At 63.8% G+C, this 230686-nt stretch carries 203 protein-coding genes, 1 tRNA gene and 7 pseudogenes (2 of these 211 cut by a window edge); 134 read left to right on the top strand and 77 right to left on the bottom strand.

All coding sequences use genetic code 11. From position 1 onward, the window contains the following. Both HDG32_RS01285 and HDG32_RS01280 read right to left on the bottom strand, forming a co-directional pair. A protein-coding gene (locus tag HDG32_RS01285; RefSeq protein ID WP_184062609.1) for an efflux RND transporter permease subunit crosses the window boundary here: on the bottom strand, window positions 1–2815 show its 5' portion. 377 nt of this gene lie to the left of the window's left edge; only the first 2815 of its 3192 coding nucleotides appear in the window; it begins with the start codon at window positions 2813–2815; the stop codon falls past the left edge of the window. 340 nt (window positions 2816–3155) lie between these two features. Beyond that, window positions 3156–3476: a DUF4148 domain-containing protein gene (locus HDG32_RS01280; RefSeq protein WP_184062607.1), complete on the bottom strand. Its 321-nt coding sequence runs from the start codon at window positions 3474–3476 to the stop codon at window positions 3156–3158. A 224-nt stretch (window positions 3477–3700) separates the two neighbouring features. Here HDG32_RS01280 and HDG32_RS01275 point away from each other — a divergent pair, with 224 nt between their 5' ends. The 4 genes from HDG32_RS01275 (at window position 3701) to HDG32_RS01260 (ending at window position 7007) form a co-directional block, all read left to right on the top strand. Then, window positions 3701–4111: a putative quinol monooxygenase gene (locus HDG32_RS01275; RefSeq protein WP_311539118.1), complete on the top strand. Its 411-nt coding sequence runs from the start codon at window positions 3701–3703 to the stop codon at window positions 4109–4111. A 290-nt stretch (window positions 4112–4401) separates the two neighbouring features. Beyond that, window positions 4402–5094, top strand: coding sequence for a TetR/AcrR family transcriptional regulator (locus HDG32_RS01270; RefSeq protein WP_184062605.1), 693 nt, complete (start codon window positions 4402–4404; stop codon window positions 5092–5094). A gap of 5 nt (window positions 5095–5099) precedes the next feature. After that, a complete protein-coding gene (locus HDG32_RS01265) occupies window positions 5100–6050 on the top strand; it encodes a methyl-accepting chemotaxis protein (RefSeq protein WP_260335482.1) in 951 nt (316 codons plus the stop codon). A gap of 210 nt (window positions 6051–6260) precedes the next feature. Continuing rightward, window positions 6261–7007, top strand: a complete 747-nt coding sequence (locus HDG32_RS01260) for a GntR family transcriptional regulator (protein ID WP_184062603.1) — start codon at window positions 6261–6263, stop codon at window positions 7005–7007. A gap of 235 nt (window positions 7008–7242) precedes the next feature. Here the strand turns inward: HDG32_RS01260 and HDG32_RS01255 are convergent, their stop codons facing one another. From HDG32_RS01255 to HDG32_RS01240, 4 genes are all read right to left on the bottom strand, one after another. Continuing rightward, window positions 7243–7629 carry a nuclear transport factor 2 family protein gene (locus tag HDG32_RS01255; RefSeq protein ID WP_184059839.1) on the bottom strand — a complete coding sequence of 129 codons (387 nt, stop codon included), beginning with the start codon at window positions 7627–7629 and terminating at the stop codon, window positions 7243–7245. Between the two features lie 75 nt (window positions 7630–7704). Beyond that, a complete protein-coding gene (locus HDG32_RS01250) occupies window positions 7705–9051 on the bottom strand; it encodes an MFS transporter (RefSeq protein WP_184062601.1) in 1347 nt (448 codons plus the stop codon). A gap of 90 nt (window positions 9052–9141) precedes the next feature. Then, window positions 9142–10674: a bifunctional 3-(3-hydroxy-phenyl)propionate/3-hydroxycinnamic acid hydroxylase gene (locus HDG32_RS01245; RefSeq protein WP_184062599.1), complete on the bottom strand. Its 1533-nt coding sequence runs from the start codon at window positions 10672–10674 to the stop codon at window positions 9142–9144. Between the two features lie 56 nt (window positions 10675–10730). Continuing rightward, a complete protein-coding gene (locus HDG32_RS01240) occupies window positions 10731–11582 on the bottom strand; it encodes a fumarylacetoacetate hydrolase family protein (RefSeq protein ID WP_184062597.1) in 852 nt (283 codons plus the stop codon). Window positions 11583–11729: 147 nt separating this feature from the next. Between HDG32_RS01240 and HDG32_RS01235 the strand changes: the two genes are divergently transcribed. From HDG32_RS01235 to HDG32_RS01225, 3 genes are all read left to right on the top strand, one after another. After that, window positions 11730–12296 (top strand): VOC family protein, encoded by a 567-nt coding sequence (locus HDG32_RS01235; protein WP_184059845.1) that lies wholly within the window; start codon window positions 11730–11732, stop codon window positions 12294–12296. 116 nt (window positions 12297–12412) lie between these two features. After that, complete coding sequence (locus HDG32_RS01230) at window positions 12413–13225, top strand: IclR family transcriptional regulator (RefSeq protein WP_090809648.1); 813 nt, start codon at window positions 12413–12415, stop codon at window positions 13223–13225. Window positions 13226–13526: 301 nt separating this feature from the next. Then, complete coding sequence (locus HDG32_RS01225; protein ID WP_184062595.1) at window positions 13527–14588, top strand: FUSC family protein; 1062 nt, start codon at window positions 13527–13529, stop codon at window positions 14586–14588. A 49-nt stretch (window positions 14589–14637) separates the two neighbouring features. Here HDG32_RS01225 and HDG32_RS01220 read toward each other — a convergent pair whose 3' ends face one another. After that, window positions 14638–15300: a TetR/AcrR family transcriptional regulator gene (locus HDG32_RS01220; RefSeq protein ID WP_184062593.1), complete on the bottom strand. Its 663-nt coding sequence runs from the start codon at window positions 15298–15300 to the stop codon at window positions 14638–14640. Between the two features lie 135 nt (window positions 15301–15435). Between HDG32_RS01220 and HDG32_RS01215 the strand changes: the two genes are divergently transcribed. The 6 genes and pseudogenes from HDG32_RS01215 to HDG32_RS36085 all read left to right on the top strand — a co-directional run. After that, window positions 15436–16728 carry an NAD(P)/FAD-dependent oxidoreductase gene (locus tag HDG32_RS01215; protein ID WP_184062591.1) on the top strand — a complete coding sequence of 431 codons (1293 nt, stop codon included), beginning with the start codon at window positions 15436–15438 and terminating at the stop codon, window positions 16726–16728. 83 nt (window positions 16729–16811) lie between these two features. Then, a complete protein-coding gene (locus HDG32_RS37140; protein ID WP_184062589.1) occupies window positions 16812–16955 on the top strand; it encodes a DUF3331 domain-containing protein in 144 nt (47 codons plus the stop codon). A 427-nt stretch (window positions 16956–17382) separates the two neighbouring features. Further along, a complete protein-coding gene (locus HDG32_RS01205; protein ID WP_184062587.1) occupies window positions 17383–18162 on the top strand; it encodes an acetoacetate decarboxylase in 780 nt (259 codons plus the stop codon). Between the two features lie 28 nt (window positions 18163–18190). Then, on the top strand, window positions 18191–18973 hold the full coding sequence (locus HDG32_RS01200) for a 3-hydroxybutyrate dehydrogenase (RefSeq protein ID WP_184059855.1): 783 nt from the start codon (window positions 18191–18193) through the stop codon (window positions 18971–18973). Window positions 18974–18984: 11 nt separating this feature from the next. Next, window positions 18985–20278, top strand: a pseudogene (locus HDG32_RS01195) (patatin-like phospholipase family protein). 219 nt (window positions 20279–20497) lie between these two features. Then, a pseudogene (locus HDG32_RS36085) lies at window positions 20498–20611 on the top strand (cytochrome ubiquinol oxidase subunit II); the annotation flags it as partial. A gap of 341 nt (window positions 20612–20952) precedes the next feature. Here HDG32_RS36085 and HDG32_RS01190 read toward each other — a convergent pair. The 5 genes from HDG32_RS01190 to HDG32_RS01170 all read right to left on the bottom strand — a co-directional run bounded on the left by HDG32_RS01190 (window position 20953) and on the right by HDG32_RS01170 (window position 23761). Next, on the bottom strand, window positions 20953–21774 hold the full coding sequence (locus HDG32_RS01190; protein ID WP_184062585.1) for a serine protease: 822 nt from the start codon (window positions 21772–21774) through the stop codon (window positions 20953–20955). A gap of 134 nt (window positions 21775–21908) precedes the next feature. Next, window positions 21909–21984 (bottom strand) — tRNA-Lys (locus tag HDG32_RS01185). 48 nt (window positions 21985–22032) lie between these two features. Next, on the bottom strand, window positions 22033–22596 hold the full coding sequence (locus tag HDG32_RS01180; protein WP_184063353.1) for an Hsp20/alpha crystallin family protein: 564 nt from the start codon (window positions 22594–22596) through the stop codon (window positions 22033–22035). A gap of 285 nt (window positions 22597–22881) precedes the next feature. Beyond that, window positions 22882–23289: an Hsp20/alpha crystallin family protein gene (locus HDG32_RS01175; RefSeq protein WP_184062583.1), complete on the bottom strand. Its 408-nt coding sequence runs from the start codon at window positions 23287–23289 to the stop codon at window positions 22882–22884. A gap of 28 nt (window positions 23290–23317) precedes the next feature. Further along, window positions 23318–23761, bottom strand: a complete 444-nt coding sequence (locus HDG32_RS01170; protein ID WP_184063351.1) for an Hsp20/alpha crystallin family protein — start codon at window positions 23759–23761, stop codon at window positions 23318–23320. Window positions 23762–24006: 245 nt separating this feature from the next. Here HDG32_RS01170 and HDG32_RS01165 point away from each other — a divergent pair, with 245 nt between their 5' ends. The 5 genes from HDG32_RS01165 (at window position 24007) to HDG32_RS01150 (ending at window position 26353) form a co-directional block, all read left to right on the top strand. Beyond that, window positions 24007–24390 carry a hypothetical protein gene (locus HDG32_RS01165; protein WP_090809669.1) on the top strand — a complete coding sequence of 128 codons (384 nt, stop codon included), beginning with the start codon at window positions 24007–24009 and terminating at the stop codon, window positions 24388–24390. A gap of 324 nt (window positions 24391–24714) precedes the next feature. Next, window positions 24715–24996: a 3-keto-5-aminohexanoate cleavage protein gene (locus HDG32_RS37135; RefSeq protein ID WP_409339996.1), complete on the top strand. Its 282-nt coding sequence runs from the start codon at window positions 24715–24717 to the stop codon at window positions 24994–24996. 13 nt (window positions 24997–25009) lie between these two features. Beyond that, entirely contained in the window at window positions 25010–25156 is a 147-nt protein-coding gene (locus HDG32_RS37130) for a 3-keto-5-aminohexanoate cleavage protein (protein WP_409339995.1), read from the top strand. Window positions 25157–25159: 3 nt separating this feature from the next. Beyond that, window positions 25160–25510, top strand: a complete 351-nt coding sequence (locus HDG32_RS01155) for a 3-hydroxyacyl-CoA dehydrogenase NAD-binding domain-containing protein (protein ID WP_260335481.1) — start codon at window positions 25160–25162, stop codon at window positions 25508–25510. Window positions 25511–26041: 531 nt separating this feature from the next. Next, window positions 26042–26353, top strand: a complete 312-nt coding sequence (locus HDG32_RS01150) for a DUF4148 domain-containing protein (RefSeq protein WP_184062581.1) — start codon at window positions 26042–26044, stop codon at window positions 26351–26353. A 163-nt stretch (window positions 26354–26516) separates the two neighbouring features. Here the strand turns inward: HDG32_RS01150 and HDG32_RS01145 are convergent, their stop codons facing one another. Further along, the gene (locus tag HDG32_RS01145) at window positions 26517–27095 is read right to left on the bottom strand and encodes a TetR/AcrR family transcriptional regulator (protein WP_184062579.1); all 579 of its coding nucleotides are present in this window, start codon (window positions 27093–27095) and stop codon (window positions 26517–26519) included. 130 nt (window positions 27096–27225) lie between these two features. Between HDG32_RS01145 and HDG32_RS01140 the strand changes: the two genes are divergently transcribed. Then, window positions 27226–27960, top strand: coding sequence for an SDR family NAD(P)-dependent oxidoreductase (locus tag HDG32_RS01140; protein WP_184062577.1), 735 nt, complete (start codon window positions 27226–27228; stop codon window positions 27958–27960). A gap of 309 nt (window positions 27961–28269) precedes the next feature. Further along, window positions 28270–28869, top strand: a complete 600-nt coding sequence (locus HDG32_RS01135; RefSeq protein WP_184062575.1) for an NADPH-dependent F420 reductase — start codon at window positions 28270–28272, stop codon at window positions 28867–28869. Here the strand turns inward: HDG32_RS01135 and HDG32_RS01130 are convergent. Continuing rightward, window positions 28833–29117 (bottom strand): DsbA family protein, encoded by a 285-nt coding sequence (locus HDG32_RS01130; protein ID WP_184062574.1) that lies wholly within the window; start codon window positions 29115–29117, stop codon window positions 28833–28835. The two genes, HDG32_RS01135 and HDG32_RS01130, sit on opposite strands and share 37 nt — an antisense overlap. Window positions 29118–29355: 238 nt before the next feature. On the opposite strand from HDG32_RS01130, the gene HDG32_RS01125 reads away from it, so the two are divergent. Further along, window positions 29356–31062 carry an FAD-dependent oxidoreductase gene (locus tag HDG32_RS01125; RefSeq protein WP_184062572.1) on the top strand — a complete coding sequence of 569 codons (1707 nt, stop codon included), beginning with the start codon at window positions 29356–29358 and terminating at the stop codon, window positions 31060–31062. 54 nt (window positions 31063–31116) lie between these two features. On the opposite strand, the gene HDG32_RS01120 is transcribed toward HDG32_RS01125, so the two are convergent. Next, window positions 31117–32001: a pirin family protein gene (locus HDG32_RS01120; protein ID WP_184062570.1), complete on the bottom strand. Its 885-nt coding sequence runs from the start codon at window positions 31999–32001 to the stop codon at window positions 31117–31119. Window positions 32002–32042: 41 nt separating this feature from the next. Beyond that, window positions 32043–33623: a sodium:proton antiporter gene (locus HDG32_RS01115; protein ID WP_184062568.1), complete on the bottom strand. Its 1581-nt coding sequence runs from the start codon at window positions 33621–33623 to the stop codon at window positions 32043–32045. 493 nt (window positions 33624–34116) lie between these two features. Between HDG32_RS01115 and HDG32_RS01110 the strand changes: the two genes are divergently transcribed. After that, the gene (locus tag HDG32_RS01110) at window positions 34117–35112 is read left to right on the top strand and encodes an alpha/beta fold hydrolase (protein WP_184062566.1); all 996 of its coding nucleotides are present in this window, start codon (window positions 34117–34119) and stop codon (window positions 35110–35112) included. Window positions 35113–35132: 20 nt separating this feature from the next. Further along, complete coding sequence (locus HDG32_RS01105) at window positions 35133–35633, top strand: hypothetical protein (RefSeq protein ID WP_260335480.1); 501 nt, start codon at window positions 35133–35135, stop codon at window positions 35631–35633. 8 nt (window positions 35634–35641) lie between these two features. Here the strand turns inward: HDG32_RS01105 and HDG32_RS01100 are convergent, their stop codons facing one another. Beyond that, window positions 35642–35923 carry a XapX domain-containing protein gene (locus HDG32_RS01100; RefSeq protein ID WP_184062564.1) on the bottom strand — a complete coding sequence of 94 codons (282 nt, stop codon included), beginning with the start codon at window positions 35921–35923 and terminating at the stop codon, window positions 35642–35644. A 285-nt stretch (window positions 35924–36208) separates the two neighbouring features. Between HDG32_RS01100 and HDG32_RS01095 the strand changes: the two genes are divergently transcribed. The 7 genes from HDG32_RS01095 (at window position 36209) to HDG32_RS01065 (ending at window position 42847) form a co-directional block, all read left to right on the top strand. Then, window positions 36209–36895 carry a hydrolase gene (locus HDG32_RS01095; protein WP_184062562.1) on the top strand — a complete coding sequence of 229 codons (687 nt, stop codon included), beginning with the start codon at window positions 36209–36211 and terminating at the stop codon, window positions 36893–36895. A gap of 164 nt (window positions 36896–37059) precedes the next feature. After that, on the top strand, window positions 37060–37227 hold the full coding sequence (locus tag HDG32_RS01090; RefSeq protein WP_184062561.1) for a DUF1427 family protein: 168 nt from the start codon (window positions 37060–37062) through the stop codon (window positions 37225–37227). Between the two features lie 28 nt (window positions 37228–37255). Beyond that, window positions 37256–39145: an amidohydrolase gene (locus HDG32_RS01085; RefSeq protein ID WP_184062559.1), complete on the top strand. Its 1890-nt coding sequence runs from the start codon at window positions 37256–37258 to the stop codon at window positions 39143–39145. A 1-nt stretch (window position 39146) separates the two neighbouring features. Further along, entirely contained in the window at window positions 39147–39593 is a 447-nt protein-coding gene (locus tag HDG32_RS01080; protein WP_184062557.1) for a DoxX family protein, read from the top strand. Window positions 39594–39633: 40 nt separating this feature from the next. Then, window positions 39634–40548 carry a glyoxalase gene (locus HDG32_RS01075; protein WP_184062555.1) on the top strand — a complete coding sequence of 305 codons (915 nt, stop codon included), beginning with the start codon at window positions 39634–39636 and terminating at the stop codon, window positions 40546–40548. Next, on the top strand, window positions 40545–41240 hold the full coding sequence (locus HDG32_RS01070; RefSeq protein ID WP_184062553.1) for a YoaK family protein: 696 nt from the start codon (window positions 40545–40547) through the stop codon (window positions 41238–41240). The genes HDG32_RS01075 and HDG32_RS01070 overlap by 4 nt, the downstream gene beginning before the upstream one ends. 92 nt (window positions 41241–41332) lie before the next feature. Then, the gene (locus tag HDG32_RS01065; protein WP_184062551.1) at window positions 41333–42847 is read left to right on the top strand and encodes an alginate export family protein; all 1515 of its coding nucleotides are present in this window, start codon (window positions 41333–41335) and stop codon (window positions 42845–42847) included. A 125-nt stretch (window positions 42848–42972) separates the two neighbouring features. On the opposite strand, the gene HDG32_RS01060 is transcribed toward HDG32_RS01065, so the two are convergent. The 4 genes from HDG32_RS01060 to HDG32_RS01045 all read right to left on the bottom strand — a co-directional run bounded on the left by HDG32_RS01060 (window position 42973) and on the right by HDG32_RS01045 (window position 50011). Further along, on the bottom strand, window positions 42973–44403 hold the full coding sequence (locus HDG32_RS01060) for a winged helix-turn-helix domain-containing protein (RefSeq protein WP_184062549.1): 1431 nt from the start codon (window positions 44401–44403) through the stop codon (window positions 42973–42975). 69 nt (window positions 44404–44472) lie between these two features. Next, window positions 44473–45501 carry an alpha/beta hydrolase gene (locus HDG32_RS01055; protein WP_184062547.1) on the bottom strand — a complete coding sequence of 343 codons (1029 nt, stop codon included), beginning with the start codon at window positions 45499–45501 and terminating at the stop codon, window positions 44473–44475. 228 nt (window positions 45502–45729) lie between these two features. Then, complete coding sequence (locus tag HDG32_RS01050) at window positions 45730–48276, bottom strand: winged helix-turn-helix domain-containing protein (protein WP_184062545.1); 2547 nt, start codon at window positions 48274–48276, stop codon at window positions 45730–45732. Window positions 48277–48454: 178 nt separating this feature from the next. Continuing rightward, entirely contained in the window at window positions 48455–50011 is a 1557-nt protein-coding gene (locus HDG32_RS01045; protein WP_184062543.1) for a winged helix-turn-helix domain-containing protein, read from the bottom strand. Between the two features lie 369 nt (window positions 50012–50380). Here HDG32_RS01045 and HDG32_RS01040 point away from each other — a divergent pair, with 369 nt between their 5' ends. From HDG32_RS01040 to HDG32_RS01005, 8 genes are all read left to right on the top strand, one after another. After that, window positions 50381–51064, top strand: coding sequence for a response regulator transcription factor (locus tag HDG32_RS01040; protein WP_184062541.1), 684 nt, complete (start codon window positions 50381–50383; stop codon window positions 51062–51064). A gap of 38 nt (window positions 51065–51102) precedes the next feature. Then, window positions 51103–56097, top strand: coding sequence for an AAA family ATPase (locus HDG32_RS01035; RefSeq protein ID WP_184062539.1), 4995 nt, complete (start codon window positions 51103–51105; stop codon window positions 56095–56097). Further along, the gene (locus tag HDG32_RS01030; protein WP_184062537.1) at window positions 56057–58750 is read left to right on the top strand and encodes a PAS domain S-box protein; all 2694 of its coding nucleotides are present in this window, start codon (window positions 56057–56059) and stop codon (window positions 58748–58750) included. Before HDG32_RS01035 ends, HDG32_RS01030 begins: the two co-directional genes overlap by 41 nt. A gap of 5 nt (window positions 58751–58755) precedes the next feature. After that, window positions 58756–59931, top strand: a complete 1176-nt coding sequence (locus HDG32_RS01025; RefSeq protein WP_184062535.1) for a hybrid sensor histidine kinase/response regulator — start codon at window positions 58756–58758, stop codon at window positions 59929–59931. Between the two features lie 175 nt (window positions 59932–60106). Then, window positions 60107–60379 carry a hypothetical protein gene (locus HDG32_RS01020; RefSeq protein ID WP_311539117.1) on the top strand — a complete coding sequence of 91 codons (273 nt, stop codon included), beginning with the start codon at window positions 60107–60109 and terminating at the stop codon, window positions 60377–60379. 149 nt (window positions 60380–60528) lie between these two features. Beyond that, the gene (locus HDG32_RS01015; RefSeq protein WP_184062531.1) at window positions 60529–60957 is read left to right on the top strand and encodes a hypothetical protein; all 429 of its coding nucleotides are present in this window, start codon (window positions 60529–60531) and stop codon (window positions 60955–60957) included. Between the two features lie 105 nt (window positions 60958–61062). Further along, window positions 61063–61932: an NmrA family NAD(P)-binding protein gene (locus HDG32_RS01010; RefSeq protein WP_184062529.1), complete on the top strand. Its 870-nt coding sequence runs from the start codon at window positions 61063–61065 to the stop codon at window positions 61930–61932. A 122-nt stretch (window positions 61933–62054) separates the two neighbouring features. Further along, window positions 62055–62843 carry an AraC family transcriptional regulator gene (locus HDG32_RS01005; RefSeq protein ID WP_184062527.1) on the top strand — a complete coding sequence of 263 codons (789 nt, stop codon included), beginning with the start codon at window positions 62055–62057 and terminating at the stop codon, window positions 62841–62843. 54 nt (window positions 62844–62897) lie between these two features. Here the strand turns inward: HDG32_RS01005 and HDG32_RS01000 are convergent, their stop codons facing one another. Next, a complete protein-coding gene (locus HDG32_RS01000; RefSeq protein ID WP_184062525.1) occupies window positions 62898–64499 on the bottom strand; it encodes a DHA2 family efflux MFS transporter permease subunit in 1602 nt (533 codons plus the stop codon). A 293-nt stretch (window positions 64500–64792) separates the two neighbouring features. Here HDG32_RS01000 and HDG32_RS00995 point away from each other — a divergent pair, with 293 nt between their 5' ends. The 6 genes from HDG32_RS00995 (at window position 64793) to HDG32_RS00970 (ending at window position 69406) form a co-directional block, all read left to right on the top strand. After that, window positions 64793–65455, top strand: coding sequence for an alpha/beta hydrolase (locus HDG32_RS00995; RefSeq protein WP_184062523.1), 663 nt, complete (start codon window positions 64793–64795; stop codon window positions 65453–65455). Window positions 65456–65644: 189 nt separating this feature from the next. Continuing rightward, complete coding sequence (locus tag HDG32_RS00990) at window positions 65645–66697, top strand: rod shape-determining protein (protein ID WP_184062521.1); 1053 nt, start codon at window positions 65645–65647, stop codon at window positions 66695–66697. A gap of 64 nt (window positions 66698–66761) precedes the next feature. Next, window positions 66762–67049 (top strand): hypothetical protein, encoded by a 288-nt coding sequence (locus HDG32_RS00985; RefSeq protein WP_184062519.1) that lies wholly within the window; start codon window positions 66762–66764, stop codon window positions 67047–67049. A 105-nt stretch (window positions 67050–67154) separates the two neighbouring features. Continuing rightward, window positions 67155–67985: an RNase A-like domain-containing protein gene (locus HDG32_RS00980; RefSeq protein ID WP_184062517.1), complete on the top strand. Its 831-nt coding sequence runs from the start codon at window positions 67155–67157 to the stop codon at window positions 67983–67985. Between the two features lie 31 nt (window positions 67986–68016). Next, complete coding sequence (locus HDG32_RS00975; RefSeq protein WP_184062515.1) at window positions 68017–68328, top strand: hypothetical protein; 312 nt, start codon at window positions 68017–68019, stop codon at window positions 68326–68328. A 217-nt stretch (window positions 68329–68545) separates the two neighbouring features. Further along, complete coding sequence (locus HDG32_RS00970; RefSeq protein WP_409339994.1) at window positions 68546–69406, top strand: alpha/beta fold hydrolase; 861 nt, start codon at window positions 68546–68548, stop codon at window positions 69404–69406. A 62-nt stretch (window positions 69407–69468) separates the two neighbouring features. On the opposite strand, the gene HDG32_RS00965 is transcribed toward HDG32_RS00970, so the two are convergent. Then, window positions 69469–69870 carry a hypothetical protein gene (locus tag HDG32_RS00965; protein ID WP_184031255.1) on the bottom strand — a complete coding sequence of 134 codons (402 nt, stop codon included), beginning with the start codon at window positions 69868–69870 and terminating at the stop codon, window positions 69469–69471. 384 nt (window positions 69871–70254) lie between these two features. On the opposite strand from HDG32_RS00965, the gene gltA reads away from it, so the two are divergent. From gltA to HDG32_RS00945, 4 genes are all read left to right on the top strand, one after another. Continuing rightward, window positions 70255–71553: a citrate synthase gene (gene gltA, locus HDG32_RS00960; RefSeq protein WP_184062514.1), complete on the top strand. Its 1299-nt coding sequence runs from the start codon at window positions 70255–70257 to the stop codon at window positions 71551–71553. A gap of 329 nt (window positions 71554–71882) precedes the next feature. After that, window positions 71883–74162 carry an amylo-alpha-1,6-glucosidase gene (locus tag HDG32_RS00955; RefSeq protein WP_184063344.1) on the top strand — a complete coding sequence of 760 codons (2280 nt, stop codon included), beginning with the start codon at window positions 71883–71885 and terminating at the stop codon, window positions 74160–74162. Continuing rightward, complete coding sequence (locus tag HDG32_RS00950; RefSeq protein WP_184062512.1) at window positions 74159–74785, top strand: DUF429 domain-containing protein; 627 nt, start codon at window positions 74159–74161, stop codon at window positions 74783–74785. The genes HDG32_RS00955 and HDG32_RS00950 overlap by 4 nt, the downstream gene beginning before the upstream one ends. 61 nt (window positions 74786–74846) lie before the next feature. Beyond that, the gene (locus HDG32_RS00945; protein WP_184063342.1) at window positions 74847–75515 is read left to right on the top strand and encodes a hypothetical protein; all 669 of its coding nucleotides are present in this window, start codon (window positions 74847–74849) and stop codon (window positions 75513–75515) included. 133 nt (window positions 75516–75648) lie between these two features. On the opposite strand, the gene lhpH is transcribed toward HDG32_RS00945, so the two are convergent. Then, on the bottom strand, window positions 75649–76656 hold the full coding sequence (lhpH, locus tag HDG32_RS00940) for a trans-3-hydroxy-L-proline dehydratase (RefSeq protein ID WP_184062510.1): 1008 nt from the start codon (window positions 76654–76656) through the stop codon (window positions 75649–75651). Between the two features lie 29 nt (window positions 76657–76685). After that, on the bottom strand, window positions 76686–77786 hold the full coding sequence (locus tag HDG32_RS00935; RefSeq protein WP_184062508.1) for a branched-chain amino acid ABC transporter substrate-binding protein: 1101 nt from the start codon (window positions 77784–77786) through the stop codon (window positions 76686–76688). 114 nt (window positions 77787–77900) lie between these two features. Here HDG32_RS00935 and HDG32_RS00930 point away from each other — a divergent pair, with 114 nt between their 5' ends. The 5 genes from HDG32_RS00930 to HDG32_RS00910 all read left to right on the top strand — a co-directional run bounded on the left by HDG32_RS00930 (window position 77901) and on the right by HDG32_RS00910 (window position 81934). After that, window positions 77901–78623 (top strand): haloacid dehalogenase type II, encoded by a 723-nt coding sequence (locus HDG32_RS00930; RefSeq protein ID WP_184062506.1) that lies wholly within the window; start codon window positions 77901–77903, stop codon window positions 78621–78623. A gap of 81 nt (window positions 78624–78704) precedes the next feature. Further along, window positions 78705–79559 (top strand): MurR/RpiR family transcriptional regulator, encoded by an 855-nt coding sequence (locus HDG32_RS00925; RefSeq protein WP_184062504.1) that lies wholly within the window; start codon window positions 78705–78707, stop codon window positions 79557–79559. 97 nt (window positions 79560–79656) lie between these two features. Continuing rightward, window positions 79657–80013, top strand: a complete 357-nt coding sequence (locus HDG32_RS00920) for a hypothetical protein (RefSeq protein WP_409339993.1) — start codon at window positions 79657–79659, stop codon at window positions 80011–80013. A 5-nt stretch (window positions 80014–80018) separates the two neighbouring features. Then, complete coding sequence (locus HDG32_RS00915; RefSeq protein WP_184062502.1) at window positions 80019–81347, top strand: aspartate aminotransferase family protein; 1329 nt, start codon at window positions 80019–80021, stop codon at window positions 81345–81347. A gap of 32 nt (window positions 81348–81379) precedes the next feature. Then, window positions 81380–81934 (top strand): carboxymuconolactone decarboxylase family protein, encoded by a 555-nt coding sequence (locus tag HDG32_RS00910; protein ID WP_184063339.1) that lies wholly within the window; start codon window positions 81380–81382, stop codon window positions 81932–81934. A gap of 142 nt (window positions 81935–82076) precedes the next feature. Here HDG32_RS00910 and HDG32_RS00905 read toward each other — a convergent pair whose 3' ends face one another. Continuing rightward, window positions 82077–82385 carry a DUF4148 domain-containing protein gene (locus tag HDG32_RS00905; protein ID WP_184039690.1) on the bottom strand — a complete coding sequence of 103 codons (309 nt, stop codon included), beginning with the start codon at window positions 82383–82385 and terminating at the stop codon, window positions 82077–82079. Window positions 82386–82705: 320 nt separating this feature from the next. Between HDG32_RS00905 and HDG32_RS00900 the strand changes: the two genes are divergently transcribed. From HDG32_RS00900 to HDG32_RS00885, 4 genes are all read left to right on the top strand, one after another. Next, window positions 82706–83131 (top strand): OsmC family protein, encoded by a 426-nt coding sequence (locus HDG32_RS00900; RefSeq protein WP_184039692.1) that lies wholly within the window; start codon window positions 82706–82708, stop codon window positions 83129–83131. 192 nt (window positions 83132–83323) lie between these two features. Then, window positions 83324–83953: a TetR/AcrR family transcriptional regulator gene (locus HDG32_RS00895; RefSeq protein ID WP_184062500.1), complete on the top strand. Its 630-nt coding sequence runs from the start codon at window positions 83324–83326 to the stop codon at window positions 83951–83953. A 57-nt stretch (window positions 83954–84010) separates the two neighbouring features. Continuing rightward, on the top strand, window positions 84011–85558 hold the full coding sequence (locus HDG32_RS00890; protein ID WP_184062498.1) for an MFS transporter: 1548 nt from the start codon (window positions 84011–84013) through the stop codon (window positions 85556–85558). 486 nt (window positions 85559–86044) lie between these two features. Then, on the top strand, window positions 86045–86314 hold the full coding sequence (locus HDG32_RS00885; RefSeq protein WP_184039698.1) for a YodC family protein: 270 nt from the start codon (window positions 86045–86047) through the stop codon (window positions 86312–86314). 91 nt (window positions 86315–86405) lie between these two features. On the opposite strand, the gene HDG32_RS00880 is transcribed toward HDG32_RS00885, so the two are convergent. Then, window positions 86406–86717, bottom strand: coding sequence for a superinfection immunity protein (locus HDG32_RS00880; RefSeq protein WP_184062496.1), 312 nt, complete (start codon window positions 86715–86717; stop codon window positions 86406–86408). Between the two features lie 168 nt (window positions 86718–86885). Here HDG32_RS00880 and HDG32_RS00875 point away from each other — a divergent pair, with 168 nt between their 5' ends. Together HDG32_RS00875 and HDG32_RS00870 are read left to right on the top strand one after the other, a co-directional pair. After that, complete coding sequence (locus HDG32_RS00875; protein ID WP_184063336.1) at window positions 86886–88346, top strand: M20 family metallopeptidase; 1461 nt, start codon at window positions 86886–86888, stop codon at window positions 88344–88346. 123 nt (window positions 88347–88469) lie between these two features. Next, entirely contained in the window at window positions 88470–89573 is a 1104-nt protein-coding gene (locus HDG32_RS00870) for a malate/lactate/ureidoglycolate dehydrogenase (protein WP_184062494.1), read from the top strand. A gap of 18 nt (window positions 89574–89591) precedes the next feature. Here HDG32_RS00870 and pdeR read toward each other — a convergent pair whose 3' ends face one another. Further along, on the bottom strand, window positions 89592–91598 hold the full coding sequence (gene pdeR / locus HDG32_RS00865) for a cyclic di-GMP phosphodiesterase (RefSeq protein WP_184062492.1): 2007 nt from the start codon (window positions 91596–91598) through the stop codon (window positions 89592–89594). A gap of 205 nt (window positions 91599–91803) precedes the next feature. Further along, the gene (locus tag HDG32_RS00860) at window positions 91804–96483 is read right to left on the bottom strand and encodes a DEAD/DEAH box helicase (protein WP_184062490.1); all 4680 of its coding nucleotides are present in this window, start codon (window positions 96481–96483) and stop codon (window positions 91804–91806) included. Between the two features lie 260 nt (window positions 96484–96743). On the opposite strand from HDG32_RS00860, the gene HDG32_RS00855 reads away from it, so the two are divergent. Next, window positions 96744–97799, top strand: coding sequence for an aldo/keto reductase (locus tag HDG32_RS00855; RefSeq protein ID WP_018425310.1), 1056 nt, complete (start codon window positions 96744–96746; stop codon window positions 97797–97799). Window positions 97800–97969: 170 nt separating this feature from the next. Here the strand turns inward: HDG32_RS00855 and HDG32_RS00850 are convergent, their stop codons facing one another. The 3 genes from HDG32_RS00850 to HDG32_RS00840 all read right to left on the bottom strand — a co-directional run bounded on the left by HDG32_RS00850 (window position 97970) and on the right by HDG32_RS00840 (window position 101424). After that, window positions 97970–99307, bottom strand: coding sequence for an AAA-associated domain-containing protein (locus HDG32_RS00850; protein WP_184062488.1), 1338 nt, complete (start codon window positions 99305–99307; stop codon window positions 97970–97972). 4 nt (window positions 99308–99311) lie between these two features. Continuing rightward, window positions 99312–101069 (bottom strand): ABC transporter permease subunit, encoded by a 1758-nt coding sequence (locus HDG32_RS00845; RefSeq protein ID WP_184062486.1) that lies wholly within the window; start codon window positions 101067–101069, stop codon window positions 99312–99314. A 214-nt stretch (window positions 101070–101283) separates the two neighbouring features. Next, entirely contained in the window at window positions 101284–101424 is a 141-nt protein-coding gene (locus HDG32_RS00840) for a hypothetical protein (protein ID WP_184062484.1), read from the bottom strand. A 1157-nt stretch (window positions 101425–102581) separates the two neighbouring features. Between HDG32_RS00840 and HDG32_RS00835 the strand changes: the two genes are divergently transcribed. Further along, entirely contained in the window at window positions 102582–104078 is a 1497-nt protein-coding gene (locus HDG32_RS00835) for a carbohydrate porin (protein WP_184062482.1), read from the top strand. A 141-nt stretch (window positions 104079–104219) separates the two neighbouring features. Here the strand turns inward: HDG32_RS00835 and HDG32_RS00830 are convergent, their stop codons facing one another. After that, window positions 104220–104561, bottom strand: coding sequence for a carboxymuconolactone decarboxylase family protein (locus HDG32_RS00830; protein ID WP_090809722.1), 342 nt, complete (start codon window positions 104559–104561; stop codon window positions 104220–104222). A 117-nt stretch (window positions 104562–104678) separates the two neighbouring features. Between HDG32_RS00830 and HDG32_RS00825 the strand changes: the two genes are divergently transcribed. After that, on the top strand, window positions 104679–105659 hold the full coding sequence (locus tag HDG32_RS00825; RefSeq protein WP_184062480.1) for an AraC family transcriptional regulator: 981 nt from the start codon (window positions 104679–104681) through the stop codon (window positions 105657–105659). Between the two features lie 25 nt (window positions 105660–105684). Here HDG32_RS00825 and HDG32_RS00820 read toward each other — a convergent pair whose 3' ends face one another. Both HDG32_RS00820 and HDG32_RS00815 read right to left on the bottom strand, forming a co-directional pair. Next, the gene (locus tag HDG32_RS00820) at window positions 105685–106257 is read right to left on the bottom strand and encodes an aromatic acid exporter family protein (RefSeq protein WP_184062478.1); all 573 of its coding nucleotides are present in this window, start codon (window positions 106255–106257) and stop codon (window positions 105685–105687) included. Window positions 106258–106328: 71 nt separating this feature from the next. Further along, a pseudogene (locus HDG32_RS00815) lies at window positions 106329–106586 on the bottom strand (PLP-dependent aminotransferase family protein); the annotation flags it as partial. Between HDG32_RS00815 and HDG32_RS00810 the strand changes: the two are divergent. From HDG32_RS00810 to HDG32_RS00800, 3 genes are all read left to right on the top strand, one after another. Beyond that, window positions 106567–107658: a YadA-like family protein gene (locus HDG32_RS00810; protein WP_260335516.1), complete on the top strand. Its 1092-nt coding sequence runs from the start codon at window positions 106567–106569 to the stop codon at window positions 107656–107658. The pseudogene HDG32_RS00815 and the gene HDG32_RS00810 overlap by 20 nt on opposite strands. A gap of 288 nt (window positions 107659–107946) precedes the next feature. After that, a complete protein-coding gene (locus HDG32_RS00805; protein ID WP_184062474.1) occupies window positions 107947–108732 on the top strand; it encodes a response regulator transcription factor in 786 nt (261 codons plus the stop codon). A 159-nt stretch (window positions 108733–108891) separates the two neighbouring features. Next, on the top strand, window positions 108892–111657 hold the full coding sequence (locus HDG32_RS00800; protein WP_184062473.1) for a LuxR C-terminal-related transcriptional regulator: 2766 nt from the start codon (window positions 108892–108894) through the stop codon (window positions 111655–111657). Between the two features lie 38 nt (window positions 111658–111695). Here HDG32_RS00800 and HDG32_RS00795 read toward each other — a convergent pair whose 3' ends face one another. Together HDG32_RS00795 and HDG32_RS00790 are read right to left on the bottom strand one after the other, a co-directional pair. Next, window positions 111696–112109: a DUF3175 domain-containing protein gene (locus tag HDG32_RS00795; protein ID WP_184062471.1), complete on the bottom strand. Its 414-nt coding sequence runs from the start codon at window positions 112107–112109 to the stop codon at window positions 111696–111698. Window positions 112110–112171: 62 nt separating this feature from the next. Continuing rightward, window positions 112172–112678, bottom strand: coding sequence for a PRC-barrel domain-containing protein (locus tag HDG32_RS00790; protein ID WP_184062468.1), 507 nt, complete (start codon window positions 112676–112678; stop codon window positions 112172–112174). 298 nt (window positions 112679–112976) lie between these two features. Here HDG32_RS00790 and HDG32_RS00785 point away from each other — a divergent pair, with 298 nt between their 5' ends. Beyond that, the gene (locus tag HDG32_RS00785; RefSeq protein WP_184062466.1) at window positions 112977–113288 is read left to right on the top strand and encodes a hypothetical protein; all 312 of its coding nucleotides are present in this window, start codon (window positions 112977–112979) and stop codon (window positions 113286–113288) included. A 77-nt stretch (window positions 113289–113365) separates the two neighbouring features. Here HDG32_RS00785 and HDG32_RS00780 read toward each other — a convergent pair whose 3' ends face one another. Next, complete coding sequence (locus tag HDG32_RS00780; protein WP_184062464.1) at window positions 113366–114673, bottom strand: DNA topoisomerase IB; 1308 nt, start codon at window positions 114671–114673, stop codon at window positions 113366–113368. Window positions 114674–114844: 171 nt separating this feature from the next. Between HDG32_RS00780 and HDG32_RS00775 the strand changes: the two genes are divergently transcribed. From HDG32_RS00775 to HDG32_RS00750, 6 genes are all read left to right on the top strand, one after another. Further along, window positions 114845–115189: a chemotaxis protein gene (locus HDG32_RS00775; protein WP_184062462.1), complete on the top strand. Its 345-nt coding sequence runs from the start codon at window positions 114845–114847 to the stop codon at window positions 115187–115189. 198 nt (window positions 115190–115387) lie between these two features. Next, on the top strand, window positions 115388–115939 hold the full coding sequence (locus tag HDG32_RS00770; RefSeq protein WP_184062461.1) for a type 1 glutamine amidotransferase domain-containing protein: 552 nt from the start codon (window positions 115388–115390) through the stop codon (window positions 115937–115939). Window positions 115940–115999: 60 nt separating this feature from the next. Next, a complete protein-coding gene (locus HDG32_RS00765) occupies window positions 116000–116572 on the top strand; it encodes a DUF4142 domain-containing protein (RefSeq protein ID WP_184062459.1) in 573 nt (190 codons plus the stop codon). Continuing rightward, window positions 116569–116913 carry a DUF1488 domain-containing protein gene (locus HDG32_RS00760; protein ID WP_184062457.1) on the top strand — a complete coding sequence of 115 codons (345 nt, stop codon included), beginning with the start codon at window positions 116569–116571 and terminating at the stop codon, window positions 116911–116913. Before HDG32_RS00765 ends, HDG32_RS00760 begins: the two co-directional genes overlap by 4 nt. Before the next feature lie 97 nt (window positions 116914–117010). Continuing rightward, window positions 117011–117592 carry a hypothetical protein gene (locus HDG32_RS00755; protein WP_184062455.1) on the top strand — a complete coding sequence of 194 codons (582 nt, stop codon included), beginning with the start codon at window positions 117011–117013 and terminating at the stop codon, window positions 117590–117592. Between the two features lie 298 nt (window positions 117593–117890). Next, window positions 117891–118343, top strand: coding sequence for a PA2169 family four-helix-bundle protein (locus HDG32_RS00750; protein ID WP_184062453.1), 453 nt, complete (start codon window positions 117891–117893; stop codon window positions 118341–118343). Between the two features lie 94 nt (window positions 118344–118437). Here HDG32_RS00750 and HDG32_RS00745 read toward each other — a convergent pair whose 3' ends face one another. Further along, complete coding sequence (locus tag HDG32_RS00745; RefSeq protein ID WP_018425284.1) at window positions 118438–118776, bottom strand: BON domain-containing protein; 339 nt, start codon at window positions 118774–118776, stop codon at window positions 118438–118440. A gap of 509 nt (window positions 118777–119285) precedes the next feature. Here HDG32_RS00745 and HDG32_RS00740 point away from each other — a divergent pair. Both HDG32_RS00740 and HDG32_RS00735 read left to right on the top strand, forming a co-directional pair. Next, window positions 119286–120773, top strand: a complete 1488-nt coding sequence (locus tag HDG32_RS00740) for an RNA polymerase factor sigma-54 (RefSeq protein WP_184062450.1) — start codon at window positions 119286–119288, stop codon at window positions 120771–120773. Between the two features lie 194 nt (window positions 120774–120967). After that, a complete protein-coding gene (locus HDG32_RS00735) occupies window positions 120968–122161 on the top strand; it encodes a pyridoxal phosphate-dependent aminotransferase (protein WP_184062448.1) in 1194 nt (397 codons plus the stop codon). A 68-nt stretch (window positions 122162–122229) separates the two neighbouring features. Here the strand turns inward: HDG32_RS00735 and HDG32_RS00730 are convergent, their stop codons facing one another. Next, entirely contained in the window at window positions 122230–123219 is a 990-nt protein-coding gene (locus tag HDG32_RS00730; RefSeq protein ID WP_184062446.1) for a ferritin-like domain-containing protein, read from the bottom strand. A gap of 215 nt (window positions 123220–123434) precedes the next feature. On the opposite strand from HDG32_RS00730, the gene HDG32_RS00725 reads away from it, so the two are divergent. From HDG32_RS00725 to HDG32_RS00695, 7 genes are all read left to right on the top strand, one after another. Next, the gene (locus HDG32_RS00725) at window positions 123435–125249 is read left to right on the top strand and encodes a S10 family peptidase (RefSeq protein ID WP_184062444.1); all 1815 of its coding nucleotides are present in this window, start codon (window positions 123435–123437) and stop codon (window positions 125247–125249) included. A 94-nt stretch (window positions 125250–125343) separates the two neighbouring features. Then, window positions 125344–126090: a FadR/GntR family transcriptional regulator gene (locus tag HDG32_RS00720; RefSeq protein WP_184062442.1), complete on the top strand. Its 747-nt coding sequence runs from the start codon at window positions 125344–125346 to the stop codon at window positions 126088–126090. Window positions 126091–126244: 154 nt separating this feature from the next. Continuing rightward, window positions 126245–126988 (top strand): (Fe-S)-binding protein, encoded by a 744-nt coding sequence (locus HDG32_RS00715; protein ID WP_018425278.1) that lies wholly within the window; start codon window positions 126245–126247, stop codon window positions 126986–126988. Then, on the top strand, window positions 126985–128388 hold the full coding sequence (locus tag HDG32_RS00710) for a lactate utilization protein B (protein ID WP_184062440.1): 1404 nt from the start codon (window positions 126985–126987) through the stop codon (window positions 128386–128388). The genes HDG32_RS00715 and HDG32_RS00710 overlap by 4 nt, the downstream gene beginning before the upstream one ends. Next, window positions 128375–128959: an LUD domain-containing protein gene (locus HDG32_RS00705; protein WP_184062438.1), complete on the top strand. Its 585-nt coding sequence runs from the start codon at window positions 128375–128377 to the stop codon at window positions 128957–128959. The genes HDG32_RS00710 and HDG32_RS00705 overlap by 14 nt, the downstream gene beginning before the upstream one ends. Window positions 128960–129028: 69 nt before the next feature. Continuing rightward, window positions 129029–130798, top strand: a complete 1770-nt coding sequence (locus HDG32_RS00700) for a VRR-NUC domain-containing protein (protein WP_184062436.1) — start codon at window positions 129029–129031, stop codon at window positions 130796–130798. After that, window positions 130795–133056 (top strand): ATP-dependent DNA helicase, encoded by a 2262-nt coding sequence (locus HDG32_RS00695; RefSeq protein ID WP_184062435.1) that lies wholly within the window; start codon window positions 130795–130797, stop codon window positions 133054–133056. The genes HDG32_RS00700 and HDG32_RS00695 overlap by 4 nt, the downstream gene beginning before the upstream one ends. Window positions 133057–133104: 48 nt before the next feature. On the opposite strand, the gene HDG32_RS00690 is transcribed toward HDG32_RS00695, so the two are convergent. Together HDG32_RS00690 and HDG32_RS00685 are read right to left on the bottom strand one after the other, a co-directional pair. Continuing rightward, window positions 133105–135762, bottom strand: coding sequence for a mechanosensitive ion channel domain-containing protein (locus tag HDG32_RS00690; RefSeq protein ID WP_184062433.1), 2658 nt, complete (start codon window positions 135760–135762; stop codon window positions 133105–133107). A gap of 416 nt (window positions 135763–136178) precedes the next feature. Further along, window positions 136179–137606 carry a sigma-54 dependent transcriptional regulator gene (locus HDG32_RS00685; RefSeq protein ID WP_184062431.1) on the bottom strand — a complete coding sequence of 476 codons (1428 nt, stop codon included), beginning with the start codon at window positions 137604–137606 and terminating at the stop codon, window positions 136179–136181. Between the two features lie 1329 nt (window positions 137607–138935). Between HDG32_RS00685 and HDG32_RS00680 the strand changes: the two genes are divergently transcribed. The 3 genes from HDG32_RS00680 to HDG32_RS00670 all read left to right on the top strand — a co-directional run bounded on the left by HDG32_RS00680 (window position 138936) and on the right by HDG32_RS00670 (window position 142320). Beyond that, the gene (locus HDG32_RS00680; protein WP_184059979.1) at window positions 138936–139205 is read left to right on the top strand and encodes a hypothetical protein; all 270 of its coding nucleotides are present in this window, start codon (window positions 138936–138938) and stop codon (window positions 139203–139205) included. 181 nt (window positions 139206–139386) lie between these two features. Further along, window positions 139387–140589 (top strand): AAA family ATPase, encoded by a 1203-nt coding sequence (locus tag HDG32_RS00675; protein WP_184062429.1) that lies wholly within the window; start codon window positions 139387–139389, stop codon window positions 140587–140589. Between the two features lie 291 nt (window positions 140590–140880). Continuing rightward, window positions 140881–142320 carry a nicotinate phosphoribosyltransferase gene (locus HDG32_RS00670; RefSeq protein ID WP_184062427.1) on the top strand — a complete coding sequence of 480 codons (1440 nt, stop codon included), beginning with the start codon at window positions 140881–140883 and terminating at the stop codon, window positions 142318–142320. A gap of 127 nt (window positions 142321–142447) precedes the next feature. Here HDG32_RS00670 and HDG32_RS00665 read toward each other — a convergent pair. Next, window positions 142448–142621 (bottom strand): annotated as a pseudogene (locus tag HDG32_RS00665) (LysR family transcriptional regulator); the annotation flags it as partial. A gap of 42 nt (window positions 142622–142663) precedes the next feature. On the opposite strand from HDG32_RS00665, the gene HDG32_RS00660 reads away from it, so the two are divergent. Further along, a complete protein-coding gene (locus tag HDG32_RS00660) occupies window positions 142664–143143 on the top strand; it encodes a nuclear transport factor 2 family protein (protein WP_184062425.1) in 480 nt (159 codons plus the stop codon). A 3-nt stretch (window positions 143144–143146) separates the two neighbouring features. Continuing rightward, a pseudogene (locus HDG32_RS00655) lies at window positions 143147–143287 on the top strand (2-oxoglutarate-dependent dioxygenase); the annotation flags it as partial. A gap of 39 nt (window positions 143288–143326) precedes the next feature. Here HDG32_RS00655 and HDG32_RS00650 read toward each other — a convergent pair. The 3 genes from HDG32_RS00650 to HDG32_RS00640 form a co-directional block, all read right to left on the bottom strand. Continuing rightward, window positions 143327–143764 (bottom strand): GNAT family N-acetyltransferase, encoded by a 438-nt coding sequence (locus HDG32_RS00650; RefSeq protein WP_184062423.1) that lies wholly within the window; start codon window positions 143762–143764, stop codon window positions 143327–143329. A 39-nt stretch (window positions 143765–143803) separates the two neighbouring features. Beyond that, complete coding sequence (locus HDG32_RS00645) at window positions 143804–145243, bottom strand: MFS transporter (RefSeq protein WP_184062421.1); 1440 nt, start codon at window positions 145241–145243, stop codon at window positions 143804–143806. Window positions 145244–145537: 294 nt separating this feature from the next. Continuing rightward, window positions 145538–146422: an oxaloacetate decarboxylase gene (locus HDG32_RS00640; protein WP_184062419.1), complete on the bottom strand. Its 885-nt coding sequence runs from the start codon at window positions 146420–146422 to the stop codon at window positions 145538–145540. Between the two features lie 200 nt (window positions 146423–146622). Here HDG32_RS00640 and prpR point away from each other — a divergent pair, with 200 nt between their 5' ends. From prpR to ahpF, 3 genes are all read left to right on the top strand, one after another. Next, window positions 146623–148644, top strand: a complete 2022-nt coding sequence (gene prpR / locus HDG32_RS00635) for a propionate catabolism operon regulatory protein PrpR (RefSeq protein ID WP_184062417.1) — start codon at window positions 146623–146625, stop codon at window positions 148642–148644. 148 nt (window positions 148645–148792) lie between these two features. Continuing rightward, a complete protein-coding gene (ahpC, locus tag HDG32_RS00630) occupies window positions 148793–149356 on the top strand; it encodes an alkyl hydroperoxide reductase subunit C (RefSeq protein ID WP_090809789.1) in 564 nt (187 codons plus the stop codon). A 172-nt stretch (window positions 149357–149528) separates the two neighbouring features. Then, on the top strand, window positions 149529–151127 hold the full coding sequence (gene ahpF, locus HDG32_RS00625) for an alkyl hydroperoxide reductase subunit F (protein WP_184062415.1): 1599 nt from the start codon (window positions 149529–149531) through the stop codon (window positions 151125–151127). A gap of 111 nt (window positions 151128–151238) precedes the next feature. Here ahpF and HDG32_RS00620 read toward each other — a convergent pair whose 3' ends face one another. Together HDG32_RS00620 and HDG32_RS00615 are read right to left on the bottom strand one after the other, a co-directional pair. After that, the gene (locus HDG32_RS00620) at window positions 151239–151652 is read right to left on the bottom strand and encodes a DoxX family protein (RefSeq protein WP_184035498.1); all 414 of its coding nucleotides are present in this window, start codon (window positions 151650–151652) and stop codon (window positions 151239–151241) included. 97 nt (window positions 151653–151749) lie between these two features. After that, window positions 151750–152475, bottom strand: a complete 726-nt coding sequence (locus HDG32_RS00615; protein WP_184062413.1) for a pirin family protein — start codon at window positions 152473–152475, stop codon at window positions 151750–151752. Window positions 152476–152612: 137 nt separating this feature from the next. Here HDG32_RS00615 and HDG32_RS00610 point away from each other — a divergent pair, with 137 nt between their 5' ends. Continuing rightward, window positions 152613–153524 (top strand): LysR family transcriptional regulator, encoded by a 912-nt coding sequence (locus HDG32_RS00610; RefSeq protein ID WP_184062411.1) that lies wholly within the window; start codon window positions 152613–152615, stop codon window positions 153522–153524. A gap of 14 nt (window positions 153525–153538) precedes the next feature. Here HDG32_RS00610 and HDG32_RS00605 read toward each other — a convergent pair whose 3' ends face one another. Beyond that, on the bottom strand, window positions 153539–154555 hold the full coding sequence (locus HDG32_RS00605) for a 1-aminocyclopropane-1-carboxylate deaminase (protein ID WP_184062409.1): 1017 nt from the start codon (window positions 154553–154555) through the stop codon (window positions 153539–153541). A 140-nt stretch (window positions 154556–154695) separates the two neighbouring features. Here HDG32_RS00605 and HDG32_RS00600 point away from each other — a divergent pair, with 140 nt between their 5' ends. The 9 genes from HDG32_RS00600 (at window position 154696) to HDG32_RS00560 (ending at window position 167073) form a co-directional block, all read left to right on the top strand. Further along, window positions 154696–155235 (top strand): Lrp/AsnC family transcriptional regulator, encoded by a 540-nt coding sequence (locus tag HDG32_RS00600; RefSeq protein ID WP_184062407.1) that lies wholly within the window; start codon window positions 154696–154698, stop codon window positions 155233–155235. A 147-nt stretch (window positions 155236–155382) separates the two neighbouring features. Next, window positions 155383–156141 (top strand): peptide-methionine (S)-S-oxide reductase MsrA, encoded by a 759-nt coding sequence (gene msrA, locus HDG32_RS00595; RefSeq protein ID WP_184062405.1) that lies wholly within the window; start codon window positions 155383–155385, stop codon window positions 156139–156141. Between the two features lie 355 nt (window positions 156142–156496). Then, window positions 156497–157396 (top strand): MipA/OmpV family protein, encoded by a 900-nt coding sequence (locus HDG32_RS00590; protein ID WP_184062403.1) that lies wholly within the window; start codon window positions 156497–156499, stop codon window positions 157394–157396. A gap of 119 nt (window positions 157397–157515) precedes the next feature. After that, window positions 157516–159636, top strand: a complete 2121-nt coding sequence (gene katE / locus HDG32_RS00585) for a catalase HPII (protein ID WP_184062401.1) — start codon at window positions 157516–157518, stop codon at window positions 159634–159636. Between the two features lie 261 nt (window positions 159637–159897). Then, window positions 159898–163473 carry a response regulator gene (locus HDG32_RS00580; RefSeq protein WP_184063333.1) on the top strand — a complete coding sequence of 1192 codons (3576 nt, stop codon included), beginning with the start codon at window positions 159898–159900 and terminating at the stop codon, window positions 163471–163473. A gap of 34 nt (window positions 163474–163507) precedes the next feature. Further along, window positions 163508–164353: a protein-glutamate O-methyltransferase CheR gene (locus tag HDG32_RS00575; RefSeq protein ID WP_184062399.1), complete on the top strand. Its 846-nt coding sequence runs from the start codon at window positions 163508–163510 to the stop codon at window positions 164351–164353. A 10-nt stretch (window positions 164354–164363) separates the two neighbouring features. Continuing rightward, window positions 164364–165008 carry a chemotaxis protein CheB gene (locus tag HDG32_RS00570; RefSeq protein WP_184062397.1) on the top strand — a complete coding sequence of 215 codons (645 nt, stop codon included), beginning with the start codon at window positions 164364–164366 and terminating at the stop codon, window positions 165006–165008. 9 nt (window positions 165009–165017) lie between these two features. Then, window positions 165018–166145: a hybrid sensor histidine kinase/response regulator gene (locus HDG32_RS00565; protein WP_184062395.1), complete on the top strand. Its 1128-nt coding sequence runs from the start codon at window positions 165018–165020 to the stop codon at window positions 166143–166145. Window positions 166146–166248: 103 nt separating this feature from the next. Further along, window positions 166249–167073: a helix-turn-helix transcriptional regulator gene (locus tag HDG32_RS00560; RefSeq protein ID WP_184062393.1), complete on the top strand. Its 825-nt coding sequence runs from the start codon at window positions 166249–166251 to the stop codon at window positions 167071–167073. A gap of 69 nt (window positions 167074–167142) precedes the next feature. On the opposite strand, the gene HDG32_RS00555 is transcribed toward HDG32_RS00560, so the two are convergent. Continuing rightward, the gene (locus HDG32_RS00555) at window positions 167143–168084 is read right to left on the bottom strand and encodes a LysR family transcriptional regulator (protein ID WP_184062391.1); all 942 of its coding nucleotides are present in this window, start codon (window positions 168082–168084) and stop codon (window positions 167143–167145) included. 191 nt (window positions 168085–168275) lie between these two features. Between HDG32_RS00555 and HDG32_RS00550 the strand changes: the two genes are divergently transcribed. From HDG32_RS00550 to HDG32_RS00540, 3 genes are all read left to right on the top strand, one after another. Continuing rightward, the gene (locus HDG32_RS00550) at window positions 168276–169475 is read left to right on the top strand and encodes an amino acid aminotransferase (protein ID WP_184062389.1); all 1200 of its coding nucleotides are present in this window, start codon (window positions 168276–168278) and stop codon (window positions 169473–169475) included. Between the two features lie 98 nt (window positions 169476–169573). Continuing rightward, window positions 169574–170368 (top strand): class II aldolase/adducin family protein, encoded by a 795-nt coding sequence (locus HDG32_RS00545; protein WP_184062388.1) that lies wholly within the window; start codon window positions 169574–169576, stop codon window positions 170366–170368. Between the two features lie 71 nt (window positions 170369–170439). Further along, window positions 170440–171423: a 2-dehydropantoate 2-reductase gene (locus HDG32_RS00540; protein ID WP_184062386.1), complete on the top strand. Its 984-nt coding sequence runs from the start codon at window positions 170440–170442 to the stop codon at window positions 171421–171423. Window positions 171424–171531: 108 nt separating this feature from the next. Here HDG32_RS00540 and HDG32_RS00535 read toward each other — a convergent pair whose 3' ends face one another. From HDG32_RS00535 to HDG32_RS00525, 3 genes are all read right to left on the bottom strand, one after another. Continuing rightward, complete coding sequence (locus tag HDG32_RS00535; protein WP_090809820.1) at window positions 171532–171726, bottom strand: hypothetical protein; 195 nt, start codon at window positions 171724–171726, stop codon at window positions 171532–171534. A 21-nt stretch (window positions 171727–171747) separates the two neighbouring features. Further along, window positions 171748–173484 (bottom strand): FAD-dependent oxidoreductase, encoded by a 1737-nt coding sequence (locus HDG32_RS00530; RefSeq protein ID WP_184062384.1) that lies wholly within the window; start codon window positions 173482–173484, stop codon window positions 171748–171750. A gap of 128 nt (window positions 173485–173612) precedes the next feature. After that, on the bottom strand, window positions 173613–175139 hold the full coding sequence (locus HDG32_RS00525; protein WP_184063331.1) for a PLP-dependent aminotransferase family protein: 1527 nt from the start codon (window positions 175137–175139) through the stop codon (window positions 173613–173615). Between the two features lie 190 nt (window positions 175140–175329). Between HDG32_RS00525 and HDG32_RS00520 the strand changes: the two genes are divergently transcribed. Then, the gene (locus HDG32_RS00520) at window positions 175330–176082 is read left to right on the top strand and encodes an SDR family oxidoreductase (protein WP_184062382.1); all 753 of its coding nucleotides are present in this window, start codon (window positions 175330–175332) and stop codon (window positions 176080–176082) included. 99 nt (window positions 176083–176181) lie between these two features. Next, a pseudogene (locus tag HDG32_RS00515) lies at window positions 176182–176418 on the top strand (SDR family NAD(P)-dependent oxidoreductase); the annotation flags it as partial. A 95-nt stretch (window positions 176419–176513) separates the two neighbouring features. On the opposite strand, the gene HDG32_RS00510 reads toward HDG32_RS00515, so the two are convergent. Next, entirely contained in the window at window positions 176514–177866 is a 1353-nt protein-coding gene (locus tag HDG32_RS00510) for an epoxide hydrolase family protein (RefSeq protein WP_184062379.1), read from the bottom strand. 258 nt (window positions 177867–178124) lie between these two features. Further along, window positions 178125–179162 carry a GlxA family transcriptional regulator gene (locus HDG32_RS00505; RefSeq protein WP_184062377.1) on the bottom strand — a complete coding sequence of 346 codons (1038 nt, stop codon included), beginning with the start codon at window positions 179160–179162 and terminating at the stop codon, window positions 178125–178127. A gap of 97 nt (window positions 179163–179259) precedes the next feature. Here HDG32_RS00505 and HDG32_RS00500 point away from each other — a divergent pair, with 97 nt between their 5' ends. From HDG32_RS00500 to HDG32_RS00490, 3 genes are read left to right on the top strand one after another with little or no spacing between them, the layout of a single operon-like run. Beyond that, on the top strand, window positions 179260–179727 hold the full coding sequence (locus HDG32_RS00500) for a hypothetical protein (RefSeq protein WP_184062375.1): 468 nt from the start codon (window positions 179260–179262) through the stop codon (window positions 179725–179727). Then, entirely contained in the window at window positions 179708–180112 is a 405-nt protein-coding gene (locus HDG32_RS00495; protein WP_260335478.1) for a hypothetical protein, read from the top strand. Before HDG32_RS00500 ends, HDG32_RS00495 begins: the two co-directional genes overlap by 20 nt. A 48-nt stretch (window positions 180113–180160) precedes the next feature. Next, complete coding sequence (locus tag HDG32_RS00490) at window positions 180161–181132, top strand: alpha/beta fold hydrolase (protein WP_184062373.1); 972 nt, start codon at window positions 180161–180163, stop codon at window positions 181130–181132. A gap of 212 nt (window positions 181133–181344) precedes the next feature. On the opposite strand, the gene HDG32_RS00485 is transcribed toward HDG32_RS00490, so the two are convergent. Both HDG32_RS00485 and HDG32_RS00480 read right to left on the bottom strand, forming a co-directional pair. Then, window positions 181345–182046, bottom strand: a complete 702-nt coding sequence (locus HDG32_RS00485) for a carboxymuconolactone decarboxylase family protein (protein WP_184063325.1) — start codon at window positions 182044–182046, stop codon at window positions 181345–181347. A gap of 44 nt (window positions 182047–182090) precedes the next feature. Further along, window positions 182091–182501 carry a cupin domain-containing protein gene (locus HDG32_RS00480; RefSeq protein WP_184062371.1) on the bottom strand — a complete coding sequence of 137 codons (411 nt, stop codon included), beginning with the start codon at window positions 182499–182501 and terminating at the stop codon, window positions 182091–182093. Between the two features lie 114 nt (window positions 182502–182615). On the opposite strand from HDG32_RS00480, the gene HDG32_RS00475 reads away from it, so the two are divergent. After that, window positions 182616–183521, top strand: a complete 906-nt coding sequence (locus HDG32_RS00475) for a LysR family transcriptional regulator (RefSeq protein WP_184062369.1) — start codon at window positions 182616–182618, stop codon at window positions 183519–183521. An 89-nt stretch (window positions 183522–183610) separates the two neighbouring features. On the opposite strand, the gene HDG32_RS00470 is transcribed toward HDG32_RS00475, so the two are convergent. Together HDG32_RS00470 and HDG32_RS00465 are read right to left on the bottom strand one after the other, a co-directional pair. Further along, window positions 183611–185590, bottom strand: a complete 1980-nt coding sequence (locus HDG32_RS00470) for an AI-2E family transporter (RefSeq protein ID WP_184062368.1) — start codon at window positions 185588–185590, stop codon at window positions 183611–183613. Between the two features lie 142 nt (window positions 185591–185732). Continuing rightward, a complete protein-coding gene (locus HDG32_RS00465; protein ID WP_184062366.1) occupies window positions 185733–187013 on the bottom strand; it encodes a DUF445 domain-containing protein in 1281 nt (426 codons plus the stop codon). Between the two features lie 207 nt (window positions 187014–187220). Here HDG32_RS00465 and HDG32_RS00460 point away from each other — a divergent pair, with 207 nt between their 5' ends. Both HDG32_RS00460 and HDG32_RS00455 read left to right on the top strand, forming a co-directional pair. Continuing rightward, complete coding sequence (locus HDG32_RS00460; RefSeq protein ID WP_184062364.1) at window positions 187221–188426, top strand: DNA repair exonuclease; 1206 nt, start codon at window positions 187221–187223, stop codon at window positions 188424–188426. Beyond that, complete coding sequence (locus HDG32_RS00455; protein WP_184062362.1) at window positions 188423–191044, top strand: AAA family ATPase; 2622 nt, start codon at window positions 188423–188425, stop codon at window positions 191042–191044. Before HDG32_RS00460 ends, HDG32_RS00455 begins: the two co-directional genes overlap by 4 nt. A gap of 34 nt (window positions 191045–191078) precedes the next feature. Here the strand turns inward: HDG32_RS00455 and cobJ are convergent, their stop codons facing one another. Genes cobJ through cobG form a run of 4 tightly spaced genes read right to left on the bottom strand, consistent with a single transcriptional unit; the run spans window position 191079 to window position 195632 of the window. Beyond that, entirely contained in the window at window positions 191079–192833 is a 1755-nt protein-coding gene (gene cobJ, locus HDG32_RS00450) for a precorrin-3B C(17)-methyltransferase (protein WP_184063322.1), read from the bottom strand. Then, complete coding sequence (locus HDG32_RS00445) at window positions 192830–193573, bottom strand: precorrin-2 C(20)-methyltransferase (protein WP_184062360.1); 744 nt, start codon at window positions 193571–193573, stop codon at window positions 192830–192832. The genes cobJ and HDG32_RS00445 overlap by 4 nt, the downstream gene beginning before the upstream one ends. Beyond that, on the bottom strand, window positions 193574–194200 hold the full coding sequence (locus HDG32_RS00440; RefSeq protein ID WP_184062358.1) for a precorrin-8X methylmutase: 627 nt from the start codon (window positions 194198–194200) through the stop codon (window positions 193574–193576). It lies immediately after the preceding gene. Further along, window positions 194193–195632 carry a precorrin-3B synthase gene (gene cobG / locus HDG32_RS00435; protein ID WP_184062356.1) on the bottom strand — a complete coding sequence of 480 codons (1440 nt, stop codon included), beginning with the start codon at window positions 195630–195632 and terminating at the stop codon, window positions 194193–194195. Before cobG ends, HDG32_RS00440 begins: the two co-directional genes overlap by 8 nt. Window positions 195633–195939: 307 nt before the next feature. Here cobG and cbiE point away from each other — a divergent pair, with 307 nt between their 5' ends. From cbiE to cobM, 4 genes are read left to right on the top strand one after another with little or no spacing between them, the layout of a single operon-like run. Then, the gene (gene cbiE, locus HDG32_RS00430; protein ID WP_184062355.1) at window positions 195940–197163 is read left to right on the top strand and encodes a precorrin-6y C5,15-methyltransferase (decarboxylating) subunit CbiE; all 1224 of its coding nucleotides are present in this window, start codon (window positions 195940–195942) and stop codon (window positions 197161–197163) included. Then, window positions 197163–198263 carry a cobalt-precorrin-5B (C(1))-methyltransferase gene (locus HDG32_RS00425; protein ID WP_184062353.1) on the top strand — a complete coding sequence of 367 codons (1101 nt, stop codon included), beginning with the start codon at window positions 197163–197165 and terminating at the stop codon, window positions 198261–198263. Before cbiE ends, HDG32_RS00425 begins: the two co-directional genes overlap by 1 nt. Further along, complete coding sequence (locus HDG32_RS00420) at window positions 198260–199000, top strand: cobalt-precorrin-6A reductase (protein WP_184062351.1); 741 nt, start codon at window positions 198260–198262, stop codon at window positions 198998–199000. The genes HDG32_RS00425 and HDG32_RS00420 overlap by 4 nt, the downstream gene beginning before the upstream one ends. Window positions 199001–199020: 20 nt before the next feature. Continuing rightward, window positions 199021–199749 carry a precorrin-4 C(11)-methyltransferase gene (gene cobM, locus HDG32_RS00415; RefSeq protein WP_184035399.1) on the top strand — a complete coding sequence of 243 codons (729 nt, stop codon included), beginning with the start codon at window positions 199021–199023 and terminating at the stop codon, window positions 199747–199749. A gap of 155 nt (window positions 199750–199904) precedes the next feature. On the opposite strand, the gene HDG32_RS00410 is transcribed toward cobM, so the two are convergent. Beyond that, window positions 199905–201398, bottom strand: coding sequence for an MDR family MFS transporter (locus HDG32_RS00410; protein WP_184062349.1), 1494 nt, complete (start codon window positions 201396–201398; stop codon window positions 199905–199907). 205 nt (window positions 201399–201603) lie between these two features. Between HDG32_RS00410 and HDG32_RS00405 the strand changes: the two genes are divergently transcribed. Then, the gene (locus HDG32_RS00405; RefSeq protein ID WP_008923225.1) at window positions 201604–201879 is read left to right on the top strand and encodes a DUF1488 domain-containing protein; all 276 of its coding nucleotides are present in this window, start codon (window positions 201604–201606) and stop codon (window positions 201877–201879) included. A 319-nt stretch (window positions 201880–202198) separates the two neighbouring features. Further along, entirely contained in the window at window positions 202199–202834 is a 636-nt protein-coding gene (locus tag HDG32_RS00400) for a carbonic anhydrase (protein WP_184062347.1), read from the top strand. 110 nt (window positions 202835–202944) lie between these two features. Here the strand turns inward: HDG32_RS00400 and HDG32_RS00395 are convergent, their stop codons facing one another. After that, window positions 202945–203226, bottom strand: a complete 282-nt coding sequence (locus HDG32_RS00395; protein ID WP_184062345.1) for a PA14 domain-containing protein — start codon at window positions 203224–203226, stop codon at window positions 202945–202947. A gap of 272 nt (window positions 203227–203498) precedes the next feature. Here HDG32_RS00395 and HDG32_RS00390 point away from each other — a divergent pair, with 272 nt between their 5' ends. Then, window positions 203499–204296 carry a DUF4148 domain-containing protein gene (locus tag HDG32_RS00390; protein WP_184062343.1) on the top strand — a complete coding sequence of 266 codons (798 nt, stop codon included), beginning with the start codon at window positions 203499–203501 and terminating at the stop codon, window positions 204294–204296. Between the two features lie 31 nt (window positions 204297–204327). Here HDG32_RS00390 and surE read toward each other — a convergent pair whose 3' ends face one another. After that, window positions 204328–205107, bottom strand: coding sequence for a 5'/3'-nucleotidase SurE (gene surE, locus HDG32_RS00385; RefSeq protein ID WP_090809866.1), 780 nt, complete (start codon window positions 205105–205107; stop codon window positions 204328–204330). A 116-nt stretch (window positions 205108–205223) separates the two neighbouring features. Here surE and HDG32_RS00380 point away from each other — a divergent pair, with 116 nt between their 5' ends. From HDG32_RS00380 to HDG32_RS00365, 4 genes are all read left to right on the top strand, one after another. Continuing rightward, window positions 205224–206399, top strand: a complete 1176-nt coding sequence (locus HDG32_RS00380) for an epoxide hydrolase family protein (protein WP_184062341.1) — start codon at window positions 205224–205226, stop codon at window positions 206397–206399. A 263-nt stretch (window positions 206400–206662) separates the two neighbouring features. Next, complete coding sequence (locus HDG32_RS00375; protein WP_184062339.1) at window positions 206663–207622, top strand: aldo/keto reductase; 960 nt, start codon at window positions 206663–206665, stop codon at window positions 207620–207622. A gap of 172 nt (window positions 207623–207794) precedes the next feature. Further along, window positions 207795–208739 (top strand): metallophosphoesterase, encoded by a 945-nt coding sequence (locus HDG32_RS00370; protein ID WP_184062336.1) that lies wholly within the window; start codon window positions 207795–207797, stop codon window positions 208737–208739. Between the two features lie 36 nt (window positions 208740–208775). After that, the gene (locus HDG32_RS00365) at window positions 208776–209156 is read left to right on the top strand and encodes a cupredoxin family copper-binding protein (RefSeq protein ID WP_184063319.1); all 381 of its coding nucleotides are present in this window, start codon (window positions 208776–208778) and stop codon (window positions 209154–209156) included. 78 nt (window positions 209157–209234) lie between these two features. Here HDG32_RS00365 and HDG32_RS00360 read toward each other — a convergent pair whose 3' ends face one another. The 3 genes from HDG32_RS00360 to HDG32_RS00350 all read right to left on the bottom strand — a co-directional run bounded on the left by HDG32_RS00360 (window position 209235) and on the right by HDG32_RS00350 (window position 211610). Next, a complete protein-coding gene (locus HDG32_RS00360) occupies window positions 209235–209540 on the bottom strand; it encodes a hypothetical protein (RefSeq protein ID WP_090809877.1) in 306 nt (101 codons plus the stop codon). A 1-nt stretch (window position 209541) separates the two neighbouring features. Continuing rightward, complete coding sequence (locus tag HDG32_RS00355; RefSeq protein ID WP_184062334.1) at window positions 209542–210288, bottom strand: hypothetical protein; 747 nt, start codon at window positions 210286–210288, stop codon at window positions 209542–209544. A 254-nt stretch (window positions 210289–210542) separates the two neighbouring features. Continuing rightward, window positions 210543–211610, bottom strand: coding sequence for an aromatic acid exporter family protein (locus HDG32_RS00350; protein ID WP_184062332.1), 1068 nt, complete (start codon window positions 211608–211610; stop codon window positions 210543–210545). A gap of 589 nt (window positions 211611–212199) precedes the next feature. Between HDG32_RS00350 and HDG32_RS00345 the strand changes: the two genes are divergently transcribed. Continuing rightward, a complete protein-coding gene (locus tag HDG32_RS00345) occupies window positions 212200–212967 on the top strand; it encodes a hypothetical protein (RefSeq protein WP_184062330.1) in 768 nt (255 codons plus the stop codon). Continuing rightward, entirely contained in the window at window positions 212924–214120 is a 1197-nt protein-coding gene (locus HDG32_RS00340) for a GGDEF domain-containing protein (protein ID WP_221307579.1), read from the top strand. Before HDG32_RS00345 ends, HDG32_RS00340 begins: the two co-directional genes overlap by 44 nt. 12 nt (window positions 214121–214132) lie before the next feature. Here HDG32_RS00340 and HDG32_RS00335 read toward each other — a convergent pair whose 3' ends face one another. The 3 genes from HDG32_RS00335 to HDG32_RS00325 form a co-directional block, all read right to left on the bottom strand. Beyond that, the gene (locus HDG32_RS00335) at window positions 214133–214783 is read right to left on the bottom strand and encodes a glutathione S-transferase family protein (RefSeq protein WP_184062329.1); all 651 of its coding nucleotides are present in this window, start codon (window positions 214781–214783) and stop codon (window positions 214133–214135) included. 165 nt (window positions 214784–214948) lie between these two features. After that, a complete protein-coding gene (locus tag HDG32_RS00330; RefSeq protein WP_184062327.1) occupies window positions 214949–216424 on the bottom strand; it encodes a sodium:solute symporter in 1476 nt (491 codons plus the stop codon). After that, on the bottom strand, window positions 216421–216636 hold the full coding sequence (locus HDG32_RS00325; protein WP_018425194.1) for a DUF3311 domain-containing protein: 216 nt from the start codon (window positions 216634–216636) through the stop codon (window positions 216421–216423). Before HDG32_RS00325 ends, HDG32_RS00330 begins: the two co-directional genes overlap by 4 nt. Before the next feature lie 348 nt (window positions 216637–216984). On the opposite strand from HDG32_RS00325, the gene HDG32_RS00320 reads away from it, so the two are divergent. Further along, window positions 216985–217662, top strand: a complete 678-nt coding sequence (locus HDG32_RS00320) for a MarC family protein (RefSeq protein ID WP_184062325.1) — start codon at window positions 216985–216987, stop codon at window positions 217660–217662. On the opposite strand, the gene HDG32_RS00315 is transcribed toward HDG32_RS00320, so the two are convergent. Continuing rightward, complete coding sequence (locus tag HDG32_RS00315) at window positions 217579–217947, bottom strand: hypothetical protein (protein WP_260335476.1); 369 nt, start codon at window positions 217945–217947, stop codon at window positions 217579–217581. The genes HDG32_RS00320 and HDG32_RS00315 overlap by 84 nt on opposite strands. Window positions 217948–218151: 204 nt before the next feature. On the opposite strand from HDG32_RS00315, the gene HDG32_RS00310 reads away from it, so the two are divergent. After that, complete coding sequence (locus HDG32_RS00310) at window positions 218152–218397, top strand: DUF6723 family protein (RefSeq protein WP_090809892.1); 246 nt, start codon at window positions 218152–218154, stop codon at window positions 218395–218397. A 47-nt stretch (window positions 218398–218444) separates the two neighbouring features. Here HDG32_RS00310 and HDG32_RS36075 read toward each other — a convergent pair. Next, a pseudogene (locus tag HDG32_RS36075) lies at window positions 218445–218680 on the bottom strand (hypothetical protein). A 196-nt stretch (window positions 218681–218876) separates the two neighbouring features. Between HDG32_RS36075 and HDG32_RS00305 the strand changes: the two are divergent. From HDG32_RS00305 to HDG32_RS00285, 5 genes are all read left to right on the top strand, one after another. Beyond that, on the top strand, window positions 218877–219203 hold the full coding sequence (locus HDG32_RS00305; protein ID WP_184062323.1) for a hypothetical protein: 327 nt from the start codon (window positions 218877–218879) through the stop codon (window positions 219201–219203). Window positions 219204–219263: 60 nt separating this feature from the next. Next, a complete protein-coding gene (locus HDG32_RS00300; protein ID WP_184047024.1) occupies window positions 219264–219440 on the top strand; it encodes a hypothetical protein in 177 nt (58 codons plus the stop codon). 53 nt (window positions 219441–219493) lie between these two features. Then, window positions 219494–220039 (top strand): cupin, encoded by a 546-nt coding sequence (locus HDG32_RS00295; RefSeq protein ID WP_184062321.1) that lies wholly within the window; start codon window positions 219494–219496, stop codon window positions 220037–220039. Window positions 220040–220304: 265 nt separating this feature from the next. After that, window positions 220305–222386, top strand: coding sequence for a transketolase (gene tkt / locus HDG32_RS00290; RefSeq protein WP_184062319.1), 2082 nt, complete (start codon window positions 220305–220307; stop codon window positions 222384–222386). A gap of 162 nt (window positions 222387–222548) precedes the next feature. Further along, window positions 222549–223007: a bacterioferritin gene (locus HDG32_RS00285; RefSeq protein ID WP_018425186.1), complete on the top strand. Its 459-nt coding sequence runs from the start codon at window positions 222549–222551 to the stop codon at window positions 223005–223007. Here HDG32_RS00285 and HDG32_RS00280 read toward each other — a convergent pair. Then, window positions 223004–224068 carry a DMT family transporter gene (locus HDG32_RS00280; RefSeq protein WP_409339992.1) on the bottom strand — a complete coding sequence of 355 codons (1065 nt, stop codon included), beginning with the start codon at window positions 224066–224068 and terminating at the stop codon, window positions 223004–223006. The two genes, HDG32_RS00285 and HDG32_RS00280, sit on opposite strands and share 4 nt — an antisense overlap. On the opposite strand from HDG32_RS00280, the gene HDG32_RS00275 reads away from it, so the two are divergent. Both HDG32_RS00275 and HDG32_RS00270 read left to right on the top strand, forming a co-directional pair. Beyond that, on the top strand, window positions 223989–224234 hold the full coding sequence (locus HDG32_RS00275) for a hypothetical protein (RefSeq protein WP_184063429.1): 246 nt from the start codon (window positions 223989–223991) through the stop codon (window positions 224232–224234). The genes HDG32_RS00280 and HDG32_RS00275 overlap by 80 nt on opposite strands. Before the next feature lie 348 nt (window positions 224235–224582). After that, entirely contained in the window at window positions 224583–225287 is a 705-nt protein-coding gene (locus HDG32_RS00270; protein ID WP_184062315.1) for a response regulator transcription factor, read from the top strand. A 43-nt stretch (window positions 225288–225330) separates the two neighbouring features. Here HDG32_RS00270 and HDG32_RS00265 read toward each other — a convergent pair whose 3' ends face one another. Continuing rightward, on the bottom strand, window positions 225331–227277 hold the full coding sequence (locus tag HDG32_RS00265; RefSeq protein ID WP_184062313.1) for a hybrid sensor histidine kinase/response regulator: 1947 nt from the start codon (window positions 227275–227277) through the stop codon (window positions 225331–225333). A gap of 69 nt (window positions 227278–227346) precedes the next feature. Further along, window positions 227347–229296, bottom strand: coding sequence for a hybrid sensor histidine kinase/response regulator (locus HDG32_RS00260; RefSeq protein WP_184062311.1), 1950 nt, complete (start codon window positions 229294–229296; stop codon window positions 227347–227349). 775 nt (window positions 229297–230071) lie between these two features. Between HDG32_RS00260 and HDG32_RS00255 the strand changes: the two genes are divergently transcribed. Both HDG32_RS00255 and HDG32_RS00250 read left to right on the top strand, forming a co-directional pair. Next, window positions 230072–230428, top strand: coding sequence for a DUF4148 domain-containing protein (locus HDG32_RS00255; protein ID WP_409339991.1), 357 nt, complete (start codon window positions 230072–230074; stop codon window positions 230426–230428). Between the two features lie 120 nt (window positions 230429–230548). Beyond that, window positions 230549–230686, top strand: the beginning of a protein-coding gene (locus tag HDG32_RS00250; RefSeq protein WP_184062307.1) for a hypothetical protein. It continues 198 nt past the right edge of the window; the window shows 138 of its 336 coding nt (coding positions 1–138); its start codon is at window positions 230549–230551; its stop codon lies off the right edge, out of view.

Below are 230686 nucleotides of genomic sequence, written 5' to 3'. Positions count from 1 at the left end.
CGGAGAGCGTCGTGTGCGTCGCGAACAGCATCCAGACGATACCCGCCAACGCCGCCGGCAATGCGCTCACAATCACGAACGGATCGGCCCACGACTGGAAGTTGACGACGATCAGCAGATAGATCAGCACCACTGCGCCAAGCAGGCCGAACAACATGCCGGCAAAGGCGCTGTTCATCGTCTGCACCTGACCCAGCAGCGCGATGCTCGAGCCCTTCGGCAAGGTGCTGGCGTTCTGGTGCACGACGCGCTGGATATCGGCCGACACCGCGCCGAGGTCGCGGTCCTGGGTGGTCGCGAAGATCTCGACCATGGGCTGGATGTTGTATTGGCTGACGACTTCGTTGCTGGTGGTGCGATCGACCGTTGCCAGACCGCCGAGGATCTGGGCGGTGCCTCCACCGCTGGCGGTGATCGGCAGATTTTGCAATGCTGCTAGTGAATCGAGACTGTATTGCGGCGTTTGCATCACGATCGGATACGACACGCCGTTCGCGTTGTTCAGCCAGTACGTGGGCGCAACCTGGCTCGAACCTGCGAGGTTCACCACCATACTGTTCGTCACGTCGCGCTCGGTGATGCCGAGTAACTGTGCACGCGTGCGGTCGACATCGACGTTGAAGGTGGGGTTGCCGTGCGACTGCGCGATCCGTGCATCGACCACGCCGGGCACGTCGCGGACCGCGCGCAGCAGACGGTCTGCATACGCATAGTTGGCGTTCAGGTTGTTGCCGCGGATCTGCAGGTCGATCGGCGCCGGCGAGCCGAAGTTAAGGATCTGACCGATGATGTCCGCCGGTGGAAAAGAGAACGTGACTCCAGGGAATTCGCGCGGCAATCGTTCACGCATGATGCGGACATACTCGTCGGTCGGACGATGCCCTTCGTTCAGCGCAATCTGGATGTCGCCGTCCTGCGAACCGACCGTCCCGGTGTTGTTGTACGCGGTATTGATGCCGCTGACCGGCAGACCCATATTGTCGACCACCGTGCCGAGATCGGATGGCGGGATGATCTGCCGGATTGCGCCTTCGACATTCGCGAATATCTGCGCGGTCTTTTCGACGCGAACCCCGACTGGTGCGCGCACATGCATCAGGATCTGCCCGGCATCGACCGCCGGGAAGAAGTCGCGGCCGAGCAAGGGCGCGAGGGCGAACGAGAGCGCGACGAAGCCGAGGAAGCAACTGACGAACGGACGCCGATGGTTCAGCGCGAGTTCGAGTAACCCGCGATACACGCCACGCACCGTTTCAAAGCGTGCTTCGAAGCCGCGCTGGAAGCGTCCGAGCGGACCCGGACGCTGCGCCTCATCGGCATGCTCACCCTGCGCATGCGGTTGCAGCAGGTATTTGGCCATTGTCGGCACGAGGGTTCTCGAGAGGATGAACGACGAGATCATCGCGAAAATGACGGCCTCCGCCATCGGCACGAACAGGAAGCGCGCCACGCCGTTCAGGAAGAACATCGGCACGAACACGATGCAGATGCACAGAAGAGAAACGAACGCGGGTGTGACGATCTGCGCGGCGCCATCGAGGATAGCGGTCTCCACCTCCTTGCCGTGCTCGAGATGCCAGTTGATGTTCTCGATCGTCACGGTCGCATCGTCGACAAGAATCCCCACCGCTAACGCGAGACCGCCGAGCGTCATGATGTTCAAGGTTTCGCCCAGTGCGGAGAGCGTGGCTATCGAGCCAAGGATGGCCAGTGGGATCGAGGTTGCGATGATGATCGTCGAACGCCAGCTGCCGAGGAACAGCAGAATCATCAGGCTGGTGAGCACGGCAGCGATCACGCCTTCGCGTGCCACACCGGTGATGGCTGCGCGCACGAAGATCGACTGGTCGCCGATCGGCTCGACATTCAGGTTATCGGGCCACGATGCTTTCCCGTTGGCGATTTGCTGTTTGATGCCGGAGATGATCCCGAGCGTCGAAACCGAACCGTTCTTGAGTACCGACATCAGCACCGAACGCCGGCCGTTCACGTGAACGATATTGGTTTGCGGCGGACTGCCGTCGCGAACATTCGCAATGTCACGAATCGCGACCGTCGTGCCATTGACCGCCTTGACCGGTAGATCGCCCAAGGTCTTGATTTCCGAGGGCGCGTTGTTGAGTTGCAGCGTGTATTCGTAGTCGCCGATCTTTTCCGTGCCGACCGGCGTGATCAGGTTCTGACCCGCCAGGGCATTGGCGACGTCCTGCGCGGATAAGCCGCGCGCCTGCAGTGCCGCAGGATCAATGTCAATCTGCACCTGGCGTGTCTTGCCGCCGAAAGGGTAGGGAACCGACGCACCGGCGACAGTCGTGAGAACGGGACGCACCGCATTCAGACCGAGGTCGCCCAGCTTCTGCTCGGACAGCCCCTTGCCGGATAGCGCCAACTGGATGATCGGTACGGTCGACGCGTTGTAATTGAGGATCAGCGGCGGCGTAGTGCCCGCGGGCAACTGCCGCAACTGAGTTTGCGCGACCGCGGTCACTTGCGCGTTCGCCGTGCTGATATTCACGCCCGGCTGGAAGAAGATCTTGATGATCCCAAAGCCAGCGACCGATTCCGCCTCGATGTGTTCGACATCGTTCACGGTGGTAGTCAGCGTGCGTTCGAACGGCGACGTGATCCGACCGACCATCTGGTCCGGCGGCAGCCCCGTGTATTGCCACACCACGCTGATCACCGGGATTCTGATATCGGGAAAAATGTCGGTGGGCGTCTTCATCGCGGACAGTGGCCCGATGATGAGGATGAAGATCGCGAGGACGACGAAAGTGTAGGGGCGTCGGAGCGCGACACGAACTAGACCGAGCATGAGAATTCCAGGGCTTGGAGGAAACGTAAGAGCATCTTGGAGCGATCTCGCGCGATGTACGGCCGACCTCGGCCGCAGTTCTGAAGCCTGACACACTCATAAAACACGGTTGAGCCAGCGACATGTTTGGCTGTGACGGATGGCGCAACGTTTGAGAGGGCCATCGAGGGTTCTCGTGGCTCGTTTCAGACGGCATTCAAAGGGTTGGCTGCGTTCTAAAGGCGAGGTCTTCGCGTTACTGCCGTATCGTTCAGGATGATCGTCACTTACCTCTCGGTGAAGATCGCTTTAGGTGGAGAGTCAAGCGACGATTCACGGATGACATGCACATGAAGGTGCATCAGTGACCAAAGTAGATCGAGTGAGTACCTGCGGGCGTCGACGGCGCACCCGACTGCGAGGAGCCGTTCATTGACACTCCGCCGACTGCCATGCTGCCCGGCGTCGTGGCATCCTGCGCGTGAATACGCGCCTCCGCAGCCTGAATATCGGTTGGATAGTGCAAGTCATTGGCGCTCGGGCGATACCCGGCCTGTTCGACTTGCACCAGGTCCGCGCGCACTTCGGCGCGCGTCAGCGGCGCAGTGACGTCCTGTGCAAAGGAGACTGCGGGGACGACGAGCGCGCTTGCAACCAACGCTGCATAGATCAGAGACTTCATGGTGAATTACCTCTCAAGTTAATTGTGGTCAGCTTCAGGCATGATGAATGAAGCCTGGGGTCTCGCCGCGCCACCGCCGCGAGGATGAGTAAGCTCTATTGTCCGCAGATCAGGTGACGCGAGGCTGACCTCTGCATTACGCCGCTGCCATGTTCAGATAGGCAAGAGCGTGCTGAGCGTCGCGACGTAGTGACGGATCGAATCGCTGACGAGCCACGTCGGAAGTGCGGTCTGAACTCGATGAGGCTCTATCGGCAAACGTACGCAAACGCGGCTATGATTTCTCGCGGCGATCGGCGCCGAAACAGAAAAGGAGAAGTACCCGGATGATTCATGTCATTGCCACAATCACTGCACAGCCCGGTCAACGCGAAGCCGTGCTGGCACTTTTCAACAAGAACCGGCCGGCGGTGTTGGCCGAAGAGGGGTGCATCAGCTACGAGGCCGTCATCGACGTACCTGAGTTCGGGACGATTCAGACACCGCTCGGCAAGGACACGTTCGCTGTCATCGAGCGCTGGGAAAGCGCGGAAGCGTTGAGGGCGCACGGGGCCTCCGCGCATATGGCCGAATATGGACACGATACGCGCCCGTTGCTCGTGAGCCGCGTCATCAACGTACTTCAGGCTTGCTAAAGAGAGCGTTCGTGGCGGCCCGCCATCGGCTGGGCGGGATTCGGTGCCAATGCGGGCGCCGTCACGCCGACACCCATCACGATGCCTCCGTGGCAACGCGGACATGGACGAACATCCAGTTCCAGGTTAGTTGGCAGCAGCAAGGACGACGCTCGCTTCGCAACGGCTGAGATAATGCGAGGGTCACGCAGGGCAGCGCGGGACTGCCGCCCACACCCGGGGCGTATACTTTATCAAAACGTAAATCGTCATGTGATGATAACAGCTATGATCCGAGAGCGTAGGGAGCTATGAAGACCAAAGGGACTATCGAGAAGCCGAGCCGTGGAACCGGCGCCGACCGCGCGGCGGTCAAGCGGCCGATGAAAAAAGCGCCGCAGCGTTTGCCGCGCGCCGAGCGTCAGGCGCGCGTGCTGGAGAAGGCCGCGGAATATTTCGCGGAGCATGGTCTCGGCGCACAGACCCGCGCCATCGCGGAAGCCTGCGGCGTATCGCAACGCTTGTTATATAGCCTGTTCCCGAGCAAGGCCGCTTTGATTGATGAAGTCTACAAGCGGGAAGTCGTCGGAATCTTCGACGCAATCTGGTTCGTTCAATTGCAAGACCGAAGTGTGCCGATTGAAAGCCGACTCAACCGCTTTTATTGCGAGTACTATGATACGCTCCTGACGCGCCGCTGGCTGAGGCTCTTCCTTTATTCGTCGCTCGAGGGCCTGCACACCGCGCCGGCCTATACGAACGCGATCGTCAGCCATGCGCTCGAGATCATCGTCACGGAGACCGCGTATGAACTGGGTCTACGCATGCCCGCCGACCCGACTCAACTGGGCGAAGTGGGTTGGCTGTTACATGGCGCCGTGTCTCATCTGGCGATTCGCCGCCGCATCTATTCGAATGAAAACAGCATGCCCGCCGCAGCGGTGATTGCCATGCACGTGCGCGCCTTCCTGACGAGCCTGCCGAGCCTGCTGCCTGCGCTATAAACGCATTGCGAGTCGGCGCCGGGCGGCTCGCCGGTGTTATCGCTGCGATCGTCCGAGTCGTCTCCAGCGCAACTCGTCAGGTGACGATAAAATCCTGCGAAATTGAGCTGCGTTGCCGCGATGGCGCCGATGCAGTCGCCGACATGAGTCACGCGATTGCCGCCGGCAATGCCGATCTTGGCGCGCGCACCGAGCTCCAGGCCAGCGCGCTCGAGCAGGCCACCGGCGCACTCAAGGAATTCGACGCGAGCGTGGCCGCCAACGCTGCGAACGCGGGACACGCGGACGAGCTTGCCAGGCACGCCTCGGAAACGGCTGGGGAAGGCGGCATGGCGGTCGGCCGGGTGGTGGAGACGATGCATGGGATACGGGCGTCGTCGGCGCGCATCGCGGAGATCATCTCGGTCATCGACGGGATCGCGTTCCAGACCAACATCCTCGCGCTGAATGCGGCGGTCGAGGCCGCGCGGGCAGGTAGCCAGGGACGTGGTTTTGCCGTGGTGGCCGGCGAGGTCAGAGTCCTCGCGCAACGTAGCGCAGAAGCGGCGAAGGAAGTCAGGCAACTGATCGTGGCGAGCGACGCTCGCGTGAAAGACGGCGCTACCCAGGTCGATGACGCGGGCTCGACCATCACCGCGGTCGTGGGTTCGCCGGCGCGCGTCACGGGCATCATGAGCGAAATCCATGACGCGTGTCAGCAGCAAACGCTTCAGATCGGCGAGGTCCGCGAGATGATCGCAAGCCCGGAGCACAGCACGCAACAGAACGTCGCGCTCGTCCAGCAATCGGGCGCCGCCGTGGACGCCTTGAACCGGCAAGCACGAAACCTCCTTGGAGCGGTCAATCTTTTCTGCGTTGGGTCCGAACGCGGCTCGGAACTGAAATCGCCCAACCCACAGCAGCGCGATGCCACTGCGCGCAACCCGGCGCTTTCGCTCGCCAGCAGCTACTCGTGAGCGCATGGCGGCATAACCCGATTTTCAATTCAATCGAAATCGTCCGCGCTGCAGGCGCGCGGACATCGATACGTTTCTGTCGGCTGTAAAGGCGTATTTCGCTCGCGGCTGATGTCCGTGCGATGCTGGTTTTTTCATCGTGTGTTGACATGGCGCGTTCGGGTCGGACAATAATCTCAGCGCCGACACTCGCCAACTCAGGTTCCAAGCGTGAACGACATCACCGGCATTCCCCCCTCGCGGGCTGATCATGTCTATGTCAGCGTCCGCGAAGATATCTTCGATATGCGCCTGCTGCCCGGCGACCGCGTGACGGAAGGCAGCATCGCCGAGCGCTTCGGCGTGTCCCGTACGCCTGCGCGCGAGGCCTTGCAGCGCCTGCAAAGTGACGGCCTGATGCGCGGCTATGTGCGCGGTGGCTGGGAAGTCGTGCCGGTCGATTTCAAGCGCTTCGAAGACCTGTACGAAATGCGCAAGCTGATTGAAACCTTTGCGGTCTCGAAGCTTGCGAGTGCCGAAGGGGAGCTCTCCGAAGGCGTCGCACAGATGCTCGGTCAGCTTGAACAAATCTGGAAGATCCCGCTTGCTCACCGCCGGCGTGACGGCCGCGAGATGGTCGCGCTCGACGAAGCGTTTCATCACGCCCTCGTGCAGGCCGCCGATAACGCCGAGCTGACCAATGCGATGCAGCGCGTGACCGATCGCATCCGGGTCGTGCGGCGGCTCGATCTCGTGTATGGCGACTGCATCGACGAAACCTACGACGAACATGTCGCGATCCTCGATGCGATTCGTTGTCGCGAAACGGATCGTAGCGTTGCGTTGATCGCGCGCCATATCGAGGGTAGCCGCGTTGCGGTGCGCACCTTGACGGGCGAGCGCCTGCAACGCGCACGCACTGCAATGGGGCCGAATGCGGTCCCCTATGCACCACCCAGGTTGCGGGGCACCAAGTAGCGACATCGCCGCGCGTACCGAGCCGTGCGAAACCTATCTGGCGCGCATGAGCGGGCGACTCGCGTGCTGGCATGCTTCTCGCGTTAGTGATCGACGATGACTGAACATGACGGATGGCGCCGGATGGTCGAGAATCGACGGGTGCGCCTGACAGGCACGCAGCATAAGCTCGTGAACCTGTTCAGGATCGGTGTGCAGGCTTACCCCGAGATGGACGGCAAGATAGGGATCTGCGTCAATCCGGCAAGCGCCCAGAATGGAGATGCAGCAGTTTCCAGCCGCCCTCGCGTTTGACCCAGATTTCAGTTATGAGCGCGCGAATGTTGAGCTCAGATCCATCGGTCCTGCGCACCAGGGATTGCTCGAGATGGCCCGTCGTGATCACGGTGTCTGGCAGGAACCTATACGCGAGCGGTTGCGGACGCACGATTTGACGCACCTTGATCTTCTCGGTAAGGAAGGACAGATACTCCGACTTGCCGTGAACGTAGCCAGCTGAATGGACGAACGTCAGATCGTCGTCGAGTAGCGACGCGAGTTTGAGCAGGTCTCCAGCCACCGTGGCGTCGCAGCGCTGTTGTTCCAACGCCTCGACGGCGGCCTGAATGGACGCATCTTTCATCGTAAATCTCCCGAAAATACTGCATGGATACCTCTTGTGAGAGACGGTGCCGGCCGCGTCGTGGCTCGATTCGGCTCAACGCAACAGTTCGCCGCTCAGTCCATCTGTCTTCGAAGGCGACCCGGCCCGAGACTTTCCCGTCGGCAACCCATAGCTCGCAAGCAGCGCGACCGTGCATGCGGCGATGACATACCAGGCTGGCGCTGCCAAGGAGCCGGTCATGCGAATCAGCATGGTCGCCAGCAAGGGCGCAAAGCCGCTGAATACGACAACGGCCAGGTTATAAGCCAGCGCGATTCCGCTGAATCTGACCTGGACAGGGAATTGGTCGGCGAGCACCGACGCCCATGTCCCGCTTGCCAGTGAAAAAACCAGGCCGGCAAGCACAAACAGCACCACCGGATTGACGGTGTGACTCGCCAGCGCTTCATAGAACGGGTAGCTCAATGCGATCAGCAGCGCCGCTGACGCTCGAAGCAGGTACCGGCGTGGAATCTTGTCCCCGAGCCAGCCTGCGGCGAGGAGGCCGAGGGAACTGACGATCAGATAAGCGTTCTGGGCAATCGCCGCGGTCCGTGGTGCATAGTGCAGCTGCTGGACGAGGTAGGCGGGCATGTGGCCATAAAGTATGCCGTTGACGCCGGCCATCACGGCGATCGCCAATGCCCCCGTCGCGACCGCTTTGCCATGACGTCGCAAGGTCTCGCGAAACGGCTGTTTGACGACAGCTCCTTGCATCTTCTTGAACTCGGGCGACTCGTCCAGATTACGGCGCATCAGGTAGGAAGCGATCCCGCAAACGCCGCCGAAAAGAAACGCGATCCTCCAGCCATACGCCGCCGCGTCCGTGGCGGACAGGTAGGTCTGGATGCCGAGGTTGACGAATGTGGCCAGCAAAACACCCAGGTTCACCGCGCAGATAATAATGCCCGCGGCGAGCCCCGCCCGATGCGGCGCGGCTTCCACTGCATAGGTAATCGCGCCGGGCATTTCTCCGCCGACGCAAAAACCCTGAAGCATGCGCAGCAGGATCAACAGGATCGATGCGGTCATGCCCCAGCTTTGAAAGTTGGGCAGCAGACCAAGACAGATCGTCGCGGTCGTGACCACAATGATTGAGCCGAGAAACACTGGACGCCGGCCATACCGGTCGCCCCAGCTACTGAGCACAATTCCGCCGAGCGGTCGGATCACGTACCCGATTGCGAGCACGGAGAAAGTAGCCAGCATGCTGACCAGCGACGACGAGTTCGGGAAAAACTGGGCCGCGATGTTATGGGCAAAAAAGCCGTAGACGATGAAATCGTAAAACTCCAGCGAGCCGCCAAGGCTTGCGATGAGAATCATCTTCCACTGCGACCGGGACAAGCCGGATGGCTGTGAACGGTCGGCGCCGCCGACCGGGTTGTGGGATATTCCCATGACTCCTCCAATTTGATTATCGGATGCTTTGTCCGATGGTCTACGTGCGTCGACCGCGAGACATCTCGCGTGACAACGGGGGGTGCGGGCTCACATGGCCACAGCACCTTCGGTTTGCAAGCCGGGTACGGCGTGGTGCAGAAGGTTTTGCAAGGATTCACCGTCCTGCGCGACGCCGTACACATACCGGTCGGGGCGTACAAGCACCGCTGGAGCGTCGATCGACTCCAACCACTCGCGAACAGCCGCTCCATCGCTGGCCACAATCCCGACGCCCGCTTGCGCAGCGCTATTGGCGACGTCGGGGCATTCACGGAGCAATTCGGGTCGCGCAAGCAGCGCAAACCGATAGCCGACCACGTCGTCCACGAGGTGTCCGTCCGGCAGGCGGGGTTGCGGTGCAATATGCCCGGCCACGCCCGATGGTTCATCGATCCATGCGCCCGGGCCAAGCCTGGGTTGTGGGGTCACAAAATTGCGAATCGCTGCGCTCATTTCTTCATCACGGACTTCGGCCAGGTCTGACCTCGTCGTTTGAATGACTGAGCCGAGCTGTACCGCCGTTTCGATAAATAAGCGCACGTGCGGCGAGCGTTCGGATTCGTAGCTGTCGAGGAGGGTATCGGGCGCTTCGCCATGAATGACGGCACCAAGCTTCCACGCGAGATTCGACGCGTCGCGAATGCCGGCTCCCATCCCCTGGCCCATAAAGGGTGGCGTCTGATGTGCGGCATCGCCTGCAAGCAGCAGTCGGCCACGGCGCCAACCGTTCGCCACGACCGAGTGAAATGTATAGATGGCAGAACGTTCGAGGCGCGCATCGGCCGGAGAAATCCAGCGAGCGAGTTTGTCCCACAGCCATTCGGGGGACGTGAGTTGCGTCACGTCATCACCGGGCATCACCATGATTTCCCAGCGGCGCCGATTTCCGGGACCACGCGTGTAAGTGGTCGGGCGCGCCGGGTCGCAGTATTGGACCGAGTAGTCGCCAAGATCGGGCCGCGGTGCATCGAGCAATACGTCGACCACAACCCAGCGTTCATGCGATTTCAGATCGGTCAATTCGGTGCCCATGAAGCGTCGCGCAATCGAGCGCGCACCGTCGCAGCCGACTACATATCGCGCGGTGGTACGTCCAAGTTTGCCGCAGCACGTATCCTCGAAGCGCAACTGGACGCCATCGCTCGCCTCGTCAAGCGCGAACACTTCGTGGCGCAACCGGACGTCAACGCTCGATTGCTGCGCAAGACGCTCGCGTAACGCATTCTCGAGATCGGGCTGATGGAACTTGTAACTCGCACTCCACCCCTGTGGTCCGATACAGGTTGGCCGTTGCCAGTCGATCAGCAACTTGCCTTCCCCGTTCACGAATTTCATGCCGGGACCCACGAACAGCTTGGGTAGCAGCTTGTCGGTTAAACCGAGGGTTTGGAACACGCGCATGCATTCACCGTCGAAATGCACCGCGCGAGGAAGCGCGAAAATCTCCTTGTCTCGCTCCAGCACCAGCACCCGCAAGCCTTCGATTGCCAGCAGGTTCGCGAGCGTCGCCCCGGTGGGCCCGAGACCGATAACGGCCACGTCGTAGTCGCACGCGTGCGTCGAAATAGTTTTCTCTAACATGTCTTGTTCCGCCAGATAAGACGCCGAGCGCACACGAACGCGCCCGGCTACGACTTTTACGCTTCGTCGGCGATTGGATTGGACAGAACGCCGATCCGATCAACCTCCACTTCCGCCACGTCGCCGGCCTTCATGAACAGCGGCGGATTGCGCTTCGCGCCGACGCCGCCAGGCGTGCCGGTCACAATCACGTCTCCCGGAGAGAGCGGGGTGAACGTCGACAGGTAGGCAATCTGTTTGGCAATGCCGTGAATCAGCATCTGCGTCGTCGCGCGTTGTACTTCCTGTCCATTCAGGCGGGTGACGAGCGTCATCACCGCATTGGGTTCGATCTCGTCGCTCGTCACCATCCACGGTCCGAACGCGCCGGTGCGATAGAAATTTTTGCCCGGGCCCCACTGGCCCGTATGAAGCTGCCAGTCGCGCACGGAACCGTCGTTGTAGCAGGCGTAGCCAGCGATGTGATTCCACGCGTCGGCCTCGGCGATGCGTCGTCCACCGCGCCCGATGACGACGGCAATCTCACCCTCATAGTCGAACTTCTGCGACTCAGGCGGACGCAGCATCGGCTGGCCATGGCCAACCTGGGAAGCCGGCACCCGCATGAAGATGACCGGATGCTCGGTGGTTTCGCGGTTGGTTTCCTTGACGTGGTCTGCGTAGTTGAGTCCCACGCAAAAGATTTGTTCGGGGTTCGGGATCACAGGCAGCAGCGTGACTTCCGACAGCGGGTAGTCGCCCTGCCTGCCATCGGCGGCCTGCGCGGCCTCGCGGAATGCGTCGGCGGCAATCAGTGCCTTCAGATCGGCATAGCGGCCGCCAAGACGCTTGCCAAGGTCGAACACGGTTTCGTCGCGAACGATGCCGAACGACGAGCCAAGGTGGGTGGAGAAGCTGGCGAGTTTCATTGATGCTCCGGATAGATAAAAAGTAGATTGGATCAACGCCTAGATTTGTAAAAAACCCGTGCATTTATCTTATTGTGAGAATAGACTAAATTTAGCAAATGTCACAACGTGTTTTTTGTTGGGGTTTATCACTACTTGGAGACAAGCATGAACGGTATGAAGAAAGCGAGGGCAGGGCTGTCCCTCAGTCACATGGGCTTCTATGTGAGCGACATGGCGCGCGTGGAGGACTTTTATACGCGGGTGATGGAATTCACCGTGACGGATCGGGGTTCGCTGCAGACGCCGCACGGCGCTGTGCAGTTGGTATTCTTGAGCCGCGATCCCGCGGTGCATCACCAGATCGTGCTCGCGAGCGGCCGCCCCGAGCACCTGGCGTTCAATCCGATCAACCAGATTTCGTTCACAGCTGACAGCCTTGCCACGTTGAGGCGGTTTCATCGGCAGTTCATTGCGGAAGGCCTGCAGGAAATCAACCCCGTCACCCACGGCAATTCGGTTTCGATCTATGCGCGCGATCCCGAGGGCAACCGCCTCGAGCTCTACATCGACACGCCGTGGTACGTCGACCAGCCGATGCGGGTGCCGGTGGACTTCGGCTTGCCCGATGCTGAACTGATGGCGGCTGTCGAACGCCACGCAAGAACGCTATCGGGATTCAGGCCGCGAAGTGTCTGGCAAACCGAAATGGCCGAGCGCATGGGGCTTGCATAAGCGTGGCGCTGCGTGGCTCGCGTGCGACTGTTTCCGCGCGGTGGTCGTTGAAGGCGTCAATGGCGATCTTGCCAGTGGATATAATTCCGTTCACACACGGAGGCGCAGCGCAATAGATGTCGAGCATTACGAGACTTTTATCCATACTCGAGCTGTTTTCGGAGGCGAAGCCGTTCCTGTCCGTCGAAGACGTTGCCGCCGAACTCGATTGCTCAACTCCAACGGCTTATCGCTATGTACGCGAGCTCCTGGATGCTGGCTTGCTCATCCGGTTTGCAGGAGGAGACTATGGTCTCGGCCCTCGCATCATCAAGCTTGACTACCACCTGCGCATGTCGGATCCGCTGCTTGCGGTCGGGCAGCCGATCATGCGTGAGTTGAGTGAACACTCCGGCTTCGATGTGGTGATGTCGCGCTGGTACGGTAACGAACTCGTGGACACGCATCGTGAGACTCACGGCGCGGCGCTTGACCTCCGGTACGGCCGGGGCCGTCCTCGCCCCCTGTTTCTCGGCGCCGCTCCAAAAGCGATCCTGTCCACCTTTCCGAAGGCCAAGCTCGCGGTCCTGTTCGATCAGTATGCCGACGAGATCGCGCAAAGCGGCCTTGGGGCGACACTCGACGAGTTTCGCGCGTCGCTGCTCAAAATCCGGCGTGCCGGTTTTTATCTGTCGAGGGGCGAACTGGAAAGCAGCGTTTCTGCACTGGCGTCGCCGCTATTTACGGACGACTCCAGTGAAGCAGTCGGTTCGCTTGCGGTGATCGTGCCGACCCAGCGACTCGAATTTGCCAATCTGGACCGTCTTGTCGAATCGATCCGGGAGGCAGCGGCGCGAATCTCGCAGCGTACGCGTGCGTTGGTTGAAAGTCGGAGGACCGGAGCCATCACGTCGTCGCACACCGTTGCGCGAGGCAAGCGGTCCGCATGATGGCCGTCACGTGAACGTCATTCGATCGCGCTCGCGCACTTGAACCTCGGTGGGTTCGGGGGAAGCGGCACTTGCGACGAACGAACTGGTAGCACGAACGCGTAGACCGACGTCGTCAGGAGAGGGCCGTCTTGAAGCCGCGAAAAGGCGGTTGGTCACTTGCGACCCTGCGGGATGCGGCTCTGAAGTGTCGACAGACAAGACGTGCAATCCGGAGCGCCGTCGGAGCGAAAACTCGATCTCCGCCTTCGATTCAAATTTCATGACCCAATCACCTGGTCGCTTCACAAAACAATCCCAAATGAGAAGACCTTTCGTGCCGCCCCGCGTACTGAAAAGCCTGCTCGGCTTCAACGACGGCCCGTGGCGGTGGTCGGCCGGCGTCGGAGGGGGCGTCGCCATGGGCGTGCCTCTGAGCGCGTTCATGCTGGCCGGCCACCAGTCACTCGGGCTCATCGCTTCTCTCGGCGCCTTCACGGCTCTCTACGGCTCGACGCTGCGCCTGGGCGACCGGCTCCGGGCCTTGCCGTTCGTCGCGGCGGGGTTCGTGGCCGCCTCCACGCTGGGCGTACTGTGCGCGACGAATGCGTGGCTGACCATTGCCTGCCTCGTCGCCGTGGCTGCGCTCGCCAGCATCATTCTGCTCGGTGTCGGAATGGGGCCGCCCGGGCCGATGCAGTTCGTGCTGGTCGCCGGTGTCAGCGGTCATCTGGCCGCTTCCGCGCGTTTCAGCGGTTCGCCCCTTGGCGTCTTTATGATCCCCTCTCTGGTCGCGCTCGGCGCGCTCAGTGCGTACTTGCTCGTGATCGCACCCCTCGCGCTGCCGCTTGTGCACCAGCGCAAGGGCGAAGCGCCCAGCTTGCGCATGCGGTTTCCTCCCAGCTTGCTCGACGGGGAAAAGGCCACGATCGCCGCGAGGGTGATCGTTGCGGTTGCCAGCGCCGGCTTGCTGAGCCTGTCTTTTGGGGAGCACCGTGCCTACTGGACGGTTATGGTCGCGGGTGCGGTGCTGCAGGGCAGCCACGTCTCGCGCTCAAGTGCCATTCGGGCCGTGCACCGCGTTGTGGGCACGGTCTTGGGCGCGGCTGTCTTTGGCTTGATCCAGCTCGTCGACCCGAAAGGCCTCTGGCTCGTCGGGGTCCTCGCGCTGCTCCAGTTCGCGATCGAAGTCGTGGCCGCGCGGCACTACGCCCTGGCCCTGACCTTCATTACCCCAACCGCGTTGACCATCTCAGCGGTGGGCGGGACGAGCGCTCCCCTCGCCCTCGTCGGCGAGCGGATCGTGGACACGTTCCTTGGGGCGGTCATCGCCATGGTAGTTCTCTTGGGCAGCGAATGCGTCAGGGGACGACGCGCACGATAAGCAGGTGGAGGATTCTGGGCTTGTCGCGAAGCGCATTGGGTCTTGCTGATTACTTTCTGATCATGTTCAGCGCCGTGTCCCGCACCGCGCGCTTGAACCTGGTCTGATCTTCAGGAAGTGACGAGAAAGCCCGAAGCATATGGTGGTAAGCCACGGTATTGCTGATGGCGTTCATCAGCATGGAAAACATGACTTCGGGGTGGTGCGGTTTCAATTCCTTCGCCCTCGATGCATCTTCGAGCAAAGGCACGAACACGTCGTGATAGGGGCGCACCAGACGCCCGATGAGTATGTTGAAGCGCTCGCCTTCTTCGGTCGCGGCAGTCGAAAAAAACATACCAAGGTCGGGTTCGTCGAAAACCTGATCGATGAAAAGAACCACTGCGTGTTCGACACGCTCACGCGCACCTAGCGTGGCCGAGCGCAACCTGGCTGTGGCGTCGATCATTGGCGCAGCGTGATCCGCGATCTGCTCTACCACCGCAACCCATAGCGCTTCTTTCGACCCGAAATGATGCGCGATCAGCGCCGGGTCGACACCCGCGTCGCGCGCGATTTCCCGCACACTGGTAGCGTCGAATCCACGCTTTGCGAAGGTGTGCCGGGCCTTTCGCAGGAGGACGTCGGCACCGACGGAAGCACTGTACGCGGGTCGTCCGCGGGTACGCTTTTTCTCGATCAGCTTGGCAGGTCCTGACTTTACGTCGTTCATTTGGGTGTGAGTTGTGGATCGTCAATTCAGCCGAAGTTTAACTGACGGCGCGTGAGACGCTGAGGAGGGCCACGGTTTGACGGAGCTCGTGCTTTGGGCTACGATGTGATTTATTCATCATGCGTTGAATTTATTATGTCGCAACCAATACGGATTGTCATCGTTGGCGGCGGGATTGCGGGAATTTTGCTGGCTACCCGACTCGGCGACCTGTTAGGGCGCAGCGGCCGGGCCAGCGTCACGCTGATCGACAGCAGCCCGACGCACATATGGAAGCCGATGCTGCACACCATTGCAGCCGGCACGCGCGATGTTCAGCAGCAGCAGGTGATCTACCTCGCCCATGCCCGCGATCACGGCTTCACCTATCAGCCCGGCGCAATGCACGGACTCGATCGAAGCCGGCGGCTGGTCCAGCTCGACGAGCTCAGGACGCCGGAAGGTGAAGTAGTGCTCGGTCCGCGAACAGTCGGGTACGACGTGCTTGTGCTGTCGCTGGGTAGCCGGGCGAACGATTTCGGCGTGCCGGGCGTGAAAGAGCACTGCCATTTCATCGACAGTCAAAAACAGGCCGAAGCGTTCAACGCCGCGTTGCGAGCGCGCGTATTTCGAAGCGTCGCGAAGGACGAACCACTGCGTGTGGCGATCGTCGGCGCGGGTGCAACGGGTGTTGAGCTGTCCGCTGAACTGAGCCGCTTGCTTGACGTTGCGTCGAGTTACGGAGACCCGACTGTGCGAGAGCGGCTGAGTCTGACGCTGCTCGAAAGCGGCCCGCGCGTGCTCGGGGCGTTTGCGCCGGAGATATCGGCATCGAGCCAGTCGCAGCTCGAGCATATCGGTTTTCGCGTGCTGACTTCGACGCGCGTTACCGCGGCAGAGGCGAATGGTTTTCGCCACGGCGACGGCACGCTTGCCGAGGCCGATCTGATGGTCTGGGCAGCGGGCGTCAAGGCGCCGGATTTCATGAACAATCTCGACGGACTCGAAACGAACCGGTCCAACCAGATCGTCGTCGGAGCGAGTCTGCAGTCTTCGCGTGACGATCACGTGTTCGCGCTTGGCGATTGCGCAAGCCTGACTCTTGCCGGTCACGAACGGCAACTTGCACCGACCGCGCAGGTCGCCACGCAGCAGGCCGAGCATCTCGCGCGTCACCTTCCGGGGTGGCTTGCAGGCAAGCCACTTGCCCATTTCCGTTTCCGCGATTTCGGTTCGCTCGTCTCGCTGAGCGACTACAACGCGTTCGGCACGCTTGGGCGCTTCGGACTCTTTCGTGGCGGTTTCGTGCGCGGACGTTTCGCTCAACTGAGTCACGCCATGCTCTACCGGCGCCATCAGCAGGCTCTCCATGGCTTTCGAAAGGCGACGCTGCTGTGGACAGCGGAACAGATCAACGGTCTCGTCCAACCGAAGATCCGCCTGACCTGAAAGTGGCGCCGAACCCTTTGCAGACCCTGTCGGTTTCCCGGTGCGATTCGTGCGGCGGTCGCTGTGATTACCAGCCCTGACGGGTGTTCATCGCGAAGGGGCCGGGCACGTGCGTGTTGAGCGGTCATCCGATTGAGGCGGGCGACGCCGTGTACTCTCCCAGAGCAGGCGATCCGCCGCCGCGAAACGCAGGCGCAATGATGGTCGCGGCTTCCGTTAATGTCTAACTGTGACTTTGCGCGCGTTTATATTCTCGGAGACGCGGTTTCGAATCGACATGCCTGAAGCAAGCGAGGCATCGGGGACGAAACAATGAGCCATGTGGCAATTAATACGTATGCCTATATGTGCGACATTGCCTATCACGAAGCGACATCGCTACACGCGGCGTTTCGCCGATGAGAAGCTGACGCGTACAAGGATCGAACCAATTGTTGCGGTGAGGGGGACAATGTTTTGCGACCAGCAAGGACCCCGATGCATGGACCAAGGCGCTACTATTGCCCGTGCTCTGTACAACGATGCAAAGCACAGGGCCACTCGAATCCGACACGCTGTGATAAGACAGAGGCGCGGTGTGCAGCACAGCACCTCTGGTGCGCATGCGTGGCTTTAAAGACGCGACGTCATTTGACGTCACTACTGGAGAGATAGTTGAAAATCGAACAAATCCGCAAAGATGCTTTTGCGATGCCCGTCCACAATCCTTCCTACCCCCGCCCGCCGTTTCGCTTCCTTAATCGTGAGTACTTCATCATTTCGTACGAGACCGACATGGACGCATTGCGCGCCGTGGTCCCGGAACCACTGACAGTCGCAAGCCCCCTCGTGCATTACGAATTCATTCGCATGCCAGACTCGTCGGGATTCGGCGATTATACGGAAAGCGGCCAGGTTATCTCGGTGAGAGATGAAACCGGAACGACAGGCAGCTACACGCATGCGATGTACCTCGACGACGAAGGCCCGATTGCCGGCGGTCGTGAGATTTGGGGCTTCCCCAAGAAGCTGGCGAGTCCGAAATTGCGCGTTGACGGCAACGACACGCTGCTTGGAACGCTCGACTATGGCACCCAGCCCATTGCCACGGGCACGATGGGCTACAAGTACGAGCCACTTGACCTCGAGGTCGAGCGCAAGAAGCTGGCGGACACGCCGAACTATCTACTGAAAGTCATTCCGCACGTTGACGGCTCGGCCCGCATCTGCGAGCTCGTGCGTTACTTCCTGCGGGATGTCACCGTGCTCGGCGCGTGGGGCGGTCCGGCCGCGCTTGAGCTGCACCCGCATGCCTTGGCTCCCGTGGCGGATTTGCCGGTGCGCAAAATCGTCGGCGCGCGGCACGTCATCGCCAATCTCACGCTTGACATCGGGGAGGTAGCTTTCGACTACCTCGCCGAGACGCCGGCACTCAAGCTTGCCGCGAATCAGTAAACACCCTCTGACAGATCAAGGAAAAGGCATGTCCGTAACAGATAAGGTCGCGCTCGTGACGGGTGCTGCAAGTGGTATCGGTGAACAGTGCGCACGCAAGCTCGCGGCGCTCGGCGCGTCGGTGGTAATCGCGGACCTGAACCTCAAGGCTGCTGAGAGCGTGGCCGAGAGCATCCGCAAGGAGGGTGGCAAAGCGCTGCCTGTATCAATGGACGTGACGAGCGAAGAAGCGGTCAACGCCGGCATCCAGCAGGCTGTCGACAGGCTTGGCAGCATCGATGTGCTGGTCTCGAACGCGGGCATCCAGATTGTCAACCCGATTGAAGATTATGCTTTCTCCGACTGGAAAAAAATGCTCGCAATCCATCTGGACGGCGCGTTCCTCACGACCAAAGCTGCTGTCAGGCACATGTACGCTGCGGGCAACGGTGGGTCGATTATCTATATGGGCTCGGTCCACTCGCACGAAGCGTCGAAGCTGAAGGCTGCCTACGTGACGGCCAAGCATGGACTGCTCGGTCTCGCACGCGTGGTAGCCAAGGAAGGTGGTTCGCGCGGTGTACGGGCCAATGTCGTGTGTCCGGGGTTCGTGCGCACGCCGCTTGTCGACAGGCAGATTCCGGAGCAGGCGATAGCGTTGGGCATTTCGGAAGCAGACGTCGTCAAGAACGTGATGTTGAAGGAAACGGTCGACGGCGAATTCACGACGGTGGAAGACGTCGCCAACACCGTGGCATTCCTCGCCGGCTTCGAATCGTCCGCATTGACGGGCCAGTCCATTATCGTCAGCCACGGCTGGTCGATGCACTAAGGAGCCGCCCAGTGCGTCAAGATCAAGAAACATCAGGCACACCTCGCAAGACTTTCAAGCTTCCGGCCTATGACGAGGTCGCTCTCGTGCTACAGGGTGGCGGCGCGCTGGGCTCCTATCAGGCCGGCGTCTACGAAGGCCTCGAGGAAGTTGGCATTCATCCGGACTGGATTTCCGGCATCTCCATCGGCGCGCTTAACACAGCCATCATCGCGGGCAACGCTCCGGGCAAGCGTACCGAGGCATTGCATGGATTCTGGAACACCATCTGCCAGCCGGCGGACATGCTTGGGAACCTTGGCGCGTGGCTACCCCGCGCCGCGGGCATGCACGACCTGTCGCGCAAGTGGTCGAGCTGCTGGGCGGCAGGCCGCGCACTCACCGAAGGGCAGCGAGGCTTTTTCTCGCCGCGCCTTCCGGTGCCCATCCCAGGGATGGGCAAGCGCTCGCCAGAAGAAGTGAGCTTTTACGATACCACCGCGCTTCGGGCGACCCTTCTGCAATTCGCCGATTTCGACAGAATCAACGACGGCGATATTCGCGTCTCCGTCGGCGCGGTCAACGTGCGCACGGGTAACCTGGTCTACTTCGACAACACGCAGATGCGCCTTTCGCCGGAGCACTTCATGGCCTCGGGTGCGCTCCCTCCGGGCTTTCCTGCCGTCGAGATTGATGGCGAATATTACTGGGACGGCGGTCTGGTGTCGAACACGCCATTGACCGAGGTTGTAAGCGACCCGCAGCACAAGGACACCCTGGTCTTCCAGGTTGACCTCTGGAGTTCGAGCGGCGGCCTCCCGGGCGACATGCTGGATGTGTCCGAGCGCGCCAAGGACATCCAGTATTCCAGCCGGACCCGCGCTATCACCGCGATGCTCGGGTCGACCCAGCGTCATGCACAGCTCATCAAGGAGCTACTGAAGCATGTGCCGCCGGGCCTGGAGAAGCAGCATCCGCTCATCCGGGAGGCACGGGAAGTTGCCGATGGCAGTACGGTCAATGTTGTGCACCTCATATACAAGAACAAGGCGTATGAGGGGCACTATAAGGATTACGAATTCAGCATCGACACGATGCTGGTTTGCGATACCGAATCACGATTCGGGATTCGTGACGCACGACGTGCATCGTCCCGGGGGCGCGCCTCACGCGGCGCGACTGGAGGGTGCTACCAAGCCAGCGCATTACTCGCGCAGGCGCCATAAAGCGGGCGTCGCGCAACCACATCTCGAAGTGGCAGCGCCGAAGTCCGCCCCACTTGGGGAAACCACGAAGGAAGCTGTGCAGGATGCGACAGGCCGCTAGCCATCGTGGGGCCGGCCGGGTTCAGTTTGGCCGGTCCCTTTCCACGCCAGCCAAAGGGGCGCTGCCGCAGGTGAGTTCGTCCGCCTGTGGTGTTACCGGCAACCAAGGTACATGACATGCAGAATCCCAGGTTTATGTAGAAGAAATCCCTGTATCGGGTCAAGTGCGCACGGTCAATCTGATACCGTCAAACGGTTTTGCGTTGCCGCAGGCCGCGTTATGCCGCTCGGCGCATTCGGCCTGCTCGGCGGATGCAGCATGACTTCATTCAATCCCAAGGGCGACATCGGTGCACAGGAGAAGCGTCTGATCCTGCTTGCGTTGGGTCTGATGCCTTCGAAGAGGTTCATCGAAAAACCGACATCACATACAACGCGGCGACGCTTGAAACGATCCTAACCGACAGGGAGGTCACTTCATGGAAAAAGTCCAACGATGAATCGCCCGACTAGCATCGATGGTTGTGGGGCGTCACATGGCCGATGCGCAGCATTGTCAGGTCAAACGGGCGCAGTAAGCTCCGGCCCGCTCGAGATGCGCTGGCATCGATTGCTGTCGAATTACCTAGGAACGGCAGCCACACTCCGCGCTAGCGCTGAAGCGATCCCAAAAAGCGTCTAAGACGTCAAACGGACAGGCTGTTTTGATCGAGGGCCGCCTTGTACAAAGAGACATTACTCGTAAGGAACAATGCCTAACTCAACGAGGCGAGCCAATTTGACGGTTTGGGGTGGGGTAGAAGCATCGAACGTCACCCCTTCTATGTCTAGCTGAAGCAACGGCGACACCATTGAGACAAATGACACGTCGGGGCTGTCAGGAAAAGCAGTGCTGTTAATTCCGCATACGCGCCCGGATCGTAGGTCAAACACAGGCCCTCCGCTTGCTCCTCCATGCATATGCATTGACGTCCGAAAACAAGGCCCCGGCATCATGACTCGATCACGCCCGTGCGGGTAGCATTCGACCACCGTGCCTTCGTAAAAAAGTGGATACAAATGCGCCTTGTGCCAATCGTCTGCTATGCGCTCCGTCGTCGCGTTCGGGTACGCGTACGTGGCGATTTTGTCGCCGATTGATGCTTCTGACGCGCTCAGCACCACCGAGTCGCTCCATAAATTCTCCCGCGTCGTCCGATGCTGCATCGGGGCGGCCATTCCGACCGCGACGTCCGAGGAGTCATGTAGAACGGCTCTAATGATTGGACGTACTTGCACCGTTTGAGTCAGGGGAAATCGATGAACGATGCTCAACGGTATGGTTGGCTGACCGCGTTTATCCAAGCATTCCTTAAGTACATGCTTGGCGGTGGCAAACAGCCCATAGTGGCAAATGTAAAAGCCCGTTCCGATGACTGTCAAGTCGCCGTAAGGCGGGTCCGGTTGACGGATGATTGCGAAGATCGCCGAAGATGGATCGACCTTGCTTCCGGTGCTTGACCGCACATCGAAGCCATCTTTGGGAGACGCCCCGACCTTGGCTATTTCCCGCTCCATAGAGCCCCCCTTGAGATCGCAAGAGGTTCAATCATACTCGGCGAATTAAGCCAAATCGCGGGCCGCCACAACAATGCCGTTGACAGTCGGAAAAGAAAAAGGGCCTAGCGCGAACGCTAAGCCCTTGAATCTTTTGGTAGGCCGTACTGGATTCGAACCAGTGACCAACGGATTAAAAGTCCGCTGCTCTACCAGCTGAGCTAACGGCCCGGCTCGCCCGATGTCCGCCGCGACCAGGGCACTTCTTGCCTGGTTGCCCTAGCCGATATCGATCGTGCGGCTAGTGGATCGCGCCGGCTCCGATTTTGGCACGGTCAACGTGAGCACACCGTTATCAAATTTTGCCAATGCGTGATCGGGGTCGGCGTTTTCCGGCATCGGAATCGTGCGCATGAAGCTTCCATAGGCGCGCTCGAGCCGGTAGCAGCCGTCTTCCTCGCTGCGTACGTCCTGTTTCTTTTCGCCGCGCAACACGATCGCCCCGTCCTCGACGCTCACACTCAGGTCTTCGCGCTCCATCCCGGGCAGCTCGGCGGTCACGCGCAACACCTTCCCTTCGTCGACCATGTCGATGCGCGGCTGGAAGCGCGATGAACTGAAGTCGCCAAACCATCGTTCGAGCGCGCCGCGACCTGCAAACGGGTCATGGAAGAACTCTTCCAAAGCACGCCACGGTTCGCGTGCGAACAGCCGCGGAATGTCAGGCCACGGGGCACGCCACTGTTCGTTCGCCGGGGGGCTTTCCGGGCTGTCCGCATCGGACTTGCGGGCCGCCCCGCGTAGGAACTTGAAGGGATTCCACTTTTTCGGATCCGTATTCATCGTATCCTCCTCTACAGTCTGGCCGGAGAACCGGATTCCTGTCATTGCGCTGAAGTCGCGACTCTGCCCTCGACATTCCGGACTGCATCTGCGGAACGCCGCCACGGCCGCCTCGCGATCCGCGGCGCGTCCTGAGCTCACGTACCGGCACCGCGCCGTATGCTGAGCGTGCGTCCGCGCCAGCATTCATGTACGACGTCCGCATCCAGGCCTCCGCAGTCAGTAGGTGGCGGCCAGACGACCGCCACCGGTTTTCTCCCTGTCGTTGCTGTCCACCTGCCGACTTCAGTCCGTCCGCACCTCGATCCGGCGCGGCCGGGCTTCGTCGCGGCGCGGTATCGTCAGTTTCAGCACGCCGTCTTTCAGGTTCGCATCGATTTTCGTTGCGTCGAAGTCAGCCCCGAGAGCGAACGCCCGCGCGAAATGCGGCTGGCGGATCTCCGCATGTTGCAGGCGCAGCCCCGCCGGCGTGGGCACCACCGCCTCGGCCTCGATGTACAGGTTGCCATCGTGTACCTTCACATCAAGGCGGTCCTTTGTAACGCCGGGCAGATCGGCCCACAGGGTGATGCCCTGGCTGTCCTCGAAGATGTCTACGGGCGGCGTTAGCGTGATCCGGCGTTGCGACTGCTCGTCTTCGCGACGGGCCACCGCTGTTTCGTCTTTCCTGGCAAGTTCTGTCGTGTCGTTCATGATGTCCTCCTCAGTTCTGCGACGGGTTTCATTGGACGGTAATGGCCCGCGGCTTCGACGTCTCCCGCTTGCCGATGCTCACGGTCAGGCAACCATTGGTGTACTGCGCCGTGACCTTGCCGGGGTCCGCATGCTGCGGCAGTTCAATGACGCGCCGGAAGGTGCCGACGAACCGCTCCTGCGCATAAGTACGCACGTCGTCGCCGGCCGCTTCCGGCTGTCCCGTCTGGCGCTCGCCGCTGATGGTCAGCAGCCCTTTGTCGATGGATACGTCGAGATGCGCCGGATCGATACCGGGCGCGAACGCGACGATCTCGATAGAGTCGTCGGTCGAACCGATGTTGACCTGCGGGAAGGCGCCCAGGCGCCCCGAGCGGATGCTGGACGGGAAACCGCCGAAGAGACTCGCCATCTGCCGTTGCAGACGGTCGAACTCGCTGAAAAGGTCGGTCCCGAAGTAGAGATCACTCATGATCGTTTCCTCCTTGGATGCAGCAGGGAAACGAACCGGCATACGCGCTCCAGTCCGTCTGCCATGCTGCGGCAAACAAATCGAAACACGCAGCGCGCCGCAATGCCGGCGCGACTGCCTGAGCGATATCTAAGATAGGATTGGAAACAGAAATTTCAAGTGGGTCATGGCGACTTTTTGTTCTTGAATTTGGATTGCCACACCCCTACGTTCACGACACCCATGCAACACCATGCGAGGACACCATGGAATTCGAATACGATTGGCTCACTCTTGGGCGTCACCGTATCCGGTTGCGCTCAACAAAGGGGTTCCCGACCGAGACGATGCGCACGGCGGTCGAAGTCATCCGGCTGGCGATCGACAGCAACATGAGCGCCCGGGCGCGGCTGGTTGAAGTGGTGTTCCGGCAGGAGTCCGCTTACGAGATTGCTGTCGGCACCACGTTCGCCGACGACCGGCTATGCGCGCCCCAGCTGGAAGCGGCGATCGCGACGGTGCTGGGCCTGCAGCCCGCGCAGATCACTATTTTCGTGACCGTGGTCACCCAGGAAGAGGTCGATCTGCACTTTGGTGTCTACGAAAGGATGCTGGCCGAAAAGCTCGGCGTGGTGCCGCTGATCCAGTGACGTCGCGGCAGGCAAGGAGCGGGGGATCGGCAAGGGGCGAACTGCGCGCCTGCCGGTGCGGACGGCGGCGGCGCCTTTGCTGCAATGCAATGAGGAGTATCCGACCGGATTCGGCCGCCCTCATTGCGGAGCATCCTGCAGCCGGATGCGGGAGGGTCTCGAAGAGCGTGTCATATCCCTGATAGCGCATTCGAACGCAGATTGTTCGCCGCCTGGATTCGATCAATCGGCTTCCGGAACGGCGCGACACAACTGATAAGACGCCCGCATGCGTCAAAATAATGGCGATTGTCGACGATGTAGCCTACGTCGTCGAGGGTCCCCTTGTGGGCGGTCAGCCTCGCCGACATCGTCCAGGATGTTCAGCGCGCCATCAACGAGGGGCTCGACGACGCGCCGCACTTTATCAATATCGTGATCGGCGCCAATGCGTTCCGGGGCGCGTTGCCCTGCACGCCCCGGCTGTTGCAGACGATGATCGATCATCTGCCCCGCAACGCCGTCTTCAACGTCAGCGCTATCGGCGCCGCGCAGTTGCCTGCCGCGATGAACTCGCTGTTGCTGGGAGAGGACGTGCGCGTCGGACTCGAAGACAACTTCTACTAACAGACAAGGTCAGTTGGCCACCAATGTTCACCTGGTCGAGCGGCTTGTTCGCCTGGTCCGCGAGACGGGTTACGAGCCGGCCACGCCGGCTGAAGCACGGAAGATCATTGGGCTGCGGCCGTTGCGCGAAACAATCCACGCTGCCTGCCAGGAGGGCTAACCGATGACAACGCGAGCCGTCAACGTCGCCGTCGTCGGCACTGATGTCATTGGCGCGGGTTGGGTGACACACTTCCTGGCTCATGGTTTCGCCGTCACGGCGACCGATCCCAGCCAGGGGGCCGCGTCGCGCCTGCGCAACTGGATCGACGATAGTTGGCCTGTAGTGGAGAGGCGCGGGCTTGCAGACGGCGCCTCGCGGGACCAGTTGACGTTCACGCCTGACGTGGGCTCGGCGGTGCGCAACGCCGATTTCATTCAAGCAAGCGGCCCTGAGCGTCTGGATATCAAACACGCGTTGATCGTGAGCATCGAATCGGTGGCAAGGGCAGAGGCGATCATCGCATCGTCGTAGTCGGGGCTGGCGATCAGCGACATTCAAGCAGGCGCGAAGCACCCGGAACGAATCGTCCTGGGACTGGATGCAGATATCGTTGGCACACATTGAATCTGCCACTATTGCGGCAGAAAAGATGCTACTCGTTGCGCGGTATGGCCGTTCCACTTTGATACCTGCCGTTTGAACCGCGACGACTTGACCGTCGGCAACGCGTCGAAAAGAGCGACTCTCGAGGACCGAGACTGCGCCGATGCGAACCTCGCGCGATCCTGTTCGCGGCGCGCCTCGCTGACCAACCTCCGCGGTAGCCGGGAGGAACGATGCTTGCTGCTCCCGCGGCGGATCAACCGAAGGAGCGTGATAGGGCCGAAGGGCACAAACCGGGCGAGAAGGTTCAGACGTGTGGCATCTGCAAGGTGGTGAGAAAAGGTGACGCCGGTTCCGGCTTCGAAGTGACATGCGTCGAAGGCGGGCATTTTCACCCGCAGCGGCAACGGTGCGCACTACGAGCTGGTTCACGGCGCGGCGCAGGGAAGGAGACGTACTATGAGAAATCGGCCTGGAACACAGTCAATACTTCCCGCTCTGGTGATTTTGCTCACCGGCTGTGTCGCTGGTGGCATGCCGTATACCGGGTCGCACCTCACTCCGACAGAGTGCCGCGACCTGGCGGCGCTCAAGACAAACGCGCCCCCTACGATGGCGCAGCACCAAAGCGAACTCGCTGCCTTGAGGAAAGCGGGCTACGACCCGTCACCGTGGTTTGATGATCCGTATTACCCGGATGATCTACAAGCGGCACAGCGCCTGGTCGACTATTGGTTCCAAACGGAGTGCCAGCACCTTCAACCCGGCTGAGATAGAGAGATCGAGGACTGACCCGGATGTCTCCGCCGCCAGAAGCGGCCGATCGATCAAGTGCGGTAATGGCCATTCGAGTGTCGGCTCCAGTCAGCTTTCCGCCGTCTGGTTCGAATCCCCGGGGCTTTCCTGGTAGGAAAGTATGCGTCGGCGATCTGATTCAACACGTTGCCTTCTCGACATCGTTGCTCGACCGGTTTGTCAGGATGGCGCTCGTAATAATGTGAAAGAGATGATCCCCGCGTGGCGCGAATCCGGGTTGGCCGTCGAGCCAGCCGAGCGCCGACATCAGGGCGAACAGGTCGACCCCATCCATATCGGCGCGCGCCGTTCCCTCGGCCTGAGCACGGCGCAGTAGTCGCGCGCCCGCTGAACGCAGCGCTGTGCTCGAAGCGTGAAGCGCGGAGTCAGGGTCCGCGTGCGCGGTCGCGAACAAGGCGCAAATGCCGCTATAGCTACGAACGAATGCAACCCCTTCGCGAAACCAGGACACCAGCGCTTCGTCAGGCGGATTCGACGCTTCTAGTTTGGCTGCCTGCTGTATCAGTTCGTCCACGTTCATACGCAGCAACGCTTCGAACAAGGCTTCTCGTGTCGGGAAATGGCGAAACAGTGTGGCCAACCCGACGTCGGCCCGGCGGGCGATATCTCGCATGGACGCATCGGCGCCATGCTCGGTGACGACGTCACGCGCAACCGCAAGTAGATGGCTGTAATTTTTTCTGGCGTCGGCTCGCATAAATCGTCTTGACAATCGGATCGGTGATCCGTATAAAATGAAGCTGTATCTGGATCAGTGATCCACAAGATACAGCACATTTGTGCAAATGGGAACCGAGACGCTGTCCGACACCACGAAAGGAGATGTCATGGGAAAGCTTGAGGGTAAGGTTGCAGTCATCACGGGCGGATCGAGCGGCATGGCGCTGGCGAGCGCCAAGCGGTTCGTTGAAGAAGGCGCCTATGTTTTCATCACGGGCCGCAGGCAGGAGGTGCTCGACGAGGCCGTCAAGCAGATTGGCCGGAACGTGACCGGTGTGCGCGGCGACGCGGCCAATCTCGACGACCTTGACCGTCTGTTCGATACAGTCAGGCGTGAAAAGGGCAAGATCGACGTCCTGTACGCGAGCGCTGGCACGGGCAAAGCCGTCCCGCTGGGCGAGATTACCGAGCAGCACTTCGATGCGGAATTCGGCCTGAATACGCGCGGCACGCTGTTTACGGTTCAGAAGGCGTTGCCGCTGTTCAACGATGGTGGATCGATCTTCATGACCGGGTCAGTTGCTTCGGTGAAGGGTTTTCCTGGTTACGGCGTGTATGCGGCGAGCAAGGCGGCATTGCGCTCATTCGCACGCACTTGGCTCAACGAACTGAAGGGCAGGAATATCCGGGTGAACGTGCTGAGCCCGGGGCCGATCGCCACACCGATGCAGGACCAGGTTCTCACCGAGGAGGCGAAGCGGATGTTCGAATCCCTGATCCCGCGGGGAAAGATGGGGCGTCCTGAGGAAATTGCGGCGGTCGCGCTGTTTCTTGCTTCAGACGATTCGAGCTTCGTGAATGGGGTGGAATTGTCTGTCGACGGCGGCTTCTCGGCTATCTGAAATCGCGCCGAAAAGCGCGTAGTGGGCCTGTCAACCTGACGAAGATGGTCCGAGTTGTGTCTATAAATATGAAATCCTGATCAATAACCTGGATTGGTTTCGATGATTGTCCAGCGGGTATTGCCACGTCTGCTCGCGCTGCGCTGCAAACGGCGGTGAAAGCGCTCGGCTCCGCGTGTCTGCTGCGGCTCGCGTGGCGCATCGCGCGCAGCGGGCCGCCTAACGCGGGCAACGGTCCCGCGCGCCCGGTTACCAATAATCACCATGGGTCCATGGTTGATCAAAACGTCACCTGAATGGAGAGTTCGCATGAGCTATTCGATTATTGGCTTTGGCGCGGTAGGCCAGGCACTCGCCCGAGCGTTTGCAAGAAAGAACATCGACGTAACGGTCGCCAGCCGGCGCCCTCCCGAGACGTTGATGCAGCAGGCACGAGAGATCGGCCCTACCGTCGTCCCCAAGACGCTGCAGGATGCAATCGCGTCCGACACGATCTTCCTGGCGGTTCCTTTCTGGGAGCACCGCGAGGTCGCGAAGCAGATCAAGAGTTGGAAGGGCAAGACGGTCATCGACGCGACAAATGCTTATGGCGTTCCCGTCGAAGAGCTACAAGGTCTGCCGTCCTCCGCAGTTGTTGCCAAAGCGTTTCCCGGGTCCAGGTTCGTAAAGGGTTTTAACCATCTGCCCGCTGCCGTTCTGGCCGCTGATCCGAGTGTGAATGGCGGCAGCCGCGTCGTGTTTCTGTCGAGCGATGACGAAAGTGCGGTGGCACCGGTCGCGGCTCTGGCTGAACAACTCGGTTTCGCGCCGATTGCGCTAGGACCGCTCAAGGATGGCGGTTCGCTCGTCCAGGCCAGGGGGAATACCTGGGCTCAACTGATCTTCAAGGATCTCGTCAAGTTCAAATAGCGGCGCGTCACGGCAAAGTCACGTCCGCCCAGCATTTCCGAGCGAGTCCAGCTACCGAACTCGAGCCTTCGGTAGATGCGCCGGTGCATCCCTTGAGGCGGTATTTCCGGGTTCAATTCGAACGGAAGATAACGAACATCTAATTCGGGAAGATCCTCAAGGGCCTTGCCGGCCTCCAGATTTCGATGTCCGATCCAGCACCATGGACAAATGAAGTCGTAGGCGATCGTGATTTTTGCGCGTTCCATGGGATGCCCCGTGGGCAAGTTGCGATGCTCACCAGGCAAAACAACACGAGCTCCCAGCTGAATATACTCAGCGCGCGAGCTCGTGTTGCGCGTGGCGCAATGGCCCATTCGATGGGAAAGCGCTTCCCCTGGGGTTGCTGGTCTCTTCAGAACTATTCAGCTTCGCAACAAGAACTTTTGGGCTTGATGTCGCTAACATCCGGACTCGAACTCAACGCGGCCGGCAGGCGAGGCGAATATGATCGACGCAGGTAATACGAACGCAAGCTCACTCGACTCTGAACTTCCGTTTTCGTCCCTTGAATATCGGCAGCATCAAATGTTTCCACGCCTTTCCAATGCGGAGATACGCAGTGCGAGCCGCTATGGCCGCCCGAAGTCGTTCAAGGCCGGCGATTCGATCTTCAGGACGGGGCGCATTGCAGAAGGGCTATTCATCTTGCAGCGCGGGAGTGTGCGGATCTATTCGTGCGACCCGCAAGGGCGTACCACGGTCGTGACAGACCATCATGACGGCCATTTCATGGCCGAAATGGCGCAACTCACCGGCAAACCGTCGCTGGTGGACGCGATTGCCATGACTGACTGCGATACGCTCGTCCTGAACTCAGAGCAGTTGCGGGCGCTGATCATCGCGGACGCCCAGTTGGGCGAGCACATCATGCGCGCGTTGATCCTGAGGCGTCTCGGGCTCATCGAGCAGGGGCTCGGTCCCATTATCGTCGGCAAGGGTGACGACGCGAGGGTAGTCCGCCTGCAAGGCTTTTTGCGGCGCAATGCCTATCCGGCTGCGGTGATCGATGCACACAAGGATTCGGACGCCGTGCAGCTGCTCGCCGGCCTCACTTCGAAGGCCGACGATTTCCCGCTTGTTTTTTGCCCGGACGGGTCGGTCCTGAGGGCGCCCGACGAAGTGGAGCTCGCCACCCGGCTCGGCCTGGTGCCGACGTTCTGTGCGTCGCAGTGCTACGACATCGCTATCATCGGCGCGGGTCCGGCGGGCCTCGCGGCGGCCGTTTACGCGGCGTCGGAGGGGCTTTCGGCCGTCGTTTTCGATCGGCGCGCGCCAGGTGGTCAGGCCGGTGCGAGCGCACGTATCGAGAACTACCTTGGCTTTCCGACTGGCATATCGGGGCAAGCTCTTGCAGCACGCGCGTTTCAGCAGGCATTGAAATTTGGTGCTCACGTGGCCATTCCCACTGCGGTCGATCGGGTCGAGGGCGCGGCGGGCAACTTCGTGCTCGCGCTTTCCGATCGACAGTGCGTGCGTGCGCGGACAGTCGTGGTCGCGAGCGGAGCGGTGTATCGAAAGCCTTCCGTGACGGGCCTTGAGCGCTTCGAGGGCAGAGGGATCTACTATTGGGCGTCGCCCATCGAGGCGCGTCTAGTCAGCGGGAAAGACGTTGTGCTGATCGGTGGCGGTAACTCGGCTGGGCAGGCTGCCGTCTTTCTCGCCAACTTTGCGAAAAGCATACGCGTTTTGATACGTGGCCATAGTCTCGAAGCCACCATGTCCCGTTACCTGATAGAGCGACTCAGCGCTCTGCCAAACGTGTCGATCTGCGCAAGATGCACGCTTGAATCACTGGAAGCGAGCGACGGTGGTCTTGAGCGAATTCGCGTCTTTCATCACGAACAGGGCACTGAGCTCATTGAGATACAGCATCTTTTCCTGTTCATCGGCGCCGATCCAAAAACAGACTGGTTGACATCGATGGGCGTTCAACTGGATGAGCGCGGCTTTGTCGAAACGGGGCCGCCCGATGCGAACGCAGGCACTGATCGCTTCCCACTCGAGACGAATGTGCCGGGGCTTTTCGCGATCGGCGACGTCCGATCAGGGGCGCCGAAGCGGGTGGCCGCAGCGGTAGGAGACGGCGCAGCGGTAGTCAGCCAGATTCATGCGTGGCTCGGTCGAGACGAAGCGCGCGTCAAGGCTTCTTGAGGCGCGCAATGAGCGGCATGACGGGCCAAACGCAATCGCTCCCCAAGTCGATGCTCAATGTGCGCCACGCTCGGGTTGAGGCGTCCACTCGTGCTCTTCGCCAGGCACTTTGCCGAAGGTCTGCGCAGCCCAGGCTTGCCGAGCAGCCGCAATTTTCTCGCGCGAACCAGACACGAAATTCCACTCGATGAAGCGTTCGCCCGGCAGGTGCGCGCCGCCGAGGAGCATCACGCGCGCGCCATGCGCGCTGGCGAGTTCGACCGTTGCATGCGGCTCCAGCACGGCCATCGTTGTCGGAGACAACGGCGTCCCGTCGATGGTCAGATCTCCGTCGACGAGATAGACGCCGCGCTCCTCGTGCTCGGCATCGAGTGCAAGGCGACCGGCAGCCGCGAACTCGGCATAGACGTAGAGCGTAGGTGAAAAGACTTCGACCGGCGAGGTCTTCCCGAAAGCCGTGCCTGCGATCACATGTACGGTTGCCCCGTCGCGCGTGAACGTCGGCAGCGTATCGGCCGGATGATGAATGAACGCGGGCGCGGCGTCTTCGTGTTCGACAGGCAGCGCGACCCAGGTCTGAATGCCGTGGATCGCCTGTTCAACTGGCCGATCCTCCAGCGGCGTGCGTTCTGAATGGACGATGCCGCGACCGGCCGTCATCCAGTTCACGTCGCCGGGTACGATTTTCTGCCGATAGCCGAGGGTGTCGTGATGCATGAACGAGCCTTCGAACAGGTACGTGACGGTCGCGAGGCCGATATGCGGATGCGGCAGCACATCCACGCCGGTGCCAGCGGGCAGCACGGCTGGCCCTATATGGTCGAAGAAAATGAATGGTCCGATGAGGCGCGCGGCACGGGCGGGAAGCACGCGCCGCACGATCAGGTTGCCGATGTCGCTTTCGCGCGGCGTGAGCAGAGCCTTGATCGTAGTAGGCATGATGAAGACCTTTCGTTAAGGGCGGACGTGGAGGCAAGCCGTCACGGTTCGAGCAGCCGCAACAGCCGCAGCTCCTCGAAATCAAGTTCGGATTCGATGCGATGCAGGACCGCGTCGTCCACCTTGCCGTCGCGATGCAGGCCGAGCAATGCCTCACGCGACACGCCAACGAGTTCGAGTTCGACACCCAGGAAGTGCGCACGGTGTTCGATCCGGTCCGCACCCAACTGGTATGCGCTTTCGTTCGCGGTGACGCGAATCCGGTATTCGGCTAGCAGCCGCTCGAACGTCGCGCGTTCGATGCCGGACGAGCGCTCGTCGATTTCCTCGAGCGCAGCGAGAGAGGCGCCGAACGCATGGGCGCGCGCCTCATGCTCGGACATGGTGTGACGGGCTGTCGGGCGCAGTTTCAGCAGCCGGATGAGCGGCGCGAGGCTGCCGCCCTGCACGACAAGCGTCGCGATGATCAGCAGAAATGTGCTGAAGACGATCAGGTCGCGGCCGGGGAAATTGTCTGGCAGCGCGATTGCGGCCGCCAGACTGACGACGCCGCGCATACCCGCCCAGCCGAGCACAACCGCTTCCTTGAAGCTCCACGGCTCGCGGCCCGAACGTTTCGCGCGTATCTGGTCGGGCAGCCAGATCGCAGCGAACACCCACGCGAGGCGCGCAACGATGGCTGCCGCAGTTGCCGGCAACGCGACACGCAGCCCGGCCGTCAACACGGCCGATTCGTGATTCACCCGTGAGAGGAGTGCATGCAGTGTGAGGCCGATCAGGATGAAGACCAGCGCCTCGAGCACGAACACGACCGCTTCCCAGGTCGCCTTGGCTTTTATGCGCATATCGGCGTCGAATACCCGATGCTGGCGGATGCCGAGCACGAGACCGCAGGTCACGACGGACAGCACACCCGATCCGCCGACGGCCTCCGCGATACCGTAGCTGGCCCACGCCATAACGAAGGTCACGACGATGCCGAGCATCGGATCGCCCAGACGCGGCAGCACCCAACACATGGCCTGGCCGCACACGATGCCGACCGCGATGCCGATCAGGGTAAGCGTAAAGAACAGCACCGATCCGCTCGTGACCGTGATCGTCGCGGCTAGCGCTGCCGAGACCGCCATCTGATAGAGCAGCAGGCCCGACGCGTCGTTCACGAGGCTTTCGCCTTCCAGCACGGCCACGAGCCTGGCGGGTAGCGGGTGGCGCTGAAGGATCGCTTTGGCGGCGACCGCGTCGGGCGGCGAGACGATCGCACCGAGCGTGAAGCACGCCGCCCATGGCAGGTTCGGGTTGAAGGCATGCACGGCGACGGCCACGGCGACGGTGGTGAATGTCACGGCCCCGAGCACGAGCGAAACGATCGTGCCGATGCCGCGTTGGAATTCCTTCCACGCCGTATAGAACGAACTCGACATCAGCAGCGGCGGCAGCACGGCCGCGAGCAGCAGGTTCGGGTCCACGTCGGGTACGCGCCTGCCGGCGACTGCGATCACACAGCCGCCGAGCAGCAGAACGACGGCAGGCGGGATCGCGATGCGCTGCGCGAGCCACGTCAGGGCGCCCGCTCCGCAGATCAACAGCAGGAGGTAATGAAAAAACTCGACGTTGTTCATCCGCTAGAAGCCCGGGGATTGCACGTCGATCAGACCGTAGACGACCCCGGCGAGAGTACCGGCAAGCAGCGAAGGGATGTACGGATTCATGATGCGAGTCTTGGTTGGTGAACGTGGCGTGACAGGAACTACGCGAAAGGCTCGCGGAAAAAGTATAGGTTCGTCTGGAATCAGGCAGAGTCTGATTAAGAATATTTAATCTCTGGCGCATGCGAGATATCCGTTCGACCGAGCTTTGGGGGCGTGCGTGAGCGCGACAACGGTGCCGAATCGTGGCTAAAGCTTTTGCGCCTCGCTGGGCGCAAAGGCATTGCGGCTTCATTTCAGGACTTTTCAGTTTGCGCCAAGGACTTTGGTCGCTTGCATCATTAGAGTGCCTGCCGGCATGTGGCGCTATTCAGCGAGTTCTCACTCCTCGCCGCATCGCTATCCATCTCAACACGCAAGGTCGTCGCCACGCCCGCGCGCGGCGATGCAACGACGGAGATCTAGCATGAACACGCAGCAAATCGATTCGACCAGGCCTTCGGCGTCCCGCCGCAGGCTGCTTTCGGCAAGTGCGGGCATGGCCGGCGCCGTGGCAGCCATGTCGAGCCTGTCCGCGAACGCAGCCGCGTCCGTGACGGGCGGCTCGGCGCATACGCACGGCGCCTCGCATCATCACGGCGGCAACTACGTGAGCGCGAAGGACGGCACGCAGATCTTCTTCAAGGACTGGGGCACGGGCATGCCGGTCGTCTTCTCGCACGGCTGGCCGCTCTCGGCTGACGCGTGGGACGCGCAGATGCTCTTCCTGGTGAATCAGGGCTACCGGGTGATCGCGCACGACCGCCGCGGCCACGGCCGTTCGGGCCAGCCGTCCGAGGGCAACGACATGAACACCTACGCCGACGATCTCGCGGCTGTGCTGGACGCGCTCGACGTGAAGGGCGCGATGCTCGTGGGCCATTCCACGGGCGGCGGCGAGGTGGCGCATTACATCGGCCGCCATGGCGAAAAGCGCGTGGCGAAGGCCGTGCTGATCGGCGCAGTGCCGCCGCAAATGGTCAAGTCTGCGAACAATCCGAACGGTCTGCCGATGTCGGTGTTCGACACCATCCGCGCGGGCGTGGCGGCGAACCGCTCGCAGTTCTATCTGGATCTGGCCACGCCGTTCTACGGCTTCAACCGCCCCGACGCGAAAGTCTCGCAGGGCCTCGTGCAGGACTTCTGGCGCCAGGGCATGGCCGGTTCGATCAAAGGCCAGTATGAGTGCATCAAGCAATTCTCTGAAGTCGACTACACCGACGACCTCAAGAAGATCAGCGTGCCCACGCTGATCCTGCACGGCGACGACGACCAGATCGTGCCGATCGACGATTCGGCGAAGCTCTCGGCGAAGATCGTCAAGAACGCGACGCTCAAGGTGTACAAGGGCGCGCCGCACGGCATGTGCAGCACGCACGTCGATCAGGTCAATGCGGACCTGCTCGCGTTCCTCAAGTCCTGAGGCGCTACGACGAGATCTGCGTGACGCGCCTGCGAGGCAACGCGCGTCTGTTCAGAACGCTTCAACTTGTCACAAGGACTTTCAGGCGCGCGTCGCCTCAGCTCGATGCCTATCGCGACCACCATACGAACGAACGCGAAACAGGCCTCTTGCTCCTGGCGGCCAGTTTTGAGTGGCTTCGAAAAGGGAATGAAATGGGTTTGAAACTGCAAGGCTCGCACCCGCATAGCCTCGAGATCGCGCGTCCCGCTGCCGCCGTTCGTGCGAACGCTGACGATGCGCGTGTCTGGCGCTGGTACGCCGACCTCATGGAAGACGGACGCGTGAGTTGCACGCGTACGCGCAAGGGGTGGCTGATCACGGTAGACGGTCGCTGCACGGTGGAAGACGAGTCGTTTGATTGCGCCGTGCGTCGAGCGGAGCAGACATGGAGTGACATCGCGCAGTCCCAGGTCAAGCTGCTCCGCCGCAGCAAGACCGCTGTGAAGACAACCGCCTCGAATTTGCCGCGGCTTCGGTGAAGCGGCGATCAGAATGAGGATGACTGCTGGTCCCTTGCGGCCGCGTTGGAGCCTTGAGCGCCCGGCAGCGAGCCGAACATGTGCTGGCTGCATTTCGCCTCGCGCCATGCGGCACCCAACTTGTAACCGGAGAGCACCCTGCGTGCGAGGGGAAGTATCTGCTCGCCGGCCAGCATGCCGAGCAGGCCCGTCAGCGCAATGGTGGGCGGGGCCGGCGATTGCACGCCGATCGCACCGTAGACGACCCCGGCAAGGATGCCGGCCAACAAGGAAAGGATATACGGTTTCATAGTGCGAGTCTCATTGACGACCTGTCCCGTTACAGGATCTGCCCAGCGAATTCGTGGAAAGACTACCGGCTACTCTGGATTAAGAAAATACCAATTAAGAGCTTTTAAGATTAATTCTTTGGGCAATAAAATTTAATCCCTTTTTAGTTGTTGCTGCTTTGTCCTTGCGTGTCAAATAACCGGAGCTGGATGTCGAATTGCCCAGCGCCAATGCACATTGGACGCCTGCCGGTCATGCCGGCATGGCGGCTTCCTCCTCTCTCCGGTTCAAAGGACCTACCCGTCATGAACGATTCGAAACTCGAAGTTCTCACTCCTCAGAACAGCCAACTGATCATCATCGATCACCAACCGCAAATGGCGTTCGGCGTTCAGTCGATCGACCGCCAGGTGCTGAAGAACAACGTCGTCGGTCTGGCCAAGGCGGCCAAGGTGTTCAACGTTCCGACCACGATCACCACGGTCGAGTCGCAAAGCTTCTCGGGTTACACGTATCCGGAACTGCTCGACGTGTTCCCCGAGCACAAGGTGCTCGAACGCACGTCGATGAATTCGTGGGACGACCAGAAGGTACGCGACGCGCTCGCCGCGAACGGACGCAAGAAGGTGGTCGTGGCGGGTCTGTGGACCGAGGTCTGCAACACGACGTTCGCGCTCTGCGCCATGCTCGAAGGTGACTACGAGATCTACATGGTGGCCGACGCATCGGGGGGCACGTCGAAAGACGCGCACGACTTCGCGATGCAGCGCATGGTCCAGGCGGGCGCCGTGCCCGTCACGTGGCAGCAGGTCCTGCTCGAATGGCAGCGTGACTGGGCTCACCGCGCGACCTACGACGCCGTGATGGCGATTGCGAAGGAACATTCGGGCGCGTACGGCATGGGCGTCGACTACGCGTACACGATGGTCCATAAGGCAGCGCAGCGCACGGCTACGCCGCACGAGGTGCTGCCGGCTGTACCGGCACGCTGATCGCCTCCGCGATCGCCGAAAGCGGGGCGATGCGCTCCGTGTGGAGTCGGCGGCAGCGCACGCGGTCTGCTGGTCGCTGCGCTGCAGTGCATTCCCCGCGAGGTACTCGGGTTGAACCGCGAGGTCTCGCATCAGCGTTCCAATCTCACGGAGAGACTGATCGTATGGAATCTTATCTGGTGTCCCTCGGTGCAGGGATGCTGATAGGCGTGATCTACAGCGTGATCAAGGTCCGCTCGCCCGCGCCCCCGCTCGTTGCCCTCATCGGCCTGCTTGGCATGTTGATCGGCGCACAGGCCGTTCCATCCCTGAGGCAGTTGTTGGGCTTTTAATCGAACTGATAGAAACGAGGAAACGCAAATGAGCGCAACCGTTACCCATCCCGATCTCATTTTGCACAATGGACGGTTCACCACGCTGGATCGTTCGAACCCGATCGCCAGTGCCGTGGCGATTGCCGATGGCCGCTTCGTCGCGGTCGGCAGCGATACCGACGTCATGCCGCTCGCGGGCCGCGCAACCAAAGTTATCGATCTCGGTGGCCGGCCGGTGCTGCCAGGCCTCATCGACAATCACCTGCATTTGATCCGCGGCGGTCTGAACTACAACATGGAGCTGCGCTGGGACGGCGTGCGCTCGCTCGCCGTTGCCATGGAGATGCTCAAGCAGCAGGTTGCGATCACGCCCGCGCCGCAATGGGTGCGCGTGGTCGGCGGCTTCACCGAGCACCAATTCGAAGAGAAGCGGCTGCCGACGCTCGATGAGTTGAACGCCGTCGCGCCGGATACGCCGGTCTTCATCCTGCATCTGTACGACCGGGCGCTGCTCAATGCCGCCGCATTGCGCGTGGTGGGCTACACGAAGGATACGCCGGAGCCGCCGGGCGGCACGATCATGCGCGACAGCGCGGGCAACCCCACCGGGCTGCTGCTGGCGAACCCCAATGCGTCGATCCTCTACGCGACACTCGCGAAAGGCCCGAAGCTGCCGCTGGAGTATCAATACAATTCGACGCGTCATTTCATGCGCGAACTCAACCGCCTTGGCGTGACCGGCGCGATCGATGCCGGCGGCGGCTCGCAGAACTACCCGGACGATTACGAAGTCATCCGCAAGCTTCATGATGCGGGCGAGATGACGGTGCGCATCGCGTACAACCTCTTCACGCAAAAGCCGAAGGCCGAAAAGGAAGACTTCGTGAACTGGACCGGCTCGGTCAGGTATCACGATGGTTCGGACTACTTCCGCCACAACGGTGCGGGTGAAATGCTGGTGTTTTCGGCGGCCGACTTCGAGGACTTCCGCGTGGCGCGCCCCGAACTGCCGCCCGGAATGGAAGGCGAACTCGAAGGCGTGGTGCGGGTACTCGCACAGAACCGCTGGCCGTGGCGCCTGCATGCGACCTATGACGAAACCATCAGCCGTGCGCTCGATGTGTTCGAGAAGGTCAACAAGGATATTCCGCTCGACGGAATCAACTGGTTCTTCGACCACGCGGAAACCGTTTCCGAGCGATCGATGGATCGAATCGCGGCGCTGGGTGGCGGCATCGCGGTTCAGCATCGCATGGCCTATCAGGGCGAGTATTTCGTCGAGCGCTATGGCGCGCAAGCGGCACAAGCCACGCCGCCCGTCGCGAGAATGCTCGAGAAGGGCATCAAGGTCTCGGCCGGCACCGATGCGACGCGCGTCGCGTCGTACAACCCGTGGGTGTCGCTCGCATGGCTCGTGAGCGGCAAGACAGTTGGCGGTCTGCGGATGTATCCGCAACGTAACCTGCTCGATCGCGATACCGCGCTGCGCATGTGGACGGAGTACGTCACGTGGTTCTCGAACGAAGAGGGCAAGAAAGGGCGCATGGTGCCCGGGCAGCTTGCCGACCTCATGGTTCCGGACCGCGACTTCTTCTCGTGCGCGGAGGACGACATTGCCGGCACCACCGCATTGCTCACGGTGGTCGGCGGAAAGATCGTCTGGGGCGCGGGCCCGTTCTCGCAACACGATCAGCCAATCCCGCCTGCAATGCCGGACTGGTCGCCGGTGCGCCAATACGGCGGCTATGGCGGCTGGGGCGCTACGCAGCGCGAGGGCGCGCCGCTCGGCCGCGCCGCTGCCGCGGCGATGTGCGCCTGCGCGAGCGCCTGCGATGTGCACGGCCATGCACATGCGAGCGCCTGGGCCAGTGCATTGCCGACTTCGGACGCAAAGGGCTTCTGGGGCGCATTCGGCTGCGCTTGCTGGGCGATCTGACATGGCGATATGGAACGGCAGCAGCAACCCCGCATGGGTTCGCGTGCTGCTATCGCAGCCGTGGGTTGGGCCGCTCGTGCGCCTTGCGCTCGTGTCCGCCTACCTCATCGGCGGTGTCACCAAAGCGCTGAACTTCGAGGGCGCGATTGCGGAGCAGGCGCATTTCGGCCTGCACCCGGCCGCCCTCTGGGCAGCGCTCGCGGTGGCGGTCGAGATCGTCGGCTCGCTATGCGTGGTATTGCGCCGCTTCACGTGGATCGGCGCAGGCGGCCTCGGCATGCTGACCGTCGTCGCGATGCTGGTTGCCAACGACTTCTGGAACCATGCCGGTGTCGAGCGCTTCATGGCGCTCAACAGTTTTTTCGAGCATCTGGGACTGATCGCGGGGCTCGTGCTCGCGATCCTGCTCGGCGATTCGCAGCGTCCGGCCGGCGAGAGCCGCGCCTGACCGATTGATCAGTACGATGAAATATCAAGGAAATTCCGCTATGAAAGCAATTCGCACTGCCTTAGTTGCCCTGATGATCGCGGGCGGTCTCGTCGCCGCGCCCGTTTCTTTCGCGAAGCCGCCCGTAGCGCCGGTCGAAGCGCCGTCGGTCGCAGTCGGTCCGCAGTACGACACGACGCACGTATACGTGGCACCAGAGGACTTCGACCGCTTCACCGACAGCTTCGCGGCGACGTTCGGCGGCAGCAAGTCGAAGCAGGGTGTGTTCCAGGTCACGCCGACACCGAGTCAGACGATGTCGCAGCTCGTATTTACCCCGGCAGGCACGATCTCCGTGTTCGGCTTCAAGACGCCCATGCCGTATCCCTTCGGCGCGGAGCGCACGGGCTACCTCGTGACGGACATGGACGCGGCGGTGAAGTCGGCGCGTGCACTCGGTGCCGATGTGATCGTCGATACGTTCCCCGACCCGATCGGCCGCGATGCGATCATCACGTGGCCGGGTGGTACCAACATGCAGCTCTACTGGCACACCGAGGCCCCGCACTACGACAAGCTGCAGACCATTCCCGAGAATCGGGTCTACGTGTCGCCGCAAAGCGTGCACAAGCTGGTTCACGATTTCGTCAAATTCTCGCACGGCAAGGTGGTGTCCGATGACCTGAAGGCGCCGGGTGTCGAGATCGGCAGACCTGACGACACCTATCGCCGCATTCGAATCGAATCGCCGTTCGGCAAGATGACCGTGCTCGTGACGGACGGTCATCTGCCTTACCCGTTCGGGCGCGAAGTGACCGGCTACGAAGTATCGAATCTGGCCGATACGCTTCAAAAGGCGAAGGCCGCTGGCGTCAATGTGCTGGTGCCGCCGTTCACCTCGGCCGGGCGTGATGCCGCGGTCGTGCAGTTCCCGGGCGGCTATATCGCCGAAATTCACGCAGGCGCGGCGCAATGAAGTCCGAGGACACGATCCTTGCCGCGATCGCCGGCTTTGTCGACACGCTGAGCTTCGTTGCACTGTTCGGTCTGTTCACCGCACACGTGACGGGCAACTTCGTGTTGATTGGAGCCGGCATCGCCGGCTCGGGGCAGGGCGTTCTGCTCAAGCTGATCGTGTTCCCCGCGTTTATCGGCGGGGTCGTTCTCAGCAGCCTGCTCGTGCGTTGGCTCTCGCAGGGGCATGCGCGTCAGGGCGCACGCCTGCTCTATGCGGTGCAGGCCGTGCTGATCGTCGGCTTTTGCCTCGCCGGCGTATGGGCGACGCCGGTCAGCCGGCCCGACAGCTTGCCTGTCATCGTGGCCGGCGTCGTGGGGGCGTTCGCGATGGGTGTGCAGAATGCGCATCCGCGCCTGATCCAGCGTCCTGGCGTGCCGAATACCGTAATGACGGGCAACGTCACGCAAGCCGTTCTGGACGTGATCGACATGCTGTCGCCGGGCACGGTCGACAGTGTGCGCGCCGCGGCGCGCTCGCGCTTCGGGTCGATGATGCCGGCCATTGTCGCGTTTGCGGTTAGCGCGGTGGCCGGGGCACTGGGGGTGGTCTACATGGGCTTCTGGGCGCTGCTTGCGCCGGCGTGCGCCCTCGTCGGGCTCGCGGCGACCACGGGAGAGCATGAGCGCGCGATCGCACCAGGGCACTCATGAATCCAGGCGGCGCAGGGAATCGCCCCGCTCAGGCCCGGCGCGTGAGCGGGACGGGCAAACACAAACACAAGCCGACACAGGCAAGGAAATCCATGGTATTGGGCACGATGCGCGGGCGTCGATTCGAGACGGCCGCGCGCTTGACGGCCATCGCCGGGCTGTTGCTGATGGGCGCCGACGCAGCGTTCGCGGATACGGCGGCGCAACCGGTTGCAGGTGCGAGCCTCGCGGCTGACTCGGCCGGTGCGACCACAGGCACGGTGGCGAATGACGCCACAACGACCGACGCGTGCAACGTCAAACGTCCTGGTGTGATGTTCAACCGCTGGCAGGAGGACTGGTCGGTGCTTGCGAACCCCTGCGTTCCGCGCAAGCCGCTCGACAGCCTCAAGTACATTCCGCTCGGCGGCGACCCCGCCTCATATCTGTCGCTTGGCGCGAACCTGCGTGAGCGTATCGAAACCAATGACGCCCCGCTGTTCGGTATCGGCTCTGCGCAGTCGGATACTTATTTGATTCAGCGCATCGAAGTGCATGCCGATGCACATCTCGCCGAGCACTGGCAGTTTTTCGTGCAACTCGTGGATGCGCGGGCGTTTGGCAAGAACGTGGTCACGCCGGTGGACAAGAATCCGCTCGATCTCGAGCAGGCATTCGTGGCCTACACCGGAGCGGTCGGCGGCGGTACGTTCAAGTTTCGCGTTGGCCGCCAGGAAATGGCATTCGACTTGCAGCGTTTCATTGCCGTACGCGATGGCCCGAACGTACGACAGGCGTTCGATGCTATCTGGGCAGACTACGAATACCAGAAGTGGCGCTTTATCGCCTACGCGACGCAGCCCGTGCAGTACCGTAACGCGACGGTGTTCGACGACGTGTCGAACCGCAATCTCACTTTCAGCGGCGTGCGTTTCGAGCGCCAATCCGTCGGGCCGGGTGATATGTCCGGCTACTGGTCGCGCTACAACAACACCAACGCGCGATACCTCGACGCTCAAGGTTCCGAGCACCGCGACGTCTGGGACCTGCATTATTTCGGCACGCGCGGCCGCGTCGATTGGGATGCCGAGGCGATGCTGCAGACGGGAACGGTCGGTAATAGTACGGTTCTCGCGTGGGCGATCGGCTCGCTCGCGGGTTACAAGCTCGACCTGCCGTGGACGCCGCGCGTCGGGCTGCAGATCGACGCTGCCTCTGGCGACCGGCACCCGCATGATGGGCGGCTCGAGACCTTCAATCCGCTATTTCCGAACGGCTATTACTTCACGCTCGCAGGCTATACGGGCTACGCGAACCTGATCCACATCAAACCATCCATCACGCTCAAGCCTTCGGCCAGTCTCACGCTGCTTGGCGCGCTGGGCTTCCAGTGGCGCGAGACGACCGGCGACGCCGTGTACCAGCAGCCGAGTCAGCCAGTGCCGGGCACGGCGGGCAAGGGCAGCCGGTGGACCGGCATGTATGTGCAGTTGCGCGCGGACTGGACGATTGCGGCAAATCTGGTAGGTTCGGTCGAAGCCGTGCACTTCCAGGTGGGAAACTCGATTCGTGAGGCGGGCGGCCGCAATGCCGACTACGCCGGCGTCGAACTCAAGTACGGGTGGTAGGACTCGTCGGCGATCAGGCTCGTGGCGATCCCGGCCGCGTGAGGAGCGTTGCCGGGATCGCGCCATTTGTCAGCCTCGTTCAGGCTCCGATTACGGCTGGCCCGATGGACGAAGGGGCTCGTTGTTCAGGTGCTCAAGGCTAACAGCTTGCCGAGAAGGTTAACATCGCCTTCGAGAGATTTTTGAGTTGCCCGCTTAGGGGCGTGCTCGTCGAAGGCGCATTGGAACTTCTCTGAGACGTACGCCCGGGTGCATTCGAACAGGCTATACATCGCCTCTGGCCCGTCGAAACAGACGTTAACAAGTGACTTCGAGACCAGCTCATCCATGCTTTCAATCAAGCCGCCTGTCGTCACTGCCATGTGGTTGACGACTCCACGCAGCGAATCAAAGCTGAACGGTCTGTCGAACCGGTAAAGTTGAACGAGCAGGGCCTGGGCCGGGTCGCTCAACAGGTCGAAGCTGGCATCAAAGGCTGCCTGTAGACAGCGATGCCGCGCCGTCGCAGTGCGGTATCCCCCGGACAGGAACGACAGTCCATCGTTCAGCAGGCGTCGCACGCCTTCTACGCCCAATAATTCCGCTCGTCCGGCGGCCAACTCGATTGCAAGTGGAATACCATCCAGGCGCTGACAAATCTTTGCGATGCTCTCTATCTCAGCGATGCGAGGGACAAACCTCGGGCGCATCTGCTGCGCATGGTGGACGAACAGCTGGACAGCCGGGCTGTTCAGCATCTCGTCGCAACGGTCCGTGAGTTTGGGAACATCAAGCGGATGCACCCTGAAGACCGTCTCACTTCGAATCCTCAGCGGCTCCCGACTCGTAACCAGGAACTGGATATTCAGGCTTGCTGCCAACAATGCTTCTACGATTTGTGCAACAGCTGAGATGACATGCTCCGCGCCATCGAGTATCAACAACCACGGCGCATTCGATAGCGCTGCTCTTAAACACTCGGAAGAGACGATTTCCTCCGGCATTTCGACGCCGCAACCGCACGCGATGGCACTCAGCACCTCGTCAATCGTGGCTAGGGACGCAAGATCGACAAAGGCCACCGTCGCCGGGCATGACGGCACTATCCGATAGGCGACTTCAAGTGCAAGGCTCGATTTTCCGACACCACCTGTGCCCGTCAGCGTAAGCACCTGGGACTCCACCATTGCCTCGGCTGCCTTGGCGACGACTACGTCTCTCCCGACGAAATTCCGGACGCGGCGCGGGAGCGGCCGCGGACCGGCGGCGGTACGGAATTTCGGGGGTACGTCCTGAGACGGGGCCAACCGGTAGCCACGGCGGGCGACCGTGATGATGAGGTCCCGGTCATCACCCAGCGCCTTGCGCAGCGCAGAGATGTTGACGTCGATATTGCAGTCTTCGACGATGGTGCCGGGCCAGACCGTCTGCATCAGCTCGGACCTCGACACCACTCGACCCTGTGCCGAGGCGAGCGTCACCAGCAGGTCGAAGGCGCGCGAGCCCAGCCGCACATCCTGGCCATCACGCCGCAAGCGTCGCGCGTCCATATCGAGTTCGATTCGGCCGATTTTCATAAGGTCGCCTCCAGCAAGGGAAATGGACACGCGTGTCTTCGCCATCGGTGAGTGGTGAAGTCAGGTCGGTTACCGCCGGAGTGCGCGCTTTATAACGCTGCTGGCGTGTCTGAACGCAGCGTCTGTCGGACTGGTTTCAGCCAGGCCATCGAAAACCATAAAGTCATGAATCGTGCCGATATAACGAGCGGCATTGACTCTGACGCCGGCGCGCATGAGCTTGCGGGCATATTCTTCGGCGTCATCTCGCGTAATGTCGTTCTCTGCTGTGATGACGAGTGCGGCAGGCAGGTCTTCGAGTTCGTCGGGTTTCGACTGTATCGGCATCGCCGCCGCGAGCGACCGAGATTTCTCGGGAAACTGCGACTCGATAAAACGCTCCAGCGCTCTCGCCGTCATACCGGGCCCCGTCGCGAACTGACGATATGACTGCGTGGTGGAATCTGCCGACAGGATGGGGCAGAACAGCACTTGCAGGTGCAGACTCGGGCCATGCCGGTCCCTCGTCCATCGCGCCATGACTGCAGCGATGTTTCCGCCTGCACCGTCGCCGGCCACCGCAATCGCGCGAGCATCGACCTGCAGCGCTTCGGCATTTGCAGCGACGTATTGCAGTGCGGCGTATGCCTCTTCGTTTTGTGTCGGAAACAGCGCGCGAGGTGCAGGCGAACAAGAGACGAAGACAACCGCCACCTCTGCTTCAGCCGAAAGGCGTGACACGAGCCTGCGGTGGGTTGCGAAGCTCGCCATGCGCCAGCCGCCGCCCGGATAGTAGAGCACGACGGGCAGTAAGCCCGGCGTGCCGGCCGGTCGCACGATGTGCACGTCAACGGAGCCAGTCGGTCCAGTCTTGAAGGTCAGCGCTTCGGTCGTGACGGCATAGTCGTCCGCGAAACTGTTGTCACTGTCGGCGCGGCAGGGGAACGACGGCTGTTCGGCGAGCAGCGAATCCGGATGCATGCCGGCTTCGGAGACCAGATCGAGAAATTGCTGCGTCTCGGGGTCCAGTACTGGGTGGGACGACCATGGCGTCGCGAGACGCGGTGACGCGGAATCGACGGTACTTGCAGGCGGAACGTGGTCCATGAAAGCCGACATATGAGAGTTCAGCGGTTGGGGGGACTCCCACTCGCGCCACAGACAGTGTCAACTGCACCTGCTGAGCCTGAAACGATGTCGAGTCCCGGTAACCGCTATTCTCCAGGCAATGCGCCGGGACCGTTCAGTTAAAGTTTGCTAAGAAGCGTTAGCCGCAGGTGCAAACCCGGCAGCGCGTCCGCGTCAGGCGCCGCCTCCGCGAGGCTCACCCTTGCAAGGTGCGGCCCATTACACGCTCGAGCGCGCATGCTCATGAAGCACCTCGCTCACCCAGGACGGCTCTGCAACGCGATCCGCCAGAATCAGCGCATCCATGGAGACTTTGCACCCGGCGCTTGCAAACGCTTCCAGTTGGGGAACAGTTGCTCTGGAAAGGGCGATAGGCCTGCCGCCAAGAATGTTTTCGAATCCTTCCCCGTAGATGTCCCAATGCGCCAATCCCCGCCGGCTCGTGCACTCGCGAAGCTTGCGGGTGAGCTGCCGGGCGAAGTCATGCTCGCCTGCCCAGATCATGACGGGTATTGAGCCGAGTGCGAGGCCGTAGACGATCGACAGGTCGTGCCCGATCGAAGCGACGAGCTCGGCGCAGTCCCTTGCCAGCTTCACAGGGCGCTCAGTCTCGCCTTGCAGCCAAAGAATTCGCATGTACACCACCATGCTTGCGATGCGGCCATCCATTTGTGCATCATTTGCCCTTGCAAGATTTTCCCGCGTGGGGCCAGCTTCGAGGGCGATGACCTGTTCAATCAGCGTTCGCGCTTTCGCCTGGTCGCCGAGGTAGTGGTGTGCAAAGGCGAGATTGCGGCTCGACATCTGATTGAGCGTGGAGTCTCCGAAACGATTCGCGAATGCCTGCATCGCCTCGGCCAGTGCAAGACCTTCCACGTATCGACCTGTGACAAGCCGATGCGCAAATACGCCCCACAGAATGCGAAATTCCAACGCCTCGTCACCCAATCGTCGGCTCAGGGCGCAGGCACGTTCAAAAGCACGTGCCATTTCGATGGTTGGCCCACGCGTGTGCCAGAGCGAGTGTCCGTAGGCCACCAGCAGTTCGACGTGTCGCGTGCTACCGGCCTGCTCCGAGCCCTCAACGGCTGCAATGGCGTGTTCCGCCATGCTAAGGAACTCGTGCGGCCGCGACAGATGGAGCCAAAGTGGTGCCGTGGCGATAACGAGGTCGATTTCGAGCTCGGAATCCCCCTCCTGATGCGAGGCCCACTCGAACGCCGCGCGGATATCGTCAATTCGCTTGCTGAGCTGGGCGAGCCATTGGGGTTGCGCCTTGCCCTCCCAGGCGGCGCCCAGGTCCGCGAAGGTCTCGCAGCAATGTATCGTAAGCAGGCGCCAGGCCTCGTTCGCTTCGCCGGCTTCCAGCAATCGAAGGTGTGCGTATTGGCGGGTTGTATCGAGGAGCCGATACGGGTTGTCGGCATCACTGATATCACGTGCGACAAGCGACTTGGCGACAAGGCCGCTGATTGCGTCACATACCGCCAGTTCATCGATCTGCCCACGACCTGCCACGGCAACGGCTTCACGAATGCCAAACGAAGAGCGCATCACCGACAGCCGGCGCAGGACGTGCTGCTCATGCGAGTCCAGCAGCTCGTAGCTCCAGTCAAGCGTCGCTTTCAACGTTTGATGCCGCGGCAATGCGGTTCGGCGCCCTTGTGTGAGTAGCGCAAAGCGGTCGTCCAGGCGCGCGGCGATCGCACCCACGTCCATGTGCGCGACGCGCGCCGCGGCAAATTCAATCGCCAAAGGAATTCCGTCCAGGCGCCGGCAAATGTCGGCCACGGCGCCGATGTTCGAAACCGTGAACTGAAAGGCGTCGTCGGCAGCCTTCGCCCGGTCGTGAAACAACGAGATGGCCGGATAACTTCCGGCCTCCTCGATGCCAATCCTCGCACCCACTTCCGGAAACGGCAGGGCCGACAGCCGATGCACCGACTCGCCATCCGCGCGCAACGGCTCCCGACTTGTTACCAGAAGGTACACGCCAGATGCGCCTTGCAGCAATTGTTCCGCGACCTGCGCAACCGCCTCGACGACATGTTCGCAATTGTCCAGGATCAATAGTATTGGCGTGTCGCCCAGTGAGGCAAGCAGGTCCGGGACTGGCTTGCCGCTGAATACGGCGACGCCGAGCGTCGACGCCACGGTACTGGCGACGCTCGCCTTGTCGGAAACGGGGGCGAAGTTGACGAATAGTGCCCGGATACCGGTACGCTCGGAAAAGCGATGCGCTATAGCCACGGCGACCGTGGTCTTGCCGATGCCGCCCGGACCGGCGATGGTCAATAGCCTGCGTTCGGGGAGCTGGTCGGTCAGGCCGTCAATGACATCCTCCCGGCCGATGACCCGGGTGAGGGTCACGGGCAACGCTCGCGCACCTTCATCGGGGGTACGGGCCGGCGCAGTCGGCGTGGCGGCGGTGAATTGCGTAGCCCTCGTGGAATTGACCGGCACCGCGAGCCGATAGCCGCGTCCATTGTCGTTCACGATGTAGCGGCTGTCCGATTTGCCATCGCTCAGCGCTTTCCGAAGCGTGGAAACGTGCACACGAAGCGCGCCATCGTCGACCACGCTTTCTTTCCAGACCTGGTCGCGCAGTTGACGCGTTGAGACCAGTTCGCCACCGTGCTCGGCTAGCACGATAAGAATGTCGAGCGCACGACTCCCAATGCGGACTTCATCGCCATTTCTGGTGAGGACACGCTGCGGGAAATCGATGCGGAACGGGCCGAAAGTCAGGCTATACCGGGCAACCATCAAACCACCATGCAGGTCAATAGTACGGCCATCCGTTACGGCCACACTAAATATCTGATGATTCTATCACCGCAAAGTCTGATTTCCTGTCTGTGCGGATGGATGAGTCTTCGCCACGTCGATGACGAAAGCATCCAGTGTCCTTTGCCGTAACGAAGACGGGGGCTCAAATCAATTGTTAAGAGGCCAGTCGCCAAAAATCCCGCAGAGCCTCAGGCTGCGCGGCCGTGTAGGGCGCTTGCCGCGAGGTTTGGGTGAAATCCTCGTCGGTGTGTTGGCCGCTGGCGTACAGGGCGTATCGTTCCACGATTGCGTCCAGTTCACCGGCCTCGGCAAGCTTTTCTCTTCCGTACGCGCGGGCCAGCGCCAACACGTGATAGGTGACCACGGTGCCTTCGAAGCGAATCTCGACCATCGATTTGTCGACGAGCTCGCAGACGCAATCCATCACCGCCGAGTCATTGAGAGCGTCATCGCGGGCGATCAGGCACGCGGCCTCAGCGTTGAACGGATAGCCGAACACGCAAAAGCGCCGAAATACCGCCCGCTCCCGGTCGCTGAGCATCTCGAAACTCCAGTCCAACGAGGCTCGCAAGCTTTTCTGTCTTTCCTGCGCGGTTCTGAAGCCGCCGCCCAGGTAGAGCAACGGTTCCTCGAGCCCAACTCGGAGATGCTCCAGTCCAAGAATCGAGGCGCGCCCCGCCGCCAATTCAATGGCCAGTGGGACACCGTCCAGGCGTCGACATATGTCGTCGATCAGCCGTAGGCGGTCACAGCTCATATCCATGTTCTGCCCATTGGAGAACAGACGTCGCTGGAACAGCCGAAAGGATGGGGAGCGAAGCGCTGCCCCAGGGGCATCCTCGACGTCAGGCAGTGCAAGCGGGCCGACGCGGTAAACAACTTCACAGGGCACGCGAAGCCGCAGTCTGCTGGTAACGAGGAAGCGCAGCTCGGACGTATAACGGCAAGCGAACTCCAGGAACTGAGCCACGTATTCGACGACATGCTCGGCATTGTCGACGATGAGCAAGCCCTTCGTGCCCGCGAGCATCAGTGCAACGCGCTCGAGGTCGGATTCCCCGCTGTCGACCGGGATACCATAGCTGGCGGCCAACGCCTGAGCCACGCCGCGACAGGTGTTGTGGGCGGCAAGCTCGACGAAGTGAATCGCGGGGTCGCATTGCGCCGAAACGCTGCGGGCAATTTCCCGGGCAATCGATGTTTTGCCGATTCCCCCGGCGCCCACAAGCGTTAGAACGCGTGTGGATGGCAGCAGCGACCTGATTTCCGCGATGGCGCTTTCCCGCCCGATCAGTCGCTCTTCCCTCGGCGCCACGTCCGATTTGACGCGAATGGGGCGGTCCTGCGCAACCTCGTCAAAGCTGGGTGCGTCGATTCGGGAGGCTATCAGTTGGTAGCCACGTCGTGGCACCGTTACAATGAACTTGCCATCGCGGCCGAGTGCCTTGCGGATCCAGGAGAGGTGCACATGGAGGTTGTTTTCCTCGACAACCGTATCCGGCCAGACCACCTCCATGAGTTCATTCTTCGTGACGACGCGGCCGGCTGCCAGAGCAAGCACAGCGAGGATGTCGAATGCGCGAGCCCCCAGTTCCACTACCTCACCGCGACGGCGCAACAATCGCACGCTGAGGTCGATCTCGCATTCACCAATTCGGATAACCCGCGCACCGGAAGTGCATGTCGAGGGGCGTAGTATTGCTTGAGTCATGGCGCTTTCGTCCGTGGGCAACCCGGAGGTTTCGGCGGGCAGCTGAGTTATTCACTAGTTGTCATGCCGCGTACGGTCGGTGTCGCAAGGATATTAGCTGAGTCGTATTTTCCGCCTTGTGAACGCCGCATTAATTATTGTTAATGTTTTTACAAGTGGGGACGTGGCAGTTTTCGGCCGAGTGGGTGTGAGAGGTCAGCATTGACAAAATATGGACGAAACGTTAACGAAATTTAATGAGCGCATGGAAGCTTGTGTTTTCGGGCGAAGCGGATAATCCAGGGTTGGCTGTCGATCAGAAGAGAGCGGCATCACTGCCGAGATGCGTTAACTGCCCGGCTCGGCATCCCCAATTCAAAAGTCAAACTGATGAAAATCTTGTTAGTAGAAGACAACGTGCAGGTGGCCGGCTTCCTGAAAAAGGGTTTGACGGAAGCGGGTCATGTGGTTGATTCCGCGGATAACGGCCGCGACGGGATGTTTCTGGCCATGGGGGGCTGCCCTTACGATGCAATCATCCTCGACCGCATGCTGCCGGGCGGGCTTGACGGACTTAGCATCGTCGCGGCAATGAGGGCAACCGGGAGCAAGGTCCCGGTGCTTATCCTGAGCGCCCTCGATGCTGTCGACGAGCGGATTCGGGGTCTCAAGGCAGGCGGTGACGACTATGTGGTCAAGCCGTTCGCGTTCGGAGAAGTGCTCGCGCGACTGGAGGTGCTCATGCGCCGGTCACCGAGTGAAGCGGTCGAATCGACGCTCAAGTGCGCGGACCTGTGCATCGACCTTTTTTCACGCAAGGTGTCACGTGCCGGGAAAGTCATTGTCCTCAAGCCGCGCGAATTCAAATTGCTCGAATATCTGGTGCGGCACGCCGAGCAGGTCGTCACCCGGACGATGCTCCTCGAGAACATCTGGGACTACCACTTCGACCCGCAGACCAACGTGGTGGATGTGCATGTCAGCAAGCTTCGGCAAAAGATCGATGCCGGGTTTGAAGTGTCACTTCTAAGAACTGTTCGAAACGCTGGGTACATGCTTTCGGCAAATGGATAACAGCCGGTGTCGGAGTGGAGAGGGAACGGCGGAGACTCATGGATATCGAAGAATCGGCGACGCAAATGTTATGGGACGATGGTCTGTTCGTCCTGTCGCGAATCGACGCTGGCGACGGCCGGACGTCACGGTTGTCACTGAGGCCAACGGCTAGTCAGCCCTCCGGTCAAACGCTGGCCTTGCTCGAGAACGCCTTTTCGCTTCGTGCCCACCTGGATGGACCCCGCTTCACGCAGCCTGTTGAGTTCGTCCGCGATAGTTCTTCCATTACGCTGCAGCTCGAGGACCCGGGCGGCATCGTGTTGCCTGCACTCGATACGTCTCTGTTGTCATTCGGCCAGATCGTGACGATAGCCGCGAACGCCACGGCTGCCCTTGAGATGTTGCACAGGAAGGACGTCATACACAAGGATGTCCGGCCGGCGCATCTTCTTGTCAACCCAGCCAACTGGGCAGCGGCTCTGACGGGCTTCGGTCTGTCGACGCGCGTCGATTCTGCTGGAAAAGAGTCGACTCACCCGGTCATCCTCGCGGACGCACTTCCTTACCTGGCTCCCGAGCGCACTGGGCTCGTCAACCGGCCGGTCGACGCTCGCGCCGATCTATACTCGCTGGGCGTCCTCATCTACTGGATGCTGACGGCAAAGTATCCGTACTCTGCTAACTCCCCTGGGGAATGGCTTTACTGTCATACGGCGAGGAAGCCAGTTCCTCTGCGCGAGCGCGTTCCTGACGTTCCTGAATCGCTTGAAGCCATCGTCGAGCGATTGCTCGCAAAAGCGGCGGAAGACCGCTACCAGACCGCGCGCGGAGTCGAATACGACTTGCGTCTGTGCGCGGAGCAACTGCGCACAGGAGACTGCCTCGCGCCATTTGCCCTCGGAACGGCAGACTCTGACGACCGGCTGCTGATACCAGACCGACTGTATGGGCGGGAAGCGGAATTGAGCGCACTGACTCAAGCTTTCGACCGCGTGGCTCATGACGGTACGACCGAATTCGTGCTGGTGTCCGGTTACTCAGGGATCGGGAAGTCATCGCTGGTTGGAGAATTCCACCAAACGCTGAGCCGCGGGCGATTTGCGTCGGGCAAGTTCGATCAGTACAAGCGAGATATCCCCTACGCGACGATTGCACAGTGCATGGAGACAGTCGTCGAACAGATCATCAGGGAGGACAAGCGCGAACTGGTGAAGTGGCGCAAGCGCATCCAGTACGCGATGGGACCGCATGGCCGCCTGCTCACCGACCTCATCCCCGCGCTGGAAGAACTCGTCGGGCCGCAACCGGCAGTCGCCGAATTGCCGCCTCTGGACGCTCAGAAGCGCTTCGTCACTGCTTTGATTCGCTTCATTGGAGCGTTCGCGACACCCGCACAGCCGCTTGTACTGTTTCTGGACGATCTCCAATGGCTGGACGCAGGAACCATTTCGATACTGGAGGCGCTCGGCCGAGGCTCCGCTATTGCCCACTTTCTGCTCATTGGAGCCTTCCGTGACAACGAGATCGGCCCCAGTCACCCTCTCGCTCGCGTGATCAGCGACATTCGAGAAGGCTCGGTGCCAGTTCATGACGTGTTGCTGGCCCCCTTGGGGGTTGGCGATGTGGAGCGACTCGTTTGCGATACCACTCGTGGTGATTCAGCAGAGGCCAGAAGGCTGGCGCGACTGATGTTCGAGAAGACGGGCGGAAACCCGTTTTTTGCGGTTCAGTTCCTGCGCGTCCTCGCCGAGGAAGGTCATCTGACGTTAAACCGTGCCTCGCGGGAATGGGTGTGGAATGTCGAGCAGATTGCGCAGGGAGCTTTCCCCGATAGCGTAGTTGACTTGCTGGTGAACAAGATCGTGCGGTTGTCTGACCGCGCGCGACGGCTGCTCGTTGATTTCGCTTGTCTTGGTGCCACGACGGCTACGTCGGTATTGGCGCAGGTGAGCGGGCAGTCAAGCGGAGAAGTCGACTCGGCGCTCGGCGAGGCAATCGAGCAAGGCCTGGTTTACCGCCGTTCGGAGGGCTACGCTTTCGTCCACGACCGGATTCAAGAGGCTGCATACGCGTTACTTGGGGAGGCCGAGCGCGCGCCATCGCATCTTCGCATCGGAATGCGGCTGGATACGGGAGACGCCGACCCGAATCTCGAGCGGAATATTTTCGAGGTCGTCAACCAGTACAACCGGGCACTCCACGCAATCAGCGACTCTCGGGTCCGCACGCGCGTAGCCCTCCTGAATCTCCGCGCTGGCCGTCGCGCGAGAGCAGCGGCTGCCTACGGTACGGCGCTGAACTATCTCACAGTAGGGAGTCGGATTTTCGGCGAGGATGCGTGGGAGACCCATTACTGCGAGAAGTTTTCCCTTGAGCTTTTGCTCGCAGAATGCACGTTCCTCGCTGGCAGTCCAATCCAGGCAGACGACCGCCTGCGTCGTCTCGAAAGATATGCCGGGAGCGTACGCGACAAGGCCGCAGTGGCTTTCCTTCGGATCACGCTGCATACCGCCCTGGACAAGATGCACGCCGCGGTAGAAATTTGCCTGAGCTATCTTCGCGAGGTCGACGTCAATTGGGTACCCCATCCGGACAGGGAAGAGGTCGATAGAGAGTACGCGAAGGTGGTCGCTCATGTTCAACGCGGCTCGATTGCAGAATTGCGTGACAATCGATTGCTCGATGACGAAGCGCTTGAGGCGACGCTGAACGTCTTCACAGCCGTTTTGCCGCCCGCATTCTTCACTGACGAAAACCTGGTGTGTCTTGTGCTGACGCGCATGGCGAATCTCAGCATAGCGCACGGCAACACCGATGCATCTGCGTTGGGTTTCGCCTATTTAGGAATGGCTGTCGGTCCATTCTTCGGCGACTACGAGAACGCCCACGAGTTTGGCAAGCTCGGGATGGCGCTCGTCGATGAGAAGGGGCTTGACCGGTTTCGCGCCCGTGTCTACCTGTGTTTCTCGTATCACGTCATGCCGTGGACAGAGCCGATACGAACAGCGATTCCGCTCTTGCGACGAGCATTCGAAGTGGCAACACAATGCGGCGACCTGACATACATCGGGTTCAGCAGTTGTTGCCTGGTCACCACTCTGCTCGCCGCCTCTGCGCCACTAGCCGAAGTTGAAGAGCAGGCAGTCGAACGGCTGCATGTCGTCCGGTCCGCCGGATTCGGGTTGATTGTCGACATCATTGATTCGCAGCTCTCATTGATTCGTGAATTGCGCGGCGGCGCGTCATGGTTTGGTTCACCCGAATCGGAATATCCGAACGCGAAGGCTCTGGAACAGCACCTCGAAGGCAATCGGGCACTCGACATTGCGGCATGCTGGTACTGGATTCGCAAACAGGAGGCGCGCTACCTGGCGGGCGACATCGCTGGTGCGATGGAGGCAGCGAACAAGGCAGCCCCCTTGTTGTGGACGACATGGGGGCACCAGGAACTCGCCGTTTACCACTTCTTTTCTGCGCTGACGTGGCTCCAGGAGTGGGATGCCCACTCATCGCAAGCCGACGTTCTCGCTGACGCGAGGCTTGCCGAGCACGTGAACAAGCTCCGCGCTTGGGCATTGAGCGGTCCGACGAACTTCGCCGCGCGTGCAGCGCTGGTCGAAGCAGAAGTCGCACGCGTGCGCGGCAACGCATTTGAAGCCATGCGGCTATACGAGCGAGCCATCGAAAATGCAAAAACGCACCGATTGCTGCATGTCGAGGCGCTAGCCAGCGAGATAGCCGGACGGTTCTATGCCAACCGCGGCTTCGCGACCATCGCCGCGGTGTACTTGCGTAATGCCCGATCGGCCTACCTGAACTGGGGGGCAACGGCGAAAGTCAGAATGCTGGAGGCGGCATATCCTGACCTCGGGGCTAACGAGCCGGGAGGTCCGTTGTCAGGTGCCGTGGAAAGTCAGCTGGAGATGGAGACGGTCGTCAAGGCGTCACAGGCGATATCGAGCGAAAGGGTACTCGACAGTCTGATGAATACACTGATGACCATCGTGCTCGAGCACGCGGGCGCGCGGCGCGCGCTGCTCATCCTTCCGCACGAAGAGCAGCTTTACATTGAAGCCGAGGCCAACGAGGGAAATAACGTCCGCGTAGAGCGGCGAACTGCCTCGCCGCGGAACTTGCCGCTCTCCCTGCTTCACCATTGTCTTCGCACCCACGAAACGCTTCTTGTCGATGATGCGACGACGGAAAACCCGTTTGCCTCTGACGAGTATTTCAGTGGCAAAGGCTCACGCTCGATGCTCTGTTTGCCCCTCATCAAGCAGACGAGACTGGTCGGCGCGCTGTACCTCGAGAACGAGCTCGCGCCGGGCGCGTTCACGCCGCCGCGCATGGCGGTGCTCAAGTTGCTGGCGTCCCAGGCGGCGATTTCTATCGAGAACGCCAGCCTGGAGAAGGTCGAAGCACTTCTCGAAGAAAAGGACGCTCTGCTGAAGGAACTGCACCATCGGGTGAAAAACAATCTGCAGCTGATTAGTAGTCTTCTCAACCTTCAGGCAGCTCGTGTGCAAGATAAGGTCGTGGCGGAGCTGTTTCAGGAGAGCCGAAACCGCGTTCGCTCGATGGCGATGGTCCATGAAAATTTGTATCGTGCGGGCAACTTCGCGCGAATCGACATGGCGCCTCATATCAGGAATCTGTGCGCGCACCTGTCGCGCGTTTACGAACTGAGTCAATCGAACGTCATCCTGGAGGTTGTCGTCGACGACGTTCAGCTCGACATGAATCGCGCGATAGGATGCGGCATGATCGTCAACGAGCTAGTTTCGAATGCACTCAAGCATGCGTTTCCGAACGGTCGAAGCGGGCGGCTGCGCGTTGGGCTGGCCGCGGAAGAAGACCATCGGTGCCGCTTGAGGGTCGCCGACGACGGTATCGGCTTGCCGCCAGAGTTTTCACTTGAGCGTGCCGAATCCCTGGGACTGCAGCTCGTATTCGACCTTTCCCGGCAACTCCACGGGTCAATCGAGGTTAGTCGCGAGAGAGGGACGGCCTTTGACATTGATTTCAGACTCCAGCAAACGGGCGGCCACTAACATGTCTTCTGCGCGAATACTGATTGTCGAAGACGACCGGGTGGTCGCTCGTGACATTGCCCAACAAATGACTCGCTGCGGGCACGTCGTCATAGGTTGCGTGACGACCGGCGAGGATGCGATAACGGTTGCCGCAAAGGAAAAGCCAAGCCTTGTCCTCATGGATGTGCGTCTCGAGGGAAAGCTGGACGGCATTGATGCGGCTCGTCAGTTGCGCGAGTCGCTCCGTTTGCCCATTGTGTTCCTGACGGCTTATGCCGACGAGGAAACGGTCCGGCGCGCCACAGTGACCGAACCATTCGGTTACGTCCTGAAGCCTTTCGACGACCTGCAACTGCGTACGGTTGTCGAGATGGCCCTCTATAAGCACGATGCGGAGCGTCAGCTGCGCGAGAGCGAGCAGCGTTATGCGGTTACGCTGGACTGCATCGGCGATGGCGTCATTGCGACTGACTGTAAGGGACACGTTACGCTCATCAATCCCGTCGCCGAGGCGTTGACAGAATGGTCGCGGGAAGACGCTGTCGGGCAGCCGCTCGAGAAAGTCCTCCGGCTAATCGACGAGGACACGAACGCGCCACTGAAATTCAGCGTGTCAGCAGCCCTGGGCGAGGGCGGCTTCGTTTCTTTTCCCCCGAAGACGATGCTCGTCGGTAGAGCAGGGCGCATGGTGTCCGTTGAAAATCGTGGAACGCCGATTGTGAACGACTCGGGCAACGTCATCGGCATGGTGCTCGTTGTGCGTGACGCTACAGCGTCACGTCAGGCAGCCGAGGCGGAAATTCTGCGCGAAACCAACGATCGGCTGGACGGCGCGATGCGCGGCTCGAAGGTCGGGGTGTGGGCCATTGATCTCGCGGGCGAAGAGGGGCGGGACCTGTCGCTGAGGTGCTGGAACATCCAGGCATGGCTAGGTTACACGGAGGCTGACGCCGCTCCCGGCATCGCGCGCGTGATGGAGGTCATCCACCCGGAGGACAGGCAACGCGTTTGCGCCGCGTTTTGGCGGTGCAGCCGGGAGCCAGGCGGGCTGTTTGGCATTGAACACCGCGTGCTCCATCGCGACGGGTCCTGGCGATGGGTCTTGACGCGTGGCGCGGGTCCTCGGTTTTCTTGCGGGCCGGCTACGCGCGTCTCTGGGACCATGGTCGATATTACGGACTTGAAGCGTGCAGAACTCGCACTGCGAACCAGCGAAGAGCGCTTCCGTGGAACCTTTGAAAACGCAGCCGTGGGTATTGTTCATTGTGACCAGAGCGGCCGGTTCCTTCGCGTCAACCGGCGCTATTGCGATATCGTTGGCTACAGTCGTGAAGAATTGCTCTCGATGACGTTCATGGAAGTCACAGCGGTTGGCAGTGTTCCAGAGAGCATCAATCAGTTCAAGAAACTGCTCAAAAACGACTTCTCGCATTACACGGAGGAAAAAGTCAACATACGGCGCGACGGATCGCGCGTGTGGGTCAGTGCGACCGTGTCGTTACAGCGTGATTCCAGCCAGCAGGTTCAGCATACCATTGCGATTATCCAGGACATCTCGGCGCGCAAAGCGCTCGAGGAGACGGTGCGTGTTGCCCGGGACGAGGCTGAATTGGCGAACAAGGCGAAGGACCAGTTCCTGGCTAACATCAGCCACGAACTCCGGACCCCGTTGAACTGCATTCTCGGATATACGCAGGTTCTGCGGCGCGATGACAACCTGAGCGTTCGTCAAAAGTCGCATGTTTCGCTGATCGAGCAAAGCGGGTCGCATCTCGTCACGTTGATTAATGATTTGCTTGACTTCGCGCGCGTCGGCGCCGGTCGAATTGACCTGGAGCTGAACGATGTTTTGCTCGCGCCGTTCCTCGAAATGCTTGGGGAGATGGTTGGCGTGCGGGCTCGTGAGAAGGGGCTCGCGCAGATTTGTGCGGCTGCGCCAAACCTGCCCGCAGTGATTCGCGTTGACGAGAAGCGATTGCGGCAGGTACTGCTCAATCTGCTCTCCAATGCCGTGAAGTTCACGGACATCGGAGAGGTGGCATTCTCGGTGAAGTTGGTCCGAGGTGGCGTTTTGAGGTTTGAAGTGAAAGATACCGGGATTGGCATTAAGCATGACCAACTCGAGCGAGTCTTCCAGCCATTTGAACAGGCGGGTGACATCGAGCGCAGGAGCGCCGGGCTGGGGTTGGGGCTTTCCATCAGCCAACATTTGGCACGGCTTATGGGCAGCGATATTCACGTCGAGAGTGAATACGGGCGAGGAAGTCGATTCTGGTTCGACCTCGCGGTTGAGTGTCCCGCTCACGAGCCGCTGGTGCGTGACGACGCCGGCGATCGGCAAGCTCCACGCGACGAATGCCTGATGTTTGCCGGACGTGACGGTGTGCGCCCGGCAACTGAACATGTGGCCGAGCGTCCGCGCCGGATTGGCGCAACGCCATCCGACGCCGAAGCGGTCTCGTCGTTCGTCCTGCCGCCGCGTGCGAGCATGGAGGTGTTGCACGATCTCGCGCGCAGAGGTTCGATGCGGGAGGTCATGCGACACGTTGAGTCGCTTCGGGCGAGCGACACCCGCTATACGGCATTCGCTACCAGAGTAGGCAACCTTGCGGAAAGCTTTGAGTCGCGAGAACTGCTCGTGCTCATCGAGAAACACCTGAACGGAAGTTAGTGCACATGTCGGATGAGTTCGAGAAAAATCCGCCCGTAGTCCTGGTGGTTGATGATACGGCACCGAATCTGGGCCTGGTCGTAGACTTTCTTGAGGGGAGCGGTTTGCACGTCTCGATTGCCCGGGACGGTGAAGAGGCGCTGAGTCGCGCGGCCCTCGTACGTCCGGACCTGATACTGCTCGACGTGATGATGCCGGGTCTGGATGGGTTCGAGGTTTGCCGCCGTCTGAAAGCGACCCCGGAAACGTGGGACATCCCCGTCATCTTCATGACCTCACTGTCGCACACCGAGGACAAGACCGTGGGGTTCCAGGTCGGGGCCGTCGACTACGTCACCAAGCCCTTGCAGATGGAAGAACTCCTCGCGCGAGTGAGAACCCACGTGAAGTTCCGGCGGCTACAGAAGGTCCTGCAAGAGAGCAATGCACGCTTGCACGACGAAGTGGAGAGGCGGCAGGCCGCCCAGGAGGCGCTGGTCGAGATGATCAGTAGCGTGCGCAACACATCGAATGCAATCGCTCACGATTTGCGAACGCCGCTGACTGAACTCCGGACGCGGATGGAGGTGATGATTCTCGATTTGAAGAAGAAGGTCGACGCCGACACGCTTGAGCGCCTGGAGGGTTCGCTCACCGATATCGACCGGGTGATCAGCATTTTTAATGCCCTTCTTCGTCTGGCGGAGATCGATGCAGGGGTGCGAAGGTCAGGCTTTGTTGCGAGCAATGTTGCAGATATCGTTTCCGAAGCGGTGGAGTTTTACCAACCGCTAGGCGACCTTCGAGGGATTGCCCTGTCGCAGACTTGTCCCGCCGAGCTGGAAGCGGTTGTGGACCCGCTACTGATTGCGCAAGCAGTCGGAAACGTGATTGATAACGGACTGAAGTTCGCATGTTCGCGCGTGCATGTGACAGTGAGCGAGCGCGAAGGACTCATCGAGATTGAAGTAGCGGACGATGGCCCGGGCGTTCCTGCTGCCGAGAAGGCGAAGGTAACGGAGCGCTTCTACCGGGGCGATGCGAGCCGGGGAACGCCGGGCGTCGGGCTCGGCCTCGCGCTCGTGAAAGGTGTCGCAACGCTGCATAGAGGCACGCTGACACTGGTGGACAACCATCCCGGACTCGTTGTGAAGTTGACGGTGTCCTGCCGATCCGACTATCGCCTCGAGGGGCAGCACTGAGAGAGGTTTGTGGCCGTGCTCGCCCCGAAAAGGGGCGAGGTCGGTGCGAACGAAGCTGCCGCGCAGTCGCATGTATACTTGTCGGCCCTGTTGCGCGATACGCGGCAACTTCGGTTCGTAAAGCATGAATAAACTTGTTTCCTATGTCAGCTCCATTCATGGGCTGTCCGGCCCTGTGACGATCGTGCGCCAGGACGTTTCAACGGAGACCTGGCGCGAACAGGACATCGAAGTTCACAAGCAGGAAATCACCTTCGCTTTCGACAACGGCGCGGTGATTCGCCGATCCCTCGAGTGGGATCAGGTGAGCTCCGATGCGCTCTGCGCCGAATGCTGGATCGACTATGTCGTGATCCAGCATCCCGCCGGCCTCAGCATCGATCCGGCGAGCCAGAGATTCGACAACGTCTGCCGCGAAACCTTCTGGCTGCGTTATCACACCGCATGACGTTGGCCCGGATGTCCGTCCAGTCAGTCTTGCCTCGCGGCCGCGTGGCTCTCGCCAAGCGCACCGTAAAAGACGCCGCCAATGATTGCGACGCCCAGTGCCGAGCCGATCTGAAACGTAGAAATCACAACCCCTGAGGCGAGTCCGGCATGCTTCGTCGGGACTCCGCCAATGACCGCCTCGATGCGCCGCTGCGGCTTGCATCGCTGTCGACATCGTGCGACCTGCGCAGTCTCGCGACCCGCAAGCTCGACGCAGCGGGGATCGCCTGGATCGACGTGTTCATAGGCGGTGGCACGCCGGCCGTCACCGTCGCTGTCTCGGCCGGGCTTGCCGTCGGTGCGTTCGCGCAGCGGGTCGCGCCGGTCGGTGTCATCGAAGTCGGCGCGCTGCTGGGGCTCCCCGCGCTTCCTCCTTCGGAAATCGTGCTGCATTCGAGCCTCTCGGATACGAGGTCGCGTGGAGCGCTGCGCACGATTGCCGCTGCGTTTCGCGAACATCGAGCGGCGATTCGATACTTGGCGTTGAGAACACTCCATCAGACAAGCGCATCACCTGGGCCCGCCAAGGAGGTTTGATGACGTCGAGTCATTAAACAAATGACACCCACGCTCTCGCGAAATCACCACGCCACACAGAGAATGCTTCCCAACACGGCATCCGCCGTAATCGAGGAGAACAGCATGTTTGCAATTACCGGTGTGACAGGACAGGTGGGCGGCGCGGCGGCACGCGCGTTACTCGACGCGGGGCACGCGGTGCGCGCCGTGCTGCGCGACGAAAGCAAGGCGGCACCGTGGCGCGAGCGCGGCGCGGAGGTGGCGATCGCGTCGTTCGAGGACGCCGACTCGCTCAGCGCCGCGTTTCGCGACACGGCCGGCGTATTCGTGATGATTGCACCGAATTTCGCGCCGCAGCCCGGTTATCCGAACGCGCATGCGGCGGCCGCGATACTGAAGGATGCGTTGTCGAAGGCGCGGCCGGGGCGGGTGGCGGCGTTGTCGTCGGTGGGCGGGCAGCGCGATGCGGGGCTCGGCCTCATCACGCAGGTGCATATTCTCGAACAGGCGCTCGCCGATCTGCCGCTTCCGACCGCGTTCCTGCGGCCGGCCTGGTTCATGGAAAACTCGTTGTGGGATATCGCACCGGCCCGCAACGCCGGCGTGATGCCGAGCTTTCTGCAGCCGCTCGATCGCGCGTATCCGATGGTCGCGACCGCGGATATCGGCCGCGTGGTCGCGCAGGCGCTCACGCAGTCGTGGCAAGGGCGGCGCGTGATCGAGATCGAGGGGCCAGGGCGCTATACGCAGCACGAGATTGCCGCGCTGCTCGCCGAGGCGCTCGGGCGGCCCGTCGAAGCGCAGACGGTGCCGCGCGAGCAGTGGGAGGCGCTGTTTCAGGCGCAAGGCACGGAGTGGCCCGCGCCGCGTATCGAGATGCTCGACGGCTTCAACTCGGGGTGGATCGATTTCGAGCAGGGGGTGAACGAGCGGGTGATTGGCATGACGTCGTATCGGACGGTGCTGGAGGAGTTGGTGAAGCGGGCGGGGTAACCAGGCCTTAGGCGGGATGCGCGCTCACGGTGGCCGGACGCTGTTGGCCCGCCTCGCAGCCGCGCCCCGCGCGCGTGCTAATCTTGCTCCCTTCGCGGACGTCCCGCGTCAGAGCAGACACCATGACGGAAGCCTTCGATCCGGACGGCATCGAGCAAGCGGTCTTCGTGGTCGGCGAACGCCATGCGACGCTGGACGAGCCGTGGCGCGCGTATCGGCGCGCGCGTCTGATTTACGTTAGCGAAGGCGTGCTGACCGTGCGCACGGCATCCGGCCGTTGGGTCGTGCCGCCCGCCCGCGCGCTGTGGATCGCCGCGAATACGCTGCACTGCCTGCACGCGACGCGGCCGGTGCAGTCGTATTCGCTCTACGTCGCAACCGATGCCGCAATGGACGCCACCGCCGCCGCCGCCGCCGACGCCGCGCCGCTGCCCGCGCAGACCGGCGCGCTGATCCCCGACACACTGGTGCAGGCGCTGCTCGCCGCCGCGGCCGATCTGCCGCACGATCACACGCCCGATGAACCCGCCCGCCGTCTGCTGCAGGTGCTGCTGGATCGCGTCGCCGGCTTGCCCGCCGCGCCGCTTGGCTTGAACTGGCCGGCCGATCCGCGCGCGCGGCGCATCGCCGAGGCGCTCAGCGCGAATCCCGCGCAATCGCTGGTGCTGGAGGAACTCGCCGCGGCCGCGGGCGTGACCGCGCGCACGGCCGCGCGTTTGTTCGCGAAGGAAACGGGGCAGACCTTCGGTCAATGGCGCCAGCAGTTGCGTCTGCTGGCCGGGCTCGAACATCTGGGCGCCGGTGAGAGCGTCACGCAGGTGGCGCTCGAAGTCGGCTATAACGACGTATCGTCGTTTATCGCGGTGTTTCGCGATGCGTTCGGCGACACGCCGGCGCGCTATTTCCGCTGACGCCGCTTCGTGGCCACCGCGCGAGCGTCGCCGTCGCGCGAAAACGAATCTGCCTCAATGGGCGCCGGCCGCATCCGGTCCACCTCCGCCCTTGGCCGGCCGCGTGATCCAGATCAGCGGAATGATCAGCAGGAAGATGATCGCCGACACAAAGAAGACGTCGTTCAGGCCCATCATCGCGGCCTGCGTGTTCACGGTGAAATCGAACAGCGCATTCGCCGATTGTGGATTCAGATGCAGCACCGACTGCGTGTTGTCGATCTGCTGCACGAACAACGGGTTGTCGACCGACGCCTGCTCGGTGAGCCGCACATGATGCAGTATCGTGCGGTTGTTCCACGCGGTACCCGCGATCGACGTGCCCACCGCGCCGCAGAACACCCGCACGAAATTCGACAGCCCCGCCGCCGCCGGAATCCGGCTCTGCGGCTGGCCGGACAGGATGATCGCCGTCAGCGGCACGAAGAACAGCGCCATCGGAATGCCTTGCAGCAGCGTCGGCAGCACGAGGTGCCACGTGTCGATCTCGATCACGTACTTCGAGCGCATGTAGAACACGATCGCGAAGCCGACGAACGCGACCGTCGAGATCACGCGCGCGTCCGAGTGCGGCAGCACGCGGCCGAGTATCGGCGCAAGAATGACCGCGAAGATGCCGAGCGGGGCGGTGACGAGGCCGGCGTCGATCGAACGGTAGTTCAGGTACTCCTGCATCCATTGCGGCAGCAGCACGAGATTGCCGAAAAATACCCCGTAGGCGATCGAAATCGCGATCGTGCCGCCGAGAAAATTGCGCTGCTGAAAGAGCCGTAGATCGACGATCGGGTGCTCCTCGGTCAGCTCCCATACGAGGAAAAACGCAAAGCTGATCAGCGCGACGAGGCCGAGAATCGTGATCACCGGCGACGAGAACCAGTCGAGATCCTTGCCCTTGTCGAGCATGATCTGCAGCGACGCGACCCACGTGATCAGCAGGCCGAGGCCGACCACGTCGATCGGCGGCTTGCGCGTCGGCGATTCGCGGGTGCGGTAGATCATCCACGTGACGCCGGCCGCGAACAGGCCGACGGGGATGTTGATGTAGAAGATCCATGACCAGCTGTAACTGTCGGTGATCCAGCCGCCTAGCGCCGGGCCCGCGATCGGGCCGACGGTGGCGGTCATCGCCCACAGCGCGAGCGCGGTCGACGACTTCTCCTTCGGATACGAGCCGAGCAGGATCGCCTGCGATAACGGAATCAGCGGCCCGGCCACCGCGCCCTGGAATACCCGCGCCAGCAGCAGGATCGGCAGCGTCGGCGCGATGCCGCACAGCCATGACGCGAGCGTGAAGGACAGGATCGCGCCGACGAACAGCTTCACCTGGCCGATGCGCTGCGTGAGCCAGCCGGTCAGCGGAATCGCCACCGCGTTGGAGGCCGCGAACACGGTGATCACCCACGTGCCTTCGTCGACCGAGACGCCGAGGTTGCCGGAAATGGTCGGAATCGCGACGTTCGCGATCGACGTGTCGAGCACGTTCATGAACGTGGCGAGCGCGACGGCGATCGTCGCGAGAACCAGCCGGCCGCCTTCGAGAGGCGCGGGCGGCGACGGTGGCGCGGGTGGCTGAGGCGGCGACGACGCGGAATCAGGCGCGGCGTTGGGCTGGCTCAAAAGGCGTTCTCCGGAGGTTTTGCGGCGGACGGCGCGAACGGCGTGAGGACGGACGGCGAGGGCGCGCGACTCGCAATGCATGCTCGGCGCAGGATGCCGTGGACCGTGCACCGCGGCGGCGGGTCCGTCGATGCGCAAAAGCATACCCGCAATCGCCGGCCGGCGTCGGCCACGGCAGCAGCCGATGCGGCGCCCGACGGCGCGAACGCGGCACGCGGCGTATGCTCGCGGCTGAGGCTGCGTCAGCAAAGGCCGAAACGTACACCCAATCCCACGGAAAAAAGGACCCCACCATGAGCTGGCAACAATTCGAACACGGCTGGCGGCGCTCGCCGCAAAACACGCCCGCGACGAGCCTCGTCGTGCTGATGCACGGCGTCGGCAGCAACGCGCGCGATCTGATCCCGCTCGCCGACATCTGGAGCGAGGACCTGCCCGGCACGGCGTTCGTGTCGCTCGACGGCACCGATCCGTTCGATGGCGGCTTCGGCGGTCGCCAGTGGTTCAGCCTGCGCGACGTCGGCGCGGCGAACCGCGAGGCGCGCGTCGTCGCCGCCTATCCGGCGCTGCGCCGCGTGCTCGACGCCGAGCTCGCGCATTGGCAGCTGTCTTTCGATCGGCTTGCGCTGGTTGGCTTCTCGCAAGGTTCGATCATGGCGCTGCATCACGTCGCGTCGAGCGTTGAGGGCGCGGCCGGCGTCGTCGCGTATTCGGGGCGGCTCGCCTCGCCGATCGTGTCGTCGAACCGCGCGACGCCGCTCACGCTCGTCCACGGCGAGAACGACGAGGTGATCCCGGTGCGCGAACTCGAATCCGCGGCCGACGCTTTCAACTCCGCCGGCTATGCGGTCGACGCCTACGTGCTGCCCGGCGTCGGCCACACGATCACCGCCGACGGCGTCGCGCTCGGCCGTGATGCGCTGGAACGCGCGCTGGGCGAGCTGTCGCGCGATTGACACAAACCCACTAGAAAGTGGCCCTAAAGATTCTGATGGGCTTGCCGTCATACGGGCAATAGCTTGAAAATCACCCCCGCCGTGCGGGAAGCGCAACGCCCAGCGGGGCGTGTCGCGCGGCTTCGGGGCACCGGGGGCGCATTTCCAGACCGCCTTGGACGGCGCATAACGACACATCAGAGCCTGCATATGGCCAGACCGACGCCGCATTACCCGCTCTTTGAGCGACTGTTCCGCCACGCCGTGGCGGTGGATCTCGGCACGGCCAACACCCTTATCTATACCGACGACGGCGGCATCGTGCTGAACCAGCCGTCCGTCGTGTGCTTCGAGACGCAGCCCGCGAGCGGGTCGAAGCGGATCGCCGCGATCGGCGCCGAGGCGCGCCAGCTGCTCGGCCGCGTGCCGCGCAACCTCGAAGCGGTGCGGCCGATGCGCCACGGCGTCATCGCCAATTTCTCCGCGGCCGAACACATGATCAAGCAATTCGTCGACATGGCGCGGCCGCGCTCGCTCTTCAGCCGACGCGCGGCATTCACGCTGTGCGTGCCGGCCTCCGCGACCCACGTCGAGCGTCGCGCGATCCGCGAAGCGGCCGAGGCGGCTGGCGCGTGGAAGGTCAGCCTGATCGGCGAATCGCTCGCGTCGGCGCTCGGCGCGGGCCTGCCGGTGGGCGACCCGACCGGCTCGATGGTGGTCGACATCGGCGGCGGCACCACCGAGGTGGGCGTGATCGCGCTGGGCGGCACCGCGTATAGCGGCTCGGTGCGCGTCGGCGGCGACAATTTCGACGCGGCGATCATCAGCTACGTGCGCAATCTGTATGGCGTGCTGCTCGGCGAGCAGACCGCCGAGCACGTCAAGAGAGCCATCGGCTCGGCCGTGCACGACGTGCCGCTCGAGCAGATGAACGCAACCGGCCGCAGCGTCGACGATGGGCTACCGCGCACGGTGCAGTTGAGCAACCGCGATATTTCGGAGGCGATCGAAGGGTCGCTGAGCCAGGTGATCGGCGCGGTGAAGCGTGGGCTCGAATTGGCTCCCGCCGAACTCGTGACGGACATCGCGCACAAGGGCATCGTGCTGACCGGTGGCGGCGCGCTGTTGCGCAATCTGGGGCGGCGTTTGAGCCGGGAAATCGGCCTCGACGTGCACGTCGCCGACGAACCGCTGACCTGCGCGGTGCGTGGCGCGGGCGCGGCGGCCGCGGCGGGGTGGGTGGACGAAGCCGGGGACGCGTGAGCGGTGGATAAGGGCTTCACTACAGCTCGGCAAAAACCCGGCATTCGGTGGCAAGGTAACCGGGTTGCTGCTCACCCTTGGCAAGGCGGGCTGCAAATGGACGCTGCGCGTTACCGGCCCTGTGACGGGCAAGCGACGCGATGCGGGCCCGGCGTGTCTCCCGAGGTCTCTATTGCGGACGCATGTGAAGGCGCTTGCGATGGGCCGTTCGATCGACGCTGGCAAACACTCAATTAACGAATGCGACCGCGAACAGGAAGCGGCCAGCGTTGCCGCCGCAGCGCTCCCGTTTCAGAATGCCGCGCACGCGCTTCCCAGTGAACTGAGACCCTCCGACGCGGAAAAATATTGACATTTCGTTGACCGAAGCGGAATCCAAAAATCATCCATCGCCCATTCCGTACCCCTGTGGATGCCTGCTAGCGTAGCAGCCCCAACAACTACAGAGGACACCGGAATGTCGTATCAACAGGATTCGGACGGCGTGCGGGTGGTGCTCAGTGCGCCGCAACTGGCGGCAGTGCTCTCCCGCCAGTCGATCAGCCCCACGGAGATGCTTTCCAACCGGCTATGGGGCGGTTTGCAGGTGGTCGGCGGGGTGCTGGAAATGGTCGGGGCGGCGGCTCTGTGTGTGCTGCCGGAACCGACGATGGCCAGCAAGGCCGCGTGTGTCGTGTTCGGCGTGCATGGCTCAGATACGGCGTCGGCCGGTCTACGCCAAATCTGGACAGGCCGGGATACGGCCACGCTGATACAGCAAGGTACGACGAAACTGGCCGAGGCGATGAAGGCCGGTCCTGACTTGGCGAACAACATCGGCCTGTCAGTTGATATGGTCGTGCCGTTCGGCTTTGCCGGTTCGATCAGGGCGGTACGCGCCGCCAGCGTTACGATGGGCCGGATCAATCTGATTGAGCATGAGGCGCAAGCTGGCAGCCGGATTGGTGGGCATACAATCGCAAAGCATGTGGGACGAACCGAGGCGCAATTGCGCGCCAGGCTGGCTGCTGAAAGTCGCATTGACATCGCATCCTCATTTACGAATTTGCGCGCCGCTGAAAGTGCAGTTTCAAAGGTTATGCAATTCAACTCTGCGAGGGTGAAGGCATGGGCGGCGACAAATGACATACGTCTATGTCTGATTCATGACGTAGGGTCCCCTGCAGGGTATGGAATGACTCGATCAACAGGGAAACTCGTGCCGTTGAGCAAGGTTAAAATGTTTATAAAGCGCGAACCCCACAATGGCATGCCGTACTACATTCTCACAGCGTATGTTGAGCTTTGATGCCAAAATTTTTGACCGGCAGGAGAAGTTAATGAAAGTAATTGTGAGCCACCATATCGACTGCAGTGACCGCGATGAAAATGGAATGTATGAATATTATTACGAGTACGATATCTATGAATTTGTCGAGGGAAATGTCAGTTATATAGTCAGGGCCTATATGGACGAACCAGGCGACGCACACTTCTTAAAGATGAAAGGTGACGGCGACCAGGATTGGCGAATAATGATGGAGCCAGACAAACATGAGCCTCTGTTTAAAGAGGTCGTCGAACATCTAAAAAATATCGGGAAACCCAATATACGGTGCTTTATGGGGCGCACCGGTTATGTTGATCTTTAGGAAACGGCCCGACTGATGAAGTACTCTCCAGGCGAGTAATATCCTTGTCGCCACCCGTCAGTGGTTTGATGAAGACGCCTGCCCAACGCGTCGCTGACGCTTATGTGACAATACGCATCGCGTCCCATTTTCAGGGACACCGGTACGCTCATTTCCCAATGCCTGTAGCCGGCTCCGCCCGCATTCCCGCGCCGATGCCGCTGTCCGTAGCTCACCCGTGAATCAATCCGTTTCCGCTTCGTCGCTGTCGTCATCGCCATCCTTCATCGGACTACGCAGCGGCTTGCGCGTGCCTTACGTCGAGGCCGGCGACGGCGACTTGCTGCTGTTCGTGCACGGTTCGTTGTGCGACTACCGCTACTGGCAGCCGCAACTGGCCGGCCTGTCGAAGCGCTATCGCTGCGTCGCGGTCAGTCTCACGCATTACTGGCCAGTGACCGATAGCGCGGCGGACCTGCCGTTCAGCTGGAGCAGCCACGCCGATGAAGTGGCGGAGTTCATCGCGCGTTTCGGCGCGGGGCCCGCGCATGTGGTCGGGCATTCGCGCGGCGGCTGCGTCGCCTATCATTTCGCGCGACGCCATCCCGAACACGTGCGCACGCTGACGCTCGCCGATCCGGGCGGCCCGCTGCAGATCGCCGGACGTCCACCCGCGAGCGTGCCGGAGACGGTCAACGCATTGCGTGCGAAAGCGGCTCGGTTGATCGAAAGCGGCGAGGTCGAAGCGGGCTTGCAACTGTTCGTCGATTCGGTGAGCCGCCCCGGCTTCTGGGCGATGAGCACCCCGGGTTTTCGCCGCATGGCGACGGACAACGCGCACACGCTCGCGCGGCAATTCCGCGATCCGCTGCCCGCCTACATGCCCGAGGACGCGGCCGATCTGCGCTGCCCGGTCCTGCTGATCGACGGCGAGAAGAGTCCCGACATGTTCCACCGCACGGTGACGGCGTTGCAGGGATGGTTGCCCGATGCGCGCCGCGAAACGGTACGCGGTGCGTCGCATGGCATGAACCTCGCGCATCCGTCCGCGTTCAATCGTTACGTGGATGATTTCATTCAGGCGATGAGCGCGCGCTGAGCAAGTGAAGCGAAGATCAAGGGCGATCGGCCGGCGCGCGCCGCCGATCGCCCGTTACTGCATCAGGCCTTGCGATGCGCGTCCTTGTCGAGCGCGCGTTCGGCCGCCTCGCCGACGAGCCCGTGATAGTACAGATGTACGCCGATCGCGAGCGAGTCGTTGCGGATTTCGTGGAACACCTTCCACGCCTTCACCGGGTCCTTGAACAACAGATAGTGCGCTTCCTGCGCGATCAGATCCGCGACTTCATGCAGGCCGTGTCCATGCAGCACGTCGACGAGCGTGTCGAGACTGCGATGCGTGCGCGCGTCGGTGCGCGGATAGAGCATGTGCAGCACCGCGACGTCCTGCGTCTTCAGCGCCGCCGACAACGCGACGACGATATCCTGATGATTCAGCGCGGTGACCGTGTGGTCTTCGGTATGGACATGATCCGGAAACAGCGTTTCGAGAGAGACATTCATTTGTATTCGTCCTGCTTTTCTGTGTGATCAAAAAACCCGCTTCGAATCACGGGCCGCAAGCATCAATGCACGGATTGAGTATCGCAGATGGATCCACGCCGACGCAGTGTGCTGGCAGCAAAACATTGTTGCGGCTGGTGTTCCGACTTTCGTGCAACTTTCATCGGCATCGCGATGCACCCGCCGCGTGCCGACAACGAATGTTGCGCCCAAGGAGATGGACTGTTGCGATCAATCGACGCAATCAACCACACGCCGACCCGTAGAATGCGCAGCGGAGCCTGAGCATGCCCGTACTTCTTCGGGAGCGCCGATGTCGCGCCTCGCCGTACGACTGCGATGCATGCCGGCGCGAGTGCGGTATCAAGCAAAAGGAAGACGTACATGAACTCGAAGTCACACGCAACGCTGAGCTTTTCCGACAGCGACCAGACCATCGATCTGCCGATCTATCAGGGCTCGCTGGGCCCCGACGTCATCGACATCCGCAAGCTGTACGGCCAGACCGGCAAATTCACCTACGATCCTGGCTTCATGTCGACGGCGGCATGCAACTCCGAGATCACATATATCGACGGCGACAAGGGCGAATTGCTCTACCGCGGCTACCCGATCGACAACCTCGCGCAGAACGCCGACTTCCTCGAAACCTGCTACCTGCTGCTGAAGGGCGAACTGCCGAACGCCCAGCAGAAAGCCGGGTTCGAGAACACCGTCACGCAGCACACGATGGTGCACGAGCAGATGCACTTCTTTTTCCGCGGCTTCCGTCGCGACGCGCACCCGATGGCGATTCTGGTTGCGGCGGTCGGCGCGCTGTCGGCGTTCTATCACGACTCGCTCGACATCACGAACCAGCAGCATCGCGACGTATCGGCGATCCGCATGATCGCGAAGCTGCCCACGCTGGTCGCGATGGCGTACAAGTACAGCGTCGGTCAACCGTTCGTGTATCCGAAGAACGACCTGTCGTACAGCGCGAACTTCATGCGCATGATGTTCTCGAATCCGGCCGAGGAGTACGAGGTCAACGACGTGCTGGTGCGCGCGCTCGACCGCATTCTGATCCTGCACGCGGACCACGAGCAGAACGCGTCGACGTCGACCGTGCGTCTCGCCGGTTCGTCGGGCGCGAATCCGTTCGCGTGTATCGCGGCGGGTATCGCGTGTCTGTGGGGCCCGGCGCACGGCGGCGCGAACGAAGCCGCGCTGAACATGCTGGAAGAGATTGGCTCGGTCGACAACATTCCCGACTTCATCGCGAAGGTGAAGGACAAGAATTCGGGCGTGAAGCTGATGGGCTTCGGCCACCGCGTGTACAAGAACTACGATCCGCGCGCGAAGCTGATGCGCGAAACCTGCCACGAAGTGCTCGAAGAGCTGGGCCTGCACGACGACCCGCTGTTCAAGCTCGCGATGGCGCTGGAAAAGATCGCGCTCGAAGACGAATATTTCGTGTCGCGCAAGCTGTACCCGAACGTCGACTTCTACTCGGGCATCGTGCAGCGCGCGCTGGGCATTCCGACGTCGATGTTCACCTGCATCTTCGCGATGGCACGCACGGTCGGCTGGATCGCGCAGTGGAACGAAATGATCGCCGATCCCGAGCAGAAGATCGGCCGTCCGCGTCAGCTGTTCATCGGCGAGACGCTGCGTGAAGCGAAGCCGGTCGCGAAGCGGTAACAGGCCGGATAGACGCCCGACAACGCGTTCAACGACGGTCGCCAACCCACGGCTCACGAGGCCGTGGGTTTTTTTACGTTCCGTGCATCCTGCCGCCTGCACATCCCGTGCCACCGAAAACGCCGTCAAAAAACGGCCCAAAAAGCCGAAACTCCGAGGCGATAAGCTCGTCTCACGCGGAAAGAGCCTCTACAATCGGATGGGCCGGCCAACCGGGGGCCGGCCAACCGGGGCCCGGGTGACGGGGCAACCGGGCAATCCGGCGGCCGATCCGAGGCGAGACCCGAAGTGCAACCAAACGCAGCAGCGAATCCATAGGAGCGACCTTGATACAGCAGCCAGAAGCCCTCGGCGGGCTGACCCACTCGGGCGGCGTCGATCATCGCGAGCCCGAGCAGGACGGCGTTTTCATCCCGACGGAAAACCTTAACGTCGCGAGCGCTACGCAGCACGTGCTCAAGTCGGGCGACACCTTCATCGTCAACGATCCGCTCGGCGATATCACCGGCCACGACGATGGCCTGTTCGTCAACGATACGCGCGTGATGTCGCAACTGCGCTTGACCTTCGGCGGCCGCGCGCCGTCGCTGCTGTCGGGCAGCGTCAGCAGCGACAACACCAGTTTCACCGCGCATCTGACCAACCGCCCGCTGCCGCCGCTCGGCGGCGACAGCACACCCGAAGGCGTGATCCACGTCGAGCGTGTGCGTGTGCTGTCGGGCACCGTGCTCAACGAGGCGATCGAGCTCACGAACTACGGCACGCACGATGCGACCGTGCCGCTGTCGATTTCGTTTTCCAGCGATTTCCGCGATATGTTCGAAGTGCGCGGCCTGAAGCGCGACAAACAGGGTCGCGTGCAGCCCGCGCGCATCGAGAATCAGGAGGTGCTGCTCGGCTACATCGGTCTCGACGACGTGGCGCGCAACGTGCGGATCGCGTTCTCGCCGCAGCCGGACAAGCTGTTCGCCGACCGCGCCGACTACACCGTCAAGCTGCCCGCGCAGGCATGCGTGTCGATCTATCTGTCGATAGCGGTGCATGTCGTGCCGATGACCGGCAAGCCCGGCGCCGACGTGTCGCAGCCGATGCATGCGTTGAGCGAAGCGCATCTCTCGCAGATCGATGCGGAGCGCCCGCGCGTCGGCCGCACGGCGGTACGCGCGGCAATGGTGGATGCGCACCTGGTGATGCGCGAGCGACGCAACGCGAGCGCGCGCGTGCGTTCGAGCAATCCGCTGTTCAACGCGTGGATCGACCGCTCGTTCGCCGACCTCGGCCTGCTGACGACGGATCTCGCGACCGGCCCGTACCCGTACGCGGGCATCCCATGGTTTTCGACCCCGTTCGGCCGCGACGCGGTGATCACGTCGCTGCAGACGCTGTGGCTGCAACCGCATCTCGCAGCCGGCGTGCTGCGCTTTCTCGCCGAGCATCAGGCGCGCGAGAACTCGCCGTTTCGCGACGCCGCGCCGGGCAAGATCATGCACGAGATGCGCAAGGGCGAAATGGCCGCGGCCGGCGAAGTCCCGTTCGCGCTGTACTACGGCGGTGTCGACACCACGCCGCTGTTCATCGTGCTGGCCGGCGCCTACGCGGCCCGCACCGGCGACGTCGGCTTGATCGACGAACTATGGCCGGCGCTCGAACGCGCAGCGCAGTGGGTCGCGGGCGTGTGCGACAAAAACCGGCACGGGCTGCTCGATTACCAGCGCGAATCGGATGGCGGCCTCGCGAACCAGGGCTGGAAAGACAGTCACGATTCGGTGTTCCATGCGGACGGGCGTTTCCCTGACGGCCCGATCGCGCTCGTCGAAGTGCAGGCCTACGCGAGCGCCGCGTTCGACACGATGGCTCACTACGCGAAGCTGCGCGGCCTGCGCGACGCGGCCGTGCAATACGCGGAGCGCGCGAAGAAGATCCGCCGCTGCGTCGAAGAAAAGTACTGGATGGACGAGGTCGGCTTTTACGGCATCGCGCTCGACGGTCATGGCGAGTTGTGTCGCGTGATGGCATCGAACGCGGGGCATCTGCTGGCGTTCGGCCTGCCCACGCGCGAGCGCGGCGAGGCGGTGGTGCGGGCGCTCGACTCGACGCTGTTCCACACCGGCTGGGGCGTGCGCACGCTGGCCGCGAGCCAGGCGCGCTTCAATCCGATGGCATATCACAACGGCTCGGTCTGGCCGCACGACAACGCGCTGTGCGCGCGCGGGCTGTCACGCTATGGCGGCAAGGCGTCGGCCGTGAAGCTGCTGCAGGCGCTGTTCCAGGCCGCGGTCAATTTCGACATGCGCTTGCCCGAGCTGTTTTGCGGCTTCCCGCGACGCCGCGGCGAGCCGCCCACGGCCTATCCGGTCGCGTGTTTGCCGCAGGCATGGGCGGCGGGCTCGCCGTTCATGATGCTCGAGGCGTGTCTGGGCATCACGATCGACGCCGAGCGCCGCGAAGTGCTGATCGAACAGCCGATGCTGCCCGAAGGTATCGACTGGCTCGAGGTCAGCGATCTGCGGGTCGGGGATGCGTCGGTGTCGATCACGTTCCGCCGGATCGGCGAGAAGGTGGTGGCGTCGGCGGAGCAGGGCGATGTGAGGGTGGTGGCGCTGCTTTGACGCCGACCACGGTAGCGGGCATCGATGTTGGCGGCGACCGGAAGGGAAACCATCTGGTCGTCCTGCGCGGCACCGAGATCGTGAGCCATCTCGGCAACGCGACCCCCGAACAGATGCTGGAACGGTGTCGCGCATTCGGGGTGGCGGCGGTCGGCATCGATGCGCCGTGTCGTTGGCGAACAGGCGCCGCGGGACGACTAGCCGAGAAGGCGCTCGCGCGGCAGCGAATTTTTTCGTTTGCGACACCGGCTCGCGAAACGGCGATCGCCAGCAAGAGCGGCTTCTACGGATGGATGTTCAACGGCGAGCGCGTCTACGACGCATTCGTCGCGCACTTTCCGCTTTTCAGCGGCGGCGAAAAAATCAATGGCCGCGTGTGCTTCGAGACATTCCCCCACGCGATCACGTGCGCTTTCCTCGGGACGGACGTCGCATCCGCGAAGCAAAAGGGTCCGCAGCGCCGGGCAATCCTCGAACGGGAAGGTATCGCAACAGCGTCGCTGACTTCGATCGACGACGTCGACGCGGCGCTATGCGCGTTGGCGGCACGTTATCTGCTGGAAGGCAGAGTCGATACATACGGTGACGAGCCAGGCGGATTCATCGTGGTGCCTGGACTTTGACACTCACATTCTGGGAGGACGGGTGCACCTGGCACGACGATTCGGAGTATTGCTGCTTTCCATGGCGGCGTTGGGTTCGACCGCGGCATCGGCGAACGACATTCAGTGTGCAACCTCGCAGCAACCCGCCGAGCGCGTCATTTGCGATCACGCGATCCTGAACAACGAGTACGACGACATCTTCGCGCAGCAACAGGCTCTTCTGAGCAGCGGGAAACTCTCGTCCGCGCAACTGGCGAAGTGGCGGCAGGCGCGCAACGCCTGTATCGATGTGCACTGCGTGGATGGGGTGTTCGCGCAGTGGAAGGCGATGGCCCGGTCCGTCGACGTCGCTCAGGCGGCCGCGCCTCAGCCGGCCGCGCCTGTCGTGACGGCCTCGGAAACGGCGATGGCACCTGTCGGTCCCAATCCCGAAGCGCCTTCAGCCGTATCCGCGTCTGATGCATCTCAGGTGTCCCAGGCCTCGCCGACATCGGAGGCTTCTCTGGTGCGTCAAGGGAGTGCCGCCGGTGTGGCGCTTCCGCAGCCCGTCGCGGCGGAGGCTTCCGCGCCCGTGGCTGCCTCGGCGGCGCCCAGCCAGAGCGAATCTCGTGGCATGACCGGCATGAGCGACATCAGTGGCGGCCTGATCGTGGTTCTGCTCGTCGCGCTCGGAGCCGGTGTGTTCTTCGCGCTTCGGAACCGAAGCAGAGCGACCGCAAAGAAGACGCAAGGTAAGAACGGGCGATGAGGTGATGCCAACGCGCTGGCCTCGCGCACGAAACCGCGCTTTGACCTACTGGTCGGGCCGCGCGATTCGCCAATCAAACAACGCGGAATGCCTGTCACAGCGTTCCGCGCTAAAAGCGACTGCAAGGAACCGATTATCGGACGAGGAAACCGTAAGTCAGCGGGTCACGCTCGTCCACGATCCAGGTTGCGAAACCGCAAACGTATGCGTTGCCCTGGACCTCGGGGACGACGGCCTTGAAGTCGCCGACGGTCGTCTCACTGAGTACACGCCCCTTGAAGACCGTGCCGATGATGGACTCATTGACGAGCGTCTCGTTGCTCGCCAGTTCGCCGCGCAGATAGAGTTGCGCGACGCGTCCGCCCGTCCCTGAGCCGGTGGGCGAACGGTCCACTTCACGGTCGGCGAACACGCAACAGTTGGCTTGCGTCGAGCCTTCGTGCCGTGGTGCGTTGGCAATGATGGTCCCGTAGATGTGGTTGATTTCCGGGATATCGGGATGCTCAACCGGGTAGGCGTCGTTTGCAGCTTTTTTGACCTCGGCGCCAAACTTGATCAGTTCCTCGACCGAAGACTCCCGGACTGCGAGACCGTGCGGCGCACCGTCCGTATAGAAGTAGAAGGCACCGCCGAAGGCGATGTCACCCTTTACCGTGCCAAACGACGGCGTCTCGACCGCGACATCCCGTTTCCAGATGAACGACGGAACGTTGACGAAGCGTACGTTGCCGGCGTGTTCACCATCCCATTGCACGAACGCCTCGATGAAGCCACATGGAGCGTCGATGCCGATTCGCGTCTCGGGAATCTGGCGCTGAACCCAGCCCAACTCGACCGCCGCGGTAGACAGCGCGATAACGCCGTGTCCGCAGTGGTCGCTATAACCCTCGTTGTGGACGAAGATGATTCCGAAGTCTGCCGTGGGACTAACGGGTTGGGTCAGGTATCCGCCGTACATGTCAGCATGACCGCGTGGTTCGAACATTAGCGCGGTACGAATTTCGTCGGCGTTCTCCTTCAGCCACGCTCGACGCTTGACGATGGTGTCGCCGGGAAGACGAGGAAGCCCGCTCGTCACGATACGGAACGCTTCGCCGCCGGTATGGACCTCGACTGTCGAAATAGTGCGAGTGATTTTCATGTGTGCGTTGGGGGTTATTCGATTGAACGTCACTGCCCGTAGGGCACCGGGAGGCCGTTTCTGATCACATGGACGGTCGTGGGTGCGCCCTTCAGATCGCCGTTTTCATCGAAAGAGTAGGTGCCTGCCACGCCCTTATAGTTGGTCTTTGCCAACTGGGCGGTGAGCTTTGCCTTGTCGGACGTGGTTCCCGCTTTGACCATCGCATCGGCCAGCAGTTTTACGCCGTCGTAGTAGCTGACCGCATAAACCTGCGTGTCGGTGTTGAACGCGGCCTTGTTTTTCTGCAGAAACTCACGGCCGGCTGGGGTCTTGTCGAGCGCGATGCCGCCCTGGGCGCAATACACGATAGAGGCCGCGTCACCGGCAACCCTGCCCATGTCTGCCGAGCAAATGCCACCACTGCCAAGCAGCTTGGCTCGCAGTCCGCGTGCGCGCATCTGCCTGGCCATCGGCGCGCCTTGAGCAGCGTATCCGCCGAAGAAGACGACATCCGGATTTTTGGCCTTGATGCTGGTGAGAATGCCGAGGAAGTCAGTCGCCGACGAGTTCGTGAACTGTTGGTCCACGATTTGAATTCCATTTGCCTTTGCCTCTTTGACGAACTGCTCGGCCACACCTTGCCCATATGCCGTGCGGTCGTCGATCACCGCGGCGGTCTTGGCCTTCAATGTTTTGGCCGCAAACTGACCCATCGTTCCGCCTAGCTGCTCGTCACTCGCGCCGATACGGAAGATGTTCCTGAAGCCTTGCTTCGTCAGCGCCGGATTGGAGGCAACCGGCAGCATCGGTACCCCGCCGGTGTTATAGACGCGCGACGCCGGAATAGCCACACCTGAGTTGTACGGGCCGAGGACAGCAATCACGCCGCTGTCGACGAGTTTCTGCGCGACCTGAACGCCAACCTTCGGATCTGCCTGGTCGTCCTCGGAGTCCAGTTTGAAAGTGACCTTCTGGCCAGCGACCGTGACACCGCTCTTGTTGAGTTCATCGATAGCAAGGCGGGCGCCGTTCTCGTTGTCCTTTCCGTTCGGCGCCTGGGGGCCCGTAAGCGGAGCCGAGTGACCGAGGGTGACAACCGATTGAGCATTGGCGGATGCGGTGATGCCGGCGGCTGTTAAGACAGCCATTGTTAGGACGATGGTGGCGCATATAGTCTCCAGGTATTGGACCCGTGTTTGACCAGATTAGCTCCGCTTCGGCATGGGTTCAACCTTTGAGCACGCCATCCGACAGGAGGAGTCGTGAAACTGACCGATTTCGATACACTGACTTTTGACTGCTACGGCACCTTGATCGACTGGGAGAGTGGCATCCTTGAAGGCCTGAGGCCTCTGCTGGAGCGAGCCAGGACACCGCTCACGCGTGACGAGGTTCTCGAAGCGCACGCTCGCCACGAGTCGTCGCAGCAGAACTTCACCCCTGCGAAGCGCTATCAGGAACTGCTTCCCATCGTATATAAGCGCATGGCTGAAGAGTGGGGCCTGCCCTATACACACGAAGAATGCGTGGCGTACGGCCAGTCGATCAGAAACTGGCCGGCATTCGCCGATTCCGCGGTCGCGCTGCAATATCTGAAGAAGCACTACAAGCTGGTCATCCTCTCGAACATCGACAACGAAAGTTTCACCTTCAGCAACGCCAGGCTGCAGGTTGAGTTCGACGCCATCATCACAGCGGAGGACGTCGGGTCCTACAAGCCGTCGCCGCGCAACTTCGAGTACATGCTTCAGAAGCTCGATCAGCGCGGCATCAAGAAGGAAAAAATCCTTCACACGGCAGAAAGCCTCTTCCATGACCACAAGGCCGCAAACGAGTTCGGCCTGGCATCGTGCTGGATTTACCGCCGTCATTCGCAGCCGGGCTTTGGCGCGACGATGAACCCGGGCTCGCAGCCTGACATCGACTTCCGCTTCGACAGCATGGCGGACTTCGTCGACGCGCATCGGGAAGCGCTGGTGAACTGAGCATCTTCGCGCCGTTGAAACGCGCCTGGCCGGTGGTAACATTTGTTGTCATCTCTCACCTCGGCGCCGACCCACCTCACCATGCCAGACAGCTTCGATCAGCTCGTCGCCCTGATTCGGGCGCGCTTTCCCGAACTGAGCCCGCAGTTCCAGATGGGAGCGGGCTTCCTGCTCGATCATCCCGACGAGGTCGCGGTGTCGTCGATGCGCAAGGTGGCCGAGCGCGCGCAGGTGCAGCCCGCGTCGCTGGTGCGGCTGTCGCAGCAACTGGGGTTTCCCGGCTGGAACGAATTGCGCGATCTGTTCGTCGCGCGCGTGCGCACGCGGCCCGAGCCGTTGACGAGCCGGGCGCGCTCGATGGTCAAATCGAAAGATGCGCTCGCGAACGATCTTCTCGTCGCGCAGCATCACAATCTCGAAACGACCGCCGCGCATAACGTCCGCGTGATCGTCGAGGCCGCGCGCGTGTTGCGGCGTGCGTCGCACGTGCACGTGGCGGGCTTCCGCTCGTGTTACGCGGTGGCGTTCGGTCTCGTCTATGGCTACCGGCTGTTTCGTCCGTCGGTGTCGCTGCTCAACGGCGAGGCCGGCACGCTCGAAATGCAACTGCGCACGATCGAGCGCGACAGCGCGACCATCGTCATCAGCTTCGCGCCGTATTCGGTCGAAGCCGCGCGCGTCGCCGAGGCCGCGCTCGACAAAGGCAGCAAACTGATCGCCATCACCGACAGCGCCGTGTCGCCGATCGCGTTGAACGCCGACAAGGTACTGATCTTCTCGCACGAAAGCCCATCGTTCTTTCCGTCGCTGGTGGCCGCCACCGCGATCGCCGAAGCGCTGGTCGCGCATTTGCTCGCGCTCGAAGGCGCGGATGCGCTCGAGCAGCTTGCGCTCGCCGAACAATCGTTGCATGCGAAGGGCGCGTACGTGCCTTGAGCGATTGCGTGAGGCACGGCGCGCTCCGCTCGATATCGTTCAAGGCATTTGACAACAAATGTTGTATTGGCGTATAAATACGTACCGATTGTTGAATATGGTGCGACCCGTGGCGTCGATGCAGGAATTCAGTGTTTTTTCAGGTCAGCGGCGAGCCGTACGACATCGGCTACAGGCTCGGCGAAATCGCCTCGCCGCGGCCGGCCCGCTGCAACCGGCGGCCCTGCTCGACGTACTGCACGATCGCGCGCCGTCGGGCTTGCCGATCTATCGCGACGATCCTCACGATCCCGACGACGAAAACACCCTCGCCACCGCGCTGTTTGAAATCGGCAACGCTGGTGTGTCGATGAAAGCGTATCGCCAGAGGCAATGCGCGTTCGACACTTTCGTCGCATGCGCGACGCCCGAACCGGCCCGCGTTTCAGCGCCCGCCGCCCTCACCAGGAACTGAACATCATGTCCACCGTTTTTCATCGCTCTCCGAAGCAATCCTTGCCGGTGGCCGTCGCCGGCGACGGCATCGAAATCATCGACTCCACGGGCAAGCGTTATATCGACGCGTCGGGCGGCGCAGCCGTGTCGTGCCTCGGTCACAGCAACCAGCGCGTGATCGACGCGATCAAGCGGCAAGCCCAACGGTTGCCGTACGCGCACACGTCGTTCTTCACGACGGAGCCGGCCGAGCAACTGGCCGACCGGCTCGTCGCGAGCGCGCCGGCCGGACTCGAGCACGTGTACTTCGTGTCGGGTGGCTCGGAGGCGATCGAGGCGGCGCTCAAGCTCGCGCGTCAGTATTTCGTCGAGAAGGGCGAGACGCAGCGGCGCCATTTCATCGCGCGTCGGCAGAGCTATCACGGCAACACCCTCGGCGCACTCGCGATCGGCGGCAATGCATGGCGCCGCGAGCCGTTCCTGCCGATCCTGATCGAAGCGCATCACGTGAGCCCGTGCTACGCATATCGCGAGCAGCGCGCGGACGAAACCGAAGAAGCGTTCGCTCAGCGTCTCGCCGATGAACTCGAGCAGAAGATCCTCGCGCTCGGTGCGGACACGGTCGCGGCGTTCGTCGCGGAAACGGTGGTCGGCGCCACGGCGGGCGCGGTGCCGCCGGTGCGCGAATACTTCCGCAAGATCCGCGCGGTGTGCGACCGCTACGGCGTGCTGCTGATTCTCGACGAGATCATGTCGGGCATGGGCCGCACCGGCTATCTGTACGCGTGCGACGAAGACGGGGTGGCGCCCGATATGCTGACCATCGCCAAGGGCCTTGGCGCGGGTTATCAGGCGATCGGCGCGACGCTGGTCAGCGACCGCATCTATCAGACCATTGTCGGCGGCTCCGGCTTCTTCCAGCATGGCCATACCTATATCGGCCATGCGACCGCGTGCGCGGCCGCGCTCGAAGTGCAGCGCGTGATCGCGGAAGACGATCTGCTGGCGAACGTGCAGGCGCGCGGCGAGCAGTTGCGCGGCCGGCTGCGCGAGCACTATGCGCAACATGCGCATATCGGCGACGTGCGCGGGCGCGGCTTGTTCGTCGGCGTCGAACTCGTCAAGGATCGGGTTACCAAAGAGCCGTTCGACGCCAAACTGAAACTGCACGCGACGATCAAACGCGAAGCGTTCGCGCGCGGCCTGATGGTGTATCCGATGGGCGGGACCGTCGACGGCAAGAGCGGCGACCACGTGCTGCTCGCGCCGCCGTTCATCTGCACGGAGCGCGACATCGACGAGATCGTCAGCCGCCTCAGCGATGCGATCGGCGCGTCGCTCGCCGCCCTCTGAGATTCGACCCACCGCCTTTTGCGAGAACGATGATGACCGAGCGCTTGCCTCACTTCGACATGTCCACTGCCACGCCCGAACAGAAGGCGGTGCTCGACGAAATCCTGTCCGGCCCGCGCGGCAACCTGAATGGGCCGTTCCTCGGCTGGATTCACAGCCCCGATCTCGCGCAGCACGCGCAACGCCTCGGCGCGTTTTGCCGCTACCAGACCGGGCTGCCGCTGCGGCTGTCGGAACTCGCGATTCTGGTGACCGCTTCGCGCTGGCAGGCCCAGGCGGAGTGGTACATCCACTATCCGATCGCGCTGCAGGCGGGCGTCGGCGAAGCGGACGCCGAGGCGATCCGTCAGGGGCGCCGCCCCGAGTTCGCCGATGCCGACGACGCGCTGATCTACGACTTCGCGAGCGAACTGTACGAGACGAAGCGCGTGACGGCCGCGACGTATGCGCAGGCGGTCGGGCGTTTCGGGCATCAGGTCGTGATCAACCTGGTCGGCCTGCTCGGCTACTACGCGCTGGTCGCGATGACGCTGAACGTGTTCGACATGCGCGCATTGGGGCAGCAAAGCCTGCCGTTTCCCGAATAGCGCTTTTGCCAACGAGCGGCTGCGCAGCAGCGCCGCGCGCGCCAACGAAAAGCCCCCGGTTGCCGAACTTCGCAACCGGGGCTTTTTACTGCGCGCTGCATTAACGACTTGCGCGCTCAGTTATCACGATCAGTTAGCACGCTCAGTTACCGCGATACGTCGAAAAGAGACGTTGCTGCACCGTCGCCGGCGCGCCCGCGTCCGACGAACTGGCCTTCGCGCCGCCGACGTCTTGCGAACCTTGCGCCGAAGCGGTGACGATCGTCGAGTCCTGGGGCACGGCCTTCGGATAGGTGGTGTCGTTCTGGTTCAGGAGGCCTGCTTTTTGCGCGGCTACGAGTTCGGCGCGCACCTGAGCGCGCGTGACCGGACCGTTTGCCTGCTGGGCGAACGACAGTGCCGGAACGATAAGAGCGGATGCGACGACGACTGCGGAAAGAAGCGATTTCATGACGACCTCCAATTGATTGTGTGGTGGATCGGTGTGAACCGCGTTCCCCGATCCGTTGAACGCAGTCTATTTCTTACGAGGTCAGCAAAAAAGCGGCTTTCTGGCGAAATATTGTTGCCAGTTTTGAAATAGTGAAAAAGGCGCTTTTCCGCGCCGGGACGCGGAAGCGCCTATGATGAAATCCGGTCCACGCCCGCGCCTGCAAGCCGCGCGGCACCTGCGACCGATGCCCAGGCGCGGACACATCCGGGCGGACCGCCGCGGCGGGCATCATCTTTGGTCGAGCAGCGTGCGCGGCAAGGCACAAACAGGAGAGAGCAATGAAGCGCAAGGCATCGGCAGTCTGGCAAGGCGGTCTGCAGAACGGCAAGGGCTCGATTTCCACCGACAGCGGCGTCCTGAAGGACACCCAGTACTCGTTCGCGACGCGCTTCGCGGACGGCATCGGCACGAATCCGGAAGAGCTGATCGCGGCTGCGCATGCGGGATGTTTCTCGATGGCGTTGTCGGCGGAGCTGGGCAAGGCCAACATCACGCCGGAGCGCATCGGCACCACGGCCACCGTCACGCTCGACAAGGATGGCGGCGGCTTCGCGATCACCGCAGTGCATCTCGACGTGACCGTGAAGATTCCGGGCGGAGACAAGGCCGCGTTCGACAAAGCCACCGCGGACGCGAAGGCCGGGTGCCCAGTGTCGAAGGTGCTGAATGCGACGATTACGATGGATGCGAAGCTCGAGACCTGAGCCCCTGCTGTCACTGTGAGCGCGCAACGAAGCCGGCGACGGGCCATGTCCGCCGCCGGTTTTTTGATGCCGGTTGTCGAATGAACGGATGACCCCGACGCGAGTAGGCCTACGGAATGCCATCCTTGATTTATTGAACATCCAGTCATAATATCAACGGACCGACGCAACCAGGCAACAAGGTCATCGCAATTGAGTCATTCAAAGCAAGCCGCGAAAAAAGCCGGCGAAACATGTCAGCGCGGCCGTCCGCGCGAGTTCGACACGGCCACCGTGCTGGCGAACGCGAGCCAGGTGTTCTGGGATCACGGCTACCACGCGACGTCGATCGACGATCTGTGCAAGGCCACCGGCCTGCTGCGCGGCAGCCTGTACGGCGTATTCGGCGACAAGCACGGCATCATGCTCGCCGCGCTGGATCATTACTCGGAAGGCGCGGTCGCGCGGCTTGCGCAGCGACTGAGCGCGACGGCCGAACCGGAGCAGGCGCTGCGCGACGCGCTGCTGCACTACGCGAGGGTGTCCTGCGCATTGAGCGGCCGGCGCAGCTGTTTCATTACGAATACGACGCTCGAAATGCAGCCCGATGACGAAGTGCTGCGCGCGCGCGTCGCCGCGATTCAGCGCCGCATGGCGACTTTGCTCGCTGCGGCGGTGATCCGCGGTCAGGCGAGCGGCGCATTCGATTCGACGCTCGACGAAAAAGCCGTCGGCGATTTCCTGCTATGCGTGATGCAGGGCTTGCGGGTCATGGGGCGGGTCGCGCATCAGCAAGATGCGCTGATCGGCATCGTCGATGTGGCGATGCGCGCGCTGGTGTAACGCCTCGTCCGCGAGTCTTGGCGCAAAATTTTTTAACCAATTTTTGAACGATCGGTCATGAAAAGCGAAGCAATCAAGTCCGCTCCGGCGGCATTCGGTGGGTCCGTCAGCTGCGCGGCGAGCGCAGCCGTGACCGGTCCCGGCCCGGCGATGGCCGGCATGGCTGTCGCCGCCAAAGCGTCGGCGCCCGGCTTTCAGCGCCAGGCGCTCGCGCTCGCCGTGCTGTTCGTCGGCGCCTTTCTCGCGCCGCTCGATTACTTCATCGTCAATCTGGCGCTGCCGTCGATTCACACGGGCCTCAACGCGAGCGACGCGCAACTGCAACTCGTCGTGTCGGCTTATGCGTCCGCCTACGCGGTGCTGCTGATCACGGGGGGCCGCCTTGGCGATCTGTTCGGCCGCCGTCGCATGTTCATGACGGGCATGGCGGCTTTCGTGATCGCGTCGGCGTTGTGCGGCTTCGCGACGAGCGGCCACATGCTCGTGATCTCGCGCATCGTGCAAGGCATCGCGGCCGCGGTGATGGCGCCGCAAGTGCTCGCGACGATTCGTGCGGTCGTGCCGTTGCATCAGCAGACGCGCGTGATGAGTCTGTATGGCTTCGTGTTCGGCTTGTCGTCGATCGTCGGGCAACTCGGCGGCGGCGCGCTGATCACGTATCACCCGTTCGGGCTCGACTGGCGCGTGATCTTCCTGATCAACATCCCGATCGGCATCGCGGCGTTCATCGGCACATGGAAGTTCGTGCCGGAGAACCAGCCGGCCACGCATACCGGCGTCGATCTGAAGGGCGTCGCGCTGCTGTCGGCGGTGCTGCTGCTCGTCATCTATCCGATGACGCATGGCCGTGAAGCCGGCTGGCCCGCGTGGACCTTCGCCATGTTCGCACTTGCGGTGCCGGTGTTCGCGCTGTTCGTCGCGACCGAGCGGCGCGTCGAGCGCGCTGGCGGGCATCCGCTCGTCGATCTGCAACTGTTCCGCAATCGCGCGTTCGCGCTCGGTCTCGTGCTCGCGTTCCTGTTCTATTGCAATAGCGCGTTCTTCCTGACCTACGGCATCTTTCTGCAAACCGGCCTGCACTGGACGCCGCTCGCGTCGGGCATCGCGATCATGCCGTTCGCGTTCGGCTTCGTGATCGGGCCGTTGACGTCGCCGGCCGTGGTCAAGCGCATCGGCGCCCATGTGCTGACGCTCGGTTTCTCGATGATGACGCTGGGCTTCACGGTGACCGGTTGGTCCGCGACCCAATCCGCGACGCCCGATCTGCTGTTCTACTGCGGGCTAGTGTGCGCGGGCGTCGGACATGGTCTGCTGTTGCCGTCGATCATGCGCATCGTGCTGCAGGAGGTGGTGCCGGAGAAGGCCGGGCTTGCATCGGGTGTGGTCTCGTCGACTTTGCAGATCGGCTCCGCGTTCGGCATCGCGGCGATCAGCGGCGCGTTCTTCGGGGCGCTCGGCGGCAGTTCGACACCCGCCTCTTATGCGCACGCGTTCCAGCTGAGCCTCGCTATCAATGCCGTGCTGATGTTCGTGTGTATCGGCCTTAGCGTGCTGCTGGTGCGTCATCAGCAAGGCGTGCGGCGCCCGGTCGCCCCGGCAGTTTGAAGTTAATCCGCTGGTAATCGCTTTCATTTGTTAGCTTGCTGAAAAAACCGTTCAATTTGAACGAAGCGGTATAACGAACTGCATGGTATTTACCGGCGATCTACTCGTTCACAGGTAACTCTGATTTAGATCAAACTGGCTCATCCGATTAACGGCTCGACGACATCGCGTCAGCTTTTCTAATCAGATGAAACCGACCTCGCATTTTCTACCTGCCTGCAAATGGCCTGCAGTAAGTGTTGCGTTTGTGCGGTAGCGCACATAGGGTTAGCCGCAAGGTGTCGCGATGATTGTTTTCGGTAATGCACGGAACTTTAGCCAGCGAGCATGAACTGCGGGTTCAATGAAAACGGTATCAATAAAAAAGCGCTTGCCGCGTTTAAATTCGATTGTTAATCTGTCTTAACTTTAGAGTGTACGTTCAACAGGTCGGAGTCGATAAAGCCGGGCTCAACTTAATAAACGCTCAAGATAGGGGGACCCAATATGCTGACCGCTACCATTGACGCATTCCAGACAACATCCGCCGCCTTCAATGTGGGCGACGTCGTGAAGTTAAAAGAAGGGGGCCCGCGCATGACCGTGACGTACGCAGGTCCGGTCGCGCTGAATCCCGGCGACTGGGTGATCTGCGAGTGGTTCGACGAACACGGCGAACTGCGCCACGAAAGCTTTGCGGCGCAAGCCGTGCGGGCGGAGCCGCGCTCCATTCCGGCGGGCTCGGTACAGTGGAGTCGCATCGGGCGCGCGGCCTGAGTGACGCCCCTGAGTGACGCCCGTGCACGTCAATCAATCGGTTTCCTGTTGTTCGTTTGTTGCTCGTCTTGCTCGAGCCGCCCGAATCGTTTCAGCGCTCGGGCCGGTCGCGCGCGGCCTCGCGTCGCCGCACGCGCAGCGTCAGCGCCGATGAAAACGCGCGCAAGGTCGACACCTTGCGTGTCTCCACGACGTCCCGCGCGAGGCTCTCCGCCGGATTCGGCTGTAGCGCCCAATACAGCGCGAGCACCCAGCCGAGCACGGTCCAGCCGAGGCAGGCATTGAAGAGCGCGAGCGTCAGCACGTCGCGGCGCTTGCGCCGGTCCGCGATGATCGCCGGCAGAAAATACAAGGCCAGCGCGAACGTCGCGCCGATGGCCTGAACGGCCACGTTGCCACCCATACAAGCTCCTGATGCGCGATGCATGTAGCGATTGTCGCGCGAATGGCGGCCGCGCGCCTCGCACCTGCGCGTTCCAGTCTCCACCCCAATCACCGCAAGGGGTTCAGCCCGACACGCATCGGGACTATCATGATCGTTTCGACCGAACAGTACTTCACGGACCCGATCATGATCACCGACGACACGACCCAGCAGGCTCAACTCAACCCGGACACGCTACGAGAATTCGTCGAGCGCAAGTGGAACGACGAGATCGTGCCCGCGCTGACGGACTACATCGCGGTGCCGGCCAAGAGTCCGGCGTTCGATCCCGACTGGGCGAAACACGGTTATCTGGAGCGCGTGATCACCGACGCCGCGCAATGGGCCGAGCAGCAACCGGTGCGCGGCCTGAAGCTCGAGGTGGTCCGCCTGCCGGGCCGCACGCCGGTGATCTTCTTCGAGACGGCCGCGACGCGCTCGGGCAGCGACGAAACCGTCGTGCTCTATGGCCACCTCGACAAGCAGCCCGAGTTCGATGGCTGGCGCAACGACCTCGGTCCGTGGACGCCGAAGTTAGAAGACGGCAAGCTCTACGGCCGCGGCGGCGCGGACGACGGCTACGCGATCTATGCGAGCCTGACGGCGCTCGCCGCGCTCGATGCACAGGGTGTCGAACGTCCGCGCTGCGTCGGGCTGATCGAAACCTGCGAGGAGTCGGGCAGCTACGATCTGCTGCCCTACGTCGATGCGCTGCGCGAGCGGCTCGGCAACGTCGGGCTGGTCGTGTGTCTCGATTCGGGCGCGGGCAATTACGATCAGTTGTGGCTGACCACGTCGCTGCGCGGCCTCGTCGGCGGCGATCTCGAAGTGCAGGTGCTCGACGAAGGGATCCACTCGGGCGTCTACGGCGGCATCGTACCGTCGAGCTTCCGCATCATGCGGCAACTGTTCGACCGTCTCGAAGACTCCGCCAACGGCACGCTGCTGCCGAAGGGCTTCCACTGCACGGTGCCGGCCGATCGTCTGCGCGAAGCGGAGGCCGCCGCAAAGATTCTCGGCGATGACGTCTGGAAGAAGATGCCGTGGGCGTGCGGCCAGGACGGCCGTCAGGTGCTGCCCACCACGACCGATCCGCGCGAGGCGCTGCTCGATTCGACGTGGCGTCCGTCGCTGTCGGTGACGGGCGCGGCTGGCTTGCCCGCGCTCGCCGACGCCGGCAACGTGCTGCGTCCGCGCACGGCGTTCAAGCTGTCGCTGCGGCTGCCGCCGACCATCGAAGCGGAGAAGGCGGTCGCCGAACTGAAGGCGCTGCTCGAATTCGATCCGCCGTACAACGCGAAGGTCACGTTCAAGCCGGATGCGGGCGCGGCGAGCGGCTGGAACGCACCGGAGGTCGCGCCGTGGCTCGCCGCCGCGCTCAACGATGCGTCGCGTCAGCACTTCGGCGCCGACGCGGCCTACATGGGCCTCGGCGGCACGATCCCGTTGATGAACGTGCTGAAGGCGGGCTTCCCGAAGTCGCAGTTCATGGTGTGCGGCGTGCTCGGGCCGAAGTCGAACGCACATGGGCCGAACGAGTTCCTGCACGTGCCGTACGGCAAGAAGCTGACGGCCGCGGTTGCCGAAGTGATTGCCGCGGCGCCGTGAGTTCTGGTTTCGTTTGAGTGGGGCTCGGGCGTGACCCGGGCCCGCTGTTTATCGATGCTGCTTTGATGCAGCTGTTTTTCCCGCCGTTTCATTCCTTCCGTTCGAACTTCACCGACACGCTGAATGACCGACTCTCAGACTGCCCAAACCACCACGCCCCGGATTCCGGCCGATCAACTGCATGCCTACGTCAGGGCGATCTGGGAGCGAGCGGGCAGTACGCCGCGCGAAGCGGAGCTGGTGGCCGATCATCTGGTGGCCGCGAATCTGACCGGGCACGACTCGCACGGCGTCGGCATGATCCCGCGCTATGTCGAATCGCTCGCGGAACAGCAACTGCAACTGAATCGACACGCCGACGTCGTGAAGGACGCGGGCGCGGTACTGACCGTCGAAGGCGGCAAGGGCTTCGGTCAGGTGATCGCGTTCGAGGCGATGGAGCGGGGCATCGAGCGCGCGCGGCGGCTTGGCGTCTGCGCGGTGGGCTTGCGCGGCGCGCATCATATCGGCCGCATCGGGCATTGGGCCGAGCAGTGCGCGCGCGCCGGGCTGGTGTCGTTTCACTTCGTCAACGTGGCGGGCGATCCGCTCGTCGCGCCATTCGGCGGCGCGGACCGGCGCATCGGCACGAATCCGTTCTGCGCCGCTTATCCGCGGCCCGGCAAACCGCCGCTGGTGCTCGACTTCGCGACCAGCACGATCGCGTTCGGCAAGACGCGCGTCGCTTATAACCAGGGCAAGCACACGCCACCCGGCGCGCTGATCGATCACGAAGGCATGCCGACGCTCGAACCGAAAGTCATGCACGAAGCGCCGTTCGGCGCGCTGACGCCGTTCGGCGGCTACAAGGGTTTCGGGCTCGCGGCGATCTGCGAGATTTTCGGCGGCGCGCTGTCGGGCGGCTTCACGACGCATGCGGACACGCTCGGTACCACGCACGCGATCATCAACTGCATGCTATCGGTGATCATCGATCCCACCTCATTCGACGCGCCGGATGCGCAAGCCGAAGCCGATGCGTTCCTCGCGTGGGTGAAGGCGTCGCCGCTCGCGGCGGGCGCCGAGCGCATCTACGAACCCGGCGAGCCCGAGCGCGTGACGCGCGCGCAGCGCGAGGCCGCCGGCATTTCGATCGACGCGGCTACGTGGACGCAAATCCACTGCGCGGCGCGCGCCGTCGGGATGGATGAAGACGAAGTGGGTGGTTGGTCCGCGCGCCTCGGCTGAAGCGCGCGACAGCAGGGCTCAGGCGATCAGCCTGAGCTTGCTGCGCCTATCGAGCAGCCAGCGCTCGAACTCGGTGGCGGGCATCGGCTTCGCGTACAGGAAGCCCTGCACGTAATCGACGCCGAGCCCCTTCATGAAGGCTTCTTCCGCCTCGGTTTCGATCCCTTCGGCGACCACCTGGAAATCGAGCTCCTGCGCGACGGCGACCATCGAGCGCACCAGCGCCTGTGCCTTCATATCCGCGTGGATCGAGCCCGTGAAGCTGCGGTCGAGCTTGATCACGTCGAGCGGAATACGGCCGAGTTGCGACAGCGACGAGTAGCCGGTGCCGAAGTCGTCGAGATGCACCTGCGCGCCGAGTTGGCGGAACTGCTTGATCAGCTCGATCGCGGCCGCTTCGTTTTCGATCAGGCAGCTTTCGGTCAGTTCGAGGTCGACGAGGCATGGATCGAGACTCGCGTGCTGCAATGCCTCGGTGAAATGGCGGACCACGGCTGTATCCGTGAGCTGTCGCGCCGACACGTTGATCGCGACGCGCAGGTCATAGCCGGCCGCTTTCCAGCGGGCCGCCTGTTTCGCTGCGGTTTCCATCACCCAGCGGCCGAGCACGCCGATCAGTCCGGATTCCTCGGCATAACGGATGAATTCCGCCGGCATGATCTGGCCGCGCTCCGGCGAATTCCAGCGCACCAGCGCTTCGGCGCCTTGCACGGCGCCCGTCGCGAGTTTCAGCTTCGGCTGATAGTGCAGCGCCAACTGGCCTTCCTCGAGTCCGCGGCGCAGATTCGTGTCGAGCCACATGAACTCCGCGACGCGGCGATTCATGTCCGGCGAGAACACGCGATGCGTGCGCTTGCCTTCGTCCTTCGCGACGTACATCGCCGTGTCGGCCGAACGGATCAGCGATTCGAGGGTTTCGCCATGTTCGGGCGAACGCGCGATGCCGATCGAGCAGCCGGTATAGACCTCGACGAGCCCGACGGCGAACGGCATGCGCATACGATCGAGAATGCGCTGCGCGGTGTTTTCCAGGTCATGCGCGGAGCCCTTCGCCGCGAGCACGATGAATTCGTCGCCGCCCAGACGCGCGAGCGAGTCGCCCGGATTCAGGCAGTCGCGGATCGCGTCCGACACATCGCAAATCAGGCGGTCGCCGAACACGTGGCCGTAGTGATCGTTGACCTTCTTGAAGTTGTCGAGATCGAGAAACAGGACGCCGACTGTTTCGCCCGGCGCGGCCAGTTCGATCGCGATCTGGATGCGCTCCTGGATCGCGTTGCGATTGGCGAGGCCAGTGAGCGGGTCGGTGGTGGCCTGCTCGATCAGGCGGTCCTGCGCGAGCCGTTGCTCGGTGATGTCGGTGCCCGAGCAGATCAGGAACTGCTCTTCGATGCCGCTGCCGCTGCGCACGAATTTGTTGCGAAACAGGAACAGCCGTTCGCCGTGCACCGTTTTGATGCGCCGTTCGATCTCGTACGGTTCGCCACGATTGAAAAAGTTCGCGCTGACCTCGTTCGAGACCCCGCCGTCGTCGGACGACATGAACAACGTCCAGACGCTGCGGCCGATGATGTCCTCTTCCCTGAGTCCGGTCAGCTCCTCGGCGAGCCGGTTGAAGCGCTGTATCCGGCCGTTCCGGTCGACGATCACGACGACCGAATTGACCTCCGAGACGACCTGTTCAGCGAACGACAGACCGTGCAGCAGCGCTCGCGCGACGGATTCGGTGTCGCCATCGGCCGACGCGGTGCCGCCCCAGCGATGACAATCGAGTTTCTTGCCGACCAGATGCAGCCGCAGCGGCGCGGCGTCCAACTGAACGTCGACGACGACGTGGGAGGTCACGCCGCTCAGCGCGCGGACGAGGGAAGCTTGAGAAGAGGTGAGGGAAATGGCGACGCCGACAGCCGCGTGGCCGTGCGCAGGCACGAGTTCCAGCATGTCGCTGGCGGCCGCCAGGCGCCAGCAAGGGCTGCTCGTGCCGAACCGCGCGTGAAGCACCTGGTCGTGTAGCTGGTCGCTCATGAAATCCCCGGAGTGTGCCGGCGGTCCCAATCAAGGCGGGCGGCGGCAGACAGTCTTCCTCATACTAAAGTGAAACTGCCTCATTGTATCTAAGCGTGACAATTCGAGCGAAGAATCATTAACGTTTTGCTAACCATGAGTATGGGCCGGCGCGGCCGCGCGCGGCGCGATTATTACCCGCCAGAACGACGCCACGACGACGTCGCTAGAGGCGGCGCGCCAGCAGCGCGCGGGCGCGTTCGCGTTCGGGCGGGTTGGCGTCGAGCGCCGCGTCGAACCGGAACTTGCCGGCCACCAGCGTGGCCGCCACCACGCCGTCGCGATACAGCACGCGGTTTCCGGTCACGGCCGGCACCTTGTCGCCGACCAGCAGCGTGCCGACGAGATTCAGCGGATCGGTCCCAGCAACGCAGATAAGAGCACCGTCGTTCGGCTGCCGGCGCACCTCGCGCAGCAGCGGAATCGCCTCGGGCAGCGCGAACTGCTCGCCCGCGAGTCCGTTGACGAACCGCCCGCCGCGGATCACGCCGCGCGCCTCGAGCCGCTGCAGAACGCGCAGCAGATCGCGCCACGGCGGAAGCCATTCGGCCTCGCGTTCGAGCACGCGCCAGAACACGACACCGTAGCGGCGCAGCAACGTCATTGCGACGTGTTCGAGCGCCTCGGGCGGCAACTGGCGCCGCCGTTCGGGGGGATTTTCCGGCGCGCCGGCGGACGGACGGCTTACGAGCGCCCAGCGCCCCGCGTCGTCCATGCCGCCGATCAGCGCGCTCGCTCGCGCGCGCCGGCTGCTGGAAAACGCGTTGCGTTTGGCGACCGGCTTCAGCAACGCGCGCAAGCCCGCGAAGCTGTCGGAGTTCGCGAGGCCGGCCGCGACCAACTCGCCGAGCGCGTTTTCGAGCTCCATGCGCAGCACGCGCACCTCGGCGAGCAGTTCGTCGAAGAACATCGCGCCGTGTTGCGCGAGGGTGTCGTGCACGCTTTGCGCGAGCGCCGACAACTCGACCTGGCGCGCCGGATCGAGCAGCGCGCGCCACGCACGCAGCTGGACGCGCGGCAGCAGCACGATCGGCGTGCCGCGGACCGGACCGGCGGCGCCGCGCGCCCGCTCGGTCAGGCGGGTCCAGACGATCTTGCCGGCGCGGCATAGCTCATCGAGCGAACTGCTGGCGTAGGCACGCACGCGCGCGGGCAGGATGTCTTCCTCCCACGCGCCGGCCGCGGCCTGGAAGCCTTCGAGCTGTTCGAGCGCGGCGGCGAGCGCGTCGCGGCCTTCGGCGCGCGACGTCGGCGTCAGATGCTGCCATTCGAACAGGAAGCGCATGAAGTCGTGCCGCTCGACCGGCTCGATCTCACGCCGCAGCCGCCTCACCGTGTAGCGGTGGATGCGTGCGAGCAGGTGTCGTTCGCACCATTGCTCGTCGCTCGTGTGCGGCGTGAAGCGGCCGCGCAACAGATAGCCTTCGGCTTCGAGCCGGATCAGCGCCTGTTCGATCCGGTCGGCCGGCAAACCGAGCGGACGCGCGATCGCCTCGACCGTCAGCGGGCCGAAGCCGGTCAGCCGCGCGCGCAACACGTCGACGAGCGCGTCGTCGGCGTTCCAGCTCTCGGTGTAGCCCTTCGGGGCGCTCAGCGGCGGTGTGTAGCGATTGCGCGCGATGCCGGGGTAGAGCGCTTCGAAACAGGTGAGGCGTTCGGCGGGCAGCCACAGTGCGCTGTCGCTGGCGTTGTCGTTGCCCGTGTTCGCGTTGGCTTGCGCGGCCAGCGGCAAGCGCGTCGCCCGGCCGGCTTTCGCCAATGCCGCAAGCAGCGTCGGCCAATCCTCGTGCGCGAGCGCCTCGGCCCCGGTGATGCACGCGAGGCCCGTCAGCGCTTCGTGCATTTCGTCGGCGTTGCGCGCCTGCGGCCACGCCTCGTCGCGCACGCTGTCGATCGCGGCGGCGTCGAGCGCGCCAAGATCGTCGGCGCTTTCAGGGTCCGTCCAGCGGCGGTTCAGCACCGCCTGGGTGCGGCGCTCCTCGATCGGCGCGTCGTCGAGATACGCGTAGGGCTTCGCGGTCAGGATTTCGGCGGCGAGCGGCGACGGCGCCGGCAGATCACGCGCGACGAGCCGCAACTCGCCGCGCTCGATGCGGCGCAGCAGCGCGAGCCAGCGTTCGCTGTCCATCGCGTCGTGCAGACAGTCGTCGATGGTTTGGTCGACTAAGGGATGGCGCGGCACCTCGCGTTCGCCGACGACGTTCTCCAGACACGCGGCCTGCTCGGGAAACACGCTCGCGAGCAGATCCTCGCTGCGCATGCGCTGCAGTTGCGGCGCGGTCTTGCGGCCGCCCGTGTAGCGCGGCAGGCCGAGCGCGGTCGTCGCGTTCCAGCGCCAGCGCACGCCGAACAACGGCGCATCGAGCAGTGCCTGGATCAGCAGATGTTCGGCGCTGTTCGAGTGCAGATAGCGCCAGACCTCGTCGAGCACGAACGAATGGCTGCCGGTCAGCGACAGCACGATCGCGTCTTCGGTGGCGGCGGCCTGCAACTCGAAGTTGAAGCCGTGGCAGAAGCGCTTGCGCAGCGCGAGCCCCCACGCGCGGTTCACGCGGCTGCCGAACGGCGAGTGGATCACGAGCTGGGTGCCGCCCGATTCGTCGAAGAAGCGCTCCATCACCAGCGTGCTTTGCGTCGGCAGTACGCCGAGCGTGGCGCGCGCACGCGCCAGGTATTCGACGATCTGGCGCGCGGCGGGCACGTCCAGCGCGAGCTCGTCGGCGAGCCAGGCGATGGCGCGGTCGAGGCGCGCGGCCGTGGGTTCGGCTTCGCTCGCGGGCAACTTGGCTGCGGCGGTTGCGGACGCCGTGGTGGTCTGCGTCGCGCTCTGCGCCACGGCAGCTTTGGCTTTGCGTCCTCTCTTTGCCGCGGATTTCGCGGGCGTTGCGGCTGCTTCGAATTGCGCCGCGGCGATTGGCACCGACGCAACCGCGTGTGACGCCGGCTCGCCCTCCGTCAGCAAACGCTCGACCTGCTCCCGCAATCTCGTGACCGCGAAAGACAGCTCGTCGCTGCGCCCCGGCGCCTCGCCGAGCCAGAACGGAATGTTCGGCGGTTGCCCTTGTGCGTCCTCGACCCGCACCCGGCCACTCTCGATTCGCAGAATCCGGTACGACGCGTTGCCGAGCTGGAACACATCGCCGGCGAGGCTTTCGACCGCGAAGTCCTCGTTGACGGTGCCGATATTGATCGCCTGCGGTTCGAGCACGACGGCGTAATCGGCGTTTTCGGGGATCGTGCCGCCCGACGTCACGGCGACCAGCTTGCCGCCGCGCCGGCCGCGCAGCGTGCCGCTTACCGCATCGCGATGCACGTACGCGGCGCGCGGACCGTGGCGGCTCGTGTAGCCCTCGGCGAGCATGCGCAGCACCGCGTCGTATTGCTCGCGCGACAGATCCGCGTACGGCGCTGCGCGCCGCAGCATGTCGAACAACGCATCCTCGCTCCACTCGGCGCTCGACACTTCCGCGACGATCTGTTGCGCGAGCACGTCGAGCGGCGCGCGCGGGATGCGTAGCGCATCGAGTTCGCCACGCCGCACGCAATCGAGCAGCGCCGCGCATTCGAGCAGGTCGTCGCGCGAGGCTGGAAAGAGCCGCCCCTTCGGCATGCCGCCGACGTGGTGGCCCGAGCGGCCGACGCGTTGCAGGAACGGCGCGATCGCGCGTGGCGAACCCATCTGGCAGACGAGGTCGACGTCGCCGATATCGATGCCGAGTTCGAGCGAAGCGGTCGCGATCAGCACGCGCAGTTCGCCGCGCTTCAGGCGCTGTTCGGCGTCGAAACGATGTTCTTTCGCGAGACTGCCGTGATGCGCGGCGACCGCGTCCTTGCCGAGCCGCTCGGTCAGATGACGCGCGGCGCGCTCGGCCATCCGGCGCGTGTTGACGAAGATCAGCGTCGTGCGATGCTGCGCGACCAGCTCGGCGAGCCGGTCGTAGACGCGCTCCCACACTTCGTTGGCCATCACCGCTTCGAGCGGCACCGGCGGGATCTCGAGCGCGAGGTCGCGCGCGCGGACGTGGCCGACGTCGATCACCGCGCACTCGGCCGGTACGTCGCTCTCGAGGCTCGCGCCGCCGACCAGAAACCGCGCGACCGCGCTGACCGGCTTTTGCGTCGCCGACAGCCCGATGCGCGGCAGGCGCCGGGCGCAGAGCGCGTCGAGCCGTTCGAGGCTCAGCGCGAGATGACTGCCGCGCTTGCTGCCGGCGAGCGCATGAATCTCATCGACGATCACCGTGCGCACCGTCGCCAGCATGCGGCGGCCAGAATCCGAGCCGAGCAGCACGTACAGCGACTCGGGCGTCGTCACGAGAATGTGGGGCGCGCGCTTTTTCAACGCATTGCGTTCCTGCTGCGTGGTGTCGCCGGTGCGCACCGCGGTGCGAATGTCGAGCGGCGGCAGGCCGAGCCTGTCGAGTTCGGCGGCGATGCCTTGCAGCGGCAGTTGCAGATTCAGGCGGATGTCGTTCGAAAGCGCCTTCAGCGGCGACACGTAGACGACCAGCGTTTCGTCGGGCAGCGTGCCGCCGTTCGCGAGGCCTTGCGAGACCAGGTCGTTCAGCGCGGACAGGAACGCGGTCAGCGTCTTGCCGGAGCCCGTCGGCGCGGCGACCAGCGTCGAGCGGCCGCTACGGATCTGCGGCCACGCGGCGGCTTGTGCGTCGGTCGGAGCGGCGAAGGTTTGCTGGAACCAGCTGGCGACGGCTGGGTGAAAACCGTCGAGCGCCTGCTGGGCTGGCGGTAAGGCTGGCGCGGCGGCGCGCGCCGCGCTCGCGGTGGAGCGGGCCTTGCGGGAGCGGGGCGCCGCGTCGAGTGCGGCGGAAGTCTTTGCCGAAGTCATACTTGTGCAGATGAGGGCGGCGCGGGGGATATCCAGTCGGCACCGGGCAATGTCGACCGTTTTGGGGTTGTGGGTCATTCCACGCTGACGGCGCAATAGCCGTCAGTCTCTCAGGTTTTCGCCGCTCGTGCGCGGCGCATCGGGCTTCGCGCCGCTGCTGGAATTCGTAGTCTTTTGCGGCGTGTGTGCCGCTCCTACCAACCTCCGCCGATTGCAGTACGCTTGACGACTCTTCCTGCACCCACGATGGAGCGTCGACGATGCGATATAACCAGTTGGGCCGTACCGGTGTGTTTGTTTCAGAGTTGTGTTTGGGCACGATGACCTTCGGCGGTGGCGAAGGCATCTGGCGGCAGATCGGCGATCTGCAGCAGAACGACGCGGAGCGGCTGGTCGGCCGGGCGCTCGACGCGGGCATCAATTTCATCGACACCGCCGACGTTTACGCGGGCGGCCTGTCCGAGCAGATCACCGGCCAGGCGCTGAAGAATCTGCAAGTACCGCGCGACAAGGTCGTGATCGCGACCAAGGTGTTCGGCCAGACCGGCGAGTTCGCAAACGCGCGCGGCGCGTCGCGCTATCACATCCTCGACGGCATCAAGGCGAGCCTGAAGCGTCTGCAACTCGATCACGTCGACCTGTATCAGATCCACGGTTTCGATCCGGCCACGCCGATCGAAGAAACCGTGCGCGCGCTCGATACGCTCGTGCAGCACGGCCACGTGCGCTACGTCGGCGTGTCGAACTGGGCCGCGTGGCAGATCGCGAAGGCGCTCGGCATCGCCGAGCGGCTCGGCACCGCGCGCTTCGAAACGCTGCAGGCGTATTACACGCTCGCGGGCCGGGATCTCGAACGCGAACTCGTGCCGATGCTGCAAAGCGAAGGCCTCGGCCTGATGGTGTGGAGTCCGCTCGCGGGCGGTTTGCTGAGCGGCAAATACGGACGCGAGCAGCAGGCCGAAGCGGGCAGCCGTCGCACGAACTTCGATTTTCCGCCGGTCGATCGCGAGCGCGCGTATGACTGCATCGACGTGATGCGCGAAATCGCTGCAGCGAAAAACGTCTCGGTCGCGCAGATCGCGCTGGCGTGGCTGCTGCATCAGCGTGTCGTCAGCACGGTCATCGTCGGCGCGAAGAAAATCGAGCAGCTCGACGACAACATCGCGGCGACCAACGTCGCGCTATCCGCCGATGAGCTCGCGAAGCTGGCCGAAGTCAGCGCGCTGCCGGCGGAGTACCCCGGCTGGATGCTGGAGCGGCAGGGCGAGCAACGCCGGCAGCAGCTGGCCGAGGTTCGGCACGTCGTGCAGCGATAACGCGACGGCGTACTCGCGTTCGCCCTGGAAGCCCGAATCTTCATCGATGGGCCGCGCGAGTTTCATGCTCGCGCGCGCGGGCCTGAGGCGGTCGACTGGAAAAAACCCCAACTCGTGAAGACGATCCGCCGCTCTCAGGTTCTCCGCGGCCATTTCGTTTCGGCACTCGCTCAGGTCTCGACGTCCGCGAGACTGAAAGTCTCCGTCTTGTCGTTGTACGAGAAGATTTCCGCGTAACGACCCCAGTCGATCACCGCATCGAGTGTCTCCTGCGCCGCGCTGTCGGACAGCAGGTCCTCGAGTTCCTGCTCGAAGCGCACGCGCGGCGCGCGATGTCCGGGCCGTTCGTTGAGCACCTTTCTGATTCGCGCGGCGAGCGGCACGCGCTGCAATAGATGATCGGCGAACATGATCTTGCGCTCCTGCGTGCTGTCCTCGGCGAATCGATGCGCGGGTGGCGTCAGGAGCACGTCGCCCTCGCTGACTTCGGCAAAGCCGAGGTACTGCAGCATCTCCGCGACCGGGAAAAGTTCGTCGACTTCCAGCTGCAGTGTGCGCGCGATGTCGGGCATGTCGGCGCGGCCGTTGTAGGGCGCTGCAGCGAGCGTTTCGAGCAGACCGGCCATCAGGTTGGTCGACACGTTCGGCAACCAGCTGCCGGGTTCGAGTTCGCGTTTGGCCGCGGTGTCGCTGGGGCGCGCGGTCATCTTCGCGTAGATTTCGTCGACGAGCGCGCGAAAATCCGGGTCGAGCCGGTTGCGCGGATGCGCGAACGGCACTACGGTCTCGGCCACCACGCGCCCGGGGTTCGACGACAGCACGAGAATGCGATCGCACATGAACACGGCTTCCTCGATGTTGTGCGTGACGATCAGCACCGACTTGATCGGCATGCGGTCCTGGTTCCACAGGTCGAGCAGGTCGGTGCGCAGCGTTTCGGCGGTCAGCACGTCGAGCGCGGAGAACGGCTCGTCCATCAGCAGGATGGTCGGATCGACGACGAGCGCGCGCGCGAAGCCGACGCGCTGCCTCATGCCGCCCGACAGTTCGCGCGGATACGCATTTTCGAAACCATCGAGGCCGATCAGATCGATCGCGGCGAGCGCGCGCGTGCGCCGCTCCTCGACGCCGACGCCGAGCGCCTCCAGCCCCGCTTCGACGTTCTGCAGCACCGTCAGCCACGGAAACAGCGCAAAGGTCTGGAACACCATCGCGACACCCTCGGCGGGACCGTCGAGCGGCTTGCCCAGGTAGGTCACATTGCCGCTCGTCGGCCGGATCAGACCGGCGATGATGCGCAGCAGCGTCGACTTGCCCGAGCCCGAGCGGCCGAGCAGTCCGACGATTTCGCCCTCGTGCAGCGTCAGATTGACGTCGTCGAGCACCAGCAGGTCGCTCTGGTTTTTATGGAAGCCGCGGCTCACGTGCTCGATGTTCAGCACTTGCGCGCCCACGCGCGGCGGCGACTGGAGCCGGTCGGCGGGAATGGCTTGAATGACGTTTTGCATGGGTTCACTCCTGGTCGAGTCGCAGCCTGATTTCGGCAAAGGCATACAGGGGGCGCCACAGCGCGCGGTTGAATAGCGTGACGAATAGCGACATCACGGCGACGCCAAGGATGATCTTCGGAAAGTCGCCCGCGGCGGTCGTCTCGGCGATATAGGCGCCGAGGCCGTGCGCGACCACATTGGTATCGCCCCACTGGACGAACTCGGACACGATGCTCGCGTTCCACGCGCCGCCCGATGCGGTGATCGCGCCAGTTACGTAGTAAGGGAATACGCCCGGCAGCATCAGCTGGCGCCACCATTGCCAGCCCCGGATGCGGAAATTGATGGCCGCCTCGCGGTAGTCGTTCGGATAGGCGGTCGCGCCCGCGATCACGTTGAACAGGATGTACCACTGCGTGCCGAGCACGATCAGCGGCGACAGCCAGATATCCGGATTCAGATGAAAGCGCACGATCACGATCACGAACACCGGGAACAGCAGGTTCGCGGGGAACGCGGCGAGAAACTGCGCGAGCGGCTGGACCTTCTCGGCGAGCGCCGGACGCAGGCCGATCAACACGCCAATCGGTACCCAGATCACCGAGGAGATCGCGATCAGCACGGCGACACGCAGTAGTGTGATGAGCCCGAGCACGAACACGTGACCGACCTCGTCGAGCGTGACGCCGGCACGCACATAGGCGACGACGCGATAGATCGCATAGACCGTCAGCACGAATACGAGCACGCCGCACACGATGTCCCCCACGCGCGTCGATTTCTCGCCGCGCGGTCCGCTGGCGCGTCGCGCGCTCGCGAAAGGCACACGGAACGGAATGCGTGCGGTGGTCGCGAGCATCACGCCCGCCGGCGTCAGCAACTGATGAATCAGACGTGTGCGCCGCATCGTGTCGAGCAGCCAGGACTGCGGCGCGTTGCCCGAAGTCGTGGTCTCCATGCGGAACTTGTCGGCCCACGCGACGAGCGGACGGAACAGCAACTGGTCATAGGCGAGAATCACGACCGTCATCGTCAGAATGACCCAGCCGACCGCGTGCAGGTTCTTGTCGCTGATCGCCTGCGCCAGGTAGGCGCCGATGCCCGGCAGCGTAATCGTATGATTGCCGACCGTGATCGCTTCGGAAGCCACGACGAAGAACCAGCCGCCCGACATCGACATCATCATGTTCCAGATCAGGCCGGGCATCGAGAACGGCACTTCGAGTTTCCAGAAGCGCTGCCATGAAGTCAGATGAAAGCCGCGCGAGACTTCGTCGAGATCGCGCGGCACCGTGCGTAGCGACTGATAGAAGCTGAACGTCATGTTCCACGCCTGGCTCGTGAAGATCGCGAAGATCGCGGCGAGTTCGGCGCCGAGCACGCGGCCCGGGAACATCGCGAGGAAGAACGTCACCGTGAACGAGATGTAGCCGAGCACCGGCACCGACTGCAGGATGTCGAGAATCGGCACCAGCACGAGACCGGCGCGGCGGCTCTTGGCGGCCAGCGTCCCGTAGACCAGCGTAAAGATCAGCGACGCGACCATCGCCGCGAGCATGCGCAGCGTGGTGCGCATCGCGTACTCGGGCAGGTTGGCCGGATCGAGCGAGATCGCCTGCGTCTTTAGCGTCGACATCGGCGCGAGCGTCTCGTGAAAGCCGATCGACGCCATCGCGATCAGGCAGATGATCAGCGGGAACGCGACGAAGTCCGATCCGTTTGGACGCAGCCGTCGTGCGGATGCATTGGCGGTGCGGTTCAGGTTGAAACCGAACTCCATCAGTAACCTCCGGGGCCGTGGGTATTTGCGCACAGCGAAGTCGTGCCGCCGTACAGGGCGGCGACACATGCATCGATTCGCGAGGGATTGTTGAGTTGGAACATGACGAATCGCAAGTTGATGAAAGGGCTCATTCAGCAAGCAACGGCCACGACGAGGCAACGCCACAATCTTTCGATAATGGCGTTGATTCGTGACAGAAACCTGGCAGGACTTAAGAGAGCAGCGACCCGATTCGGCGCCACAGCGTGACAAGCCGATTCGATTGGACCGGATCGAGCGACAGAAGCGACTCGTAGTGAGCGCGCGGCTCGTTGCGATAGGGCAGATGCGGCAAAAGCAGAGCGAAATACATGACGTTTCTCCGCGCGTCGTATGTGACGCGGCAAGCGGAAAGCGGGCAGACGGTCCAACGTCGCACGCTTGGCGCGGCGTCAGGTTGCTAGCTGCTTTCCTTCTCTATGGCTGAAGGGAAGGGGCATAAACAACAACTGTCACTGTCGGGCATGGGGTTCCTCGTCGGGTTGAACTGCGCTCAGGCACGCAGCGTGGTTTTACCGGCCTCGCCAGAACCCGCGACCAGGCGCGGGTATCGGCGAGCTTCGGCCGCAAACCCGAAGGCTTGCGAGGGCGTGCCAGTGCGGACGAGCGAAGGCGGCGTCCACATGGCGCTCATGATCGAGGTGCACGAAGAAGATTTGCTACGGCGCGCACCGTTCTGCCTGCTGGCGGAACGGCGGCGCGGGGAAGGGGCGCGGACGTTCTGCCGGTCAGGCAGTGAAACTGTTCGAAGATCGACTACTGCAGGTGTCCAAGGCATCAGCCCCATTTGAGAAGACGGGCGAATTCTAGACGCGGTAAAAACCCGGAGTCAACCGGATTCTGTAAGCAGAGCCAACATTTATCGACGAAGGCTTGCGTAACGAGTTCGAGAATCATTGCGTGCGGCCCCGAGAACCCGACGTTGTCTTTATGCGTTTTTTACTTGCGCTTTTTCGGGCGACGTCAATACAATCCGCCCCAACGTATCGAAGGAGTCACCCATGGACGCATGTTCAGGCAGTGGAAGTCCGATGCCGGCCAGCGCCGGCAACACAACCGCGAGATAGTCGCCGCAGGTTCATTCCTTCGCCGCTAACTCGCCCCATTCGGGTTAGCGCGCTTCAATTCTGACCGGCCTTTGCTGCCGGTTTTCCGTAGCACGCTTCCTCTTTTCTGACCGTCGTCTGCAACCTCGGCTTGCAGAGGCGGTTGCGCTTTCGCATTGCGCTCGCCTTCGGGCCGGGCGGCGCGGAGGGATGATGCTTGTCTATCTGCTTCAGATATTGCAGCAACGCCTGTGGCGGGCGGAATCAGTAAGCGCGTTGCGCTCGTTGTGCGCCGGAGTGCGTTACGTAACGTCGCTGGCTCGCGCAAGCTTGCATGCCGGGAATGAATTGAACACACGTTTGCCACCTGCGTGTGCGAACAACAACGGAGCGATCCGCCTATAACTTCAACCCCAGATACGTGATGGAAAATATCTACAAGCGCAGACCGCTGAGTTCCGGCGGTGCCATCGCCGTGAGCGCAGTTCTTTCTCTCGGCCTCGTTCCTCGCGCGTTCGCGCAGACACCCGGCGAAGCCGCGCCGACGCAAGCGGCGCCATCGACCGCCCCGGCCGCACCGGCTCCCGGCGCCACGGACAATGCGGCGCCCGCCGATCAGAGCGTCGCCGCGCCCACGGGATTGTGGGAGCGCTCGAACCTGCTCGGCGACATGGGCGGTTTGCGTCCGTGGCTCGGCAACTACGGTGTGACTTTCAATCTGCAGGAGACCGGCGAGTACATGGGCAACCTCTCGGGCGGGACGAATCGCGGCGGTGCTTATCAAGGCTTGACCGAGTTCGGACTCGTCGTCGATACGCAAAAGGCGTTTGGATTGCCAGGCGGCACTTTCAACGTGTCCGGTCTGCAGATTCACGGCACGAGCCTGACCGCCAGAAATCTGCAAACGCTGCAAACCGCGAGCGGCATCGAAGCCGACGCCGCGACCCGTCTGTGGGAACTGTGGTATCAGCAGTCGCTCGGCAACGTCGACGTGAAGATCGGTCAGCAGAGTCTCGATCAGGAGTTCATGGTCAGCCAGTACGCGGCCACCTTCATGAACGCGACGTTCGGTTGGCCAGTGCTGCCGTCCGTCGATCTGCCGGCGGGCGGCCCGGCCTATCCGCTGTCGTCGCTCGGCGTGAGGGCGCGGGCGTCGTTCGCGAACGGAGTAACCGTGTTGGGCGGCGTATTCGACGGCAATCCGGCGCCAGGCGTCGGCGATCCGCAAAAGCTCAACGCGAGCGGCACGAACTTCAATCTCGGCAACGGCGTGCTCGTGATCGGCGAACTGCAGTACGCGATCAACCAGCCGTCGGCGAATGCGTCCGATCCGAAGCCGGCCGGCCTGCCGGGCACCTACAAGCTCGGCTTCTGGTACAACAGCAACCACTTCGCGGATCAGGGTTTCGACACGAGCGGCCTGTCGCTAGCGAATCCGGCGAGCAACGGCGTGCCGACGAGTCATCGCGGCAACTACAGTTTCTACGCGGTCGCCGATCAGATGGTGTGGCGCGCGGGCTCCGACAGTCCGCGGTCGCTCGGTGTGTTCGCGCGCATCATGGGTGCGCCGGGCGATCGCAATCTGGTCGATCTCGGCGTAAACGCGGGCGTGACGCTCAAGGCGCCGTTCAAGGGGCGCGACACCGACGTGGTCGGGCTCGCGCTCGGCTATGCGAAGATCGGCTCGCACGCGCAGCATCTTGCGAGCGCGCAGCCGCTGTACACGCCGGGCTATCCGTCGCGCAGCGCGGAGACGATGCTCGAAGCCACCTATCAGTATCAGGTCGCGCCGTGGTGGATGCTGCAAGCGGACTTCCAGTACTTCTGGCGGCCGGGCGGCGGAATTCCGCATCCGGACGATTCGTCCCAGCGCATCGAGAACGAAGCGGTTCTCGGTTTGCGCACGACGATTCAGTTCTGAGGAACGGTCATCAGGCTGGTACGCGTTTGATCGATCGCTTCAACAAGGGCCGCGCGCCGCATCACCGGACATGATCGGTCGATGCGGCACGTAAGGACGGACGATGACTTGGCAATCGCTGCGTCTAATCATCAGTCTCGCTTACCCCTGCGTATGCGCGGCGACCGCGTCCAGCGTGCGCGCCGAGTACACCAGCGTCGCGCCCGCGTTGATCGCCATCGCGACGCCGAGCGCTTCGGCGATTTCCTCGCGGGTCGCGCCGTGCTTCAGCGCCTCGGCCGTATGGACCGTGATACAGCCGTCACAGCGCAGGCTGACCGCTACCGCGAGCGCAATCAGCTCGCGCATTTTCGCGCCGAGCAGGTCGGTCTTCTGACCGGCGCTCGACATCGCCTGATACGCCTTCACGCTTTCGGGCGCGAGCTTCGACATTTCGCCGATACGGCCGAACAGTTCCTTGCGGTAATCGATCCAGTTCAACATGGCAGTGCTCCTTGGTCCGTTGCGCGCCGGCGGTTGCCGGCGTCGTGGGACAAAGTATTGCGCCGCGCCGCGATATCCTGAATACTCATTCGACTCAACTTTTAGCGCGCTCGTCTCATGGACACGCTCAGTCGCCTGATCGACCTTGCCCGGCCGCAAGCGAGTCTCGATCTTCGCTGCCTGCTATCAGGCGCATTCGACATCGATCACGCGCCGCTGGAGGCGGGCGTTGCGCCGTTTCATCTGGTGCTCGACGGCAGCTGTGTGATCGAGACCGCCGCCGGCGAGCCGCTCGAATTGCAGGCCGGCGATTTCATGCTGTTTCCGCGTGGCGCCGCGCATCGCATGCGCGACGTAAAGCGCTCGGCGGGTGGCCTGCCGTTGACGCTCGGGCATGACGGCATGCTGCCGGTGCGGCGCAACGATGGCCACGAAACCACTGGCACGGCCGCGCACGCGCCCAACGACACCGCGATTCATGACGGCGTCGATCTGCTGTGCGGCCGCTTCGTCTATGCACCCGGTTCATCGGCGTTGCTGCTCAATGTGCTGCCCGATCCGCTGCACGTATCGCTCGGGGATGCGCAAACGCTCGATGCGTTGCAGACGATGATCACTCTGATGCGCGGCGAAGCGGAGCGGCGTCAGCCTGGCGCGCTCGCGATCGTGACGGCCTTGAGCCACGCGCTGTTCGCGATGGCACTGCGCGTGCACGGCGAGCGCAATGCAAACGGCACGGGGATGCTCGCGTTGCTGACGGACGCACGCCTCGGCGCATCGGTGCAGGCCATGCTCGACGCGCCCGAACGCGCATGGACGATCTCTGAACTCGGCGAGCGAGCGGCGATGTCGCGCGCAACATACGCGCGCCACTTCAACGAGCGCGCGGGCGTGACCGTGATGGATTTTCTGACGCAGATCCGCATGGCGATCGCCAGCGATCTGCTGTTGCGCACACAACGCAGCGCGGCGGACATCGGCGAGGCGGTCGGCTATCAATCGGAGGCGGCGTTCGGCAAGGCGTTCGCGCAAAGCGTCGGTGTGACGCCGGGACGTTACCGGCGCCGCACACCAACGGACGATGCTCTGGATGACTGACTAAAGACTCAGCGCGTGGGCGATTCTATCTGGGCGGTCCGCCCTTGCTGAACGCGCGCCTTTCGAACGACGCCATCAGTCGCGCGACCACGAGCGCGCAGACCGTGCCGAGCGTCACTTCGGCAAGCCGCAGAAAGGCCTTGTCCCACGCCGGGCCGATGCCTGGCGCCAGCAGCATGATCGTCGCGGTGATGCCGCCGAGGCGCGCTGCGCTGCCGACGTTGACGACCCAGCAGATCAGGATCGCGACCGCCACGGTCGCCGCGTACGCGGCAAAATGGCCGCCGCCCGCGAGCGTGCCGATCAGCCCGCAAATACCGCCGACCATCGCACCGATGAACTGGTCGCGCGACAGCTTGCGGGTGTCGATATAACTATGCTGGCTCACCGCGATCGCGGTGATCGCGGCCCAGAACGCCTGCTCGGTGTGCAGCGTGCGACCGATGCCGAACGCGAGACTCGCGCCCGCCACGGCCTGCACGGCCATGAAGCCGCCCTCGATCAGGCGGTCGCCGAGCGGCAGCGTCTTCAGGAAAGCGAACAGCGCATCGGCGGCGTGCGTGCGCGAGGAAGGGCTTGAATCGTCGGACGGAGTCATCGGATGAAGGCGGCTCGGCGGGGCAGGAGGTCCCGTATTCTAGCGGCTCCGCTTCACGCTTCCACTGCTAGCTAGATCGTACCGAACAGCGCGCGCGGCCGGTCGCGTAGCGTGTGCGCGAGAATCTGCAGGCCACGCGTCAACTGCTCGCGCGACTCGGCGCAAGCGAGGTTGATGCGCACGCCGTGCTCGACCGTCGAGCGATCGACCGCGAACGCGGATGCGGGCATCGTGTTGACCCCGCGCGCGAGCGCGTTTGCCGCGAAGTCGTCCGAGCGCCACGGCGGCGGCACGCGCAACCACACGAACATGCATGCGGGGTCGCTCTTCGGTCAGTTGACCTCGCTGTCGACCTCGACCGCGACCGGCTTCAGCACCGCACAAAGCTGCGTTACGTTGCTATCGACCGGACTGAGCACGACCAACAGCAACCTGAGCCAGCTGTCGACCTCGACTTCAACGGCGATCAGCGCCGCAGAAAGCGGCGTAGCGTCACTGTCGACCGGGCTCAACACCACCAACAGCAATCTCGCGTCGTTGTCCACCGGCCTCACCACGGCGTCGAGCAGTGTGACGGCACTGTCGACAGGCATCGCCAACGGCACCGTCGGCCTCGTGCAGCAGGTCGGCGGCGCGCCGGGCAATGGCACGGTAACGGTCGGCGCGAACACGGGCGGCAACGTCGTCGACTTCGTGGGCACCGCGGGCGCGAGCCAACTGACCGGCGTCGCCGCGGGCACAGCGCCGACCGATGCGGTCAACGTGAGCCAGTTGCAGGCGGTGACCTCGATCGACAACGACGCGGTGCTGTACGACAACGCGTCCCATGCAAGCGTGACGCTCGGCGGTGTCGGCGCCAGCGTTGCGCTGGGGTCGGGCGCACAGGCGAGCGGCGCGGGTTCGTCGGCGCTCGGCGCGAATGCGGTTGCGGCCGCGCCCAACTCGGTCGCGCTCGGTGCGGGCTCCGCCGCCAGCGACGCGAACTCGGTGTCGATCGGCTCGCTCGGTCACGAACGGACGATCTCGAACGTCGCGCCGGGCGTCAGTCCGACCGACGCGGTCAACATGCAGCAGTTGGACTCGGTTCAGCAGGGGGTGAACGCGGTGGCGCGCCAGGCCTATTCAGGCATCGCCGGCGCGACCGCGTTGACGAGGATCCCGGACGTCGACCCCGGCAAGACCCTCTCGGTTGGAATCGGCTCGGGCAACTACAAGGGCTACACGGCCGTTGCAATCGGCTTTTCCGCGCGGGTGACCGCCAACCTGAAGGTCAAGGGCGGCGTCGGTACGAGCGCGACGGGGAAACCGGCTGTATGTCCGCGACGATCCCGATCCATTACCGCCGCCGACGCGCGGCCGGATGCTCGCGCGCCAGATCGAATCACTGATAAGGGGGGGTGATCGTGCAATATGACCCCCCCTTCGAAAACACCATCCCCCCCTCCCAAAGGGGGGCGATTTGAAAGGCGACTGGCTCTATCGTTCTTCTCGAAATTCACAATGCATACGGGGCCGGCGCCGCTGGCCGCTCACGCCGACCTGGTGCCGTCTGCGATTTTCTATGTTGGCTTTTTCGTCCTGTTTGAACTGGTTGCTCGTGTGAGTGAAATTCCAGATGCAAATGTCTTTCGCCGCATCTGTCGAGCGGGCCGGTCTTCAAGTCGCCAGGGCGAAAGAAAAAGGTGATAGATGAATATCCTGTTGGTGGAAGACAATCCCGCGCAAGCTGATTCGGTCGAAAGGGAGATCGGGCAATCCGGGCATCGAATAAACAAGGTCGAGCGGGGCAAGGACGCAATCAGTTTTCTTCAGGCCAACGAGGTCGATCTCGTGGTGCTCGACTGGGAATTGCCGGGCATGAGCGGCTTCGAGGTGCTGTACTGGATACGCCGTCACCTGGGCCGCGAACCCGCGGTGCTGTTCGTGACCAGCCGGCTTCTGGAAGTCGACATCGTGCAGGCGCTGGACGCCGGCGCGGATGACTACGTCGTCAAGCCGTTCCGGGCCAAAGAGCTGGGGGCACGGGTAGGCGCGCTGTTGCGTCGCACACGACGCAGCATCAAGGTGGAAAGTGCAATCGCGGTTGGGCCGTATGTCTTCGACGTCACGCAGCGCAGTGTTTTTCTGCACGGCGAATCGATCTTGTTGACGGAAAAGGAATTCGACGTGGCGGCCTATTTCTTCGCGAACCTCGGACGGGTCGTTTCCAAGCGGCTTCTGGCGAAGCTTGCGTGGGGCCGCGAGCTGGATAGTACGTCGCGCACGATCGACACGCATATCTACCGGCTGCGACGCAAGCTGACCCTGCATCCGGACAACGGCGTGCGATTGACGACCGTCTATACGCACGGCTACCGGCTCGACGAGGTCGCTGCTGGCAGCGCGCAAGCGCAAGCGCCGGCGAGCGCCGAGCCGGAAGACGCTGTCGCGGAGAAGGACAGGTCCGAGCAGGGCGCGCAAAACGATCTCCGCTAGCGATCCGACACGAGACCATGAGCGACCTGAAGCGGATTGCGCTGGTCGCGCCTCGTTGCGCGGCTCCTCATTGAGTCGTCATACGGTTCGGCGTATCTTGAAAGCAAATTCACAACGACCCTCCATGCCTCTCACGGATAGCCGGTGAGAGGACACCTCATGAATACAACCGCTGATAGTTTCGAGCGTGAATGGATCGTGTCGCTGATCCAGACCAAGATGATGCCGCCGCGTCTTCCCGCGGGTTGCGTGCAACGGCCGGGATTGCTCCGGCGACTCGATGAACGACGTCCGCGTCACATTACGCTCGTGAGCGCGCCCGCGGGTTTCGGCAAAACGACCTTGCTTGCCGCGTGGAGCGACGCGCAAACGAGAAAGAAGCGTCCCGTTGCGTGGCTCAGTCTCGATGAAGAAGACGACGATCCGCAGCAACTCGGGGCCTATCTGGTGGCGGCGCTTTGTCGCGCGTCGAAGGAGATCGCGTGGCAGGCACAGCAACTCCTCGATAACGATGCACACACGCCGGTCAGAACGGTCATTTCAGTGCTGCTCAATGGCATCGCCGCATACGGCCGCGGTGTTTTCCTGGTGCTCGACGACGTCGACCGTCTGAGCGCGAAACCCGTTCTCGCGATCGTGTCGCGCCTGCTGCGCTACGCGCCCGACAACCTGCACGTGCTGCTCGGCGCGCGCGGCGAACCGGCGCTGTCGCTGAGCGGGCTGCGCTCGCCCGACAAACTTTCGCGTGTGAATGTCGACGATCTGCGCTTTTCGCTCGACGATGCTCAGGCGTTTTTCGACCACACCGGTAACGCGCTGCTCAACCGCAACAGCGTCGAGTTGTTGAACAGCGCGACCGAAGGCTGGGTGGCCGGTTTGCAACTGGCTTCGCTCGGACTGAACCGGATCGATGACGTGGCCGCGCTCGCCAGTCATCTCGCCGGTTCCCGCTTCGGCATCGATCGCTACCTGAACGATACGGTGTTTGCGCATTTGCCGCCGCCCATGCTGACGTTTTTGCTTTACACGTCGATTCTCGAGCGGCTTACGGCGACGCTGTGCGACGATGTCATGGGCGGTGAGGGCGAAAGCGGAGAAAAGCTGGACTGGCTCGAGCGGCATAACGTGTTCATCCGGCCGCTCGATGAGACGCAGAACTGGTATCGCTATCACGCATTGCTGAGCGATGCGCTTCGCCGCCGTCTCATGCGTCAGACGCCAGGACAGGTTCCGTTGCTGCATCGCCGGGCCAGCCTGTGGTTCGCGCGGGCTCGCCTGTGGCGCGAAGCCGTGCGACATGCGCTGGCCGCGGGCGACATCGGGCAGGCGGCGCAGTGGGCCGAAAACTGTGCGATGGAGATGCTCCAACGCGGCGACCCGTTCAGGCTGCCGGGCTGGATTCGCAAACTGCCGCCGGACGTGATCGCGGGTCGACTGCGCTTGCGTCTGGCGAAAGCCTGGGCTCTCGCGATGTCGCTTGAGACCGCGCGCGCGTCGAAGGAGATCGGCGAGATTGCCGACGAGTTCGAACGAATGGCCCGTGATGATCGGTCGGTAGCCGACGAGGTCGCATGGGCGGAGATCAACGCGATCCACGCGATGATCGCTTGCGTGAACGACGACAGCGAACATGCGCTGGAACTCGGGCGTGCCGTTGAGGCATCGACGGCGCCTGCGGAACCGTGGGTACGCCATTACGGGCAAAGCGCGGAGATTTTCGGCTTGATGTATAGAGGGCAGTTCGCCTACATCTCCCGCGTATGGAGAGCGCGGGTCGATCAGGTGGGACTCAGCCGGAAACCGAACAGCGCGGATATGTTGCGCGACGCGGTGTACGGCATCGCCGCGCTGATACACGGCGAACTTCCCGATGCGAGGCGGGTGATGGAGGTCGCGATGCGGTACGCCGAAGACAAGCTAGGAGAGTGGTCGGCGGGCGCGGCCGCGGTAGCCGGTTGCCTTGCGTCGATTTACTACGAGTGCAACGAGCTGTCCAAGGCGCGGAAGTTGATCGACGGTCGCATGACCATCGCGCTGGAGACTTCGCCGCTCGCCGCATTGATGCGCTATATGCTCACCGCGTCGCGCCTGCTGTGGCGGGATGGCAAAAAAGGGCCGGCGCTCGCCGTTCTCGAGGACGGTCGACAGCTCGCGATAACCCGTCGATGGTTGCGTCTGAAGCTCGCGTGCGATGCGGAAACCGTCAGACAGCTGCTTGCCGACGGTAGGGTGGTCGAGGCGCGACAGGTCACCGACGAACTGAGCGCGAGTGTACCGATGATGTGCGAAGGGCGACGGGGCTCGGCCATGGAAACGTGGGCAAGCTACTGCGTGCTGCAAGCCCGCGTTCTGCTCGCTGAAAATGCCGCCGGCGACGCCGTTGGTTTTCTCTCGCGCTCACTCGACAATCTGGTTGCACTGGGCTGGCGCTATGCCGAGGCCGTCGTTTCGCTGCTGCTTTCTCTCGCGCATGAGCAGAACGGTGCTTCGGAACAGGCGTTCGCCGCGCTGGGAAACGCGCTGCGGATCGGCGGCGCGATGGGGATGATCAATAGCTTCGTGGACGAGGGGTCGCCGATGCGTGCGTTACTGGAACGCTTTCGCCGCACGCCATCGGAAATCGCGACCGGGCACGCCACGTATATCGGCACGGTGCTGTCGGCTTTCGACGAGGCGGATAACACGCCATCTTCTTCGTCGAGCTATGCCGACACGAAGATAACGCCGGGCACACTGAGCGCGCGAGAACTCGAAATACTGGGCTACGTCGCTCGCGGGCTGTCCAACAAGGAAATCGGACGATCATTGAATCTGGCACCCGAGACGGTCAAATGGCACATGAAGAACGTGTTCGAAAAACTGAACGTCAATTCGCGGTACGAGGCCGTGCAGAGTGTCTTCGGCATTCAGCCTGGAGCCGACTGAAGCGCCGTGCCGCGTGATGGCGCCGTCATCCGGTCACCTCACCGCGGCTCTCGTCCAAACGCTTCGCGCAGCTTGCGCTTGGCCCGCTGCAACGTATCGCGCCGCTCCGTCGGCAGGTTTCGGCCCGCTCGGTTGATGTAGAAATTGAGCATCGACATCGCCGATTGAAACGGCGTGCCCTTGCGTCGACGGCTCGCCGTCGACGAGTGCTTCAACGATTGCGCGATGGACTCCGCGCTGCCGGTTTTGAAAATATCCTTCCGGATGTCCATCGCGTCGCTCGTTTCCATTACGTGATGCGACCATCTCTTCGCGCCGGATGCGCCGTTCGACTTCGCGGTTTTGGCGCGATGCGCGGCATGCGCCCGCGCGTGGCGCTGACGCGGTGGCCGTCCCGACTTGCCAAGAGACACAGGGCATTTCGATTTGCTGCTGGTCTTTCGGGTCGCCATTGTGTGGTCTCCTGAAGCGGAATGTCGGACTCGCCACGCGTCGAAAATGGTCGATTTGGCGATCAGAGCTTCACGCCACCGGCCTCGGGCGCATCCGACGAACCCGCGGGAATGTCATCGGCGCCGAGGTCGTCGCGCCTCGTATAGACGTCGCCGCCCCAGTACGGTTCGCTGCCGTAGTACTGATGCACGGTGGTGGCCCACGTCTGATCCGCCATCGATGGCCAGTGATCCTTATCAAATCCCGGTGCGTTCTTCACGCGCTCGGCCACCATGTTCAGCACGAAGCATTTTTCCTGCGTATCGAGTGTCAGCGCACTCCACGGAATCGCGAGCAGCTTGTCGCCGATGCCGAGAAAACCGCCGCTCGACAGCACCGCATACGCGACGCGGCCCGAACGCACGTCTAGCATGATGTCCTTGATCTTGCCGATGTGCTCGCCGTCGCTGCTGATAACCTTGTTGCCGTCGAGCGTAGCCGCGGCCATTACATCCGGACCTGGGCCTTCCGCGGTCGCGGCGCCTTTACCGACGATGTTCGCACCTTGTGTCTGGGTCTGCATCACCATGATGGGCTCCTTTTGAAGGGGTGAATGTACCGAGGCATTTAGCAACGGCCGTTCCATCTAGCCATGCGGCGCCGTTACGCCGTGGCGCGCGGCGGATCCGCGCGACGAGGCAGCGCGCGCGTAAAGGATGCGAGCGCGTTTGCAATTATTTCGTCCGTGCCGACGCAGCGCTGATCAGCGAAGCGCGATGCGCGGATGCGACGACTGCATCGCGCGGCATAGGCCTTGCTCGACTCTCAGTGATGGCAGCAGGGAACCGAAGGATCGCACCCGTCCTTTTACTTCAGGGAGAACCCAGATGAGCAAGTATCCGAAGGCATGGCTGTTCGCGGCATGTGTGGTCGCGTCGGGCGCCGTCGCGTCGGGCGCCGCGTTCGCGCAGGCGGGCGGCGGTAACGGCAATAGCGGCACCGGCGGCGGCAACGCGCATGGCGCGGCGACCGCGGCGCCGACGGCGGGCAACGAGCCCGCGTCGAATGTCACGGGCAGCACCATGGGATCGACTTCGTCGATGAAACATCATCACAAGAAGTCGAAGGCAAACAATCCGATGACCGATACGACGAACACGCCCGGCGCCAATGCCAGCAGCGATACGAAGGGACAGTAACGCTGGATCGATGCGGGCGCGGCCATGCACCTGTGCGTTCGTCGTAACGCGCCGGCGTCGATTCAGCGCTGAGCCCGTCACTGGGCCCTTGGTTTCGGTTCGGATGCCATTTGCCGCGCAGCGCGCCGCGTACGAACGCGTGCCGTGGCTCGCAAATGTGCCGCGGCGCTTTTGTCTTTCGCGGCGGAGGCATTCTTGCGCACCACGCGCGACTTTTTTAGCAGACTCGTCAACGAACCGTTGATACTGTCGTGGACCGACGACTCCCGCGTCTTGCGTCCTTTGCCACCGGATGCGCGCGCGAGTTTCGCCGCACGCTTTTCCGCCTGCGCGAGCAGCACCGCAAAGGCCACTTCATCTACCTTGAGTCCGCGGCGCGATTGGCCTGGCGCGAGGCTCTGCAACTCATCCGCCTCGAACGCGCCGATGATCGCCGGGTGGATATAGCAGCGCCGGCAGACGGCGGGCGTATTGCGTAGCAGCGTCGCCACTTCTTTCACGGTCGCGACGATATGACGACGCGCTTCGGCCGCGCTGCTGCACATCAAGCGGCGCAATGCCGCCAGCGCGTACACGCTGCCGGCCCACGTGCGGTAGTCCTTGGCGGTGAAGTCCGCGCCGCTTACGCGGCGCAGGTAGTCGTTGATATCCGTCGAGCCGACGCTGTGGCGCGTGCCGTCTTCGTCGAGATACTGGAACAGGTCGTGACCGGGCAGCTCCGCGCAACGTCGCACGATGCGCTTGATGTTCGGATTGTCCACTGTCACGTCGTGCTCGATGCCGCTCTTGCCGCGAAACTGGAAGCGCAATTGACCGGCCCTGATCTTCACGTGCTTCTTGCGCAGCGTCGTCAATCCGTACGAGTGGTTATCGCGCGCGTATTCTGCGCTGCCGATGCGGATCAGCGTCGTGTCGAGCAACTGCACGATGGCCGCGACGACCTTGTCGAGCGGCATGCCGGGCAGCTTCAGATCACGCGCCACGCGCGCGCGAATTTTGGGCAATGCGCGGCCGAACTCGGCCATCCGTTCGTACTTGTCGGCGTCGCGCGTTTCGCGCCAGCGGGGGTGATAGCGGTACTGCTTGCGGCCGCGTGCGTCGCGGCCGGTCGCCTGCAGATGACCGCGCGGATCGGGGCAGACCCACACGTTTTCGTACGCGGGTGGAATCGCGAGCGAATTGATGCGTTGAATCTCGTCCTCATCGACGATGCGCTTGCCGTCGACGTCGAAATAGATGAAGCCGTTCCGGTCGCGCTTGCGTGTGTAGCCGGGCCTCGTGTCGTCGGCGTGGCGCAGTCCCGGCGGCATCGGTTGGGGTGCGGTGTTGCCGTTCGCGGTGGTCGGGCTGCGTGATGTGGTCGTGGAATGAGTCGCGGTAGCCATTGTTGCAGGTAGAAGTTTCAAACCCGGTTCGAACCGGTTCGCCGGGTAGGTGCGATGTGTGCCGTGTGATCGGCGGGAAGCAAGGGGGATGCCATCGACAAGTGACCAGCGCGCTGAGGCGGAACGGTCCTTGCGGAAAAGTCGACGTGACCAACCGGAAAAGGAGCTTTCATGAGCAGCACACTCAACCCCGATGAAGAGCCGCAGCAGACCGTCAAGCAAACGTCCGGCACGACGGGCGCGCTGGGTCCCAGCGACTCGTCCGATAGCGGCAGCGACGTGGCGGGCGCGAAGCGTCACGATTTCGACGTCGATACGGAGCTCGACAATCACGCGCTCGAAGCCGGCGACGCCGCACTCGGCAGCGATACCGATCGCTCAGGTACGGGCGAGCGCGCGTCGGCCGATGGCGATTCGACGTTGGAGATGGACCGCGATATCGACACCGACCACGTCGTCGATCCGCAAGTGCCGCCGGGCGCGGAACGCTCCGACGAAGACGAAAACGACGTCTGACCACGACGCTTTTGCACGCGCGGCGGCTCGAGCTGAACGGTGCAACCGCAGCGTCGGTGCACCGCCAACTGTCAGCCCGCTGAACACTGCCTCAAGCGGGCACGTTTTTTGCTGAACCACGCTTAGCGAAGGCGCAGACCTATGCACATGCATCACGGGCAAGTGCATGAGCGCGGCGCCGCACGAAGGAGAGCACGCATGACTGATGCACTGAATGGCTACAAGGTAGCGGTACTCGCCGTAGATGGTTTCGAGCAGGCAGAACTCATGGAGCCGAAACGCGCGCTCACCGAGGCGGGCGCGACGGTCCATGTGATCTCGGCGAAGCCGGGCAGGATCCAGGGCTTCAAACACGTCGACAAGGGCGATACCGTCGACGTCGATGCGACCTTCGACAAGGCCAGTCCCGACGACTATGACGCGCTGGTGTTGCCGGGCGGCGTCGTGAACGGCGACGCGCTGCGACTGCTGCCGCAGGCGCAGGCGTTCGTCAAAGCGGTCGACAACGCGAAGAAGCCGATCGCGGTGATCTGTCACGGCGCGTGGCTGCCGGTATCGGCGGGGATCATCAAGGGGCGCACGGTGACGAGCTGGCCTAGCCTGCAGGACGATATTCGCAACGCGGGCGGCACGTGGGTCGATCAGGAAGTGGTCGAGGACGGCAATCTTATTTCGAGCCGCAAACCCGACGACCTTCCCGCGTTCAACAAGGCGCTGATCGCGCAACTGACGAAGCGCAAGGCGGCTTGATAGCGGGCGGCCGGTTGGCTTCGGAGCCTGCGCATCGGTGATTCGACAGGGAGAAAATGCATGAAATTCCGGTATTCCCTACAAGTGTTGACTGCCGCGCTGGCCGTGTTGGGCGTGAGCGCGGCATCGATCGACACGGCCCGCGCGCAGGCGAGCGATGCGCCCGCGAGCGCAGCGCCGACCGGCGGCACGACGCTGTCACCCGCGGATCAGCAGTTCGTGCTCGAAGCGTCGAAGTCGGACGCGACTGAAATCGCCGCTGGCAAGGTCGCGCTGAAGAACTCCAACGATCCGCATGTCAGGAAGTTCGCTCAACAGATGATCGCCGACCACACGAAGCTGTCGCACGCAATGGCCGGGCTGGTCGCGAAGAAGGGCTTCAAGCCGACGCCGTCCGCGGATTCCGCGCTGGTCGGCAAACTGCAGACGTTGAAGGGCACCGAGTTCGATCAGGCCTATGTCGAGCAGGTCGGCGTGGAAGCGCATCAGCGCGCGGTCGACCTGTTCCAGCAGCAAAGCGAGAGCGGCACCGACTCGCAACTGAAGGCCGCGGCCGCGCAAGCGCTGCCGACCATCAAGCATCACCTCGAGATGGCGGAGCAACTGGCCGGCAAATTGAAGGGCTCGTCATGAACGCGATCCTGCCACGGCCTGCTTATGAGGACTCTCTGATGCAGATCACTTTCCCCGATGACGAAGCGGCGTTCGACGGCGCCAATCTGACCGTGCGCTTTCTTGCGCGCGTCGATGGCGAGCCAGTGGTTTGCGCGATCACTGCCGAGGCTCTGGAAGATCATTTCGGCGCGGAGTCCGCGCTTGAAGCGGCGTTGATGGCCGCTTTCGACAGAGGCCGTCAGCGCATCCGCTCGGTCTGCGCGGAAGCGCTCGACCAGAACGACGGAGAAAGCGTAGTGTTGCATAGCGGACTGTTCAGAGTGGAAGGCATGGAACCGGATCGCGGCGCCGCGGCGTAGCGCCGCTGCGTGTCGCATTGACTGGGCGCACTGCTTCCGACTCGCGCCCCCGGCGACAGGATGGTCCGCGAGCGGCAATTAACGATAAGGAGGCCGTATGTCACTCATCGTCGCAGCACGCTTCACGACTTTTCCCGCTGCGGAAAGCGCGGCGCAAAAACTGTTCGATGCGGGTTTCGTGGAAGAGGACGTCACGCTGTTTTTCGTCAATCCGCGCGGCCAGCATGCGCGTTTCCCGATCGGCGGCGACACCGATACCGACCCCGGCGCGCGAGAAGCGCCTAAAGGCGCGGGCATGGGCGTGACGATCGGCGCGGTGATTGGCGCGGTGATTGGCGTGGCGATCTTCGCGGTGTTTTCCGCGCCGCTGCTGGTGTCGCTGATCGCGGCCGGCGTCGGCGCGTATGTCGGCTCGCTGGTCGGCGCGATGTCGCGCACCACGGATCGCGGCAAATCGGACCATCGCGTGCCGTATCACGAGGAGTCGCGCGATTCGGGCGTGCTCGTCGCCGTGCACGTGTCGCCCGACAATCAGCTGGACGCCGCGCGCGTGCTGCGTGAAGCGGGCGGCGTGTCGATCGAGAAGGCGACCGGCCGCTGGCAGCAGGGACGCTGGGCCGATTTCGATCCGCTGAAGACGCCCGAGCCGATCAAGGAATTCGTGGAGAAGCGCGCGTGATATGAGCGACGCGGCATACGAACAAAAAACGGCCCGGTGACGATCATCGGGCCGTTTTCCGTTTTCCGTTTTCCGCGCTGTTTCCACGTCGCGCGACACCCGCGGTTGCCGCGCATCGCGCGGCGGCTGCGATCGTTCGAGCTGCCTTTCGCTACGCATCGGCTCGCGCGAGGTGCCGGGCACGCGTGATGCGTGCTATCGAATGCAGCCCGCCGCACGTCGAACCGCTTCATCGCGAGGCACATAAAAAGGCCCGCGCGGCGGATTCCGCGATGAACGAAACCCTTGGAGGTATTGAATGGCTACCAACGTTGTTTCCGTATTGAATGATCTGGTCGAAACGTCGAAGGATGGCGAAAAGGGCTTTATGAAGGCAGCCGAGGATGCGCACGACGACCAGCTGAAGATGCTGTTCCGTTCGAGTGCCGAGGACTGCTCGCGCGGCGCGCGTGAGTTGCAGGATGCCGTTCAGACTCTGGGCGGCAAGCCCGAAACCGGCGGCAGCATGAGCGGTGCGCTGCATCGCGGCTGGGTCGACGTGAAATCGGCGGTAGCGAATCGCAGCGACCATGCGATTCTTGCCGAGTGCGAAAAAGGCGAGGACGTCGCGAAGAAACGCTATCACGACGCGCTGGAGAAGGATTTGCCGGCGGACGTGCGGGCAATCGTCGAGCGGCAGTACCAGGGCGTGCTGCAAACGCACGACCGCGTGCGCGATCTGCGCGACCAGTATACGGCGATGAAGCGCTGATCGACGCGTCAGTGCAATAAGGAAGAGCCGGCTCTACCAGCCGGCTCTGTTACGTTCTGTTCAGTCGAATCGGTGCGACCCGATCGCGCGGATATCAGTCAGCCGCGACCTTCAGATGGTTCTTCACACTGGTCACGCCCTTCACGCTTTGCACGACATCTTCGGCGGCGGACTTGTCGTCGGCCGAAGGCACCGAACCCGTGAGCCACACGACGCCCTTGCGGGTCTTCACGTGGATATGCGTCGATTTGACGTTCTTCGCGGCAAGCAGATCAGCCTTGACCTTGGTCGTGATGGTGCCATCGTCGATATGCTGGCCGACGCTTTCCGACGCCGCGGGCGGGGCCGAAGCGCTGGTCTGGGCGTTCGCGTTCAGCGCGAACGCGACGACGGCGATGCTGCCTGCGGTCTTCAGAAGCTGGATCGTCTTCATGGTTCTCTCCATCAGGTGGTAATGAAAATGGCGGTCTTGTTGGCCGGTGGCCGATCGCGGCCGAAGCCGCTGATGAGACACGTGGGGTCGTCGCCGCTACGGTACCGTCAGGGGCCCGTTTCTCGACACCGGACGCTGTACTCGCATCCGCGCTCGATCGAGGCGTTTGCGAAGGGCGGCGTCCGTCCACACACCGTTGCTCCGCAACCATCGTGCCTGCCGGCTGCGAGCCAATCCGTGCCGCTCGCGAAAGCCGCATGCATCGGGGAGTTTCGACTGACGAATACGGTTGCAGTGCGGCCATGCGCGAGGCCGCCGGAGAGGTGAAGAAAGGGACCGGAAATTGCCTGCCGTTTGTAAAAACCGGCGCGCCCGGTCAGGGCAATTCATCCTCCTGAATAAACAAAGCGCAATCAAAACAGCGTCTTGCGCGATCTGGTACGGACGTTGCGTTGGTCAGTGAACTCGGCTCGTTGAGTCTGAGGCTACTAACGAACGGGATCATTCCAATGCCTTCAATCGAACTACGTACAAGGCAGTCTCTCGCACTGACCCCTCGTCTTCAGCAGTCGGTGCGGCTCTTACAATTGTCGGCTCTCGAGTTCCAGCAGGAATTGCGCACGGCGCTCGATACCAATCCGTTCCTCGAATACGACTCATCCGAAGCGGAAGACGTCGCGCTCGCCGGCACGACGCCAGGCGAGGGTGAAGACGCCAACGCGCCGCCCGCCGTCGATACGCTTGCCGCCGCCGAGCCGGACGGACTGCCGGCGGAAAGCGCCGGTAGCGATACGCTCGAAAGCGCGGGCCAGGACGACATGCCCGCCGATTTTTCCGGCGACTACGGTTCGCGCAACTCGACGCGCCAGAACGGCGACGCGGACGGCAGCGACCCGGGCGATTGGGCTCGCTCGCAACCCACGCTGCGCGAGCAGTTGCACGACGCGTTGCGCCTGTACCGGCTAGACGACCGCGATCGCGCGGTGGCCCGTTTCATCATCGAGGCGCTCGACGACGACGGCTATCTGCGGCAATCGCTGGCCGACCTGGCCGATAGCGTCGATCTGGAACCCACGCTAACCGAGGAAGAACTGCTGGTGGCGTTGCGCCTCGTGCAGGCGCTCGATCGTCCGGGGCTCGGCGCGCGTTCGCTATCGGAATGCCTCGCGCTGCAGATCAATGCGCTACCCGCCAATACGCCGGGACGTGACGTCGCGCGGCAGATCGCCGAGCATCATCTGGAAAGGCTCGCGCGCCGCGAGCAGGCCGAGTTGCAAAAACAGATCGGCTGCAGCGCGGAGGAATTGCGTGTGGCTTGCGCGTTGGTGCGCAAGCTCGATCCGAAGCCCGGCAATTGCTACGGCCGCACCGAGGACAACTATGTCGTGCCCGACGTGATCGTGCGTCAGGTGCGCAACAAGTGGGTCGTGTCGATCAATCCGGCGGTGCAGCCGCGGGCGCGAATCCATCGCATGTATGCGCAGCTATTCGCGCAGTCGGCCGGCGCGAGCCGTTCGCCGCTCGCGCAGCAGCTGCAGGAGGCGCGCTGGCTGATCCGCAACGCGCAGCAGCGCTTCGATACGATCCAGCGGGTTGCCGAATGCATCGTCGCGCATCAGAAGGCGTTCTTCCTGTACGGCGAGATCGCGCTGAAGCCAATGGTGCTGCGTGACGTGGCTGACGAGCTGGGCCTGCACGAATCCACAATCTCGCGCGCGACGGGCAACAAATATATGGCAACGCCGCGCGGCATCTTCGAGTTCAAGCATTTCTTCCCGCGCGAGCTCGGCACCGAAAGCGGCGGAACCTGCTCGGCCGCCGCGGTGCGCGCGCTGCTCAAGGAGATGATCGCCGCGGAAAATACGCGCGATCCACTGTCGGACGTGACGCTCGCGAAGATGCTCGCGGATCAGGGCGTGCTGGTCGCGCGACGCACGGTGGCGAAATACCGGCATCTGATGAAGGTGCCGCCGGCTGAACTGCGCCGGCAGCTTTGACGCGCCGAAGTCTTAACGGGGGTTTGAAGCAAAACAGTCATTCAAACAGCAGTACATTGCGCACAGGGTCATGCGAGGTTATCCGCTCGCATGACCCTTTTTCGTATCTGGACGTTTCGCCGGCGTGCCTTTACATTGGCGGGTCAATTGGAAAGAGATCGGCGGAACGGATCGCACAACAACGGGTGAGCGCAATGAAGTATTCGAATCTGGTCGAGCGACTGCAAGGGCGGCGCACGTCGGCGTGGGAAATTCATCGGGTCGCGCAGCAGGCGGCTGCCAGGGGCGAAGACGTGATCGTGCTGAGCGTCGGCGATCCCGAGTTCTCGACGCCCGCGCCGATCGTCGAGCGCGCCATCGATGCGTTGCGGGCCGGCGACACGCACTATACGGCGATGGCCGGTCGCGAGCCGCTGCGCGCCGCGATCGCCGCCGAGCACGCGCGCACGACGGGCTGCGACGTGAGCGCCGCCAACGTGGTGCTGACCGCCGGCGCGCAAAACGGCGTGTTCGCGGTGTCGCTGTGCCTGCTCGAAGCGGGCGACGAAGTGATCGTTCCCGAGCCGATGTACCTGACCTACGAGGCCTGCGTGCGCGCGGCGGGTGCGACGCTCGTCGCGGTGCCGGTCGATCCGGCGCGCGCGTTTCACGTCGACTGCGACGCGCTCGAAGCGGCGATCACGCCGCGCACGAGGGCGATCTTCTTCGCGACGCCGTGCAACCCGACCGGCGTGGTGATGCAGCGCGCCGATCTCGAACGCATCGCGCGGCTCGCGTGCAAGCACGACCTGTGGGTGCTGTCCGACGAGGTCTATGCGGAACTCACGTTCGAACGCGATCACGTGAGCATTGCGTCGTTGTCCGGCATGGCGCAGCGCACGGTCACGCTCGGCAGCCTGTCGAAGTCGCATGCGATGGCGGGGTGGCGCGTCGGCTGGGCAATCGGGCCCGCGACGCTGATCGAGCACATGGCGCGGCTCGCGCTCGCGATGCTGTACGGCCTGCCGGGTTTCATCCAGCAGGCCGCGTTGACGGCTTTGGAGAACAGGGCGGAGATCGTCGCCGATATTCGCGAGATCTACCGGCGGCGGCGCGACGTCGTGTTCGAGCGCTTGCATCGTGTGCCGGGCTTGCGGTGCCTGTTGCCCGAAGCGGGCATGTTCATGATGGTCGACGTCAGCGGGACCGGGCTCGATACGACCGAGTTCACATGGCAGCTGTTTCGCGCACAAGGCGTGGCCGTGCTCGACGCGAGTGCGTTCGGGGAGACGGCGAACGGCTTCGTGAGGTTGGGGCTGGTGGTGGGCGAGGATCGATTGATCGAGGCGTGCGAGAGGATCGCGCGGTTCGTGGAAGGGGGGCGGGGCCGAGAGGGCGGTGGGTTGTAGATTGCGACGATCCGGTCGCTGGGCACCACGGCCAGCCGAAGGTGGCTGGGCAGTGCGTTCGGCGCGGCTTACTTTTTCCTGCGCACGAATTTCAGGCCGAAGCGCACCAGCCGAGGCATCGTTTCGGGCCGCAACAACCGTGGATCATACCCAGCAAATCGCCGCTCATTCTCCTGAAGACACAGTTGCATCAATTCGGGCACGCTGATATCGACATCCGTTACCGACTGCGCGCCGTTTACCGTGAAGTTGTTATCGTGCTCATGGACGTTGCCGTCAGCATCCATCGCACGTGCGAGGCCAATGCGCTCCCACACCAGAAACGCCCACACACCCGCCACCTTGAGCTCGAAGCGGATGCGCTGCCACCATGAAAGCTGCGCGCGATGCCACGCGACCCAGTTCGCGAAGAGCAGAATATGGCGGCACTCTTCCTGCATCACCGGCTCGAATGTCTCGGTCAGTGCCGGCGGGAACAGGCCCGAGCGCCGCGCCACCTCGAACAGGCCGAACGCGAAGAAGCTGTCGATACATTCGCTATAGCCGGTCACGAGGTAAGCCCGTTCCGTGTCTTTCGGATAGACGTACGACGGCTCGCTCGCGAGCGCGATGCCATACGCATGCACCATGCGCGACAGCACTTCCTTATGGCGGTTCTCTTCCCACGCGTTCAGCGCAAGTGCGTCGCGCAGCTCCGGGGTGTCGAGCGAGGCCGCGTAGGCGGCCATGCGCAGGCGCGCCCTGCCTTCGGTTTGCACGGCGATGTCCCAGATCGGCAGATCGACGATGCGCTTGAGCGTCGCGGCTTCGAGCTGCGGCCATGCGAGCACGGACGGGCGATACGGATTGAAGGTCTCGCGAAACATGCGGCACATTTCCTGCCGGTGCACGTCGGAGCCGGGCGCCAGCGGGCCGTTGACGGTGCTAGTCCAGTGCCGCATCGCGTGGTCGGCGGCCTCGAGGGTCGAGGGGTCGGGCTGCTCGTGCGGCAGTTGCGGCGCGCGAAAGCCGGGGATCAGCGCGGCAGCGTCGAATGCATCCAGTACCAGTTGGTCCATTGGGTATTCTCGACAAGGCGACGAAGGCGCTGTCGATTCTGCCATGACTGCGCAGGTCTGCGCCACGTCGAGGAAAAAGCGCTTCGTAATGTTCGGCGTGCTGTGGCGCCGACCGTTGACGCCGCGCAAACTTGCGTCAAGAATCGAGCGCCGGGTGTGCTCCCGAACCCGGCCAGCCCGATTCCAGCGCGTTTCGACTCGTCGCGGAAAACTTCATGATTCATCGCTTCTCTTCTTCATTGCGCCGCTTGCTGACAGCCGGATTGCCGGCCGCCGCGCTGACGGTGACGCTTTCTGTCGCCGGTGTGGTGCCGTTCGGCGAACGGTGCATGGCAGCCGAACAGGCCGATGCGTCGAGCACCTCGGAAAGCACGGCAACGGGGGGAAGCACGGACGCCGCCGCATTCGCGCCGATCGCACCACGCCAGGGGCCGGAGGCGAACGCGTCGCCGGTCGGCGAACCGAGCGAGCCGCACGCGATGACGGCGCGCCCGAACGGCGAGCCGCGCAAGCGGACGGCTGCGCGTGGCGACATGCAGGCTGCATCGAATGCACCGGACTCGGCCGACGCGACGGCAACGCCTCGCAACGACAGGGCTTCGACGCCCGCGATTCCCGTGCCGCCCGAAACCACCAGCGTCACCACGCATTCGCTTCGCCTGAACGGCCGCAAGCTCGACTACACGGCGAGCGCGGGCAATCTGTTGCTGCACGACAAGACCGGCGCGCCGAACGCGAGCGTGTTCTATGTCGCGTACACGGTGCCGAGCAGGACGCCTGCGACGCGTCCGATCACCTTTCTGTTCAACGGCGGCCCAGGCGCCGGCAGCGTATTCCTGATGATGGGCTCGGTCGGCCCGAAACGCGTGCGCACCGCGAGCCCCGCGAGCACGCCGCCCGCGCCGTACACGCTCGACGACAACCCCGACAGCCTGCTCGATACCAGCGACCTCGTGTTCATCGACGCGGTCGGCGCGGGCCTGTCGAGACCGGTCGGGCATGGCACGGGCAAGGACTTCTGGGGCGTCGATCAGGACGTCAGTGCGTTTGCGCAATTCATCGACCGTTATCTGACGATGAATCAGCGCTGGAATTCGCCGAAGTACCTGCTCGGCGAATCGTATGGCACCGCGCGCGCCGCGATGCTCGCTTATCGGTTGGGGCAGAACAATATCGCGCTGAACGGCGTGATCCTGCTGTCGTCGGTGCTCAATTCCGCGGCGTTCACGCCTGGCAACGATTTCAGGAGCGAGAGTTATCTGCCGAGTTTCGCGGCGATCGCGTGGTATCACGACAAGGTCACGCCGAAGCCCGCGAGCCTGCCGGCCTTTCTCGACGAAGCACGCGCGTTCGCCCGCGGACCCTATGCGCAGGCGCTCGAACAGGGCGATGCGCTGCCCGACGACCAGCGCGACGCGATCGCCGCGCGCATCGCGTACTTCACCGGATTGGACGTGGGGTTCGTGAAGCGTAACCGTCTGCGTCTTTATCCGTCGCGTTTTCGAAACGAGTTGCTGCGCAACGAGTCGCGCAGCGTGGGCCGCTACGATGCGCGTTTCGAAGGCCTGAACTACGACGATGCATCGGAGGATCCGGACTTCGATGCGTCGGTGAGCAGCGTGTCGAATGCGTTCAATGCGGCGCTTCATCAGCATCTGTCGGACGACCTGCACTACACGCCAACCGACCGTTACCTGGTGTTCAGCGACGACGCGTTGAAGCAATGGGACTGGAAACATCGCGAATGGTGGGGCGAACGGCTGGAGCTGCCCTACGCGGGCGGCGATCTGGCTGAAGCGATGCGGCAGAATCCACAGTTGCGGGTGTTATCGCTGAACGGCTACTTCGATCTCGCCACGCCGTTCTATGCGACCGAATATGCGCTCGCGCATCTCGGCCTCGATCGGTCGCTGCGCGAGAACGTGCGCATCGCCTACTATCCGACCGGCCATATGGTGTATCTCGACGATGCCGCGCTGCACGCGATGAAGCGTGACCTCGTGAGCTTTTATACGGCGCAGCCGCGTTGAGATCGGCGAATCGTCGCACGGTGTCGAACGGTATAATTCCCCGCACCGTGGAGTAGCCGCGCGCTCTGTCAACCGGCTTCATCGTTCGCCGCTCATGCCATTCACCCCGATTCCGTCCTTCGCGCGCAAGCGCATTTCCGACGTGGTGTCCGACCAGATCAAGCAATTGGTCTCGGAGGGCACGCTGATGCCCGGCGACCGTCTGCCGGCCGAGCGCGATCTCGCGGCGCAGCTCGGCGTGTCGCGACCATCGCTGCGCGAGGCGCTGATCCGGCTGGAGGCGGACGGTTACATCGAAACGTCGGGGCGCGGCGGTTTCACGGTGGTCGACGTGACCGCGCCCATCATCTCGAAGCCGCTTGCCGAACTGTTGCTGCAGAATCCGCGCACCAGTGCCGACATTCTGGAGTTGCGCCAGGGGCTCGAAGCGATTTCGACGGTCTATGCCGCGCAGCGCGCAACCGCCACCGATCTGAAGAAAATCCGCGCGGCGTTCGAGGCGTTGAAGGCCGCGTCGCTCTCGCGCGATCGCGCGAATCTCGCCGAACTCGATGCCGCGTTTCATCTCGCGATCGCCGACTCTACGCACAATGTCGCGCTGGCGCATGTGATGCACGGCATTCATGCGCTGATTCGCGAGGGCATGCGCCAGTATCATCGGTTGATCGATTACGACGACGCGATGGAAAAGCAGTTGATGAGCCAGCACCAGGCGATTTACGACGCGGTCGTCGCACGCGATGCGCCCAAGGCACGCAAGGCCGCCGAGCGGCATCTGGCGTTCGTGCGAGAGATTTACAAGGACGATGCGACGAAGCCGTCGGCTGCGGTGATTTCCTGATTCCCTGATTTCAAGGCCCGCGCCGTCCGAATTGACACCGCCAACGGACTTTTTTATAGTCTTGGTCAGACCAACATGACCAAGACGGCCAGACAGGCCACACCGGCCACACCGGTCAACAGACATCGTTCCCGCCGCTTTTCCTGAAGAGCCTATGAAAGTCGCGCTGTTTATCCCGTGCTTTATCGACGCGTTCTATCCCGAGGTCGGTATCGCGACGCTCGAACTGCTCGAACGTTTCGGCATCGAGGTCGACTATCCGCAGCAGCAGACCTGCTGCGGCCAGCCGATGGCCAATAGCGGCGCGCATGCGGACGCCGCCGCCACGGAGCGACTATTCGCGCGCAACTTCGCGGGTTATGACTACATCGTCGGGCCGTCCGCGAGTTGCATTCATCACGTGCGCGAACATCTGACCGCGCTCGAGCAGACCGACGAAGTGAAGAAAGTACGCGCAGGCGCTTACGAACTGGTCGAGTTTCTGCACGACGTGATCGGCGCGCGCGAATTTCCGTGGGCCGAGTTTCCGCATCGTGTCGGTCTACACACCAGTTGCAGCGCGCTGCGTCATCTGAAGCAGGCGTCGGCGTCGGAAATCGCCGGCACGCCGTTTTCGAAGCCGCGCGCGTTGCTCGAAGGCGTGAAGGGCATCGAGTTCGTCAAGCCGGCGAGGCCCGACGAATGTTGCGGTTTTGGCGGCACGTTCTCGGTCACCGAAGAGGCGGTGTCGGTGCGCATGGGGCAGGACAAGGTGCGCGACCATCTGGATGCGGGCGCCGAGTACATCGTTTCGGGCGACATGTCGTGCCTGATGCACCAGCAGGGTTGCGCGGAACGCATGAAAGCCGACGCGCGCTTCATTCATATCGCGCAGGTTCTCAATGGAGCACGCGCATGAGCGGCGACCATCACCGCATCGATCACGCCAAAGCCGCGGGTTCTTTCATCAGCAAGACCGAGCATGTCGCGTTTCACGACAAGCGTCTGTGGGACCTGCGCGAGAAACGCGACGCGCAGGCGCACGGCATTGCCGAATGGGAAACGTTGCGCTCGCTGGCGTCGGGCATCAAGGAACACACGCTGTCGCATCTGGCCGACTACCTGGAGCAGTTCGCGGCGGCGGCCGAGGCCAATGGCGTGGTCGTGCATTGGGCAGCGAGCGCGGAAGAGCACAACGCGATCGTCCACAAGCTGATGTCCGGGCGCGGCATGACGACGCTCGTGAAGAGCAAGTCGATGCTGACCGACGAATGCCGGATGCGCGAGTATCTCGAACCGCGCGGCATTACCGTGATGGAAACGGACCTCGGCGAGCGCATCCAGCAGCTCGATCATCAGGACCCGAGTCATATGGTCGTGCCGGCCGTGCACAAGCTGCGCGCGGACGTGGCCGAGCTGTTCGGCCGGACCATCGGCACCGATCCGAAGAATAGTGATATCCACTATCTGGCCGAAAGCCAGCGCATGAATACGCGGCCGTATTTCGTGCGCGAGAAAACGGCTGGCATGACCGGCTGCAATTTCGCGGTGGCGGAAACGGGCACGGTCGTCGTCTGCACGAACGAAGGCAATGCCGATCTTTCGGCGAACGTGCCGCCGCTGCATATCGCATCGATCGGAATCGAGAAGCTGATACCCAAGGTGTCGGATCTCGGCGTGTTCGTGCGCATGCTGTCGCGCAGCGCATTGGGTTCGCCGATCACGCAGTACACATCGCATTTTCGTGCGCCGCGGCCGGGCACCGAGATGCATTTCATCCTCGTCGATCATGGCCGCTCCGAACGGCTCGCGATGGAGGACTTCTGGTACTCGCTCAAATGCATACGCTGCGGCGCGTGCATGAATACGTGTCCGGTCTATCGACGCAGCGGCGGCCTGTCGTATGGCGGCACCTATTCGGGGCCGATCGGCGCGATCATCAATCCGACGTTCGATCTGAAACGCTATAGCGCGTTGCCGTTCGCATCGACACTCAATGGCAGTTGCACGAATGTGTGTCCGGTGAAGATCAACATTCACGAGCAGATCTATAAATGGCGCGCGGTGATCGCCGAGCAGCACGAAGTGCCGTTCGTGAAGCAGGAGGTCCTGAAGATGGCGGGGCGTCTGCTATCGAGTCCGACCTTGTATCGCGCGACGGTGTCGTCGATGGGCAGCGCGTTGCGGCGGCTGCCGAATTTCGTGCTGTACAACCCTCTGAATATCTGGGGCCGGCAGCGCGAATTGCCGGAGGCGCCGAAGATGACTTTTCATGCCTGGTACAAAAAGAATCGCGGAGGCGGCGATGACAACGCGTGAGGCTTTTCTCGCCAAGGTGCGCGCCGCGCAACCGGCCGCGCGGCCGCGTCCCGACGTGCCGCTGTTCGAAGCGGTTGGCGGCGATCTGCGGGCGCGCTTCACGGCGGCGTTGCAAACGATGGGCGGCACTTGCGTCGAAGCGGCCGGCGCGAGCGACGTCAGCGATCTGATTCGCGAGCGTTTTGGCGCGACGGCATCGATCGCATCGGCGAGCGCCGAAGTGCCGGGCACGCGCAAGATCGGCGCGGATACGGACCCCGCATCGCTGCAGGACGTCGACGTCGGTTTGGTCCGTGCGCGCTTTGGCGTCGCCGAAACCGGCTCGGTGTGGTTTAGCGAGCGCGAATATGTGGTCAATGCATTGGGCTACATCGTTCAGCATCTGGTCGTGCTGCTCGATCCGGCGCAATTGCTCGATGGACTGCAAGACGTCTATCGTCGCGACGATTTCCGCAGGGCGCGTTACGCGGCGCTCGTTACCGGCCCTTCGGCCACCGCCGATATCGAGGGCGTACTGATTCGCGGCGCGCAGGGCGTGCGCTCGCTGACGGTCGTGTGGCTCGCGGGCTGATGCGCGGCGGTCGCAGCGCCGGACTTTGCTATCATCACTGTATAAACATACAGGTCCTGCACAAAGTCCGTGGCAACCGATGCTCGCTCAGAGATCCGCTCTGAAGCCCCTTACTACCTGCTGAATTTCGAGCGCGCGCTTGCGTGGCTCGCCGCGCGTTACGACGATCTGCTCGACGACGAAGAGCACGCTTTTCTGGAAACTTTCGCGACGTTGCCGCAGGCATCGCGTGCGCTGCTCGTGCGCATGCTGATGCGCAAGGGCATGCTGTTCCGCGCGAGCCGCCTGGCTTACGACGAAATCGGCTGTCCGTTGCAGGCGGCGATGCCGATGACGGTGCATCGCTGGATCGACACCGAGCCGGCCCTGTCTCTCGACGACCTGTTTGCGCTCAGCACGCGTGCGCAATTGCTGGACATCTTCTCGGACGCGATCGCGCGGATTCCCGGCGCAAAGGCTTTGCGCAAACCGGATCTGCTCGAAACGCTGCGCGAGTTTCATGAAACCGCAAGCGGCGACGCGCAAGCGTGCACATCGCGTCCGCTCGCCGCCTGGCACGACGCTTCTACGGACCGCGTGCTGCACGTCGCGATCGCGCCGTTGTGCGATCGCTTGCGCCTGATGTTCTTCGGCAATCTGCATCAGGACTGGTCGGAGTTCGTGCTCGCCGATCTTGGCGTGTTCCAGTACGAGAAGGTCGCGTTCGGGCCTTTGTCGCGCGCGTTCCAGCAACGCGTGGACGTCGACGTTTATCTCGCGCTGCACGCGTGCCGCGAAGCGCTCGAATGGCTACCGGTCGGCACCGACACCCCCAACCTTCACGAACTGATCGCGACCGTCCGCTCGATCGGCACCGCGAATCCGTGGCTCGAAACGCGTCGCGCGAAACTGCTGTTCCGGATCGGCCAGGATTGCGAGCGGCGCGGGCAGTGGGACACCGCGCTCGCGGTGTACGACGCGTGCGCTTGGCCCGGCGCGCGTCTTCGACGCATGCGCGTGCTCGAGCGCAGCGAGCGTTACGGCGAAGCGCTGGCGCTGGCCTCGCAGGCCGATGCCGCGCCTGAGAGCGAAGAAGAGGCGCAGCGCGTCGCCCGGATGTTGCCGCGCTTGCGGCGCAAGTGCGGCGAGCGGGTGCCGCGCGCCGCAGCGGCGAGGCCTGTGGAGCGCGGCACGCTGGTGCTGCCGAAGCCTGATACGCCGGTGGCCGTCGAGTACCTGGTGCGCGATCATTTGAGCAGCGACGCCGCGCCGGTGCACTACGTCGAGAACGCGCTGATCAATTCGCTGTTCGGCCTGCTGTGCTGGGAGCCGGTGTTCACGGCGTTGCCCGGCGCGTTTTTTCATCCGTTCCAACGCGGACCGGCCGATCTGCACGCGCCGGACTTTCACGCGCGTCGCGCCACGCAGTTCGCCGCGTGCTTCGCGCAGCTCGATAGCGGCGTCTATCGCGACACGATTCTGCGGCATCTGCACGACAAGGCCGGCATGCAGTCGCCGTTCGTGTTCTGGGGACTGCTGACGCCCGACCTCATCGCGCCCGCGCTCGACTGTCTGCCCGCCGCGCATCTGAAGCTGTGCTTCGAGCGCTTGCTGCGCGACATTCGCGGCAATCGTTCGGGCTTGCCCGACCTGATCCGGTTCTGGCCGGCCGAGCGTCGCTATGAACTGATCGAGGTGAAAGGCCCCGGCGATCGTCTGCAGGACAACCAGATCCGCTGGCTCGCGTACTGCGCGCAGCACGGCATGCCGGTGCGCGTCGTCGATGTGCGCTGGGCCGGGCAAGAGGCGCAGAGCGAAGCGGAAGCCGCGACGCAAGCCGAAGCGGAGCGCGTCGTATGAGCTACGTGGTGGCCGTCCGCGCGATGTGCGAATTCACCGCTCGGCGCGGCGATCTCGATCTGCGCTTCACGCCCGCGCCGACTTCGCTCGAAGGCATCGCGGGTCATCAGATGGTCGCCGGCCGTCGCGCGAGCGGCTATGAAACCGAACTCACGCTGACGGGCACGTATCGCAGTCTGACCGTGCGCGGCCGCGCGGACGGCTACGACGGAATCGCGAACCGGCTCGAAGAAGTGAAGACGTATCGCGGCGATCTCGCGCGTATGCCCGCGAATCATCGCGTGCTGCATTGGGCGCAGGCACTCGTGTATGGGCATCTGCTGTGCCGGGCGCGCGGGCTCGGCGAGCTGACGGTCGCGCTCGTGTACTTCGATATCGGCAGTCAGAAGGAAACCGTGCTGACGCAACAGCACAGCGCGCGCGAACTCGAAATCTTCTTCGTCGACCAGTGTGAACGATTTCTCGATTGGGCCGTGCAGGAAGACGCGCATCGCGTCGCGCGCAACGCGGCGCTCGTCGCGTTGCAGTTTCCGTATGGGCGGTTTCGGCGCGGGCAGCGCGAGCTCGCGGTGGCCGTGTATCGCGCGGCACGCGACGGCAAGCCGTTGATGGCGCAGGCGCCGACCGGTATCGGTAAGACGCTGGCGACGATTTTTCCGTTGCTGAAAGCCTGCGGCGAAGACCGGCTCGATCGCGTGTTCTTTCTGACCGCGAAGACGCCGGGCCGCGCGCTCGCGTTCGATGCGATCGACTCGCTGCACCAGAGCGCGCCGTTGCCGCTCAGAACGCTCGAACTCGTCGCGCGCGACAAAGCCTGCGAGCATCCGGACAAAGCCTGCAACGGCGAGTCCTGTCCGCTCGCGCGCGGCTTTTACGACCGTCTCGATGCGGCGCGCGCCGCCGCGTTGGCGACGCCACGGCTCGATCGCGCGGCGGTGCGCGAGGCTGCGCTCACGCACAATATCTGTCCGTACTATCTGTCGCAGGAGCTCGCGCGCTGGGCCGATGTGATCGTCGGCGATTACAACTACTACTACGACGGGAGCGCGATGCTGCATGCGCTCACGCAGATCAACCAGTGGCGCGTCGGCGTGCTGGTCGACGAAGCGCACAACCTGCTCGAACGCGCGCGGCGCATGTATACCGCGTCGCTAGATCAAAGCGCGTTCCGGCTCGTGCGCAAGAGCGCGCCGGTGGCGCTGAAGAAGCCGCTCGAACGCTTGCAGCGCGAGTGGAATGCGGTGAAGCGCACGCAGACATCCAGCTATCAGGTGTATGCGGAGGTGCCAGGTAAATTGCTGTCCGCCGCGCAGAATCTGATCGGCGCGGTAACGGATCAGCTCGCCGACGCGCCGTTGTCGATCGACGAACATGCGCTGCGAGTTTTCTTCGACGCGATGCACTTCGTCGCGCTCGCCGAGCAATTCGGTGAGCACTCGATGTTCGACGTGACATTGAGCGCCGAGCGCTACGCGCCGCGCGACAAAACCAGTGCGACGCTCTGTGTGCGCAACGTGATCCCCGCGCCGTTCCTCGCGCCACGCTATGCGGCCGCGCGTACCACGGTGATGTTCTCCGGCACGCTGAATCCGCAGCATTTCTATCGCGACACACTTGGGCTAGCCGAGGACACGCAATGGCTCGACGTCGAGGGACCGTTTCGCGCGGAGCAGTTGCAGGTGCACGTGGCCGCTCATGTGTCGACGCGCTGGCGTGACCGCGAACGCTCGCTCGCGCCGATCGTGGAGCTGATCGCGAAGCAGTACGACTCCCAGCCCGGCAATTATCTGGGGTTCCTGAGCAGTTTCGACTATCTGCAACGCGTGGTCGCGCTGCTGCGCGAGCGGCATCCCGGCTTGCCGGTGTGGGCGCAGGAACCCGGCATGGACGAAGCCGCGCGCGATGCGTTTCTCGCGCGCTTCAGGACGATGAATCAGGGCATCGGCTTCGCGGTGCTCGGCGGCGCTTTTTCGGAGGGTGTCGATCTGACCGGGCAGCAACTGATCGGCGCGTTCGTCGCGACGCTCGGTCTGCCGCAGATCAACGACGTCAACGAGCAGATGCGCCGCGCGCTCGATGCGCGCTTCGGCAATGGCTACGACTACATGTACCTGTATCCGGGTTTGCAGAAAGTCGTGCAGGCGGCGGGGCGCGTGATCCGCACCGAAGAGGACCGCGGCGTCGTGCATCTGATCGACGACCGCTTTCGCAGGCCGGAAGTGCGGCGCCTGTTGCCGCGCTGGTGGCAGGTTCGCTAGCGCCGCGCTAGCGAACCTTTACGCGCGCGACGCGCGACGCGTCACGCGTCACGCGTGCGGCGAGGTCGAGCCCGGATTGCCGGGCGTACCAGGGCCGCCGGCCGGGCTCGGATCAACCGGGATCTGGTCGTCGAGCGGCGCGTCGCCCTTGTGCGGAGCGTGGCCGTCCCCCGCGGCGTCGCCGTCCGGCCGGTCGCCATGGCGTTCGCGCGGCAGGGCCGTGTCGAACCTGGCCTTGCTCGCCGGGTCCCACGTGAGCAGATGACGCTGCGGATTCGCGATCTCGATGCCGAGTTCGCTGAAGCGCTCGAGGATGCGTCGGTTGAATTCGCGTTGCACGCCCCAGCGCGACGTATCGCGGCATTGCATCTGGCCGGCCAGCGTGATCGCCGAACCGTCGACCGCATCGACGCCCCAGAACGAGAAGTCCGCCAGGATGCCGTCCTTGAAGTTGTCGTCCGTGCGCAGCGATGCGCCGATTTCCTTCAGCGTGTCGATCGCGCGCTCGACGTCCTGGCCGAACACGATATTCACGCGCACCGCCGCGTTGCCGATGCCGCGATTCGTGTTGTTCACGGTCGACACCGAGCTGAACGGCACCGTAAACAGCGAGCCGTCGCCGCCGCGCAGCCGCACGGTGCGAATCGACAGATATTCGACGGTGCCCGACACGCCCGCGAGCGTGACCCAGTCGCCGACCTGCATCGCGTTTTCCATCAGCAGAAAGATGCCGGTGATGAAGTCCTGCACGAGCTTCTGCGAGCCGAAGCCGAGCGCGACGCCGAAGATGCTCGCGCCCGCGAGCAGCGGGCCGATGTTCACGCCGAGTTGGCTCAGGCCGGTCAGCACGACGACGAGCGCGATCACGCAGAACAGCGCGGTGCGCAGCATCGGCATCAAGGTGCGCAGACGCGCGGCGCGCACCAGATCGCCGCTGCTCGTCCAGTTATCGAGGCGACGTTCGGCCGACACGTTGACGAGCTCCCACACCACCAGCGCGATGATCGCGGCGACGGCGATCGTCGCGAGCGCCGAGGCGAGCCGGTGGCCGATCGTGCCGCTGCGGAACAGATCGATGACGTCGACGCCCCACGCCTGCAACAGCACGAGCGCGGTGACGCTGCCGATGATCCAGCCGATCACGCGCCGCAGCGCCGGATAGTATCGGTACGCGTGCTGATGCACGAGCGAGCGTGACGCTTCGTCCTGCACATGAAAGATGCGCGCGAGCGCGCCGAAGATCACGATCGACACGAGCCGTGCGCCGATCAGTATCGCGAGCGTCATGCCGCCGATATTCACGAGCGCGTGATAGCCGTTCCGTACGTCGAAGGCCCAGACGAACCACAGGCCCATCACGATGACCACGGTCACCACGGCCCACGCGTCCGCGAACGCGTTGCCGAACATCTCTAACGACTCGTGAGCGGCGAAGCGATTGCGGATCCGGTTGGCGACCGGTTTCGCGCAGCGCAGCACGAGGATCGAGATCATCACGTGACCGGCGAGTGCGACCACTTTCAGCAGCGCGAGATGCGCGGCGTCGTTCATGCCAAGCGCCTGCGCGACTTCGGCTAGCGCGACGCCGGCGCCGACCACGCTGACGATTCGGACGATCCAGCCGAGCACGAACGCGGCCCACGCATCGCCCATGCGCAGCAGCCGCAGACGCGGTGCGCTCGGCTCCAGGAAGAACGCGCCGACGATCACGACGCAGCGGCACACCACATAGACGTCGATCAGCGAATCGAGCGCGCGATCCTGCGGCGTGCCGTTGCCGGTGAAGATCGACATCAGCGCGCTCGCCGCGCCGAGGAACACCGCGATCGGCACGAGCCGCACCAGCGTGATCAGCAACGCGCGCGGCAGACGTTGCAGCAGCGTCCAGTGGTGCGTCGCGTTGCGCTTGCCTTCGGCTTCGATGGCGCGGCCTTTGGCGGATGGCGTCGCGTACGGCGCGGCCGGGCCAGTCGCGACGGCTTGCGCCTGCGCTTCGAGCACTGACGGCACCGATGACATCGGGGGCAGCGGCGGCGTGCCGGTCGGCGGATGACCTGCCGGCGCGGCGCCGGCGGCGTGCGCGGGCGGCGGTGAGTTGTCGTTGTCATCCTGCAGCGCGGCTTCGCGGCGCGCGGCGATCGCCCGATAGACGCGCCGCAGCAGCAGCCGCGCCAGCCATTCGAGCACCAGAGCGGGGATCAGCGCGGCCAGCAGCGACCACAGCACCTCGAACAGCACCGCGCGCGCGTGCGGATTGGCGAACTGCCAGTTCCACCAAGCGCGCACCGACGCGACGTCGAGCAGCGCGGCGATCGAGCCGCGCAGCGAGGTCGCGAGATAGCCGGCGTAATGCGCGCCCTCGCGCGCGAGTTGCGAGGCGAGGCCATTGGATTTGAACGCGTCCGGCACGAGCGCGGCTGCGCCGCTTGCGGCGGCGGGCGCCGACGCTGCCGCCGGCGCGGAAGCGGGCGGCGCGCTCAACGCGCCGGCCGCGGCGATCGCTTGCAGCGTATCGGCGACTTGCGCGCGGCGTTTGGGGTCGTTCAGGACAGCGAGCGCGTCGCGGGCCTGCTGAGGTGTCAGCGTGACGGCGGCGGAAGCGGGGGTCGCGGGCGTGGGATGGGCAGGATCAGGCGCGGCGGCGAAGACGGGCGCCGCGCCTGCGAGCAGAAAAATGAAAAAACAGATACGCAGAAATTTTTGCATAGGGTGTAAAGCGGGATGAAGCCAGTGCGGACGATTGTGCCGGAACATGGGCTGTTTCAGCGGGGTGACCCGGGACCGACACGGGGCGGGGCGCTGAAGTTCCTGCGGCGCAGGCCCGCCGGACGGGCGAAAGCGCCGCGAGAGCGGCGCCCGTCGGGCGGGGCGTTGACCCGACAGGATAGCCGATGATGGCCGGCAGGCCTGTCGAAGGCAGCAGAAAGCCTGCCCGGAAAGCCCCGTGGGCGGGGCGGCGCAGGAGGTAGGAGGCCGCTTGCCGGGTGGCAATGCTGGCGGCGGCGCGAGGATGTTCTCGACGACCACGCTACGTGCGGGCAGAGCACGGAAAGTCGGGAATGCTCAATCGCCGTGACCGTGCGCTGCTAAGCGTTCACTACAAAAAACGCTTAAATCCGCGCTTATGCCACTGAAGAGGTCTGGCGCTCTGCTTCGTCATCGGCATGGGGGCCGCTGCTCGCGCCGCGTCCGGCCGGCTCCTGATGCAGCCGGTTCGCGTGCATCAGCCGGTACAGCGTCGCGCGCGAAATGCCGAGTTCGGCCGCCGCATCGGACAGCTTGTAGCCGTGCCGCAGCAGCGCGTTCTCGATCGCATCCTTTTCGGCCTTGCTGCGGATTTCCGCCAGCGTGACCGCCGGGCCATTGTCAGCTTCGGGTAGGCCGAGGTCGCTCGCGGTGATGAAGCGGCCCTCGCTCATCACGACCGCGCGGCGCACGCAGTTGATCAGCTCGCGCACGTTGCCGGGCCACGGATAGTTCGACATCGCGACGATCGCGTCGCTCGACAGGCCGCGCAGCTTGCGCGCGCCGTCCTGCTTGTACATGCTGAGCGCGTAATTGGCGAGTAGCTTGATGTCGCCGCCGCGCTCGCGCAATGGCGGCTCGACGAGGCGCAGCACGCACAGCCGGTGATAGAGGTCGGAACGGAAACGCCCGTCTTCGACGGCGCGCTCCAGATCGACGTGGGTGGCCGAGATCACGCGCACGTCGACGCTGATCGGACCGTTGCCGCCAAGCCGCTCGATCGTGCCTTCCTGCAGGAAGCGCAGCAGCACCGCCTGGCATTCGTGCGGCATGTCGCCGATTTCGTCGAGAAACAGCGTGCCTTCATGCGCGCTCTCGATCCGGCCGAGCTTGCGTTGCAGCGCGCCGGTAAAAGCGCCGCGCTCGTGGCCGAACAGTTCGGCCTGCAACAGGCTCGGCGGAATCGCCGCGCAATTGATCGCGACGAACGTGCGGCCCGCGCGCGGCGAGCGGTCGTGAATAGCACGAGCGGTCAGCTCCTTGCCGGTGCCCGATTCGCCCGCGATGAACACCGGCGCATCGGTCACGCTGCATTTGTCGATGCGCCGGTAGAGCTGCTGCATCGGCTCGCATTGCCCGACCATGCCGTGGCGGCCGAGCGACGGCTCCGGCGCGACGCGCGGCTGACGCAGGCTCGACAGCCCATGCGCGTGGCCGAGCGCGAACACGAGCCGCTCGTTGAGCCACGGCTGCGTGACGAAGTCGAAGCAGTAATCGAGGATGAAACGGCTGACCAGTTCGTTGTCGGCCTGGCCCGGCACGATCTGCGCGACCCAGTTGGTTTCGACGCGGCGCATGCACAGCGCGAGCGCAGACAGCTGCTGTGACGTGCAATCTTCGGGCAACTGAACGAGACCGACCTTGATGTTGCCGCGTTCGATCATGCGTTCCGCCACGGCCGTGCTTTTTGCGTGCACGGCTTGCCATCCCGACGCGGCCAGAAACTCGACGAGTATCTGGTCGGGCGCGTTCGCCACGTACAGAACCGTGCGTTCCATATCGGCCGGCGTGCAAGTCGTAGTCATGGTTCCCCCCGTTCGATCCTCAGGACTGCCGTGCGACGTTGTGAGATTCAGGCGGCCAGTTGCTGCACTCCGGCTGCGACGCATTCACGACAGCAGCAATCACGAACAAGGGACACGCTTCAAGCGCGGCGCGAACCGGAACGCGCTGCATGGCGGACCGATTCATGCAATGGCGGCGACCTTGTCGTTCATTGCTGAAACTGCCCGGCGATTTTTTCCCCGAACCGTGAAAACCACTTGAACCGTGGCTTGCCTCGTTGGCGCTGATAGAAGCGCTCTGATTGGCGCATGGCCTAACGATAAGCGAAAGCGCCTGAAAGCGCCAGACAAAGAAACAGGGATGAAGAATGCGTGTTGGATTTTCGGATTAACACGGATCGCTAATGAATAAGCGGTCAAGGCCGGTTATGCGCGGAATCGCACATTGCGTAGCAATTGCCCTGGTATTAAGGCGTGACTAAAACGGACGGGGCGCGAGCAGTCATGTTTCACAGTTGCGACAGATTGGACAGCGCGAGTCGAATGCGTTTTGCCGCGCCGGGTGGGGCGCTTTGCCAGCCGGAAGGAGCGGCGAAGCCGCGTGTGGCCGGCCCCGCGGCCAGTCAGCAGGCTGGCGAGACGGAGCGGGAGGCGCGCTTTGCGGCCAGCGCGCGGCGATTTGGCGTGTCAGAAACGAATCAATGCGCGCCACGCCAAAAATCGGGCAGGCTCGCACTGCGTCAAAAGCAAACCGATTTCTCGGCAGCGTGAAGCCGTGACGGGCGCCTTACCGATTCGAACGCGTGTTGGCATAACCATTGCAATAAGGTCTGCACAGAAAAATGTTTTGCCGCCAGGTCGACGGTACGGGGAAAACCGGATTAAAAAAGACCGGCGGTAAAAAAGTCACTCGCAGACATGGTCGGGGAAGCCAACAGGTGTTTGCGGGAGCGCGGCGGGGCCTTCTTGAATACGTTAGAAAACGGGTGAGTGGCGGACCGGTTTGGCGGCCATTCAAAACCGGACGAAAAAAAGGGCAACGACTTCGCCGTTTTTCCTTTTCGACTTTTTGTCCTCACGACGCGAGAAGGGTGGCGATAACGACAGGCAACGCGCTGGCAACGTTCGCGAGCGACGCGCCGCAAAGGGAAGGGGCAGCGCCGGATCAGGACACCGGCCGGCGCGACGAAGCGGGGAGAGACGCTAGTCTCCACAGAGAGACGAATGTACGAGGTGAACCAGGGGCCGTGTCCGTGGGTTGGCACGGGCACGGCGACCTGGCCCAACGGCCGGGGCGCTGAGACCAGACGGCGTGACCTGGCGCAAATCTGCTCGACATCGGGGGTTGACATGAAACCACAACTGATTCGCAGGCCGGCCGCTTCGGGAGGAACCAGAAGCACTTACCGGCGGTATGTCGCGGCATCGCGCGCGCGCTTTTTCGCGCAGGCGGCGGGCTCGTCGGTCGATCTGCTGACGCTCGTCGTCGCCGAGGCGCTCGAGCGCCGAGCGCAAGCCGAGATCCGCCGCGACCTGCTGCGCGACGCGCTGTACGCCATGCCGGTGCGCGCTGAACGCAGCGCGGCGCAGCGGCGCGACGACGATGAAACCGACGTCTGACGCTTGCCGCTCGTCGGCTCGCAGCGACCGCGCAGGAATTCGATAACACCGTTTGCCGGCTCATGGCTTTCACGGAGGAGCGTCGCGGTAAGGAACTCGCGCCGAAGCCTGCGTCGTCAATCGTGAACAGACGACTGGAATAAAAGCCCGCGCATGACGCGCCAAGCGCCGCAGAGCTGCCATGATCGACATCTTCCTGATTGCCGCGAGCATCGAAAACGCGCAGCGAATCGTCGTGCGGCTCGAAGAGAGCGGCGTGCGTTACCGGCTGCACACCGCGTTCGGCCCGGCCCGGCAACTGCCGATGCACGCGCGCCTGGTCCGCGGCGCCGACCTGCTGATCGTCGACGACGCCAATCTGAGCGTCCGCGGACTAGACGGCATCGAGGAAACGCTCGCCTGCGCGCCGACGCTCCATTGCATGCTGGTGACGCCGGCGCCGTCCACCGCGCTGATCGGCGCGGCGCTGCGCGTCGGCGTGCGGCAGGTGCTGTCGTGGCCGCTCGATCGTCAGGCCGTCGTCGATGCGCTTGCGCAGATCGAAGCGCGGCGCCGCGAGCCCGAGCGGCGCCACGCGCGCGTGGTCACCCTGACGTCGAGCAAGGGCGGTAGCGGCACCACGCTGATCGCGGTCAACCTCGCGTGCGCGCTCGCCGCGCGGCGTGAGCGGCGCGTGCTGCTGATCGACCTGAGCCAGCAATTCGCCGACGCGAGCCTGCTGATGGCGAATCGCCCCCCGCCCATGACGCTCGTCGATCTGTGCTCGCGCAACGAGCAACTCGACCCGGCGCTGTTCGACGCGTGCGCGATGCACGTGTGCCCGAACCTGGATCTGCTCGCCGGCGCCGGCGATCCGTTGAAGGCCGCCGAACTGCTGCCCGGTCAGGTGGACCGGATTCTGACGCTGGCGCGCGAGCGCTACGACGCGGTGCTGATCGACGTCGGCCCGAGCCTGAATCCGTCGACGATCCGCGCGCTCGCGCATAGCGACGCGATCTGCATGGTGGTGCGGCAGAACCCGCTGTACCTGCATGGCGCGCGCCGCATGCTCGATATCTTTCGCGAACTGGGGCATCCGTCCGGCAAGGTGCGGGTCGTCGTCAACCAGTACGACAAGGACGCGCAGATCAATCTGCCGATGCTCGAACGCACGCTCGGCGCGAGGGTCGCGCATCAACTGCCGCGCGACGATCAGCACGTCAACGATGCGCTCAGCCGCGGCGTGCCGCTCGTCGCGTGCGCGCGCGACAGCGGGCTCGCGCAAGGTATCGTGCTGCTCGCGAACATGCTGTGGCCCGCGGGTGCGGAGCGGCGCAGGAGCATGCTCGGCAGATTGCTCGCGACGTGGCCGAATCTGCCGCCGCAATTGAAGCCGGGGGGCTAGGACGACGTCTACTCGCTGCTCTAGCCCGGTCTTCTGCTGGTGAACCTCGAGATCCGGAGGATGATCGTCTGCGGCTGCGGTTGGCGCTGCGGGCCAGACTCATCCTGCGCGAAGAGAAGCTACAGTCCGACGACGAGCGCTATCGCGCATACCGTAGTAAGGTGAGATACAGGGTCATCGCCGGCATAGTCTGTAGGCGTAAAGCCGCGGCCTCAGAGTTTCGAAAGCGTCGGGCAGGCTCGCGCCGTCCGGTCACTCCAGCGAGAAAATCACGTGAGGGCAGCACCGTCCATGCAAAACGCGCAGGGTTTCAGCGACCTCGCGTCGATCCTCTCCAATCCGATTCTGAATACGGATTCGTACAAGGCGTCGCACTATCTGCAATATCCGCCCGACGCGACGGCGATGTTCTCGTACATCGAATCGCGCGGCGGACGTTACGGCCGCACGCTGTTCTTCGGCTTGCAGATGCTGCTGAAGGAGTACCTGTGCCGGCCGGTTACCGGCGCGATGATCGACCAGGCGCGGACCTTCTTCAGCGCGCACGGCGAGCCGTTCAACGAGGCGGGCTGGCGCTACGTCGTGCAGCGATACGGCGGCCATCTGCCGGTGCGGATTCGCGCGGCGCCCGAAGGCTCGGTCGTGCCCACGCACAACGTGCTCGTCACCGTCGAATGCGACGATCCGCAGGTGTTCTGGCTCACGTCGTATCTGGAGACGATGCTGATGCGCGTGTGGTATCCGATCACGGTCGCGACGCAAAGCTGGCATCTGCGCCAGACGATCCGCGCGTATCTGCTGAAAAGCAGCGACGATCTCTCGCAGCTACCGTTCAAGCTGCATGATTTCGGCGCGCGCGGCGTGTCGAGCGCGGAGTCGGCGGCGATCGGCGGCGCGGCACATCTCGTCAGCTTCATGGGCTCGGATACGGTGCTCGGCGTGGTTGCGGCGAATCACTACTACCGCGACCGCATGGCCGCGTTCTCGGTGCCGGCGGCCGAGCACAGCACGATCACGTCGTGGGGCCGCGAGCGCGAAGTCGACGCGTATCGCAACATGATCGCCCGCTTCGGCAAGCCGGGCGCGATCGTTTCGGTGGTGTCCGACTCTTACGACCTGTTCGCCGCGCTGAACGCATGGGGCGGCGAGCTGAAGCAGGCCGTGCTCGATTCCGGCGGCATGCTCGTGATTCGCCCGGACTCCGGCGATCCGTGCACGATCGTCCTGCACACGCTGCGCTCGCTGGAGGCTTCGTTCGGGTCGCAGACCAACAGCAAGGGGCGGCGCGTGCTCGACCATGTGCGCGTGATTCAGGGTGACGGCGTGAACCCGGATTCGATCGTCGCGATCCTCGCCGCGATGGACGAGGCCGGCTTCGCCACCGACAACATCGTGTTCGGCATGGGCGGTGCGCTGTTGCAGCAGATCAACCGCGATACGCAGCGCTTCGCGATGAAGTGCTCGGCGATCCGGCTAGGCGACACGTGGCTCGATGTGTCGAAGGATCCAGTCACGGATCACGGCAAGCGCTCGATGAAAGGCCGGCTCACCTTGCTGCGCCATCGCCGCACCGGCGAGTACCGGACGGTCACGTTGCCGATCGCGTGGGACGGGAGCACGGTGGAGGGCGAGTGGGATGAAGCGCTCGAGACGGTGTTCGATGCGGGCCGCCTGCTGGTCGATACGTCGCTGGCCGAGATTCGAGGCCGCGCATATGCGGACGAAGGTTGATCCAGCTTTCTGACGCATCGGCATGGTCACGAGCGGGCGGGTCATCAGCGCCCAGTGCTGCATGAAGGGCAGACCTACGGCAATATCCGACAGGATGCCGACCCCGATCAACGTAGCGACGCTGCCGTCAGCGTGAATCTTTACCATCGCGCGCGAAGCGCAGGAACGCCTTGACGGCGGGCGCTCGCTCGTGCCGACGAAACGCGAGCGCGATTTCGGACCCAATCGCCCGGCCGGCGATGTCATGGTAGACGACGCCCGGCAGCGCGATGCAATCGGCGAGCGTATGCGGCACGACTCTGCGCGTGCATGACGCGCTCCCGCAATACACGATACGACATCAATGAGCCATCCCAACACCGAGCTGATCGAACGTTTCTACACCGCCTTCCAGCAACGCGACGCCGAGACCATGGTCGCCTGTTATGCCGACGACGTCGTCTTCAGCGACCCCGCTTTCGGCGAGCTGGTCGGCGACGAAGCGCGCGACATGTGGCGCATGCTCGTCAAGCATGCGCAAGACTTCACGCTGACCTTCAGGGACATCGAGGCGGACGACCATACCGGCCGCGCGCAGTGGGTGGCGCGCTACCGTTTCGTCCAGACGGGGCGCGACGTCGTGAACCGGATCGAGGCGCGTTTCGTGTTCCGCGATGGGCTCATCGTCGAGCATCGCGACCGCTTCGATCTGTGGCTGTGGATGCGCCAGGCGATGGGCGTGCGCGGCGCGCTGTTCGGCTGGTCGCCGTTCGTGCAGCGGATGCTCAGGCAGCAGGCGCGCCGAGGGCTGCTGCACTATCGCGGGCAGTTGAAGCGCGACTAGGTGCGCGCGGGCGGCGCGGTGTATTTCCGCTACATGAACGGCCAGCGCCAGCTCGATCCGTCGACTCTGCACGGCGGCGCGCCGGTGCTTGCCGGCGATAAGTGGATCATGACGAAGTGGATGCGCGAGCGCGCGTACGGCTGAGGCTGGGTCACATCAGTGGGAGGCGTGCCGAGGCGGGGCCTATTCGGCCGCTTTGTAAACATCCGGTCGATGCAGCTCCATATACCGCTCGGGGTTCTCGAGCGACGTGAACCCATGCGGCGCATAGACGTGATGCGCGTCGGTCGTGACCAGCACGACTCTACGCAGACTGACGAGCGAAGGGCTCGCAAAGATATGTTTCATCAACGCCGACGCATAGCCCTGGCCGCGATACGCGGGCAGCACGAACACGTCGCATAGGTAGGCGAAGGTCGCCTCGTCGGTGACGAGGCGCGCGAACGCCATCTGCTTGCCGTCGACAAAGCCGCCGAAGCACAGCGACCCGGCGACGGCGCGCTCGAAGGTCACGCGTGGCATGCCTCGCGCCCACGGCGTTTCCTGCGACAGGAATGTGTAGACGAGGTCGAGGTCGAGATCGTCGATGCGGCTGGAAATCGTCAGTTCGCCTGCTTGCACGGCACGTCTCCTTTTGATCGCGCAGCGCTTGCGCGTCCCCTAGCTCTTCGCCGGAGTTTCACCGCCGCGCGAACCCCCACCGATACTCTGCCCAGCATTGCGGGCGAGCCCCATATATCCAAGCACGGACAGCAGCGTCAGCACACCGGCGAACAGGAACGCGAGGCGGAAATCGTCGAGCGTGAACACGTGGCCGGTCGTCTCGCCATTGAACAGCGCCGCGACGCGCAGCGACACCGCGCCGAATGCGATGCCGAGACCGATCGTCATCTGCGCGGCCGCGCTCCACAGCGTACTCGCCGCGCTCATCTGCGGCTGCGGGATGTCGGCATAGGCGAGCGTCGCGAGCGTCGAGAACTGCATCGAGCGCGCGACGCCGTACACGAACACGACGATCAGCACGAACACGAGCGGCACGTCCGGCGTCAGCAGTCCGCACGCGATGATGAAAATGCCGGCCACCGCCACATCGACGATCGACACCATCCGGAAGCCGTAGCGCTGCAGGATGCGCGTGGTCAGCGCCTTCATGCCGAGATTGCCGAGCGCGCTCGCGAGCAGCAGCAGCCCCGAGCGGAACGCCGACAGCCCGAAACCGACCTGGAACAGCAGCGGCATCAGATAGGGCACCGCGCCGATGCCAATGCGCGTGAACGAGCCGGTGATGACCGTCACGGAAAACGTCGGCACCTTCAGCGTCGACACGTCGACGAGCGGATACGGATGACGCTTCGCATGCTGGAACGCGAGCGCGCCGACCAGCAGACCGCCCGCCACGATCGAGACCGCGAGCCACGGATCGGTGGCCGGCTGGCTCGCGAGTTCTGCGCCGTACAGAATCGCGGTCAGCGCGACGCCGCTCAGCAGCAGGCCGACGACGTCGAGCGGCTTGCGTTCGGTGCCGCGCAGGTTCGGCACGATGGCGAGCGCGACGGCAATCGCCGCGAGGCCGAACGGCACGTTCAGCAGGAAGATCCAGCGCCACGACGCGTAGGTCGTGATGAAGCCGCCGATCGGCGGGCCGACCACTGGCGCCGCGATGGCCGGCCATGTGATCGTCGAGATCGCCTGCATCATGCGAGCTTTCTCGGTGCTGCGGACCACGATGAGACGGCCGACCGGCACCATCATCGCGCCGCCGATGCCTTGCAGCAGCCGCGCGGCCGTGAACTCGGGCACGTTCTGCGACAGTCCGCACAGCACCGACGCGACCGTGAACACGCCGATCGCGCTGACGAACACGGTGCGCGCGCCGCAGCGGTCGGCGACCCAGCCGCTCGCCGGGATGAAGATCGCGAGCGCGAGCATGTAGGCGGTCATGCCGAGACTCAGGCTGTTCGGGCCGACGCCGAACGAACGCGCCATCTGCGGCAGCGCGGTGGCGATCACCGTGGTGTCGAGGTACTCCATGAAGAAGGTAGCCGCGACGATGTACGGCAGCCAGCCGACGTGCGCGGTGCGGGTGCCGCTGCAGCTCATCGGGCGAGCTCCCGTGCTGCGCGCGTGCGCGCTGAAAGACAATTGACGAGCCCGCGCGGGGCGCGTGAAGAGTTTGACTTCATGGTGCTTGCGACGACCTTTCGTTTGCGTTTTTGTGCTTCTGCCGGCAGCCGGGAGAGCGGCCCCGCGGACGAGGCCGGCGCCGCGAACGGTCGCGGCGGGCTGACGCGAACATCAGCTTGCCTGTTTGCCAGCCCTGAATCCTAACGCAATAAAGGGTTCCATATCGCGCAGGCATGCAGCGCGTCGCACCGCCGCGCCGCCGCCCGAGCGTCAGTCCTTCCCCGCGTACTCCTTGTCCAGCCGGTCATACAGCGGCTTGTTGACGAGCCGCTGGCGCTCGCTGAACGGCGCGACGATCGTCGCGTCCTCGTCGAGGCGGCCGTTGCTCTGCAGCATGCCGAGCGCGCGCTGCATGCCGAGCACCGCGCCCTGCAGCGCCGCATTCGCGTACAGCACGATGCCGTAGCCGAGCTTCGCGAGCGCGTCGCGCGACTGCACCGGCGTCTTGCCGCCGATCACGATGTTGATCAGCTGCGGCACATTGAACAGCCCCGGCAGACGCTCGATGTCGGCGAGCGATTCGGTCGCCTCGATGAACAGGATGTCGGCGCCCGCCTCGATGAAGCGATGACCGCGCTCGATCGCGTCCTCGATGCCGTGGACTGCGGCCGCGTCGGTGCGCGCCATGATCTGCAGGTTCGCGTCTTCGCGCGCGTCGACAGCCGCGCGGATCTTGCCGACCATCTCGCTCGCCGCGACGACTTCCTTGCCCGAGAAGTGGCCGCATTTTTTCGGCATCACCTGATCTTCGAACTGGATCACGTCGGCGCCGCTGCGCTCCAGCACGCGCACGGTCTGGCGCACGTTCAGCGCGTTGCCGAAGCCGGTGTCGGCATCGACGATCAGCGGCAGCGCGACCGCGTCGCGGATGCGCGCGGTGTGCTCTGCGACTTCAGCAAGGCCGATGAAGCCGAGGTCGGGTAGACCGAGCGACATGTTGGTGACGCCCGCGCCGGTGATGTAGACCGCTTCGAAACCGGCGTCCTCGATCACGCGCGCGCTCATCGCGTTGAACGCGCCGGGCACGAGCAGGCCCTGACGCTGATTGACCTTGGCGCGGAAGGCGGCGCGGCGGGTGGCGGAAGTGGTGGTCATGATGCAGGTCTCCAGAAGGGAAATCGGTAAGGGAACGCGGCCGACATTCTGCAGGAAGCGTGCCATTGAACGGCAGTTCGTCGGTCGTGCCGCTGGAACAAGGGTTTGCGCGATATGAACTCCTGCCTGAACGTTCATGGCACAATCGGTGGAACGTTTCATGAAACGTTTCGAGGAACGTTTCAATCAAGGAGGGCCGCGTGTCCACATTCACCCCATTCGTTGCGAATCCGAACCCCGCCGTCGATGCCGGGCGGCCCGGTGTCGCACTCGTCAGTATCAGCCGACTGCAGTCGCTTTGCGAGGCGGTGGCGCCGCGCTACGCGGGCCGGGCGAAGTTCTTCACGGTGCGGGAGGGCTACGGCGCGGCCGTCGCCGCGCTGCAGGCTTACGTGGACGCAGGTTCGGTCGACGTCGTACTGTCCGCCGGCTCGAACGGCGCGTACCTGCGCGAGAACCTCAGCGTGCCGGTGGTAATGGTCAAGGTGAATGGCTTCGACGTGTTGAGCGCGATCACGCGCGCGACCGCCACATGGCCGCAGGCGCGCATCGGGCTCGTGCTGCACGAAGCAATCGCGCAGGAGTTGGCCGACCTGAGCCCGCTCTTGAACGTCGATCTGCGGCAGCGCGCGTATCGGTCGATCGACGAAGTGCGGCTCGCAGTCGATGAACTCGCCGCGCAGGGCTGCCGCGTGGTGGTCGGCGCTGGCATGGCCTGCGATCTGGCGCAGCAGGCCGGCATGGAAAGCGTGTTCCTGTATTCGCTTGCCGCGGTCGAGGAAGCGTTCGAGCGCTCGGTCGAACTGGCGCGGGTGAGCCGCCAGAAGGAATCGAAGCGGGTGCGCCTGAACACGATCGTCGCGCATCTGCGCGACGGCGTCGCCGCGTTCGACGAAGCCGCCCAGCTCGAAGCTGTCAACCCGGCAATGCTCGAACTGCTCGGTCTAGGCGCCGCGCAGGCGGTCCCAAACGACGACGAGGACACCCCCGCACGAGTGGCGCGCGCGCTCGCGCCGCTGCTGCGCGAGACGCGCGCCGCCGACCAGCCGGTCGACGAACGCATCGAACAGATCGGCGGCCGCGCACTGATCGTCGGCTGTGTGCCGATCGTCGAGCAGGGCGCGCGCGCCGGTTTCGTCGTGACGGCGCAGGACGCGCTCGTTGCGCAGCGGATCGACCGTTCCCTGCGCACCAGCCAGCGGCCGAGGCATCTGGTTGCGCGGCACCGGCTCGACGATCTGATCGGCGCTTCGGCGGCGCTCGAGCGCGTGCGCCGGCTCGCGCGCGCCGGCGCCGCGCACGACGCGACCGTGCTCCTGAGTGGTGAAAGCGGCACCGGCAAGGAACTGGTCGCACAGGGCATCCACAACGCGAGCCGGCGGCGCGGCAATCCGTTCGTCGCGTTCAACTGCGCGGCGCTGCCCGAGGGGCTGATCGAAAGCGAACTGTTCGGGCACGAGGAAGGGGCGTTCACGGGTGCGCGGCGCGGCGGCAAGCCTGGGTTGTTTGAAATCGCGCACACCGGCACTATTTTTCTAGATGAGATCGGCGAAATGCCGGCCGCGCTGCAAAGCCGGCTATTGCGCGTGCTGCAGGAGCGCGAGGTGATGAAGCTCGGCGCGGGCCGCGCGACGCCGGTCGACGTGAGGGTGATCGCCGCGACGCACCGCGATCTGCACGCGCTCGTCGAGGAGGGCGCGTTTCGCGCGGACCTGTATTTCAGATTAAATCTGCTTCAGATAAAATTGCCGCCGCTGCGCGAACGCCGTGCCGATATCGCGCCGCTGGCGCGGCACCTGTTGGAGCGCAGCGCGCTGCAGTACGGCTTGTCGGCGGCGGGGCTCGAGCGGGTGCTCGTGTTTCTCGCCCCGCTTTTTGCGGATTACGCGTGGCCCGGTAACGTCCGCGAACTGGAAAATCTCCTGGCCCGCGCGGCGATTTATATCGGTGACCCGACCAACGAGATGTCCGGGAACTTGACTGCCGACGCCTTGCCAGACCGGCAGGCGGTGTTTCCCGAGTTCTTCCGGATCAGGGCGGTCGAGGTCGAGCAGATCACACAGGCGCCTCCGGGCCCTGCGCCCGGCAGTACGGCGCCGCGCGCTACCCCCAGCCGTGAGGCTGCGCTGCGCGCCCTCGAACAATCGGGCGGCAATCGCGCCGCCGCGAGCCGAGCGCTCGGCATCGGCAGAACCACGCTGTGGCGGCTTCTGAAGGGCTGAAACGCCCGGCAAATCGTCCGATAGTTTCGACCGACGAAATGAATAGTGCGAAACTATCGAACTCATTAACACAATCCGCTTTACCTATTAAGCGTAGTCTGACATACTGACTCAACTTTCCAACCCCCTCAAAGAGAGGATTCAGCAAATGCCGATCATCAACAGTCAAGTCAAACCGTTCAAAGCACAGGCTTTTCACAACGGCGATTTCCAGACCGTCACTGAAGAAAGCCTGAAGGGCAAGTGGTCGGTTTTCGTGTTCTACCCGGCCGACTTCACGTTCGTGTGCCCGACCGAACTCGGTGACCTGGCCGATCGTTATGAAGATTTCAAGAAGCTGGGCGTGGAAATCTACAGCGTGTCGACCGATACGCACTTCACGCACAAGGCCTGGCACGACACGTCGGATACGATCCGCAAGATCAAGTACCCGATGCTGGCTGACCCGACGCTCGCTATCTCGCGCAACTTCGACGTGCTGATCGAAGAAGAGGGCCTCGCGCTGCGTGGCACGTTCGTGATCAACCCGGAAGGCGAGATCAAGCTGTGCGAAATTCATGACAACGGCATCGGCCGTGACGCTGGCGAACTGCTGCGCAAGGTTCAGGCTGCTCAGTACATCGCCAAGCACCCGGGCGAAGTGTGCCCCGCCAAGTGGACGCCGGGCGCGCAAACGCTGACCCCGTCGCTCGACCTGATCGGCAAGATCTAAGGTCCGCGCAGCTCACGCTGCACCCGCAGTCTGCATCTGCCGGGATCTTCCCGGCGCTTCACCGCGCGAATCGCCTGATACGGCGCTTCGCGCGTCCCCGGGCCCAACACGTCCTATCCGGATGCGTGCGGCGCCGGGACACCCACACCCCTCGTCACGGAATCGCAACGCCATGCTTGACGCCAATCTCAAGACTCAACTGAAGTCGTACCTCGAAAAAGTTAGCAGGCCTATCGAGCTCGTCGCGTCGATCGATGACAGCGCGAAGTCCCAGGAGCTGCTGGCCCTGCTGAACGACATCGCGACCTTGTCGGAGCGCGTCACGGTGATCGAGCGTCGCGGCGACGACGAACGCAAGCCGTCGTTCTCGATTGGCGAAGCGGGCAAGGAAACCGGCATCCGTTTCGCCGGCATTCCGATGGGGCATGAATTCACGTCGCTCGTCCTCGCACTGCTGCAGGTCGGCGGCCACCCGGTCAAACTCGACGACGCGGTGATCGAACAGATCCGCAGCCTCGACGGCGACTATCAATTCGAAACGTATTTCTCGCTGTCGTGCCAGAACTGCCCGGAAGTCGTACAGGCGCTGAACGTGATGGCGTTGATCAATCCGCGCATCCGTCACGTCGCGATCGACGGCGCGCTGTTCCAGAACGAAGTCGACGCGCGCCAGATCATGGCGGTACCGACGATGTTCCTGAACGGCGAAACCTTCGGCCAGGGCCGCAGCGGCGTGAAGGAAATCCTCGCGAAGCTCGATTCCAACGCCGGTGCGCGCGCCGCGAAGGAACTGGAGAACAAGCCGGTGTTCGACACGCTGATCGTCGGCGGCGGCCCGGCGGGCGCAGCGGCGGCGATCTACTCGGCGCGCAAGGGCATTGCGACCGGTGTCGTGGCCGAGCGTTTTGGTGGCCAGGTGCTCGACACGCTGGCGATCGAGAACTTCGTCTCCGTGACCGAAACCGAAGGACCGAAGTTCGCGACCGCGCTCGAACAGCACGTGAAGACCTATGACGTCGACATCATGGACGTGCAGCGCGCCGAAGCGCTGATTCCGGGGCGCATCATCGAAGTACGTCTGGCCAACGGCGCGGTGCTGAAGGCGAAGACGATCATCCTCGCGACCGGTGCGCGCTGGCGCGAAATCAACGTGCCGGGCGAGCGCGAGTATCGCAATCATGGCGTCGCGTACTGCCCGCACTGCGATGGCCCCCTGTTCAAGGGCAAGCGCGTCGCGGTAATCGGCGGCGGCAACTCGGGCGTCGAGGCCGCGATCGACCTCGCGGGTCTCGTGCGCGAAGTGACGCTGCTCGAATTCGGTGCGACGCTGCGTGCCGACGAGGTGCTGCAACGCAAGCTGCGCAGCCTGCCGAACGTGACGGTCGTCACGCAGGCGCAGACCACGGAAATCACCGGCGACGGCAAGAAGGTCAACGGTCTGATCTACAAGGACCTCGCTTCGGGCGAAGTGAAGACGGTCGAACTCGAAGGCGTGTTCGTGCAGATCGGTCTCGTGCCGAACACCGAATGGCTGAAGGGCACGGTCGAGCTGTCGAAGCATGGCGAGATCGTCGTCGATGCGCGCGGCGCGACGTCGGTGCCGGGCGTGTTCGCCGCCGGCGACGTGACCACGGTGCCGTTCAAGCAGATCGTGATCGCGGTGGGCGAGGGTGCGAAGGCATCGCTGTCCGCATTCGATCACCTGATCCGCAACAGCGAAGAAGTCGCGGCGGTCAGCGAAGCGGAAGCGGAAGCCGAAGCAGCGGTTTGATTCGGTAGCTCAGAGAGGCAAACCGCGGCCCGCGGGCCGCCGTTTCAGTTTGCGCATGCAACAAGGCCCGCATTCGTGCGGGCCTTTTTCGTTAAAGCACGGGAATCGGTATCACCGCCGGTCGAACGAATACTTGCCGGGGCCGGTCACGCACAACAGCAGCAACCCGCCGATGATGCCGATGTTCTTGTAGAAATGAATCATATTGTCGTACTGCATCGCGCCCGTCATGTTCCAGTAGTGATGGCCGATGATCGCGGTGCCGAGCGTATACACCGCAAGCAGCAGCGCCAGCGGTCGCGTGAAAAATCCCACTAACAGCGCGACGCCCACCACAAGCTCCATCACCACCGCGATAACAGCCGACAACGCCGGCACGGGCGCGCCGGTCGACGTCATATAAGCGACGGTGCCGGCAAAGCCGGTCAGCTTCGACCAGCCGAACATCACGAACAGCACCATCAGCAGGATTCGAGCGACGAGAACGACGACGTCTTTCTGGTTTTCAAACAGTGTGTAGCGCATGATTTTTCCCGATAGGGTAGAGGGATGAAGCTCGCTGGAAATCGTCGTCCAGCGAGCCGCGTTCAGGTTTGAGTCAATAGCGGCGCAAGCGGAGCGCTTATGCCCACAACGCCGAGGTTTCGATATTACGCAGGTCGAACACGAGCACTTCCGCATCGCGGCCCTGCGTGAAGGTCAGCGCTTCTTCACCCCGCACCCGCGCGCCGTCACCCTCGCCAAGCTCGACGCCATTCACCGTAACGCTGCCGCGCGCCACCTGAACATATGCATAGCGGTCCTTCGCGAGTTCGAGCCGTGCGGTTTCCTCGCCGTTGAACAGACCGGCATACACGCGCGCATCCTGTTGCAACTGCAGCGAACCGTTCGCACCGTCCGGCGACAGCACGAGCCGCAGTACACCGCGCTTGTCGGCCGCGCTGAAGTGCTGTTGCTGATAGCGCGGCTTCGTGCCTTGCTGGGCCGGCGCGATCCAGATCTGCAGGAAGTGCACCGGCTCGCTCTTCGAATGGTTGTATTCGCTGTGCGCCACACCGGTGCCCGCGCTCATCAATTGGATGTCGCCCGGCACGATCACCGAGCCCGTGTCCATCGTGTCCTTGTGTTCGAGCGCGCCTTCGAGCACGTACGAAAAGATCTCCATGTCGCGATGCGGATGCTTGCCGAAGCCCTGCGCCGGCGCCACACGGTCGTCGTTGATCACGAGCAGGTCGGAGAAGCCGTTCTGCTTCGGATCGTGATAGTTCGCGAACGAAAACGTATGGCGCGAGCTGAGCCAGCCGTGTTCCGCGCGGCCACGTTGGTTGGCGTGTCTGATTTCGAGCATGCTCTTTCTCCTTGAGTTTTGTCGTGCGATCCGGGCCAGATGTTTGGCTGCGATCCATGAACGACAGTGTAGGTCAATCAGGATGGATATAATCATGATAAAACCGGAAACACTGTCGCATTGGGGTGGACAATACGATGCAACTCGATGACATGCGCATCTTCGTCGCGACCGTCGACGCCCACAATTTCACCGCCGCGGCCAACCGGCTGTCGCTGTCGAAACAGTTCGTGAGCCGCCGTGTGATGGCGCTCGAGGAAGCGCTCGGTGTGCAACTGCTGATCCGCAACACGCGCAAGCTGGCGGTGACCGATCTGGGTCAGGAGTTCTACGAGCGCGCGAAGCGCATCCTCGGCGAGGTCGAGGACGCCGAGCAGGCCATGTCGCTGCGCCGCGCCGGGCCGCGCGGGCTGCTACGCGTGAGCGCGCCGATGTCGTTCGGCATGACGCATCTGTCGCCGCTCATCGCGGCGTTTCTGCGCGAGCATCGCGACGTGCGCTTCGACATGGAGCTGAGCGACCGCGCCGTCGATGTGGTCGGCGAAGGCTTCGACATGGCGATCCGTATCGGCACGCTGGCGGATTCGTCGCTGATCGCGCAAAAGCTGATCGATGTGAAGATGGTCGCGTGCTGCAGCCCCGGTTATCTGCGCCGGCGTGGCAGCCCGGCCGTGCCTGGCGATCTCGCGAACCACGAATGTCTGCTGTACGGCCACGGCGGCGCGGTGAGCTGGGACTTCAGCGTCGAGGGCGTGGTGAAGAGCGTCGAGGTGCGCGGGCCGTTACGCGCCAATAACGGCGATCTGATTCGCGATGCGGCCGTCGCGGGACTTGGAATCGTTCGGCTGCCGGATTTCATCGTCGCCGATGCGCTCGCAAGCGGACAACTCGTGCCCGTGCTCGAAGCGTTCCTGCCGTCGGCGACGGGCGTCTATGCCGTGTATCCGCAGCATCGGCAAAGCTCGGTCACGATCCGGGCATTCGTCGAGTTTCTGCGCAGGCATCTGAGGAAGAAGCTCGCGACCGAACCGCGGACGCCCGTCGGCTAATCCCCTAAACCCTATCAACCGTTGCGGAAGATAAAGCTGTACGCGCTCAACGCCGGCACGCCGCCTAGGTGCGCATAAAGTACTCGCGAGCCGGCCGGAAATTCGCCGTTACGCACCTTGTCGATCATGCCGTGCATCGACTTTCCCTCGTACACCGGATCGGTCAGCATGCCTTCGAGCCGCGCGCACAGACGGATCGCCTCGAGCGTGCCGTCGTTCGGCAGACCGTATTCCGGGCCGCCGTAGCGCTCGTCGAGGACGATGTCCTTCGCGGTGATGTCGCGGCCCAGTTCGACGCTCTCGGCGGTCCGCTTCGCGATGCGCGTGATCTGCTCGCGTGTCTGCGCCGGTTTCGCCGATGCGTCGATGCCGATAACCCGATCGGCGCGGCCGTCGGCGGCGAAACCGACGACCATGCCAGCCTGCGTGCTGCCCGTCACCGAGCACACGACGACGTAGTCGAACTTGAAGCCTAGTTCGGCTTCCTGCTGACGCACCTCTTCGGCAAAGCCGACGAAGCCGAGGCCGCCGAGCGGATGGTCCGAGCAGCCGGCCGGAATCGCGTACGGCTTGCCGCCGGCCGCGCGCACGCTGTCGAGCGCGTCTTCCCAGCTCTTGCGAAAGCCGATGTCGAAGCCGTCCGGCACGAGCCGCACGTCGGCACCCATCATGCGCGACATCTGGATGTTGCCGACGCGGTCGTACACCGCATCCGAGTAGTTGACCCAGTTCTCCTGCACGAGCACGCACTTCAGGCCCAGATGCGCGGCAACCGCCGCGACCTGGCGCGTCTGGTTCGACTGGATGCCGCCGATCGACACGAGCGTGTCGCAGCCCTGCGCGAGCGCGTCGGGGATCAGATACTCGAGCTTGCGGGTCTTGTTGCCGCCGAACGCGAGGCCGCTATTGCAGTCCTCGCGCTTGGCATACAGCTCGACCTTGCCGCCGAGATGCTCGCTCAGACGCTTGAGCGGTTGAATTGGCGTCGGTCCGAAGGTGAGCGGGTAGCGGGGGAATCGTTGCAGGTTCATCGCGGCTCCGTGGTGGGGTGATGTCCATGAGTTTATGTTAGGAAAAACCGCCAGAAATGAGCTTGCGAAAAAAATCGCGTAGACGTATTTTTCGAAATCAAAGAACGTCCGGTTCCTAATAAAACTTCGTACACATGGTCATGAGCGCAACGAAAGTTCGTGCTGGAGCGGCACCTTCGGGCATCGGCGCGATCCCCTCCGCCTCGCCGGCCGATCCCCACCACCCGCTCGATCGCATCGATCGCGCGATCCTGCGGCAGTTGCAAACCGACGCGTCGATTTCGAACGTGGCGCTTGCCGCGAAAGTGAAGCTGAGCGCGCCGGCGTGTTTGCGGCGCGTCGAACGCCTGAAGGAATCGGGGCTGATTCGCGGCGTGGTCGCGCTGCTCGATCCAAAGGCGGCCGGCGCGGGCATGCTCGTGATCATCGGCGTGGTACTGGATCGCTCGACGCCCGAGTCGTTCGCCGAGTTCGAGAAGGCCGCGCAGAAAGTGGCCGGCTGCATGGAGTGCCACGTGGTGACCGGCGAGTTCGACTATTTCATGGTGATCCGCACGCGCGACAGCGACAGCTTCAATCGACTGCACGCCGAGCAGTTGCTGTATCTGCCGGGCGTACGGCAGATCCGCTCATTCATGGTGCTGAAGGAAATCCTGTCGACCACGAAATTTCCGCTGTGAGCCGCGCGGCCGCGCCGCCGGCCGCGAAAGCGCGCATGCTGTCATAAACGCCGCGCCCGCGCGACCAAGCTTCGGCGCACCCGCATGCGGCCGTGGCAGCACCGTACCAAAGCGGGCGGGCGCCGGCACTTTTCCGGAGCGACCATCATGACTCGCAACAGACCGCAATTCCTTACATCGTTCGGCGGCACCTCGAAACGCACGCGCGCGGCCGTGTTGTCGTTGCTGCTAGGCGCGGCCGCGCTCGCGTTGCCGCTCGCGCAGCGCGTCGCGTTCGCGGCGGAGAGCGCCGTCGTGATCGCGCCGCCCGCGCTCGACGAACCGATCCCGGCCAGCACCGCACACGAGGAAACCGCGGTGTTCGCGGGTGGCTGCTTCTGGGGCGTCCAGGGGGTGTTCCAGCATGTGCGCGGTGTCACGCGGGCGGTGTCCGGTTACTCGGGCGGCTCACGCGACACCGCGCAGTACGAGACCGTCAGCGGCGGCGAGACGGGGCACGCGGAATCGGTGCAGGTCACGTTCGATCCTGGCAAGGTCACCTACGGCCAGTTGCTGCAGGTGTATTTCTCAGTGGTTCAGGACCCGACCGAGCTGAATCGTCAGGGGCCCGACAGCGGCACGCAATACCGCTCCGCGATCTTTCCGCTGAGCGACGCGCAACGGCACGTCGCGCAAAGCTACATTGCGCAGCTCGACAAGTCGCACGTGTTCCCCGCGCCGATCGTCACGAAGACGGAGCCGTACAAGGGCTTCTATCCGGCCGAGTCGTATCACCAGAACTATCTGACCTTGCATCCCGATTCGGCCTACATCGTGTTCAATGACATGCCGAAAATCGCCAACCTGAAACGCCTGTTCCCCAACCTGTATCGCGACAAGCCGGTACTCGTCGAAGCAGCGCAATAACCCCTCCGAACGGCGGCGCCAGCGGCGCCGCCGCAGCGCCGGACCGTCTTCGGGTTACGCCTTGGGCCGCGCTCGTCATCAATCTTCCACAGAGTTGGCGCGTATCTTGCGCAGCAATGTTCCGTTGGCCATTGTCCACGTCACCGCGGCGTGCAAGGACTATGCGCAGTGGCCACACGAGCGCGGGGGTCATGCGGGCTCGCCGCGCCTCGTGCGCATCGCGCTGCCCGCTTCATCGACTGGAAAAATTACACGCCGTAAGTAACAGCGCGGCGGTCGTCCGCGTTGTTGGGTCCGCGCAGGACCCCGGGCGAAAACCTAACCTCATCGCGACGAGCGAAATTGGAGGCTTCCGGTGGTCAACAGCCGTAGAAAGAAGCGGGGCGCCATGCCTCGCCATAAACAAACCGGCATCGCGGCGAGCTCGCTCGTCGCCGCGACCTTGGGCGCAATGGCCTGCGTGCCGGGTGTGGTCTTCGCGCAGACGCCGTCGCCGCTCGGCGAATGGCAATATTCGGTGGGCGTTCCGCTGCAGAAGATGTGGCAGCCGAACATTCCCGACTGGCAACTGCGCTTCGGCGTGGCCACATCGTTCCAGCCGCGCTTCGAAGGATCGGACCGCTATCACCTGGTGGCCGGCCCGAGCATCGACGTGCGCTACAAGGATCTGTTCTTTCTGTCGAGCGGCGAAGGTTTCGGCGTGAATTTCGCGCAGGGCGAGAACTGGCGCATGAGTCTCGCCGCGGTCTACGACCTCGGGCGACGCGGCCAGGACGATCCGCAGGAACTCAACGGGCTCGGCAACATCAACCCGGCGCCCGGTCTGAAGCTTTCGGGCGAGTACGTCGTGTCGAAGGATTTTCCGCTCGTCCTGCGCGCCGATATCCGCCGCTATTTCGGCGGATCGAACGGCTGGATCGGCGATCTCGGCGCCTATATGCCGATGCCCGGCAGCACCAGGCAGTTCTTCTGGTTCGCCGGCCCGAACGTGGTGCTCGCGGACTCCAATTACATGAACAGCTGGTTCGGCGTCAATCAGGAGCAGGCCGCGCACTCGCAGTATCCGCAGTACCACGCGAGCGCGGGCTTCAAGTCGGTGGGTTTCGGCGTCAGCGCGATCTGGCTGTTCAGCAAGCACTGGTTCGCGACCGCCGACGGCGCGTTCGAGCAGCTCGTCGGCAGCGCCGGCAACAGTCCGATCACGCGCAGCCGCGCGACCGGCGTCGCCGACGTGTCGATCAACTACCGGTTCTGACGCACCGCCGCCGCGCAGCCACTGCGCCGTGACCTGGTGGGTATAGCCCTTGCTGACTCTGTGATCGCGCGCCGCGACGCCTCCGTCGCCGCGCGCCCGAACACAAGGAGTCGATCCCCATGGCAGGTAAAGCGAATACCCAGAAGGCCGCGGCCCAGGCAAACGGGGCAGCGCAGTCGAACGACGCGAAATCGAACGATCTCGAACGCAATCGCGTGAAGCCGCAAGGCGAGGCCCTGAGGACCAATCAGGGCGTCAAGATCGCCGACAACCAGAACACGTTGCGTGCGGGACCGCGCGGTCCATCGCTGCTGGAAGATTTCATCATGCGTGAAAAGATCACGCACTTCGACCACGAGCGCATTCCCGAACGGATCGTGCATGCGCGTGGCTCGGCCGCGCATGGTGTCTTCAAGGTCTACGAATCGATGCGCGAGTACACCAAGGCCGCGTTTTTGCAGGACCCGGCCGCCGAAACGCCGGTCTATGTGCGTTTCTCGACCGTGCAAGGTCCGCGCGGCTCTGCCGACACCGTGCGCGACGTGCGCGGCTTCGCGACGAAGTTCTACACGCAGGAAGGCAATTTCGATCTGGTCGGCAACAACATGCCGGTGTTCTTCATCCAGGACGCGATCAAGTTTCCTGACTTCGTGCATGCGGTGAAACCGGAAGCACCGAACGAAATGCCGACCGGCGGGTCCGCGCACGACACGTTCTGGGACTTCGTCTCGCTCGTGCCCGAATCGGCGCACATGGTGCTGTGGACGATGTCGGACCGCGCGATTCCGCGCAGCTTACGGACGATGGAAGGCTTCGGCGTTCACACGTTCCGCTTCGTCAATGCGCAGGGCAAAGCTCGTTTCGTCAAGTTCCACTGGCGTCCCGTGCTCGGCTCGTATTCGCTGCTGTGGGACGAAGCGCAGAAGCTCGCGGGCAAGGACCCGGACTTTCACCGCCGCGACCTATGGGAAGCGATCGAGCGGGGCGATTATCCGGAGTACGAACTGGGGGTGCAGATCGTCGAGGAAGCCGACGAGCACAAGTTCGATTTCGACCTGCTCGATCCGACCAAGCTGATTCCGGAAGAGCTGGTGCCGGTGAAAATCATCGGCAAGATGACGCTCAATCGCAATCCTGACAACTTCTTCGCCGAGACCGAACAGGCCGCGTTCCATCCGGGGCATATCGTGCCGGGCATCGATTTCACCAACGATCCGTTGCTGCAGGGGCGTTTGTTCTCGTACACGGACACTCAGATCAGCCGCCTCGGTGGCCCGAACTTTCACGAGATTCCGATCAACCGGCCGGTCTGTCCATCCGTCAACAATCAGCGCGATGCGATGCATCGGCAGGCGATCCATGTCGGCCAGGCGTCGTACGAGCCGAACTCGCTGAACGACGGCTGGCCGAAGGAAACCGATCCGGCCGCTGAAGATGGCGGCTTCGACAGCTATCAGGAACGCGTCGAGGGCACGAAGATTCGCGTGCGCAGCGACTCGTTCGCCGATCATTTCTCGCAGGCCGCGTTGTTCTACAACAGCATGTCGCAGCCGGAAAAAGACCATATCGCGGCGGCCTATCAGTTCGAGCTCGGCAAGGTGACGAAGCCCGAGATTCGCGCGCGTCAGGTCAACGAGATTCTCGCGAACTTCGACGCCGATCTCGCCGCGAAGGTCGCCGAAGGACTCGGCTTGCCGGCGCCGAAACAGGGCACGGCGAAACTCGTCGGGCCGAAGACGTCGCCGGCGTTGAGTCTGCTCAATCGCGTGAAGCCCGGCATCGAGACCCGCAAGATCGCGCTGCTCGCCGCACCCGGCTCCGATGGCGCGGCGATCAAACAGTTGCAGCAGGCGCTCACGGGTGAAGGCGCAACGCCGATGCTGATCGCGCCGACGCTCGCCGGGATCGATGGCCTCGCGCCCGACGCGACGATCGCCGGGCTGCCATCGGTGATATTCGACGCGGTGATCGTCGTCGGCGGCGAGAAGGGGGCGAAGGCATTGTCGCAATCGGGCGATGCGCGGCACTTCGTGCTCGAAGCGTTCAAGCATCTGAAGGCGATCGCGGCGCTCGGCGCGGGGCGCGACCTGCTCGCGGCCGCGCAGTTGCCTGCGCAGTCGGACGGCGTCGCGACCGGCGAGGACTCGCAGTCCGCCGACGTGTTGAAGGCGTTCATCAAGGCCGCCGGACAGCATCGCGTGTGGTCGCGCGCGGCGCAGGCGGAATCGGTGCCGGCCTGAGCGGGCCGAGCCGGTTGCGCTGATGCGCTGCCGCGTGAGCCGCTGAACGGTGCTGAGCGTAGCTGAAACGCGGCGCGTCGATGCGCGTCGATGCAGGAATCTGGCCGGTGTTAGCCGGCCAGGTTGGTTTTGCATTCGGCGTCGCGCGCGTGCGGGTCGTCCTTGTATGATGACAGCGGTCGCATCGCGGCACTCAACACCGTGCGCAGACCCGAAAAATATTCTGCATCGACCCGATTCGCCATGCCACTTACAGAAAAAATGACCGCATCGCAGGCCGTCGATCAACTCCGTTTCCGCCGCATCCTTCGTCGCAATATCGGGCTGCCTTTGGGCGTCGGCCTCGTCACGATGGCGCTGTTCGTCGGCTTGATCGCGTATCTCGTGTCGACGATGAACTGGGCCGAGCACTCCGAGCGCGTGATCGGCGACGCCAACGAAATGCTGCGGCTCGCGGTGGCTCGCGAATCGTCGATGCGCGGCTTTCTGATCACCGGTAACGAGAGTTTCCTCGCACCGTATGAAAACGGCGGCCCGAAATTCAAGGCACAGCTCGAAGCGTTGAAACAGCAGGTCGCCGACAACCCGCCGCAAATCGAGCGGCTCAAGCAGATCGAGGCCTTGCAGGAGCGTTGGAGCCGCTTCGCCGAACAGATCATCGACGCGCGCCGCCGCAACCAGGACTATGAGAGCGCGATCGCAGCGGGGCGCGGCAAGCTCGAATTCGACGAAACGCGCCGCGAATTCGGCGATTTTCTCGACGTCGAATTGCGCTTGCGCCAGCAGCGCGTCGAAGCGACGCGCAACGTGACGGCGACGCTGGTCGGCGTGTTTCTGCTGTTCAGCCTCGTCGTCAGCGGCCTGCTCGCGTGGCGAGGCCGTCGCGAACTGCTGGACCTGTCCGAGATCTATGACGACGTGCTGCGCCGTCGGGCCGAACAGACCGCGCTGCTCGAGCAGCAGGTCTGGTTGCGCTCGGGCCAGCGGCTGCTCGCGGACAAGGTCGTCGGCCAGACGAGCGCGCCGCTCGTCGGCCGCGCGATGCTCGAGTTTCTCGCCCAATATCTCGATGCGGTCGTCGCCGCGCTGTACGTGCGCGACAGGCAGAGTGGCACGCTGCGCCGCGTCGCCGCGTACGGCTATGGCCGTGACAGCGAGCAGACGGCCGCTCTGAGTTTCGAGGAGGGTGAAACGCTGGTCGGCCAGGCCGCGCGCTCGCGCCGCACGCTGGTGCTGCGCGACGTGCCGGCCGATTACGTGCGGGTCGTGTCGGCGACGGGCAGCGGCGCGCCGCGCAATCTGCTGATCCTGCCGATCGACAACGACGGCCAGGTCAACGGCGTCGTCGAAATGGGCTTCCTGCGCGAGGTGACGCCGCGCGACGAAGAGTTCATGGAGCTGATCCGCCACAGCATGGGCAATTTTCTCGAGGCGGCGCTGTATCGCGAACGCCTGCAGGATGCGCTCGCCGAGACGCAGCAACTGAACGAGGAGTTGCAGGTCCAGCAGGAGGAGTTGCGGGTCTCCAACGAAGGGCTCGAGGAACGCGGCCGCGCGCTGCTGGAATCGCAACGGCGCCTCGAAGCGCAGCAGGCCGAGCTCGAACAGACCAACGTGCGGCTCGAGGAATACGCGCTGCGGCTGGAGCGGCAAAAATCGGATCTGCTGCGCGTGCAGAACGATCTGGCGGCCAATGCGGAGCGCCTCGAACAGTCGAGCCGCTACAAGTCCGAGTTCCTCGCGAACATGTCGCACGAATTGCGCACGCCGCTGAACAGCTCGCTGATTCTCGCGAAGCTGCTGCAGCAGAATCGCAGCGGCAATCTGACCGACGAGCAGGTGCGCTACGCGGAGACGATCCACGCGTCGAACAGCGATCTGCTCGTGCTGATCAACGACATTCTCGACCTGTCGAAGGTCGAGGCGGGTCAATTGACGGTCGAGCACGAAACGGTGTCGATCGAGGCGACGCTGCAATCGCTCGAAGAAATGGTTCGTCCGATCGCGGCGACCAAGCACTTGCGTCTCGCCTTCGACACGTTGCCGGGCACGCCCGATACGTTCGTCACCGATGGCCAGCGGCTCACGCAGATCCTGCGCAACCTGCTGTCGAACGCGGTGAAGTTCACCGAGCGCGGCGAGGTCACGCTCGAGGTCGCCAGGGTCGAGGACAACGTGCTGCGCTTCGACGTGCGCGATTCGGGCATCGGTATTCCGGCCGACAAGCTCGACATGATCTTCGAGGCGTTCCAGCAGGCCGATGGCTCGACGAGCCGTCAATATGGGGGCAGCGGCCTCGGGCTGTCGATTTCGCGCGAGTTCTCGCGGCTGCTGGGCGGGCGCATCACGGTGGCGAGCGAAGTCGGCAAGGGCAGCGTGTTTTCGCTGTGGCTGCCGCTCGATGCGCGCGTGAGCGCGGACAGCGCGATGACGAGCGTCGCCACGCTGAACGCGCTGAACGAAAGCATGGGCGCGCAGGCGACGGCGCAAGCGCCGTTGCTGCGCACGCCGCTCGACACCGCACCCGCTGCGGTGATCTCGCCAGCGAATCGTCTGGCAAGCCAGGCGCCCCCCACCGCGTCGCGCGAAGCCTTGCTGCCCGGCGGCGCCGAGCCCGCCGCCGCGTCGATAGCCGACGATCGCGACCATCGCACCCGCGCGGGCCGTCTGATCGTCGCGGTCGAAGACGATCCGCCGTTCGCCGCGATTCTGCGCGATCTCGTGCACGAACTCGACTTCGACTTCGTGCACGCGAGCGATGCCGCGAGCGGCCTCGCGCTGGTGCGCGACATGCGGCCGGCCGCCGTGCTGCTCGACGTCGGTCTGCCGGACCGCTCGGGCCTCACGGTGCTCGAATGGCTGAAGAACGATCCGCTGACTCGCCACATTCCGATCCATATCGTGTCGGCCACCGATCACGCCGACAAGGCCCTGCACCTCGGCGCGATCGGCTACACGCTGAAGCCGACCGCGCGCTCGACGATGGAGGCCGCGATCCGCCGCCTCGAAGCGCGGCTGCAACAGCGCCTGAAGCGCGTGCTGGTGATCGAGGACGACGCGCCGATGCGCGAAAGCATCCGCGCGCTGCTGCAAAGCGAGAACACCGAGATCGTCGCGGTCGCGACGCTTGCCGAGGCGTTCGAGCAACTGTCGGCGCTGACGTTCGACTGCGTCGTCACCGATCTCGCGCTGCCGGACGGCACCGGCTACGATCTGCTCGAACGCCTCGCCGCGAACAGCGCGCATGCATCGCTGCCGGTGATCGTCTACACGGGCCGCATGCTGTCCGACGAAGAGGAGCACCGGCTGCGCCGCTACTCGAAGTCGATCATCATCAAGGGCGCGAAATCGCCGGAGCGTCTGCTCGATGAAGTCACGCTGTTTCTGCATAGCGTCGAGTCGTCGCTCGCGCCGGAGCAGCAGCGCATGCTGCGCACGGTGCGGCAACGCGACAATGCGTTCGAGGGCCGCACGATCCTGCTCGCCGAAGACGACGTGCGCAACATCTTCGCGCTGTCGCACGTGCTGGAGCCGCTCGGCGCGAAACTGCTGATCGCGCGCAACGGCCGCGAGGCGCTCGACGAACTGGAGAACGGGCCGGAAGTGCATCTGGTGCTGATGGACATCATGATGCCCGAGATGGACGGCCTGACCGCGATGGGCGAGGTTCGCCGCAATCCGCGCTTCGCGCATCTGCCGATCATCGCGCTGACCGCGAAGGCGATGGCGAACGATCGCACGCGCTGCCTCGAAGCGGGCGCCGACGACTACGTGTCGAAACCGATCGACATCGACAAGCTCGTCGCGCTGTGCCGCGTGTGGCTGCGGCAGCGCTGACGGCGCGAGCGTAAGCACGGAAGCGAGCAACGCGATGAAACCGTCCGCATCTGAGGCACCGCACCGCATCAGCGATTTCGACATCGAGCTGCGGCTGCTGCTCGAGGCGATCTATCTGAAGTATCAGCACGACTTTCGCCACTACGCGATGTCGTCGCTGCGCCGCCGCCTCGCGCAGGCGCTCGATGAATTCAACGTGGAGACGCTGTCGCAATTGCAGGACCGCATCATGCGCGACGGCTACGAGTTTTCGCGGCTGTTCCGCTACCTGACCGTGCAGGTCAGCGACATGTTTCGCGATCCGTCGTATTTCCTCGCGCTGCGCGAGCACGTGCTGCCGCGTTTGCGCACCTACCCGTCGATCAAGGTGTGGGTCGCCGGATGCAGCACCGGCGAGGAGCTGTGGTCGCTGAAGATCCTGTTCGACGAGGAGGGTCTCACCGAGCGCACGCTGTTCTACGCGACCGACATCAACCCCGACGCGCTCGCGCGCGCGGAGGCGGGCATCTACGCGCTCGAACGCATCCAGGGCTTCACGCAGAACTATCTGGCGGCGGGCGGCACGCGTTCGCTGTCGGACTACTATCATGCAGCGTATGGCGGCGCGCGCTTTGCCGGCTCGCTCAAAGAGCGCGTGGTGTTCGCCGATCACAGCCTGTCCACCGACGAAGTGTTCCTCGAAGCGCATCTGGTGTCGTGCCGCAACGTGCTGATCTATTTCGATCGCGGCTTGCAGGATCGCGCGTTGGGGCTGTTCGAGAACGCACTGGTGCGGCGCGGCTTTCTCGGCCTGGGCAGCAAGGAAACCCTGCGGTTTTCACATCACTACCCGGCGTTCGACGAGTTTCGCGCGGCCGAACGCATTTATCAGAAGCGTTAGCGAGGTCGCGATGCCACGCTCGACCAGTGAACCCCCGCCCACCCAGGCCGCCGACGCCGGCACCGCCGCGCGGACACACGCGCGGCGCGGCTATCAACTGGTCGTGATCGGCGGGTCGGCGGGCGGCATCGAGGTGCTCAAGGTACTGCTCGCCGCGCTGCCCGCGCGCTTCGCGGCAGCCGTGATGATCGTCGCGCATCTGCCGCCCGATTCGCCGAGCTATCTGGTGCCGGCGATCGCGCATCGCTGCGCGCTGCCGGTGCTCGAACCCGATGCGGGGGAGCTGATCCTGCCGGGCCGGGTGTACGTCGCGCCGCCCGGTTATCACATGCTCGTCGAAGTGGACCGCACGGTCGCGCTGTCGACCGCCGCGGCGGTGCGCTTCTCGCGGCCGTCGATCGACGTGCTGTTCGAATCGGCCGCCGCGGTGTACGGCGAGCGGCTGCTTGCGATCCTGCTGTCCGGCGCCAACGACGACGGCGCGCAGGGGCTCGAATGCGTGCGCGCGCTCGGCGGCGCCGCGTGGGTGCAGGACCCCGGCAGCGCCGGTGCACCGGAGATGCCGCGCGCGGCGATCGAGCGCGGCGCGGCCGACGCCATCTACAATCCCGAAACCCTGGCGAAGCGCCTTGCCGCGCTGCCGACTTTTCTCTGAACCGGTGCCATGACGAACTCACCTGTGAACATCCTGATCGTCGACGACATCGTCCACAACATCACCGCGCTGGAAGCCTTGCTCGCGCGGCCCGACGTCGCGGTGCTGGTCGCCGACTGCGGCACCGCCGCGCTCGATCTGCTGCTCAAGCACGAAGTCGCGCTGGCGATTCTCGACGTCAATATGCCCGGCATGAACGGCTTCGAGCTGGCCGCGCTGATGCGCGGCAGCCCGCGCACGTCGCACGTGCCGATCATCTTCCTGAGCGCGACCGCGCAGGACGCGTCGCGCACGTTCCGTGGCTATGAGGCGGGCGCGGTCGACTTCCTGTACAAGCCGTTCGATCCGCGCATCCTGCAGTCGAAGGTCGACGTGTTCGTGCAGCTGGAGCAGCAGAAGCGCGAGCTCGCCGCGCAACTGGTGACGACGCGCCAGATGCTCGAAGCGAACGAGATGCTGATGGCGGTGCTCAGCCACGATTTGCGCACGCCGCTCGGCGCGGTGCTGGCGTCGGCGGAATACCTGATGCGCACGGCCGCCGACGAGCAGGCCGCAACCGTCGCCGCGCGCGTGAAGAATAGCTCCCTGCGCATGGCGCGGATGGTCGATCAGTTGCTGAACCTCGCGCGCCTGCAAGGCGGACGTCTGCCGTTGCAGCCGCGCTCGATCGAACTCGCGACGCTGTGCCGCTCGGTCATCGACGAATTCGCATCGCAGAAGAGCGGCAAGCAGATCGTGTTCACCTGCACCGGCAAGACGGCCGGCGCGTGGGATACCGATCTCGTGTGGCAGGCGGTGTCGAATCTCGTCAGCAACGCGCTCCATCATGGCGCGCCGGAGGGCGATATCGGCGTGGAGGTCGATGGCGACGCCGAGGATTGCGTGCGCCTGAAGGTGTCCAATCGCGGCACGATTCCGGCAGAGGTGTTTCCGCATCTGTTCAAGGCGTTCGTGTCGAACGGCAACGGCGCGCGCTCGCGCGAAGGGCTCGGGCTCGGTCTGCATATCGTGCAGGAGATCGCGCGCATGCATGGCGGCGGCGTCAGCGTCGTATCCACGGACGAGTCCGGCACGACCTTTACGATCGAATTGCCGAGGACGGTGGCGTTGCAGCGGGGGTCGTTTACCCGGCGATAAAGCATCGCCAGGCAGGCGATCACGCCGCTAGGCCAGCGCCGCGTGCCCGCTGTGCTACGCTTGCCGCAACCCAATTCACGCAGCGCAAGCACGAATCCCCATCATGCGTTCCTGGCGCCTCGCATCACCGCAGCGCAGCGGTCAGATCAGCACCGCGCGCGCCACCGACCTCGTCATGGCGATCTCCCATCCGGATGCCGACGCGCTCGCCGCGAGCATTCTGCTGACGGTTTGCGAATCGTTGTCGCTGCCCGTCTCGCAGTGCACGATCTTCGCGTATGAGTTCGACGCGCGACCCCGTACGGTGTCGGCGGCCGACCATCGCGGCGGGCACTTTCTGCGCGACGTCGCCGAACGCTACGCCGCGCATTTCTATGCGCTCGACGGCAATCGCGCGATCATCGGTCAATCGAACCACAGCCGGCGCACCGCTTCGCGCGATGCGCTGGTGCTGCATCAGCAGCGCGGCGACGAAATCGAAAACGAAGCGTACCGCGCGGCCTGCTACGCGCAGCCGAACGTATCGGACCGGCTGTCGTTGCTCGTGCAGCCGGCGGATAGCGTGTGGCTGTCGATCAACCTGTATCGCGACCGCGCGTACGGCGTGTTCGCGCCGGGCGAACTGGAGCGGATCGAAAGCGTCGCGCCGCTGTTCGCGCATGCGGCGAAGGGCCAATACGCGCTGAACGGGCAACATCAGCAGGGCACCGGTGCGGCGATGCTCGCGCGCGTGCGGCGCGCATGTCCGACGCTGACGCCGCGCGAGCTCGACGTGTTGCGTGGCACGCTCGATGGCGCGAGCGCGGCCGAGATCGCCGGGCAGATGGGCGTGAAGCCGGCGAGCGTCGTCACGTACCAGAAGCGCGCGTACGCGCGGCTCGGGATTTCTAATCAGCGGCAACTGTTCGCGTTGTGTATGCAGCCCTAGCTGCACATCTGTCGAAACTCGCGCCGCAGCGCGCGTCGCATCGCGCTTCGAGTCCGCTTCAACTTCGCTTCAACTCCGCTTACCCCGCGCCTCGGCCTGCGTCTCCCGATCCCAACGCTTCAACCACGGCATCACGAAATCCGCGAAGCCGTCGGCCGATGGCGACAGCGCACGCTCGGTCGACCGATACACGCACACCTCGCGAATCGTTTCAGGATCGACCATGCGCTTCATCACGAGCCCGAAGGTCCGCGCGAGCGGTGCGACATAGGCTGGCGCGAGCGTGACCGCCAGCCCTTGCGCGGCGAGGCCGAACGCGGTGGTCACGTTGTCGACGACATCGACGGCAATGATGCGCGCCTCGACCGGCAGATTGGCGAGCATCTGGTCGACCGCGCGCTCGTGGTCGCGGCCGGTCGCGACGATCGGCACGTCGCGCAGATGCTGCCACTGCACGCGGCGGCGCGCGGCGAGCGGATGCGCGGCCGAGCACCACATGACCCACGGACTCGCGAACGCGGGCTCGGAGCGCACGCGCGGCCCGCTTTGCCGATCCGGGCCGATCGCGAGATCGATGTCGCCGCTCTCGACGCGCTCCACCAGTTGCTCGACCACGGTATCGCAGACGCGCACGACCACCTTCGGTTTGTCGCGCGCGTATTCGGCGATCGCCGCGGGCAGCGCCGTCGACGCGATGACGAGCGGCGCGCCGACCCGCACGATGCCGGCCGCGCGGTTGCGGATATCGTCGGCGGATTGGGCGGCTGCGCGCACGTGGCGCAGCACCGATTCGGCCGCCGCCAGAAAGTCCTGCCCCGCGCTGGACAGCGCGACGCGCCGCGTGGTGCGATCGAACAGCCGGAAGCCGAGCTCCGTTTCGAGTTCGGCAAGCAGCTGGCTGACCGCCGACGAGGTCAGCCCGAGCCGCTGCGCCGCCGCGCCGATGCTGTGCAGATCGACGATGGCGAGGAACGCTTCGAATTGACGGATCGTGACGCGGGTAAGAGGCATACGATCGATTCTAAAGAAAAACTTACGAATCATGAAAATCGATTGATTGTGCGCGGCGCGTCGACGACCGACACTCGTGCGGGTCGACTTGGCCCGGCAAACCCGCTTAGACTCAAGGTTTGCCCTGTCGTCCCGCGGCGCGCGGACGACCGCTACAACAGGCCTGCAGAGGCCGTCTTCAAGGACCCGTCATGTTCGACCATATTCCCGCCTATCCGGGCGACCCGATTCTGAGCCTGAACGAAGACTTTCAGCTGGACCCCCGGCCGAACAAGGTCAATCTCAGCATCGGCATCTATTTCGACGACGCCGGCAAGCTGCCGGTGATCGACGCGGTGCGCCGCGCCGAAACCGCGCTGCTCGACGCGATCGGCCCGCGCTCGTATCTGCCGATGGCGGGTCTGCCGCTCTATCGCGACACCGCGCAGGCGCTCGTGTTCGGCGCCCACAGCGCGGCGCGCGCCGAAGGCCGGATCGCGACGCTGCAAACGCTCGGCGGCTCGGGCGCGCTGAAGGTCGGCGCCGATTTCCTGAAGCGCTATTTCCCCGGCTCGCAAATGTGGATCAGCGATCCGAGCTGGGAAAACCATCGCGTGGTGTTCGAAGGCGCGGGCCTCACGGTCAACACCTATCCGTACTACGACGTGCAAACGGGCGGCCTGCGCTTTGCCGAAATGCTCGCCGCGATCGACGCGCTGCCGGAAAAGAGCATCGTGCTGCTGCACGCGTGCTGCCATAACCCGACGGGCGTCGATCTGAGCCCGTCGCAATGGGCGGAACTGGTGCCGGTTTTGCAGCGCCGCAAGCTGATCGCATTCGTCGACATGGCCTACCAGGGTTTCGGCGCGGGCCTCGAAGAAGACGCCGCGCCGGTGCGCCTGCTCGCCGACGCGAACGTGCCGCTGATCGTCGCGAACTCGTTCTCGAAGAATTTCTCGCTTTACGGCGAGCGCGTCGGCGCGTTGAGCGTGGTCTGCAAGAGCGCCGACGAAGCGGCGCGCGTGGCGGGCCAGCTGATGTCGGCGGTGCGCGCGAACTACAGCAATCCGCCGACGCACGGCGCGCGCCTCGTCGCCAACGTGCTCGCCGATGCGACGCTGCGCGCGTCGTGGGAAGCCGAGCTCGGCGCGATGCGCGAGCGCATTCTGGCGATGCGCAAGGTGATCCACGCCGGGCTCGACGGACGCGTCGATGAAGTGATGCGCGCGCGCTATGTCGCGCAGCGCGGCATGTTCACGTATACGGGCCTGTCCGAAAGCCAGGTCGAGCGTCTGCGCAACGAATACGCGGTGTACGTGCTGCGCTCGGGCCGCATGTGCGTCGCCGGGCTGAACGCGCGCAACGCGGACTATGTCGCGTCGTCGATCGCGGCGGTGGTGTCGGGCGCCTGAAGCGCTCCGGCGCTCGGGCCGCTGTTGCGGCACGCGTGAATATGATGGGCGGCGCGCACGGGCGCGCCGTCACAACGACAATTTTGGAGACACCGACGATGGCCACGACCCTCGAAGCGCAACCGGCGAGCCCGCCCAGGTCTGCCGCGATGCATCCGGACGAATGGCAGGCGCGCGTGCAACTCGCCGCCTGCTACCGGATTTTCGATCTGCTCGGTTGGACCGAGATGATCTACAACCACATCACGCTGCGCGTGCCCGAAAGCGTCAGCGGCCCGGAGCGCCAGTTCCTGATCAATCCGTTCGGGCTGCACTACAGCGAAGTGACCGCGAGCAATCTGGTGAAGATCGACGCGCAGGGGCGCGTGCTCGACGGCTCGCCGCATCCGGTGAATCCGGCTGGCTTCGTGGTGCATGCGGCGATTCACGAGGGCTTGCCCGACGCGCACTGTGTGATGCATACGCATACGACGGCGGGCGTGGCGGTCGCCTGTCTCGAAGAGGGCCTGCAGCAGACCAACTTCTATAGCGCGCAGTTGCACGACCGGATCGCGTATCACGACTTTGAAGGCATCACGATTCATGCGGAAGAGGGGCCGCGGCTGCTCGCGCATATCGGCGACAGACAGGCGGTGATCCTGCGCAACCACGGTCTGCTATCGTGGGGCCGAACATTGCCGCAGACCTTCGCGATTCTGTGGACGCTGAATCGCGCGTGCGAAGTCCAGGTGGCGACGTTCTCGATGGGCCGCGCTCGGCCGGTGCCGGAGGAGGTCGCGATTCGCTGCTCGCGCGACGCGCTGCAGTTCGATCCGCGCCACGGCGCCGGACAGGACGTGTTCGATGCGCTGGTGCGGCGGGTCGACCGGATCGATGCGAGTTTCCGGCAGTGATTGAAGCCACGCGTAAAAGAGCGCAACAATCAACGCTGCAATAATGACAGCAACAGGCAAGGATTCAGGCGATGAAAGTAGCGATCTACGGCGCCGGCTCGATCGGCGGCTGGATGGGAGTGAAGCTCGCGCAGGCGGGGCATCGGGTCAGCGTGGTCGCGCGCGGCGCGACGCTCGACGCGGCGCGCCAGCATGGTTTGCGGCTGATTGAAGGCGGCGTGATCTACGCCGAGCAGGTGAAGGCGAGCGACAAGCCGGCCGATCTCGGCGTGCAGGAACTCGTCGTGATCGCGGTGAAGGGCCCGGCGATGGCGACCGTGGCCGCGCATATCAAACCGCTGCTCGGCCCCGAGACGATCGTGCTGACGGCGATGAACGGCGTGCCGTGGTGGTTCTGCGACGGCCTGGGCGGCGAACTCGCCGGCCAGCGCCTGAAGACGATCGATCCCGACGGCGCGATCACCGCCGCGATCCCGGCCGCGCAGACGGTCGGCTGCGTCGTGCATGCCAGTTGCCTGATCGACGCGCCCGGCGTGATCCGGCATCACCAGGGCAACGGGCTGATCGTCGGCGAGGCGTCGGGCAAGCCGAGCGAGCGTGTCGAGCTGCTCGCCGCGCTGTTGCAGGCGGCGGGCTTCCATGCAACGGCTTCGGCGCAGATCCAGCGCGACGTGTGGTTCAAGCTGTGGGGCAACATGACGATGAACCCGGTCAGCGCGATCACCGGCGCAACGACCGACCGGATCCTCGGCGACGAACTCGTGCGCGGTTTCGTTACGCACATCATGCTGGAGGCGAAGGAAATCGGCGCGCGCTTCGGCATCCCGATCGACCAGGCGCCCGACGACCGTCACGCGGTCACGCTGAAACTCGGCGCGATGAAGACATCGATGTTGCAGGACGTGCAGGCCGGCAAGGCGGTCGAACTCGATGCGCTGGTCGGCGCGGTGCGCGAACTCGGGCAACTGACGCGCGTGCCGACGCCCTATACGGATGCGTTGCTCGGACTCGCGCGGCTGCATGCGAGTACGTTGGGCTTGTATCCGAGGCAGTGAGGTCGGTCTGCCAGCGCCCGTTTTGTTGTGATGGCAGTAATTCCCTCGCACTGCTGCGGCATTGCCGTTACCGCCGCTAGCGAACCGCCTCCAGGGAGGCGGTTTCTTTTACCCGCGCCAGGCCGTGGCGGCAGCCGGCAGCTTCGCCGCTTCGATCAACGACAACGCGCGCCGCGAGTCGTCGAGTTCGGTCAGGCACAAGAGCGCGAGGCGCGCGAGATACAGCGACGCCTGCGCCTCGCCTTCGTGGGTCAGCGTGTTGCACAGCGTCGTATAGACGAGGTCGAGATCGGAATCGGTCATGATGTCGAAGGTCCTTGCGCGTTAGTTCTGCTGTGTCAGCGTGGCATCGAGCGCGCGCAGAACGGCCGCCGCGCTGCCGTTGCGCCAGCGCGCGAGCACGTGGCCGTCGGGGCGGATCAGATAGACGGTGCCGGGCCGTGCGCCGAGCATCTCGTGCAGGCGGCCGGTTGGGTCGATCGCTCGCGGGCTGTTTGCCGATTGCGCTTCGGCCGTGACGATGTCGATCACGTTGAACGGAATGTCCCGGCTGGCTAGCGTGCTTTGCAGTTGCCGCCACGCGTCACCATCGTTCGCGTGGTCTGCGTCGAAGCGCAGCGCCGTGAAGCACGGTCCGAGCAGATCGGTTAGATGAATGCCGAGCCGTGCGCCATCTTGCGATTGTTTGAGCAGCCTGCCCTCGGGCAGCACGGTACCCGGCGCGGGGCCGCGATCGAACGCATCGGCTCCGTCGCCTGCGAAGTTCAGCGGCGATTGCCGATACGCGATCGCATGCGTCTGGCGCGGATTGATCAGCGGCCGCACCGCCGCATGCCGCTCGGCGAGCCCGAGCACGGCCGTGCGCAGCAAGTCGAACGCGAAGGTCGGCGGCGCCATGAACTCGGTACTTTTCATGCCGTAGCTCAGGTTCTCGCGCGCCGCGTACACACGTTCGTCGCTATAGCTATCGAGCAGCGCTGGCGACGCGCTCCCATTGATCACGCAGCCGAGCTTCCAGCCGAGATTGTCGGCGTCGTCGATGCCGGAGTTCGCGCCGCGCACGCCGAAGATCGGCACCAGATGCGCGGCGTCGCCCGCGAATAGCACGCTGCCATGCCGATAGCGTTCGAGCGTCAGCGCATTGGCCTTGTAGATCGTGATCCAGATCGGCGACCAAGCGCCGGCTTCGCCCATCGAGTCGAGCAAGTTTTGCACGCGCGGTATAACGTTCTCGGGCAGCACGGCGGCGTCGGGGTCTTCGTCGTCGCGTAACTGATAGTCGATGCGCCACACGTTGTCAGGCTGCTTGTGCACGAGCACCGTCGAGCCCGGATTCGACGGCGGATCGAAGTACGCGAGCCGTTCGGTCGCGCGCGTGCTGTCGAGTTCGATATCGACGATCACGTAGCGGCCTTCGTAGGTCGTGCCTGTGAGCTTCAGCCCGAGCAGGTCGCGGATCGTGCTGCGTCCGCCGTCGCAGGCGACGACCCACGCAGCGTCCATCTGCCAGCTTTTGCCTTGCGGATCGGCAGGATCGGCGCTGCGCAAGGTCAAGGTCGCGCCGCCCTGCGGCCGTTGCTCGAGGCCCGTCACACGCGTTTGCCAGCGCACGTCGATCAGATCGGCGTGCCGTTCGATCTCGTCGAGCAGCAACTGCTCGATCTGATACTGCGCGATATTGATCATCGGCGGCAGCGACTGCTCGTCGTCCTGATGCATCGCGAAGCGGAACACCTCGGTGTCGCGATAGAAACTGCGCCCGCCGGTCCACGCCAGCCCCTTTTGCAGAAAACCGTCGACGACGCCGAGCCGCTTGAAGATTTCGAGGCTGCGTCGCGAGATGCAGATCGCGCGGCTGCCGGTGCACACGCTGTCGTCCGCCTCGATCAGCACCGAGCGCACGCCCTGGCGCGCGAGCGCAAGCGCGAGCGTCATGCCGACCGGACCGCCGCCGACGATCGCGACGGCGCGCGCTTGTGGATCGCGTCCGTCGATGAGCGGCGGCACCACGGCCGGATAGCGGCGCGGGGCGAACGGATAGGGCTTGAACGGGCGGGTCATGCGTGTCTCCAGTTTGCTTGCGTTATCGGTGCAGTATGCGTCGGCGTTCGCGCGCGGCTGTCCTCATTTTGGGTACAACGCCGCGCGCGAGCGTGATGAGTGGTAGAGACCTGGACCTTCGCCGCTCGTTAGCCGTCCAGACAGGCGCGCAAGCTCCGCGCGAGGTGGCCCGCTTCACCTGCATCGGCGATGTTTGCGAAGCCCATCACAACGCCACGCGGCGTGCTACGCGTGCGAGCATTCGCGTACCAGACCGAGAGCGGCAGAACGGCGAGCCCCGCGTCGCGGGCGCGCGCCGCAACCGCGACGTCGTCGACCGGGCCATCAGGGCCCTCGACGAACTGTGCCGCGAACTGGATTCCCCCTGGCGGCAGTTCGACGATCAGCCGTTCGCCGAACGCCTGCTCCAACGCGCGCACGATCAGCACGCGCCGCTCGGCGTATAACGCACGCATGCGCTTCAGATGTCGCGCAAAATGCCCCCGCTCGATGAAGTCGGCCAAAGCGGCCTGCAACAGGGTTGGCGATCCGGCGTTCATGCTGCGCGCCACCCGCCCGACGCGCTCGACGGCCCGCTCCGGCACCACCGCATACGCGAGCCGCAAGCCGGGAAACATCACCTTGCTGAATGTGCCGCAGTAGATCACGTGATCGCGACGATCGAGGCTCTTCAATGCCGGCAATGGCCGGCCCAGATAGCGGAACTCGCTGTCGTAATCGTCTTCGACGATCCAGCTGGACGCTTGCTCTGCCCAGTCCAGCAACGCCATGCGTCGGGGGAGCGATAACGTGTGCCCGAGCGGGCTCTGGTGCGACGGCGTGACCAGCGCGAAGCGCGCCTGCGGATCCAGCCGTGTGCCGTGTTCGACGTCGATCCCATCTTTGTCCACCGGCACTGCGACGAGCTGCACGCCGGTTTCGGCGAGAAAACCGCGCGCGAGCAGATAGCCCGGATCTTCGTACCACACGCTGTCGTTCGGGCGGGCGAGGCTGCGCAACACGAGCTCGAGCGTCGCACGGTAGCCGCCCGTCACGAACACCTGGTCCGGCAGGCAGGTCACCCCGCGCGACAGCCCAAGGTACGTGGCGATGTGTTCGCGAAGCGGCCGGTAGCCGACAGGATCCGGGTACGCGAGCATCGCGCGCTCGCCGCTGCGCGCGCGATGCGAAACGAGACGATTCCAAACCTTGAGCGGAAACGCGTCAAGCGCGGGCAGCCCGGGTTGCAACGGCCGGGGCTCGCCGCTCATGGCGGCGGCAATGGCAAGCTGGCGCGGCGCCGGTTGAGCGCCGTGCGATTCGCCTGGCGTCTGAGCTGCGGTAGCCGCTTTAACGCTCTGCGTGCCGTTCGAACTCTTTGTGCTTTGCGTACGCGAGCGCGTCACTGAAGCGGGCAGCGAGGGCGACACGAACGTGCCAGCCGCACCGCGCATCTGGAGGTAGCCTTCGTCGACGAGGACCGTATACGCCAGTTCAACCGTGCCGCGCGCCGTGTTCAGTTGCGTAGCGAGGCTGCGCAGCGCGGGCACGCGATCGCCTGGACGCAGATGCCCTGCGGCGATCGCGGTTCTGAAGCGCGCGCAGATCTGCAGGTAGATCGGCAACTGGAGCTGCCGATCGATATCGACGGTGAATGCGGTAGGCGATACGGTCATCACGGTCTTGCCGGCAAGCAGACCGGAATCAGGATGTCCTGGTCCGATCGACAATTCTTGGCACTTTTCGATAGTTCATGATCTTCTCACAATAGCCTCACACGATGCGACGGCGGCGAGTTCTTTGCCGCGATGCAACGGCCGCCAGTCGCCTGCCCGTGTCAACTGACTCTGATCCGGAGAATGTGCCATGAAGATCGTCGTAATCGGTGGTTCCGGCCTGATCGGCTCGCGCCTCGTCACGCTGCTCGGCGAGGCGGGTCATGAGGCACTTGCTGCGTCGCCGCGTACCGGTGTGAACGCCGTGACGGGGGAAGGTCTGAGCAACGCGCTAGCGGGCGCGGACGTCGTAGTGGATGTGGCGAACGCGCCTTCCTGGGAGCCTCAGGCGGTGCTCGACTTTTTCCGCACCTCGACGCGCAACCTCGGCAAAGCCGAAGTGGCTGCAGGGGTACGCCATCACGTCGCGCTTTCCATCGTCGGCTGCGACCGCACGCCGGAAAATGCGTATTTCGTTGCCAAGGTCGCGCAGGAAGAGGCGATTGAAGCGGCGGGCGTGCCCTATACGATCGTGCGCGCGACCCAGTTCATGGAATTCATCGGCGCGATTGCTGATTCCGGCACAGAAGGCGGGACGGTGCGCGTTGGGGACGGACTGTTCCAGCCGATAGCCGCGGACGACGTCGCAGCGATCCTCGCGCAGGTCGCTCTCGCCACGCCACTGAACGGCACAGTCGATATCGCGGGCCCGGACCGTGAACCGTTTGCCGCCATCATCAGACGTTATCTGAAGTCTGTCGGCGACCCGCGCCCTGTTGTGACGGATCAGGGTGCGCGCTATTACGGCGGCCGCGTCGAGGAACAGTCGCTCGTACCGCTCGGCGACGCGCGGATCGGCCGCGTGAGCCTGGACGAGTGGCTGGCGCAAACTGAAAAGGGGTGATGTCAGGTCGATGCGAAAGCAGAATCAGCATGTCCGCGTTTTGCTTGATATTGCGCTCGGCCCTTCTGGCGGCCAGCGCAAGCCCGTTATTAGCGTGAAGAGGCCCTGGCGATCGAGTACGCGAGGAAAGGGATTCGCGTGAATGCGGTCGCACCGGGGATCATCAAGTCGCCGATGCACGCGCCGGAAACACATGAGGCGCTGGGCGCCTTTCATCCGCTGGGGCGCATGGGCGAGATGAGCGATATCGCCGACGCGATTCTCTTCCTTGATTCGGCACCGTTCATCACGGGAGCAATTCTGCACGTCGACGGCGGGCAGAGCGCCGGTCGCTAGCCTTCCCCGGGCACCGTGAGCGGGTGCCCTTTCGTATCCCGATAGCGAATACAGCATTCGCGAGGTCCCGGGATCGTGCCTTGCACCTTCGCACTTCAGGCGCGCAAAGGCCTTAATCCCGTGCGCACTTCATTCGCGAAGATCATCGGTTCTTCCCATGCCGCGAAGTGCCCGCCCGTTTCGGGCTTGTTGAAGTAAATCAGGTTGTGATAGGCCTTTTCGGTCCAGCTCTGCGGCGCCTGGTAATTTTCTCCCGGAAACGCGCTCACGGCGGCAGGCACATTGACGTCGGCCGCGAGGAAGAAGTTCGCGTGCGATTCCCAATAGAAGCGCGCCGCCGAAACCCCCGTATTGGTGAGCCAATAGAGTGTGATGTCGTCGAGTACGTCATCGCGGGTTAGCGCGCCTGCCGAATGACCGTTGACGGGATGTCCGAGCACGGCCGCGCTCAATGCCGCAGCAGGCTGCCCGTAGCCATCGCCGTGGTCGAGCAGCCACGACGCCAGCGCGACGGGCGAGTCGGCGAGGCCGTACAGCGTCTGCGGGCGTGTACCCATTTCGAACGCGTAGCCGCGCTTCTTCTTGAAGTTGGCGCTCAACTGTACATAGGCGTGCTGCTCCTCGTCCGATAAGCCGGCAGGCATCGCGTCGCCCGCGGCCAGCGACTTCAGAATTTCTGCGGGAACGGAAGCAGGGAAGTTCACGTGGATGCCCATCAGTTCGGGCGGCGCCTGTTTGGCCATGACGTTCGTCACGATGCCGCCGAGATCGCCGCCCTGTGATGCGAAGCGCTCATAGCCGAGCCGCTTCATCAACGTGACCCAGGCGCGGGCGGTGCGCTCCGGACCCCAGCCCGTGGTGGCAGGTCGCGCCGAAAAGCCATAACCAGGCAATGATGGAATCACGAGATGAAAGGCATCCGAAGCCGGCACGCCATACGCAGTAGGATCGACGAGCGGGTCGATGATCTTGAACTGCTCGATCACCGAGCCGGGCCAGCCGTGCGTCACGATCAACGGCATCGCGTTGTCGTGCTTCGAGCGCACATGGAGGAAATGGATATCGAGTCCGTCGATCTCGGTGACGAACTGCGGATACGAGTTCAGCCGCGCCTCGCATTTGCGCCAGTCGTAGCCGGTCGCCCAGTATTGCGCGAGCCCCTGAATGGTGGCGAGCTGAATACCCTGCGATTCGTCCGCAACCGTCTCACGATCCGGCCAGCGCGTGGTCTTGATGCGATGCCGCATGTCGACGAGCTGCGAGTCGGGAACGTGAACGTGGAACGGGCGAATCGCGGACTTGTCGCCGTTCGCGGGTTCCGTGATTTTGCCGACTGCCGGGTTCGTATCTGCGAAGGCGAGTCGGCTCAGCGAGCCCGCGGCGAGCGCCGCGGCGGCCATACCGACGAAGTGTCGGCGCGATGAGGATTGGGGCGTGTCTTTTGACATGGAAAACATCTCCTGCGTTGATCAGCCTGTTGCGTTGCGGGCGAAGTCTGCGACGTGCAGCTTCACGAAGTGCGGCGCGGCGTTCCGCTCGCGATCGGCGTATTTGAGAGGATGAACGTATCCCGTCCGTGTCCAAAAGCTGGTTATTTGTAAGCTTGCGTATCCCGATCTTATTTGCAAATACGTTGGGTTACAAAGGGAAGATGCGGGGAGAGAGGCAGGGCGGAGACGAGGACGGTGGCGTGATGTGGCGAGGCCTCAGCCGGTTTTGCTGGCTGATTCGGCTTCCATATTCTTCGCCGCGCCCCGCGAAAACCGCATTTGATATTCGCTCGGGGACAATCCGGTCTTGCGCTTGAACAATTGCCGAAATGTGCTGCTATCGCCATAACCGACACGTTGACTCACCGCCTCTAGCCCAATTGGCCGCGTTTCCAGCAAGCGTTTTGCGACCTCGATGCGCAGATTTTGCAGATACGTCAACGGTGCCAGCCCGACCGCTTCCTTAAAACGGCGATTGAGCGTGCGTTCGCTGACAGCAAGCGACGCTGCCAGATCGCTCAAACGGAATCCCTGCTGCAACGTAGCCTCCATCTGCTGCTGGGCGCGCGCGACGAGCGTGTCGGTATGCCCATGTTCGTCGAGAAGCGTTGCAAAGGAAGCCTGCGAAGTCCGGTTCATGTCGATCAGCAGCGCCTTCGCGGTCATCGCGGCGAGTTTTTCGCCGGCGAATGTTTCCACGAGCCGTACGGCGAGATTCAGATACGACGTCACGGACCCGCCAGAGATGATGCCGTCCTGCTCGATCAGCAGTTCCTGTGCGCGAACTTCGACACGCGGATAGCGGCGCCCGAAGTCCGACGCTCTCGCCCAGTGCGTCGTTGCGGCGCGGCCATCCAGCAGGCCGGCTTCGGCGAGCAGATAATTGGCCGTGCAATAAGCCGCCAGCACGGCGCCGGCCTTGCGTTGGCGCCGCAGCGCGGAAGACAGCTCGTTCAACTGCTCGCGGCGCCCTATGAACTCGTCGATGTTCGAGAAAAACGGTGCCGTCAGCAGAACGGCATCCGCCCGTTTGCGCGGGTCGATCTTTCCGTCGACGTGAACGGTCTGACCCGACGCAGCCGTGACGGGATGTCCGTCGAGTGATTCCACCCGCCATACGAACACGGGCGCGGATGTCGTGCCCGCTCCAGCCTTGCGCGTATGGAACTGATTGGCCGCGCTGAAGACGTCAACAGGGCCCGCGACGCCGGACGCGAGGATTCCGTCATAGACCCAGATGCGGATGATGGCCATTTGCGTGTCTGAAATTCCCTGAATAATGGCGATGCTGCCACTTCTGGCCGCACCAGTAAACCCCGATCATGGCCACATCCAATCCGGAGCGCCCAGCATGAAATTCAACGACACAGCCCCCGTCATGGCATCCGCTGGCGCTCCGCCGCTCTGGCTAACGAGCCTCGCTGAAAACGCGACGCTCGAAGCCTCCGTGCTGAAGCGTCCGATCGAAGGACGAGCCGATATTCTCTCCGTGATCAAACACGCGGTCTCGCTGTACGAATTCCAGCATCACAGCTACAAGGGCACGATTGGCGACGGTTTATATATGGAATCCTATCGCTCGCAGATCCAGGGGGTGCCGATCGAGACGGTGGTCGTCGCGCATATGAACGGGCAAGGCGAGACGGAGTCCGTGGTCATCAATCATCGCCCACTCAATGCGATGCTGCTGTTTTCGAAACTGATGGGGGAGTGCGTCGAAGAGCGCTTCCGCGATTGCTATCTGACGGGACCGGAAGCAGCGGCGCTGAATATGTTCAGCCGCTGTTCGGAGCCGAATGATGAAACGGCTTCTTCCTGATTTGACAACAGCCTCCGTGCTGGTCGCTTCTGCTGGAGTTTCCATGGCGCATACCGCTCAGATGCCAACCACGCCAACCACGAAGATATTGGCGATTGGCACCTTTCCGCCGGGCACGGACATGCAACTTGTCCAACACTTCCTTCCGAGCGAGGCTCGCGAGACGGCGCAGCTCTACCTCGAGGGCAAGATTGATCAGTGGTATTCACTGCAAGACCGGGCTGGGGTGGCGTTCATCCTGAACGTTACCGACGTAAGTCAAGCGCATGAAATGCTTGAGGCCCTTCCTTTAGGGAAAGCGCACTTGATGACATTCTCACTGCTCCCAATTGGCCCACTGAAGCCGTTGAGTAAGCTTTTGAATTCGCCTTCCCCCCAGCAATGAAGTGCAATTTACCTGGCGCAATTTCGCACTAAAACGGGAACCACGATCATGTTCAAACCTGTAACGGAGACGACAGTCTTCTCCGCAGTAACTGCGGGCATTTCAGCATGCAGCATTGTGCCCACGTCATCCTCGTCGGCGCCGAAGGTTGAAGTCGGCGAGGTGCAGGTCAATCCTGACATCAAGCTGCGTCATATGGTCTATCGGCCCGCGCATCCAAAGGGTACGGTACTGTTCCTGCACGGTTTCCCGGAGACGATGTATGCGTGGAAGCCGATTGCCGAATCCCTGTCCAGCGACTACGAGGTGCATGCGTTTGACTGGCCGGGCTACGGACAGTCCTCGCGTCCAGGCGCCGATCGCTTTTCCTACGCGCCGAAGGATTATGCGCATGTGCTGGAAGACTATATCCGCACTTCTGGCATCGACAGTGCGAAGCTGTTGATTTATGCGACCGATATCGGGGCCTTGCCTGCGCTGCTGGCAGCATTGGAGCAGCCGAATATCGCCAGGCAAATCATTGTTGGCGATTTTGCCCCGTTCAACCGCCCGCAGTACATGTACGAAAGCTTGCAGGGCCTGAAGTCAAAGCCATCGTCTGACGCCGTGCGTGCCGCGATGAACCAGAACCGTGACGAAATCCTGGCAAACACGTTCTTCCGCGGCATGTCGGCGAAGGAGCGCTACGCATTGTCCGAGGAGTTCAAGGACGATATGGCGAAAGGGTGGGGCGGTGATGTCACGTCGGCAGACGCCTTCTTCCACTACTACTCGTACTTCACCCGCGACCAGGACTCCTTCGAAGCCAACATGGCAAAGCTGAAGGTCCCCGTGAAGGTGGTGTGGGGCGAGCAGGATTTCTATATCAAGAAGGAAATGGGCATTGAGTACGCGAACCGCAACGGTGTGAAGCTTTCGATTTTTCCTGAACTCGGCCATTTTCCGCATCTGCAAGCGCCTGAACAGACGGTGAGCGAAGTTCGGGCCGCGTTTGGCGCGGGCAATCCTGTGAGTGACTAGAGCGAGTGCGCCGTCGATGCAGAGGTGGTTTCCGATGGTTCGACTAGGTTGCCGTCGACGATGATGTCATTCAGGTATCGTCGAAAACATGGATATCGGTGGCTTTGATCTCAATCTGCTGAAGGCGTTCGACGCGCTTTATGCTGAGCGTCGTACATCAGCCGCCGATCGGACTGCCCCGCTGGACGCTCGCGATGCTGTGGCATCGACGTTTATGCCGCTCGCTTCGCGAATACATCCTTGAACACGGGCATCGCCGAAAAGACGTTCGGCCAGCCTGCGTAAAAGGCGAGCTGCGTCAGCATTTCGGACGCCTCGTCCTTCGTCAGACCGTTGTCCATGGCACGGCCGAGGTGATACGGAATCTGCGCGACCTGACCGCTGGCAACCAGGGCGCTCACCGTGACCAGGCTCCGGTCGCGTGGAGCGAGTCCTGGACGCAGCCAAAGGTCGTGGAAAAGCACATCGGTCGTGTACTGAACAACGCCGGGAGCGACCGAGCCGAAGCTTTGCTCGACCGCCTGCGCACGCTGTTGCTCTGCGACTTCGTTCAGTGGTAGCGGCTCGACCTCGGCCCGAGGGACCTGATCGATACCGATGCCACGTTCATCGAAGATACGCTTCGCGACGACAGCCGCTGCGGTCGCGTTTCCCCAGCCGGAATAGAAGGCGAGGTGCGTGATCATTTCCGAAATCTCGGCAGGCTTCACACCGCTATCCAGCGCCAACCGGAGATAGAACGGCATCTCGGTGGTCTGGTTGCGGGCGATGAGCACCGACAGCGTCACGATGCTCCTGTCTCGCGGTGACAGTTGCGGCCTCTTCCAGAGGCCGCCGAGCACGGTCTGGCTCGTATAACGCGCGAATGCCGGAGAAACGGGAGTGAGATCAACTTGTGACAATGGATCTTGCATGTTTCCAGTCCTTTCGATTGAGGTACAGGCAGCGAAGAACCGCATTACACCTGCTCGCCGCTGCCGAGGTACTGCTCGTCCGTGACCTTCTCCAGCCATTCGACGTTCTTGCCGTCGAGCGCTTCCTGAATGGCGATATGTGTCATCGCGGTCGTCGAAGTTGCGCCATGCCAATGCGTGTGGCCAGGCGGGCACCAGATCACGTCACCAGCCCGGATTTCGACGCGCGGCTCGCCTTCGCACTGGGTCCAGCCACAGCCGGCCGTAACGATCAAAGTCTGGCCGAGCGCGTGGGTATGCCAGTTAGTCCGTGCTCCCGGCTCAAAAGTGACGCTCGCGCACGAAACGCGTGCCGGCGGAGGCGGAGCGTTCAGCGGGTCGAGCCGCACCGTGCCCGTAAACCATTCTTCAGGGCCTTTCTTCGAGGGCTGGGTGCCCGCACGTTTCAATTCCATGACTGTTCCTCGTCGGTATCGTCTGGGCGATATGCCACTGCAGCTAATCTAACTCCTGGTAATTGATGCGACTAGATGGCAATATCGGGATGCCCTTATGCTGTGGAGCATTAATTGAAAGAGGATTTCAACGATCTGGTCGGCTTCATGAACGTCGCGCGTGAGCGCAACTTCACGCGGGCGGCCGCGCAACTGGGAGTCTCGCAGTCGGCCTTGAGCCGGACGGTTGCCGGCCTTGAAAAGCGGATGGGCCTTCAGTTACTGATGCGCACTACCCGGAGTGTCTCGTTGACGGAGGCAGGCGAACGGCTACTGGCGGCGATTGCACCGCGCTTTCAGGAAATCGAAGCGGAGGTCGATTCTTTGCGCGCGATGACGAGCCGCCCAGGCGGAACGGTCCGGATCACGACCACCGACTACGCGGCAAACTCGTACGTTTGGCCGCGTCTGCAACCGTTGCTGCGCCAGTATCCGGATCTGAAGATTGAATTGGTCAATGACTACGGGTTAGCCGACATCGTCGCGGATCGGTACGACATCGGCGTGCGGCTAGGCGACCAGGTGGCCAAAGACATGATCGCGGTGCGAATCGCGCCTGACATGACGATGGCAATCGCGGGCTCTCCAGGCTACCTGCAATCGACCGCACCGGCGAAGACGCCGCAGGATCTAACGCTGCACAACTGCATCAATCTCCGATTGCCGACGCGAGATTCACTGCTCCCGTGGGAGCTACGGAAGGGGCGGCGAGAACTGCAGGTGCGGGTCGAAGGGCAGCTCACCTTCAATAGTGTCTACCAGATGATGGACGCAGCGCTTGGCGGGTTTGGGCTCGCGTACGTGCCCAAAGACCTGGCTGAGGTGCATGTCCGGGCCGGGCGCTTGAATTGGGTGCTGGAAGACTGGTTTCCCACGTTCGTCGGACATCACGTCTATTACCCTGGTCGCCGCAAATCATCCCGGGCAGTCGAGCTTGTAGTGGACGCATTGAAGAGCGGTTATCAGCGTCGAGCGCAGTGACCGCCAAATGGCGATCACGACGCAGATTTTCACCACTTCGGTCATACACGCATTCACTGAATGCGGCGCGGGCGTCAGCCCACCCAGCCTCAGCCGGCGCTGGCCGTCTGCGACGGCTGCCGCATGGGCTGCCCAGCCGTCGCCGCGTGACATGCCTCGATCATCGCGCGGAACGTCGGCGACGCATGCAGCTCGCCGCCCGCATCGAGTTCTACGCTGCCGTCCGGCGCGTCGCCGACACCGACGCCGACCACCAGCGTCGCGCGTGGCCGCCATTCGCGCGTGCGCCGCAGCATGTTGCGCAGGTACAGCGGCGACTCGGGCGCGTCGAGCGACACGATGCAGATGATCGACGTGTCCTTGAAGCTCGGCTCGTCGGCGCGTGCGCTGCGATAGCCCGAGTGCGTCGCCATCAGCGGCGCGAAGCCCTGGCGGTTCAGCAGTTGCGCGGCGATCGCGGTCGTCACTTCGTCGAACGCGCCGCGGCCGGGCACGCACAACACCGCGGCCTTGCCCGCTCCGTCCGGCTGTTGCGAGCGCATGAGCAGATCGCTGCGGTATCGCTCCGTGGCACCCGCGCACGGCGACGCCAGATCCGGCGTCCCGGAAAGCAGCGCGCTACCCGCGTCCGCCGGTTCGGCAGGCGACAGCGAATCGCGCAGCCCTTCGGCGATATCGAGGTTCTCGACGATATCGACGAGCGCGTCGTTGATCCGCTGCAACTGGTCGGGCATCAGCACGCCGCGCTGCGCGTCGTTGCGCGCGAGCCGCAGGCCTTCGAGCGCGACCTTGTCGTAGTAGTCGATCAGCGACATCTCGCGCAGCAGCCGTTCGGCCTGCACGATCGCCTCGTGCGGATCGTCGGCGAGCAGGCGCTGATAGAAGTTCTGCGCGGGCGTCAGCGCGGGCTGATCGCCGAGCAGCACGGTCAGGAAGTTCAGCCGGTCCGCGTAGCGCCCGAGCGTGACGACGCACAGCGTGAGCGGCGTCGACAGCACGAGGCCGATCGGCCCCCACAGCCAGCTCCAGAAAATCGCCGCGACCACCACCGCGAGGGGCGACAGGCCCGAGCGATGACCGTACAGCAGCGGCTCGGCGATCTGCCCGGCGACCACGTCGACGACGATGAACAGGATCAGCGTGAGGACCGCCATCGTCCATTGCGGCTGGATCGCGGCCGCGAGAAAGAATGCGAGGATCGCCGCGATCCAGATGCCGATGTACGGCACGAAGCGCAGCAGCGCGGCGATCACGCCGAACAGCAGCGCCCCCGGTACGCCGATGATCGCGAGCCCGATCGCGATGATGCCGCCCGCGCTCAGATTCACGCCGAGCTGCGCGACGAAATAGCGTGACAGGCGCCCGGCGGCGTCGTTGATCGCGGTAGTCGTGCGGTGCAGGTCGCGCGAACCGAACAGGCTGATCAGACGGTCGCGCAAATCCTCGCGCTGCAACAGGATGAAGATGGTCACGACGAGCACGATGAAGGTCGTCTCGATCGGCGCGATGGCCGGCGTCAGCGCGCGCTGCGCGAGTTGCACAGGCGTCGGCGCGGGCTCGTGCACCTCGACCTGTTGCGGCACCTGCGGCGCGTTGCGCGCGGCGCGGCCGGTCGGGCGCGGCGGCGCGGGGCGCGATGGCGCCACGCGCTGCAGCGCGCTGGCAGCGCTGCTCATCAGGGCGTCGGCGCGGCCCACGGTCTTTTCCTGCACGGTTTCGATCTTCTGCTCGATCGCTTCCTGGTACTGCGGCAGCGCGTTCGCGAGCTGCACGAGCTGCGCGCCGATCAGCGCGCCGACCGCGAGCAGCGAGGCGAGAGCGAACAGCACCGCGATGAAGATCGACGGCAACTGGCCCATGTGCAGACGCCGCAGCATCTGCACGAGCGGCGCGAGCAGGAAGCTCAGCAGCACCGACAACGTGATCGGAATCAGTATCTCCCGCCCGAAGTACAGCCCGCACACGACCACCACGCCGGTGATCAGCGACACGAGGCCATGCAGGCCCGGCGTGCCCGGCGGGTAAACGCGGTTGGGCCGCCCTTGCGGCGGCGGTAGCGATATTTTCATGTAAGCAGAATTCCGGTTGGGACGCGTTGACGACCGAGCGGAGCACTGGTCGTCAGCAAGACAGATGCCCGAATTGTAGGTGGTTTGGCGGGAGGGGGCTCCCGCGTGGCTGCGCGTTGAGTCGCTCAACGCGCTCGAGTCGTCAGCCGACATGCACCCGCAGCATCTCCAGCAACAGCGAACTCACATACAGCAACAAGCCGATAAATCCGCCGACGATCGTCCCATTGATGCGGATGTACTGCAGATCCTTGCCGATATTCATCTCGACCTGGTGCGACATCTCGTGCGCGGGCCAGTTCTTCACCGTATCGCTGATATGGCGTGTGAGGAACCGCGCGAAGTCCGGCGCCATCGCGCGCGCCGCTTCCTCGAGGTGATCGTTCAGCGATTGCCGCAGCGCTGGATCGCGCGCGAGTTCGCGGCCGACCCACGCGCCCATCGCGGCGACACGCGCATGCAGTGCCGAATCGGCGCTTTGCAGATCGCGCTTGAGCCACGCGCGCAGCTCGCCCCACATGTCCTTCACGTAGCTGCCGAAAGCCTCGCCTTCGACCAGATAGCGCTTCAGTGCTTCGCCTTGCTGCAGGAACACGGGATCGGTCTTCAGCCGCACGATCAGCTTCTGCACCGCGTGGTCGAACTTGTCGCGCAGCTCGTGCGTGGGGTTCTGCGCGATCTGTTCGAGCATACGGTTCGCGGCGCTCGCGATCGCCTCCGCCCCCTTGTCGCCGAGCCATACCGACGGCAGAAACTTCTCCATCGTCGGATACTCGCTTTTCACCCAATCGACGATGCGCGCGGCAATGAATTCGCGCGCCGGCGCCTCGCGCAGCACCGCGATCACCTGATCGATCGCGGTGTCGAGCAGTTCCTGATGGCGGCCGTCGCGCGTCAGCGTGTCGAGAATCGCGCCGAGCGATTGCGACAGATCGACCTTCGCGAGCACGTCGCGCAACCCGTCCCTGATGAAGTTCTGAATGCGCGCGTCGTCGGCCACGTCGAGGATGCCGCCGGTGAGCCGCACCACGTAGTCGCCGAGGCGCGCGGAGTTGGCCGATTCGCTGAGCCACGCGGTGATGGTCTGCGCCGGATCATGCCGGCGGATCAGACCGACCAGCGACGGCACGTCGAGAAACTTGTCCTGCACGAAGTGCGCGAGGTTGTCGGCGATCTTGTGCTTGTTGCGCGGGATGATCGCGGTGTGCGCGGACACGAGCGGAATCGGCACGCGGCGAAACAGCGCCGCGACCGCGAACCAGTCGGCGAGCGCGCCGACCATCGCGGCCTCGGCGACGGCCTTGATGCCGTCGACCCACAGGCCGCGCGGCAGGAATGCGGCGACGACGAAAACGCAGGCGGCCGCGAGCAGCAGCAGTAAAGGCGTGCGCTTGGCCTTCTTCAGTTCGGTGGTCTTGTCCATCGGGCGCGGTTGATCGTGTCGGGCGGGGGCTGGAAAGTCGGCGGGCTCGGCCGGTTCGGTTGCAATGATGCGGTACGGCCCGCGCGCGCGTCCAGCCTGGATACGCGCGCGCAATACGCGCCGGCGCTTCGGCAAGGTAACATTCGCGATTGGGCTCCTCGGCGAAATCAACGCAAGAGGACGCAACGCAATCGCAATGGAGGCACAGTGATCAGGTTTCTGCACACCGCGGACTGGCAGATCGGCACGCAATTCGGTCAGTTCGAACCGGACGAGGCCGCGCATCTCGCGCAGGCGCGCTTCGACACGGTGCGCCGCATCGCCGAAGAAGCGGCCGCGCGCAACGTCGACGCGGTGCTCGTCGCGGGCGACGTGTTCGATCTGCAGACGGTGTCGGACACCGTGATCCGACGTTTGTTCGCCGCGCTGCAAGCGTTTTCCGGAGCGTGGGTCATGCTGCCGGGCAATCACGACGCGGCGCTCGTCGAAAGCGTGTGGACCCGCGCGCAGCGGCTCGATTGCGTGCCGCCGAACGTGCGCCTCGTGCTCGAAGCCGGCGTCGTGCTGCTCGACGCGTGCCGTTGCGCGCTGCTGTGCGCGCCGCTCACGCAGCGCATCACCTACGACGACACCACCGCGTTCTTCGATTCCACCGATACTCCGCCCGGCTATCACCGCGTGGGGCTCGCGCATGGCAGCGTCGGCGGCATTCTGCAAGACGGCATCGACTCGTCGAATCCGATCGCGCCGACGCGCGCCGCCAGTGCGCGGCTCGACTATCTGGCGCTCGGCGACTGGCACGGCCATCTGCGCGTCGACGAACGCACGTGGTATGCGGGCACGCACGAGCAGGACCGTTTCCGCGCGAACGAGCCGGGCTTCGTGCTCGACGTTACCGTCAGCGATCCCGGCGCGGTGCCGCAGGTCGACGCGGTGCGGGTCGGGCAATACCGGTGGCATCGCTGGGACGAGACGATTTCGGTGCCGACCGATGTCGATGCATTGAAAACCCGCCTCGCCGAACGCGGCGCGAATGACGTGCTGCGCATCGAGGTCGGCGGCACCGCGGCGCTCGCCGATGCCGAGGCGCTGCATGTCGCGGTCGAACAGGCGCGCGCCCGCGTGCGCGCGTTGCGTGCCGATCTGGGCAGTCTGCACGTGCTGCCGACCGCCGACGATCTCGCCGAACTCGGCGCGCAAAGCGGCTATCTCGCGAAGGTGGTGGCGCGGCTGCGCGGCCTGCAGGAAGACGCGCAGGCCGATCCGCAAGAGGCGCGGCGCGCGGCCGAGGCGTTGCTGCTGCTGGCGCGTTTTCAGCGCGACCAGCGGCAACGCGATTCGCAGGCCGCACCACCCGCGCAGACGCGCGAGCGGCAGCAACCTGAAGCGCCGCGTGAAGGAGCCCCCGCATGAAGCTGCAACGTATCGCGATTCAGGAATTCAGGCAGTTCGGCGGGCAGATCGTGATCGACGATCTGCAGCCCGGTCTCAATCTGTTCATCGGCCCGAACGAGGCCGGCAAAAGCACGATTGCCGAGGCGGTGCGCACGGTGTTCCTCGAACGCTACAAGGCGTCGCATCTGAAAGACCTGTTGCCGTGGGGGCTCGCGAGCGGGCAGCCGTCGGTCGAGGTCAGCTTCGAGCTCGATGGTGTGACGTGCCGTCTGTCGAAGCAGTTCGTGTCGCGTCAGCGTTGCGAGCTGAGGATCGGCCAGGCCGTGTATAGCGAGGACGAAGCCGAAGACAAGCTCGCCGCGCTGCTCGGCTTCTCGCGCGCGGCGCGCGGTCCGATGAAAGCCGAGAACGCCGGCGTGCCGGGTCTGTTGTGGGTGCAGCAAGGCGGCACGCAGGAGATGCGCGATTCGACCGGGCACGCGGCGCAGTATCTGCGCGACGCGCTCACGCAACTGTCGGGCGGCCGCGAAGCGGGCGGCGAGGACGCGCTGATCGCGGCCGTGCAGCGCGAGCTGCGGCAACTGCTGACCGCGCGCACGCAGAAGTCGACCGGGCCGCTCGCCGAGGCGGAGCAGAAGCTCGCCTCGCTGATCGCGAGCCGCGACGAGCTGCAACAGCAGCGCCAGCAGTTCGACGACAACATCGCGCGCCTCGCCGCCCAACAGCAGGCATTCGACGACGCCGAGCGCAGGCGTCCGTGGGAGCTTCACGAGCAGAAGGCCGCGCTCGCGCAGCAACGTGCCGCGGCGGTCGAACAACTCGAACGCGGTCTCGAAGGGCTCGCGCAGTCGCTGAAGATCGGCGAGGCCGAACTCGCGTTGTCGGTGCAGCAGGAGCAGGGCGCGCTCGAACTGGAGGCGGCCATCGCGCGCGAACGCGAGCAGCTCGACGCGGCGCGCGCCGAGGTCGCGGCCGCGCAAACCGCGCATGCGCAGGCGCAAAGCCGTGTGGCGCAGTTCGAGCAGGCAGCGGGCGAGGCGAACCGCGCGCTCGAACTCGCGAACGCGGCCGTGACCGCCGCCGATCTGCGCAGCCAGGTCGATTTCTATCGGGCGGAGGGCCAGCGGCTCGAAGCGTCGATCGGCGAGGCGGACAAGGCGAACGCGGCGGTGTTGCAGGCCGCGCGAGACGCGGCGGCGCTCGAACTCGACGACGCGCAGTTCAAGCGCCTCGTCGCGCTCGACGGCGAACTGACCGTGCTGCGCGCGCGGACCGAAGCGGCGATGACGCGCATCGAGTACAGCTTGAATGGCGAATTGAGCGTCGGCGATCAGACGATCAGCGGCACGGGCGTGCTGCATGTCGACGATGAAAAGCGCATTGGTCTCGGGAAGCTCGGCGAATTGCGCGTGATTCCGGGCGTGTCCGATCTGTCCGCACGGTTGTCTGAGCTGGCGTCGCTCGAGGCGAAGTACGCGCAGTTGCTGCGGTCGCTCGGCGTCGCGTCGGTGGGCGATGCGCAGGCGCGTCACGAGCAATGGAAAACGCTGGTCGCGCAACAGAAGAGCCAGGCGAGGATTCTCGAGGTGCACGCGCCGCAAGGCATCGATGCGTTGCGCGCGGCGCTGGCATCGACGGCGGCGCGCTTGCAGGCGTCGAGCGAGCGCCTTGCCAGTCTGCCCGACGTGTCCGCGGCGGCACCGCTCGACGACGCGCGCCGCAACGCCGACATCGCGCGCGACGCGTTGGAGACCGCGCGCAAGGTGCTCGCGCAGGCGGCGGGCGCGCAATCCAGCGGCGTTGCGAAGGCCGATTCGCTCACGGCGCAGTTGCAGCGCAAAGAAGCTCAGCTGCACGACGAAGCGTTTCGGCGCAACCGCGCGCAATGGCAGGCGCATATCGTCGAGCAACGCGTCAAGGTCGATGCGCTGAAGAACCAGCGCGGCGAGCGCGAGCGCGAACTCGATGCGGCGCGTCTGGACGACCCCGTGGCGGAGGCGAAGCGCTATCGCGCATCGGCGGACCTCGCGCGCAACGAGCAGCACGAGCGTCAACTGCGGATCGCGGAGCTGCGTAGCCAGCTCGAAACGATGGGCGCATCGGGCCTCGGCGAACGGCTTGCCGCGCTCGAAGCCCAGGTCGAGCAGGCCACGCGTCGCAAGGACGAACTGCGCCTGCGCGCGAGCGCGCTGAGTCTGCTCGACGAAGTGCTGGTCGACGAACGCGACGCCGCGCTCGCCCAACTGCGTGCGCCGTTGACCGAGCGGGTCGGTCACTACCTGAAGCGGCTTTTTCCGCAGTCGAGCCTCGCGCTCGGCGACGATCTGATTCCGGCGATGCTCGATCGCGACGGCCGCGCGGAACTGCTCGATGCGCTCAGCTTCGGCACGCGCGAACAGCTCGGCATCCTGACGCGGCTCGCGTATGCGGATCTCTTGCAGGCCTCAGGCCGGCCGACTCTGCTGATGCTCGACGATGCCGCGGTACACACCGATGCCGCGCGCCGCGACGCGCTCAAACGCGCGTTGATCGACGCGGCGACGCGGCATCAGATTCTGGTGTTCACGTGCCATCCGGAGTTGTGGGACGACCTGGGCGTCAGGCAGCGGGCGGTGCAGGATCTGAAGGTGGCGTGAGCGGGGCGGGCCGGTACCACCCGGTACGGTCCGCTTACTCGTACCACCGCGGCGTGTACACCCACTGCGCGCCGTGATGACCGCAAGCGAATCTTCTCGTCAGCGACGACCCGACGATCACCATCGTGCGCATATCCACATCGGCCGAGCGAAGCTCGCCGAGCGTCAGCGTGCGCAGCGTGCCGCCGGGCCGGCCGATATCGCGACCCAGCACCACCTGGGTCGATGGCACGCGATACTCCCGCACGATGTCGAGTGCCTGGTCGAGTTGCCACGGACGCGCGCGCGAAATCGGGTTGTAGAACGCCATCACGAGATCGGCTTGCGCCGCATGGCGCAGGCGGGTTTCGATGATCGTCCACGGCTTCAGGTTGTCCGACAGCGACAGCATGCAGAAGTCGTGGCCGAGCGGCGCGCCGGCCTGCGCGGCGGTCGCGAGCGCGGCCGACACGCCCGGCACGATCGATAGTTCGACGGCCGCCCATGCGTCGTTCCGGGAAGCTTCGAGCGCTTCGAGCACGGCGGCTGCCATCGCGAACACGCCGGGGTCGCCCGACGACACCATCACGACCGAGCGGCCTTCGCTCGCGAGCTCGAACGCGTGCCGCGCGCGCTGCATTTCCTCGCGATTGTCGGTGCCGTGCACGCGCTGACCGGCGCGCAGCGGGCCGGCCATTTTCACGTAGGTGTCGTAGCCGAGGATGTCGGTCGCTTCGTTCAACGCGGTGCGCGCGGCCGGGACCATCAGATCGGCCCGGCCGGGGCCGAGGCCGATCACGGTCAGACGGCCGCGGGCACGGCCGAGCGTCGCGGGGTCGATGGCGAGCGGGGAGAGGGCGAGCGCGACGTTGGGGTGTGCGCCGTCGTGCAACGTTTCGTGGGGGACGCGTAGCGCTGTATGCAGCAACCTTGCGGCACTCGATTCGCCCGGTTCGGCGCTGGCATCGGCGAAGCGCAGCGGCACCTCGAGAAGCCTTGCCGCTTGCGCAAGCGCCGGGTCGGCCATGCTCGTCGATGGCGCGAGCAAGGCCGCAAGCGAAAGCATTGCGAGACCCTGCGCGTTCAGTGCCGCGCGCACGTGCGCGACGATCGCGTCGGCGGCATCGGCATCGTCGCTGGCGACAGCCGCCACCACACTGCGCGGATGAATCACGAGTTCGTCTTCACGCCCATCCCACGCGCGCGGCGTCACGCGAATCGCGAGACGCGCCGACGCCGAGCGCGGCAGTTGCGCGTCGTCGAGCCACGGCGCGTCGCCTTCGATGCGCGTGCTTTCGCCCGCGAGCAGATCCGACACGAAGCGCTTGCCCTGACCCAGGTCGGCGAGCGCATAGCCATCGGGCGGATTGAGCACGCAGGTGCCGAAGCGCAGCTCGCCGCTCGTCGTGATCGCGGGCTGTACGGCCAACGCCGCGGCGATGTCGCGCGCCATCACGTTGACGCCCGCGAGGCCGCCGAGCAGCGGCACGACCGCGCTGCCGTCCTCGGCGACCGCGAGCACCGGCGGCTCGGCGCCTTTGTTCGACAGCAGCGGCGCGAGGCAGCGAATCACGATGCCGGCCGCGCACAGCGCGACGATCGGCGTGCCGCGCGCATACAGCTCGCGCAGATGCGCGCCGAGTTCGCTGTACGAGACGTCGGCGTCGGCGCGCCCCTGCAGCGCATGGACCTGGCAGTCCGCGGCAACGCCGGCCGCGGCATGCGCGCCGCGCTCGACATACGACGCCTGAATCCGCCGCGCGGTCGCAAGCGCGCCCGTGCCGAGAATCACGATGGCGGGCGCGTTCATCCTTGCCATTTTTGCCCCGGCACGACCAGCAGTGAGAAATACGGCGACGCCATCGGATCGACTTCCGCGAGCGGCACGATGCGCTGATTTCGCATCGTCGCGCGTTCGACGTACAGCGCGCGCTGCGCGAGTCCGAGTTCGTCGAGCACGCGCCGTACCTTGTCGAAATTGCGGCCGAGTTTCATGATGACCGCCGCGTCGGCGTCGGCCAGACGGCGGCGCAATTCATCTTCGGGCAGCACGCCCGACAGCACCGACAAGCTCTGGTTGCGATAGACGAGCGGCGCGCCGAGCACCGCCGCGCCGCCGAGCATCGAGCACACGCCGGGCACCACCTCACTGTCGTAGCGCGCCGCGAGCCGGTCGTGCAGATACATGTACGAGCCATAGAAGAACGGATCGCCTTCGCAGATCACCGCGACGTCGCGGCCCGCGTCGAGATGGCCTGCGACGATTTCGGCGGCGGTGTCATAGAAGTCCGCGATGATCGCTTCGTACGACAGCGGTGGTTCGAGTGCTTCGGTGGTGACCGGATAGACGAGCGGCAGATGCTGCTGCGCGTCGTGCAGATACGCCTCGATGATGCCGAACGCGTTGCCCTTCTTACCCTTCGCGACGAAATATGCGACCACGGGCGCCGCTTTGAGCAGCCGCAGCGCCTTCAACGTCAGCAATTCCGGGTCACCGGGACCGACGCCGATGCCGTACAGCCGTCCGCGACTCGTTAGCTGGCTCGCCATTTATTCGACCTCCGTCGCAAGCGCGTTGACCGCGGCGGCGGCCATCGCGCTGCCGCCGCGCCGTCCGTGCACGACCACATAGGGGACGCCGCGGCTGTTTTGCGCGAGGGTCGCTTTCGATTCCGCCGCGCCGACGAAGCCGACCGGAAAGCCGAGAATCAGCGCCGGCTTCTGCGCGCCGGCATCGAGCATGTCGAGCAGATGAAACAGCGCGGTCGGCGCATTGCCGATCACGACGACGCTGCCCGCCAGATGCGGGCGCCACAATTCGAGCGCGGCGGCCGAGCGCGTGTTGCCGATTTCGCGCGCGAGCGCGGGCACGTCCGGGTGCGTGAGCGTGCAGATCACTTCGTTGTTCGCGGCCAGCCGCGCGCGCGTGATGCCTTGCGCGACCATGCCCGCATCGCACAGGATCGGCGCGCCTTGCGCGAGCGCGCGGCGGCCCGCGCTGCCGGCGCCGTCGGAGAACGCGAGGTCGTCGATCACGTCGACCATGCCGCACGCGTGGATCACGCGCACCGCGAGCTTTTCGAGGTCGGCGGGGATGCGCGCGAGGTCCGCCTCCGCGCGGATCGTCGCGAACGATTGGCGATAGATCTCCTGACCGTCGCGAATGTAATCAAGCATGTGGAGTACTCCGGGCGAGGCGCGCGAGCAGCGCGGCGGCCTCGTCGATCGTCAGTTGGGGCGCGACGCATTGGCCGAAGCCGGGGCGGCCGTCGCGTCGATAAAGGTCGTAGAGGCCGGGCGCGGCGGCGAGCAGCGTGTAGGGCGCGCGATGGGCGGCCGCGCAGGAGCGCGGACAGCCCGTCAGATGCACGTCGACGCCGGCGGGTAAGCGCTCGGCGAGTTGCAGCGCGTCGGTCTTGGTGTCGGCGAGGCCCTTCGCGCAGCCGGCCGAACCGGCGCAGGCGATCACGTGCGTGATGGCCTGCGCGGGATCGCACGCGAGACCGAGTGCGATCAGCTTCGCGAGCACGGCGGGCACCGCCGTCGTCGCGATGTCGGGCAGCAGCACGCTTTGCCATGGCGTCGCGTGCAACCTGCCGTTGCCGTGTTTTTGCGCGAGCGCAGCCAGGGCGCGCAGCGTGGCCGCATCGACCCGGCCGAGCGGTGGTTGGCCGCCGACATGCGACGTGCCGTCGCCGCGCTGCGCGTGCGCGCCGAGCCGCAGCGATGGGTCGGCGACGATGTGTCGTTGCCAGTGGCTCAGCGATGCGTTGCGCGCGAGCGGGAAATCGACGTAGCGCTGCGCGTGCTGCAGCAGCGCGTCGGCGCAATGCGTGGCGAGCAGGTCGCGCATGCGGGTCGCGTCGGCTGCGGCGAGGTCGAGGAACGTGTGCAGCAACGCGCGCAGGAGCGCAGGCACGCGCGACGGCGGCACCGCCGCGAGCGCGCCCGTGCCGTTGGAATCGCGATGGTCGCGTGGGTTAGAGTTTTCGCCTGCCGGAGCCGGGCACCCCGCGAGGCCGAACACGAAGCGCACGCCTTCTTCGTCAGCCGACGCCGCGAGCCACACGTCATGCGGATGATCGACCCGCGCAAGCTGTTCGCCGCCGTCGAGCAGCAGCGCGAATTTCGGCGACAACGCTACGAAACGCGCATCGCCTTGCAGCAGCGTCAGCAGTTCTGCGCACAGCGGCGTCGTGTCGATCAGCGCGTGCGGATCGCGGCCGGCGGCGGGGCTGATCATCACGTTGCGGACGTCGTCGGCGGAACTGAGCGCGCCGGCCGGTCCAAGCCCCGCGCCGATCAGCGCCGCGCTCAATGCCGCTTCGTGTCCGTTACGCACGCCGCGCAGTTGCAGATTCGCGCGATTGGTCAGCTCGGCGACGCCGTTCGCGTGCCGCGTGCTCGCATCGGCGATCGCGCGTGCCTGCGCCGCGCTCAGCACGCCGCCGGGCAGTTTGATGCGGCAGATGCCGCCGTCGCGCGCGGGGACGATGCGCAGCAATCCCGGACATGCCGAGGACCGCGGTGTCGTGACCGCGTGGGACGAAACGGTGGGAGGCGAAGCTCGATTCAAAGGGGCACCGGGTTTAGCGTCGCGCGACGGCATGGCTGCGGCCTCGCTGCATGCTGCCCGACGAGGGCCGGCGTGAACTGTGCGGCCGAAAGGCGCTTCGGGCTGACCGTGGGCAATGAAAGCGGCCATTATATCTTTACGCTGTGGCCGCAGCGCCTGTTTGCCGGCCATCGCGCGATGCCGGTGATCCCGGCAGCATGGCGCTCCGCCGCGAAGCCGCGGGCCGCATGGCGGCGGTATCATGCCGACTTTCGCAACCCGCGCTCCGAGCCTGCGCAAAGCCGCATGCGTGAGCCGGTGCAATCGCTAAAGAATCGACGCAACTGATGAGGATGGATGCATGCCGGCATGGCTGACCGTAGTGGGCATTGGCGACGACGGCTTCGCCGGTTTGGGGCGGCCCGCGCGGCGTGCGTTGCTGGGCGCGTCGGTCGTGTACGGCGGCGAGCGCCATCTGGCGATGCTGCCCGCGCGGCTCGCCGCGCGCCGTGCCGCGTGGTCGCGTCCGTTCGATCTCGCGCCGTTGCTCGCCGAGCGTCCGCACGCGGTGTGCGTGCTCGCGAGCGGCGACCCGATGCTGTTCGGCGTCGGCGCGACGCTCGCGCGGCAGTTGCCGGCCGGCGAGCTGCGCGTGCTGCCGGCGCCGTCGTCGTTGTCGCTCGCGGCCGCGCGGCTCGGCTGGCCGTTGCAGGATGTCGCGACCGTCTCGCTGGTCGGCCGACCGCTTGCCGTGCTGAATGCGCATCTGCGTGACGGCGCGCGCCTGTTCGTGCTGAGCGCGGACGGGCGCACGCCCGCGGCACTCGCGGCCTCGCTCGATGCGCGCGGTTTCGGCGCGACTGCCATGACCGTGCTCGAACATCTGGGCGGTGCACGCGAACGGCGTGTCGATGGCCGCGCGGATCAATGGCCGGCCGGCGAGATGGCCGCGCTCAATCTGATCGCGCTCGAGTGCCGCGCGTCGGCGCATGCGCCGCGTCTGCCGCTGACCTGCGGTTTGCCCGACGACGCCTTTATCCACGACGGCCAGTTGACCAAGCGCGACGTGCGCGTCATCACGCTCGCGCGCCTCGCGCCCGCGCCCGGCGAGTTGCTGTGGGACGTCGGCGCGGGCAGCGGTTCGATCGGAATCGAATGGATGCGCGCGCATCCCACGTGTCGCGCGATCGCGATCGAAGCGAACGAAGCGCGGCAGCGCTTCATCGAACAGAATCGCGATGCTTTGGGCGTGCCCGGGCTGCAACTCGTGGCCGGCCGCGCGCCCGACGCGTTGCGGGGACTGCCGGCGCCGCACGCGGTGTTCATCGGCGGTGGGGTGACCGAGCCTGACGTGCTCGACACCTGTTGGACACAACTGCGCGACGGCGGCCGGCTCGTCGCGAACGCGGTGACGCTGCAAGGCGAGGCGGTGCTCGCCGCATGGCGCGAGCGGCATGGCGGTACGCTGACGCGCATCGGGCTCGCTCACGCGCAACCGCTCGGCGGCTTCGATACGTGGCGCCAGGCGTTGCCGATCACACTGCTCGACGTGACCAAACCCGCCAAACCATCGGCCGATTCGTGATGCGCGACGAGACTCCCGAGCAGCCGGCGCCGCTGCGCAGCGGCTATACGACCGGCAGTTGCGCGACCGCGACGTCGCTCGCGGCCGCTCGTCTACTGCTGGCGGGCGAGGTCAGTGAGGTCGCGGAGATCGTGTTGCCGAAGGGCCAGCATGTGCCGATGCGGCTCACGTTCTGCCGGCTTGCCGCGCTGGACGGCGAGCGGATCGCCGAAGCCGGCACGATCAAGGATGCCGGCGACGATCCCGACGTGACCCACGGCGCGCTCGTGTTCGCACGCGTGCGCCTCGTGCCCGGGCCCGGTGTGATCTTTCGCGCGGGGCCGGGCGTCGGCACGGTCACGCGCGCGGGGCTCACGCTGCCGGTCGGCGAACCGGCGATCAATCCGGTCCCGCGCCAGATGATCACGCAGCACCTCGTCGAACTCGCCGCGCGCCACGCGTATCGCGGCGGCTTCGAAGTGACGCTCGGCGTCGAAGGCGGCGAAGCGCTCGCGCTGAAAACGATGAACCCGCGACTCGGGATCGTCGGTGGGCTGTCGATACTCGGCACCACCGGCATCGTGCGGCCGTTTTCGTGCTCCGCGTATATCGCGTCGATCCACCAGGGCATCGACGTCGCGCTCGCGAACGGCTATACGCACGTGGCCGCCTGCACCGGCAACGCGAGCGAGGACGCGATGCGCGCGCACTACGGCCTGCCCGATATCGCGCTGATCGAAATGGGCGATTTTGTCGGCGCGGTGCTCAAGCATGTGAAGCGCGCGCCGGTCGAGCGACTGAGCATTTGCGGCGGCTTCGGCAAGCTCAGCAAGCTCGCGGCCGGCCATCTCGATCTGCATAGCCGCAACTCCAGCATCGATCTCGAACAACTCGCCGCCTGGGCTGCCGCACATGGCGCCGACGCCGCGCTGCAAGCGGCGATGCGCGCGGCCAACACGAGCCAGCAGGCGCTCGCGCTCGCTCACGCGCGGCAGGTGCCGCTCGGCGATATCGTCTGTCAGCACGCGTTGGCCGTTGCTCGCGATATCGTGCCGCCGCAGGTCAACGTCGAAATCTTCGCGATCGACCGGCAGGGCAACATCGTCGGAGTCGCGCGGTGACGCGCATCCTGCTGCTCGGCGGCACCGGCGACGCGCTGAAGATCGCGCGCCAACTCGGTCCCGCGCATGTGTACAGTCTCGCGGGACTCGGCAAGGTCCCCGACGACTTGAAGTGCGCGGTGCGCGTCGGCGGTTTCGGCGGCAGCGCGGGTCTGGCGCGTTACCTCGCGAGCGAAGCGATCGGCCTCGTGATCGACGCGACGCATCCGTACGCGGCGCGGATCAGCGCGAATGCCGTAGACGCGTGCCGCGCGGCGAAGCTGCCGTGCTGGGCGCTGCGGCGTCCAGCGTGGCAGCCGCAAGCCGGCGACGACTGGCGCATGGTCGATGACTGGAACGAACTGATCGACACGCTCGCGCCGTTCAGGCGGCCGCTTTTCACGCTCGGGCGCGAACCGCTCGCGCATCTCGACGAGATTGCGCCGCATCAATTCTGGACCGTGCGCGTGCTCGATTCGCATCCGGACACCGCGCGCTCGCGCGTCCTCGCGGCGCGCGGACCGTTCACGCTCGACGGCGAACGCGCGCTGTTCGCGCTGCAGGCGTTCGACGTCGTCGTCAGCAAGAACAGCGGCGGCGGCGCGACCGAGGCGAAGCTCGAGGTCGCGCGCGAACGCGGCTTGCCGGTGATCATGCTGCGACGGCCGGTGTTGCCCGAGGTCGATCGCGAGTTCGCCAGCGTTGCCGATCTTCTCGATGCGTTGCCCGCGCAGGCGAATGCGGATTCGGGTAAGTGAGCAAATAATTGGAGTACTGAATGACAGTGTTTTTTATCGGCGCGGGTCCGGGCGACCCGGAACTGATCACGGTCAAAGGGCAGCGTCTCGTGCGCAGTTGTCCGGTGATCCTGTATGCGGGGTCGCTGGTGCCGGCCGCGGTGCTCGAAGGTCATAGCGCGCAACAGGTGATCAACACCGCGGAGCTCGATCTCGACCAGATCGTCGCGCTGCTCGCGGCGGCGCACGCGAAGGGCCAGCATGTCGCGCGCGTGCATTCGGGCGATCCGTCGCTGTACGGTGCGATCGGCGAGCAGATCCGCCGTTTGCGCGAGCTGGCCATTCCTTACGAAATCGTGCCCGGCGTGACCGCGACGGCCGCATGCGCGGCGGCGCTCGGCTGCGAGTTGACGCTGCCCGGCGTGTCGCAGACGCTGATCCTCACGCGCTACGCGAGCAAGACGTCGATGCCCGAAGGCGAGCAACTGGGCGATCTCGCGCGGCATCGCGCGACGCTGGCGATTCACCTCGGCGTGCGGCATCTCGCGCGCATCGTCGATGAGTTGCGGCCGCATTACGGCGGCGCGTGTCCGATCGCCGTGATCTATCGCGCGAGCTGGCCCGACGAGGAAAAGATCACTGGCACGCTCGACGATATCGTCGCGAAGGTGCAGGGCAGCGCGATCGAGCGCACCGCGCTGATTCTGGTCGGCCAGGTGCTGGCCGCCGAAGGGTTCGCCGATTCGACGCTGTATGCGAAGGGCAGTTGACGGGGCCGTGAAAGCCTTTCTGGCGTCAGGAAGTGTCGATCGCGCCGCGATTCATGCGCGAACCGCGGCACAGGTGCGTGATTTCTTCGCGGCGACGCTGCCGGCGGGCGGCTCATAGCGCTCGCGAACGCAAGTGGTTCGCGACGCCGCGCCACTCAGTCCTCGAGCGGCGACAAGGCCTTGAGTGGTGCCGGCTTGTCGTCGCCGAATCGGATCGTTGGGACCAGCGCGAGCAGCGCGACCACGAATAGCGCGATCACGAACATCGACACGAAGGTCAGATGCAGCGACTGGTGCAGCACGAGCCGGACCAGATCGCTGTCGCCGAGATCGGCGGCGCGGTTCTGCAGCAGCGCCTTCAGCTGATCCGACGTGACCGTCGCGACGCCCTGCGAATGACTGAGCCCGAAGTTCAGCACCGCGCCGAACAGCGTCGCGCCGAGCGTGCTGCCGAGATTGCGCGAAAACAGGTTCGACGCGGTCGCGCTGCCGCGTTCGTCCATCCTGACGATCTCCTGGATCAGCACGAGCGAACTGACGCTCGACGTCCCCATGCCAAAGCCCATGATCAGCGACGCGAACCCGGCGACGAGCGGCGACGCGCCCGGCGACAGCAACAGCAGCAGCACCGCGCCGAGCGGCACGAACGCGCTGCCGCAGATCAGGATGCGCCGCAAGCCGAGCCGGTGAAACGACTTCGCCGCGAACGTCGCGCCGGTGGGCCAGCCGACCATCATCATCGTCAGTGCGAGGCCGGCCACCACGGGCGAACGATGCAGCACGCCCTGCACGTACATCGGCAGGAACGTGGTCGCGCCCATCAGGATCATGCCGGCCAGCACCGTCGCGCTGTTGCATGCGGCGATCGGGCGGCGGCTCCATAGCGCGAACGAGATCATCGGTTCGGCCGCGCGACGCTCCTGCCGCACGAACAGCAGCACGCACAGCACGAAGACGCCGCCTGCGAACGAGGCTGGCGCCAACGCGTCGTCGCCGGCGTAGGTCAGCGCCATCATCAGCGCTGCGATCGCGGCCATGAACAGCGCGGCGCCGGCGAAGTCGATGGACGGCCGCGCGTGCCGTTCCGATTCGCGCAGGAACGCGATGAAGCCCGCCGCCGACGCGAGCCCGATCGGCACGTTCATCCAGAAGATCCACGCCCACGACAGGTTGTGAATGATGAAGCCGCCGACCATCGGACCCACGACCGCCGAAATCGCCCACACGCTCGCGAGATAACCCTGCACCTTGCCGCGTTCGCGCGCCGGGTACAGATCGGCGACGACGGTCAGCGTGACCGGCTGGATCGCGCCCGCGCCGATCCCCTGGACCAGGCGGAACACGATCATCGCCGGCATCGACCACGCGAAGCCGGAGAGCACCGAGCCGACGAGGAAGATCGCGATGCCCGCGAGGATCACGGGCTTGCGCCCATAGAGGTCGGCGAGCTTGCCGAACACCACGGTCATCGCGGTCTGCGTGAGCAGGAACGACGAGAACACCCAACTGTATAAATGCAGGTCGCCGAGTTGCGAGACGATCTGCGGCATCGCGGTCGACACGATGGTCGCTTCGATCGCGACCATCGCCATCGAGGCCATCACGGCGGCGATCACGAGCGGGCGCGAAGATTGAATATTGCGGGACATGAAGGGCGTAGTATCGATATGTTGAATGCGTCGACGGCCCGGAGGAGGCCTTGCTGCGACGCATCGGCGCGGCCGCGCGCGGCGGCCGCTCAGGAGTATGCACCTTGCGCAGAATGCGTGCTCGCGCCCGGGCAGCCGGCGAGCCGGCCGGATTGGGCACGACCGTTGCGTATTCGGATTTCCCTTTGACACACGGAGGACAATCATGAGGATCGAATTCACCGGACGCCGGGAAGTGGTGGCTGCTGCGCGCGTCGCCTACGAGGCCAATGTGGACGGGAAGGACGTATGGTGCAGCGTGTCGCTCGACGCGCTCAATGACCATTTCGGCAATGGCAGCCTCGGCAACGGCGCCCCGTCTGCTCACGATCTGGTGGGAGCGTTCGAGGCGAACCGCGCCCGCATTGAAAATGCTACGCGGCGGGTGCTCGAACGCAACGGGGGACGGTCCGTGGAGCTCGAGACGCGCGACTTCGATTGAGCGACCCGCTTGCTTGTATCGGGTCAAGCGATTCGTGCCGCGGTGGAAAGGACTCTTCCATCGCGGCGACTATATCCGCGATGTCGGCGCGGCTACCGTATCGACGCACACACCGCTTAACGCGTGTGAGCGAGAGAGTTGGACCCGGCTGCCGGCAGCCGGGTCTTTTTTTATGGCGCGTGCGAGCACGCCATTATTTCGCTGGCAATTCGCCGCAGGAGCGTGCGACGATTAGCACGGTGATTCGCGCGACGATTGAAAGGCTGCGGTATAGTCGCGGCAACTTTAAATCCGTCTCTTCGATTCTCTGGAGAATATCGTGCAGGAAATCATCGAAGGTCTGATCCGCTTTCAACGCGAGGTCTTTCCACAGCAAAGCGCGCTCTTCAAGCGTTTGTCGACCGCGCAGAATCCCAGCACGCTCTTCGTGACGTGTTCGGACAGCCGCGTGGTGCCGGAATTGCTGACGCAGACCGAACCGGGGTCGCTGTTCGTGATCCGCAATGCGGGCAACATCGTGCCGTCGTACGGTCCGGAGCCGGGCGGCGTGTCGGCGACCGTCGAATATGCGATTGCCGTGCTCGGCGTGACCGACATCGTGATCTGCGGCCATTCGAACTGCGGCGCGATGACGGCGATCTCGTGCTGCACGAATCTGGAGCACATGCCGGCGGTCGCGAGCTGGCTGCGTCACGCGGATGCGGCGAAGGCGATCAACGCGTCGCGCCACTACGGCTCGGATGCGGAGCGTCTCGAGGCGCTGGTCAAGGACAACGTGATCGCGCAGCTCAGCAACATCCGCACGCATCCGTCGGTGGCGGTCGGACTCGTGAACAAGACGCTGCGGCTGCATGGCTGGATCTTCAATATCGAAAGCGGTGAAATGCTTGCGCTCGATGGCAAGACCGGTAACTTCTTGCCGCTTGCGGATAATCGGGAAATTTGTGCGGGTTAAAGCGGCATTAAAACGGGTTTTTAGTTTGAAGGATTAACACTCGGCTTGCTAAAAGCCGGCGCGGCGGCACGGTTTCAACCCCACCGCGCCGCCCGCCACAACCACCTCTATCAGATCGACGTCACCAGCGAATCCGACGGCACGATCTTCAACACACCAGGGCTCTTCGCAGCCGGGTTCGACCACAGCAGATGCATGCTCGCCGCGCCCGTGCCGTGCAAGTACTCGACCTTGATCGACGCGCTCTGGTGGGCGGCGAGCTGGACCTTCCCGGTCGCGCTGCCTGGCGTCGTGCTCGTCTTGTCGATCACCTTCACGCCGTCGATCCACAGACGCGCGACGTTGTCGCTGTTGATCGTCGGCAGTTCGATCGCCGTCGCGATGCGCCGCAAGCCGGAGGAAAGGCCGCTCGTCTGAGCTGCGCTTGCGTCGCTGAAAACAGGGTCGAAGGCGGCGCCGGAAGAACCGCTTGGGACTCCGATTAAGGCGCGCGTTTGAACGGAAGAATACCCGTCGATTTCGGACACATCCCCGACCAGATCCGCCGATTCGTCGGTTGTTGGGTCTAAAAGGGAAAACACTGTCATTCGTATGGACCAAACTTTGACCAATGGGTCGGTCGATCGGTTGGAATGGGGAGCGTGCCTTGTATAGCGAACCGAGAATGATCGTGTTGATGGGCCTCGTCTTCGGCGCGGTGACGATTGGGGCCTATGTGTCACAGCTGGACAACGACTGGTCGTCCGGTCGGGACGTGAGTCTCGTCGCCGACGGCGAACGGGGTGTCAGCGCGACGGCGGCGGCGGGGCAGAGCGAAGGCCGGCCCGGCGCGGCGACGGTCGCGCCGGCAACGCGCCGCCATGCGCTGCGCGACGACGTGGCCGCCTTGCGGGCTCAGCGGGCCGCGTCGATTGGAGCGCAGGCGGGCGATGCTCTGGCCATCGCGGCGCTACAGTTCGCGCGGGAGTCGAACAAGGCGCAGCAACAGCAGCAGCCGCACCCGCAGCCGCAGCCTCAGCAGACGAGTTTGCCGCCGCAGCCTGCGGTGACTTCGAACCGGACCCAGGCGCCACCCACGGCAAAGACCGGGCACGCACACCATAGCCGCGTTGCGTCGGGTACCACGACGAAACCTCGCTCAGCGCAAAGTGTTGCGACGACATCGGGTAGTCATGCGCGGGGCGGCAGCCACCGGAAAAGTTCTACTGCCGAGCGGTCTGGGAAGAAAGCGGCCAGCGTCGTGCCAGAGATGCGGCCGTTGCCGCAATATGCAACGCAAGGCGTCGAGTCGCCATGGTCGATGCCGCGCGCGGGGCTGACCAGCCAGTCCGCAAATCAAGCGGTCGCCAGCAACGGCCCCAAAACCCGCGCCGAGGTAGAGGCCGAACTCGTGCGCGCGCGTGAGAACGGTACGATGCCCGCGTTCGGCAGACCCGAGCCATCGGGACCTGGGGCACACTGAAGCGGGCCTCGCGCCGCGTCCCCGGCAACCGTTAGATCAACGACGCGGCGAGCCGCGCGAAGGTGGCTTCGTCGGTGCGATCGAACGCAAGCGGCGTGACCGATACGCGCCCCGCCGCGACGGTTGCCGTTTCGCTGTCGGCATCGTTCTCGCGCGGGCCACGATCGAAGCGCAGCCAGTGATACGCGATGCCGCGCGGGTCGACTTCCGGCAGCACCTCGATGTCCCTGACGAGCCCGACGCCCTGGCGCGTCGGCGTCAGCGGACCTGCGTCGGCGGCATCGACGTCGGGAAAGTTGATGTTCAGGCAGGTCGGCGCCGCATGCTCGATCGCGAGCAATTGACGGATCACGCCGGGTGCGAGCGTGCGCGCGGTGTCCCAGCGCACGCGCTCGCGATCGCTGAACGCCTGGCTCAGCGCGAACGACGGCAGCCCGAGCAGCAGACCCGTCATCGCCGCGCCGACCGTGCCCGAGAACATCGTTTCGATGCCGAGGTTGCCGCCGCGATTGACGCCGGACAGCACCAGCGACGGCGGCGCCTCGCGCATCAGATGACGCACGCCCATCACGACGCAATCGCCGGGCGTGCCGGTCACGCCGAAACGGCGTTCGCCCTGGCGGCTCACGCGCAGCGGCGAATGCAGGCTGATGGAATGCGACGTACCGCTCTGGTCGTGCTCGGGCGCGACCACCCAGACTTCGTGCGCGAGCTCGGCGGCCACGGCTTCGAGCACGGCGAGGCCGGGCGCGTCGATACCGTCGTCGTTCGTCAGCAGCACTCGCGGCAGCTTGGATTCGTAAGCGGACATCGCGTCAATCTCCTGTGGCTCGGTGAATGAATCGTAGGGAAGGGACGCCCATTATCGGGCTTTCGTCGGACGCGCGTACGATGACGGTGAGCCGCCAACGACTCAGGACGACCCCCATGCAGATCGACCCGTTTGAGATTGCGATCGCCGATCAGGACATCGACGATTTGCGCCGCCGCATCCACGCCACCCGCTGGGCGCCCGCGACGCCCGCGCCCGCCTGGCAGCAGGGCGCCGACCAGGCCTGGCTGCGCGAACTCGCGACCTATTGGGCCGGGCAATTCGACTGGCGCGCGGCCGAACGCAGGTTGAACCAGCTGCCGCAATTTCTCGCCGACGTGAACGGCCAGACCGTGCACTTCGCGCATCGGCGCGCCGCCAGTGTCGCGCCCGGCTTTCGGGCTTATCCGCTGTTGATCACGCACGGCTGGCCCGGTTCCTTCTTCGAGTTTCACGCGCTGCTCGATCAGTTGTGCGATCCGGTCGCGTTCGGCGCCGATCCCGCCGACGCCTTCGACGTCGTCGCGCCGTCGCTGCCGGGCTTCGCGTTTTCGCCTGCGCCCGCGCAGGCCGGCATGTCCGCGTTCCAGGTCGCGGACCTGTGGGTGTTACTGATGCGCGGGCTCGGCTACGAGCGCTTCGGCGCGCAGGGCGGCGATCTCGGCGCGGGCGTGTCGATCGCGTTGGCCGCGCATCATCCGCGGGTGGTCGACGGCATCCATCTGAACTTCCTGCCGAGTTCCTATGAGCCCGCGATCGGGGCGGCGCAGCGGGAGCTGACGCCGGCCGAGCAGGACTATCTGCGCGAGAAGAACGACTGGGCCGCACTCGAAGGCGGTTACGCGCATCAGCACGGCACCAAACCGCTGACGGTCGCCGCGTCGCTGAACGATTCGCCGGTGGGACTCGCCGCATGGATCGGCGAGAAGTTTCGCGCGTGGAGCGATTGCGGCGGCGAGGTGGAAAGCGTGTTCTCGAAAGACGATCTGCTGACCAATATCTCGCTGTACTGGTTCACGCAGTGCATCGGCCCGGCGATGCAGATGTATTGGGAAAACCGCCTGCAGCCGATGCGTTTCTCCGACGGCGAGCGCATCGACACACCAGTCGGCTTCGCGCTGTTTCCGAAGGAGATCAATCATCCGCCGCGAAGCTGGCTCGAACGAACCTTCAACGTCGCGCAGTGGAGCGAAATGCCAGCCGGCGGGCACTTCGCGGCGATGGAAAAGCCCGCGTTGCTCGCGGCCGAGATTCGAAAGTTCTTCAGGCCGTTGCGGCAGAAAGCGCGCTAGGCCGCGTCGATCACTAACGGCGAAGGCGGCTCATGCCACCTTTTTTATTCATTCGGCGCGCGTCGAACGCCTCGGCGCGGCCGCAACGGACACGCTATTCATCGACGACAGCCAGGCTAGCGTGGACGGCGCGCTCGTGGCCGGTTTTCAGGGCTTCCGGTTCGTCGACGCGGCGAGCTTGTCGATCGAACTCGCGCGGCGCGGTGTGTTATAGCAGTTGCGATGATGGTCGAACTTTCATGCACGAGGGCACCATACGCGCTATGGCACATTCGTCGAACCACGATCACCGCCGCCGTTTTCTGCGCACGGCGCTCGGGCTGCCGGCAGCGCTTGCGCTGTCGCGCGTCACGTCCGCGCAAACCGAGGCGCACGCGCAATCCGGCACCACCTTACCCGGCATGAGCCGCCGCGCGATCCCGTCCACCGGCGAAGCGCTGCCGGTGATCGGCTGCGGCACGTGGCGCACCTTCGACGTCGGCGACGATGCCGCCGCGCGCGCCCAACTCGCCGAGGTGCTGCGCATCCTGTTCGAAGCGGGCGGCTCGGTGATCGATTCTTCGCCGATGTACGGTTCGTCGGAAGCGGTCGCGGGCGCGCTGCTCACGCAGCTCGACGCGCATCGCAAGGCGTTCGTCGCCACCAAGGTCTGGACCGAGGGACGCGAAGCCGGCATCGCGCAGATGGAGGAATCGCTGCGGCGTTTTCAGCAGCCGCATGTCGATCTGATGCAGATCCACAATCTGCTCGACTGGCGCACGCAGCTCGCGACCTTGCGCGACTGGAAAGCGCGCGGCCGGATTCGCTATCTCGGCATCACGCATTACACATCGAGCGCGTTCGACGAAGTCGCGGCGGTGATGCGCAGCGAGAAGCCCGACTTCGTGCAGATCAACTACGCCGCCGACGATCGCGCGGCCGAGCAGCGCATCCTGCCGCTCGCGGCCGATCTCGGCATCGGCGTCGTGATCAATCAGCCGTTCGGCGGCGGCGGTTTGCTCGCGCGCGTGATGAAAATGCCGTTGCCCGCATGGGCCGGCGAAATCGGCCGCACGAGCTGGGCGCAGATTCTGTTGAAATTCGTGCTCGCGCAACCGTCGGTGACGGTCGTGATTCCGGGCACCGGGCGGCCGCAATACATGGCGGACAACGTGCGCGCGGGATCGGGACCGCTACCCGACGACGCGATGCGCGCGCGGATCATCGCGGCGGTCGGCGGCTGACTTGATGCGCAATCCAGGGCGCAATCCGCCACGGCGATTACTTGCCGCTTGCTATTCGCATACAGGTGCCGCCTCCCACCAACGCCGCACGACACGGGAATAAAACCCGCCCCACGCCAGTCATGCCTCACGAACCGGGTTCGGTTCGGCGAATCCTTATCGTGAGGTCATCATGTCGTCACATCATTCATTCGATCCGGCGCGTCGCGGCGCGCTGAAGTGCCTTGCGTTCGGTGGCCTCGGCACCGTGTTCATGCTGTCGGGCGGCGTGCTGACGCCGGTCGAACTCGCGCTCGCGGCCGACGCGAACACCGCGACGCCAGCGGCTGGCACGCCGCTTTTCCTGCAGATCAGCGACACGCATATCGGCTTCAACAAGGAGGCGAATCCCGACGTCGCGGGCACGCTGAAACAGACGATCGATTACGTCAACGCGATGCCGGCGCGTCCGCCGCTCGCGATTCACACCGGCGACATCACGCATCTGTCGAAGCCCGCGGAATTCGATCTGGCCGCGCAGCTGATGTCGGGACTGAAGATCACCGAGCTGCACACGGTCCCCGGCGAGCATGACGTCACCGACGGCCCCGGCACGGAGTACTTCAGCCGCTTCGGCAAGGCTTCGGACAACCGCGGCTATTACAGCTTCGATCACCAGGGCGTGCATTTCGTCGGGCTCGTCAACGTGATGCATTTCAAGCCGAACGGCCTCGGCGGTCTCGGCGACGAGCAGCTCGAATGGCTCGAAAACGATCTGAAAGGCCGCTCGTCGAGCACCCCGGTCGTGGTGTTCGCGCACATGCCGATGTGGACCATCTACGAGCCGTGGGGCTGGGGCACGGGCGACGCGGGACAGGCGATGAGCTATCTGAAGCGCTTCGGTTCCGTGACGGTGTTGAACGGCCACATTCATCAGATCGTGACAAAGGTCGAGGGCAACGTGACGTTCCATACCGCGCGCTCGACCGCCTATCCGCAGCCGATCGCCGGCCAGGGCGATGGCCCTGGGCCGCTGAAGGTAGCGAGCGACCAGTTGCCGAAGATGCTCGGCGTGACGAGCGTCAGCATCGCGCGTCATCCGCTGAAGGCGACGCTCGACGACACGACGCTCGCCTGACGACACGCGCTACTTTTACGCTCGAGGAGATCAATGATGCTAACCAGGATGATGGGCCGCGCGCTCGCGATTCTGCTCGGCAGTGTCGCGATTCTGGCGGTGTCGGGGGGGCCCGGTTTTGCGCAAACGACGATGCCGATGCAGGTGCAGAAACAGACCGTCGCGTCGACGCCTAACGCGATCGTCATCAAGAACTTCATGTTCTCGCCGATGGAACTGACCATCAAGGCGGGCACGACGGTCACATGGAAGAATCTCGACGGCGAGCCGCACAGCGTGGTCAACGACGCGGGCCTGTTCCGCTCTGCCGCGCTCGATCAGGACGACACCTATCAGTTCAAATTCGATAAACCGGGCGTGTACAAGATCTTTTGCGGCATCCATCCGAACATGAAGGCGACCATTACCGTGCAATGATCCGATTGCCGCCAAGCCCTTGCTCAGCAAGGGCAGTTCGGATTTTGCTCCGAACTCAACCCTGGATCGCGAGCACTGTCATTCCGTCGGCGGCTTGGCCTGCCCCCAGTCGACGGGGTGGTGCAGCGAAATCTGCAGACGATCGCGCAATTCGGGATGGACAGACGCCTGGTTGAGAACAGCCATGCCTCCGATTTGACGCAAGGTTTCGTCCGTGATCGGCGCGCGGCAATCGTCCGAACCCAGAGGCACAGTCATTGCCATTCCGCGCGCGATCTGCCGATCTATTGCCCCCTCGACTTCCTCGCGCGACACGGTACATACCTGGATTTCACAGGCATCCTCGTTATAAAAAATCACGGTGGCACGCTGGCGCTTTGTCATCTCAGAAACCTCTGCAGCTCTGGTAATTTTGAAATGCCGTCTGTTTGCACATGGCATAAGCACGGGGGTCTTGGGTCATCGCTCGTACGAAGTTGCATTGCTCCAAATCAAATTCGTACTCGGCAAAACAATTTGCCTCATGCACTTCACTGACGCCACGCGCGGCCAGTTCCTGCACATCGCCGAACTGCGGATCTTCAGTGTACTCAAACGGCCGCTCATTGCCGAGTGGCGTTGATACTGGCGTAGCGATGGTTCCGTCCGGCAGCACGTCGCCGGGGCGGGCATACCAGATCGCCAGGCCATCTTCGGCTGGCAGCCGCGGCAATTTGGGGCGCTCGAACGAGCGCGCGGCACGCACTACGGGCAGTGCGCCTCGCACGAGCTGTGACGGCGTGATGGTTGGGTAGTACGGCCGGATCTGCTGCTGGATGGGTGCGCTCCCTCCGCGCGAGGTCCGGAGCGTGGGCGCGACCGCAATCACATCGCCGCGCTCGACGGCGGTCTGTAGCGTGCGGGCGATCTGCTCCGGAACAGCGCCGCTCGCATATGCGCGGCCCGGCGAATTGCGCATGAACTCGGCGAGCTGCGCTAGCTGGCGCGTGTTGTGTGTAAGCTCCCATGAACTTGCCGAGATAATGAGACGGCGCCCGGTATCCACCTCGTCGCTAAAGACGTTGCCGCGATATTCCTGCCGAGTATGGAGCGTGCAGCTCCGGTGGTTTCCGACTTTGAAATCGATCGCCATCTGTCTTCCATGTACATGTCAGATCCGCCAGCGAACCTATCATGGCGTCGAATTGCGTACCGCAAGAAGAATGAGTCGCTGAGGCCGCCGCGAATGCGAGAGCAAGCCTTGGCCGGTACGGGAAGGCACCGCTCGACGAATTCCTGCACCCTGGAACATGGTGGAAAACTGTCAACACAGGTAGTGCGCGACTGGAAGTTGTCCATCGTGCATCGTGTTGCGGTCCTGGTAGTTCTGACTGTGCGGAACGCCGCTCACGCGGTATGCAGCTCGCTCAACCGGCACAGCAGAATCCCATAGCCGGTCAGATGCCCGAGGTACACGCTCGTAAACACGTCCGACGCGGGCAGGTCCTCGGTCAGCTGACGCAGGTCCTCCAAATGCAGCGGCGGCGCGTCGAGCGGCGGGCGCTCGACGCGCAGGTCCGCCGCCTCGGCCAGTTGCCGGTGCGCGTTGACGAGCCGCGCGAGCCGCGCGAGAAACATTTCGCGCCACGCGGCGTCGAGCGCGGCGAACTGATCGTGAAACGTGTCCATCGTTTCAAGAAAATTGACCAGCGAATCGAAGGTCTCCTGATAGCTCGCGAACACCGGCAGCCGTGCCGCGTTGCGCTTCAGATGTGGCGACACCCACGCCTGCTCGAGGTCGGTCTTCAGCAGCAGGTGCGCCTGCTTCAGGTTCGTGCTCAGCGTGCGCAGCCTGGAGGCCGCCGGCTTGATCTGCGCTTTGTCGAGCTGTCCCGCGGCCAGTTGCGCGACGACATCGGTGGCCTGTTCGTTGCCGTCGTTGACGAGCGTGTTCGCCCAGTAGCCGTGATCGGGCGGAAACGCGATCTGCTGGATGACGAAGCCGAGCAACATGCCGAGTACCACGCCAATCAGGCGCTGTTCGAGCAGCGGAAGATGTTCGCCGGTATAGAGCACGAGCGTGATCGGCACCGTGATGCTGGTCATCTGGAACAGCGACGGCCGCAGCGCGACGATGCCGAAGATCACGACCGGCAGCAGCGCCGCGCCCATCCACAGGTGCGGCGCGGTCAGCCAGATCAGCAGCGTGCCGATCGGCATCGCCACCACGTTCGAAAACACCCGCTTGTAGAAGTAGCTTCGGGCCGCCGAAATCGAGCTACCGAGCGCCAGCGTCAGCATCGTCGAACCGGCGAGCGGCACGGCCGCGTCGGGAAAGCCGAGCAGGTATGGGATGCCGAAACCGATCCACAGGCCGAGCGTCAGCTTCGTGCACTTGGCGGTTTCCGACAGAGAAAAGCGCGCGAGCGCGCGGTGCAACGGTGTGAGTGGCTGGTGCTGATACCTGTTCGACATGATTTTTATGCTGACCGATGACGTTGGGCCGGGCACCGTTGGGCCGGGCACCGTTGGGCCCGGCACGGCGCGGCGTTCGCGACATGCGCGCACGTGACCTTATCATCCGGCGCGGACGGCTTTGGGAATTCGCACGGCAGCAGGTTCGCGGAATGCTGCTCGAGGCGCGCGGCGCGCGCAGTCCAACGCGGGTTTCGAGCGGCGGTTTCGGCGTCGCGCGCGCGTTCGCCGCCAGGCCCGCTTGTTGCATGCGAAACGGCGACCGCGTTGGCGCGTTTCGCAGAATCCGCGTCGCATCGGGCGTAGCGGCCCACGGCAGGCGCACGGCTGGCTGTCGGGCTCTGTGCCGGGTTGGAGTTTTTACCGGCTTTGCACGCTTTTTTGCCAACTCACACGGCATCTGGCGGCGTCGTTTGAAGCACCGCCGAAGCGAGGCGGAAACGCAACGCTGCTATGTTGTCGGCCGTTCGCGACAGGATTACATTCATTGAGCATTGCGTGCAGCGGCAGCCTGCGAGTTCGGTTTACGCGCCGGCTCGTCAGCGCGCCAGTTTGTCTGCAAGAAGTGGCATACCCGGAGCGTATTGCGATGGCTACCGATCCCGACGATATCGACTTGCGTCATTCCACAACGGACGGCCGGTCCTCCTTCGAACCCGACGGCCCTGACGAATCGGGCGTGCCGCCCCCGCGCTTCGGCCGCCTCGCCCTGTGCCTCGCGGCGGCCGGCGCGCTGACCTTCGGTGTGATCGGCACCGTCGCCTACGGCGTCTGGTTCAACCAGGATCAGCAGACGTACGCGGATGCCATTGCGGGCGCGCGCCGGGCGCTCGGCTCATCGGCATCGGCCCGGGTGCCGACGGTGGCCGTCGCGCACGCGCCGGAGGAGGCCGCCGCGCCCGTCGCCATGCCGTCAGCCAGGCAGCCCGCCGCGCCAGACGCCGCGCTCGAAGCGGCCGGCGCGAACGGCGGCTTCGAGGACACCAACCCGGCCGTGTGGTCCGGGCAGATCCACGCGAGTACGCCTGACCCGAATCTCACCGCCACGCTGGCCGATACGCCGGTCGATACCTCGGCGGATATGTCGGCGGATATGTCGGCCAACCCACCCACAGCCCCCATTGTTCCCACGCCACCGCCGGGCTACACGCGGCACGTCGCCAATGCCGCCAATTCCACCGCGAAACCCGCGGCCGGTCACGACGCGAAAGAAACGCGGCTCGCACAGCAGGAGCGGCGCGCGACGTCGCAGCACAAGGGCAGTCTGTTTGCGCGGATCGGACAGTTCTTTCGACGCGTGAGCTATCGTCAACATGACAACGGCCGACGGCAACAAGATACCTACTCCCATCCCTGAGCACGCGATCGTCGGGCCAGCGGGGCGAGCGGGGCTGCGCGGCGCCGCACGCGCGCGCGTGCCGGTGTGGCGCTTCCGGCCGGGGCCCGCGAGCGTCGCCGTGGCCGCGCTGTTGTGTCTGCTGTTCGGCCTGCTGTATGTAGCGATGCAGATCCGCACGGTGTTTTCCGATCAGTTGAAGCAGGAGTACGCGGGCCTCGTGCTCGAAGCCGCCGGGCGCGTCGACAGCGCGCGCGAACAGTTGGCCGCGTGGCAGCGTATGGCCGACACCCCGGCGAGTCACGACGCGTCGTTCGTGCCGGCCTATGACGCGGCGCGCGCCGAACTCGCGCGGCGTTTCGCGGCGCTCGCGGCGCTCGTCAACGCGAGTCCGTCGCCGGCGCCGCCCATTCCGTCGGTGTCGCCGACACAGGCGACGCCCGAAGCCGTCGCGGTGGTGCTCGGCAGCGTATCGGCCTATTGGCGCGCGCAGCGCGACGCGTCGAGCGCCGACGTGCGGCTGCGCGTCGCGCACGTCGCGCGCGCGCTGATCGCGCTCGCCGCGCTGCTGTTCTGCATGCTGATCACGGCGCTCGGCATGTACGCGAAGCGCAACCGCCAGCTCGCGGGGCAGTCGCACGAGTTCGAGCTGGCGTCGCTGCACGATTCGCTGACGGGCCTGTCGAACCGCCGCAAGCTGCTGGCCGCGCTCGACTCTGCCGCCAGGCACGCGCGGACCGCGGCCGTCGAGCAGCGCCTCGCCGTGCTGTATATCGACCTCGATGGCTTCAAGCAGGTCAACGATTCGTTCGGGCATCGCACCGGCGACGAATTTCTCGCCGCGGTATCCGCCCGGTTTCGCGCGTCGGTGCGCAAAGGCGATCTGGTCGCGCGCATCGGCGGCGACGAGTTCGCGGTGCTGGTGCGCACCTTTGCGGGCGATGACGAGCTCGCCGAGATCGCGCGCCGGCTGATGGCCTGCGTGGTCGACACCGACGCACAGATGGGAATCGGCGGCGTGCGCGCGAGCGTGGGCATCGCGAGTTATCCCGACGACGTCGACGATCACCGCCGTCTGGTCGCCGCCGCCGATGCCGCGATGTATCAGGTCAAGCGCGACGGCAAGAACGGCTTCGCGTTCGCGGCGCAGACGGGCAGGGAAGCGACGTTGTGAACCGCCTGAACGTCACTGGCCTTCGTTGCGCCACTCCGTCAGCTTTTCGCGCTCGTTGAGTTCGATGAACGCCGGCCGTGCGCGCAGCCTGCGGATATAGCTCGCGAGATGCGGCCAGCCCACCGTCGCGGGGTTAGGCATGTTGCGGGTCCAGCGCATCAGCACGAGCGCGAGCAGATCGGCGGTGCTGAGCTTGCCGCCCGCGAGGTATGCGTGGCCGTCGGCGAAATGCCTGTCGAGTCGCGCACACGCTTGTTCGATGCGGCGTTGCGCGAGCGCGCGCACCGCCTCGGCGCCCGCGGGGTCGCCGTCGCTGCCGGCGTAGAACCAGTCGCGCATCGCGGGCAGCAGCGTATTCGCGAGGTAGATCATCCATTCGAGCCATTCTGCGCGTGCGGCCGAGCCGGGCGCGGGCGCGAGGTCGGCCTCGGCGTGGCGCTCGGCGAGCAGCATCAGCAGCGCGGCCGATTCATGCCGCGGCACGCCATCGACGACCAGCGTGGGCACGCGCCCGGCCGGATTCAGACGCAGATACTCGGGATCGTGCTGCTGGCCCGCGTCGATATCGACGAGGCGCGCTTCGAACGGCACGCCCATTTCGAGCAGCATCCAGTGCACGGGCATGCTGGCCGCGCCGGGCGAGTAGTAGAGAACGCAGGACATTCGGGGCTCCGTGGATCGTCGAGAGCGCGGTCGAGCCGTGAACAGAAAGAATAAGGGGCTGTCGCCGAAACGAACAGCCCCTTCAGATGCGTCAGGCGCCAGCGTACGCAAATGCGGGCGCTTCGAAACAGCAAGCCTCGAATCACGCCCGCGGCCAGGTCTCTTTCAATGCGCCGACGCGTGCTTTTCCTGCTCGGCTGCGCTCGGCTGCGTCACCGCGCTGACGATCACGAACACGATCACGTTGACCGCGAGCGCAAGGAAGCCGATGTTGACGTCCTTCAGCGCATCGGGCAGGAACGGCATCAGTTGACCGACGCTCCAGTGCAGCGTCGTGGTCAGTGTGACCACCGCGACACCCGCGACGATGCCGCAGAACGCGCCTTGCCTCGTCGCGCGGTTGTGCGGGAACAGGCTGCAGAGCACGGCCGGGAACAATTGCGTGACGAAGCTGTAGCCCATCAGCAGCAGCGCGACGATGGTTTCGCCGCCGTTCAGCGTGAAGGTGACCGCGACCAGCGCCACGACCGGTACGAGGAAGCGCGCGATCACCGCGACCGACGCATCCGACGCGTTGCGGTTCACCATGCCGCGATACACGTCGTTGGCGAGCAGCGTCGACGCCGAGGTCAGGATCATCGAGCCCGGCACCAGCGCGGTCAGGATACCGGCCGCGCCGATCACGCCGACGAACCACGGATCGAACGTCTGCAGCGACAGGCGGAACAACGACAGGTCGATGTCGGCGCCCTTCAGGCCCGGCACGCGTAGCGTCGCCGCGAAGCCGACGAAGAACACGAACAGCAGGATCAGCTGATAGAGCGGCAGAATCGCGGCATTGCGGCGGAAGATTCGCTCGTCCTTCGCCGTGAAGATCGAACCGAACGTGTGCGGCCACATGAAGAAGCCGAGCGCGGTCAGCAGCACCGTCGACTGGAACCACACGACGCTCGAACCGCGCGCCGGGAAGGTCAGGAAGCCGGGACGGGCGGCGTCGATCGTGCGGAACATCGCGCCGATGCCGCCGTAGTAATGCAGCGGCAGATAGATGCCGAGGAACAGCACGATCGCGAGAATCAGCAGATCCTTGGCCACCGAGTTCCAGGCGGAGCCGCGCACGCCCGACACGATCACGTAAGAGGTCACGACGATCGCGCCGATCCAGATCGCCGCCGTCGACGAGATCGCACCGTACGACGCGGTCGAGACGATGATGCCGAGGCCCTTCAATTGCAGCACCAGGTACGGGATCAGCGCGGCCACGCCGACCAGCGCGACCAGCGTGCCGAGCGCCGGGCTCTCGTATTTGCGCGTCAAGAAGTGCGGCTGCGAGACCAGGCGGTGCGTCTTCGCGTAGCGCCAGATCGGCGGCAGCATCCAGTACGACAGGATGTACGCGAGCGTGCCGTACGCGAGGATGTAGTAGACCGGCGCCCCCTTGCCGTACGCGAAGCCGCTGCCGCCGAGGAACGTGAAGGTCGTATAGATTTCGCCGGCCATCAGCAGGAACACGAACGCGGTGCCGAAGCTGCGGCCGCCCACGCTCCACTGCTCGAGGCTCATGTCGTGGCCGCGCCTTGCGCGCACGCCGAGGAACAGCGCGAATAGCGTAACGGCGGCGATGATGACGAGTGCGCTCATGGGCGAACCTCCTCGCCATCGGCGGCGACGTGTCGGTTGGACGGATCGAGGTTGTAGATGATCGCCATGATGATCGCGCTCAACACCACCCACATGACGATCCAGGCCAGCACGAACGGCATGCCGAGCACGATCGGCTCGACGCGATTGACAAACGAAACGCCGACCAGGATGCCGACGAACGGCAACGCGGCAAGTACACGAAGCAGCATGTTGACAACTCCTCGAACCAGTAGGTATGCGTCGTTGAAATTCCGGCTTCGCTGAGGACTGTATGCCGGATACTTCGGTCCCGTAAAGCAGGTCAAAATAAATGTCGGAGTTTCGACCGCTGCAATTGCATCTTTCCAGCCCGGATTGCTGCAGTGCAAAGCGGGACGCGCCGTGGCGCGCAAGGTGTCGCGCGGCTTTTCTGCAGGCCGACTGGCGCGCCGCGATATGATCTGCGAGCATTGCAGCATTTTCCGGACCGCGCGATTCCAGCCGGGTTATGACCGGCGGCGCGCCCAGGCGCGAACTCGCGCGAGCACACGCAGACAAGCAGGCACACGGACACGCACATGGTCGAAAGTCTGATCTCGGACATCATGTTTGGCTTTATCGGCTTAATCAGCATCATCAATCCGTTCAGCGGCGCGTTTGTGTTTCTGGACCGGACCGCGTCGTTGACCCTCGACGAGCGCACCGTACTCGCCCGCAAGATCGCGATCAACGCCGCCGTTGTGCTGCTGGTGGCATTCTTCATCGGCACGCCGATCCTGCATTTCTTTGGTATCTCGATGGAGGCGCTGCGCATCGGCGGCGGGCTCGCGCTTGCCGTGGGCGGCTGGCAAATGCTCAATGCGCCGGACACGCCGGCGGTCGAGCAGACGGAAGTCAAGCGCGTCGACGCCGAAACCGCGAAATCGCGCGCGTTCTTTCCTCTGACCGTGCCGCTGACCACTGGCCCCGGCTCGATCGCGACCGCGATCGCGCTGTCGGCGAATCGCACGCACAAGCTGTCGGCGTTCGTGATGGGGGGCATCGCGTCGGTCGCCATCACGTTCGCGGTGGCCGTCTGCGTGTATCTGATCTACAGCCGCGCGACGATCCTCGCGCGCTATCTCGGCGTCGAGGGCACCAAGGTCGCGTTGCGGGTGTCGGCGTTCCTGCTGCTATGCATCGGCGTGCAGATCATTCTGACCGGCGTGTCCGAATTCCTGATTCCGATCGCGACGATGCGCCCGCCGGCGGGCTAGCGCCGCATGCCGGCGCCATGCATGCTGTGGCGGCGGCGCCGCCGGTGGATCGCCTTCGGGTGGTTCGTGCGGAACGTCGACCGGATCGTCCGGGATCGGATCGGGGTCGATCTTCGGCGGCGGCGTGTTCGGCGCGATGTCGGGGTCGACTTCGGGCGGCATCGGCGCATGCGGATGCAGCGGCAGCGGCAGCGGCTGCAACGAAATTTGCGCGTGGGTTGGCGCGTTCAGGTCGAATGTGCCGATTGCACTGGGCGCTTGCCGGCTCGTATCAGGTAAATCCATCAGTCCTCTCCTAGGGTCTGTTTCCATATGTAAACAGACCCTAGTCTTCGTTCAGACGCGCAATGCTCGTGCCGCATGCCGACGGATGTCGTTCGCGTGGAACGCCAATTGCTGGAACCCGGCACGCGCGCCGCATCGCGATGACTGCGCGCGCCCGGCTCACATTGGACATCGCCCACGCAAAGCACTGGACGAGGAGCGCATATGGCGCGACACAAGGCCGACGTTGCCGACGACGACTTCGAGATTTTCGCCAGCTATCACGGAACAGGTGACGGCCGATACATAGGTGGGCTGAAGGTTGTGAGGAAAGCGGACAGGCGGATTCTGTTCCCGTTCGAGGGCGCACCGCAGATCGGCCCTTATGCGACCGCCGACGAAGCACGCCGCGCCGCGATTGCGTACGGCCGCAAGCTCGTCGCGGCCGATCGTGCCGCGCCCGAAGGCTGAGCGGGCGCAGCCGGTTTGGCAGTGCTTCCGTGAGAGGCGCAGAGCCATCAGGGCAGACCGCCGAGCGACGGCGAAATCGTGCTGCCGCGCGCGGGATCGTCCGGATGTTCGTCGGGCACGGTAGGGCGCGCCGACAGCGGCGGATGATCGCGATAGCAGGTGTCGACCGAACCGTCGACCAGGCAGTTCTGGAACGCATCGGCTCGCTCTTTTGCGCGAACGTGTACAGCGTGCGCTCGACCTGCACCTCGGTATCGGATACGCGAATTGTCGTAATGCTCATGAGGTTCTCCTTCGGGGGCGCCTTTTTTACAAAGCGAACGTGCCGCGCTACCGCCTTCGAGGCCGCAATGGCCGTGCCTGTTGCGCTGCGCGCGGACTTCTCCGGCAAGGCTCGAATGTTGCTGCGTGAACCAGATGCCCGTTCGAGATGGCGCGTGATGACGCGAATCGACGGCAGAACAAACGAGGAGGGCGCGATGCAAGATCCCCAATCGACCGACACCCCGCAGCAGAGCGCGACGCCAGGCGGCGAGCAGTCCGCGAGGCCAGATAACCGCGCCGCACCCACGCTGTCCGACGAAGTCAAAGCCCGCAACAAGCCGAGCGGCACGCACTACGTCGAGCCGAGTCCGCTCGGCATCGAACCGGTCGTGCAGACCGGCGTGGACAAAGCGACCAATCCGCCACGGTCGAGCGAGCGGCCGCGCCAGGGCGCCGAAGTGCCGCTCGGCAGCGGCGAGCACGCCGAGCCGCCGGGCGGCGGCGGGCGCGAATCGCATCACAAGCAGCCGGGCGAGCAATGACGCTGCGCGTTGCGTGCCAGCCGTGCATCCAATCCGTCAACACCCAACCGGAGAAAGCGCATGCAACCGGACAATCCAACCCAATCGATGAACCCCGGCGACGAAGCGCCGCCCAACACGCCGGGCGCTGGCGAAGACCTGTGCGCCGCCTGCCACGGCACGGGCAAGGTCGAGGGCGCTCGCTGCGCGGTGTGCGGCGGCACCGGCAAGGTGCTGCAGGGCATCGGCGGAGGCTAGCCGGCTGCTCGTGCGCAGGTTCGCGGCAACCGCATCACAAGCCAGGAGCAACCATGTTCAACGAGTCCAGGCACGGCTTCGACGCCGCGCAGACCGAATACGAAGCGTTCATGCTGGAGCCGCACGACTGGGTGCCGAACAACAGCAAGCTGCCGGTCGTGCTGTACCGGCGCGCGCTGTCGCCCGGCAGCGGCAATCTGCCCGCCGCGTTCGAAATCCTCTTCGAGCGCAATGCATGGCCCGCGCAGTGGCGCAACAGCATCTTCGACTTCCATCACTTTCACGCGACCGCGCACGAGGTGCTCGGCGTGACCGACGCGAGCGCCGAGGTGATCGTCGGCGGGCCGGGCGGACGCGTGGTGACGGTGCACGCGGGCGACGTGCTGCTGCTGCCGGCCGGCACCGGCCATTGTCTGCAATCGTTCGAGCGGCATTTTCAGGTGGTGGGGGGCTATCCGTTAGGGCAGCAATGGGACATTCGCCGCGAAGCGCTGACGCCGCAGGAACTCACCGAGATGCTGGCGTTGCCGTTTCCGCCGCTCGATCCGATCGACGGCAAGCATGGTCCCGTCATCGAGTTTTGGCTGCAGTCGGCCTGAACTTCGTCGTTCGCGAAGCAACCGACCTGCCGCGGCGTGGCGTGCAGATTTGCGCGGTTAGGCGCATCATCTGTGGGCTTTGCCGCGATTTTCCCGCGCGCTTTCGGCGCTGACGCTGGCACGTGGGCGGTTCCACGTGCGGCTTGGCGTCCTTATCGACATGCCCGGACGCGCGCGATTCCATGTCGACACGATGCGCCGATCCGTCCGCGCGCTCCGCGGCGCGCGTCGGCCGTCTTCCGAATTGCCGAACAAGGAGCGTCCCATGCAAAACGATTCCGCCCTCGATCAGTTGTGCATCAACACGATCCGCACGCTGTCGATGGACGCCGTGCAGAAAGCCAATTCCGGCCACCCCGGCACGCCGATGGCGCTCGCGCCGGTCGCCTATCACCTGTGGCAACACCACCTGCGTTACGACCCTGACGAGCCGCTGTGGCCGAATCGCGACCGCTTCGTGCTGTCGGCCGGGCATGCGTCGATGCTGCTGTATTCGCTGCTGCATCTGGCCAACGTGAAAGCCGTCGACGAACACGGCAAGCCGACCGGCGCGCCGGCCGTGTCGCTCGACGACATCGAGCATTTCCGCCAGATCGACAGCAATACGCCGGGCCACCCCGAGTACCGGATGACGACCGGCGTCGAGACCACCACGGGACCGCTTGGGCAAGGGCTCGGCAATAGCGTCGGCATGGCGATGGCCGCGCGCTGGTACGAGAGCCACTTCAATCGCGCGGACGCGCCGCTGTTCGACTACCGCGTGTACGCGATTTGCGGCGACGGCGACATGATGGAAGGCATCTCGCACGAAGCGGCCTCGCTCGCGGGGCATCTGAAGCTGTCGAACCTGATCTGGATTTACGACAGCAACCGCGTGACGATCGAAGGCCATACGGACCTCGCGTACAGCGACGATGTGGCAAGCCGCTTTCACGGCTACAACTGGCACACGCTGCACGTCGGCGATGCGAACGACACCGCCGCGCTGGAAAAGGCGCTGGTCGAAGCAAAGAGCGTGACCGACCGGCCGACGCTGATCGTGGTCCACAGCATCATCGGTTGGGGGGCGCCGAACAAGCAGGACACTGCGTCCGCGCATGGCGAAGCGCTCGGCGTCGAGGAAGTCGCGCTCGCCAAGAAATTCTACGGCTGGCCCGAGGACAGGTTCTTCTACGTGCCCGAGGGCGTGCACGAGCGCTTCGCGCAGGGCATCGGCGCGCGCGGCAAGGCGGCGCGCGAACAATGGCAGGCGAAGTTCGACAGCTACAAAAAGCAGTATGCGGAGCTCGCGCGCGAATTCGCGCAGATCGAGGCGCACGAATTGCCGCAGGGCTGGGACAGCGACATCCCGAGTTTCAACGCGGACCCGAAGGGCATCGCGACACGCGAATCGTCGGGCAAGGTGCTCAATGCGATTGCCGCGCGTGTGCCGTGGATGATCGGCGGCGCGGCGGACCTGTCGCCGTCGACTAAAACCAACCTGAAGTTCGAAGGCGCCGGCAGCTTCCAGGCGGATCACTATGCCGGCCGCAATCTGCACTTCGGCATTCGCGAGCATGCGATGGGCGCGGTGGTCAACGGTCTTGCGCTATCGAATCTGCGCGCGTACGGCTCGACGTTCCTGATCTTCAGCGACTACATGAAGCCGCCGATCCGCCTGTCCGCGATCATGGAAGTGCCGGCTATCTATGTGTTCACGCACGATTCGATCGGGCTCGGCGAAGACGGTCCGACGCATCAGCCGATCGAGCAGCTCGCGTCGCTGCGCGGCGTGCCCGGCCTGACCGTGCTGCGTCCCGGCGACGCGAACGAAGCGGCCGAGGCATGGCGTGTCGCGCTGACACAGCCGCATCGGCCGGCGTGCATCGTCTTGTCGCGCCAGCCGCTGCCGACGCTCGACCGGAGCCGCTATGCGCCCGCGAGCGGCGTCAGGCACGGTGCGTATGTGCTCGCCGATGCGCCCGCTGGCAAGAAGCCCGAGGTGATCCTGATGGCGACCGGCAGCGAGCTATCGATCTGCGCCGACGTGTACGAGAAGCTGAAGAGCGAGGGCATCGCGGCGCGCGTCGTGTCGATGCCGTCGTGGGACATCTTCGAGCGCGAGGACAGCGCGTATCAGGAGTCGGTGCTGCCTGTGGACGTCGAGGCGCGCGTCGCGGTCGAGCAGGCTGCGTCGCTCGGCTGGGATCGGTATACAGGACGGCTCGGTGCGCAGGTCGTCATGCATACGTTCGGCGCGTCGGCGCCGATCGCGGATCTGAAGAAGAAATTCGGTTTCACGCCGGAAGCCGTGTATCAGGCGGCGAAGCAGCAGATCGAGCGGGTGAAGAAGGGGAAGGGCACTTGAGCGTGCGGCGCTCGACGACGTCGTGAACGCTTGATGCGAAAAGGGGTGGGCCGGCGGGATCTATCCGTTTCGATCAGGCATGCGGCCACGGTTTGCGGCCGCTTGCCGGCCTACTCGGTCGCGAGGCCGGACGCCTCGCCGCGCCATGAAAGGAGACTTCAAATGGCCGAGATCAATAAGGAAGACGTTGTTGCGGTGCTGAACCGGATTCTCGAATCCGAGTTGGCCGGCGTCGTCCGATATACGCACTATTCGTTCCTTGTGTTCGGATTCGGACGCATTCCAATCAGGTCGTGGTTGCGCGCGCAGGCCGATGAATCGTTGTTGCACGCACAGCAGGCCGGCGAATGGATCACGACTCTGGGTGCCTATCCGTCGCTTGCGATCGGTCCTCTGCTCGACTCGCACACCTTCGATATCTCTTCGATCCTCCGCGAGTCGTTGCAAGCCGAGAATCTTGCGTTGCAGTTGTATCGCGACCTGCTGGCGCTCGTCGAGGACCGCTCGGTTGCACTCGAGGAGTTCGCCCGTCAGATGATCCACGTCGAGGAGATGCACGCGGGCGAAGTCGACAAGATGCTGCGCCGCCCTGGGGAAATGACGACGTCGGAGGACAGCTAGTGCTGATGCCGATGATGGATATCGGGGAAATGCGCGTGCGAATGTGCAATAGGCAGATGCACGTGAAGGTGCGTGTGCGGCTCTTCACCGGCATAAGGAAAATCATGCGCGTGCTGATGGTGCTCGTCATGGCGATGCCGGTGCGTGTGTTCAAGAAACTCATGGCTGTGCTCATGCTCATGCCGCTCGCGCACATGTAGCCAGATACCCAGCGCCATCAGGGCGGCGGCAATCCAGAAAGACAGATTGGGTAGCGCGGGCCATATGATCAGCGAAAGCATGACACCGAACAGCGGCGCAACGGAAAAGTACGCGCCTGTACGCGCCGTACCGAGATGGCGAAGTGCAACAACGAACAGCACGAGGCTGATGCCGTAACCGCCAAGCCCGGTCAGCATCGCTGCCGCCATGGTTCCTGCTGACGGAAGCGAAGCGCCCGCCGCGATCGCAATGCCGAGATTCACGGGACCGGCCACCATCCCTTTGAGACACGCGATCACCATCGCGTCGTTCGCCGAGACCTTGCGCGTCAGGTTGTTGTCGATTGCCCAGCACAGACACGCGCCGACGATCAGTAACGCACCCACCGGCACGCCTGACTGTCCCGGATGCCACGACAGCAGCACGCCGCCCGCAACGATCGCCACCATCCCGAGAAAAACCTGAATGTCGACATTTTCCCGGAAGACCACCCAGGCAATCACTGCGGTCAACACACCCTCAAGGTTGAGCAATAACGAACTCGTTGCCGCTGGTGTGGTGGACAGGCCCAGCATCAGCAATGCGGGGCCGGCGACGCCACCCATCGCTATCGCCCCGATCAGCCAAGGCAACTCGCCTTTGGTGATGCGGTGGTCCGCGGCGGAGTGAAGTCCGCGCGATCGGAAGGCACGCCACGCGATGCCGACCCCAAGCCCCAGGCCGCTACCGAGATAAAACAGTCCTGCGAGCATGAAGGGGCTGACTGAGCCGAGCAGCGCCTTGGCCAACGGTGTCGCGGCGCCGAACAGCGCCGCGGCGATTAAGGCGGTGAATATCGCGCCGTATCCTGATCTCACCACTCCAACCTCTTGTGCGCAGCAGAAGGGACAGTTTACAGACCATCGCTGGGGTGACGGACGAAATTCGCCGTTCGGCGCGGCAGCGGTGAACCTGGTCGTCACCGACACGCGGCTCGACTATCGCGGCAAGGTACATCGGTCGTTCAACACCGCCTGGACGAAATGATAGGGGCATACGTCGACGCACTTCGCACATGTTCGGAGCATCGAACTGTCGGCACGCCGCAGACATTTCGCCGCGAGGCTGTCCGTGCGCCACCACCACTCGCGAATCGCCTTCATGCCCGCGGCTGCCGCGCAAACCGATTCGATCGCGCAAAGCCGTGTGCCGCCCGGGGCGCGGCACACGGCGCGAACATGGCACACCCTGTGCGCTAGAGACCGCGGGTCCGCAACACTCTGCAGTTCAAGGATCTGCGGCCTCGCTCGATATGCTAAGCTGTCAGGCAGTGCTCCGCACAAACGTAGCGCACGATCGATGCTTTTCTCGGATGTATAAAGAGGAGAAGCGACCATGAAAATCCTATGGGTCGATGACCACGAAATTCTTTGCGTTGCTCTTTCCGAATATGTCCAAACACACGCGTCGGAGCTGAGCGCAGCCCCAATCGACATCACGCCCGTCTTTACGCTTGCCAGCGCGCTTGAAGAAGTCAACAAGACACCGCCCCCGGACCTGGTATTCCTGGATCTTAATCTGGATGGTGAGAATCGTGGCGCCGCGACACTTGAGCATTTTCAGGCCGGAAATCCATCCAATGTTCCCGTGGTCATCTGCACAGGACTTGCTCCTGGAAACGATCATGAAGTTGAAATTTTGCGAATGTGCATGCGTGACTACGCCGCTCGGGGAATCCTGTTGAAAGGAGGCGCGTACAAAAAAATGTTCATTGGACTGAGCAGGATCTTAGGAGGTGAACTCTGGATTCCGGAAGAAGTCTTGCTCCGCTTTGCCTGCTCGACACAAGCGCCCTCAGCTAGCCAGAATCAGCATCATCTTGGGCTTTCTCCGCGAGAGTGGGATTTGGCGCGTTGCATTGCACGTGGCCTCTCAGGTAAACAGATCGCAAGAGAGCTTGGCGTCTCCGAGGGACATGTCAGACAGGTTTCTTGTGTTATTTACGACAAACTTCAAGTCAGAAACCGCGTTGAAGCTGCACTTCGAGTCAATGCCGAGCTTACCCTTGGAAGTGGGGCAGCAGATACGCGACTGTCGTGAAGATCTCTGCTACACCGCTCTTCATGTTTCCCTGCCATCACTTTTAACCGCCTTCGGTCGACGTTTTTGGCTTATGTTCTGCAAGTGTGGTCAATAAGGTTCGTTCCGAAACCGGTTTCGACAAAAGCTTGATGCCACTGACGGCTACTTTTTTGAGCACAGCTGACGAGGTGTCCCCCGACCACAGGATCGCAGGGATCGAGGCGTCGGTAGCAGCGCGGACCGCCGTAATCGCCGCAATGCCGTCCTCGTTTTCCAGCCGGTAGTCAGAGAGGATGAAGTGCGGACCGCTTGCCAAAGCCTCAATGCGCAACTGCTCGATGACGTCGGATGACGATTCCCCCGCCACGACGTAGCAGCCATGCTCGATCAGGCGCATCGATATTTCGATTCTTAAGTCGCTGTTGTCCTCGATGATCGCCACGACCATATTGGTCAGGTCCGGGTCGCCGTCTTCAACCGTTTGAACCTCGCGCAACGCCGGCGGTATGAGTCCCATGAACGGGACCGTAACCGAAAAACGCGATCCACGTCCTGGTGTCGAGTCCACGTCCAGTTTGTGACCAAGAAGGTTCGCGAGACCCTGGACAATGGACAGACCCAGGCCGAACCCTTTTTCACGATTCCTCTCGGGATTATCGACCTGTACATAGCTTTTGAAGATATCCGCCTGTCGACCTTCAGGGATACCGATCCCGTTGTCCCAGACGCTTATCTTTATGCCGCTGCCTCGCCTCTGGCAACTCACCAGAACATGTCCCTTCTTGCCTCCCTGTTCGGAAGGCGTGTAACGGACCGCATTGAGCACCATATTCCGGACGATCCTGTCCAACGCATGTCGATCCGTACGGACCAGATAGGGGCGACTATGGAGTCTTAACTTCAGCCCCTGCGTCTCAGCCAGCGCCTGCATATCCACGACTATGCCGCGTAAAAGGGAAGGCAGCGCCACCTCCTGAATCTCTACATTCCAGGTGCCGGACTCGAGGCGGCAGATATCCAGTGCTCCGTTAATCATCCCTTCCATCGCGTCCACTTGCCTTTGCGCAATCGAGACGCCTTCGACCAGATTGGTCGATTTAATGCTCCGCCCGATGAAATTTAACTTCAGGCCGAGCGTGGTGAGCGGTTGACGCAGGTCATGGCTTATCGCAGCGATAAGCAGGTTCTTCTCCGCCGTTGCCGCTACAGCCTGAGAACGCGCCTCCTCGAGAATAATCTCTTTAACATATGCGCGTTTCTGACTGTAAAAAATAAACCACGCGAGGAAACAATAGCCAATTAGTTGAGCCGTATAAAAGCCCAGCATTGCTGGCCGGTAAATAAATAGAGGTGGTCCCAAGCTAAATCCGAACGGGATAGCGCCGAGCACGAATGAACCTAAATTCGCACGAAGACTCGGTGCGAGCAGCAGCAAGGTAAATGTATGGCTGATTAGCGTGTACTCAAGGAAGCCAGAACTGGCCAATTTGACGTAGGGAGCATGGCCCGAGAAATCGGGTGGGGTTAGCCCAAAGCTACCCGCCGCCCACCAGAACGATGTCAGTGTGACGACTGCAGCCCATGTCCAGTGCATCTGCTCGACCGCGTCGACGCTGGAGTGCTTCGGGAGCGCCATGGTCTTTTTCAGCAAGTATGCTGCCATGGGAGTGGCTATCCCCCACAGTCCCAGGACCCAGACGACACGGAACCAAAGATAGCTATCCGACGTCTTGATCCACGATCCATATATGCACAACAGTGTGGCTCCGACCGACACTAGCGCGGTCCAACATACCGCTCGACGGGACAGCGATTTCAATAACTCACGTTTGACATAGAGATTCTGCTCGGTACTGAGTGCCGCAACCGGTCCCAGAAAAGGATTCACAAGTTCAGCGAATACGCGGCGCTCGATTGTGTGATCCGTTTCGCCCGCGCACAGTGATGTTCTGGCCCCGGGCTTTTCGCCCGCGTCGGAATCACGTCGTGTTTGAATACGGGACGCCATAGCAGGCCTCCGAGAATCAAGTGCAGCTACGCTCCGTTATGCAAGCTTTGTGTTCCCCTGCCATCTCTTTCACCCGCCTTCGGTCAATGTTTTTGGCTTATGTTCTGCAAGTGCGGTCAATAAGGTTCGTTCCCAAACCGGTTTCGACAAAAGCTTGATGCCACCGACGGCTACTTTTTTGAGCACAGCTGACGAGGTGTCTCCCGACCACAGGATCGCAGGGATCGAAGCGTCGGTAGCAGCGCGGACCGCCGTAATCGCCGCAATGCCGTCCTCGTTTTCCAGCCGGTAGTCGGAGAGGATGAAGTGCGGACCGCTTGCCAAAGCCTCAATGCGCAGCTGCTCGATGACGTCGGATGATGATTCCCCCGCCACGACGTAGCAGCCATGCTCGATCAGGCGCATCGATATTTCGATTCTTAAGTCGCTGTTGTCCTCGATGATCGCCACGACCATATTGGTCAGGTCCGGGTCGCCGTCTTCAACCGTTTGAACCTCGCGCAACGCCGGCGGTATGAGCCCCATGAACGGGACCGTAACCGAAAAACGCGATCCACGTCCTGGTGTCGAGTCCACGTCCAGTTTGTGACCAAGAAGGCTCGCGAGCCCCTGGACAATGGACAGACCCAGGCCGAACCCTTTTTCACGATTCCTCTCGGGATTATCGACCTGTACATAGCTTTTGAAGATATCCGCCTGTCGACCTTCAGGGATACCGATCCCGTTGTCCCAGACGCTTATCTTTATGCCGCTGCCTCGCCTCTGGCAACTCACCAGAACATGTCCCTTCTTGCCTCCCTGTTCGGAAGGCGTGTAACGGACCGCATTGAGCACCATATTCCGGACGATCCTGTCCAACGCATGTCGATCCGTACGGACCAGATAGGGGCGACTACGGAGTCTTAACTTCAGCCCCTTTGCCTCAGCCAGCGGCTGCATATCCACGACTATGCCGCGTAAAAGGGAAGGCAGCGCCACCTCCTGAATTTCTACATTCCAGGTGCCGGACTCGAGGCGGCAGATATCCAGTGCCCCGTTAATCATCCCTTCCATTGCATCCACTTGCCTTTGCGCAATCGAGACGTCTTCAACCAGATTGGTCGATTTAATGCCCCGCTCGATGAAATCTAACTTCAGGCCGAGCGTGGTGAGCGGTTGACGCAGGTCATGGCTTATTGCGGCGATAAATTGGTTCTTCTCCGCCGTTGCCGCTACAGCCTGAGAACGCGCCTCCTCGAGAACAACCTCTTTTACACATGTGCGTTGCTGATCGTTGCAAATGAACCATGCGACGACACAATAGCCAATTATTTGAGCCGTATACCAGTCAAACATTCCTGGCCGGTTAATAAAGAACAGTGGTGCCATGTTAACTCCGAATGGGATAGTGCCAATCACGAGTGCGCCTAAAGCCGCACGAAGACTGGGTGCGAGCAGCAGCAACGTAAATGCCTGGCAGATCATCGTCAGTTCCAGAAAGCCATACCGGCCGAATCTAAAGTAATAACCATGGAGGACCACGAATTTGGGTGGGATGAGCCCAAAGCTGGCCGCCGCCCACCAGAAAGATGTCAGCATGACCAATGCAGCCCATGCCCAGTGCATCTGCTCGACCGCGTTGACGCTGGCGTGCTTCGGGAGCGTCATGGTCTTTTTCAGCAAGTATGCTGCCAAAGGAGCGGCTATCCCCCACAGTCCCAGGATCCAGACGACACGGAACAAGGGATAAATATCCGATGTTTTGATCCACGATCCAAATACGAACCAGAACGGGCTTCCGACCAGCAGTAGCGCGATCCAATATACCGATCGGCGGGACAGCGATTGCAATAACTCGCGTTTGACGAGGAGATTCTGCTCAGTACTGAGTGCTGCAACCGGTCCCACAAACAGATTCATAAATTCAGCGAATCTGCGGCGCTCGATTGTGTGAGCCGTTTCGCCCGCGCACAGTGATGTTCTGGCCCCGGGCTTTTCGTTCGCGTCGGAATCACGTGGTGTTCGGGTACAGGACGCCATAACAGGCCTCCGGGCATCAGGTGCAGCTACACGCCATTGTGCTAGCGGTCCGCCAACAAGTCGATGGACAAGTGTTCTGTTTTTTGCCGAACAAAAGTTCGTGATCCACGCAGGTGGTCCCTACCTGAGATTTGTGCCCGCTGTGCCGAGCGTTGCGCGGAAGACCGTCAAAGCTGCTGAACGAGGGTAAGTATGAGGCTGATCTCTCGCGCTGCGCGGTACCAGTAACTCGCGGTTGTCCTGATCAAGCACGGCTCGCCAATTGCGATATTGGGTGCTCGCTCCGTGTGTGCCGCGTCGAACTGCATCCGTAACCAGGCGTGCGCCGTACTCTCAAGAAATCACTCTAGCGAATAATCGTAAAGCGACACCCAACATTTATTCTCCCGAAAAGGAACATTTAATGCCGAACATCAAATTATCGACGTAACTACAACTGACGCGATTACACGGCGCAATAATGCAACATAATTCGATACAAGAAGGGCGTCAATCACCGCACAACGGCCCGCGTTCTTCTCTTGTCGAATGCCTGTTACGAGTACGGCTCTATAACCGGCCGATGCGGAAAACGCAGTGCGTACATGCGCGACGTTTTCCACCTCACTTTCAGGGAGATCGACATGATCCGCAATACGCCACCGAGTTAAGCCAGCTGAGTCGCGGACGACTCCACACCCCATATCAACCACAACTTCCAGTTTGTCTGCAGAACTGGCTGCAGTGTGCTATTCGGTTTCCCGATTGTTAAGTTAGCCATGAATCAAGGAGCTCCATGATGAAAACCCTTGCATGCCTTGTCCTCGCCAGCTGTGCGCTTGCCAGCCCAGTCGTCAGCCTCGCTCAGAGCACCGCGCCCGTCACCCGTGCGCAGGTGCGCGCGGAACTGATCCGTCTCGAGCAGGCCGGCTATCACATGGGCGACGGCGACCATACGAAGTATCCCGAGCAAATTCAGGCTGCTGAAGCGAAGATCGCTGCACAGGACAGCCAGCAGGCGGGCAACAGTGACGTTGGCGGTACGACGACCAACGGCACCGCAGCTTCCGGCAGTGTCCAGCATGTGTCGAAGCCCTCGCCATCGTCGTGCGTCGGCCCCGCAAGTTATTGCAACCTTTTCTTCGGTAATTGACCGCGAGATGGCTCGCCCGACACCGCCCCGACGATCCGGGTAACGTGCCTGGATCGTCTGGGGGCGTCCTCACCGGTGGCGTCCGAATCTTCGGACCCTGCGCAACGAATTCCAGGTGAAATGATGAACCCGCGGTCGATACGCATCGCCGGCCACATGGTGTTGACCTCGTTGACACTTTACGTCGCCAATGTATTGCTGCGCACTAACAACAGCGTTGCAGGCGCGATGTTGCTGATCCTCGGGACGTTGGTCATA

Source organism: Paraburkholderia sp. CI2 (assembly GCF_014201055.1).
GTDB lineage: Bacteria > Pseudomonadota > Gammaproteobacteria > Burkholderiales > Burkholderiaceae > Paraburkholderia > Paraburkholderia tuberum.
This window is presented reverse-complemented; position numbering and strand designations above follow the sequence as displayed.

Coding starts and splice junctions, on each gene's coding strand:
- HDG32_RS01280 (WP_184062607.1), bottom strand. CDS start 3,476: ATGAAGTCTCTGATCTATGCAGCGTTGGTTGCAAGCGCGCTCGTCGTC.
- HDG32_RS01270 (WP_184062605.1), top strand. CDS start 4,402: ATGAAGACCAAAGGGACTATCGAGAAGCCGAGCCGTGGAACCGGCGCC.
- HDG32_RS01255 (WP_184059839.1), bottom strand. CDS start 7,629: ATGAAAGATGCGTCCATTCAGGCCGCCGTCGAGGCGTTGGAACAACAG.
- HDG32_RS01250 (WP_184062601.1), bottom strand. CDS start 9,051: ATGGGAATATCCCACAACCCGGTCGGCGGCGCCGACCGTTCACAGCCA.
- HDG32_RS01245 (WP_184062599.1), bottom strand. CDS start 10,674: ATGTTAGAGAAAACTATTTCGACGCACGCGTGCGACTACGACGTGGCC.
- HDG32_RS01240 (WP_184062597.1), bottom strand. CDS start 11,582: ATGAAACTCGCCAGCTTCTCCACCCACCTTGGCTCGTCGTTCGGCATC.
- HDG32_RS01235 (WP_184059845.1), top strand. CDS start 11,730: ATGAACGGTATGAAGAAAGCGAGGGCAGGGCTGTCCCTCAGTCACATG.
- HDG32_RS01230 (WP_090809648.1), top strand. CDS start 12,413: ATGTCGAGCATTACGAGACTTTTATCCATACTCGAGCTGTTTTCGGAG.
- HDG32_RS01225 (WP_184062595.1), top strand. CDS start 13,527: ATGAGAAGACCTTTCGTGCCGCCCCGCGTACTGAAAAGCCTGCTCGGC.
- HDG32_RS01220 (WP_184062593.1), bottom strand. CDS start 15,300: ATGAACGACGTAAAGTCAGGACCTGCCAAGCTGATCGAGAAAAAGCGT.
- HDG32_RS01215 (WP_184062591.1), top strand. CDS start 15,436: ATGTCGCAACCAATACGGATTGTCATCGTTGGCGGCGGGATTGCGGGA.
- HDG32_RS01200 (WP_184059855.1), top strand. CDS start 18,191: ATGTCCGTAACAGATAAGGTCGCGCTCGTGACGGGTGCTGCAAGTGGT.
- HDG32_RS01190 (WP_184062585.1), bottom strand. CDS start 21,774: ATGGAGCGGGAAATAGCCAAGGTCGGGGCGTCTCCCAAAGATGGCTTC.
- HDG32_RS01180 (WP_184063353.1), bottom strand. CDS start 22,596: ATGAATACGGATCCGAAAAAGTGGAATCCCTTCAAGTTCCTACGCGGG.
- HDG32_RS01175 (WP_184062583.1), bottom strand. CDS start 23,289: ATGAACGACACGACAGAACTTGCCAGGAAAGACGAAACAGCGGTGGCC.
- HDG32_RS01170 (WP_184063351.1), bottom strand. CDS start 23,761: ATGAGTGATCTCTACTTCGGGACCGACCTTTTCAGCGAGTTCGACCGT.
- HDG32_RS01165 (WP_090809669.1), top strand. CDS start 24,007: ATGGAATTCGAATACGATTGGCTCACTCTTGGGCGTCACCGTATCCGG.
- HDG32_RS01155 (WP_260335481.1), top strand. CDS start 25,160: ATGACAACGCGAGCCGTCAACGTCGCCGTCGTCGGCACTGATGTCATT.
- HDG32_RS01150 (WP_184062581.1), top strand. CDS start 26,042: ATGAGAAATCGGCCTGGAACACAGTCAATACTTCCCGCTCTGGTGATT.
- HDG32_RS01145 (WP_184062579.1), bottom strand. CDS start 27,095: ATGCGAGCCGACGCCAGAAAAAATTACAGCCATCTACTTGCGGTTGCG.
- HDG32_RS01140 (WP_184062577.1), top strand. CDS start 27,226: ATGGGAAAGCTTGAGGGTAAGGTTGCAGTCATCACGGGCGGATCGAGC.
- HDG32_RS01135 (WP_184062575.1), top strand. CDS start 28,270: ATGAGCTATTCGATTATTGGCTTTGGCGCGGTAGGCCAGGCACTCGCC.
- HDG32_RS01130 (WP_184062574.1), bottom strand. CDS start 29,117: ATGGAACGCGCAAAAATCACGATCGCCTACGACTTCATTTGTCCATGG.
- HDG32_RS01125 (WP_184062572.1), top strand. CDS start 29,356: ATGATCGACGCAGGTAATACGAACGCAAGCTCACTCGACTCTGAACTT.
- HDG32_RS01120 (WP_184062570.1), bottom strand. CDS start 32,001: ATGCCTACTACGATCAAGGCTCTGCTCACGCCGCGCGAAAGCGACATC.
- HDG32_RS01115 (WP_184062568.1), bottom strand. CDS start 33,623: ATGAACAACGTCGAGTTTTTTCATTACCTCCTGCTGTTGATCTGCGGA.
- HDG32_RS01110 (WP_184062566.1), top strand. CDS start 34,117: ATGAACACGCAGCAAATCGATTCGACCAGGCCTTCGGCGTCCCGCCGC.
- HDG32_RS01100 (WP_184062564.1), bottom strand. CDS start 35,923: ATGAAACCGTATATCCTTTCCTTGTTGGCCGGCATCCTTGCCGGGGTC.
- HDG32_RS01095 (WP_184062562.1), top strand. CDS start 36,209: ATGAACGATTCGAAACTCGAAGTTCTCACTCCTCAGAACAGCCAACTG.
- HDG32_RS01090 (WP_184062561.1), top strand. CDS start 37,060: ATGGAATCTTATCTGGTGTCCCTCGGTGCAGGGATGCTGATAGGCGTG.
- HDG32_RS01085 (WP_184062559.1), top strand. CDS start 37,256: ATGAGCGCAACCGTTACCCATCCCGATCTCATTTTGCACAATGGACGG.
- HDG32_RS01080 (WP_184062557.1), top strand. CDS start 39,147: ATGGCGATATGGAACGGCAGCAGCAACCCCGCATGGGTTCGCGTGCTG.
- HDG32_RS01075 (WP_184062555.1), top strand. CDS start 39,634: ATGAAAGCAATTCGCACTGCCTTAGTTGCCCTGATGATCGCGGGCGGT.
- HDG32_RS01070 (WP_184062553.1), top strand. CDS start 40,545: ATGAAGTCCGAGGACACGATCCTTGCCGCGATCGCCGGCTTTGTCGAC.
- HDG32_RS01065 (WP_184062551.1), top strand. CDS start 41,333: ATGGTATTGGGCACGATGCGCGGGCGTCGATTCGAGACGGCCGCGCGC.
- HDG32_RS01060 (WP_184062549.1), bottom strand. CDS start 44,403: ATGAAAATCGGCCGAATCGAACTCGATATGGACGCGCGACGCTTGCGG.
- HDG32_RS01055 (WP_184062547.1), bottom strand. CDS start 45,501: ATGTCGGCTTTCATGGACCACGTTCCGCCTGCAAGTACCGTCGATTCC.
- HDG32_RS01050 (WP_184062545.1), bottom strand. CDS start 48,276: ATGGTTGCCCGGTATAGCCTGACTTTCGGCCCGTTCCGCATCGATTTC.
- HDG32_RS01045 (WP_184062543.1), bottom strand. CDS start 50,011: ATGACTCAAGCAATACTACGCCCCTCGACATGCACTTCCGGTGCGCGG.
- HDG32_RS01040 (WP_184062541.1), top strand. CDS start 50,381: ATGAAAATCTTGTTAGTAGAAGACAACGTGCAGGTGGCCGGCTTCCTG.
- HDG32_RS01035 (WP_184062539.1), top strand. CDS start 51,103: ATGGATATCGAAGAATCGGCGACGCAAATGTTATGGGACGATGGTCTG.
- HDG32_RS01025 (WP_184062535.1), top strand. CDS start 58,756: ATGTCGGATGAGTTCGAGAAAAATCCGCCCGTAGTCCTGGTGGTTGAT.
- HDG32_RS01015 (WP_184062531.1), top strand. CDS start 60,529: ATGCTTCGTCGGGACTCCGCCAATGACCGCCTCGATGCGCCGCTGCGG.
- HDG32_RS01010 (WP_184062529.1), top strand. CDS start 61,063: ATGTTTGCAATTACCGGTGTGACAGGACAGGTGGGCGGCGCGGCGGCA.
- HDG32_RS01005 (WP_184062527.1), top strand. CDS start 62,055: ATGACGGAAGCCTTCGATCCGGACGGCATCGAGCAAGCGGTCTTCGTG.
- HDG32_RS00995 (WP_184062523.1), top strand. CDS start 64,793: ATGAGCTGGCAACAATTCGAACACGGCTGGCGGCGCTCGCCGCAAAAC.
- HDG32_RS00990 (WP_184062521.1), top strand. CDS start 65,645: ATGGCCAGACCGACGCCGCATTACCCGCTCTTTGAGCGACTGTTCCGC.
- HDG32_RS00980 (WP_184062517.1), top strand. CDS start 67,155: ATGTCGTATCAACAGGATTCGGACGGCGTGCGGGTGGTGCTCAGTGCG.
- HDG32_RS00975 (WP_184062515.1), top strand. CDS start 68,017: ATGAAAGTAATTGTGAGCCACCATATCGACTGCAGTGACCGCGATGAA.
- HDG32_RS00965 (WP_184031255.1), bottom strand. CDS start 69,870: ATGAATGTCTCTCTCGAAACGCTGTTTCCGGATCATGTCCATACCGAA.
- gltA (WP_184062514.1), top strand. CDS start 70,255: ATGAACTCGAAGTCACACGCAACGCTGAGCTTTTCCGACAGCGACCAG.
- HDG32_RS00945 (WP_184063342.1), top strand. CDS start 74,847: ATGGCGGCGTTGGGTTCGACCGCGGCATCGGCGAACGACATTCAGTGT.
- lhpH (WP_184062510.1), bottom strand. CDS start 76,656: ATGAAAATCACTCGCACTATTTCGACAGTCGAGGTCCATACCGGCGGC.
- HDG32_RS00935 (WP_184062508.1), bottom strand. CDS start 77,786: ATGGCTGTCTTAACAGCCGCCGGCATCACCGCATCCGCCAATGCTCAA.
- HDG32_RS00925 (WP_184062504.1), top strand. CDS start 78,705: ATGCCAGACAGCTTCGATCAGCTCGTCGCCCTGATTCGGGCGCGCTTT.
- HDG32_RS00920 (WP_409339993.1), top strand. CDS start 79,657: ATGGTGCGACCCGTGGCGTCGATGCAGGAATTCAGTGTTTTTTCAGGT.
- HDG32_RS00915 (WP_184062502.1), top strand. CDS start 80,019: ATGTCCACCGTTTTTCATCGCTCTCCGAAGCAATCCTTGCCGGTGGCC.
- HDG32_RS00910 (WP_184063339.1), top strand. CDS start 81,380: ATGACCGAGCGCTTGCCTCACTTCGACATGTCCACTGCCACGCCCGAA.
- HDG32_RS00905 (WP_184039690.1), bottom strand. CDS start 82,385: ATGAAATCGCTTCTTTCCGCAGTCGTCGTCGCATCCGCTCTTATCGTT.
- HDG32_RS00900 (WP_184039692.1), top strand. CDS start 82,706: ATGAAGCGCAAGGCATCGGCAGTCTGGCAAGGCGGTCTGCAGAACGGC.
- HDG32_RS00890 (WP_184062498.1), top strand. CDS start 84,011: ATGAAAAGCGAAGCAATCAAGTCCGCTCCGGCGGCATTCGGTGGGTCC.
- HDG32_RS00885 (WP_184039698.1), top strand. CDS start 86,045: ATGCTGACCGCTACCATTGACGCATTCCAGACAACATCCGCCGCCTTC.
- HDG32_RS00880 (WP_184062496.1), bottom strand. CDS start 86,717: ATGGGTGGCAACGTGGCCGTTCAGGCCATCGGCGCGACGTTCGCGCTG.
- HDG32_RS00875 (WP_184063336.1), top strand. CDS start 86,886: ATGATCACCGACGACACGACCCAGCAGGCTCAACTCAACCCGGACACG.
- HDG32_RS00870 (WP_184062494.1), top strand. CDS start 88,470: ATGACCGACTCTCAGACTGCCCAAACCACCACGCCCCGGATTCCGGCC.
- pdeR (WP_184062492.1), bottom strand. CDS start 91,598: ATGAGCGACCAGCTACACGACCAGGTGCTTCACGCGCGGTTCGGCACG.
- HDG32_RS00860 (WP_184062490.1), bottom strand. CDS start 96,483: ATGACTTCGGCAAAGACTTCCGCCGCACTCGACGCGGCGCCCCGCTCC.
- HDG32_RS00855 (WP_018425310.1), top strand. CDS start 96,744: ATGCGATATAACCAGTTGGGCCGTACCGGTGTGTTTGTTTCAGAGTTG.
- HDG32_RS00850 (WP_184062488.1), bottom strand. CDS start 99,307: ATGCAAAACGTCATTCAAGCCATTCCCGCCGACCGGCTCCAGTCGCCG.
- HDG32_RS00845 (WP_184062486.1), bottom strand. CDS start 101,069: ATGGAGTTCGGTTTCAACCTGAACCGCACCGCCAATGCATCCGCACGA.
- HDG32_RS00840 (WP_184062484.1), bottom strand. CDS start 101,424: ATGTATTTCGCTCTGCTTTTGCCGCATCTGCCCTATCGCAACGAGCCG.
- HDG32_RS00835 (WP_184062482.1), top strand. CDS start 102,582: ATGGAAAATATCTACAAGCGCAGACCGCTGAGTTCCGGCGGTGCCATC.
- HDG32_RS00830 (WP_090809722.1), bottom strand. CDS start 104,561: ATGTTGAACTGGATCGATTACCGCAAGGAACTGTTCGGCCGTATCGGC.
- HDG32_RS00825 (WP_184062480.1), top strand. CDS start 104,679: ATGGACACGCTCAGTCGCCTGATCGACCTTGCCCGGCCGCAAGCGAGT.
- HDG32_RS00820 (WP_184062478.1), bottom strand. CDS start 106,257: ATGACTCCGTCCGACGATTCAAGCCCTTCCTCGCGCACGCACGCCGCC.
- HDG32_RS00810 (WP_260335516.1), top strand. CDS start 106,567: ATGCATGCGGGGTCGCTCTTCGGTCAGTTGACCTCGCTGTCGACCTCG.
- HDG32_RS00805 (WP_184062474.1), top strand. CDS start 107,947: ATGAATATCCTGTTGGTGGAAGACAATCCCGCGCAAGCTGATTCGGTC.
- HDG32_RS00800 (WP_184062473.1), top strand. CDS start 108,892: ATGAATACAACCGCTGATAGTTTCGAGCGTGAATGGATCGTGTCGCTG.
- HDG32_RS00795 (WP_184062471.1), bottom strand. CDS start 112,109: ATGGCGACCCGAAAGACCAGCAGCAAATCGAAATGCCCTGTGTCTCTT.
- HDG32_RS00790 (WP_184062468.1), bottom strand. CDS start 112,678: ATGGTGATGCAGACCCAGACACAAGGTGCGAACATCGTCGGTAAAGGC.
- HDG32_RS00785 (WP_184062466.1), top strand. CDS start 112,977: ATGAGCAAGTATCCGAAGGCATGGCTGTTCGCGGCATGTGTGGTCGCG.
- HDG32_RS00780 (WP_184062464.1), bottom strand. CDS start 114,673: ATGGCTACCGCGACTCATTCCACGACCACATCACGCAGCCCGACCACC.
- HDG32_RS00775 (WP_184062462.1), top strand. CDS start 114,845: ATGAGCAGCACACTCAACCCCGATGAAGAGCCGCAGCAGACCGTCAAG.
- HDG32_RS00770 (WP_184062461.1), top strand. CDS start 115,388: ATGACTGATGCACTGAATGGCTACAAGGTAGCGGTACTCGCCGTAGAT.
- HDG32_RS00765 (WP_184062459.1), top strand. CDS start 116,000: ATGAAATTCCGGTATTCCCTACAAGTGTTGACTGCCGCGCTGGCCGTG.
- HDG32_RS00760 (WP_184062457.1), top strand. CDS start 116,569: ATGAACGCGATCCTGCCACGGCCTGCTTATGAGGACTCTCTGATGCAG.
- HDG32_RS00755 (WP_184062455.1), top strand. CDS start 117,011: ATGTCACTCATCGTCGCAGCACGCTTCACGACTTTTCCCGCTGCGGAA.
- HDG32_RS00750 (WP_184062453.1), top strand. CDS start 117,891: ATGGCTACCAACGTTGTTTCCGTATTGAATGATCTGGTCGAAACGTCG.
- HDG32_RS00745 (WP_018425284.1), bottom strand. CDS start 118,776: ATGAAGACGATCCAGCTTCTGAAGACCGCAGGCAGCATCGCCGTCGTC.
- HDG32_RS00740 (WP_184062450.1), top strand. CDS start 119,286: ATGCCTTCAATCGAACTACGTACAAGGCAGTCTCTCGCACTGACCCCT.
- HDG32_RS00735 (WP_184062448.1), top strand. CDS start 120,968: ATGAAGTATTCGAATCTGGTCGAGCGACTGCAAGGGCGGCGCACGTCG.
- HDG32_RS00730 (WP_184062446.1), bottom strand. CDS start 123,219: ATGGACCAACTGGTACTGGATGCATTCGACGCTGCCGCGCTGATCCCC.
- HDG32_RS00725 (WP_184062444.1), top strand. CDS start 123,435: ATGATTCATCGCTTCTCTTCTTCATTGCGCCGCTTGCTGACAGCCGGA.
- HDG32_RS00720 (WP_184062442.1), top strand. CDS start 125,344: ATGCCATTCACCCCGATTCCGTCCTTCGCGCGCAAGCGCATTTCCGAC.
- HDG32_RS00715 (WP_018425278.1), top strand. CDS start 126,245: ATGAAAGTCGCGCTGTTTATCCCGTGCTTTATCGACGCGTTCTATCCC.
- HDG32_RS00710 (WP_184062440.1), top strand. CDS start 126,985: ATGAGCGGCGACCATCACCGCATCGATCACGCCAAAGCCGCGGGTTCT.
- HDG32_RS00705 (WP_184062438.1), top strand. CDS start 128,375: ATGACAACGCGTGAGGCTTTTCTCGCCAAGGTGCGCGCCGCGCAACCG.
- HDG32_RS00695 (WP_184062435.1), top strand. CDS start 130,795: ATGAGCTACGTGGTGGCCGTCCGCGCGATGTGCGAATTCACCGCTCGG.
- HDG32_RS00690 (WP_184062433.1), bottom strand. CDS start 135,762: ATGCAAAAATTTCTGCGTATCTGTTTTTTCATTTTTCTGCTCGCAGGC.
- HDG32_RS00685 (WP_184062431.1), bottom strand. CDS start 137,606: ATGACTACGACTTGCACGCCGGCCGATATGGAACGCACGGTTCTGTAC.
- HDG32_RS00680 (WP_184059979.1), top strand. CDS start 138,936: ATGAAACCACAACTGATTCGCAGGCCGGCCGCTTCGGGAGGAACCAGA.
- HDG32_RS00675 (WP_184062429.1), top strand. CDS start 139,387: ATGATCGACATCTTCCTGATTGCCGCGAGCATCGAAAACGCGCAGCGA.
- HDG32_RS00670 (WP_184062427.1), top strand. CDS start 140,881: ATGCAAAACGCGCAGGGTTTCAGCGACCTCGCGTCGATCCTCTCCAAT.
- HDG32_RS00660 (WP_184062425.1), top strand. CDS start 142,664: ATGAGCCATCCCAACACCGAGCTGATCGAACGTTTCTACACCGCCTTC.
- HDG32_RS00645 (WP_184062421.1), bottom strand. CDS start 145,243: ATGAGCTGCAGCGGCACCCGCACCGCGCACGTCGGCTGGCTGCCGTAC.
- HDG32_RS00640 (WP_184062419.1), bottom strand. CDS start 146,422: ATGACCACCACTTCCGCCACCCGCCGCGCCGCCTTCCGCGCCAAGGTC.
- ahpC (WP_090809789.1), top strand. CDS start 148,793: ATGCCGATCATCAACAGTCAAGTCAAACCGTTCAAAGCACAGGCTTTT.
- ahpF (WP_184062415.1), top strand. CDS start 149,529: ATGCTTGACGCCAATCTCAAGACTCAACTGAAGTCGTACCTCGAAAAA.
- HDG32_RS00620 (WP_184035498.1), bottom strand. CDS start 151,652: ATGCGCTACACACTGTTTGAAAACCAGAAAGACGTCGTCGTTCTCGTC.
- HDG32_RS00615 (WP_184062413.1), bottom strand. CDS start 152,475: ATGCTCGAAATCAGACACGCCAACCAACGTGGCCGCGCGGAACACGGC.
- HDG32_RS00610 (WP_184062411.1), top strand. CDS start 152,613: ATGCAACTCGATGACATGCGCATCTTCGTCGCGACCGTCGACGCCCAC.
- HDG32_RS00605 (WP_184062409.1), bottom strand. CDS start 154,555: ATGAACCTGCAACGATTCCCCCGCTACCCGCTCACCTTCGGACCGACG.
- HDG32_RS00600 (WP_184062407.1), top strand. CDS start 154,696: ATGAGCGCAACGAAAGTTCGTGCTGGAGCGGCACCTTCGGGCATCGGC.
- msrA (WP_184062405.1), top strand. CDS start 155,383: ATGACTCGCAACAGACCGCAATTCCTTACATCGTTCGGCGGCACCTCG.
- katE (WP_184062401.1), top strand. CDS start 157,516: ATGGCAGGTAAAGCGAATACCCAGAAGGCCGCGGCCCAGGCAAACGGG.
- HDG32_RS00580 (WP_184063333.1), top strand. CDS start 159,898: ATGACCGCATCGCAGGCCGTCGATCAACTCCGTTTCCGCCGCATCCTT.
- HDG32_RS00575 (WP_184062399.1), top strand. CDS start 163,508: ATGAAACCGTCCGCATCTGAGGCACCGCACCGCATCAGCGATTTCGAC.
- HDG32_RS00570 (WP_184062397.1), top strand. CDS start 164,364: ATGCCACGCTCGACCAGTGAACCCCCGCCCACCCAGGCCGCCGACGCC.
- HDG32_RS00565 (WP_184062395.1), top strand. CDS start 165,018: ATGACGAACTCACCTGTGAACATCCTGATCGTCGACGACATCGTCCAC.
- HDG32_RS00560 (WP_184062393.1), top strand. CDS start 166,249: ATGCGTTCCTGGCGCCTCGCATCACCGCAGCGCAGCGGTCAGATCAGC.
- HDG32_RS00555 (WP_184062391.1), bottom strand. CDS start 168,084: ATGCCTCTTACCCGCGTCACGATCCGTCAATTCGAAGCGTTCCTCGCC.
- HDG32_RS00550 (WP_184062389.1), top strand. CDS start 168,276: ATGTTCGACCATATTCCCGCCTATCCGGGCGACCCGATTCTGAGCCTG.
- HDG32_RS00545 (WP_184062388.1), top strand. CDS start 169,574: ATGGCCACGACCCTCGAAGCGCAACCGGCGAGCCCGCCCAGGTCTGCC.
- HDG32_RS00540 (WP_184062386.1), top strand. CDS start 170,440: ATGAAAGTAGCGATCTACGGCGCCGGCTCGATCGGCGGCTGGATGGGA.
- HDG32_RS00535 (WP_090809820.1), bottom strand. CDS start 171,726: ATGACCGATTCCGATCTCGACCTCGTCTATACGACGCTGTGCAACACG.
- HDG32_RS00530 (WP_184062384.1), bottom strand. CDS start 173,484: ATGACCCGCCCGTTCAAGCCCTATCCGTTCGCCCCGCGCCGCTATCCG.
- HDG32_RS00525 (WP_184063331.1), bottom strand. CDS start 175,139: ATGACCGTATCGCCTACCGCATTCACCGTCGATATCGATCGGCAGCTC.
- HDG32_RS00520 (WP_184062382.1), top strand. CDS start 175,330: ATGAAGATCGTCGTAATCGGTGGTTCCGGCCTGATCGGCTCGCGCCTC.
- HDG32_RS00510 (WP_184062379.1), bottom strand. CDS start 177,866: ATGTCAAAAGACACGCCCCAATCCTCATCGCGCCGACACTTCGTCGGT.
- HDG32_RS00505 (WP_184062377.1), bottom strand. CDS start 179,162: ATGGCCATCATCCGCATCTGGGTCTATGACGGAATCCTCGCGTCCGGC.
- HDG32_RS00500 (WP_184062375.1), top strand. CDS start 179,260: ATGAAATTCAACGACACAGCCCCCGTCATGGCATCCGCTGGCGCTCCG.
- HDG32_RS00495 (WP_260335478.1), top strand. CDS start 179,708: ATGAAACGGCTTCTTCCTGATTTGACAACAGCCTCCGTGCTGGTCGCT.
- HDG32_RS00490 (WP_184062373.1), top strand. CDS start 180,161: ATGTTCAAACCTGTAACGGAGACGACAGTCTTCTCCGCAGTAACTGCG.
- HDG32_RS00485 (WP_184063325.1), bottom strand. CDS start 182,046: ATGCAAGATCCATTGTCACAAGTTGATCTCACTCCCGTTTCTCCGGCA.
- HDG32_RS00480 (WP_184062371.1), bottom strand. CDS start 182,501: ATGGAATTGAAACGTGCGGGCACCCAGCCCTCGAAGAAAGGCCCTGAA.
- HDG32_RS00470 (WP_184062368.1), bottom strand. CDS start 185,590: ATGAAAATATCGCTACCGCCGCCGCAAGGGCGGCCCAACCGCGTTTAC.
- HDG32_RS00465 (WP_184062366.1), bottom strand. CDS start 187,013: ATGGACAAGACCACCGAACTGAAGAAGGCCAAGCGCACGCCTTTACTG.
- HDG32_RS00455 (WP_184062362.1), top strand. CDS start 188,423: ATGAAGCTGCAACGTATCGCGATTCAGGAATTCAGGCAGTTCGGCGGG.
- cobJ (WP_184063322.1), bottom strand. CDS start 192,833: ATGAACGCGCCCGCCATCGTGATTCTCGGCACGGGCGCGCTTGCGACC.
- HDG32_RS00445 (WP_184062360.1), bottom strand. CDS start 193,573: ATGGCGAGCCAGCTAACGAGTCGCGGACGGCTGTACGGCATCGGCGTC.
- HDG32_RS00440 (WP_184062358.1), bottom strand. CDS start 194,200: ATGCTTGATTACATTCGCGACGGTCAGGAGATCTATCGCCAATCGTTC.
- cobG (WP_184062356.1), bottom strand. CDS start 195,632: ATGCCGTCGCGCGACGCTAAACCCGGTGCCCCTTTGAATCGAGCTTCG.
- cbiE (WP_184062355.1), top strand. CDS start 195,940: ATGCCGGCATGGCTGACCGTAGTGGGCATTGGCGACGACGGCTTCGCC.
- HDG32_RS00425 (WP_184062353.1), top strand. CDS start 197,163: ATGCGCGACGAGACTCCCGAGCAGCCGGCGCCGCTGCGCAGCGGCTAT.
- cobM (WP_184035399.1), top strand. CDS start 199,021: ATGACAGTGTTTTTTATCGGCGCGGGTCCGGGCGACCCGGAACTGATC.
- HDG32_RS00410 (WP_184062349.1), bottom strand. CDS start 201,398: ATGTCCCGCAATATTCAATCTTCGCGCCCGCTCGTGATCGCCGCCGTG.
- HDG32_RS00405 (WP_008923225.1), top strand. CDS start 201,604: ATGAGGATCGAATTCACCGGACGCCGGGAAGTGGTGGCTGCTGCGCGC.
- HDG32_RS00390 (WP_184062343.1), top strand. CDS start 203,499: ATGATCGTGTTGATGGGCCTCGTCTTCGGCGCGGTGACGATTGGGGCC.
- surE (WP_090809866.1), bottom strand. CDS start 205,107: ATGTCCGCTTACGAATCCAAGCTGCCGCGAGTGCTGCTGACGAACGAC.
- HDG32_RS00380 (WP_184062341.1), top strand. CDS start 205,224: ATGCAGATCGACCCGTTTGAGATTGCGATCGCCGATCAGGACATCGAC.
- HDG32_RS00375 (WP_184062339.1), top strand. CDS start 206,663: ATGGCACATTCGTCGAACCACGATCACCGCCGCCGTTTTCTGCGCACG.
- HDG32_RS00370 (WP_184062336.1), top strand. CDS start 207,795: ATGTCGTCACATCATTCATTCGATCCGGCGCGTCGCGGCGCGCTGAAG.
- HDG32_RS00365 (WP_184063319.1), top strand. CDS start 208,776: ATGCTAACCAGGATGATGGGCCGCGCGCTCGCGATTCTGCTCGGCAGT.
- HDG32_RS00360 (WP_090809877.1), bottom strand. CDS start 209,540: ATGACAAAGCGCCAGCGTGCCACCGTGATTTTTTATAACGAGGATGCC.
- HDG32_RS00355 (WP_184062334.1), bottom strand. CDS start 210,288: ATGGCGATCGATTTCAAAGTCGGAAACCACCGGAGCTGCACGCTCCAT.
- HDG32_RS00350 (WP_184062332.1), bottom strand. CDS start 211,610: ATGTCGAACAGGTATCAGCACCAGCCACTCACACCGTTGCACCGCGCG.
- HDG32_RS00345 (WP_184062330.1), top strand. CDS start 212,200: ATGGCTACCGATCCCGACGATATCGACTTGCGTCATTCCACAACGGAC.
- HDG32_RS00340 (WP_221307579.1), top strand. CDS start 212,924: ATGACAACGGCCGACGGCAACAAGATACCTACTCCCATCCCTGAGCAC.
- HDG32_RS00335 (WP_184062329.1), bottom strand. CDS start 214,783: ATGTCCTGCGTTCTCTACTACTCGCCCGGCGCGGCCAGCATGCCCGTG.
- HDG32_RS00330 (WP_184062327.1), bottom strand. CDS start 216,424: ATGAGCGCACTCGTCATCATCGCCGCCGTTACGCTATTCGCGCTGTTC.
- HDG32_RS00325 (WP_018425194.1), bottom strand. CDS start 216,636: ATGCTGCTTCGTGTACTTGCCGCGTTGCCGTTCGTCGGCATCCTGGTC.
- HDG32_RS00320 (WP_184062325.1), top strand. CDS start 216,985: ATGGTCGAAAGTCTGATCTCGGACATCATGTTTGGCTTTATCGGCTTA.
- HDG32_RS00315 (WP_260335476.1), bottom strand. CDS start 217,947: ATGGATTTACCTGATACGAGCCGGCAAGCGCCCAGTGCAATCGGCACA.
- HDG32_RS00310 (WP_090809892.1), top strand. CDS start 218,152: ATGGCGCGACACAAGGCCGACGTTGCCGACGACGACTTCGAGATTTTC.
- HDG32_RS00305 (WP_184062323.1), top strand. CDS start 218,877: ATGCAAGATCCCCAATCGACCGACACCCCGCAGCAGAGCGCGACGCCA.
- HDG32_RS00300 (WP_184047024.1), top strand. CDS start 219,264: ATGCAACCGGACAATCCAACCCAATCGATGAACCCCGGCGACGAAGCG.
- HDG32_RS00295 (WP_184062321.1), top strand. CDS start 219,494: ATGTTCAACGAGTCCAGGCACGGCTTCGACGCCGCGCAGACCGAATAC.
- tkt (WP_184062319.1), top strand. CDS start 220,305: ATGCAAAACGATTCCGCCCTCGATCAGTTGTGCATCAACACGATCCGC.
- HDG32_RS00285 (WP_018425186.1), top strand. CDS start 222,549: ATGGCCGAGATCAATAAGGAAGACGTTGTTGCGGTGCTGAACCGGATT.
- HDG32_RS00270 (WP_184062315.1), top strand. CDS start 224,583: ATGAAAATCCTATGGGTCGATGACCACGAAATTCTTTGCGTTGCTCTT.
- HDG32_RS00265 (WP_184062313.1), bottom strand. CDS start 227,277: ATGGCGTCCCGTATTCAAACACGACGTGATTCCGACGCGGGCGAAAAG.
- HDG32_RS00260 (WP_184062311.1), bottom strand. CDS start 229,296: ATGGCGTCCTGTACCCGAACACCACGTGATTCCGACGCGAACGAAAAG.
- HDG32_RS00255 (WP_409339991.1), top strand. CDS start 230,072: ATGATGAAAACCCTTGCATGCCTTGTCCTCGCCAGCTGTGCGCTTGCC.